This is a genomic window from Janthinobacterium sp. 13 (assembly GCF_002749695.1).
Classification (GTDB): domain Bacteria; phylum Pseudomonadota; class Gammaproteobacteria; order Burkholderiales; family Burkholderiaceae_D; genus Janthinobacterium; species Janthinobacterium kumbetense.
In genome coordinates, this window is record NZ_PEEQ01000001.1 from 2750240 (window position 1) to 2977816 (window position 227577).

The window sequence follows — 227577 nt, forward strand, 5'->3', positions numbered from 1 at the left end:
CGATTCGCGCGAACCGCCCACGCAAGACAGATGGGGCGCGGCCTGCTCGCCGGCCGCCAGGATCTCGCGCACGGTGTCCAAGGTACCCTGCTGCGTGGTGCCGCCGGCGCCAAACGTCACCGAGAAATACTTCGGATGCAATTCAGACAACTTGACACGCGTGGCGCGCAGCTTTTCCGCCCCTTCCGGGGTTTTCGGCGGGAAAAACTCAATACTGAAGTTATGCTTTTCCATCGTCGTTGCTCAAAAGTAAGGTCGACAAGGCCCAGGAAATGATGCTGTACAGAATGGCACCGCCCACGGCAGACCAGAAACTGGCGACATGGAAACCAGCGATCATTTGCGCCACCAGCCAGAACATGAAGCCGTTGATGATCAAAATGAACAGGCCCAGCGACAAGAACGTCACGGGCAGGGTCAGCAGGATCAGCAAAGGACGGATCAGCGCATTGACCAGCCCCAGCACGGCAGCGGCCAGCAGCGCGGTCCAGCCGCTGCTCATCGTCACCGAATGCATCAGGTAAGGGACGGCAAACAGGGCCGCCGCATTGATAAACCAAATCAGTAGCAAGCGCATTTCTCTAGCCTGTCAAAAGTGAGGTCAGGCCGGCGCCAGGCGTCGGCCCTCGGAGGGTGAGTGACAGCCCCGGACTACCGATCAGTAACGGTAGTGTTCAGGTTTATAAGGGCCTTCCGTGCGCACGCCGATGTAGTCGGCTTGCTCTTGCGTCAGTTCCGTCAGCTGCGCATTCAACTTTTTGAGTTGCAAACGAGCGACTTTTTCATCGAGGTGTTTCGGCAAGGTGTACACGCCGACCGGGTAGTTGGCCGTGTTCGCGTACAGCTCGATCTGGGCGATCGTCTGGTTGGCGAACGACGAGCTCATCACGTACGACGGGTGGCCCGTGCCGCAACCGAGGTTGACCAGGCGGCCTTCGGCCAGCAGGATGATGCGGCGGCCCGACGGGAAGATGATGTGGTCGACTTGCGGCTTGATGTTTTCCCACTCGTATTGTTTCAACGAAGCAACGTCGATTTCATTGTCAAAGTGACCAATGTTGCAGACGATGGCCTGGTCTTTCATGCGCGTCAGGTGATCGTGCGTGAGGATATGGTAGTTGCCGGTACAGGTGACGAAAATGTCGCCGTGTTCGCAGGCGTAATCCATGGTCACGACGCGGTAGCCTTCCATCGCCGCCTGCAGTGCGCAGATCGGATCGACTTCCGTCACCCATACTTGCGCCGACAGGGCGCGCATGGCTTGCGCCGAACCCTTGCCGACATCACCGTAACCGGCGATGACGGCGACCTTACCGGCGATCATCACGTCGGTGGCGCGCTTGATGCCGTCGACCAGCGATTCGCGGCAGCCATACAGGTTGTCGAACTTCGATTTCGTGACGGAATCGTTCACGTTAATCGCAGGGAAAGCCAGCTTGCCTTCCTTGTGCATTTGATACAAACGGTGCACGCCGGTGGTGGTTTCTTCCGTCACGCCGAGGATTTCCGGCAGGCGCTTCGAGTACCAGGTCGGGTCGGCCAGCAAGTGTTTCTTGATCGAGTTGAACAGGCAGATTTCTTCGTCCGAACCGGGGTTGGCCAGCACCGACAGGTCGGTTTCCGCGCGCACGCCCAGGTGCAGCAGCAGGGTGGCATCGCCGCCATCGTCGAGGATCATGTTCGAGTAGACGGCCTTGCCGTCCACGTTCGGCCATTCGAAGATGCGGTGCGTGTATTCCCAGTAATCGTCCAGCGACTCGCCCTTGACGGCGAACACAGGCGTGCCAGCGGCGGCGATGGCGGCGGCGGCATGATCTTGCGTGGAGTAAATGTTGCACGATGCCCAACGCACTTGCGCGCCCAGTGCTTCCAGGGTCTGGATCAGCACGGCGGTCTGGATGGTCATGTGGATGGAACCGGTGATGCGCGCGCCTTTCAGAGGCTGCGCTGCCGCGAATTCTTCGCGGATGGCCATCAGGCCAGGCATTTCCGTTTCAGCAATCTTGATTTCTTTGTCGCCCCATGCGGCCAAGGTGATATCGGCGATGGTGTAGTCGTGTTGCGATTTGAGTACGGCGTTCATCACGCCCTCCTTTCAGTTGTTGAAAAAGGTACGTGAGCGCAGTTGCAGGATATTCCGAGCCTGGCGAATTTCTTCGTCGCAACGCTCCTCGGACACGGGATTTTATCATTGTCAAGGCCGCCGCGCCAGCCTGTTTGCACGGCATTGCCACGTAACAACACATAAAAAAAGCGCCCGCGGCCAGCAGGCCGGGGCGCTTTTCTTGCAAATCCGACTAGATTACTTCAGGCCGGCAGCGTCGCGCAGCAGGGCGACCTTGTCCGTGCGTTCCCACGTGAATTCCGGCTCTTCGCGGCCGAAATGGCCGTAGGCGGCGCTCTTCTGGTAGATCGGGCGCAGCAGGTCGAGCATTTGCACGATGCCTTTTGGACGCAGATCAAAGTGCGCCAGCACCAGCTTGGCGATTTCCGCGTCGGGAATCACGCCCGTGCCTTCCGTGTAGACGGTGATGTTGATCGGCTTGGCCACGCCGATGGCGTAGCTGACCTGCACCTGGCATTGGCGCGCCAGGCCGGCCGCGACGATGTTTTTCGCCACGTAGCGGGCCGCGTACGCTGCCGAACGGTCGACTTTCGACGGGTCCTTGCCCGAGAACGCGCCGCCGCCGTGCGGGGCTGCGCCGCCGTAGGTGTCGACGATGATCTTGCGGCCGGTCAAGCCGCAATCGCCTTGCGGACCGCCGATGACGAAACGGCCCGTCGGGTTGACGAGGAATTTGGTCTCCGTCAGCCATTCGCGCGGCAGGATCGGCTTGATGATTTCTTCGATGACGGCTTCTTCGATCTGCTTGTGCGAGATTTCCGGCGCATGCTGGGTCGACAGCACGACCGTGTGCACGCCGACCGGGCGGCCATCGACGTAGCGCAGCGTGACTTGCGATTTCGCGTCCGGACGCAGCCATGGCAAACGGCCATCCTTGCGCAGCTGCGACTGGCGCTCGACCAGGCGGTGCGCGTAGTGGATGGCGGCAGGCATCAGCTCGGCCGTTTCATCGCAGGCGTAACCGAACATCAAGCCCTGATCGCCAGCGCCTTGATCCAGGTCAATACCCGCACCTTCATCGACGCCTTGCGCGATGTCCGGCGATTGCTTGTCGTAGGCCACCAGCACGGCGCAACCCTTATAGTCGATGCCGTATTCGGTGTTGTCGTAGCCGATGCGTTTGATGGTTTCGCGCGCAACTTGAATATAATCCACATTGGCGTGCGTGGTAATCTCGCCAGCCAGCACCACCAGACCGGTGTTGCACAGGGTTTCGGCAGCCACGCGGGCGGCTGGATCCTGGGTCAGGATGGCGTCAAGGATGGCGTCGGAAATTTGATCGGCAACCTTGTCGGGATGGCCTTCCGAAACGGATTCGGAAGTGAAGAGATAGTCGTTTGACATTGCAAGCTCCTGTTTACTATGTGAATGTTCTGTCGCAGTAAAGAGGATTTTGCCTGCGACGCTTTAGCGAGATTTATATTCCGCATCGCAAGTTGTCTATTAACTCAGCGGTTACTGCATACGTGGTATTTTACGCTTCTTAAAAAATTTTGGCACGGCAACACGCCATTCCTGGAAACAGCTTATACATGTTAGTCCCAATTTTCCGCTTCTTATCGATCTTTCCCCTGCCCGTCCTGCATGGTCTGGGCGCTGCGCTCGGCTGGGTAATTTACGCCATTTCCCCGTCCTACCGCCGCCGCATGCGCGAGAACCTGCAAGGTGCGGGGTTTTCGCAACACTTGCACACGGCCGTGGCCGAAGCGGGCAAGAGCGTGCTGGAACTGCCGTTCATCTGGTGCGCGCCAGCCGAACGCGTGGCGCGCCATGCGACGGTGGAAAACTGGGAACTGGTGGAAAAAGCGCTGCAGCACGGCCGCGGCATCGTCTTCCTGACGCCGCACCTGGGCTGCTTTGAAATCGTCGCCCAGCAAATCGCGCTGCGCACGCCGCTCACCGTGATGTACCGTCCGCCCAAGCGCGCCGCATTGAAGCCGCTGATCGAAGGGGCCCGCGCGCGCGAAAACCTGATGCTGGCGCCGGCCAATATGTCGGGCGTGCGCATCTTCGCCAAATGCCTGAAGAAAGGCCAGCCCATCGGCCTGCTGCCCGACCAGGTGCCGCAGGAAGGCGAAGGCGTGTGGGCCGATTTCTTCGGCCGCCCCGCCTACACCATGACCCTGCCCGCCAAGCTGGCACAGATGGGCGGCGCCGAAGTCATCATCACCTACGCGGAACGCCTGCCGGGCGGGCGCGGCTATGTCGTGCATTTCGTGCCCTTCACCGAGTCCCTCGACAGTACCTCGGCCGAGCAGGCGCGCACCATCAATGCGGCCATGGAACAATTGATCGCGCGCAGCCCGGCGCAATACCTGTGGAGCTACAATCGCTATAAAGTGCCGCGCGGCGCGCCGCCGCCCACGCCGGCCGCGCCGGATGCCGCCGGGGAGCAGGCATGAGACTGCTGATCGCCTTCATGTGGCTGCTGCACTGGCTGCCCTTGCCCATCCTGGGCCGCTTCGGCGTGGCCGTCGGCAGCCTGCTGTTCATCGCCATGCCCACGCGGCGCAAGATTGCCCTGACGAATCTGCGCCTGTGCATGCCGGAATTGACGGAAGCCCAGCGCGTGGCGCTGGCGCGCCAGCATTTCCAGGCGTATTCGCGCAGCGTGTGGGAACGCAGCATCCTGTGGTGGTCGTCGGAAGCGCGCCTGAACCGCCTGATCAAAAAGGTGCCCGCCTTCCCGGGCCAGCAGATCGCGGCCAAGCCGACCATCCTGCTGTGCCCGCACTTTGTCTGCCTCGACGTGGCCGGCGCCGCCACGGCCATGGAAATTTCCGCCTCGTCGATGTATGTGCAGCAAAAGAACGCCGCCTTCGACCAGGCCTTGCGCAACGGCCGTTCGCGCTTCAAGCCGCCCAAGCTGTTTACACGCCAGGACGGCATCAAGACGATCCTGCGCGCGCTGCGTGACGGCTTGCCGTATTTCATGCTGCCGGACATGGATTTCGGCGAAAAGGATGCGGAATTCGTACCCTTCTTCGGCGTGCCCGCCGCCACCCTGACGGCCACGGCGCGCCTGGCGCTGGCCGCCAAGGCGCAAGTCATTCCCGTCATCGCCACCTTCCTGCCCAATTACCAGGGCTGGCAAGTGACGTATTACCCGGCGTGGGACGATTATCCGGGCGACGACATCACGGCCGCCACGCGCCGCATGAACGAATTCATCGAAGAGCGCGTGCGCGAAGCGCCGGCCGAATATTTCTGGACGCATAAGCGCTTCAAGACGCGTCCGGAAGGCGAAGCATCGTTCTACAACCAGCACAAGTGATACGGCAGACCATGAAACTCCAATTTACCAAAATGCATGGCGCCGGCAATGACTTCATCGTCATCGACGCCATCCATCAAGAGATCGACCTCACGCCGGCCCAGTGGCAGCACCTGGCCGACCGCCGTTTCGGCATCGGCGCCGATCAGATCCTCGTGGTGGAAAAGCCGCGCCTGCCCGGCTGCGACTTCCGCTACCGCATCTATAACAACGATGGCGGCGAAGTCGAGCAATGCGGCAACGGCGCACGCGCCTTCGTCAAGTTCGTCAGCGAAAAAGGCTTGTCCGACAAGACCAGCATCCGCGTGGAAACCATGGCCGGCATCATCGCGCCGCGCCTGGAGATCGACGGCAGCATCACGGTCGACATGGGCGCGCCCGTGCTGGAGCCAAAGCTGGTGCCGTTCGACGCCAGCGGCATCGATGGCATAGCGCAAGGCAAGGACACCGTGTGGCCGCTGGACCTGGCGCTGCCAGGCCAAACGTCGCCCGTGCTGGTGTCCGTCGTGTCGATGGGCAATCCGCATGCCGTGCAAGTGGTTGACGATGTCGATGCGCAAGACCTGGACGCGACGGGCCCGCGCATCGAGCACCACCCGCGCTTTCCCCGCAGGGTCAACGCCGGCTACATGCAGATCGTCGACCGCCAGCACGTGAAACTGCGCGTGTTTGAACGGGGCGCGGGTGAAACCCTGGCATGCGGCACGGGCGCCTGCGCCGCCGCCGTGGCCGGCATCTTGCGCGGCTTGCTCGATTCCCCCGTGCGCATCGGCGCGCGCGGCGGCGAACTGTCGATCGCCTGGCAAGGCCCCGGCCATCCCGTCCTGATGACGGGCCCGGCCGTGACCGTGTTCGAAGGCACGATCGAGCTGTAAGCGGGTGAAAGTCAGGCTGCCAGGAACTGCTGTTCCTGCGCGACATCAAGTTCCGCCAGGTAGCACTTCAGGCGGTACAGGCGCTGCCGATAATTGCCTTCCGGCCCCGCCACGCCGCAATCAACGCGCTCGAACAGGCGCACCGCCTGGTCGAGCAACTGGCGCTCCTGCGCCGTGCGGATCAATGCCAGGCGCCGCTTGCCGCGTCCATGCGTGGCGCTGATATCGATCAACAGACAATGCCCCTGGTCGGCCGCGTGTATATCGAGCAACAATGCCTCGGCACGCGACAGATGAAAGCAGCGCGCCAGCGCCAGCCGCATCGCCAGCAGGGGATGGCTCTGGCCCAATTGCCGTAAATGCCCATCGGCGTGCATGGCGGCGCACTGGCCCCAGTCGCCGGGTTCGCCTTGCGGCGCGATCTTCGCCAGCGCCACCTCCGCCTCGCGGCTGCCTTGCGCCTGCGCCTGCAGCAGCCAGTACGCGGCCCGCACATCGTTGTTGACGCCGTCGCGGCGATTACGCCAGGCATGCATGCCGCACTCGAGCTGGGCCGGGCCATGCCCCAGGTCGGCGGCACGCTCCAGGCAGGAATGGGCTTCGACCACATTGCGCTGGGAAAATTCCGGTTTCGTATAGATGCGCGACAGCACGAACCAGGCTTCGGCCAGTCCCTGCTCGCCAGCCTGCGTCAGCCAGCGCACGGCCCGCTTGAAATTGGCCGCGCCGTTGCGCGTGGCCAGCCGCTGGCCATGCGCATCCATGCGCGCATAGCCGAGTCCCAGCTCCAGCTGCGCCGTACGGTCACCGCCATGCGCGGCCAGCTCGCAACACTGCCAGCCTTCGGCATCGCCGCCAGGCGCCAGGGCCTGGGCGCAACGCGACAGCAGCAACACCTGCTGCGCGTCGAGGGCGATCGTGCGCGCCCCGGCCGCCGCCTGGCGCTGCAGCAACTCGCGCGCCAGCGGCAAGCCTTGCGACAGGAAGCCCGCATGGTTGCCCTGGCTCCAGGCCTGCTCCAGCCACGAGTACAGCGGCGCGTCGCCATCAAGGACTTGCTCGCCAGCAAGGCTGGTGTCCGGCCCGGCAGCGGCAAGCGATCCCTCTTGCATGGACAACAACCATTGCGCATCGGGCAAGCCGGCCCGCACGGCCGCGTCCAGCGCCACGCGCGCCTTGGCGCGCAAGGCTTCACAGTGGCTGGCGGCATTGCCCAGCACCAGTTGCGCCAGCACCAGGCCCGCCTGCACCAGGCCCGCATCGAACGCCTGCGCGTAATAGGGAATCAGCGCCTTGGCTGCCGGTTGCGCCACTTCGAACGGCACGTGCGTGCCAATCAGCAAGCAGGCTTCCTCGCTATCCTCCTGGGCCGCCCGCGCCAGCCAGTGCAAGGCCGTGGGCAGGCTTTGCGGCACACCCTGTCCAAACAGATACACCCGTCCCAACGCCAGCTGGCAAGCGACATCGCCCGCGCGTGCGCCCTTGATCAATCCTAATGTTTCGCGATTTGCCATCGATTCTCGATATTGAGTCAATGATTCTAATAATAGTGAGCCATCTCCAGGCCCATCCATGCAGGCCGTCCCTTAGTGTAACGTCCTTGTGTCATAAATCCGACTAAGCCCGCTTAAGAACTTGATTCAACGCAACAATGTACTGGCCCTGACGCGCCAAGATGGCGAGGCGCCGCTGGCGCAACGATGGAAGAACGCTGGCCCTCGGCGCGGGATCGGCAGAAACCGTGCGTTACGAAAATACAACAGGGGCATGCAGTTATGCCGCTTTTCACCAATCTTTTCACGCACATTTGACCAATCCCGCACGTCTTGCGCGCCGACGAATTAAGGTTCATTCATCGAAACGCGACAGTTAGCGCATTTCAATCTGCTCGGATCTCGGACGGAACTCACTTTTAATAGGGAATAAGACATGAAAAAATCACTCGTTGCCCTCGCACTCTTCGGCGCCTTTGCCGCCACAGCACAAGCGCAGTCGTCCGTCCAAATCTACGGCACGATCGATGCTGGCCTGGGCAAATTGACTGGTGAAACCACCAAAGTCACCAAGCGCGACAACAACAAGCTGGGTTTCAAGGGCACGGAAGATCTGGGCAATGGCTTGAAAGCTATTTTCCAACTGGAAATTCGCTATGAATCCGACACGGGCACCATCGAAAACACCTCGGGCATCAATTCGCGTCCCCTGTTCCAGGGTCAAAGCCGCGTCGGCCTGCAAGGCGACTTCGGTACCGTACGCCTGGGCCGTGGCCTGACCGCCTTCCAGGAATCGAGCACCGCATTCGAACCATGGTCGGGCATGCCTACGACCGCCGGTTTCCAGACCGACCTGACCGTTGCCGGCTACACCAGCGATCCACTGAGCGCGCCAGGCAACTCGCGTAACCGCTTCTCGAACGCCGTGTTCTATAACTCGCCAGTCATCAGCGGCTTCCAGTTCAACGCCACTGTCGCCGCCAAGGAAGCCAATAACAACGCAGCTGTCAACAACCCGCCAGGCTCCAACAACTACTTCGTGCCAGCCAATGCCGTACCGGCGTCGAACCCATACTCGATCTCGGCCACGTACAACTATGGCCAATTCGCCGGTATGGCCGCGTATGAGCGCAATGGCCTGCAAGCCAAGCTGTGGTCGGTTGCCGCATCGTTCAATCCGGTAACGGAACTGAAACTGATGGCGTCGTACCAGCATCAGGATGACAGCAAATTCAAGATCATCAACACCGACACCAAAGCATGGCTGGTTGGCGCCAACTACGACGTCGGCCCAGGCAAGGTTCGCGCTGGCTACGGTCAAAAAACGCCAGACGGCGTGGCCAAGACCAAGCAGGCATCGCTGGGCTACGACTACAACCTGTCGAAGCGCACCTACCTGTACGCGGACATCTCGAACCGCAAGGATGTTGTTTCGAAGACCTACATCGGTCTGGGCGTACACCACAACTTCTAATGCCCGGCCTGTCACCCTCCGCGGGTGATTGCTGAGCTAAGAATGCAAGGCGGCATGGGCAACCATGCCGCTTTTTTCATGCGCGCGCGGAAAATGCATCGACGCCGGCCCCTTTGCGCCTATGCCGCCGCACTCTCGGTTAGAATGAAGCGTTCAACTTTCACTGACAGATATTCTCAATGACCGCCACACTCGATTCCAGCACCGTCGCCCAGTACCTGAGCGAGCACCCGAATTTCTTCGAAGAGCATACCGCCCTGCTCGGTGAGGTCAAGCTGAGCAGCCCGCTGACGGGACGCACCATCTCGCTGCAGGAGCGGCAGATGGAAGTGATGCGCGACAAGTACAAGGCGCTGGAACTGCGCATGTCCAAGCTGAGCCGCCTGGCCGAGGAAAATGGCGACATCGCCAGCAAATTCCACGGCTGGAACCAGGCCATGCTGCAAGTGCGCAACGATGCGGACATGCCGCGCGTGCTGGTCGACGCCTTGCAAAGCAATTTCGACGTGCCCTGCGTCAGCCTGCGCCTGTGGCAAGTGCTGCCGGAACACGCCAATGGCTGGTTCACGGAAGATGTGACGGCCGACGTGCGCATGTTCGCCAACAGCCTGCAAGCGCCGTACTGCGGCAGCAACCGCGATTTCGAAGCCGTGCACTGGTTGCAGGCCGACAAGATCGAATCGACCGTCATGATCGCCCTGCGCGCCCCGAACACCACGGGCACCTTCGGCTTGCTGGTGCTCGGTTCACCCGACAGCGAACGCTTTACCTCGAGCATGGGCACGGACTTCCTCGTGCATATCGGCGCCACGGCCAGCGCCGCCCTGGCCGCGCTGCGCGCCGGCACGCCTGCCTGAGCACGCCATGGAGGCGCGCGGCAAGGCTGACTGGCTCGACGCCTATCTGGCGCAGCTGGCCACGCAGCGCAAGCTGTCGCCGCATACGCTGGACGCCTACGGGCGCGACTTGCGCACCTTGCTGGAACTGAGCGGCAATACGCCCTGGACGGCACTGGCGCACAATGAAGTGCGCCGCTACACGGCCAAGCTACACGCCGGCGGCCTCGACCCGCGTTCGATCGCCCGCAAGCTGTCGTCGTGGCGGGGATTTTTCAACTGGCTCAGCGGGGAAACCCCGCTCGACGCCAATCCCGTCGACGGCATCCGCGCCCCCAAGCGGGCCAAGACCTTGCCGAAAGCCCTGTCGGTGGACGATGCCGTGCGCCTCGTGGCGCCCGCGCAACACCAGCAAGGCGCCGCCGAACCGGAACAGCTGTGCAACCGCGCCATGTTCGAACTGCTGTACTCGAGCGGCTTGCGCGTGTCCGAACTGACCAGCCTGGACACCCACTATTGCAAGGCCGACGGCGGCCAGCCCGCCTCGCTGGGCTGGCTCGACATGGCCAGCTTCGAAGTCATCGTCACGGGCAAGGGCAACAAGATGCGCAAGGTGCCCGTCGGCAAGGCGGCCCTCGTGGCCCTGACCGCCTGGCTGGGCGTGCGCCCGCCAGCGGCCGATGGCAGCGCTGCCTTGTTTTTAAGCACGCGCAGCACGCGCATCTCGCCCCGCGTGCTGCAGCTGCGCCTGAAGGCGCACGCGCTGGCGACGGACATTCCCGCCAACGTGCACCCGCACGTGCTGCGCCACTCGTTCGCCTCGCACGTGCTGCAATCGTCGGGCGACTTGCGCGCCGTGCAGGAAATGCTGGGCCATTCCAGCATCACCTCGACCCAGGTCTACACGGCCCTCGACTTCCAGCACCTGGCGCACGTGTACGACCAGGCGCACCCGCGCGCCAAGCTCAAGTAGGCAGCGGCGCCGGTGGGACGGCCTGATCCATATCAAGCGGATGGGCGCGCATTTGCAAGCTTTTGCAAAATTCCGGCATAATCGTCCGCATTCTTCCGCTTGCGCGGCGGCACCACCGATTACAAGGCATCTCTCATGGCACTGATTCCAACCACCATCCTCACCGGTTTCCTGGGCGCAGGCAAAACCACCTTGCTCAACCGCATACTGCAGGAAGAGCATGGCATGCGCATCGCCGTGATCGAAAACGAGTTTGGCCAGGAAAACATCGATAACGAGATCCTGGTGCAGGATAGCAACGAGCACATCATCGAGATGAACAACGGCTGCATCTGCTGCACCGTGCGGGGCGACCTGATCGTGGGCCTCACGGAACTGGCGCGCAAGCGCGACGCCGGCTTGCTGGCGTTCGACCGCGTCGTCATCGAAACGACGGGCCTGGCCAATCCCGGCCCCGTGGCGCAAACCTTCTTTGTCGACGAAGAAGTGGGCAGCCACTACATGCTCGACGCTATCCTCACGGTAGTCGATGCCCGCCATGCCATGAAGCAACTGGACGAATACGAGGAAGCCCAGCGGCAAGTGGGCTTTGCCGACAAGCTGCTGCTGTCGAAAACCGACCTCGTCAGCGAAGACGACGTGGCCGCGCTGACGCGCCGCCTGAAACGCATCAACCCGCGCGCCCCCATCGCCAAGGTCGATTTCGGCCGCGCGCCGCTGGCCGAGGTGCTCGACATCCGCGGCTTCAACCTGAATGAAAAGCTGGAACTGGACCCGGATTTCCTGGCAACGGAAACGGCGCACGTCCACGACCACGATCACGCGCATGAGCGCGCAGATGAGCACGCAGATGAGCACGGCCACGGGCACAAGCATGAGCACAGCGACGCCTGCGCCACCGATTGCGGCCATGCCGACCATCACCATGCGCAGCACAGCGACGATATCGCCGCCTTTGTTTTCAAGAGCACGCAACCGTTCGACAGCGCCAAGCTCGACGAGTTCCTCGGTGGCCTGGTGCAAGTGTATGGCCCGCGCATGCTGCGCTACAAGGGCGTGCTGCTGATGCAGGGCGCCGAGCGCAAGGTGGTCTTCCAGGGCGTGCACCAGCTGATGGGCAGCGACCTGGGCGCCAAATGGGGTGAAAATGAAGTGCGCGGTAGCAAAATGGTGTTTATTGGCAAGAATCTACCAAAAGACATTTTTATTCGCGGACTCGAACAATGTTTGGTATAAACTAGCCGGGTTTTGCAAAGTATCCGTTGCAAAGCAGAAACAAAAGGGAAAGTTAAGCACGCTTTCCCGCTGTCTGACACCCGTCTTGCTGGCATAAACCAACAAGTAGCCGTTTCTGATCGGCTAGTCAACAAATCGGGATGGCAATATAAAGCAAAGCGTGCCAAAATCAGCGACGAAAACGGCCCATGTCGTTCGCCTGTCATGAAATGCTGGCAAACTGCCGCTGGCCGCATGCCAGGCATGCAACCGATCCACCCAACACGCCTGTTGACGCGCGCATAGCGCGACTGGCATAGAGCGGTAAAAAGTTATCAACATGGCACCTTAGCCGGCCGGTAGTCCTGGCTTTCGCCGGCAAGCCAAGGTCGCACGCAGTACAGCGGGACAGCAATGCCAAGCGGAACCTGTACAGTTGCTCGGTATCGCCGCATCAACTGATCAATTTGAAAACTCTGTCGTATCGAAGGTAAGCGAAGTTATGACCAAAACTAATAAATCGACCCCGGCCGCCAACCAAGACATCCCTCTCATCAGCGAAGACCAAATTCGCGCCATGAGCGAAGATGACTACATGAATCCGGCACAACTGGCATTCTTCAAGGCGCGCCTGCAGCAGCTCGAAAAAGACTTGCTGAAAAACGCTGGCGAAACCACGGAACACTTGCGTGAAACCGTGCTCGTACCGGACCCTGCCGACCGCGCCACCATCGAGGAAGAGCATGCGCTGGAACTGCGCACGCGCGACCGCGAACGCAAATTGCTGAAGAAAGTGCAGCAATCGATCGCCAGCATCGACGCCGGCGACTATGGCTGGTGCGAAGAAACGGGCGAGCCTATCGGCATCCCGCGCCTGATCGCCCGTCCGACCGCCACCCTGTCGCTGGAAGCCCAGCAACGGCGCGAACTGAAGCAAAAGCTGTACGGCGACTGATCGCCCTCCCCTTGCGCGGCCGCCCCGGCGGCCCGCGATGGCGAATAAAAAAGCACACGACCTCCGGTTGCGTGCTTTTTTTTCGTCCCGCGCCGACTACACTGAAGCAAACACTGCCGCTTGCAATTGCCTTTTCCATCCCCACTTTTGAGCCATGGGCGCGCAATCGCATGGCCTTGCACGCATCGGCACGAATCTTTTGAGGTCACTATGGAACAATTTCACGGCACCACCATCCTCTGCGTCCGGCGCGGCAAGCAAGTCGCCCTGGGCGGCGACGGCCAGGTAACGCTGGGCAACATCGTCATGAAGGGCACGGCCCGCAAAGTGCGTAAGTTGTATCAGGGCAAGGTCCTGGTCGGCTTTGCCGGCGGCACCGCCGACGCATTCACCCTGCTCGACCGCTTCGAAGGCAAGCTGGAAAAACACCAGGGCAACCTGCTGCGCGCCTCCGTCGAACTGGCCAAGGACTGGCGCACCGACCGCGTGCTGCGCCGCCTGGAAGCGATGCTGCTGGTGGCCGACAGCGAGTCGACCCTCGTCATTACGGGCAATGGCGACGTGCTGGAACCGGAAGACGGCATCGGCGCCATCGGCTCGGGCGGCACCTACGCCCAGTCCGCCGCCAAGGCCCTGCAGGAAAACACGGAGCTCTCGCCGGCCGAGGTGGTCAAGAAATCGCTGACCATCGCCGCGGAACTGTGCATCTACACGAATATGTCCCACATCATCGAGACCCTGGACTAAGAGTCCCCGAGAAAACGCCCATGGCTGCGTTGCATGGCCTGGGCGTACAAAAAGGTAGTGCCTGCGGCCAAGCGCCTTGCCCTGAACGTTTTTCGGGCACTCTACGCAAAAGAAAGATAGAAAGCCAACTATGATCATGAACATGACCCCGTCGGAAATCGTCACCGAACTCGACAAGCACGTGGTGGGCCAGGCCAAGGCCAAGCGCGCCGTCGCCATCGCCCTGCGCAACCGCTGGCGCCGCCAGCAGGTGGCCGAGCCCCTGCGCCATGAAATCACGCCCAAGAACATCCTCATGATCGGCCCCACGGGCGTCGGCAAGACGGAAATCGCGCGCCGCCTGGCCAAGCTGGCCGAGGCGCCGTTCATCAAGATCGAAGCGACCAAGTTCACGGAAGTGGGCTATGTGGGGCGCGACGTCGACACCATCATCCGCGACCTGATCGACATCGGCATCAAGCAGACGCGCGCGCTGGAAATGAAGAAGGTGCGCGCACGTGCCGAAGAGGCGGCCGAAGACCGCGTGATCGACATCCTCGTGCCGCCGGCGCGCGACTTCGGCTTCACGCCGAATACGGCGGCCGCCGTGGACACGGGCAGCGGCGACAGCACGCGCCAGACCTTCCGCAAGCGCCTGCGCCAGGGCGAGCTCGATGACAAGGAAATCGAGATCGAGCTGGCCGAGGCGGGCCCGCAGATGGAAATCATGGCGCCGCCGGGCATGGAAGAAATGACGGAGCAGATCAAGTCCATGTTCTCGGGCGTGGGCGGACAGCGCAAGAAGGCGCGCAAGGTCAAGATCCGCGAAGCGTTGAAACTGCTGGTCGAGGAAGAAGCGGCGAAGCTGCTCAACGAAGATGAGCTGAAACAGAAGGCCATCCAGAACGTCGAGCAGAACGGCATCGTCTTCCTCGATGAAATCGACAAGATCGCCTCGCGCTCGGAGTCCGGCGGCGCCGACGTCTCGCGCGCGGGCGTGCAGCGCGACCTGCTGCCGCTGGTCGAGGGCACCACCGTCAACACCAAGTACGGCATGATCCGCACGGACCACATCCTGTTCATCGCCTCGGGCGCGTTCCACCTGTCGAAACCGTCGGACCTGATCCCGGAACTGCAGGGGCGCTTCCCCATCCGCGTGGAACTCGAATCGCTGTCGATCTCGGACTTCGAACGCATTCTCACCAGCACCGATGCCTGCCTGACGATGCAGTACGAAGCCTTGCTGGCGACGGAAAACCTGAAACTGCAATTTGCGCCGGAAGGCATCACGCGCCTGGCGGAAATCGCCTACTCGGTAAACGAGCGCACGGAAAACATCGGTGCGCGCCGCCTGCACACGGTGATGGAAAAACTGCTGGAAGAAGTGTCGTTTACGGCCAGCGAAGGCAGCAGCAGCACGGAAAACCTGCTGGTGATCGATGCCGCGTATGTCAACGAACGCCTGGAAGCGCTGTCGGTCAACGAAGACCTGTCGCGCTACGTGCTGTAATCAGGGAGGGGAGCGATGGCAAACAAGGCATTGGCGACGCGGCAGAAAATGCAGTTCCGCGTCGAACCCTCGCAAAAACCGCGCAACCCCGTCGCCACTGCCGCCCTGCAGCGCGCCGCCGGGGCGCATGTAAAAACCGTGTCAGGCCAGCGCCAGCAGGAAAAACGGCTGCTGGCGAAATTGCTGTTGAAAGTCGAAATAGACAAATAGGCCGCCCGCGGACACCCTTTTCATAGGGCGTCCGCCATCAGGCCACTCTCTGCCGCAGCAGCGTCCCCTTAGAAACGGTAGGACGCGCCCAGCGAAAACATGTCGACCTTGGTCGTCTGCTTGCTGCTGTACTTGACCGGCACGCGGTCCCAGTCGAGGTGCAGCGCCCAGTTCTTGTTCAGCGCATACGCCGCGCCGATGCCATAGGTCAGGCCGATCTTGTCCTTCTTGTCCGAACCGCCGCCCAGATAATCGACCTTGCCCTGCGTGTAAGCCGCGCCCAGGCGGCCGCTCAGGGTGAACGCGTCAAACTGGTAGCCGAGCACGCCCTGCATGCCGAGGCCCGTGAACTTGCCGCGGCCCGCGCGCCGGCCGGCGCCCGTGTCGAAGCCGGACTTCACTTCGCCGCCCATATACCCCACCAGCTCAATCGAAGGCAGGGCCACGCCGCCCTGAAACGGCAGCGCGTCGAAACTGTAACCCACGTAGGCCTTGCCGTTGCGCTTGCTGCTTTTGTCGCAATCGTTTTGTCCCGGCACGCAGTCGAGGCCGGTACTGGCGCGAAAGCCATAGCTGGCGCCCATGTAGATGGGGCCCGGCGCAGGATCGGCTGCCGATGCATGCAAGGGAGCGATGGCGGCCAGCGCCAGCAGCGCTGCGGGGAAACGTAATTTGAAGGACATGAATAACCTCTACAAGTGGATGAGTTGCCTGGTTGTAGCGCGCCGTGCGAGCCACAAGCGGGAGTGTCATCTCTTTTGCCGTAAAGTACTATCACCTTGTGCAAAGTGCCATTAAGGGCTACATTCGGTACCGTTACCCGCTACCAAACTTATCAAAAAGGATATCCGTGAGTTCACCCGAACTGGTTTTGCGCGTGCTGCGCACGCAACTGCGCGCCGCCGGCATCACCTATAAAGTGCTGGCCGAACGCATCGGCATGAGCGAATCGAGCGTCAAGCGCATGTTTGGCCAGCACGACATGTCGCTGTCGCGCCTGGCCCTGATATGCAAGGCCTCGGGCATCGCCATGGAAGACGTGCTGCGCGGCGCGGCCGACATCACGCCGCATGCCGACACGCTCACCCTGGTGCAGGAAAAGTCGCTGGTGGCGCATCCGCGCCTGCTGCTGGTGGCGATCTGCTGCCTCGGTCACTGGAGCCTGGAACAGGTGGTGGAAACGTATGCGCTGACGCAAGCCGAATGCATCGGCTGCCTGGCCGAGCTGGATCGCCTGGGCTTGATCGAGCTCAAGCCGCTGAACCGCTACAGCCTGCGCGTCTCGAACGCCTTCCACTGGCTGGCCGACGGCCCGGTGCAGCAGTACTTCCGCGAACACGTGGTGGCCGACTATTTCAGCGGGCATTTTGACGGTGCCGGCGAAACCCTGATGTGCATCCCGGCGCGCCTGTCGCTGTCGAGCGCGCAGGAGCTGGTGCAAAAGATCCGCCAGCTGGCCGAGGAACTGGCGCGCCTGCACCAGAACGACCGCCGCCTGGCCCCCGCCGAGCGCGACGGCTTTACCCTGCTGCTGGGCTTTCGCTCATGGGAATTTGCCGCCTTCACGGCCCTGCGCCGCAGTACGGCGTCCGCCGCGCCCTACCAGACCGGTCCCAGGAACAGGTAGAGCGTACTCTCGCCGCCCTTCGATGCGCCCGACGCCACGTACACGGGACCGAAGCGCGTATCGACGGAAATGAAGGCGCTGCTGGCCTGCGTGAATTTGGTGGATTTCCAGTGCTCGCTCTGATCGAAGCCGCCGCCCATTTCCAGCGAAAAGCCGGCCCGCACGGCGCCGCCCAGGGTGCTGGGCAGGGAGCCGATGCGGCGCGCCATCACGAAGCGCGCCAGGGCCACGCTGCGCCCCGTCACCGATTCGAACTGCGTGCCGGACAGGCGCAGGAAGCCGCCCAGGCTGAGTGGCGCCTCGCCGCGCTGCGCGCGCGCCCATTCGCCATACACATGGCCGGCCCAATTGCCGCGGCCAAAGGCCTTCAAGCCCGTGATGGCGGAACGCCCAAGGCCCGTCTCGCCCGAACCGGTGGTCGAGGCGCGCGTCCAGGTGGCGTCAAACAGCACGCCGCGCGTGGGGAAACCGGGCGAATCGAGCGTATCGACGCGGAACTGGACGAACTGGTTGGTGCCCAGCGCCCGCTCCTGCGGGTAGGCCGGGTCGGCCGGGATGCTGACGCCTGCCTTGACTTCGCTGCGCGAGACGCCGAACTGCAGGTCGCCCCAGAAGCCGAACTGGCGTCCCAGCACCAGGCTGGCGCCCTGGCCGCTGTAGGCGACGCGCGCGCTGCGCCGTCCCTTGTCGAACAGGTCGACCGCCTGCGAGCTGTACTGGATCGACGGCGCGATATACCACGGGTTGCCGGCGCCCAGCGGCTGCCAGTACTGCACCCCGAAATTGCGCGTGGTGCCGATCTGCGCCATGCTGCGCAATTCGCCGCCCCAGCTGTTCAGATTCGAGCGCACATGCAGCAGCTTCAGGGCAAAGGTATTGCTGTCCCTGAAATCGCTGCCCACTTCCAGGCCCACGCGCAGGCGGCTGCTGGCCCACGGCGCTTCGACGGCCTTGATGGTGACGGCGCGCTGGTCGCCGGAATCGACCACTTCCGTCTCCACGCGCGCCACGTCGCCGCGGCCATACAGCTTGGCCGCCGCCTTGAGCACATCTTCCTGGCTGACGGACTGCCCTTCCACCAGGCCCGATTGCGCCTGCAGGATGCGCGGATTGATATCGCCCTCGCTCTCCACGGCCAGGCGCGTGAGCGGCAGGGCCACGTCCAGCAGGGCCGGCGCGGCCAGGCGCAGCTGCTCGCGCGCCGCATACTGTTCCGGCGGCAGGGCCAGCGGCGCCAGGCGGGCGGCCAGGGCCTGCGCCGCCTGCTCGCCGGCGCGCATGGCGCGCGCATAGTTTTCAAAGTCGAGGAAACTGACGCCCGTCAAATCCGGCGCCACCAGGATATCCTGCGGCTGCAGCTCCTTGAGCGAGCGCTGCACATTCTGTTCCGTGAGGATTTGCAGCATCTGCTGCGCCACGCCGATGGCGCTGCCCAGCTCTTTTTCCGGCGCCAGCGGCGTGCCCACATTGACGGCGATGATGATGTCGGCGCCCATGGCGCGCGCCATGTCGACGGGCAGGTTGCGCACCAGGCCTCCATCGACCACCAGCCGGTTATTCACGCGCACGGGGGCAAACACGCCCGGCACGGCCAGCGAGGCGCGCATCGACAGGAACAGGGGCGTATCGACCAGTTCCACCAGCTCGCCATTGACCAGGTCCGACGCCACCGAGCGGAAAGGCAGCGGCAGCTGGCTGGCGGGGCGGTCGCGCATGCCGGCCGGCAGCAGCCGGTTCAAGGCCATTTCCAGCGCCGCATTGCTGGCCGCCGACGGCGGCGTGGAAATGCCGTTACGGCTGGTGCCAAACTCGATGCGCGACGGCAGCAACAAATCTTCCTCGCGGCGGCGGAACGCCAGTTCGTCGCGCGGCGGCCGGTCGGCCACCACGCGCGCCCAGTTGGTCTCGCGCGCCATCTTTTCCAGGTCCGCCACGGAGGCGCCGGCCGCATACGCGCCGCCCACCACGCCGCCCATGCTGGTGCCGACCACCATGTCGATCGGCACATGCAGCTCCTGCAGCACTTTCAAGACGCCGATATGCGCCAGGCCGCGCGCGCCGCCGCCCGACAGCACCAGGGCGATGCGCGGACGCGCCGCGACGGGTGCGGGAACGGCCGGCGTGGCAGCGGAGGTAGTGGGGGCGGCGGGAACGGCGGCGACAGCCGGCGGCAAGGCGCACAGCGCCGCCACGCAGCCCGCCAGGACGGCACGAATCGAGAACATGAAGACTCCTGTGGCGATGGCGGCATGGCGCCATCGGCAAAATACGATAAAAACAGCGTTAATTCGGCGGCGGCACGCTGCTCACTTGCGGCGCCGGCATCATGGTCGCCGGCCGCTGCTGCTCCATCGGCAGCGGCGGCGGCACTAGGTTCGTGGCCGGCGCAGGGGCTGCGGCCGGCGCTGGGGTGGCGGACACCTGCCCCGGCAAGGCCAGCGCCTTGTCGTCGGCCACCAGGTCGATGCGCTTGCTCACGCCGCCGTCGCGCAGCAGCACGTGGCGCGCATGCACTTCCAGCACCGTCACGCCGGGCACCACTTCGGCGCCTTCCGGCAAGGCGACGGAGGGCTTGCCGTCGGTCGAGATGATGGCCACGCTGCCGCGGCCATTGCCGGCGGCCACCACGCCCTTAAGCTGGTAGTTGCTGGCCGTGGCCACGCTGACCTGGCCGCCGAACAGCGAGGCGCCCGCCTCCACGCTGGCATCCTGCACCACCGGATTGGGGGGCGGATTGATGGGACGCTGCGGCGCCTTGAACAGCTGCATGGCCCAATAGGCCAGCGACACGGACAGCGCCACGACGGCGAGCAAACTTGTAACTTGAGGCAAACGCTTCATGGCTTCCTTGGATACTTATCTTACAAGCTGATTGATTTCGATAATCGGCATCAGCACGGCCAGCACGATCAGCAGCACCACCACGCCCATCGCCAGGATCAGGGCCGGTTCCAGCAGGCCGGCGATGGTGAGCGTGCGGCGTTCCAGGTCCTGCTCCTGCGCGCTGGCGGCGCGTTCCAGCATGGCCGGCAGCTCGCCCGTGATTTCGCCCGCGCGTATCATGTGGATCAGCATGGGCGGAAAATGCTTTTGCGCCGACAGCGCGCGCGCCAGGCTGACGCCCTCGCGCACGGCTCCGCTGGCGTCAGCCACCAGTTCCTGCATCGCCACGTTGGTGAGCGTGTCGCGGCTGGTGTCGAGCGCGCGCAGGATCGGCACGCCGGACCCCGTGGTGATGGCCAGGGTGCTGGCGAAGCGCGCCGTGTTCAGGCTGCGCTCGAATTTCCCATACAGGGGCGCCGTCAGCAGCCAGGTATGCCAGCGCCGCTTCAGGGCCGGCTGCTGCAGCGCGCGGCGCCAGGCGAACCAGGCGCCGGCCAGGATCACGGCCACGACGAGGCCATAGTTGCGCACGAAGTCCGACAGCGCCAGCATGATCACCGTCAGCATGGGCAGCTTCTGCTTGGTATTGGCGAATACGGAGACGATCTGCGGCACCACATAGGTGAGCAGGAAAATCACGATGGAAAACGCCACCACCGTGACGATGGCCGGATACGTGAATGCCAGCTTGACCTTCTGCACCAGCGCATTGCGCCGCTCGATATAGTCGGCCAGGCGCGAGAGCACGCGCGACAAATGGCCGATCTGCTCGCCCGACGCCACCAGCGCCCGGTAAATTTCCGCGAAATCGCGCGGATGGCGCGCCAGCACGTCGGAAAACGCGGCGCCGCCGATCACTTCCGAACGGATCGAGGCGATCAGGTCGCGCAAGTAAGGCCGCTCGGCCTGTTCCAGCAGCGCGGAAAACGCCTGCTCCAGCGGCAGGCCCGCTTCCAGCAAACTGGCCAGCTGGCGCGTAAACAGCGCCAGCTCGGTGCTGGACAGGCGCTCGCCGAAGCCGCGCCGTTTGGTCACGCCGGCGGCGTCGACCTGCGCGGCGATCGGTTCGACGGCCAGCGGCACCAGGCCTTGCACGCGCAACTCGGCGCGCGCGGAACGGGGACTGTCGGCATTGAGCACGCCCTTGCGGGTGGCGCCTTGCGCGTCGACGGCTTCATAGCGGAATGCGGGCATGGTGGCGGGCCTAGTCTTTGGTCACGCGCAGCAACTCGGCCTGCGTGGTGGTGCCGTCGCGCAGCCAGCGTTCGCCGTCGTCGCGCATGCTCGTCATGCCGTCCTGCAGGGCCACGGCGCGCACTTCCGCTTCCGAGGCGCGGTTGTGGATCTGCGCGCGGATCTGCTCCGTCGTGCGCAGCAGCTCGTACACGCCGACGCGGCCCTGGTAGCCCGTCTGGCCGCAATGCTCGCAGCCGACCGCCTGCCAGTACTGGCCGTCGAAGGTCTTGCAGGAACCGCACAGCTTGCGCACCAGGCGCTGCGCCAGCACGCCCAGGAGCGACGACGACAGCAGGAACGGCTCGATGCCCATGTCGAGCAAGCGCGTGACGGCCGCCGAAGCGTCGTTCGTGTGCAGCGTCGCCAGCACCAGGTGGCCCGTCAAGGATGCCTGCACGGCGATCTGCGCCGTTTCCAGGTCGCGGATCTCGCCGATCATGATCACATCTGGATCTTGCCGCAAAATCGCCCGCAGCGCCTTGGCAAATGTCATGTCGATGCGCGGATTGACCTGCGTCTGGCCGACGCCGGCCAGGTCGTACTCGATCGGGTCTTCCACCGTCAGGATGTTCGTCGTGGTGGCGTTGAGCATCGACAGCGCCGCGTACAGGGTCGTCGTCTTGCCCGAGCCGGTGGGGCCCGTGACGAGCACGATGCCGTGCGGCTGCGTGATCAGGCCGTCGAACTGTCCCAGCATGGGCGCGCTCATGCCCAGGTGCTGCAGGTCGAGGCGCCCCGCTTCCTTGTCCAGCAAACGCAGCACGGCCCGTTCGCCATGCCCGGTGGGCAGGGTCGAGACGCGCACGTCGACGGGCTTGCCGCCCACGCGCAGGGTGATGCGGCCATCCTGCGGCAAGCGCTTTTCGGCGATGTCGAGCTGCGCCATGATCTTGATGCGCGAAATCAGCGAACCGTGGATGGCTTTCCTGGGACGCACGACGTCGCGCAGGCTGCCGTCGATGCGGAAGCGCACGACGGACGTCTGCTCGAACGGCTCGATGTGGATATCGGACGCGCCTTCGCGCAGCGCCTGCGTGAGCAAGGCGTTGATCATGCGGATGACGGGCGCGTCGTCGGACGATTCGAGCAAATCCTCGATGGCCGGCACGTCCTGCAGCAGTTTTGTCAAATCCAGGTCGGCGTCGAATTCATCGGCCATCTGCGACGCGTCGCCGCCGCCGCCCGCGTAGGCGCCGGCGATGGCAGCATCGAGGTCGCCGCGCGGCAGCACCGTCAGCTGGATCTGGCCGAAACGGCGCGACACTTCGGCAATCGCCGCCGGCGCCGTCGACGCGGCCACCAGCACCTCGACGGGGGCGCCGTCGACGGCGCCGGGCCGGGCCAGCAAGCCGAAATCGCGCGCGTAGGCGTAGGGAAGCAGATTACTCATGACTGTCCCATCACTTCTGCGGCTGCGGCTGTTGCTGCGGTTGTTGCTGATACTGCTGCAGCAGCGACTGCGGCGGCGTGGCCGCGTTGGCCGGCGCGCCTGGCGGCGGCGTCGGCGCCGGCGGCACGGGGCGCGTCACCATGCTGCCGCCCACCGGCTGGCCATCCTGCAGGGCCGGCAGCACGGGCGTGCCCAGGTCTTTCAGCATCAGATTGCCCGACGCCGGCACGGCGGCCGTCTCGGCCGAACGCATGTAGTCGTAGCGGTCGGCCGCCAGGCTGCCGCTCTGCTCCTTGTTGCGCACGATGACGGGGCGCAGGAAGATCATCAGATTGGTTTTCTTGCGCTCGCGCGTCTGGTACTTGAACAGGTTGCCGATCAGGGGAATGTCGCCCAGGCCGCGCACTTTTTCCGCGTTGTCGCCCGTGCTGTCCTCGATCAGGCCGCCCAGGACGATGATCTGGCCATCGTCGGCCAGCACATTGTTTTCGATCACGCGGTTGTTGATGGTGATGCCGCTGACGGCCGTCGAGGTGGACTTGTCCACGCTCGACGTCTCGTGATAGATGCCCAGCTTGATCGTGCCGCCTTCGGAAATCTGCGGGCGCACCTTCAGGGTCAGGCCCACTTCCTTGCGGTCGATGGTCTGGAACGGGTTCGTGTTGGTGCCGGCCGTGCTGGTGTACTGGCCCGTCAGGATAGGCACGTTCTGGCCCACCTTGATGGTGGCCAGCTCGTTGTCCAGGGTGATCAGGTTCGGCGTCGACAGGATGTTCGCGTTGCCGTCCGATTCCAGCGCATGCGCCACGGCGCCCAGGCCCAGCGCGCCGTTGATCTGCTTGAAGATGCCCAAGGTCAGGCCGCCCGTCGGCAGCACCTTGCCGCCGCCCAGCGCCAGCTTGGCGATATTGTTGTCGGTGCCGCCGGCGAACGACTGCAGCGCGCCCACGCGGTAGCTGCTGCTGCTGTCGCCGGAAAGCCCCAGCCACTGCACGCCGAACTCGGAGGCCTTGGCCGACGTCACTTCGACGATCAGCGCCTCGATGTAGACCTGGGCGCGACGCACGTCGAGCTGGTCGATCACGGCGCGCAAGTTGCGATAGACAGCCTCGTTGCACGTCAGGATCAGGGTATTGGTGGAGGCGTCGGCCTGGATGAAGCCTGCCGCGCCGCCCGAGGACAGCTGCTGCGGCCCGTTGCTCAGCGAAGCGCCGCCCGTGGTGCCGCTTTGCGTATTGCCGCCCAGGCCAGTGGTGTTCATGCCGCCGCCCTGGTTGTTCTGGTTATTCGTATTCAGGCTGTTGTTGCCCGGCTGCTGCGCCGAAGCGGCCGTGCCGTCCGACGTCACCACCGAACGCAGGGTCTGCGCCAGCTTGGTGGCGTCCGCATTTTTGAGGTACACCACGTGCACGTTGCCCAGCTGCGTGGTGGGCTGGTCCAGCTTCGAGATCAGCGACTTGGCCAGGTTGGCGCGCGCCGCCGATGGCGCGCGCAGCACCAGCGAATTAGTGCGCGGGTCGGCCAGCACGGATACCTTGCCCGCGTCGGCCCCTGCGGCGCCGCCCGCATTGCCGCCTTCCATCAGTTTATTCACCATCGAGGCCAGGTCGGAAGCGATGGCATAGCGCACGGGGATCACGTCCAGGTCCGTCGAGGCGGGCACGTCGAGCGCGGCGATGATCTTCGCCAGGCGCTTGAGGTTATCCGCGTAATCGGTGATCACCAGCGAGTTGTTGCCCGGGTTGGCATTGATCGTGTTGTTCGGCGAAATCAGGGGGCGCAGCACGGCCAGCAGGTTGGCCGACGATTCGTAGTTCAGGTAAAACACCTGGGTGGCGATCTGGTCGCCCTTCACCTGGCTGCTGCCATTGCCCACCTGGGTCGGCACGGATTGCAGTTTGGCGTCCGCTTCCGGCACCACTTTCGCATAGCCGTCGCCGGAAACCACCGCATAGCCTTGCAGGCGCAGGGCCGAGGCCAGCAGCGCGAAGGCTTGCGTCTTGCTGATCGATTTTTCCGACACCAGCGTGATCGTGCCCTTGACGCGCGGGTCGATGACGAAATTGATGTTGGTGTAATGGCCCACGGCCTTGATCACGGATTCGATGTCGGCGCCGACGAAATTGAGCGCCGCTTCATCGCCGGGCGCGGCCCAGACGGGGGCCGGCATGCCGGCCACGGAACAGCACAGCAAGGCGGCGGCCGACAGGCGGCGCAGCGAAAAGGAGAAGGTATGGGGGCTCACGGATGGTTTTTTCATTGTCTGAACTCTAAGGCGATGATGTTTTTTTCGCTATTGCTACGGCGCTGTCCCAGCAAATTCAACAAACTCGCCAAGGTCTCTTCATATCCTGCTGCGGCCTGGGCCTGGCCGGAAAACTGCATGCGCCCCTGTTGCAGGCTGCCGCTGCCGTCGAGCAGCAGCGGTCCTTTGATGGAGCGCAAGGTCAACGTCGCCTGCTGCCCCTGCCAATCGAAATCGAGCTCGTAACTGCCCAGCGGACGCAAGGACGACAGGCGCGACGCCATGTCCGTCATCTGCAGGGTCGTGCGGCCGATGGCGGAAAACTGCTGTTTTTCCAGCGCCAGCTGCAAGGTGCTCCACGACAGGCGCATGCTGCCCGTCGGCGCCACGGTATTCAAGGGCGCGCCCAGGCCGCCCAGGCCGTCGGCCGGCAGCAGCAAGGCCGCCGGGCTGACTTGCCAGTGCGACCACGAGCCGCGCAAATTGACGGCCTGCGACAGCGCCTGCGCATTCTGCAATTCCACGTCCACCGATCCCCACAGCACGGATGGCGAAATGCGCCAGCTGAAGCGCCCCGGCAGCAGCGGCGTCACGGCGCCATTCGCGCTGGCCGCCCCGCCGATAAAGGCCGAGCCGCGCCACAGGGTACCTTGCGCGTCGCCCAAGGTCAAACGTCCGCCCGTCTGCTTTTCCACGAGACTGGCGACCCAGCCGGCCGGGAAAAACACCAGCAGGGTGACGCAGACGCTGACGATGATGGCCAGCAGCCAGCCTAGCAGGCGCATCATCGCGCCGCGCCCGGGCTCTGGTGCAGGGTCAGGCTGGCGTCGACCAGCCCCGCCTTGCCCTGCGCCGTGATCTTCGCTTCCTGCACCGCCACGCGGCCTTCGCGGCGCAAGCCGTCGAGCCACAGCATGACGCTGGCGAACGGCACGCCGTTCAGCTGCACGCGCGCATACTCTCCCGTCAGCGACAGCGATTGCGGCGCCAGGCCGCGCGCCTTCAGCGACGCGTCGAGGCTGTCACGGCTCATGCTTGCCACCTGTACGGGCGCCTGGCGCGCCAGCTCGCCCGCTTCGCGCGCCAGCGCCTGCAGCTGGGCCGCATTCTGGCGCAGCTCGGGCAAGCTCTTTTGCAAGGCGATGCGGCCCGTCCAGGCCGGCTCGAAGAAGACGGCGTAGACGAGGGCCAGCCCCGCCACCACGCCGCCGATGCTCAAGAGCTTGCGCTCCTGCGGCGTGCGCTCGGCCCAGAAGGCCTGCACGGCCTGCTGCTGCCCCGCCCACGTGGCGCGCGCCTTGTTGACTGCTGCACTCATGTTTTTGCTCCCGTGGCCGGCGTGATCTTCCACACGCCCGGCGCCGTTTCATTCAAGGCCAGCTTGCGCGCGGCCAGGCCGTCGCGCACCTGCGCCTGGGCGCTGGCGTCGACCATGTCCGGTTTCAGTTTGACGATCAAGCTGCGCTCGCGGTATTCCAGCGAGGCCACCACGCCGCGCCCGGCCAGGCCGCCCAGCGCCTCGCCCAGCGCCGCGCTCATGCTGGTGAAGTCATCCATGCTCGCTTGGCCGCCCTGCAGGCGGGCGGCGGCGATATTGCGCCGCATCTGCTCCGCTTCCAGGCCATACACGGGCGCTTCGTTCGGATACGCGGCCTTGAAGGTTTGCTGCATCGAGGTGCGCACGGTGGCGGCCTCGCGCTTCAAGCGCATCCATTCGATATTCATGCCGGCCAGGTTGACGATCACGGCCAGCAGCGCCAGGCGCAGCGGCCAGCGCCAGCGGCGCCATTCGGTGGCCGAGCCCGTCGCCGTGCCCATGGCAGCGGCCAGGTCCAGTCCCGCGCCCCTGGCGCCGGCGATCCAGTGCGCCCAGTGGTCCGGTTCCACCGTCACGCCGTCCATGCCGGCGGCCAGTTGTTGATATTGCGCAAGCTCGGCCTGCGCCACGTAGACCGTCAGAGGCACGTCGCCGGCAAACGCGCGCGTCGTCAGCAAGGCCTGTTGCGGCTGGGCCGGTAACACCAGGCCCAGGCCCTCTTGCGGCGCCTGGCGCAAGGCCAGCTCCAGGCCATTGCCGCTGGCCTGCAGGGCGGCCGTCACGCTGCCCGGCTGCAAGGGCAGGCACAGCTGCGACGGCAGCAGCGCCACCTTGCGCGCGCCCTGCGCCAGCAAGGCTTTCACCAGTACCTCGGCCCAGGCGCGCTGCGCCACGGCCACCGTGCGCATGCCGGCGGCATCGGGCGCGCCGGCGGCCAGCAGGCAATCCTGGGTGTCGCCGAGGATATGTTCTTCCACCAGGCCCGGCAAGGCCGCGCGCAGGCGGGCGCCGGCCAGCGGCGGCGTTTTCAGGCGCAGCAAGGTCACGTCGGCCGCGGCCAGCAGCAGCACCACCTGCTTCGCGCCGGCGATCAGCTGGCCCAGGCTGCCCAGCGGCGCGCTGCCTTGCTGCAGCAGGGCGCCGCCGTCGCCGGCCAGCACGAAGGAGCAGGCAGGCGCGCTGTCGGTGGACGCCTTGGCCGGGTGACGGATATACAATATTGTCAAAGTGACTCGCTTTCAGCTGTTAATTTTCCCGCAACCAGACCAGGCTGGTGGTGCGCTGCGGATCCGTTTTTCGATTGATGAGCGCCACGGCATCGAGGGCGGCACGGTCCAGCCGCACGCGGATGACGGTAAGGAAATAGCGGCTCTTCACATCGAGTTCCACGCCTTCAATCAGTTCAGCATTAATATTATTCTGGAAATTTGCTTTATCGACAAACTTTTTGCGCGGATTGCTCAAGGTCAGGGCACTGGCCTCGGACAGCGACATCATCGTCACGGCCGCCAGCACCTCGGCCGGGGCCGTATTCACGTTGACTCCCGTGATCTCCGGCAAGATGATGACGACATCGCGCAGCTGCTCGATCATCTGCGGCGTATAGCCGGGCACGGCCAGCAAATCCTCGACCTGGGTGAACGCCACCGGCTCGCTGCTGCCGCCCGTGGCGGGCGCGGCCACGGGCGTCTTGCCGTCGTTACCACTGTCGGCAGCGCGTGGCTTCGGCCGCGCGCGCAGCACGGCGTCGGCCGTCGCTTGCGCCAGGCCGCTATCGAGTTTCATGTTTGACAGCAGACGCTGGTAGGCCAGCACCTGTTTCGGATTGATGCTGCCCGTGGCGTCGACCAGGTTGGTGATATTGAAACGCGCCTGCGCATCGAGCGCGCGGCCCGAGACGGTGGCGTCGAATTTTTCCGTGTCGACCTTTTCGCGGTCCACGTAATCGTCGAGCCGCGCTTCCTCGATGGGCGTGGCCCACACGCCGTCGGCCGCCGTCAGCATGGGATTGTCCTGGCGCAACCAGAAGCGGGCGAAGTCGACCATGCCGCGCATGGCCCACTGCGTCTGCAGGCGCAAGCGCTGGTTTTCCATCGAGCGCACCTGCACCTGCTGCTGCCAGAACAGGCTGGCGACGACGGTGATGGCCAGCGCCGTCAGCAGCAAGGCCGTGATGACGGCCACGCCGCGCTGGCGCGAGGGGAACTTGAAGCGCGTCATCCCGGCCCCAATAAAAAGACTTTGGACAGGCCCGCGTCCTGGCCCGGCATTTGCAAGGTCACTTCCAGGCCCGGCACCTGGGTGGAGATGGTGGCGCCCGCCGTCAGCACGTTCCAGGCGCCATTGCTCCAGCCGCGCATGACCATGCTGTCGACGCCCTGCATCAGGGCCACGTCGGCGCTGGAGGTATCGGTATCGTCGCGCGCCGCCTGCCACAGGGTGTCGAGCACGGCCAGGTCGCGCGTGCCGTTCGACTCGCGCCGCGTCAGCACGCCGCCGCGCAGCCGGTAAGTGACCACTTGCAACTGTTGCGGCTCCTGCTCCGAGGCGGCCAGGCGCACCAGGGTCAGGCGGTCATTTTCCGCCGACAGGTTGATGCGGCCGTTCAGCAGGCTGTTGTTCAGCCCGGCGCCGGCCAGGTGGTCGCAATCGCTCTGCATCTGGGCAAACGCCAGCTGCATGCCGCGCGCCTGCTCCAGCTGGCTGGTCAGCACTTCGCGCGAGCGCATGATGCTGTCCAGGCCGCGCCAGCCCAGCACGGCGACCATGGCCAGGATGCCGATGGCCACGAGCAGCTCGATCAGGGTGAAACCCGCGGCAGGGACAGGGCGGCGCAGCATCAGTCGTTAAAGGAAAGCAAGACCAGGCGCACGATGCGCCGGGCCGGGTACTGTGCGTCATAGACGTTGACGCGCACTTGGCGGATGCGGGGATTCGGCGTGGCCACCACTTCCTCCTCGCAAATGAGTTTTAAATCGCCCTGCGGGCAGTCGACCGTGCGCTTGCCCGTCTGCGGGAACGTCTTTGCCAGGCGCAGCCGCACCAAATGGTTTTCCGCCGACCAGGTGGCCATCATGGCGCTGCGCAAGCCGTCGCTGTTCTGCGTCAGGCTGCCGACGGCGCGCAAGGACGCGCCCAGGGCCGTGCCGACGATGACGAGGGCGACCAGGACTTCCAGCAAAGTGAAGCCGCGCTGGCGGCCATGACGTGGGAGCCGCATCATTGCTCGACCGTGAAGTGGCCGATGCCGTCGGCGCGGATGGCCACGCTGCGCTCGCCGCTGGCCAGGGTCAGGACAAAAGGCTTGTCGACCGGTTCGCGGCCGAAGATGATGCGCAGCGGCTGGGCCACGCTGTTCGAGGGCTGCACGCTGAGCAGCATGGGCGTGTTGGCAAACGCGCGCTCGCGCAGCAAATCGTCCTGCGTCACGGGTTGCCACAGCTTTTCATTGAGGACCAGGAAACGGTATTGATTTTCGTCAGCCTCGAACGCCACCTGCCGGCTGCGCACGATGGCTTCATCGCGCGCCAGCTGCAGCAGCAGCGCGATGCGTTCGGCTTCCTTTTGCAAGGCTTGCTGGCCATTCGGCATGGCGTTCAGCGACACCAGGCCCAGGGTCACGCCGATGATGACCATCACCACCAGCAATTCGATCAGCGTGAAGCCGCTGGCGCGTGGCCGGGGCGGTGCGCGACCGGTGGTCATGGCTGGCATGCAATGGAAAACTTACAGTTCCCAGGAACCGATATCGGCATCGTCGCCGCTACCGCCAGGCTGGCCGTCGGCGCCCAGCGAAATGATGTCGACTTCGCCTTTCACGCCCGGCGACAGGAACTGGTACGGGTTGCCCCATGGGTCCTTCGGCATTTTTTCCAGGTAACCGCCTGCCTTCCAGCCATTCGCGGCCGGTCCCGTGGTCGGTTTCTCGATCAGCGCCTGCAAGCCCTGTTCCGTCGTCGGGTAGCGCTGGTTATCCAGGCGATACAGTTTCAAGGCTTGCATCACGGTAGCGATATCGACTTTCGCCGCCGCCACTTTCGACTCGCCCGTGCGGGCGATCAGCTTGGGCACCACCAGCGACGCGAGGATACCCATGATCACCACCACGACCATGATTTCGATCAAAGTGAAGCCGCGCGCGCGGCGCTGGCGTATCGGATGGTTTGCTGCGTTTTGCATAAGAAAGAGAGAAGAAGGTGAGTAATGAGTGCAGAGTATAAAGCGGAAATATGACAAAGCCTGTCATATAGGGAAAAATTTGTGCGGGGGCTGTCAGGCCGGCAAGACCACTTCGCCGCAAACGGCGCAGCCGGGGTCGCGCGCGACGCGCATGCTGCTCCATTCCATGTGCAAGCCGTCGAGCAGCAGCAGCCGTCCGGCCAAGGACTCTCCCACGCGCATGATCAGCTTCAAGGCCTCGGCCGCCTGCATGGCGCCCACCACGCCCACCAGCGGCGCGAACACGCCCATGGTCGAGCACGCCTCGTCCGTGAACTGCTGTTCCTGCGGAAACAGGCAGGAATAGCACGGTTGCGTGCCCGTGCGCGGGTCGAACACGCTCACTTGCCCGTCGAAACGGATCACGGCGCCCGACACCAGCGGCACCCTGGCCGCCACGCAGGCGCGGTTGACGGCGTGGCGCGTGGCGAAGTTGTCGGTGCAGTCGAGCACCACCGTGGCGGAGCAGACCAGTTCGGCCAGGCGCGCGCCGTCGAGGCGCTCCTGCAAGGCGACGATATCGATCTCGGGATTGATCCCGGTCAAGGTTTCGCGCGCCGACAGCACTTTCGGCTGGCCCACGCGCTGCGTGGTGTGGGCGATCTGGCGCTGCAGATTGGTCAGGTCGACCGTGTCGTCATCGACCAGGGTCAGCTTGCCGACGCCACTGGCGGCCAGGTACATGGCCGCGGGCGAGCCGAGTCCGCCCGCGCCGATCACCAGCACATGCGCGTCGAGCAAGGCTTGCTGGCCTTCGATGCCGATCTGGTCCAGCAGGATATGGCGCGAATAGCGCAGCAGCTGATTGTCGTTCATGGCGGCGACTACGGTTTTTGCACAGGAATCTTCTTGTCGTCCGCCTTGATGTCGGAAGCGATTTCCGGCTTGGCGCCGATCTTCTCCACCTTCGCATCGGCCTTGGCCAGCTGCACCGGCAAGCCCTGGAAGTGGTTCAAGGCTTGCTGCAGCTGGAAATCGTCCTTGGCGCCGTATTCGAGCGGCTTGCGCTTTTTCGCCGTGGCGATCAGGCGCTGCTCTTCTTCCAGCTGATCCTGCATGCCTTCCATGGTCGGCTTGGCCGCTTCCGGCTTGCCATCGTTGCTGCTCAAGTGTTTTTCCAGGTCCGCCTCGCGGATGCGCAGGCTGTTCCAGCCATCGCCTTCGGCCGTTTCATCGACCAGCAAGTCGGGCACGATGCCGCGCGCCTGGATGGCCCGGCCTTTCGGCGTGTAGTAGCGGGCCGTCGTCAGCTTGACGGCCGTGTCGGCCGTGATCTGGCGCAAGGTTTGCACGGAACCCTTGCCGAACGTCTGCGTGCCGATGACGGTGGCGCGCTGGTAATCCTGCAGGGCGCCGGCGACGATTTCCGAGGCGGACGCGGAACCGGCATTGACCAGCACCACCAGCGGCACGGTTTTCAGCGCGGCCGGCAACTTGGCCAGCGGGTCGGCCCTGGCGCCGGGTGCGGCATAGAATTCACGGCGGCCGTAAAACACCTGTTTCGACTCGGGCAACTGGCCCTTGGTGGAAACGATCACGGAATTGCCCGGAAGAAACGCTGTCGCCACGCCGATGGCGCCCGGCACGACGCCACCGGGATCGTTGCGCAAGTCCAGCACCAGGCCCTTGAGCTTGGGGTCTTGCGCATACAGCGCGTTGATCTTTTTGACCATGTCATCGACGGTCGGTTCCTGGAACTGGGCGATGCGCAGCCAGGCATAGCCGGGCGCGACCATCTTGGCCTTCACGCTTTGCACGCGGATTTCCTCGCGCACGATGGGAAAGACCAGCGGCTTGCTTTCGCCCTTGCGCGACATCGTCAGCACCAGCTTGGTGCCCGGCTGGCCGCGCATCTTCTTGATGACCTCTTCCAGCTGCAAGCCTTTCAGCGGGATATTGTCGAGGCGGGTGATCAGGTCGCCCGCCAGGATGCCGGCCTTGGCGGCAGGGCTGTCCTCGATGGGCGAGACGACTTTCACGTAGCCGTCTTCCATGCTCACTTCGATGCCGATGCCGACAAACTTGCCTTGCACGCTTTCGCGCATTTCCTTGAAGGCATTTTTATCCAGATACACGGAGTGCGGGTCCAAGGACGAGACCATGCCGGAAATGGCTTCCGTCAAGAGTTTCTTGTCTTCCACCTTCTCGACGTAATCGGACTTGATCAAGCCGAAGACGTCGGACAGCTGGCGCAGCTCGTCGAGCGGCAGCGGGGCATTCGTGATTTTTTGCGCCACGGCCGGGAACTGCAGCGACATGCCGATGCCGGCCAGGACGCCCAGACCGATCAGGCCGATACTTTTGACTTTGATACCCATGTATTCTTCGCAATCTACAAATTCGCTGCCGCAGCAATGGTGGGAACTGAATTAAAACTTCACCCAGGTGGCGGGGTCGAAGGCGCGGCCCTGATGACGCAATTCAAAGTATAGCCCCGATTCCTCGTTGCCGCCGCTGTTGCCCGCGCTGGCAATGGCGTCGCCGCCCTTGACGGCATCGCCCACGCGTTTCAGCAGCGACTGGTTATTGCCATAAATACTCATGTACTGGCCGCCGTGGTCGACGATGATCAGATTGCCGAAACCGCGCAGCCAGTCGGAAAACACGACCCGGCCGCCGGCGATGGCGTGGATCTCGCTGCCTTCGCCCGTGCGGATGAACACGCCCTTCCAGCTGGGGCCGTCACCGCGCTTGCTGCCGAAGCGGGCGGCGATCTTGCCCGCCACGGGGGCGCGCAGCTGCCCTTTCATGCTGGCAAAGGCGCCGGCCGGCGCGGCCGGGCCCAGGCTCGGGCGGTCCGGCTCAGGTTCCGGCTTGGGTTCCGGTTTCGGCGTCACCTTCGCCACTTGCGGCGGCTCGTCGTCGTCGATCGGTTCCAGTTTCACGGGCGGCGGTGGCGGCGTCTGCGGCTTGATCTTGCCCGATTTGTTTTGTTGTTCTTTCGCAAGACGTTCGCGTTCGGCCTGCGCCTGGGCGGCCTTGGCGCGCGCGGCCAGCAGGCGTTCGCGTTTTTCCGCCGCGATCTTGGCGTCGGCGGCCGCTTTGGCGGCGGCGCGTTGCTCGGCCAGCAATTGCTGGCGTTTCTTTTCGGCCGCGGCGGCGGCGGCTTGCTCTTCGATCAGTTTTGCCAGCTTGTCGACCAGGTTGCCCATGCGCTGTTCGTCGCGCTCGACATTGCCCACTTCCTTGCGCTGCGCCACCAAGCGCTGCGACAAGCTCGTCAGCAAGGCGGCGCGGCGCGCCTTCTCCTGCACCAGCAGAGCCTTCTGGTCGCGCTCTTCCTGCGCGATTTCTTCCAGCTCATCCTTGGCGTTCTGCACCTCCGCCTGGTTTTTCTCCACGGCAAGCAAGTTGGCGCGCAAGGCTTCCAGCAGGCGCGCCTGCGCCTGCGACACATACGCCATCAATTGCAAGTCGCGGTTGATGCGGTTCGGGTTATCGCCCGACAAGAGCAGCTTGATGCGGTCTTCGTTGCCGGCGACATATTGTTCACGCAGCAACTTCGACAGCTGCGTCTTCTGTTTCTCGACGGTGGCCGTCAATTGCTGGTGCTCTTGCCCCAGCGCATTGAGTTTCACGCCCGTCTCGCTTTGCTCCTGCGCCAGGTCGCGCAGGGCGCGGTTGGCGTTGGAAATGGCCTCTTCCGACTCGGCCAGGGTATCGGCCGCGTCATCCTTGGCGCTTTCCGTGCGGCTGATGTCGCGCTTGAGCGCCGTCAGCTTTTGTTGCAATCCAGCACGTTGTGCTTCCGCGGCCGCCTTCTGCTTGCTGCGTTCGGTGGGCTTGGCGCCCTGCGCGGCACCGCTGGAAAGCAGCAGCGCCAGGCACAGCATGGCGCCGGCGCGCCACGCCGGCAGGGGTCGTTCAGCAGAGGGGGCGATGGCTGTGCCGCGGAAGAAAGACGACAAGTTACTTGGCCTTCCCTTGGTTCGCCACGGCAGCTTGCGCTGCCGCGATCGCTGCCGGGTCGCCCAGGTAGTAATGACGGATCGGTTTCAAGTCGGCGTCCAGTTCATACACGAGCGGCTGGCCGTTCGGGATGTTCAGGCCGACGATATCGCTGTCGCTGATGCCGTCGAGCATCTTGATCAGCGCGCGCAGGCTGTTGCCGTGGGCCGAAATGATAATTTTCTTGCCGGCGCGGATGGCCGGGGCGATTTCCTCGTCCCAGGCCGGCATCACGCGCGCCACGGTGTCTTTCAGGCATTCGGTCAGGGGGATAGCCGCTTGCGGCAAGCCGGCATAGCGCGGATCGTTGAACGAGGCACGGTCATCGTTCGCTTCCAGCGGCGGCGGCGGGGTGTCGTAGCTGCGGCGCCATACCAATACTTGCTCGTCGCCATACTTGGCGGCTGTCTCGCCCTTGTCCAGGCCTTGCAGGGCGCCGTAGTGGCGCTCGTTCAAGCGCCAGTCGTTCTTGATCGGCAAATACATCATGTCCATCTCGTCGAGCGCCAGCCACAGGGTGCGGATGGCGCGCTTCAGGACGGAAGTGTAGGCCACGTCGAACGTAAAACCTTCCTGCTTGAGGATCTGGCCGGCGGCCTTGGCTTCGTTGACGCCCTTTTCCGTCAGATCGACGTCGGTCCAGCCGGTGAAGCGGTTATCGAGGTTCCAGGTGGACTCGCCGTGACGCATGAAAACGATTTTGTACATAGTTCTATCTTCTCAAGGGGTTCAAATCAAAAAAGCAAAACGTAAAAAGACCTCGTCCAGCTTCTATTTTATAATGCGCGGATTGACTTAAACCATTGGACCCTACGTGAAATTCATTATCGACCACATTTTTCTGTTTGCCATCGTCATTATTTCCGGCGGCGCCCTCCTCTGGCCACTGCTGTCGATGCGCGGCAAGCGCGCGACCGTGCTGGAAGTCACGCAACTGATCAACCGTGGCAAGACTGTCATCGTCGACGTGCGCAACGCGGAAGAATTCGCCACGGGCCACTTGCCTGACGCAAAAAATATTCCCCTGCCGGAACTGGCAAAACGCCTGGGCGAGCTGGAAAAATTCAAAACGCGCCCCATTGTAGTGGTTTGCCAGAAAGGTTCGCGTTCGGCAACCGCCGTCGGCCTGCTGGGCAAAGCCGGTTTCGCTGAGGCAACGAGCCTGGAAGGCGGCCTCGACGAATGGAAAAAGCAAGGTTTGCCATTGAAAACCTTGTCGCTGGCGAAATAAGCCGGCCTTAACTGAAGGAATCATCATGACCGTACCAGTAATTGTCTATAGCACCGCCGTGTGCCCGTATTGCGTGCGCGCCGAGCGCCTGTTGGAAGCCAAGGGCGTCGCCGTGCAAAAGATCCGCGTCGACCTCGACCCGGAAGAGCGCATAAAGATGATGGAACGCACGGGCCGCCGCACGGTGCCGCAGATCTATGTGGGCGATACCCACGTGGGCGGATTCGACGATTTGTATGCGCTCGATCAAGCTGGCAAGCTGGACCCCTTGTTAAATGGCACGGCAGCCTGATATAAAGCGGGTTCGAGAAATTGCTTGGTTTTTTGTCGTATTGTTTTGATACAATTGCCCTCGCACCTGATCTGGCCGCGCCTATCCGGCGCGGTTTGAATACCGCAAGCACCATATTTGAACGGTGTGCCGTTCTTGTCCTTTACAACGAAAGCGTTCCATGTCTGACGAAAATCTGCAACCAGTCTTCCAAATCCAACGCGTCTACCTGAAAGACATGTCGCTGGAACAACCAAATTCCCCAGCTATTTTCCTGGAACAAGAAGCACCAGCCATCGAAGTGGCACTGGACGTGGGCGCTGCGCCTCTGGCCGACGGCATCTTCGAAGCCACCGTGACCATCACCGTCACCGCCAAAGTCGGCGAAAAAGTCGCTTTCCTGGTTGAAGGCAAGCAAGCCGGTATCTTCGAAGCACGCAACATTCCTGCTGATCAACTCGATCCACTGCTGGGAATCGGCTGCCCGAACATCATCTACCCTTACCTGCGCGCCAACATCGCCGACGTGATCACCCGTGCCGGCTTCCCGCCAGTGCACTTGGCCGAGATCAACTTCGAAGTGTTCTACCAACAACGTCTGCAAGCTATTGCTGACGCCGCAGCAGCTGCCCCGGCAGCCGACGCGACGACGCACTAAGCTTCAGGCAAGACCCCGCCAGCCGTCAAGGCTGGCCTGACACGGCGGCCTGGCCGCCGTGTTTCGTTAAGGTTCAAAAATATCATGTTGAAAAGTGCGCTCTTGAGCAAGTTCCGCTGGATGGCCGGCGCCGTGCTGCTGCTGGCGACCGCCGCCAGTCACGCCGTCGATTTCAAAACGGTGGGCGCGGCTCCCGTGATCCTGTACGACGCGCCATCCGCCAAGGGCGGCAAGCTGTACGTGGCGCCACGCGGCATGCCGCTGGAAATCGTGCTCAGCTACGGCGAATGGGTCAAGGTACGCGACGCCAGCGGCGAAATGGCCTGGACGGAAGCCAAGGGCCTGTCCGCCAAGCGCAACGTCGTGGCGCGCGCCGCGAACCTCAAGGTTCGCGCCAGCCCCGACGACACCGCCTCCCCCATCATCCTCGTCGACAAGGGCGTGCTGCTGGAAATGAGCGAGCAGCCGAGCTCCAACTGGGTCAAGGTCCGCCACAAGGATGGCCAGAGCGGCTACGTCAAGACCAGCGAAGTGTGGGGCCTGTAAGCACCGCCAGATTCATCCGGGCAGCGGCCAGCCGCGCCGCGCCCCTCCCCCTGCCAGACTGAGGTCGCATGCAAGTTTCTCCCGATACATCTCCCGCCGCCATGGCGCTCCCCCGCAAGATCACCATCCTCGGCGCCGGCGCCTGGGGCACGGCCGTGGCCATGGCCCTGGCCGGCCGCCACGACGTGCTGCTGTGGGGCCGCAACGGCGACGCCATGGCGGCCATGGCCGCCAGCGGCGAAAACAGCTATCTGCCCGGCTTCCCCTTGCCGCCGCAACTGCGCATCAGCGCCGATTTCGACGCCGCCGTCGCGCATGCCGGTGGCGAACACGGCATCCTGATCGCCGCCTGCCCCGTGGCGGGCTTGCGGCCCATGCTGCAGCAATTGAAAGACAAGGCCATCGGCAACCTGGTGTGGCTGTGCAAGGGCTTTGAAGGCGGCACGGGCTTGTTGCCGCACCAGATCGTGCAGGAAGTACTCGGCGACAATATCCCCGGCGGCGCCCTGTCCGGCCCCTCGTTCGCGCAGGAAGTGGCGCGCGGCTTGCCGTGCGCGCTGACCATCGCCTCGCACAGCGCGGCCTTGCGCAGCGCCGTCGTCTCGGCCTTGCATGGCGGCACCATCCGCGTGTATGCGAGCGACGACCTGGTGGGCGTGGAAGTGGGCGGCGCCGTCAAGAACGTGCTGGCGATCGCCACGGGCGTGGCCGACGGCCTGGGCCTGGGCTTGAATGCGCGCGCCGCGCTGATCACGCGGGGCCTGGCGGAAATCACGCGCCTGGGCACGGCCTTGGGTGGCCAGACGGAAACGTTCATGGGCTTGACGGGCATGGGCGACCTGATTCTGACGTGCACGGGCGACCTGTCGCGCAACCGCCGCGTCGGCCTTGGCCTGGCGCAAGGCAAGGCGCTGGACACCATCGTGGCCGAGCTGGGTCACGTGGCCGAAGGCGTGCCGTGCGCCAAGGCCGTGCGCGAACTGGCGCGCCGCATGGGCGTCGAGATGCCGATCACCAACGCGGTGGCCGGCGTGCTGTTCGATGGCGATTTGCCGCACGTGATGGTGCAGCAGCTGCTGTCGCGCGATCCGCGCGCCGAGGCGGCTTGACAGGGAAAACCTAGCGTCCCGCCTTGTGCATGAGTATGGTCAGTAATAACAGGCTGTCTTCGCGCGCGGCCAAAGCGTGCGCCTGGCCGCCGAGCAGGTACAGCATCTGCCCCGGCCCCAGCAGGTGCACGCCGCCATGCGCCGTCACCGCCACCTGCCCCTGCAGGCACAGCAAGGTGATTTCGCCGAGCACATGATGCTCGGGCATGGTCTTGCCCTTGGGCATGCACATACGGATCAGTTCCAGCTCATCCGTCTTGGCCAGCGCGATGGCGGAAAACTGCGACAGGTCGTCGCCGTCCCTGCGCAGCACCTCGATCACCTGTCCTGAACTTGCGTGTTCCAGTGCCATCATGTGCTCCTTCCGCAATTACTCGGTGACTTCCTCCGGCTCTTTCGCGCCGCGCATCCACTCGACCAGCGGCCACGCATCCTTCAAGCCTTCCGCCAGGGTCGGCAGCAGTTTCTCGGGTTCGTTCACGGGCAGCGGTATTTCGGTCCAGACAAAAAAGCTCTTCAGCTTGATGAATTCGATATGTTCGGCGTCCGCCTCGAAGCCCTTGGGCGGGCGCTGCAACTTGCCCTCGTTCTGGATGGTGCCGAAACGGGCTTTCAAACGCTTATTTTTCAGCACTTTGGAAAACCCTGGCGCGTCGTTGAGCATATGCTCGCGCAGCGCCTTCAGGCGCCCGGGCGGCGGCATGTATTCGCCGGCGCCGAACAGCAAGTTGCCCTGGCCATCGATCTGCAGGTAATACGTGGGACCGCCCGCCTTGCTGGGACGGCGCATGTCGTTCGGCGCGATGGCGGCCGAAAAGCGCGTTTTATACGGGCTTTTATCGTGCGCAAAACGCACGTCGCGGTTGATGCGGAACAAGGCCTTCTTCGGATTGCAGTACTTCACGGCCGGGTCAAACTTGCCCAGCTCGCCTATCAGCGACGTCACCAGCGCAAGGAATTCCTCGCGCAGGATGTCGTAGCGGGGCTTGTTCATGACAAACCAGGGACGGTTGTTGTTGTCGCTCAGTTCACGTAAAAATTGGGTCAAGTCACGCACATGCATGTGTCAAATTCCGATCAGCAACTATTTGGAAAGCTCTTTCGGGAGGGGGCGCTTGCCCACCATCACGTCGAGCGCCGCTTCGCGATTCTTGCGCAGCACCGTCATTTTAGCTTTTCCGCCGGGCGGCAGTTGGGCGATCAGGTTCAGCATTTCCGTCGTGTCGCCGACGGGCTTGCCTTCCACCGTCAGCAGGATGTCGCCGGGCACGATGCCCGCCTTGTCGGCCGGGCCGTTGCGCACCACGCCGGCGATGATGGCGCCGCTGCTGCGCTGCAAGTTGAAGCTTTGCGCCAGCTCGGGCGTGATGTCCTGCGTTTCCACGCCGATCCAGCCGCGCACCACGTGGCCATCCTTGATGATGGCTTCCATCACGGTTTTCGCCGTCGAGACGGGAATGGCGAAGCCGATGCCGACGGAGCCGCCGCTTTGCGAGTAGATCGCCGTATTGATGCCGATCAAGTTGCCGCGCGTATCGACCAGGGCGCCGCCCGAATTGCCGAAGTTAATCGCCGCATCCGTCTGGATGAAATTTTCAAAGCTGTTGATGTGCAGGTTGTTGCGGCCCAGGGCGGAGATGATGCCCATGGTCACCGTCTGGCCCACGCCGAAGGGGTTGCCGATGGCCAGCACCACGTCGCCCACGCGCGCCAATTCCGACTGGCCCAGCACGATGACGGGCAGCTTGTCGAGGTTGATCTTGATCACGGCCAGGTCCGTTTCCGGGTCCAGGCCCACCACCTTGGCGGGCGCCTTGCGGCCATCCGTGAGCACGACTTCGATTTCGTCGGCGCCTTCGACCACGTGGTTGTTGGTCAGCACATAGCCTTCATGGCTGACGATGACGCCCGAACCGAGGCTGTTTTTCAAGTCGTCGTCATCCTCGCCGTCCGGGTCGCGGTCGCCGAAGAAACGTTTGAAGAAGGGATCGCGCGCCAGCGGATGGGCGCCGCGCTTGGGTACTTGCAGGGTGAGGATGTTGACGACGGCGGGCATGGCGCGCGCCGCCGCGTCGCGGTAGGAACCGGGCGCCAGGCTGCTGGACGCCGTTTCCACCACGGGCACCGGTTTAGTCGGAGAGCCCAGTTGCTGTACCCGGCTGGCCGGGCGCAGCGCGCCGTACACAAAGTACAGCGCCAACGCGATCGTCACGGTTTGCGCAAACAATAACCAGAATCGTCGCATAACACTCCACCCAGGTCAGCCGGCCGGTGCCGGAACGACTTATTTTGCCAGATCGTTGCTATTCTGTCCGTTCTTCTGCAGGGAGTCGCGGATTTCACGCAGCAGCACGATGTCTTCCGGCGTGGCCGGTGCCGGCGCCGGCGCGACCGGTTCGCTGCGACGGGCCTTGTTCATCAGGCGCACCATCTGGAAGATGATGAAGGCCAGAATGACGAAGTTGAGCAAAATGGTCAAAAAATTGCCGTAGGCCAGCACGGCGCCCGCCTTTTTCGCTTCCACCAGGGTCAGGGTCGTCGCCTGGCCATTCAGGGGCAGGTAGTAATTGGCGAAATCGAGGCCGCCGAAAATGCGGCCGATGGGCGGCATGATCACGTCTTGCACCAGGGAATCGACAATCTTGCCGAAGGCACCACCGATAATGACACCGACCGCCAGATCGACGACGTTACCCTTCATTGCAAATTCTTTAAATTCTTGCATCATTGCCATGAAATTTCTCCTTCGGATATGTATAAAAAACATGCCGATCATACTATTGATTCCTGGGCACACCAACTTGTGGTTGCCGGCGAGACCAATTCCGGCACAGCCGCGCGCATCTAGTTCGAAAGAACTAGCCACCTCCTGCAAAAGTATATAAATTATGGTACAAGCAACGTTTTTGTTTTATTCGTTGTTTGCTTCACTTATAATTTGCGGTTGCCAGAAGCGGCTTTTTCGCTTCCGGATAATCAACAAGAAACTGGCATGGGCTGCGCCATAGTCCGAAGTTCCGCAGGGATGTTGCCACTTTACCGTACGAAGATGCGGGTTGCGGCAATCAGTGGGAAAGAGCTTCGGCGACGGGTTTTTCGCGGCTGCCACTCATAATAAAGATTCGCATTTTGACTGATTGGGGTTTGCATGAGTAACGAAAAGCAGGTCGATTCAGGCCGTCGCGGCTTGCTCGTCGCCACGTGCGCGGCGGGCAGTGTAGTTGGATTGGCAACCGCGGGAGCCTTGGTAAGCACCTTCCAGCCGTCGGAGCGCGCGAAAGCGGCTGGCGCGCCGGTCGAAGTAGACATCACCACCTTGCAACCCGGCGAAATGCGCACCGTCGAATGGCGCGGCAAGCCGGTCTGGATCCTGAAGCGCACGCCGGAAATGATCGCGTCGCTCAAGCAAACCGATGGCAAGGTCGCCGATGCCAATTCCCAACGCAATCCCGCCGAATTCACGCCCGAATACTGCATGAACGAGGCGCGTTCCATCAAGCCTGAAATTCTCGTCGCCGTCGGCATCTGCACCCACCTGGGCTGCTCCCCTTCCTCGAAATTTACCCCCGGCCCGCAACCGTCGCTGCCCGATGACTGGGAAGGCGGCTTCCTGTGCCCTTGCCATGGCTCCACCTTCGACATGGCTGGCCGCGTGTTCAAGAACAAGCCGGCGCCGGACAACCTGCAAGTGCCGCGCCATATGTACCTGAGCGACACCAAATTGCTGATAGGTAAAGACGAGAAAGGCGAGGCTTGATCATGGCTGCTTTCAAAGAAACGAAATTCCCGGCAGACGCTCCCGTCGCCGAAAAAGCGCTGGGCTGGGTCGATGACCGCTTTCCCCTGACCAAGCTGTGGAACGACCAATGGGGCAAGTACTACGCCCCGAAAAACTTCAACTTCTGGTACATCTTCGGTTCGCTGGCCATGCTGGTGCTGGTGCTGCAGATCGTCACCGGCATCTTCCTGACCATGCACTACAAACCGGATGCGGCCCTGGCCTTCAATTCCGTCGAGTACATCATGCGCGAAGTGCCGTGGGGCTGGCTGGTGCGCTACATGCACTCGACGGGCGCCTCGGCCTTCTTCATCATCGTCTACCTGCACATGACGCGCGGCCTGCTGTACGGCTCGTACCGCAAGCCACGTGAACTGATCTGGCTGTTCGGTTTCGCCATCTTCCTGTGCCTGATGGCCGAAGCGTTCTTCGGCTACCTGTTGCCATGGGGCCAGATGTCGTACTGGGGCGCACAAGTGATCGTCAACCTGTTTGGCGCCATCCCGCTGATCGGCCCTGACCTGTCGCTGTGGATCCGCGGCGACTACGTCGTTTCCGACGCGACCCTGAACCGCTTCTTCGCCTTCCACGTGATCGCCATCCCGCTGGTACTGCTGGGCCTGGTTGCAGCGCACTTGATCGCCCTGCATGAAGTCGGTTCGAGCAATCCGGACGGCATCGAAGTGAAGGAAAACCTGGGCGCCGACGGCCACCCGGTCGATTCGATTCCTTCGCACCCGTACTACACCGTGCACGATTTGTTCGGCGTCTCGATCTTCCTCGTCATTTTCAGCGCCGTCGTCTTCTTCGCGCCGGAAATGGGCGGTTATTTCCTTGAATACAACAATTTCCTGCCGGGCGATTCGCTGAAGACCCCGCTGCACATCGCGCCAACCTGGTACTTCACGCCGTTCTACTCGGTGCTGCGCGCCACCACGGCCGACTTCATGTACGTGCTGATGGGTGTCGTGGCTGCCTACGTGGTGTTCATCTGGCTCAAGTCGCGCCTGTCGACGACGGTCAAGTCTGCCATCGCCGGCATCGCCATCGTCGCCATCATCGGCATGCTGCCGCAAGTGCTGGACGCGAAATTCTGGGGCGTGGTGTTCTTCGGCGGTTCCGTCGTGATCCTGGCCTTCTTGCCATGGCTCGACCATTCCCCGGTGAAATCGATCCGCTACCGTCCGAACTGGCACAAATATGTGTACGCCATCTTCGGCCTGTCGTTCCTGATCCTCGGCTACCTCGGGACCCAGGCGCCAACGGATACGAAGACCATCGTGTCGCAAGTGTGCACCCTGATTTACTTCAGCTTCTTCCTGTTGATGCCATGGTGGAGTGCAATGGGCAAGTTCAAGACCGTGCCGTCGCGTGTGACGTTTCACCCGCACTAAGCCGCTCTCACGCCACGCTCAAAGGACATACATCATATGAAGATTGCAAAAAAACTGCTCGCCATCCTGGCCTTCGTGCCCGCCATGGCTCTCGCCAGCGAAGGCGGCTTTCCGCTGGACAAGGCTCCTGACCGCCAGACCAACATGGCAGCGCTGCAACATGGCGCCAAATTGTTCGTCAATTATTGCCTGAATTGCCACGCCGCCGTGTCGATGCGCTACAACCGCCTGCGCGACCTGGGCTTGACGGAAGACCAGATCAAGCAGAATCTGTTGTTCTCAGGCGATAAAGTCGGCGACTTGATGACGACGAGCCTGGCACCGCAGGACGCCAAGGCTTTCTTTGGCGTCGTACCGCCGGATTTGTCGGTAATTTCGCGCGCGAAATCATCTTCCGCTGGCACAGGCGGCGACTACCTGTATACTTACCTGCGTACGTTCTATAAAGACGACACTCGTCCGACCGGCTGGAACAACATGGTCGTGCCGAATGTTGCCATGCCGCATGTATTATGGGAATTGCAAGGTGTCCAGTCTGCCAAGTTCGTGGAAGAGAATGATCCGCACGAAGCTGGCAAGAAGATCCACAAATTTGCCGGCTTCGAGCAGGTCAAGCCAGGTACGTTGAACAAGATCGAGTATGACAATGCGGTAGCCGACCTGGTCGGCTACATGGAGTGGATGGCCGAACCGGCACAGCAGACACGCAAGCGCCTGGGCGTGTGGGTGCTGCTGTTCCTGTCGGTCTTTGCTCTGCTGGCATGGCGCCTTAACGCGTCGTTCTGGAAGGAAGTCAAATAAGTGAGGCGCCGGCCATAGGCCGGTTTATGCCTGTTTCTGCGTTGTCCGCATGAGTGGACAAGCGACCTGGGGTGAGCCGTTCGCGGCTTCACCCCCTTTGTTTCTAAGGAACTATAAAAAATGATGGTTCTCTATTCGGGTACAACCTGCCCATTTTCGCAACGCTGCCGCCTGGTCCTGTTTGAAAAAGGCATGGACTTCGAAGTGCGCGACGTCGACCTGTTCAACAAACCGGAAGACATTTCGACCATGAATCCGTATGGCCAGGTGCCTATCCTGGTCGAACGCGAACTGATCCTGTATGAATCGAACATCATCAACGAGTACATCGATGAGCGCTTCCCGCATCCGCAACTGATGCCGGCCGATCCGCTGATGCGCGCCCGCGCGCGCCTGATGCTGTTCAATTTCGAAAAAGAACTGTTCGTGCACGTGCACGTGCTGGAAAGCGAACGCGCCAAGAGCAACGACAAGGCCCACGACAAGGCACGCGCGGAAATCCGCGACCGCCTGACGACCCTGGCGCCGCTGTTCCTGAAAAACAAGTACATGCTGGGCGACGAATTCTCGATGCTCGACGTGGCTGTCGCGCCGCTGCTGTGGCGCCTGGACCACTACGGCATCGAATTGTCGAAGACGGCCGCACCGCTGATGAAATACGCCGAACGCATCTTCTCGCGTCCTGCGTACATCGAAGCGCTGACGCCATCCGAAAAAGTGATGCGTCGTTAAGATATTCCCGGCAAGCAACGCTTGCCGGGACATCTTGAGTCAACTAGCACGCCGTTTGGCTAGTTGCTCTGCCTCATTGAACTACCGGTGCGCCCGCCTCATGCTGACGGGGGCGCTCCCGCCTCACCGTGCCTACCATGTCTGAAATCTCAACCAAACCTTATATGCTGCGCGCCATCTACGAGTGGTGCACCGACAGCGGCTACACGCCTTATCTCGCGGTCAAAGTCGATTCGCGCACCACGGTACCGATGGAATACGTGAAAAAGGGCGAAATCGTGCTCAACATCAGCTTCGGCGCCACCAGCGGCCTGAAGATGGACAACGACGCCATCCGCTTCCACGCCCGCTTTGGCGGCGTCTCGCGCGAAATCTACGTGCCGGTCGACAACGTGATGGCCATCTACGCCAACGAAAACGGCCAGGGCATGGCTTTCGAGCCCGTGCTGGGCAACGATGACCCGGACGCGCAACCGACGGACAGCCCGGCCTCCGCCGACGTCCCGCCACCCGTGCTCGCCCCCGCCGCCAGCGGTCCCACCCTGTCGTCCGTGCCGACCAGCTCCCCCGAACAACGCGACAGCGCCACGCCCGGCGACGACGAGCCACCAAAAAAAGGCGGCCGCCCGACCCTGACACGCATTAAATAGCGTATAATTCGCAACGCGCAGTTTTTGCCGACTTAGCTCATTTGGTAGAGCAGTTGATTTGTAATCATCAGGTGGCCAGTTCGAAACCGGCAGTCGGCACCAGAATTCAGCAGTAAATCAAAGGGTTACCCGCTTCGGCTGGTAGCCCTTTTTTCTTTTCCCACGCCTGCGGAAGCCATCCGGAACACGGACACGCATCGTCATCCAGGTTGACGCATTGCTGCACCGCGTAATGACGTCCAGCACATTTAGGCGCAAGATGAGCACGTGCTTGCGCAAAGCAGGCTCCCGATGTCTGGCTTGCCTACCTGGGGAAATATCATGTCCGCACACACTTACAAGCTGATCGAACTGGTCGGCACGTCGACCGAGAGCAGCGATCAGGCGATACGCGACGCCATTGCCAAGGCGGCGCTGACGGTCAAGCACATGGACTGGTATGAAGTGACCGATTCGCGCGGCCATATCGTCGATGGCAAGGTGGCGCACTTCCAGGTCACGCTCAAGGTCGGCTTCCGGCTCGAATAAAGGGATCGAGTAAAGCGAGCGACGCGCTCAGCGCCGCCCGGCCGCTCCCCGGCTCTCCAGCCACTCCCGGCCGCCGGCCTCCAGCGCGGTCTCGATGACCTTGTCCGGCAAGCTGTAGACGGTCGCCCAGCTGGCGCGGCCATCCTGCGTGTTGGCGGGAAAACTGTGCGTCTCGATCGGCCAGTGGTATTTGCGTTTCAATGCCTTGACGATGGCGGCCAGCGAGACGCGGCCTTGCAGCGGTTCGGCGCCGGACTGGTCGCTATTCGACAGCAGCACGGCCAGGACCTGGCCGCGGCCCGTGCGCGCGCCGGGGAAGGTGGGGGTTTTGTTTGCCATGGCCTATTTTACCGGGCAATGATCGGACGAGAGGCGATGTGCCGCACCTTTGATACGGCGCAAGCGCCGCAGCGGCTTTGCGTCCACGATGGGCATTTCGCCAGGCGTGCCGGCGCCCCTCCGGCAGCCTGGGCCTATCATCATGGGGCACAGGAGCCTATCATGCACAGCCTGAACATCCACGCCATGCAATGGCAACCCGTCGCCGATATTTCCGCCGTCAATCCGCTGCTGCCCGACGATCTGGCCTGCTTTCGCGAGCTGCGCGACGTGCTGCAACGCTACGGCGCGCTCGACCGCTTCGGAATTTCCCTGATCCACCGCCATTTCGACATCGCCGACGACGAAGAGCTGATGGAGTACACGGATGCGGAAGCACGCATCTTGACGGTCAAACCTGTCAAGAAAAGCGACATCGACTGGAATCACACGACGATTACCAACTGGAAATTGACGGAAGGCGAGGAAGTGGCGCGCATCGGTTGCGGCTGCGCACGCAATTCGGGCGGCCACCTGGGCTATCACCGGGGCACCTGAGGCTGGCCGACGGCGCCCGCCAAGCGGCGTCGGCCTTTCTTACACTTCACTTCATCCAGCTCAGTCCGCTTTGTGCAAGCACTTGATTTCTTGTGATATTTTTGTGTGGCACGCAAGCTGCTTATCCCTGTCTACGAGATGAATCCAGGCAAGTCATTCTGGATTCTTTGTCCCCCGGATTTTCCGAGACTGACCACGACAAGAGGCTGCGATGAACGTTGATCACACACGAAGCAAGACCCTGGGCTGGCTGGGTGCACTGGCGGCGGCGAGCCTGCTGGCCAGCGGCCAGGCACAGGCCGGCGCGTACGGCCTGGCCGTCAATGAGTTGAACAATTTCCGCATCACCACCAGCGCCGGCGCGCTGTCGCTGGCCGGCGCCAACCGCAATGCCAGCGACAGCGCTTTTTTCGAAGGCGGCGTGGCCGTCAATCCGCGCGCCGTCAATACGGGCCCGGCCGCCAACGCCGACGTGCCGCAAGTGTGCTCGGGCGGCGGCTGCAGCGGCTTGCCGCAAAACCATTACGCCCCCAGCCCCAGTTCCACCCTGGAGTTTGCCCGCGGCGATGCGCATGCCTTCGGCAACATGCTCAATGGCGGCGCCAGCGTGAGCGCCGTGGCGGAAGCACAGCGCAACACGATCGGCGCCGCCACGGCCACGGCCGGCGACACGCTGACCGGCTCCGTCAACCTGACCCTGTCGAGCGCCGGCTTCATCACATTCAGCTTCATGGGACGGCGCGACCTGCGCACCAGCGTGACGACCATGGGCGACAAGTCGAACGTGTCGATCATGGATATCTTCAATATCTCGTGCAACAGTTCCAGCCCCGCCGGCTGCCTGTCGCACGCGAACGCCGATGGCGTAATCTTCCAGTTCGCGCCGGATGGCGATGCCAACAATGGCAGCGACATCAATGGCAACCATGGCGCCGGCAGCCTCGACCCGTTCAGCCTGAACATGACGGCCGGCACCAATGACCCCGCCACCGGGCGCGCCTTCACGAATGGCTTCGCGATGTTTTCCCTGACCTCGAATTTCGCCCTGCCGGCCGGCAGCTACACCCTGAATTTTTCCAAGTCCACGCGCACCGATATCGTCGTCATCGATCCGCCGCTTGCGGTACCGGAGCCGGGTACGCTGTTCCTGCTGGGCATGGGATTGGCGGCCCTGGCTTTTACGCGGCGCCGCCAGCCGCAATCATCGGCAGCATGAAAAACACGCGGCGCCCGCCAAGGCGCCGCGTTTTCTGTGCCGCTCAAGACGTGTTAACCGAGCCGTGCCAGCGCCTGGCGCGCCAGCTGCAATTGCTGCAGATAATAGCGGTGCAGCATGGCCGGATCGCTCAAGTCGCGCCCCAGTACCAGGCGCAGCTCGCTGGCGGGGCAGTCGCCTGCCCGGGTTTCTACTGGGGTTTGCACCTGCGTTCCCAACTGGCGCGCCAGCTGGCGCGCCGCCTGCTCCTGCGCGGGCCGGTACTCGACGCGCGTGCGCGCCACCTGGAAGCCGGTTTCATTGGCCAGGCGCACCACTTGCACGGGAGCGCCGGCCAGGCTGCGCGCCAGGGCGGCGGCCAGGCCAGGCACGCCGTTGCCATTCACAATTTCCAGGCGCGGACGGGGCACGGCAGGAGCCGGCATGGACCGCTCGGCCGTGACAACGGGCACGCTGCGCGCGGCGGCCGGCACGCGCTGCAAGCGGGCCATGCCGTCGCCTTGCGTGATCTCGATGCGCGCCATGGCGGGCGCATCCGGCAGCGGCGCGGCCGCGGGCACGCCCGGCGGCGGCGCCGCGTTGCGCAAGACGGCCATGTCGCTCCGTAAATCGTGTTCCTGCAGGCTCTGCGCCTGGCGCCGCATGACGGCCGCGCGCGCGTGCTGTCCCAGCCGTTCGAGCACTTGCGCCAGGTGCTGCCAGGCCAGCGCATTGAGCGGATCGAGCAGACACGCCTGTTCCAGCGCAGTCAACGCTTGCGCATCGCGCCCGCGCAAATAGTAGGCACGACCGAGATTACTGAACAGATACGCCTGTTGCGGCTGCGGCGCACCGGCTTCCTGCGTCAGGGCCAGCCACTGGGCGATCGCCGCGTCGTGCTCGCCCCGCTGCGCATGCAGCACGGCCAGGCCGTTGCGCGCATTCACATGGCGCGGCGCGGCGCGCAAGGCTTGCGCATAGGCCGCTTGCGCGGCCGGCAAGTCGCCCCGCTCGAAATGCTGGCGCCCCGCCGCATAGGCGGCATCGGCGTCCGGCCACTGCGGCAACGGCGCGTGGGCCGGCGGCGTGGTACAGGCGGCCAGGCCCAGGCAGGCGCAGGCGGTGGCCAGGCGGGAAATCGTCAAGCGCATGGTAGCTCCTTTCAGCGGTTGGCCATGGCCGGCACGAGCACGCGATAGACTTCGATCACGGCCGGACCCATGAGCACCAGCATGAGGGTGGGAAAGACGCAAAAGATCAGCGGGAACAGCAGTTTCAGGGCGATCTTCGCGGCCGCCTCCTCGGCCAGCAGGCTGCGCTTGCCACGCAGGTTTTCCGAGTGCACGCGCAGCGAGTCGCCCATGCTGGTGCCGAAGCGTTCCGACTGGATCAGCATGGCGACGAGGGTGTCGACATCTTCCACGCCGCTGCGCAAGGCCAGGTTGCGCAGCGCCTTTTCCTTGGAAAAGCCGGCGCGCATTTCCATCAGCACCAGCTGCAATTCCTGCGCCAGCACCACGCTTTTGATGTGGATTTCGCCCGACACCTTCACCAGCGCGCGCTCCAGGCTCAGGCCCGCTTCCACGCACACGGTCAGCAAGTCGAGCGCGTCGGGGATGTTTTCAAAGATGTCGCGCTGGCGCCGCTTGGCCGTGCTGGCCAGCACCAGGTTGGGCAGGTAATAGCCGACGGTGGCGCTGACGCACAGCAGCAACAGCAGCACGCTGCGCAGTTGCGCCGCCATCGCACTGGCAGCGTACAGCCCCAGCACGGTGGGGAACAGCAGGGCCAGCACGGTCTTGGCCGCAAAGTACAGGCCCGGCGCGCTGGCCTGGCGCCAGCCCGCGTTCATGAAGCGCGTGCGCAGCGGCGAGCGCTCCCAGCCCTCCTCCGGCAGCGACAGCTTGCTGAACGGCTGCGCCACGCGCGCCACGCGCTCCACCCAGCCCGTGTCGGCCACCGCCTCGCTGGCGGCCGGCGCCATGGCACCGAACAGGCGCTGGCGCAAGGCGCCGGGAAAGAAGATCAGCCACGCCAGCAGGGCCAGCGCCACCACCACGGCGAAGACGATCAACAGGAACAGCAGTTGCGGGCCAGTCATGGCATTTCCTCCGATTGATCGACTGACAAAACGTTCAGGGCTAGGCGTGTCGCCGAAGGCAGTACGACAGTACGACAAGGCGACGCAACAACGCCATGGACTTTTTTTCAGGCGATCTCTTAGATGCGGATGCGGATGACGTTGCGCATCCACACGACGCCCAGCGCCACCATGCCGGCCGCGTACCACAGCAGTTTGATGCCGCTGGGATCCGTCCACAGCAGGCTGATGTATTGCGGGTTGACCAGCGCCATCACGCCGATCATCACCACCGGCATCAGCCCCAGCACCCAGGCCGACATGCGCCCCTCGGCCGACAGCACGCGCACCTGCCCCAGCAGCTTCAGACGGGCGCGGATGATGCGCGCGATGCTGACCAGCACTTCGGCCAGATTGCCGCCCGATTCGCGCTGCACCAGCACGGCGATGACGAGGTAGCGCAAATCCGTCAGCGGAATGCGCGCGGCCAGGTTTTGCAGCGCCTCGTTCATCGGCACGCCGTAATTGATCTCTTCGTGCGCCATCTTGAATTCGCCGCTGATCGGCTCATTGAGTTCATCGCCCACCATCTGCAGCACATTCGAAAACGAGTGCCCGGCGCGCAGCGCGCGGGCCAGGAAATCGGCCGCTTCCGGCAATTGCGCCTCGATCTTTTTCAACCGCGCCGCGCGCGCGCGCAGCACGACCATGCACGGCCCGCCGCCCGCCACGCCCAGCAGCAGCAAGGCGCCCGGCAGCGGCATGGGCCAGATGGCCAGCCACAGCAGCGCCAGCAGCAGCAAGCCGCCCGCGCCGCCCAGGAACTGCGCCACCGACCAGGACAAGCCCGATTGCAGCAGCAGGTGGTCGAGCTTTGCCGCCTGCGGCAGGCGCCGCAGCCAGCGCTCCAGGCCAGGCGAACGCGCATAGCGGCGCTGCTTGAGGATGGAAACCCGCTCGCCGCCGGCCTCGCCGCGCGCCGCCATCAGCCGCAAGCGCCGGTTGATGCGCCGCGCCGCGCTGCCGTGCGTGCCCGCCCACCACAGCCAGGCGCCTTCCACCATCAGGATGCAGGCGGCGAACAGCAGCACGGCAAAGCCGTAGAACACCAGGTCCATGATGCTTCCTTTATTCGTAGATGCGGTCCGGGTCGAACACCGTGTCCGGCACGGGCGCGCCGAACATGCGCAAGCGTTCCGTGAAACGGGGCCGCACGCCCGTGGCGCAAAAGTGGCCCAGCACCTTGCCTGCGGCATCGACACCCGTCTGCTCGAAGCGGAAGATTTCATGCATGGCGATGATGTCGCCCTCCATGCCCGTCACTTCCTGCAGGCTGACCAGCTTGCGCGCGCCGTCCGTCAGGCGCGACACCTGCATCACCACCGTCACGGCCGAACAGATCTGCTGGCGCGTGGCGCGCGGCGTCAGGTTCACGCTGGCCATGCCGACCATGTTTTCCAGCCGCGCCAGCGCATCCCTCGCCGTGTTCGAGTGGATGGTCGCCAGCGACCCTTCATGCCCCGTATTCATCGCCTGCAGCATGTCGAGCGCCTCGGCGCCGCGCACCTCGCCCAGGATGATGCGGTCGGGCCGCATGCGCAGCGCATTGCGCACCAGCGCGCGCTGGCTCACTTCTCCCTTGCCCTCGATATTCGGCGGGCGCGTTTCCAGGCGCACCACGTGCGGCTGGCGCAGCGCCAGTTCGGCCGCATCCTCGATGGTGACGATGCGCTCGCTGCCGGGAATGAAGCCGGACAGCACGTTGAGCAGGGTCGTCTTGCCGCTGCCCGTGCCGCCCGAGATCAGGATGTTGACCTTGGCCTGCCCCAGCGCCTGCAGCACCTGCACCATGGGCGGCGTCAGGCTTTTATAGTCGAGCAGGTTGGCGATGCTCAAAGGCTGCACGGCAAAGCGCCGGATCGACAGGATCGGGCCATCGACGGCCAGCGGCGGAATGATGGCGTTGACCCTGGAGCCGTCCGGCAGGCGCGCATCGACCATCGGGCTCGATTCATCGACCCGCCGTCCCACGCGCGAGACGATTTTTTCGATGATCTTCATCAGGTGCGCATTGTCGTGGAAGGTCACGTCCGTCAACTGCAGCCGCCCGCCCCGCTCCACATACACCTTGTCGCAGGTGTTGACGAGGATATCGGAGACGCTGGCATCGGCCAGCAACGGTTCCAGCGGGCCGAAGCCCAGCATCTCGTGCTGGATGTCGAGCACCAGGCTATGCCGCTCGTGCTGGTTCAGGACGATGCGCTCTTCCTCGATCACGCGCTGCACCAGCAGCGCCAGCTCGTGCTTGAACTGCTCGGCCGTCAGGCGTTTCAGGCGCTCCAGGTCGATACGGTCGAGTATCGTCTGGTGCATGGTCTTTTTCAGTTCCTGGTAGGCGTGCAGCGCCAGCGCCCCTTGTCCATTCGTGGCGGGGCGCACCGTTTCATTCGCCGCCAGGCGTTCGCGTAAAGTCATCTCGGCTCCCATGATGGCTCCCGGCGGGAGCCTTGACATCCATCCCCGTCCTAAGCCTCGCTGCGGCTGAACAGGCGGTCGAACAGGCCGCGGCTTTCCGTCACGCGGCGCGCCGTCACCAGTTCCACCAGTTCGGCCAGGCTGCGCGCCACGGCGCTGGTGCGCGACAGCTGCAGCAGCGGAATGCCCTGGTTGACGGAATCGGTGGCGGCGATGTAATCGTTGGGCACCGTGTGCACCACTTCCGCGCCCAGCGCCTGCTCCAGGTCCGCCAGGCGCAGGCGGCCACCCTTTTCATAGCGGTTGACGATCAGGCGCAAGCGCTCGCCCGGATAGCCGAGCGAGCGGAAGATGTCGAGCAGGCGGCGCCCGTCGCGGATGTCGGGCAAGGCCAGCTGCAGCACCGGATAGATGGCGTCGGCGTTGTCGAGCGCGCGCAGCGACAGCGCATCGATCTGGCGTCCCACGTCGAGCACGATGTAATCGTAGTGCTGGCGCGCCACGGCCAGGATGCGGTCCATGTGCTCGGGCTGCATGTCGACCTTGTGCGCCGGGTCGTCGGCCGCCGCCAGCACGCCGAAGTTCGGCGTGATGTGCACCAGGCACGAGGCGAGAAAGGCGCCGTCCATGCGCGCGATCTGCGCGCAGATGTCGGACAGGGTCATGGCCGGCTTCTGGTCCGAGACATACAGGGTGGCGTCGCCGAACTGGCCGTGCAGGTCGATCAGCAGCACCTTGCAGCCGGCCAGGCTGGCCAGCGCGTAGGAAAAATTCGTCGACAGGAAGGTGGCGCCGCTGCCGCCCTTGCACGAGATGAAGGCGAGCACTTTGCCGTCGCGCATCTGCGTCACGCCGGCCTGGATATCGACCCGGTCCATCGCTTCGTGGAAGGCCTTGTGCACCAGCGGCAGCTGCAGCACTTCGCGCATGCCGGCGCGCATGGCGCGAATCAGCACATCCTGCTGCTGGCCGCGCGTGAGCAGCATCAGCACGGCCAGCGGATACTGGCGCGCCAGGCGCTCGAGCAGGTCGGCTTCGTCGGCATCGATGCCGCTGGCGTCGACGATCACCAGCTCGGGCGCTTCGGGCAGCATGCGCTCGACGGCGTCGCGCAAGCCGCTGCGCCGGTCCAGCAGCCGCAGCACGGGCATGCGGGCCGCGCCTTGCGCCGCGATTTCATCGTGCAGGCCGGCGTCGCGGGTAATCATCAAGGCTTTCATCACCCCTCCTTCATTCAAGGCAATACATTCGGCTGCGCCGACGCACTGGCGCTCATGGACAAAAGCCGGGATTGTCCGCATAGCCCAGCGACTCGGCCACCGCCATGGTGGTCCCGCTGGGCAAACGTATGGCGCCTGCGCCGGAGGGAAACATCATCCCCAGCAGCGGCAGGATGGGCCGGTACGGCACGCGCTCGCAGCGCGCGCCGACGCCGGGCTGGCACAGGCGCGCGCGCACGAAGCGGATGCAGCTGGCGCCGTGCGGATCGTCCAGGCAATTGATGCGGTTGCGCTGCGGGCAACCCGGCAGCACCGTCACCGGCAGTACCGCCAGCGCGGCGCCGCCAGCGCTCTCCGACAGATAGTCGATGCGCACATGCGCGTCGCCGAGGCCGCCGCCCAGCGGCAGCGTGCCCGGCGTGGCGCGCAGCACGGCGTGCGTGCGCAAGGCTTGCAAGGCGCCGGCATCGCTGAAATCGGTGACGGCGGCGGCGCGCGCCGCGCGCCGGGTAATTTCATGCACCATGTTCCACATGTACACGGCGCGCGCCACTTCCAGCATGGCGAACAGGAACAGGAAGAACAGCAGCGCCAGCATGGCGAATTCGACGGCGAAGACGCCGCGCTGGCGCTGCCGGCGGAGGTGCGGGTTAATGGACATAGCGCAATGTCGCGTTGGCGCGCAGCGGGATCGGCGCCAGTTGCGGCAGCCACTTGCGGGTCAGCGCAGGCAGGAAATCGACCGGCATGTCGGCGGTGACCTTGATGCGCACCTGCAGCGGCGCCGTCGCGTAGCTGCCGCAGCCATAGGAATCGTCGGCATACACGCAGTCCACGTTGACCCTGGCGGCCTCCATGCCCGGCCAGCTTTCCGCCATCGCCTCGACCACCATCTGCCGGGCCAGGGCGGCGCCCTGGTTCGCCGTGCCGATGCTGCCCATCTGCGGCAGCGGCATGGTCGCCATGTAGCGCGCCGCATCGTGCGCGCTTTTTTGCAGGGCCGTGTACACCAGCAGCGCGCGGCCGAACAGCAGCACGAAGGGCAGCAGCGCCATGAAAAACAGCAGGATCAGCGCCAGCTCGATGGCGGCGACGCCGCCCTGGCGGCGCGCGGCGCGGCGGAGCGGCCTCATTGCAGCAGCTCCGCGGGGCCGGCCAGCGTGCCCTCGTCCACCAGCCCGTCAAATTCGGCGCTCAATACGCCATTGCTGGCCGGCGCCGTCATGAAGAAGCGGCCGATGCCGCGCACCCGCGCCAGCACGTCGCTGCCCGCCGGCACGGGGCAAGCCAGCAGGGGAATATGCAGCAGCCGGCGCTGCGCCACGCCCGTGTTGCCGGTCGGCGCCGTCTGGAAGCCCAGCGTCTGGTAGGGCGGCGTGGCAGGGTAGCCGGACTTGGCGGCCGGCGCGGCCGGGCTGGCCGGATACAGCCTGGGCCAGTCGCTGGTGGCAAACGGCAGATAGCCGCCGGCCGGCTTCGGGTTGCTGTACCTGGCCGCCCTGGAAAACGACCACAGCGGTCCATAACTGCCGACGGCGGGCGGCGTCGCGTTCGATTCCGGATCGGCCACGGACAGCAGCGGGTTGCCCGTGCTCAGGGCGCTCGGCGCGTCGGGCGTGTTCATCATCCACCAGCTCGGGGCCGTATTCGGATAGGCGCGGATATTCGTGTCGGGCGGCGCCGTGACGGCATGGCAGCCGCTGCCCGCATGCTGGTTGAAGCGCGCATTGAAGGCCGTCCACAGCGCGGCGGGAAAAGGCCTGTGCACATGCACCTGGGCGCTGCCGATGCGCGGATACAGCACCGTACCGCTGCAGACAAACGGCAGCACGCTCGCTTCGCCGACCTGCTGCGACGGCCCCACCACGCCCGGCTGGCCCAGCGGATTGAGCACGAAGTGTTCAGCCGCGGGGCCGTGCGGATTGAGTTTTAACAGGTTATACGCCACGCCGCGGCGAAAGCCATACTCCAGCAACTCGACGGCCGGCAGCAGCGCCGCATTCGTGCGCGGACTGGCCGCGCTGGCCGACAGCGCGCAGATGGCCAGCGGCATCAGGCGCAAGCTGGTGCGCCCCGCCACGGCGCGCGCGCCCGTGTCCAGGGTGCGCAGCGCCGGCGACCAGGCACCGAGAAATGCCGTCGCCACCCGTCCCAGCGAGGGGGTATTGGCCTGCGTATCGACGCGCACGAACAGCGCCGTGGCGGCGTCGGGCACGGCGCCAGCCGCATGCCAGCCGCTGGCAGGCGCGTCGGGCGCGCTGGCGAAGCGGATGCTGGCGTCCGACAAAGTCGCGCCCTGCATGCGGCGGCGCCATGCGCTGCGGTCGGCCGCACTGCCCTTGGCTTTTTCCACGGCGACGAGCAAGCCCTCGGGCGTGCCCACCAGTTCCGCGGCGGCCGCCATCGCCGCATTGTCGGCCAGGTTCTGCAGTTCCGTCTTGCGGCCGATGACTTGCCCCACATCGAGCGCCAGGCCGATAAAGCCCAGCACCACGATGAGCAGGATGGAAAAGGCGATCAGCATCGCCCCGCGCTGGTGCTGGCGTCTATTTGCCACTGCCGCCTCCCAGCATGAATTGCACCGGCTGCGGCGCCTGGGCATTCGGTTCGGCGAACGAGGCGCGGTAGCGCTGCATGACGGCGTGCGCGCTGGGTCCGTCGAGGCCATCGGCCGGCCGGCGATTGCCCGCGCCGGCCGGATCGCGCACCTGCTGCGCCATGGACAGGCGCACGGCGTCGCCGAAGCGCCGGTCCAGCTGCGGCGTGCTGCCGTGCGCGCAGGCGGCCAGTTGCAAGGCCAGGACCAGGGCGGCGCAGCGCCGCAGCGACGTCAAGAGCGAGTTCGGCATGGCGTATCTCCCCGTCTCATTTCAACTCGAAACCGTTGGCCGCGCGCGGCGGCGGCACGGATGGCGGCGCACCTTCCATCTTGCCTCCCAACATCAAGTCCATGCGCGAAGGCGGCGCCAGCTGCGCCGTCGGCAGCACGGCATCGGCCGGCAAGGGTTTGACCAGGTGCGCGGTAATGACGAACAGCAATTCCGTGCGGTCGTGCTGGAAATCCGTGCTGCGAAACAGCGCACCGAGGATGGGCACTTCGCTGAGCCAGGGCACGCCCGTGATGTTGCTCACCTGGTTATTCTTGATCAAGCCGCCGATGGCGTAGCTCTGGCCGTCGTACAGCTGCACCGTGGTCGAGGCGCGCCGCGTGGTGATGACGGGCAAGATCGAACGCCCGCTGACGCCGGCGGCGGAAATGCCCACGCCCTCGCGCGACAGTTCCGACACTTCCGGCGCCACCTTCAAATTGATGCGCCCGCCCGACAGCACGGTGGGCGTGAAGCGCAGGCCGACGCCGTATTCGCGCTCTTCCAGCGTGATCTTGTTGTTGTCCTGGCCGACGGGAATGAAGATCTTGCCGCCGGCCAGAAAACTGCCTTCCTGCCCGCTGATCGCCATCACCGTCGGTTCGGCCAGGATGCGCACCAGGCCATCCTGTTTCTGCGCCTCGATGGTCAGCTGCTGGCGGCCATTCGACTTGCGCACGTCGAGCAAGCCATTCGCCGTGCCGCTGAGGAAGTTCGACAGCAAGGTGGTGGCCCAGCTGCCGGACGCGAGGCGCAGGGTGGCGCCCACTTCCAGCCGTTCCAGCAGGGACTTCGACACTTCGGCAATCTGCACGGCCAGCATCACCTGCTGCGGCGCGCTGACGTCGAGCATGTTGATGATGCGGCTGTTTGCGCCGCCCGCGCCGCTGCCGGGCGCCGTGGCGGCGGGCGGCATGGCGGCCCCATCGGCCGGCTTGGGCAGCGCCAGCGCGACCGTGGCGCGGCGCACGTAGGCGTGCGCCAGCTCGACGGCGCGCAGTACGGCGCCCGCATCTTGCACCGTGCCCGACAGCACCAGGGTATCGGCCACGGCCGTGACGCGGATGGCTTTTTCTTCCGGCATCAGCGCCGCCAGGGTCGTTTGCAGGCCGGCCGGGTCCATGCTGACGCTGACGTTCACCACGCTGCACACGCCGCTGCGGCCCTGGATGATCATATTCGTGCTGCCCACGTCGACGCCGACCACGTACAAGGTGTCGGGCGCGACCAGCATGGCTTGCACCACGGCCGGGTTGCCGACGCTGCGCTGCTGTACCGCCTCGGGCAGGCGCAGCATGCTCGACTTGCCCACCTGCAGCTGCAAGTGGCCGGGCGAGGCCGCTTCACCGCCGCAGCGCGGGCCAGGATCGGCCGCCGCGCCGGCAAACGGCGACAGCAGGCAGAACATTATCAGCAGGGCGCGGTTCATGAGCGTGTCCATGGTTGAGCAAGGCAAGGGCCAAAAGGCTAAAAACATTCGCGCGACTGGCGCGTCCCGTCGATGACGCCGCTGCACAGGCGCTGCGGCGCCGGCGGCGCCTTCGCCACGCGCACGGGACGCGGCGCGGCGGCCAGCACGGGCGCGGCGGCAGGAGGGGCCGGTTCGGCTTCGTGCGGTCCGCCCAGCAGGGTCAGCTTGGTGGCGCCCGCCGTCACGCCCGGCTGCGGGTCGACCTGGTTGCGCAGCACCAGCGACAGGCTGCCCACGCTGCGCGCCAGGTCCAGGTTTTCCGCCTGTTCCGGCGTCACTTCCAGGGTCACCGCATTGACCACGCGCGGCTTGGTCTCGTCGCGCCCCACTTCCTGCGCCACGGCCAGCACGAGGATGCGTTCGAGGACGATCTTGGAAATGTTGCGGCTTTGCGGAAACGCGCGGTCGCCGGCATCCTGCTGGGTGCTCACGATGATGTCGACATAGTTGCCCGGCAAGGCGAAGCCGGCCACGCCGATCACATCGTTGACGCGCACGGTGATGGCGCGCCGCCCTTCCGTGATCAGGGCCGACAGGCCGCCCAGGGTGCCGGCCGGCGCCAGCTTGGCTTCGCTCAACGGCTCGCCGCGCAGCACGCTGGTTTTCAGCACCCGTCCCGCCAGTGTGGCCGGGTCTTGCAGCGCACCCTGCGGCAAGCTTTCCGCCGGCCATTCGGCCAGGCGCAGCATCTCGGGCGTCAGGCGCTGGCCCAGGTTGACATCGCTGGCGGCCACGACGATCTTGCCCTTGCCGGCCGGCGTCTGGCGCAGCAGCCAGTGCGAGGCCAGCAGCACGGCCAGCAAGCCCAGCACGACCGCCAGGCCCATCATCAGGAGGGCGCGCCGGTTCTTCATGCGATACGCTCGCACAGGCTGGCGGCCGGCATGTCGCAGCTGGCGAACAGGCTGCCCCAGGCCTGTTCCAGGGCGACCACCGTCAGGCGCGCCTCGCTGCCGGCAAAGCCGGCGAAGTCGCCTATGCGCGCCAGCAATTCCTGCGGATAGCTGGCCAGCAAGGGCCGTCCCTGCGCGCCATGCAGTTGCAGCAGATGGTTCAGGGCTTGCTCATCGATGGCCATGCCGGCCAGCCGGCATTGCTGGCGGAACAGGGCGCGATAGGCGCTCTCGGTCAGCGGCCCCACCTGTACCTTGTAGCCGATGCGGCGCAGCAAGGCGGCGTCAAACAGCTCGTCCGGCGGCACGTTCGTGGCCAGCACGAGGGCATTGTCGAACGGCACGCTGATCTGCACGCCGCCGGGCAAGCCCAGCTGGTCGCTGCCGCGCGCCAGCGGCTGCATCAGCCGCGTCAACAGTTCTTGCGCCCCCAGGCGCTGGCGGCCCAGGTCGTCGATGATCAGCATGCCATTGTTGGCGCGCACATGGGGCGGTGCCTGGTAGCAGCCGCCGCTGGCGTCATGGCGCAGCTCCAGCATGCCGGCGTCGAGCTCGGCGCCCACGTGGATCACGGGACGCTGGCACAGCACCCAGCGGATGTCCGTGCTGCGCCGCTCCAGCGCCTGGCGCGCATGGCTGACGTGCTGCGGCGCGGGCGGCAGGTGCTGGGCCGGGTCATACAACTGGATGATGTCCTGGCCAACGACGATGGCGTACGGCACGGCGACCAGCCCGTGCAGCAATTGTCCCAGCTGCAGCGCCAGGGTCGACTTGCCGCTGCCGGGCGGACCGTACAGCAGCAGCGAGCGTCCCGAATGCAGGGCTGCGCCGACCACGTCGAGCATGCCCGGCCCCGCATGGGCGCCCCCCAGCACGGCGGCCAGGTCGTCGCTGCCGACGCGCTGTTCCTGCGCCAGCCACGACTGGCGCGCCACCATGGCGCGGTACGCTTCCAGGGTGACGGGAGCGGCGCCGATATACGCGCAGCGCTCGAGGAAGGCGCTGGCGCGCTGCTTGCCGGCGCCCGTCAGCTGGTACTGCACGTCGATATCGGATTCGCCGCGCCAGGCCACCTCGGCCATCTGCTCCGTCACCATGAAATCGAGCACTTCGCGCAAGACATTGATCGACAGGCGCAAGCGCGTCGTCAGCGCGGACAGGTGCGTCTTGCCGCCCACAAACATCAGCTTGGCGATCAGCTCGACCACCAGCGGCCGCTCGAGTCCCGTTTCACGCAAGCTCTTCGGTTGCGGCGGCAGGGGCGGCATCAGGTTCGCGTCGGCAGGGCGCGGCGCACTCTCGGTGCTCAGGGAATAGTCGACCTCGGTCATGCTGCGTCTCCAAGCCGGTTAAGAGGGCATTCAACAGAATTCATTCTAGCGAGCGGAGACTGGCGCCCATTGATCAAGAGCAATGAATACCAATCAGAAATAATGACGCCCCTGCACCGTCAGGCAGCCCAGGGCAATGGCCAGGCCGTACGGCATGTTGCCCACGCTGGCCTGGCTGCCGAGTGCAGTTGGCGCCAGGGGAATGCCGGCCATGCGCGCGATCATCGGCCACAGCAGCTGGCGCAGATTGCCCAGGCAGGCGCGCCACTTGCCCTGCCAGGTGATCATCAGCACGGCCATCACGCCGCCCAGGACGAACGTGGCGAAACAGATCTGCAGCACGGGCCAGGGACCGGCAAAGGCGCCCGCCATGGCGATCAGCTTGACGTCGCCGGCGGCCATGCCGCGCAGCACATACAAGGGTAAAAAGAGGAAAAAACCCGTCGCCATGCCGCCCAGCCACACGGGCAGTACGCTGTGCGGCCACAGCCACAGGTGCAGGGCCAGGGCGGCGAGGATGCCGGACAACACCACACCATTCGGTATCTTGCGGCGGATCAAATCACTGACGGCGGCCCCCGTCACGAAGCACAGCAACAGCAAATCGCACAAGGCGGTTGCAGGCATGGCACACCTCCCGAAAAAAAACCCGCCACTGGCCGGCCAGCGGCGGGCACCCGCTTAGGGCGTCAACACCAGGTTCGACGAAATGTCGGTGAGGACGGCCAGCAAGTTGGTCTTGATCAGCAAGAAACCGGCCGTGATGGCGGTAGCCATCAAGGCCGCAATCAAGCCGTATTCGATTGCCGTAATGCCATCCTCATCCTTGACAAACTGCTGTACTGCCGACAGGAAGGTATGCATGACAAGCTCCCAAAAGTGAATCACAAGTCCCTGGCGCAATCGGGTGTGAAACATTGCCCATTCCTGCTAATATGTTTCCTGCCGTAAATTTCTGCGCCATTGCATTGACTATAAAGCGTCCACGTTTTGGCAAATTGACGCGCCACAAGTTTCCATATGGAAATTATCAAACCCTGTCGACATGTCGGCTGACGCAAACAAATGTTGCGATCTGGATTGAAAGCCTTCGTCAGGGCAAGTTTTTTGCAATGCAGTGCATGAATCTCATGTATTTACATGAAATATTGCATACGTTAATTGCCTATTAGGCAAAAAGACATTATCCTGCTTAGCTCTTCTTTGGAAAGGCCTCTCGCCCGGCGGTACAGAGCGTCATGCCACCAAATAAATCTTGGCTTCTTGTAGACGGACGCGAACATGCTCTTGCTTGATGCAATGCTGGTATGACGACACTTGTGTGACTACTTTCCAGAGATCGACAATGGATTCCCTACTGAAACACATGGTGGACATGACCGGGCACCGCGACCACACGATGCTCGACATCTCCGTGATCTCGGCGGTCCAGGAACTCGCTGCCGCATCGCAGACCCGTGTGCTGGCCCTGACCACCGTGCGGGGCCAGGTGTTCGTGCGGTCGCGGGCCATCATCGTGGCGGGCAGCGTGGCCCGCATGGAAGAGCATACCGATCCTACCCTGCCGGGCGAACCGCTGTCGGACTACCCGGCCCTGGCCGCCTGCATCAAGCGCCATGAAGCGAGCGCCGACACCCTGTGCGCCGACGGCCGCCACCTGCTGTGGCTGCCCATCTGGATCGGCGACCAGGTCACCACCTGCCTGGAAATCACCAATCCCACGCCCTACACGGGCGCCACCATCCAGGTGATCGGCGGCATCGTCAGCGTATACCGCAATTTCCAGAACCTGCTCGACTACAGCGAACGCGATTCGCTCACCGGTTTGTTGAATCGCAAGACCTTCGACGACCAGCTGGCAAAAATCCTGCAAAGCCGCGGCGAACCGGAAGCGGAAAAGCCGCGTCCCGTGGATGAAGAACGGCGCCACCATACGGACACGGAACGGCAATGGCTGGCCGTGATCGACGTCGATCATTTCAAACTGGTCAACGATAAATTTGGCCACCTGTATGGCGATGAAGTGCTGATCCTGATCGCCAACCAGCTGCAATCGTCGTTCCGCTCGCAAGACCGCATCTTCCGCTTCGGCGGCGAGGAATTCGTCGTGCTGCTGCGCTCGATCACCCTGGAAAATGCGCAGAAAATCATCGACCGCTTCCGCACCAATGTCGAGGCGCACGACTTCCCGCAAGTGGGCAGGGTGACCGTCAGCGTGGGTTTCGTCAGCATCAACGCCTACGAGGCGCCCGTCATCATCCTCGGCCGCGCCGACCAGGCCCTGTATTACGCGAAAAGCCATGGCCGCAACCTGGCGTGCCACTATGACGAGCTCGTCGCAAAAGGCTTGCTGACGACGATCACCTCGAACGATACGGCGGAATTCTTCTAGGCATCCGCGAGGGAAAGAAAGCGCATGGGATCGACCTGCCACTTGGCGGCCGACTCATGGCCGACGATCTTGTCGGCGCCGCCGAAGCCGAAGCCGCGCGACAGGTCGACCGTTTCCGGCTTGATGTAGGTCTTGCTCTTCGTACTGAAAAACACATTCACCTTCGGCGCCAGCAGATTGCTTTCGTGCGCCTCGATGACGACGGCCAGGCGGCCCGATTCCAGCATCACCATGGTGCCTACCGGATAGATACCCACGCAACGCATGAAATCCTGCGCGAACACGGGATTGAAGTGGAATTTGCTCCACTCGTAGATCTTGCGCAAGGCTTCGGCCGCGGGAATGCCCTTGTGATAGCTGCGGTCCGACGTCAGCGCGTCATACACGTCGACGATGGCGGCCATCTGTGCCAGTTCGCTGATGGCGTCGCCGGCCAGCTGGTCAGGATAGCCGCTGCCGTCGCGCCGTTCATGGTGGTGCAGGGCGATATCGAGCGGTATCGCGCCCACCTCGGGCGACTGGCGCAGGATGTCGTAGCCGTCGCGCGGATGGCGCTTGATCAGGGTAAATTCTTCCGGCGTCAACGGACCGGGCTTGTTCAGCACGCTGTCGGGCACCAGCGCCTTGCCCGTGTCGTGCAGCAAGCCGCCGAGGCCCGCCTGGTGCGTGGTCGTGGCATCGATGCCGCGCGAGCGGCAAAACGCCACCAGCAGCGCGCACACGCTGACGGAATGCAAAAAGGTGTAATCATCCTTGGTCTTGATGCGCAACAAGCCGACGAGGGCGCCGGGATTGCGCAGGATCGATTCGGTGATGTCTTGCACCGTGTGCTGCACGCGGTCGAGCTCGACCGCCTTGCCCAGGCGCACATCGGCCATCACCGTGCGCACCAGGCTGGTCGCCTGCCGCCGCACTTGCGTGGCGCGCGCCAGTTCCATGCCCAGCGACACGCGCGTGACCACTTGCAGCGGCGCGGCGATCTGCACCAGTTCGCGCTCCGTCTCGGCGCGCGCCTGCGCCACGGTGGGCGCGTCCTGCACGTCGAGGCCCTTGCCGCTGTCGATTACCACGTCGTGGATGCCGGCCTGCATGATCTTGCGGATTTCATCGTCGCTGCGCAACAGGAAACGGTTGCGCACGAATGGATGCGTCATCCAGTCGCAACTGAGGTCATGGATGTACATGCCCACTTTTAATTGAGACGAATCAACTTTCTTGAGCATGCTGTCATCCCACAAATACACGGCTGGAGCACCGAAGGCGCTAGAATGAGTATAACAAAATTGTTATTCTGCTGGCCGCGTTCGGCGCCGTGGCGCAACACCCGGTTTTTTCCGCTCAACGCACCGCTTCTGGGACCCATGGAACTGCGCCAATTACGCTACTTTGTTGCCATCGTCGACCACGGCTCGCTGTCGCGCGCAGCCCTGATCCTGCACGTGGCGCAGCCGGCCCTGACGCAGCAGCTGCGCCAGCTGGAAGAGGAACTGGGCGTGCAGCTGCTGCACCGCTCGGCGCAGGGCGTGCTCAGCACGGATGCGGGCAAGGTGTTTTACGAGCATGCGCAGGCGATCCTGAAACAGGTGGCCGACGCCCGCTCGGCCGTCACGCAAAGCGCCACGCGGCCGTCCGGCAATGTCACCCTGGGCTTGCCGCACAGCATATCCGGCGCCCTGGCCCTGCCCCTGCTGCTGGCCGCGCGCGAACGCTATCCCGAAATCACCCTGCAGCTGACGGAAGAAATCACGGGCAACCTCAATGAACAGCTCAAATCGGGCCGCATCAACCTGGCCGTGCTGTTCGACGATGGCCAGCTCACGCCCTTTGCCTGCAGCCCGCTGGTGGAAGAGGAGATGCGTTTTATCTGCCGCAACGATTCGCCGTTCGCGCCCGCCGGCCATGCCGTGTCGTTCCAGCAAGCTTTGAGCGCCACCCTGATCCTGCCGGGCCTGCAGCATGGCGTGCGCCCGCGCATCGACAGCCGCGCGCGCGAGCTGGGCCTGGAAACGGCGAACGTGATCGAGATCAACTCGATCGCCATCCTGAAATCGGCCATCCTGGCCGGCATGGGCGCCACCATCCTGCCGGCCGCTCCCCTGCTGGCCGAACTGAACAGCGGCGCCATGCGCAGCTACGCCATCCACAGCCCCGTCCTGTCGCGCACGGTGGCCCTGTGCGCCTCGAAAAACATTCCCCTCACCAATGCGGGCAACGCCGTGAAAAACCTCGTGCTGCAAGTGGCCGCCGAACTGTGCGGCAGCGGGCGCTGGGTGGGCGCGCATGTGCTCGCGCCCATGGCATAAGTATTTCTTATACCCCCATCGGCAAAGCGTATTTGCCCCCTTTCCTGACTCGTTCTACACTGACCACATTAACTATTTTAAATTTAAAATAGTTATGTGCCGCCCACACGCGGCCATCCCGTCTGCACAGTGCGCGCCTTACCGGGCGCGTCCCTTGTACAGCCGCTATCTGAAACACCCTTTTGGAGACAGCCATGTCCGTGACCACGGAAAACGGCTCCGCAGCGTTCGCTAGAAACGCCGGTGCCGCGCCATCTACGCCCCCCGACACTTCCCGTTTGACCACCGTCAGCCTCGACGACAAATACACGGCCACTTCCGGCGCCATCTTCCTGTCCGGCATCCAGGCCCTCGTGCGCCTGCCCATGATGCAGCGCTTGCGCGACCAGGCCGCTGGCCTCAACACGGCCGGCTTCATCTCCGGCTACCGCGGCTCGCCCCTGGGCGGCCTCGATGAAAACCTGTGGAAAGCCAAGAAACAGCTGGAAGCGCACCACGTGCAGTTCGTGCCCGGCGTCAACGAAGACTTGGCCGCCACGGCCGTCTGGGGTTCGCAGCAAGTCGACCTGATCGGCCCGGCCAAGTACGACGGCGTATTCGCCATGTGGTACGGCAAGGGCCCGGGCGTGGACCGCTGCGGCGATGTCTTCAAGCACATGAACCATGCGGGAACGTCAAAACTGGGCGGCGTGCTGCTGGTGGCCGGCGACGACCATGGCGCGTATTCATCGACCCTGCCGCACCAGTCCGACCATTTGTTCTCCGCCTCGATGATCCCCGTCCTGTATCCGTGCAACGTGCAGGAATACCTGGACCTGGGCATCCACGGCTGGGCCATGTCGCGTTTTTCCGGCTGCACGGTGGCCTTCAAGGCGCTGGCCGACACGGTCGAATCGTCGGCCTCCATCGATGCCGACCCGTTCCGCGTGGAAGTCAAGATTCCGCAGGACTTCGTCATGCCCGAAGGCGGCCTGAACGCGCGCCTGTCGAGCATCCCGCTGGGCCAGCAGGCGCGCAACCAGGAAGCGCTGATGCAGGACTACAAGATCTATGCGGCCCTCGCCTACGCGCGCGAAAACAAGCTCAACCACACCACCATCGACAGCCCGAACGCCAAGCTGGGCATCATCGCCTCCGGCAAATCCTACCTGGACGTGCTCGAAGCGCTGGAAGAGCTGGGCATCGACGAGCAAATGGCGGCCGACGTGGGCATGCGATTGTTCAAGGTGGCCATGCCGTGGCCGCTGGAGCCGGACAGCGTGCGTGAGTTTGCGCAAGGTCTCGATGAAATTCTCGTGGTAGAAGAGAAGCGGCAGATCGTCGAATACCAGTTGAAAGAGCAACTCTACAACTGGCGCGACGACGTGCGCCCGCGTGTCATCGGCAAGTTCGACGAAAAGGGTGAATGGGTGGCGCCGCGCGGCGAATGGCTGCTCACGTCCAAGGCCGACTTTTCCGTCTCGCAAGTGGCAAGAGTCATCGCCAGCCGCATCGCGCGCCTGATTTCCGACCCCGTCACCTGCGACTTGATCAAGGCACGACTGAGTTTCCTCGACGCCAAGGACGCGGTCTTGAAAAAGGCCGTGAATACGCCGTTCCGCCCCGCCTTCTACTGCTCCGGCTGCCCGCATAACACGTCGACCAAGGTGCCGGACGGCAGCCTGGCGCTGGCCGGCATCGGCTGCCACGTGATGGCCACGTCGATCTACCCGGAAATGAACAAGCTGACCACGCACATGGGCGGCGAAGGCGCGCCGTGGATCGGCCAAGCCGCGTTTTCCGAATTGCCGCACGTGTTCCAGAACTTGGGCGACGGCACGTATTTCCACTCCGGCTACCTGGCCATCCGCGCCGCGCAGGCCGCCAAGGTGAACATCACCTACAAGATTCTCTACAACGACGCCGTCGCCATGACGGGCGGCCAACCCGTGGACGGCTTGATTACCGTACCGATGATGGCGCAGCAAGTGGCGGCCGAAGGCATCGCCCGCATCGCCCTGGTCACGGAAGATTTATCGCGCTACAGCGACCGCAGCAACCTGCCCGCCCACCTGACCTTGCACGACCGCAAGGACATGGATGCCGTGCAGCGCGAATTGCGCGAAGTACCAGGCGTGTCCGTGCTGATCTACGACCAGACTTGCGCGGCCGAGAAGCGCCGGCGCCGCAAGAAAGGCGAATATCCGGATTTGCCTAAGCGCATGGTCATCAACGACGCCGTCTGCGAAGGCTGCGGCGATTGCGGCGTGCAATCGAACTGCGTGTCGATCTTGCCGAAAGAGACGGAATTTGGCCGCAAGCGCACCATCGACCAATCCTCTTGCAACAAGGATTACTCGTGCGCCAAGGGTTTTTGCCCCAGCTTCGTCACCGTCGAGGGCGGCAACCTGAAGAAAACCAAGACGGGCGCGAGTAAAGCGGGCGAGACGGACAACTTCGGCCCCCTGCCGGAACCGGTCCTGCCCGGCTGCGACGCGCCGTACAATATCCTGATCAACGGCATCGGCGGCACGGGCGTCATCACCGTGGGCGCGCTGATGGGCATGGCGGCCCACCTGGAAGGCAAGGGCGCATCCGTGCTGGACATGACGGGCATGTCGCAAAAGAACGGTTCCGTCACCTCGCACGTGAAAATCGCCCGCTCCCCCGCGCACATCCGCGCCCAGCGCATCGCCACGGGCGAAGCGGACCTGATCCTGGGCTGCGACATGCTGACGGCCGGCGCGCAGGATGCCGTGTCGAAAATGCGTCCTGGCCGCAGCCTGGCCGTCGTCAACCTGCATGAGCAGCCGCCGGGCACGTTTGCGCAAAATGCCGACTGGCAATATCCGACGGCGGAAGTGCGCCAGCTGATCGAGGAATCCGTGGGCGGCGCAGACGCAGCCGACTTCATCGACGCCACAAAACTGGCCACGGCGCTGATGGGCGATTCGATTGCCGCCAACCTGTTCATGCTCGGCTACGCGTGGCAAAAAGGCCGCATCCCGCTGACGGAAGCGGCCTTGCTGCGCGCCATCGAACTCAATGGCGTCGGCATCGAGTCGAACAAGAAAAGCTTCCTGTGGGGCCGCCGCGCCGCCGTCGACGTACGCCGTGTGACGCAAATCGCCACACCGTCACAAGCGATCATCGTGCAAATGCCGCAAAGCCTCGATAGCGTCATCAAAAAACGCGTGGAGTTCCTCACGGCCTACCAGAACGCCGCGTATGCGGACGGTTATTTGACCCTGGTCAAACAGGTGCGCGACCGCGAAAACACCTTGGGACTGGGCCAAAAGTTGTCGACGGCTGTCGCCAAGAGCTATTTCAAGTTGCTGGCCTACAAGGATGAATACGAAGTGGCGCGTTTGTACACGGATGGCCGTTTCGTGGAGCAATTGCAGCAGCAATTCGAAGGCAATTTCTCCGTGAAATTCAACCTGGCGCCGCCGCTGTTTGCGAAAAAGGATGCCAAGGGCCACCTGGTGAAAGCGGAGTTCGGCTCCTGGATGTGGCGCGCCTTCAAGCTGCTGGCGAAAGCCAAGGGGCTCAGAGGCGGCACCTTCGACGTCTTCGGTTATACGGCCGAGCGCAAGATGGAACGCGCGCTGATCGTCGAATACCGCGAATTGCTGGCCGGCATGCTGGTCAACTTGACGGCGGACAACCTGGCCACTTGCGTGGAACTGGCGACCCTGCCCGAAAAAATCCGCGGCTTCGGCCACGTCAAGGAAGCGGCCGTCGCCACGTATCGCCAGGACAAGGCGAGATTGCTGGCCAAGCTGGCGGACGGCAGCAAGCACGCGGCGTAAGCCGGTCAGCGGGGCTTGAAATGAAAACGCAGAGCCTCGGCTCTGCGTTTTTTTTCATTCAGGGCAGCGCCCCACCGTCGCCCCCGGCAACAGCACCGGTTGCCAGATTTCCTGCAGCCGTTCCGGCGGCGTGCCGGCCAGCAGGGATTGCAGCATTTCCACCATCTTCGCGCCGGCGCGGCGCAGGTCGGGCTGGTCGATGGTGGTGACGTTGATGCCGATCAAGGTGTCTTCCACATTGCCCCAGACGATGACGGAGATCTCCTTGCCAATCTCGATGCCCGCATCCATCAGCGCGCGCACCACGCCCACGCCGGACAAGTGATTGTCGACGATGACGGCCGTGGGACGAGGCGAGCAAGCCAGCAATTGCTGCATGGCCTGGTAACCGCTGCGGCGGTCGAAAGTATTGTCGAGCAAATAGTGGGGATCGACCGGCAAGCCCGCTTGCGCCATGCAGCGGATAAAGCTTTCCTTGCGCTCATAAGCAAAATGCAGCTCCAGCGGCGCGCTCAGCAGGGCGATGCGCTGGTGGCCGTGCGCCGCCAGGAACGACACGGCCAGGTCGATGCCCGTGTCGTTGTCGTAATCGAAATATGCATACGGCGCGTCGATGCGCGTGCGGCCATTCGCGACAAAGGGAAAACCCACTTTCGTCAAATACGCGATGCGCTCGTCGACCACCTTGGTGCGGCCCACCACGAGGCCATCGACCTGGCGCCCGCGCACCATGGTTTCATACGAGGGCTGTTCATTCTGCGGCGACACGGGGGCGATGATCAAACTCATCTTCGACGCTTCGACGGCATCCGACATGCCATTCACCACGGAAAGAAAGACGCTGTCGCCCAGGTCGCTGGGCAGCAGCGGATAGATCATGCCCAGCACATTGGTGCGGCCGACGGCCAGGCTGCGCGCCAGCGGGTTGGGCCGGTAGCCGACTTTCTTGGCGGCGGCCAGGACGATTTCACGGGTGCGGGAATTGACTTCCGGATAGCCGTTCAACGCCCTGCTGACTGTCGTTTTCGACATGCCGAGGGCAATTGCGAGGCTCTTGAGATTCATGTTAACTACCTGTCTGTATGGCAAAAGAAACCAACTCTGACCGTCAATTATAGCCCAGAGCGCCAAACAGACCGCGCATTCGCGTGCGCAGACACGGTAGAAAAACAACAACATATTGACTATTTAAAAAGCAACGTTTTAAATGCGACCACGTTTACCATCTCCCCGGCACGGCATCCGTGATGGCAGACAAACAAGGGCCACAAGCGACAGCGGGTACTCACTTTGACAACTATCTCGCCAACGCCGGCATACCGCTTCGGCAACACGCAGCGCGCACGATAGCCTTATCAAGAAAACATAATTCACTGGAACTGTGCGAGAATTTGTCCTACTCTTGATTCAGGTAAAGATTACCGCTTGGCATGTTCTGACAATGATGCCTGGCACAGCACATCGGTCCGGGCTTCCCCCATCCCTGCACGCCTGGACATACTCTCAAAGGTGAACAATGTGGTCACGCTAAGCTCCGTCAACAACTTGCAAGCCTCGCTGGCCACGGCGCAACGCCGGGTCGAACAAGGCCAGAACCAGGTACAGCGCGACAGCGAACAGCTGGCGCAAAGCCGCCAGCTGCTGGCGCGCGAACAGGAGTCGCTGAGCCAGACCCAGCGCAGCAGCCAGCAAGCCCAGGCCGATGCCCCGGCCGCCGTCAAGGCGCCGCAGCTGGACCAGGCGATCAAGGTGGCCGTGCCGCAACAAGCCATCCCCGCCGCACCGAAAAGCACGCCCCAGCTGAACGGCTATGGCCAGACGGTGGGACGCCTGATCGACGTGACGGCATAAATTACCGAATCATCTCCTCTTCCAGCATCGCCAGCCACCATTTTTCGCCCTTCTTCGGCTGCGCCAGGTCGACCGCCTCGCCCATCTGCGGCGTGGCCAGGTTCACGCCCTGCTTGGCCGCCAGCCCCGCGATGCGGTCGAACGGTTCATGCCAGGCGTGCAGCCCCAGGTCAAACGTGCCGTTATGCACGGGCATCAGCCACTTGCCGCGCAAGTCCAGGTGGGCTTGCAAGGTCTGTTCCGGCTGCATGTGCACGTCCGGCCACAGCTTGTCGTAGGCGCCCGTCTCGATCATGGTCACGTCGAACGGGCCGTACTTGTCGCCGATCTGCTTGAAACCGTCGAAATAGCCGGAGTCGCCGCTGAAAAACACGCGCACCTCGGGCGCGTCGATGACCCACGAGGCCCACAGGGTTTGATTGCCGTCAAACAAGCCGCGTCCCGAGAAATGCTGCGACGGCGTGGCCACCAGTTTCACACCGGCAATCGTCGTGCCTTGCCACCAGTCGAATTGCCGTACCTTATCCTTCGGCACGCCCCATGCCACCAGGGTATCGCCCACGCCCAGCGGCGTCACAAAATGCTCCGTCTTGGCGGCCAGTTGCAGCACGGCAGCGTGGTCGAGGTGGTCGTAATGGTCGTGCGACAGGATGACGGCCTTGATCGGCGGCAAGTCGGCGATGCTGATGGGCGGCTGGTGGAAACGCTTCGGTCCGGCCCACTGCACCGGCGAAGCGCGTTCGGAAAACACGGGGTCGGTGAGGAAGAATTCATTGTTCAGTTTCAACAGCAGGGTCGAGTGGCCCAGGCGAAACAAGCTGTTGTCGGGCGCGGCCAGCAGTTGCGCCCGGGTCAAGGCTTGCACGGGTACGGCAGCGGCCGGCACGGTGCTGTCGGGCTTATCGAAGAAAAACGTCCACATCAGCTTGAGCGTTGCGGCCGTGCCCAGCTTGTGCATTTGCACGGGGTTGCGGAACTTGCCGTCGAGGCGTTGTGGCGATGCTATGGGCGCGGCAGGCGCGGCGCGCAAGGTGCAAGAACTCATGATGATCAGGACTCCCAAGGATAAGAGACGACGTGCGACTCGGTGCAAGTGCATATGCGGCCCGGCAAAGAATTAACAAGGGTTAAATTACACTACACAGTGTAGTTCCTATTTCTGGCAAAGTAAACCAAGAGGTGTAAAATATTGTTTTCAAAGGAGATTTCCCGCCATGGCCGCACCGCAACGCCTCACCGACCGCAAGCGCGTCGCCATCGTCGATGCCGCCATCGCCGAGTTCCGCGAGCACGGTTTTGATGCGACCAGCATGGACAAGATCGCCGCCACGGCTGCCGTATCCAAGCGCACCGTGTACAACCATTTCCCCAGCAAGGACGAGCTGTTCGCGGAAATCCTGCAGCGCATGTGGGAAAGCAGCATGGCCCAGCCTGCCGTGCCCTATGTTGCCGACCAGCCCCTGCGGCCGCAAGTGCTGGCCCTGGTCGAGCAAAAGATGGACTTGCTGTGCGATCCGGCCTTCATCGACCTGGCGCGCGTGATCTTTGGCGAAACCATCCACTCGCCCGCGCGCGCGCAAGCGATGGTGACGCGCCTGAATGAAAAGGAAACGGGCCTGAATATCTGGATCCGCGCGGCGCAGCAGGACGGGCGCATCAAGGCGGGCGAGACGCTGGAAGTGGCGCACCTGCTGATGTCGCCCTTGAAAACCTTTGCCTTCTGGCCGCAGATCACCCTGGGCGAGCCTTTGCTGGGCCCGGCACGCCGGCGCGAAGTGACGGAACTGGCCGTCGATATCTTCCTGTGCTACTACGGCGTGGCAAAACAGACGGCATAAACGGGCGGCAAGTGGGCGGAAATGGTCTGCCAGTGTTCGCCCCCGTCGCCTGAAAACCAGGCGCCGCCCGTCGTCGACGCCATCAACAGACTGCGCCCATCGTCGGCCAGCGCCAGCCCGTGGCGGTAGACGAGGTCGTAGCAATGCTGCTGCGGCAATCCCGCGCGCAAGACTTCGAAGGTTTTCCCGCCATCGCGCGTGCGCGTCACGGCCAGCGCACCGTCGATGGGAATGCGCAGCACGTCCGCCTGCGCCGGCACGAACCAGGCCGTGTCGCCATCGCGCGGATGCACGGCCACGGCAAAGCCGAAATGCGCCAGCGGCGCCGTCGTCACCTCTTGCCAGTGCCAGCCGGCATCGTCCGAGCGCCAGATGCCGTTATGGTGCTGGCACCACAGCGCCTCCGGCGCGCCGGCGCTGCGCACGATGCGGTGCGGGTCTTGCACGGCTTCGTTTTCATCGAGTTCGGGCGGCATGTAGTCGGCGCGCATGCCCGTCGCGCTCAAGGCCCAGCTGGCGCCGCCATCGACCGTTTGCCACACGCCGCCGCAGGACACGCCCACCAGCACCTTGGCGCTGTCGCGCGGATCGACGCAGATGCTGTGGATGCCGGGCACGTCGTAACCGCCGCCAAACCACTGCGCCCGCTGCGGCACGTTCCACAGGGATTCCACCAGCTGCCAACTGTCGCCCCGGTCGCTGGAACGAAACAGGCCGCCAGGCAGGGTGCCCGCCCACAGCACGCCGGGCTGGTCCGCGCCGCCGGCCGCCAGCGACCAGATTTGCCGCAGGGTCCAGTCCACGCTATCCGTGCTGCCTTCCGGCTTGGCGGGATAGGCGGGCACGGCGACTTCTTTCCATTCGCCACTGCCCGCGTCGCGCCGGTGCAGCTTGGCGCCGAAGTGCCCCAGGTTCAGGGCCGCATACAAGGCGCCGTCGCGGCCGTCGTGCAGCAGCATGGAGACGGGATCGCCGGCAAACTGCACCAGCGCCAGCTGCCAGACGCCGGCCGCATCGACATCGAACTGGAACAGGCCCTTGCGGGTGCCGAGATACGCGCGCTGCGGGACTGCTGTCATGGCGTCAACCTCCGGAAAGTGCCTGCAAGATATACACCTGGCTGTCGGGCCGCAAAGCGTCGTCGAGCACGCGCCGCTCGCGGCAGCGGGCGCCGTCGATGAAGATCACCACATTGGGGCGCAAGGCGCCCTGCTCGTCGAGCACATAGCCGCGCAGGCGCGGCTGCCGGGCAAACGCGGCATCGAGGGCGGCGCGCAGGCGTGGCGCATCCACCTCCACGGCAGGAACGTCGAGGAAACGCGCCAGTTGTTGCGTAAAGTGCAAGTTCGCCATGCTGCCTTCGACGTCATCGGCCTGGACTCATTCTAGTCCCCTTTGCGGCCAATACAATTAAAATAGAGGCAAGCACACAAGGAGGCCAGGCATGACGATTACCCCGGAAGAACTAGCGGTGCTGATGCAGGAAGTGGAAGTGGCCGATCCCATCGATTTTGCCGACTTGCCCTTCGACGAGCAGGAATTGCGCGGACTGATCGCCAATCACCTGTGCGAGATGACCGACGCGATGGAAAGTTTCAGCCCGGAAGACCGCAACCTGGCGCTGCTGGCCGTGGCGGCCAAGCTGGTGCTGGAAAACCTCGTCTTGCACGTGCAATTGCTGCGCCGCCACGGCTTGCCCGTCAGCGACAGCGTGGACGCGCTCCTGCAGCGCCTCAAGGGCGGCAAGCCGTCGTGAATTAATTGCCCGTGCGCACGGCGCGCGCCTGGATGGTGACATCGCTGTCCGCCACGGCCACGCAGGGCAGGATGTAGCCGTCGAGCCGTTCATCGGGGCTGATGCCGGGCCAGTCCACCGTGTAGCGTATCGTTCCCTCGGGCATGTGACAGATACACGTGCGGCAGGTGCCGTTGCGGCAGGAGCTGAGCAGGCGAATGCCGGCCAGTTCGGCGGCAGCCAGGATGGTGCTGCCCGCATCGGCCGGGAATTGCCAGCCTTGCGGGACGATCGTGATGGTAAAGGGAAGCGCGCTCATGCCTCCAGTTTAACAGTCCGGCAGCGCGGTCCAGCGACCGCCATCCGCATGGCTGCTCAGCACGGCTTCCGCAAAGGCCAGGCCGGCCACGCCATCGGTGACGGTGGGCAGCCAGCCCGCTTCCTCGGGCACGGGCAAGCCAGCTTGCAGGGCGCGGATGCGCAAGGCCGCGTCCAGGTACAACTGGGCGAACGCTTCCAGATACCCTTCCGGATGGCCGGCCGGCACGCGCGTGGCGTGGCGCGCCGCGGCGCTGTCGACCCGGCCCGGGCGCAGCAGCTGGCGGTTGCCGCCCTGCGGCGTGAACCACAGTGCATTCGGTTGTTCCTGATCAAAGTCCAGCTGCGCCTTGCTGCCGAACAAGCGCAGGCGCACCGTGTTTTCGCAACCGGTCGCCACCTGGCTGGCCCACAGGGTGCCTTTCGCCCCATTCGCGTAGCGCAACATCACCTGCACGTGGTCGTCCAGCGTGCGGTTGGGAACAAAGGTCGACAATTCCGCCAGCACCTGCCGCGGCGTCAAGCCGCTGACGAATTGCGCCAGGTGATACGCGTGCAAGCCCACGTCGAGCAGCACACCGCCCGGCCCCGCCTTCTGCGGATCGTTATGCCAGTTGCCTTCGCTCATGCCGCCCGCCGCGATGGCATCGGCCAGCCAATCCTGCGAATACTCCACCTGCACGAGGCGCAGCTCGCCGATGTCGCCCGCCTCGACCATGGCCCTGGCGTGGCGCAGCAGCGGGTAGCCGCTGTAGGTATGCGTGAGCGCAAACAGCAGGTTTTTCTGCTGCGCCAGCGCCGCCAGCGCCTGGCCTTCCGCCAACGATATTCCCAGCGGCTTGTCGCAGATCACGTGGATGCCCGCTTCGAGGAAGGCCGTGGCGACGGGCGCATGTAAATGATTCGGCGTGACGATGGCCACGGCCTCGATGCCGTCCGCGCGCGCGGCCTCCGCCTGCGCCATGGCGCGGTAATCGCTGTAGCAACGCTCCGGCGCCAGGTGCAGCGCGGCGCCGCTGTCGCGCGCGCGCTGCGGGTCGGACGACAGGGCGCCCGCCACCAGTTCATACTGGTCGTCGATGCGCGCCGCGATGCGGTGCACGGCGCCGATAAATGCGCCCTGCCCGCCCCCTACCATGCCCAATCGCAAGCGTCGCTGCATGTCGTCTCCCTATTTCAAGCCAAGCAAGTGATGGATTTGATCCTGGTCAACCGTGCTGCCCGCGAAATCGTCGAACGCGTGCTGCGCCACGTGGATGATGTGCTCGCGGATGAAGCGCGCCCCTTCGGCCGCCCCATCCTCCGGGTGTTTCAGACAGCATTCCCATTCCAGCACGGCCCAGCCGGGAAAGTCGTACTGCGCCATCTTGGAAAAGATGGCCTTGAAATCGATCTGCCCATCGCCCAGCGAGCGGAAGCGCCCGGCCCGGTCTTGCCAGTCGCCATAGCCGCCATACACGCCCTGGCGCCCGTTGGGCCGGAATTCCGCATCCTTGACGTGAAAGGCCTTGATGCGCGCATGATAAATGTCAATGAAGGCCAGGTAGTCGAGCTGCTGCAGCACGAAGTGGCTGGGGTCGTACAAGATGGAGGCGCGCGGGTGGTCATCGACGGCGGCCAGGAAACGCTCGAACGTCACGCCATCGTGCAAGTCCTCGCCCGGATGCAATTCGTAGCACAGGTCCACGCCGGCCGCGTCGAACGCGTCGAGGATGGGCAGCCAGCGTTTCGCCAATTCCGCGAACGCCGTTTCCACCAGGCCGGCGGGGCGCTGCGGCCACGGGTACAGATACGGCCAGGCCAGCGCGCCGGAAAACGTCACGTGCGCCGTCAAGCCCAGGCGCTGCGAGGCGGTGGCCGCCCACAGCAGCTGCTGCGTGGCCCAGGCCGTACGGGCGGCGGGATCGCCGCGCACCTGTTCCGGCGCAAAGCCGTCGAACAGGGCGTCGTAGGCGGGATGCACGGCGATCAGCTGGCCCTGCAAATGCGTCGACAATTCCGTCACCTGCAAGCCGTGGCGCGCCAGCAGAGCGACCACGTCGTCGCAATACTGCTGGCTGGCAGCCGCTTGTTCCAGATCAAACAATCGCGGCGCCGTTGGCAGCTGCAAGCCCTTGTAGCCCAGGCCGGCCGCCCATTGCGCCAGGTGCTCGAGCGAGTCGAACGGCGGCTCGTCGCCGAGAAACTGGGCCAGGAAGATGGCCGGGCCCTGGATGGTTTTCATATCGATGTCCTGTTAGATAAAGCCGGGGTCAGACCCTCAATGCCGCTAACGCAAAGGTCATTGCTAGCGGGCGAGGGGGTCTGACCCCAGATTTTAAAAAGGCGAGTTCGGAAAGTAGAACTGCTTGGCGTTCTCGCGCGTGATCAGCACCGACGGGATGATGGTGTTGGCCGGCAATTTATCACCTTTCAGGCGCGCTTCCGTCGTCAGCTTGATGGCGTCGTACATGAACTTGGGCGAGTACGACACGTCGGCCACGATCAGCGGGTCGGAACCGTCCATGATCTTCTTCACGGCGCCCTTCGCGCCCGCGCCGCCGAACACTTGCTTGATGTCCGTGCGCTTCGCTTGCGCGATGGCCTTTTGAACGCCGATGGCCATGTCGTCATCGGCAGCCCAGACGGCGTCGATATGCTTGAAGCGGGTCAGGTAATCCTGCATGACCTTGAAGGCGTCGTCGCGGTTCCAGTTGCCGTACTTGGCGTCGAGCACCTTGATGTCGGGATGGCCTTTCATCACGGCGGAAAATGCGTCATAGCGCTCGTTGTCGAGCGTCGTCGGCATGCCGCGCAGCGCGACGATATTGCCCTTGCCATTCAAGCTCTTCGCCAGGTACTCGGCCGGCAGCTTGCCGAAGGCCGTGTTGTCGCCCGCAATGTAGGCATCCTGCGACTGCGTGTTCGTCAAGCCGCGGTCCACCACCGTCACGTACACGCCCTTGTTCTTCACTTGCGCCACGGGCTGCGTCAGCGAGGCCGACTCGATGGGGAAGATGACCAGCGTGTTGATCTTGTTCACCGTCAACATGTCCTGCAGCTGGTTCGCCTGCTCGGGCGCCGTGGCGGCCGTCTTGACGATGATTTTCAGCCCCGGATGGGCTTTTTCCAGCTCCGCCTTGGCCTGGTTGGCCCACCACACGATGCCCGAGGTAAAGCTGTGCGTGGCCGTGGGAATGGCCACGCCCACCACCAACTTTTCTGCCGCCTGCGCACCCGGCAGCGCCCACGCCTGCATCACCAGCACTGCCATCCCTGCTACCCGTATAAAGCTCTTCATGCTGCTCTCCTCCAAGGTTGTGGGCGCCCGGTGGCCGCCCTTTCAGAACGCCGCTGTGTTTTTATTTGCGGCCTCGCTGCAGGAAGGCGACGGCGATGATCACCACGCCTTGCACTGCGGCATTCAGGTAGACACTGATGATGCTGGTCAAATTCAGGATGTTGCTGATCACGGATAATAAAATCGCGCCGATGACGGTGCCGACGATGCGCCCTTCGCCCCCTTTCAGGGCCGTGCCGCCCACGACGACGGCGGCGATGGCTTCCAGTTCCCACAGCAAGCCCGTCGTGGGCGTGGCCGAGCCCAGGCGCGGCACGTACAGCACGGTGGCGATGCCCACGCACACGCCCAGCAGCATGTAGGTGGCAATTTTCACCTTGTCGACGTTGATGGCCGCGTAGCGCGCCACTTGCTCGTTGGAACCAATCGCCTGCACGTGGCGGCCAAACGTCGTGCGGTTGAGGATGATGGCGCCGGCCGCCGCGACGAAGAGGAAAATCCAGATGGGGATAGGCGCGCCCAGCACGCTCGTGTAGTAGACGGGGCTGTACAGCTCGGACAGGGTGGCGTCCAGGGTCAGCGCGCCGCCATCGGCCAGGTACGTCAAGACGGCGCGGAAGATGCCCAAGGTGCCCAGGGTAACGATGAACGGCTCGATATTGCCCTTGCTGATCAACAAGCCATGCATCAGGCCGAATCCCGCGCCCAGGATCAAGGCCATGGCGATGCCCAGCACCAGCATGGTGATGGGCGCCAGGTCGCCGCCCGCCCCTTGCGCCAGCGCATTCATGAAATAAATCATGCAGCCGGCGATCAGGGCCGCCATGGAGCCGACGGACAGATCGATGCCGCCGGAAATGATGACGAAGGTCATGCCGACAGCGATGATGCCAATAAAAGCCGTGCGCGTGAGCACGTTCATCAGGTTGTCCACAGTGGCGAAGTCGCCATTGAGCAAGGTGCCCGCGATGCACAGGGCCAACAGGCCCAGCACGGGGCCGAAACCCTTGATGCGCGCGCCCAGTCTGGCGATGCTGGCGCCCGGGGCGCCGGTGGAGACAGTGGTGTCAGTGCGTGCCGGTTGCATGGGCAATCAACTCCTCTTCGGTCAGGTGGTCAGCAGACAGGGTGGCTTGCAAGGTGCCGGCGCGCATCACGGCGACCCGGTGGCACAGGCCGATCAATTCGATCAGTTCGGATGAAATCACGATCACGGCGCGCCCTTCGGCGGCCAGGCGGTGGATCAAAAAGTAAATATCGCGCTTGGCGCCCACGTCCACGCCGCGGCTCGGCTCATCGAGCACGACGACACGGGGGTCCGAATGCAGGTATTTCGCCAGCGCCAGCTTTTGCTGGTTGCCTCCCGACAGCATGCGCGCGCGGCTGTCCAGGTCGCCCGTGCGGATATTGAAGTCCAGCACCGCCTTGGCCAGCGCCGCTTTCTCGCCTGCCACGTCGAGCCACGGCCGCGCATAGCGCTCCATCGTCATCAGGGTGAGGTTTTCGCGCAAGCCCAGGTTCACATGTAGACCTTTTCCCTTGCGGTCTTCGCTCAAATACGTCATGCCATGCTGCATGGCCTGCTTGGGCGTGCGGATGTCCACGGGCTGGCCATTGAGATGGATCAACCCCGCGCTGCGCGGACGCAAGCCCAGCAGCGCCTCGAACGATTCCGTGCGCCCCGCCCCCACCAGGCCCGCAAAGCCCAGCACTTCGCCGGCCCGCACCTCGAACGACAATTCCTTGGCCCAGCCGGGCACGCACAAGCCATCGACCTTCAACAGCACGGGCGCGTCTTTCGCCAGCGCCACTTTCGCCGGGAACATGTCCGACAGTTCGCGCCCCACCATCAGGTTCGCCATCTGCTGGCGCGTCAGGCTGGCCGTCGGTTCGCGCGTGACGAAACGCCCGTCGCGCATGACGATGACCTCGTCCGTGTTGCGCTCCACTTCATCGAGCTTGTGGGAAATGTAGAGAATCGTCACGCCGTCCGCTTTCAGCTGCGCCATGACGGCGAACAGGCGCTGGGTTTCCGACGACGTCAGGGTGGCCGTCGGTTCATCCATGATCAGGAAGCGGGCGCGGCGCGACAGGGCCTTGGCGATTTCCACAAGTTGCTTTTCAGCCACAATCAAGTCGCGGATTTTCGTCTCGGGCAACACATCCAGGCCCACCTGTTTCAAATAGCGCGATGCTTCTTCCCGCATGGCGGCCTCGTCGAGCAGCCAGCCGCGCGTCTGCTCGTGGCCGAGGAACATGTTTTGCGCCACCGTCAGGTGTTCGGCCAGGTTGAATTCCTGGTGGATCAGCACGATGCCGGCCGATTCCGCCGCACGCGAGCTGGCGAAGCGCCGGGGCTGGCCATCGATTAGCAACTGCCCTTCGCTCACCGCCTCGTAGCCGGCGAGGATTTTCATCAGGGTCGACTTGCCGGCGCCATTTTCGCCCAGCAAGCCATACACGCGCCCCGGCGCCAGGTTGAAACTGACGCCATGCAAGACGCGCACGGGGCCGAAATCCTTGCACACCCCCTCGAAACCGACGGCAACGCTCACTATGCACTCCCTCGCAAGACCAAGTTATGGTTAAGCAACACGCCCGGCACCTGTGCCGCCGGATCCGCCAAGCGCTGCAGCAACAGTCTCGCCGCCGTCTCGCCCAGCTCGCGCATGGGCTGCGCGATAGTGGTCAAGCCCGGATCGATCTGCGCGGCGATGGCGATATCGTCGAAACCGATGACGGCCACGTCTTCCGGCACGCGCTTGTTCAGCTGGCGCAGCGCGCTCAGCACGCCAATGGCCAGGGTGTCGGACACGGCAAAGATGGCCGTGGGCGCGTCGGGCTGGGCCATCATCCGCAAGGTGGCGGCCGTGCCCGCTTCGTAATCGAGGCTTTGCACCGTGTGCACCCACTGCGGCTGCACGGGCAAGCCGGCGGCGGCCAGGGTGTCCAGATAGCCTTGCTGGCGTTGCCGCGCATACAGATAGCGTTCATCCGAGTTGATCAGGCCGATGCGCGTATGGCCGCGCGCCAGCAGATGCGCGACGGCGTCGGAGGCGGCCCGGTGGTTGTCGATGCCGACATAGGGCACGGCCACGGCGGGGTCGAATTCGCAGCACGCCACCCACGGCAGGCTGACGGATTCATGCGACAAGGCATGCTGTACCGTGTCCGGATCGAGGCAGATGGCGCCGTCGGCGCGGTGCATGCGCAGCAAGTCGAAATACGAGCGCTCGCGGCCCGCGTCGGCGCCCGTGTCGCACAGCAACACGAAATAGCCGTGTTCGCGCGCCACCGTGTCGATGCCGCGCACGATCTGCGCATAAAAGGGGTTGCCCACGTCGGGCACCATGGTGAGCAGCATGCGGCTCTCGGCCGTGCGCAGGCTGCGCGCCAGATGGTTCATGCGGTAGCCCAGGGCCGCCACGGAAGCGAGCACCTTGTCGCGCGTGGGCGCCCGCACCCCGGCTTGCTCGTTCATCACGCGCGACACGGTGGCCACCGACACGCCCGCATGCGCGGCAACGGCGCTGATGGAGACGGTTTCTGTCGGCAAAGGTGATGGAACGGCTGGCGGCATGAAGGTGCTCAATAAAATGTAATCGATTACATTTATAAGCCAGTCGCGCGCGCGATGCAAACATTATCGATGCTGCGATGCGCAAAAAAGAGGCAGGAATGCGGCAGGAATGCGACAGAAAAAGGCAAAAACGGGGCAAAAACGGCCCTGCGCGGGCCGTCGGATACAGCTATTTCTGGGCTTGCAAGGCGCTTTGCTGCACGGCAAAACCGGCGCGCACGGCGGACAGGGCCGCCACCCACAGGATCAGGCCGGCACCGAGACAGCCGATGGGGTGCATGGGGCCATGGCGCACGGTCAGCGGATAGCCGATGGCCCACACGCACAGGGCCATGCCGATGGCCAGGTGGCGGCGCGCCTTGAACAGCCAGGCCAGCGGGAAGAAATGCAGGCCCACGATGAGAATGACCGCGGGAATGAACCACGCCTGCAAGCCCATGTTTTTCAGGACGTTGCCGACGATGAAGATGGCGATCCATTGCCCGGCGTTCACAATATTGAACAGCCGCCCCACGCGTTTCGCTTCCGGCGATTGTTCCGCCGCCGCATGCGCGGCGCGGTGGCGCCGGAACTGGCGCCACGCCAGCATGAACAGCAGGACGGTGACGCCGGCAACCGGCAGCAGCCTGAGCGGATGCGCGCCATACGTCTGCACGCACCAGGCGGCCACCCACAGGCCGCCAAACAGGGAAAAGAACATGGCGCCGATGGCGCTACGGGCCAGCGCGGCGGCGGGGTCGGGTTGCGGCAGGGTCATGGCATGGTCTCTCGGCAAGTAAAAATGCTTACTTCATCATCGCACAAAACGTCTCGGGATTGCCGTCAAGAATGACGCCGCTGGGCCAGCGGTGGCTGCGCTGCTGGGCGCGCAGCAGCGAGGCGGCCAGGGCCGAGTCGCCATCGACGGCGTACACGAAGACGGGCATGTTCAGGCTGGCGGCATCAGCCAGCAGATTCGGATTGGCGTCCAGGCTGCGCGCATCCACATGCACGCCGGTGGGCATGCCGATCTGTTGCTGCACACGCTGCAGCCACGGCTTGTCCAGCTTGGGCGGGCGGGCATTTTTCGCGATATAGCGGCTGACCCGGTTGGCGCCGGCCGCCTGCGCATTGCGCGCGTCAAACACGAGCAGGCCCAGGTAACCCTGCGGATCGGCGCGGCGCGCGCACGCCAGGTTGTTCGGCACGCCCGACGTCAAAAACCAGTTGCCGTGCTTGATGTTCGCGCGCAACTGTCCCACCAGGGTGGCGATCGGCGCGCACGACGACACCACATCCTTGATTTCCGCATTCAGGGTCTTGGCCGGGAACGCCGTCGCCAGGTCGGCGACATCGGTGACGAAGGGCGGCGTTTCCGGCGTGGCCACGCCGCGGTTCTTCATGCTGGCGGCGCGCCAGTCGTCGGCCGTCAATTGTTTCACGGTGCGGGGCGAGCCCGTGTCGACGACTCTGCCCGTCAGCAAGTCGTGGTGCACCACCCAGCTGCCGTCGCCCAGCAGCTGCAAATCCGTCTCGACGCCGTCCCAGGTGCCGAAATACGTGTTGCGCAGCGCGCTCAGCGAGTTTTCCGGCGCATTGCCGGCGCCGCGGTGCGCATGCATCTTCATGCCCAGGCAATCGGCTTGCGCGGCCGTGCTGCACATGGCGAACAGCAAGGCCAGCGCGGCCGCCTTATTTTTGTTGCGGGTGATAGCCATAGTGAATTCCCTGCAAAACATGGATGCGGATCGCTTCGTTGACGGGGTAGCTGTAGCCCTGCCCCACCGCCACGACGTGCGTGATATTGGCCAGGATGGCCTTGCCGGCGAGATTCCAGCGCGTGCTGTCGGGCTCGCCCTGGCGCGTCCAGTCCAGCATTTGCCGGAACAGCTCGCTACGCGTGACGTTGTTGTCCAGCACCGACAGCATGCCCCAGGTGCCCGCAAAGGCCGTCGCCAGCACGCCCGTGGCGATCCAGGCGGAGCGCCGGCTCAGCTGCCCATCGGCGCCCGCCTGCTCGCCACGGCGCATGGCCAGCAGCAATAGTACGACGGTCGCGATCAGATACAGCAATTTGGAAAAGTGGCCGATGGCGCCCAGCAGCGAGAAGAACAGGGCCACGGGCGGCACGATGGCGGCGCGCGCCGCTTCCTTGCCTTCGTGGAAGAACCTGCCGCCCGCTTCAAAATCCGTGCGGCTGGCACGGTATTCCACCAGTTTTTCCGCCGTCTGGCGATCCAGGAACTGGTCGAACAGGCGGCCGAACTCGGCCGGACTCGCATACGCGGCCTGCACCGTGGCGCTGGCCGGCAACTTCAACGCTTCGCGCAATTCCGCCTGCACGCCGGGGCGCGCGACAAAAGCGGCAAACGGCAAGCCCGGCGGGATGCGCTCGCCGCGCACGGAGACGCCCTTGCCGGCCGCCTCGGCCGCGTAACGGCGCTTGACGGCGGCGCGGAAGCCCAGCTCGTCATCGGTACGCCAGTTGGCGGGCACGGGCACTTTCTTGCGCACATTGTTGACGACGGCAACCTGGCGCCGCATCGGCACCGAATGCGGCTGCCAGCCGCGCCGCGACAGGCTGCTCACGTATTCCTGCCACGACGATTGCTGCTTGGCGCGCAAGCCGGCATCGTTGTCGGGGATGATGCCCGCATACAATTCCCACTTGCCGGCCAGCTCGCGCATGGCCTCTTGATATTTGTCATAGTAGCCGGACGGGCCGCCTGCCACCTGGCGCACGTTGGCGCGCACCAGCTGCTCCTTGGCCGGTCCCATGCGCTCGTCAAGATGCCGCACCGAGACGGCCAGGAAGGGGAACAGGGCCAGAAAGGATTTCCCCTCCGGCTTGGCGAACAGGGTGGGATCGTCAACCAGGCCCTGCAGCTGCAAGCTGCCGCCTACCAGCGAACGCTGCAGCAAGGTGGTGTTGAAGGCCATGCGGCGAAATTCGGCGTCGCGTGTATTGACCAGCACATTCACCGTGGTTTTCAGCACGCCGAAGACGACGCCGGCCGTCACCACGCAGCAGACGAGGATCTTGGTCCAGCCCGGCCCGCTGCCATTGTTCTTCAGCCGGCGGCGCCACATCAGCTGCAACACCACCAGCGCGGCGGCGATGCCCGACAGGCTGCGGCCATAGAATTCCACCCCTTCCACGTCTTCCGGCTTGACGTTGCCCCCCACCACGTCGAGCAGGCGGGCATTGAAGCCCAGCTCGAAGCACAGATACATAATGGTGAGGACGATCAGGATCAAGGTCTGCCGGATTTGCAGACTGCGCAAGCTGGCGGCCATCCTATTTCCTCAAATCGATGACGACGGGCTTGATTTCTTCCGTCTGGAAACTCATGGCGGCCGGCACGCGCGAAGCGCTCTCGCCGGCACGCGCGGCCGGAGCTGCCGCTGCCGGGGCGCCAGGCACGGTGCGGGCTGGCGCGGGCGCTTCCTGCGCCACCTGGCGGCGGTTCCGGCTGGTGGCGCGCGTGGCGGGCTTGGTGGCGGCGGCCGGTGCGGCCGCCGGTGCGGCAGGAATCACGCGCCCGCTGTCGCTGCCAGGCACGGTAGCGATGACGGGGCCGGCGGCGCGCAAGGCGTCGTCGGCAAACGGCTGCGCGCGCGTATCGACGCCGGGCGGCACGGGCACGCTGGCGTTGAGCAGCCGGCTGTCCGTGTAAATCATGCGCGCCAGGCGGTTGTAATTGGGGAAGTCGATATTGAGCGATTTGCCATCGGCCGCCAGTTCCACGCGGGGGCGGTCGCTGCAATTGCCGACCGTCCACTGCAGCACGTCCGTGCCCTGGAACGCCAGCACTTCATAGCGGTAGGCGCAGCCGCGCTCCTGGGTTTCGACGATCACCACGGTGCGCTCGCCCACGTTTTCCACGCGCGCCACGCGGGCCGTGATGGCCTTGTCCAGCGGCACGACGCGGAACGCCTGCGACAGCTTGATCGAATACTTGCCCTTCGGATCCTTGCGCAAAGTGCCTTCCGTGCCATCGCGCAAGCGGAAGGTGGAAATCGGCGTGCCGAACAGCTCGGCCGTATCGAGGCCCATCAACACGCCGCCACGGCCATTCGGCGTCATGGCGCAGCCCGTCAACAGGACGCCGGCGGCCAGGCCCATGGCCAGTTTGCGCCAGTGCGCAGATGCAAAATTCTTATACGTTGCCATACTTGATAACTTTCTCTTATTTCGGGGTCAGGGATTGATCACGGCCAGCGGATTGCCCGGACCTGGCGGCGGCAAGACTTTCTGGCGGTTGCGCGACAACACAGTGAAGGCGCCCAGGGTGTCCGGTCCGGCGACGATTTCCAGCTGCTCGCGCTGCAGCCAGGTGCGGATTTCCGCCTCCGTGGCCTCGGCGCGGAACAGCACGCGCGTGCGCATGCCCGACTCGACGCCGCTGCCCTGTGGAGCACCATTGCGGAATTCCGCATTGCCGACGACGGCGCCCTCTTTCGGCAGGAACAGCCACGCCGATTGCACCACCATCACGCTGGCGGCCACGGCAGTGACAAGTTTGAGCCAGCGGCTGGAATTTGCCGCCTGCATTGGCACCTTCACCGGTGGCGCAGTAGCATCGGCCGGAGCGATCTGCAACTGCTGCAACCCTTGGCGCAGCAATTGCCGGTAGGCCACGCGGCCATCCTTGCCCAGCTCGCTCGACAAAGGCGTGCCCGTCAAGGCGTAATCGTCGCCAGGCAAGGCCACGCGGGCGATCACGCCCGGCGCGCTAGTAGCCCCGTTGGCGCGGCCATGCAGCTCCAGCCAGCGCGCCGCCTGCAGGCGCTCCTGGCTGAACACGCCCAGGCAGGCGCCCAGGTCCGTCACGGCCAGCGTCACCGGCATGTCGCACAGCACCAGGCCCGCGCGCGGGTCGACGGGCGCGTCGCGCTCCTCGACCACGAGGCCGCAGGCGTCCGCATACGACGTGTCCGGCGTGACGAGCCAGCCGCGCCAGCGCTGCCGCGCGCCGTCCCAGGCATCGAGCAGCACGGCGCCGAAGCCGGGGCGGCGCGCCAGCAGGTGGATCTGTCCGCCCGCGATGGGCCGCCCGGCCAGCGGCGCGGCGTCGCTGCGGCGCGCGAAGCGTTGCATCAGGTGTTCCGGCACGGCGATGCCGCGCCAGTCGGGGGTAGCGCCCGCCACCTCGTCGTCCAGCACGTCGATGGAAGACGGGGGCGACGGCAGGCGCGCGGCAACGATGGCCAGGGTGGGCGTCAATGCATTCATGCCGGTGGCCTTTCATCCGGGTTCGAGGGAGGGGACGCGGGGTCCAGGTGCAGGGATAACGCGGCCACGCACAAGATATCCAAAACTATTTGCGCCGCCTGCATGTCGCGCGCGGCCAGGGTATCGCCCACGCGCAGCTTGAGCAGGCTCAAGACCCAGCTGCCCAGCAAGGTGGCGCGGTGGGCCGGCTCGACCACCTGGCGCCCCGCGCTGGCAGGCTCGCCCTTCTGCCTGTGGACCAGGCCCAGCTTGCCGCCGTGGTAGTGCGCGGAGGCAATCTGCTCGGCCAGTTCCTTGACGGGCATGCCGCCGCAGCCGCAATGGCGCAGCAGCAAGATCAAATCGCGGGGCAAGGTCGTAATGAAACTGTCGGCCGCCTCGCGCACTTGCTGCGGCGTAAGCTGGTAGTCGCGCAGCGGCTCCGCATAGGCGTCGGGCGCGCGCAACTCGCAGCCCTCTTGCGCATCCGCATCGTCGTCGTCACGCTGCTTGCGCAGCTGGTCGATGATGAAGCGCTTGAAGTACAGAAACAAGGCACCGACGTGGTGGGGCGCGGCGTCGCTGTCGCTGTGCAAGACTTTTTCGATGAAGAACTGGTGGCGCAGATCGGCCAGGGAATCGCCCAGCGACGCCGCTTCGCGCGGGCGGCACGGGGTCAGCGCGGCGATGACGCGCTGGTAAAACTCGCCCAGTTCGCCTTGTGTCAGCTGCGGGCGGCGGGTCCAGAAAGCATGAATCCGTTCAAATTGTTCCGATTGCACAGCCGGTCCGATCGTGTGTTGGGCGCCACGCGCCACTGGCCGGCGGCGACGCGCACCGGCAAACAAGCAATACGCTGGCCAGACAAGAGAAACTTGTCAGTAAGGTAAAATGCATTTAAGCAATTTTCTCATATCACCGTCAAAATCGCTAACTTTTGTTACTTTCACGACAATTCCCGAGACGCCGATGCATCGCCTGATTTCCCTGTTTTTCAGCCTCATCTTTTTACTCTGCGGCAATGGCGTGCAAGCGGCCACGGGGAATGCCGCCAGCGGTCCCGGCAAGCGCATCGCGCTGGTGATCGGCAACGCGGCCTATCCGCAGCCCCTGTTAAATCCCGTGAATGACGCGCGCGCCATGGCCGAACGCCTGCGCCGCCTGGGCTTTGAAGTGCTGCTGCGCACGGACATCAATGCGGCGCAGCTGCAAAAGGCGTCGGCCGAGTTTTCCACGCAGGCGCGCGGCGCCGATATCGCCCTCGTGTTTTACGCGGGCCACGGCGCGCAGGCGGGCGAAGCCAATTATGTATTGCCGCTGGGCGCCAACATGAATGCGCTGAGCGCGTCCGCCATCGCCGCGCAGGGCGTGTCCGTTTCCAGCCTGGCGGGCGACTTGCAGCGCACGGGCGCGCGCGGCGCCGTGCTGATCCTCGACGCTTGCCGCCAGGAATATACACGCGGCGGTGCGGTGGTGGTCCCCGGCGGCAATGCGGCCAGCCACGGCTTTGCCGATACGGCCGCGCCACGGGGCGTGGTGATCGCCTATTCGGCCGGTCCCGGCGCCCTGGCCCGCGATTTCTGGTCGCCCGATTCGCGCAACAGCCCCTACACGAGCGCCCTGCTCGACGCGCTGGACGCTCCCGGCTTGCCCATGGGCGACGTGTTTTCGCAAGTGGCGGCACGCGTCGCGGCCATGACGCACGACGTGCAAAAGCCCCGCGTGTCGTTCGGCGAAACGTCGGCGCGCCTGGTGCTGAACATGGGCAGCGGCAAGGGCGTCAGCCCGCCCCCCGCCGGCGTGCTGGCCTCGGGCAACAGCGGCATGCGCGCGCCAGCGCCAGCCATGGAAAAGCCGGCCGCACCGGGCGTCAAGGTGTGGCCAGGCAACGTATTGCAAGACATCAACTATGAAATCCGCATGCAGATCGCGGCCCGCCCGTTTCCCCGCCAGCAACTGGAAAAGCGCGCGCGGGGCGGCGACCTGGTGGCGCTGACGGCCCTCGGCTATGGCATCGGCGGCGGCGACGCGGGCGTCAAACAGCCGAAGGCGGGCATGCAGTGGCTGGAAAAGGCGGCCGCCAAGGATTTTCCGATTGCCCAGACCTATCTGGCCGAATTGCTGATGGTCAAGGGTGACCCCGCCTCGCTGAAGCGGGCGGGCGCGCTGCTGGACGCCGCCTCGCAGGCGGGCTACACGGCCGCCCATGCGTATAAATTCGACCTGGCGCGACGCACGGGCGCGCCGCCGCAGGATGCGGCCCGGCATTTGCAGGACGCTTTCATGGGCTTGATGAAGGATTACCAGGGCGCCGCCAAGGACATGATGCAGCCGCCCAAAAAATAATTTCAAATAATTTTGGATTTCCCTGAACTGCCCCCGTTATCCGTGGGTACATGCAATACAGCATGACAGTGACCAGGGAAATCCCATGCAAGCATCCAGCCCAGCAGCAATCACCACCGGCCAACGGGGCCGCATCCTCGCCTACCAAGCCAGCGGACAAGGTTCCGTCAGCGTGGCCGGCATTCAACATGCCTTCGACGTCGCCACCCACTGGCGCTCCGACGTGGCGCCCGCCATCAACGCCGTCGTCGACGTGCGCTTCAACGAGTCAGGCGGCCTCGACACGGTCAGCGCCGTGGCGACGCAGCAACTGGCGCAGGAAGAGATGGCCGGCGCGGCGAAACTGGCGCGCGACAAGGGCCAGCAGCTGTGGGGTCAGGCCGTCTCGGCCCTGGGCATCAAGGTGCTGGCCAGCCTGGGCGTGCTGATCGCCGGCGCCTTTGTCTTCAACACCATCGGCATCCGTTTGTTCGCCTCCGTGTCGCGCACTTACTGGCAGTTGCTGGGCCTGTCCGCCGACAGCCTGGAAAGCTTTGCCCGCGATGGCGGCGGCGGTTTTACTTCGGCGCAATGCTTCTTCCTGCTGGCCATTGCCGCCTGCTGCGCCACCATGGCCAGCAATCACCCGAAAGCGGCGCTGGGCAAGTGTGCACCGCTGCTGTTCATCGTCATCCACAGCAGTTTGCTGTTCATCAAGATCAAGGGCGCCGTCAGCGACGCGGGCAACGCCATGGGCGGCATCATGGGCTCCCGCGCGGCCCGCATGGCCGAGCAGATGGCCAGCGAAATGCTGGGCCAGGTGTGGCAAGGGCTCTCGTTCGGCATCGGCTTTTATCTGGTGCTGGCGTCTTCCATCGTCCTGGCCGCGTACGGCCTTGGCGAATACAAGCGCAAAACCGTCGGCTAAGTCACCTCTTACACCCCCATACTGAAGGAAATACCATGAACCGCACTTTCCCCGCCCTGCTCGCCATCGCCGTGCTCCTGTCCGCCTGCGGCAAGACGGATAACGCCACACCAGCCACTTCTGCCCCCGTCGCCGCGAATGTCGCGGACCTGGCCGCCAAGGCGCAAGTGAAGGCGGCGGCCGCCAGCCTGCCGCAAGCGGACGCTGCCACGCCAACGTCCAGCTATGTCGACATCACCAGCGGCAACCAGTTGATGTACAGCTACATCGCCCTGTCCGGCGTGCCGCCCGACTACGCGGCCGTGGCGCAGCGCATCTCGCGCGAATATGCGGGCAGCAACGATGCCTTCCGCAAGCAGGAAGTGCTCGACGCCCTGAAACCGCAGATCGACGCCAAGGTCAGCGAAGCGAAAACCCGGCGCTACCTGCGCTACCAGATCAATGGCCAGGGCGCGCTGTCGCCGTACGCCATGGACAAGGCCGCCTTCCCGGCCAAGTTCGCCGACGCTGGCACGTATTACTACATGTACGACAATGGCGACTACAAGCTGGCGTTCACGAATGGCGATGGCTATTCGCTGCTGAAGGTGGACCAGGAGGCGGCCCGCAAGATCGAGGCGGCGCGCAGCGGCTACAAGGACTTCGCCATCGTCGTGTACGCCTACGCCCAGGAAGCGGACATGGCCAGCAACCAGGTCAAGGCGCAGATCGTCAAGGTGGCGATCAAGCTGAACGGGGAAGAAATTCCCGTCAACCAGGCGCAGTAGAACGGGCTCGGTTACACTGTTCGCCACATTGCATCGGGATAGCGACATGGGCGAACAGACACTGGCGGAACAACATCTGGCAAACGGGCAACGGCTGCAACAGGCGGGCAAGCTGATCGAGGCGATCAATGCCTACCAGGCCGCGTACAAGCAAGACCCGGCCCTGGCCGAAGCGCAGCATTTCCAGGGCCTGGCCATGCTGGAGCTGGGTCAGGGCGCCATCGGCCTGGGCTTGCTGAAACTGTCGCTTAAGCAACAGCCCGACAATGCCCTGTTCCACTACAACCTGGGCAACGTGCTGCGCGGCACGGATAGCGAAGCGGCGCTGGCCAGCTACGCCACGGCGGCACGGCTGGCGCCGCACGAGCACGATTTCGCCATCAGCCATGCCGAACTGCTGATGGGAAAACAGCGTCTGGCGGACACCATCGCCGAACTGGAACGGGCCCACGCCCTGCGTCCACAGCGTTGGCAAACCTTGCAGGGCCTGGCGGAGCTGTATTACCGCACGGGACAGCAGGAACTGGCGCTGGCCCGCTACGCGCAAGGCCTGGCGCTGCATCCGGCGCTGGCGCAAACGTGCTGCATCGGCTTTGCCAACCCACAAGCGGAACAGGCAGAAACATTGACGCCGCTCAATGTCGCGGACACCCTGCACGATTTTATCCGCGAAACGGACTTGCACATCCTCGACAATTTCCTGCCCGACCCGGCCGCCTGGCGCGCGCAGGCGCTGGCGTTGCCGTTCGAGCAGCAGCGCTATGCGGGACAAAACTATCCGGGCAGCCAGACGGCGGGCCAGCCCAGTCAAGCCATCATGGAGCGCATCGCCACGGCGCTGGGCCGCCCCATCCGTTTCATTTCGCCCGACAATGGCTCGTACCGCCTCAGCTATGCGGACGCCATGGCGCGCACGGATATCCACGTGGACAATGAGACGGGCAACAATTTCAATTTCTATGCGGGCGTGCTGTATTTGAACCCGCCCGAGCAGTGTCAGGGCGGCACCACCTTCTGGCGCCACCAGCCCAGCGGCTGGTACCGGAGACTGCCCGAGGCGGACGTCAGGGCGGGCGGCTACGCCAGCTTCAAGGATTTCCAGAAACGCTGGCTGCCGAACAGTAAAGTACAGAAATTCAACGACTTACAGGAACAGCGCGACAGTTGGCAAGCGCTGCTGGAAGTACCCATGCGCCACAACCGCCTGATCGTCTACAAGGGCCATTACTTTCACTCGATCAGCAATGTGTTTGGCGATACGCCGGAGAATGGCCGGCTGGTGCAGCTGTTTTTCTTTGAAGTGCCCGATTAAGCATGCTGCGCGGGTATTGTCGGATTACGCCCTGCGGGCTAATCCGACCTACCTGTCTTTTTTGAAGTGCCCGATTAATTGGCGGTAAAAAAATTTCCGAAGTTGGTGACGGCGCCGAAGAAAATGTTCAGGGCTAGGCGCCGTGCCGCAGGCAGTACGAATGTACGACAAGGCACGGCAACAACGCCATGGACGTTTTATTCGGTGATCGTCAATACATGTCTGCAGCCGTGGCGCGTACTGCCTTCAACAGCATGTCCGCGCCCGGCGACAACAGATGATCCTGCTGGCGGATGATGCCGAACGCATCCATCTTGCACGGCAGTTCAATGGGCAAAATGCTCAGCACGTTCAACGATTCGTAGTAGTGCGCCACTTCCGTCGGCATCACGTGCAGCGAATCCGTTTGCTGCAACAGAGACGTGATCAACAGCAAGGCCGTCGTATCGACCACGTCCACGGGCGGTTCCTGGCCCGCGCGGCGGAACATCATGTCGAAGCGGTGGCGCAGGATGCTGCCTTGCGGCGGCAAGATCCACGGCTGGCCCGCCAAGTCCTTCAATTGCAGATTCTTGCGCGACAGCAGCGGATGGCCATTGCGCGCCACGGCGCTCGCCGGCTCTTCCGTCAATTCCTCGTAGATCAGGCCGGCGCTGCTTTCCTTTTCCAGGATGCGCCCGATCATGAAATCCAGGGTGCCGTGCTGCAGCATGTCCATCAGGGTATTGCTGTGCTCCAGGTGCACGCCGATGCGCATCAAGGGCGCCTGCTGCTTGATGCGGGCAATCGCCCGCGGCAGCAAGGCCATGGCCGGCGTCATGATGACGCCCACTTCCACCTGGCCCGTCAAGCCCGACTTCAGGGCGACGATGTCGTCATGCGCCAGCGACAGGCTCGTCAAGGCCATGCGCGCGTGGCGTATCATCGTTTCGCCGTAGATGGTCGGCTCCATGCCGCGCGGCAACCTGTCGAACAGGCGCACGTCCAGCATCTCTTCCAGGTCCTTGATTTGCTTGGACGCGGCCGGCTGCGTCATGTGCAATTCTTCCGCCGCGCGGTGGATGTTGCGCTGCTCGTCAAGGGCGATCAACAGCAGCAATTGCCGCGTCTTCAGGCGGGCTCGCAAGAACCAGTTGGGGTTGAGGGTATCCATGAATAAATCATATCATGATCGATATCGCTTCTAACTCAATATCGATGTTATAGATATCGGTTTGTCTCCTTTTTGTGTTTCGTCAAGCAGCGTTCAGGATGCCTTGCAGGCGGCGCTGGGGTTGGCCGCCGGGCCGGCCGTTTGCGGGATGAAGTCGATGGTGCCGTCCGGCTTGTATTTCAGCTCTTCCACGGCCACGGAACGCCGGTATTCTCCGCCGCCGGGCAATTTATCGTTGTGATAGAAGATATACGACTTGCCGTTGAATTCGATGATGGCCTGGTGAATGGTTTTTACGATGGCATTCTTGTCCATGATGGTGCCGCGGAAATGCCAGGGACCTGTCGGCGTGGGGCCCGTCGAATACGCCGTTTCCTCGGGGAAGTTGCGCGAGTACGACAGGTAATACGTGCCCGCATGCTTGTGCATATACGCCGCTTCCGTGAACGCATCCATGCCGAAGGTCAATATCGGGCCGTCCAGCTCCGTCATATTCGCTTTCAGCTTGGCGTACTTCAAGACCGTGTTGCCCCAGTAAATGTAGGCTTGGCCATCCGTGTCGATGAAGACGGCCGGATCGATGTCGTCCCACGGGATCGCCGTCTGCTTTGTCATGTCGTTCGTGATCAGGGCGCTGCCGCGCGCGTCGACGAACGGCCCCGTGGGGCTGTCGGACACGGCCACGCCGATGGCCTTGCCTGGGACGGTCTTGTGGTCGACGGTGGAGTAAAAATAGTACTTGCCGTCGCGCTTGACGATGTCGCCCGCCCACGCATCCTTGCCGGCCCAGGCAAAAGTGGAAAAGCGCACGGGCGAGCCGTGATCCGTCCAGTTGGCCATGTCGCACGAGGAATACACGCGCCACTCGTGCATCCGGTAATCCGTGTCCGTGGCGCTCGCTTCATCGTGGCCGACGTACAGGTACACCCTGCCATTGTCGACCAGCGCGGCCGGATCGCCCGTATAAATATCCTTGACGATGGGGTTGGCCGCCTGCGCGCCGAATGGGGCGCAGGCGAGCGCCGCCGCCAAGCCGATGGCTGCGGCAAGTTTGCTCTTGTAAAACATGGTATTAACTCCCGTTGGTATTTTTCTGGCCCATGGCCATCAGTCTTTGCACGACGCAAAAGACGAACAGCAGGCCGCCGATGACGATCTTGGTCCACCACGAGCTGAGCGTGCCGTCGAAGGCGATCAAGGTCTGGATGGTGCCCAGCACCAGCACGCCCGACAGCGCGCCCGCCACGTAGCCGTAGCCGCCGCTGAGCAGGGTGCCTCCGATGACGACGGCGGCAATCGCGTCCAGCTCCGTGCCTTGCGCATGCAAGCCATAGCCGGACAACATGTAGAACGAAAACAGCACGCCGCCCAGCGAGGCGCAAAAGCCGCTGAACGCATAGATCAAGACCTTGGTGCGGCCAACGGGCAGCCCCATCATCAAAGCCGACTGTTCATTGCCGCCGATCGCATACACGGCGCGGCCGAATGGCGTCGCGTGCGCCAGCCAGATGGCCAGCAACAAAGTCGCCACGGCGATCACGACGCCGGGCGACACGAAGCCGCCCAGGAATCCCAGCTGGGTCTGCGACATGGCCACGAACAGCGGGTCATCGATGGTGATGGAATTGATGCTGATCAAATAGCACAGTCCCCGCGCCAGAAACATGCCGGCCAGGGTGACGATGAACGGCTGCAATTTGAAATAATGGATCAGCGCGCCCATGCTGGCGCCAAATACCGTGCCCAGCGCCAGCACGGTGACGATCACCAGAGTTGGCGGCCAGTGCGCCACGTTGAGCAGCCAGGCGGCGATCATGGTCGACAGGGCCAGCACGGAACCGACGGACAGATCGATGCCGCCGGAAACGATGACGAAGGTCATGCCGACGGCGATCACCAGCAAAAAGGCGTTATCAATCAACAGGTTAAAGATCACTTGCGTCGACAGCAGGCCCGGATAGGCGGCGCCGCCCAGGCCCAGCATCACCACCAGCAGCAAGACCGTGACGAGCGAGGTGAAATACGGGGTGTGCAGCAAACCCTTCATGCTTTTCTCCGATGCAGCAATTGCTTGAATTCCGACGATTGCGACAGGCAGACGAGGAAGACGACGACCGACTTGACGACCATGTTCACTTCCGGCGGCACGCCCAGCGAATAGATGGTGTAGGTCAAAGTCTGGATGATGAGCGCGCCGATCATGCTGCCGACCAAGCTGAACTTGCCGCCGGCCAAGGAGGTGCCGCCCAGGGTCACGGCCAGGATGGCGTCCAGTTCCAGCATCAAGCCCGCGTTGTTCGCGTCGGCGCTCTTGATGTTCGAGCTGATCATCAGCCCCGACAAGCCCGCGCAGGCGGCGCAAAAGACGTACACGAAGAAGATCAGGGTCGCCGTCTTGATGCCGGCCAGGCGCGCGGCGACGGGGTTGATGCCGACGGCCTGGATGAACAGGCCCAGGGCGGTCTTGCGCATCAGCACGGCCGTGATGAGGAACACCAACGCCACAAGGAACAGCGAGAACGGCAAGCCGAACAGATAGCCGCTGCCGATGAAGAAGAAGGGCTGATAGTAGACGGTGACGATCTGTCCATCCGTCAACAATTGCGCCAGGCCACGCCCCGCCACCATCAAGATCAGGGTGGCGACGATGGGCTGCAAGCCCAGGCCCGCCACCAGCACGCCATTCCAGGCTCCGCACAGCAAAGCCGCGCCCAGGGCGGCCGCCAGGGCCCAGCCCATGGGAATGTTGCTTACATAGGTCGGCACGCCATTGTCCATCACCATGGTGCCGCCGATCAGCATGGCGGCCACGGTGCCGGACAGGGCCACGACAGCGCCCACGGAAATATCGATGCCGCGCGTGGCAATGACCAGGGTCATGCCCAGCGCCGCCAGCATCAGGGGCGCCGCGCGGTTGACGATATCGATCACGCTGCCGTACAAATGGCCGTCGCGGATTTCCAAGTGGAAAAAACCGGGGATGGCAAAGAAATCGACCAGCAGCAGCAAGCACAGCGCGGCCAGGGGCCGGCTCAGGGGGTGATGTAAAACGGTATGCAAGGCGGACGTACCCGTAGTGGAAGCCGGACGCGCCAGCGGCGCGCTCGATGGCGTGGATAAACTCATGTGGCGTCTCCGGCAATCACTTGCAGCACGGAACTATCGTCCAGCTCGCCACGCGCATAGTCGCCGCAGGCCTTGCGGTCGCGCATGACGACGATGCGGTCGCTGCAGCGCAGCACTTCCGGCAATTCGGACGAAATGAACAGGATCGCCATGCCCTTGCGGCACAGCTTGCTGACATAGCTCATGATTTCCTGCTTGGCGCGCACGTCGATGCCGCGCGTCGGTTCATCGAGGATCAGCATGGTGGGCGACGTCACCAGCCAGCGCGCCAGCAAGGCCTTCTGTTGATTGCCGCCCGACAGGCTGCCGATGGGCGTCTCGATGCTGGCCGTCTTGATGCCCAGCGCTTTCACATATTCGTCGGCCAGCGCCTGCTGGCGTTTGAACGGAATGGCGCGCAGCAAGCCCGTGCGGGCCTGCAAGGCCAGGATAATGTTTTCGCGCACGGACAGCGACAAAATCGCGCCCTCGTGCTTGCGGTCTTCCGAGCAAAAGCCGATGTCCCGGGCAATCGCATCGCGCGGCACGCTGAAGTGGCGCGGCTGGCCCTGCATGGTGATCGTGCCGGAATCGGCCTTGTCGGCGCCAAACAGCAGGCGCGCCAGTTCCGTGCGGCCGGAACCGAGCAAGCCGGCCAGGCCCAGCAATTCACCCTGGCGGATGTGGAAATCCATGGGCAGCAAGGCGCCCTTGCGGCCCAGTCCCGTCGCTTCCAGCACGGTAGGAGCGAAACTGGCGGCGCCCGCGTCTTGCGCCAGATCAAGCTCTTGCGCCACGGTGTCGGCCGCCACGCCGATCATCTTGTTCACCAGCGCCAGGCGCGACAGTTCGCTGCACGCATATTCTCCCTCGCGCTCGCCGTTGCGCATGACGGTGATGCGGTCGGAAATGGCGTAGGTCTGGTCGAGAAAATGGGTGACGAAAAGTATCGCCATGCCCTGCTCGCGCAGGCGGCGCAGCACGGAAAACAGCAGATTGACTTCCGCCTCGTCCAGGCTGGACGTGGGTTCGTCAAGGATCAGCACGCGGGCCGAAATGTTCAACGCGCGCGAAATGGCCACCATTTGCTGGATGGCCAGCGGAAAGCTGGACAGTTGTGCCGTGACATCGATATCGATCTGTAATTGCTGCAGCAAGGCACGCGCCTGTTGCTGCATGCCACGCCAGTCGATGGGGCCAAAGCGGCCGCCGAAGCGGCGCGGATAGCGGCCGATAAAGATGTTTTCCGCCACCGACAGGTTCGGGCACAGATTGACTTCCTGGTACACGGTGCTGATGCCCAGTCCCTGGGCATCCGAGGTGGAGGCGGGGGCAATGGGCTTGCCATCGAGCAAAATCTGGCCGCTGTCGGGCGTGTAGACGCCCGTCAGCACCTTGATCAGGGTCGATTTCCCGGCGCCGTTCTGTCCCATCAAGGTGTGCACTTCACCCGGATACAGGCGCAGGGCTACGTCGCTGAGGGCTTTGACGCCGGGAAAGGACTTGCTGATGCCGCGCAACTCCAGCAAGGGAGCTGGCGCGGCATTGTGTTTCACTTGCGTCTTCATCATGCGGCAAGCTTAGTACTTACGGTTCGGGAATTCCTTGGCGGCCACCTCGGCAGGGAACACGCCTTCCACCGTCGTGATGCGCGCTGGCACGGGTTTACCGGCCACCACGTCGCGGGCGATGGACATCAATTGCGGGCCCAGCAGCGGGCTGCACTCGACGGTCACGTTCAGCTTGCCGGCGATCATGGCCTCGAACGCGCCTTTGACGCCATCGATGGAGATGATGATGATGTCCTTGCCCGGTTTCATGCCCGCTTCTTCGATGGCCTGGATGGCGCCGATGGCCATGTCGTCATTGTGCGCATACAGCACGTTGATCTTCTTGCCTTCGGCCTTGAGGAACGCTTCCATCACTTCCTTGCCCTTGGCGCGCGTAAAGTCGCCCGTTTGCGAACGGATGATCTTCATCTTCGGATTCTTGCCCACCACTTCCAGGAAACCCGCCTTGCGGTCGATGGCCGGCGCGGAACCGACCGTGCCCTGCAGTTCGACGATGTTCAGCGTCGCATCCGGCGTTTTCTTGGCGTGCTCGAGCAGCCATTGCCCCGCGCGGCGGCCCTCTTCCACGAAGTCGGAACCGATGAAGGTGACGTACAGCGATTTGTCGGCCACGTTGACGGCGCGGTCCGTCAAGATGACGGGGATCTTGGCGGCCTTGGCTTCGCGCAAGACGGTATCCCAGCCCGATTCGACGACGGGCGAAAAGGCGATCACGTCGACTTTTTGCGCGATGAACGAACGCAGGGCCTTGACCTGGTTTTCCTGCTTTTGCTGCGCATCGGCAAATTTCAGGGTGACGCCATCTTTCTTGGCGGCATCCTTGATGGAGACGGTATTGGCGGTGCGCCATTCGCTTTCGGCGCCTACCTGCGAAAAGCCCATGACGAGGGGCTTGGCGGCGAAGGCGGAAGAAGTAGCCAAGGTGGTGGCAGAAGCGGCCAGCAGCATGGCGCTGGCGAGGAGTGTGCGGCGTGTCAATGTCATTCTTGTCTCCAGTTTTTTTTGGAATACCATCACAGCCGGATGCCGGATGGGCGGTTTTTTATGAACCCATGGTAGGAGAAAGCAACATAGCCATCCAATCAATTCTTTTTCGCTTGCGATACCGATTTGCGTATCGGTAGAACGAGCCGGGTCCTTCTTCCCTCAGCGCAACAGGCGCAGCCCGTACAGGCCGCCCGCCACGGAATCCTTGCCGGCGACAAATTTCACGCTGAGTTTGCCGTTGCCAGCCGCCGCCAGGGCCTGGGGAATGGCGATATCGAGCGTGTGCAGCTCTTGCGGCGCATCGGCCGCCACGGCGACCGTTTGCAGTTTCGTACCGTTGAGCAAGACGTCAAAGACGCGGCCCGCATCGAGGGTCGACAGGGTCAGGCGCAGGGTTTTCGCTTCGGCTTGCGGGTCACTCAGTACATAGCTGAACCAGCCGGTCGCATGGCGCCAGTGCCGGCCCTTGTTGACGCCGTTTTCTCCCCCTTCCGCTTGGAAGAAATGGTCGGATTCCGGCTGCTGTTGTCCCGGCGCCACCTGGTCGATGGTGAGCGCGTCGAGCGCCAGGCGCTCGGATTCCGCCTGGCGCGTGCTTTCCTGCAGCTGCGCCAGCCTGGCCGGCGTGGATACGGGCCAGTACAGCATGTAGCGAGAGTCATGCAGGCGGAAGAAGGGAATCAGCCGCAAGGTGGCCGCATCCTTGCCCTGGATCAAGCCGGGCGCTGTAAACGTCAGCGGCTGGCCCTTCACGGGTTTGATCTTGCGCATGAAATCCTGCTCGTCGCTGACGAACAGCGGTGATGATTCCAGCGGACACACTTGCCCTTGGGCGATATGCCCCATGCGCGTATCGTCGGCAAAATAGTTCAGTTGTTCATGGGCGAACGGCTGCGTCTTGGCGGCCAGCACGATGGGACCATGCAGCACGGCATAGTAATTCGACTGGTCCGGCATCTGTTCCAGGCGCGTCGTCATCGGCAGCACGACATCGACGCTGTCGCCGGTTTTCCACGCGCGCGTGATCGTCACGTACTCGCCCGGCACGCCGTTCACGCGCAGCGCCTTGCCGTTGAGTTTGACGCGCAGCTTGCCCTTGGCTACCCACTGCGGGTAGCGGATCTTCAGGCTGAACGTTTTACTTCCATGCACCGTGATGCGCGTCGTGTCACGGTCGGGGAACTGGGTCGATTGGACGATCCTGACGCCCTGCTGTTTCCAGTCGAGGGTGGACGCCATGAACAGGTTTACGTACAGCGCGTCGCCCTCATGGGCGTAGATGAACTCGCCATACTTGGCCTGGCTTTCGATGCCGGAACCCACGCAGCACCACATGCCCTTGTCCACTTGCGAATACACGCGGTAGTGGTTCGGCCGCATAGGCGTAAAGTAGACAAAGCCGCCCGTGCCGGGGCGCTGCGATGACAAGATGTGGTTGTACAGGGCGCGCTCGTAGTAATCCGCGTAGCGCACCTGCTCGTCGCGCTGGAACAAGTGCTCGGTGAGCTTGAGCATATTGTAGGTATTGCACGTTTCCGGCCCTTCGACCTCTTCCACCATCGAGGAAAAGTCGTGCTCGTCGTGGAAATGTTCCTTGACGCTGTTGCCGCCGATGGCCACCGTGCGCTTGTCGTGCACGGTTTGCCAAAAGAATTGCGCCGCCTGCTGCCAGTCGCGCCGGCCCGTCAGCGCGCCGATGCGCTCGAAGCCGATCACCTTCGGGATTTGCGTATTCGCATGCAAGCCCGTCAATTTGTCCTGTTGCGCCACCAACGGTTGCAATATGGCCTGGTGCGAAAAGCGCACGGCCAGGTCCAGGTAGCGCTGCTCGCCCGTCATGGCGTAGACGTCGGCCAGCACTTCATTCATGCCGCCGTGCTCGGCGCGCAGCATCGATTGCATCTGTGCATCCGTAAGCGAGGCCGACAGTTTCACGGCCCAGTCCGACAAGGCGATCAGCATGGTTTTTGCTTGCTCGCTGCCCGCCTGCTGATACGCGTCGCGCAAGCCGGCGAACACCTTGTGCAGGTTGTACCACGGCACCCAGCGACCATTGACGGAAAAGGTGTCGGCCTGCATGTCTCCCTTGGCGATGGCTTGCCAGGCGGCGCTGCCATCGGGAATCCCGCCCAGGTAGCCGTTGCCGTTGGCATCCTGGCATTTCTTCAGCTCCGCCAGCACGTAATCGAGGCGTTCGCGCGCCTGCGCATCGCCCGTGGACGCCACCATCAGCGCCAGCGCGGACAGATAATGCCCGCCCAGGTGGCCATCGAGGCCCGTCGATTCCCAGTTGCCATAGCTGGGCTGCACCTGCGGCAAGCCCGCCTCGCGGCGGAACGGCGCCAGCAATTTATCCGGCTCGAAGGCCAGCAGGTAGTGCAAGTCCGTCGTCTGCGCATCGAGGAACGGTCCCGTCCCCAGGCGCACGGACGAGAGGGGAAACAGCTCCGCTGCCTGCAGGACAGGCGTGGCCAGGCCGCCGGCGGCCAGCGCCAGCGTCAACACGGTTCTTTTCACGATGCGTCCTTACGGTTTGGCGGTAGCGGCGGACAACTGACGGCTCTGGTAGCGGTTCAAGTCGCGGGGATCGACTTGCGGCCAGCCGTCCTTGTCCCACGTCATGGGCAGGATCTTGAGCTTCTGCAAGTAATTGTCCGCCGTTTCATACGCGTGCAGCACCAGGTAATCCTTGCCGTCAAACGTGTAGGCGCTGTTGTGGCCCAGGCCCTGCCAGTCCTTGTCGCCTTTCAGCAGCACCGTGCCGCCGCCCTGCGCCATGTCGCGGCCATCCCTGTCCAAGTAGGGGCCCGTCACGCTGGTCGAGCGGCCCACGGCCAGGTGATACGTGCTTTTTTCCTTCTGGCAGCACAAGCCCCAGGAAACAAACAGGAAATACTCATTGCCGCGCTGGAAGATGAACGGCGCTTCGATCTCTTCCGGTGCAGGCTTGAATTCGCCGGCCCGTGGCGGCAGCGGTGCGCGGCGCGCCAGGGAGTGCCACTCTTGCGGTTCCGCAATACGGGTCCAGTCGGGCGTCAATTTCACCAGCTTGATGCCGTTCCAGAATGAACCGAACGACATCCACGGCGTGCCGTGCTTGTCCGTGATGATGTTCGAATCGATGGCGTTCCACTCGTCGCGCTCGGGCACGGATTGCAGCAGCATGCCCTGGTCCACCCAGCGGTAATCGGGCGAACGGGGATTCAAGGTGGTATTGACGGTCACGCCGATGCCCGACGTATTCTTGCCAAAGCCGGACACCGAGTAGTACAGGTAATATTTTCCATCATGAAATTGCACGTCGGGCGCCCAGATATGGTCGTCAAACGATGGCGCGGCCGTCCTGGCCCAGGTCGGCTGGCCCGCGAAGACGCGCCCTTCCGGTTGCCAGTCGACCATGTTTGTCGAGCTGTAAAAGGTGATGCCGGGACCCGTGCTGTACAGATAATACGTGTCGCCTTCCTTGGCCATCACGGGGTCGTGCACGCTGACCTGGGCCGCGTGCGCGGCAGCCATGATCGCCAGGGTGCTCAGGATGGCGGCCGCGCCGCGCGTCAACATGTGCATCGTCTTCTCCAAAATGGTCAGCCGGCCCATCATGCGGGCCGGCTTGATGAATGACAAGGGTGGCAGGCTAGTCGACCGCCACCACGACGACGGCCTTGGCGGGCACCGACACGGTCAGCTTGCCGCCCTGCGCCTTGGCAGTGAACGCCACGGGCTGCACGGCTTGCGGTTGCGCAAAGCTGTTGACGGCATCCATCTTGCCTGCGGTCAGCACGCGGCCAGTCACGGCCGTGACTTTTTGCCCCGCCAGCGCCACGCTCACGTCGACGGCCTTGTGCGGGTTCGTGTTGACCAAGGACAAGTACACCTTGCCATCCTTGGCGCGCGCGGCCGAGGCGCTCACTTCAGGAATGCTGACCTTGCCCAGGCTGTACTTGCCATTGCCGCTGATGGCGACCGGCAAGGCCGTGGCGTCCTGGAACGGCACGTACATTTCAAACGCGTGATATGTAGGCGTAAGGAAATATTTATCCTTGTCCGTGATGATCATCGCTTGCAGCACATTGACCATTTGCGCGATATTCGTCATGCGTACCCGGTCCGCATGGGCGTGGAAGATGTTGAAATTCAAGGCGGCGACGAGGGCATCGCGCAAGCTGTTTTGCTGGAACAAGAAGCCCGTGTTGGTGCCCGGCTCCACGTCGTACCAGGTGCCCCATTCATCGACGTACAAGCCCGTCTTTTTCGAGGGGTCGTTCTTGTCGATGGCGGCGAGATTGTTCTTGATCAAACTGTCGATGCGCAGGGTGCGGCTGAGAGTGGAAATCCATTCGTTTTCGCCAAAGCCCGTGGCCGCGCCCTTCTTTTCCCACACGCCGGTCGGCACCGTGTAGTAGTGGAAACTGATGGCGTCCATCATGTTCGGCTTGATTTCGCGGCTCAGGGTGCTGGACCAGCTGATGTCATCGTCATTGCCGCCGCTGGCGATGAATTTCGGGCGCGCGCTTTCCGGCGTCTTCATGAAGGTGTGATAGTGCTTGTACAGGTCGGCGTAGTATTGCGGACGCATATTGCCGCCGCAACCCCAGGCTTCATTGCCGATGCCAAAGTAATCGACTTTATACGGCTGGGCGCGGCCATTCTTGCGGCGCAGTTCGGCCAGGGTAGACTTGCTGTCCGAGGTCATGTATTCCAGCCATTCGGACATTTCCTGCGGCGTGCCGGAACCGAGGTTGCCGTTGATATAGGTCTGTGCGCCCAGCAACTCGGCCAGGTCGAAGAATTCGTGCGTGCCGACGGCGTTCGACTCTTCCACGCCGCCCCAGTTGGTATTGACCTTGGTCGGACGCTGGGCGCGCGCGCCGATGCCATCCTTCCAGTGGTATTCATCGGCAAAGCAGCCGCCCGGCCAGCGCACCAGAGGCACGTGCAATTGTTTCAGCGCGCCCAGCACGTCATTGCGCCAGCCCCTGGTGTTCGGGATCGGCGAATCCGGGCCCACCCACATGCCTTCATAGATGCCGGTCCCCAGATGCTCGGCGAACTGGCCGTAGATGTTTTTATTGATCACGGAACCAGGCTTGGCCGCATCGATGGTGACGCTGACGGGCGCGGCAAAAGCGCTGCCGACGGCCATGGCCAGGCTGAGGGCCACGATGCTGGTGTTGATACATTTCATGCTGTCTCCTGTTTTTAAGTGAAAAGCAAGGGCCGGGATCGACCCGGCAATGGATGTGGCGATGCCTCTCCTGCCGCGGGGTTGGGGCGGCAAGAGCGGTATTTCAAAGGAGGGGGATGGCTGCGGGCAAACCCGCGGCCGACAAAACGCCCAGGGCTAGGCGCAGGGTCGCAGACAGTACGCTAGTACGGCAAGACCCTGCAACAACGCCCTGGACGTTTTGTCAGACCCAGCCGGCGTCGACGATGAACTCTTGACTAGAGCACATCGCGCCGTCATCGGAGGCGAGGAACAACACCATGGCGGCGATGTCCTGTGGCATCAGCTTGCTTGGCAAGCATTGGCTTTTCTTGATTTCCACTTCCGCCGCCTCGTCGACCCACAGGTCGATCTGGCGCTGCGTCATGACCCAGCCGGGCGTCACCGTGTTGACGCGGATATTGTGCGCGCCGTAATCGCGCGCCAGGCCCCGCGTGAGGCCCACGACGGCCGCCTTGGTGGTGGCATACACGGGGTAGCCGCCCGACTTCATGTGCCAGGAAATCGAGCTGACATTGATGATGGAACCGCCGCCCTTGCGCTTCATGCCTTCGAAGACGGCCTGGCACGTGAAGAACATGGGACGTTGATTGATCGCAATGCGCTCGTTCCAGTATTCCAGGGTGACGTCCTGCGCCTGGTGGCGCTGGTCGTTGGCGGCATTGTTGACGAGGATATCGAAATCGCCCAGTTGATCGGCCAGTTCGGCCATGACGGCTTGCAGGGATGCAATATCCGTGATGTCGCAATGGCGGAACACGGGCGCCGTCCAGCCCGCTTCGGCCAGGCGGCGGCACAGGGCCTCGCTCGCTTCCACGGCGATATCGACAAACGCCACCACGGCGCCCTGGGCGGCAAACTCCGCCACCAGGGATTCGCCGATGCCGCTGCCGCCACCCGTGATGAACACGCGCTTGCCCTGCAAGCTGCCATATTTCGCCAATTGCTTCATCTTGTCTCCACCTGTTTATTTTTTATGTACAACGTGCAACGCAAGCTGGCGCGGCAAGGCCATCGGCCCGCCGCGCAGCAGCTTTTTACTCCTTGCCGAGAACGCCATCCTTGCGGCGCCAGATCCCCAGCGGATTATCGTCGCGCAGCGACTCCGGCAGCAAGTCCTGCAGCAGGTTCTGGTAGGACACGGGACGCAGGAAGCGGTTGATGGCCGCCGTGCCGACGGAGGTGCTGCGGCCGTCCGACGTGGCCGGGAACGGGCCGCCGTGCACCATGGCCGTCGACACTTCCACGCCCGTCGGGAAACCGTTGGCCAGGATGCGGCCCACGCGGCGCTCCAGCACGGGCAGCAAGCGGCGCGCGTCTGCCAGGTCGCCCGCATCCATCTGCAGGGTGGCCGTCAGCTGGCCTTCCAGGCTTTCCGTAATCGCCAGCAATTGTTCCATGTCGCGGCAAGCGACCAGCAGCGAGGCGGGGCCGAAGACTTCGTCGCGCAAGTCGTGTTTGGCCAGGAAAGCCTCGCCCGACGTGACGAACAGGGCGGCGGCGCCCTTGCCCTCTTCTCCCGTGTTTTGCACCAGCGGCGTCACGTCCGCGTGCTGCGCCAGGGCGGCGACGCCCTTGGCATAGCTGCTGGCGATGCCGGCCGTCAACATGGTGGCGGCCGACGCGGGCGCCAGCGCTTCAGCGGCAGCGGCGGCAAAGGCCGTAAAGTCGGCGCCTTCCAGGCCCAGCACGAGGCCGGGATTGGTGCAGAACTGGCCCACGCCCATCGTCAGCGAGGCGGCAAAACCGCCGGCGATCGCCGCGCCACGGGCGGCCAAGGCTTGCGGCAGCACAAACACGGGGTTGATGCTGCTCATCTCTGCGTAGACAGGAATCGGCTGCGGACGCTCGGCCGCCACCTTCATCAGGGCGATGCCGCCCGAACGCGAACCCGTGAAACCCACGGCCTGGATGGCCGGATGGGCGACCAACGCCTGGCCGATGCCGTTGCCCGTGCCCGTCAGCAAGGCGAAGACGCCGGCCGGCAGCTTGCAGATGGCAATCGCCTTGACGATGGCGCGCGCCACCAGTTCCGACGTGCCCGGATGCGCCGAATGGGCTTTCAGGACGACGGGGCAGCCGGCCGCCAGGGCCGAGGCCGTGTCGCCGCCCGCCACGGAAAAGGCCAGCGGGAAATTACTGGCCGCAAACACGGCGACGGGGCCCAGGCCGATCATGCGCAAGCGCAAGTCAGGACGGGGCGGCACGCGGTCCGGCAGCGGGCTGTCGATGCGCGCATCCGTCCAGGAACCTTCGCGCAGCAAGCCGGCGAACAGTTTCAACTGGCCCACCGTGCGGCCGCGTTCGCCTTCCAGTCGTGCGCGCGGCAAGCCGCTTTCCGTCATGGCGCGCACGATCAGGTCGTCGCCCAGTTCGCCGATTTGCGCGGCGATGGTATCTAAAAAGTCGGCGCGCTCCGCGTCGCTGGTGGCGCGGAACGGGTCGAAGGCGGCTTGCGCCAGGCGGCACGCTTCGTCGATTTGCGCTACATCAACCATGTGGAAGGCGGGCGCGATGTGGGCGCGCGCGGCCGGGTCCCACGCTTCGAAGGAGCCGCCATTGCCCTTGACGGCCACGCCGCCGATCCATGCATCACCGGTGATATTCAAACTCATAATGTGCTCACTTTCGCAAATTCGGTTGGGAAGACGTCGAGGCGGTTGCGCAAGGCAGGGCCAAAGGCCGGCGCTTCGATTTCAAAGGTTTCGCCCGGCGCCACGCTCACGCCATCGGCAAAGCTCAGGGTGGCCGTGCCAAAGAAATGCACGTGCACGTCGCCGGGGCGCTTGAACAGCGGATACTTGAAGTGGTGGTGTTCCAGGTTGGCAATCGTGTGCGACATATTCTCTTCGCCGCTGACGAAGGCCTTTTCCCAGCGCACATTGCCCGCCGCGTCCAGCACGCGCGAAGTACCGGCGATGTGCGCGGGCAATTCGCCCACCAGCAGGGCGGGGCCCACGCTGCAGGCGCGCAGCTTCGAGTGGGCCAGGTACAGATAGTTCTGGCGCTCCGTCACGTGGTCCGAGAATTCATTGCCGATGGCGTAACCGACCCGGTAGGGCTGGCCGTCGTCGCCGATCACGTACAGGCCGGCGATTTCCGGCTCTTCGCCGCCATCGAGGGCAAAGTCCGGCATGCGCAGCGGCTGGCCGCCCGCGCGCACGATGGAGCCGTCGCCCTTGTAAAACCATTCCGGCTGCGCGCCGGCCGTGCCAGCGGCTGGCTTGCCGCCTTCCACGCCCAGGCGGAACATTTTCATGGAGTCGCTCAAGGACTCGGCGTCGCCGCCGATCTTCTTGTGCATGGCGTCGCGCGCGCCGGCGCTGCCCAGGTGGGTCAGGCCCGTGCCCGTCACGTAGCAGTGCGCCTCGTCCGCGTGATCGAGCGGCGGCAGCACGCGTCCGGCAGCGGCCACGTCCGCATAGGAATGCGTGGCGTTGCCGACGGTAGCATTCACCAGGTCCGCCAGATTGATACGCTTGCGGATGGCGTCTTGCGCCAGCGCATACGTCGTGTTGTAGCCTTCGATGACTCGGATCTGGTCGTCTTGCAGCAGGCCGACGAGGCGGCCGCCGTGTTCATTCGTAAATTGCAGCAACAGCATGGAATTCTCCGCTTAATGTGAATGGCGCGGCACGGCGGAACCGCGATTGCCGACCAGGAAGTCGAAATCGCAGCCTTCGTCGGCCTGCAACACGTGTTCGATGTACAGTTGCTGGTAGCCGCTCTTCGGTCCGGGCGCGCTGCCCAGTTCGCGGGCCGCCAGGCGCTCGGCGATTTCCGCGTCGCTGATGTCGATGTTCAGGCTGCCGTTGTGGCAATCGAGGGCGATCATGTCGCCATCGCGCACGATGCCCAGCGGGCCGCCCGCCATCGCTTCCGGCGCCACGTGCAAGACCACGGTGCCATAGGCCGTGCCGCTCATGCGCGCATCCGAGATGCGCACCATGTCGGTGATGCCTTGCGCCAGCAGTTTCGGCGGCAAGCCCATGTTGCCCACTTCGGCCATGCCCGGATAGCCTTTCGGGCCGCAGTTCTTCATGACCAGCACAGAATCGGCATCGACGTCGAGATCCGGATCAAGGATGCGCGATTTATAGTGTTCGAAATCCTCGAACACGACGGCCTTGCCACGGTGCTGCATCAAATGCGGCGAAGCGGCCGACGGTTTCAAGACGGCGCCGCGCGGCGCCAGGTTGCCGCGCAGCACGCAGATGCCGCCATCGGCCAGCAGCGGGTTGTCCAGGGTGCGCACCACTTCATCGTTGTAGATCGGTGCTTCGACGCAGTTGTCCCACAGCGACTTGCCGTTGACGGTCAGCGCATTCTTGTGCGGCAACAAGTCGCCCTCGCCCAGGCGGCGTATGACGGCCGGCAAGCCGCCCGCATAGTAAAACTCTTCCATCAGGAAACGGCCCGACGGCAGCAAGTCGACGATGGTCGGCGTGCCGCGCCCTACACGGGTCCAGTCTTCCAGCTCCAGGGGCACGCCGATGCGGCCGGCAATCGCCTTCAGGTGGATCACGGCGTTGGTCGAACCGCCGATGGCGGCGTTGACCTTGATGGCGTTTTCAAACGCTTCGCGCGTCAGCACTTTCGACAGGCGCAAGTCTTCGTGCACCATTTCGACGATGCGGATGCCCGACATGTGCGCCAGCACGTAGCGGCGCGAATCGACGGCGGGGATGGCGGCATTGTGCGGCAGCGACGTGCCCAGCGCTTCAGCCATGCTGGCCATCGTCGAGGCCGTACCCATGGTGTTGCAGGTACCGGCCGAGCGCGACATGCCCGATTCGGCCGACATGAACTGGTGCAAGGTGATGGAACCGGCCTTCATCTGCTCGTGCAACTGCCATACGGCCGTGCCGGAACCGATGTCCTTGCCATTCAACTTGCCGTTCAGCATGGGGCCGCCGCTGACGACGATGGTGGGGATGTCGACGCTGGCCGCACCCATCAGCAGCGCCGGCGTCGTCTTGTCGCAGCCGACCAGCAGCACGACGGCGTCCATCGGGTTGCCGCGGATCGATTCTTCCACGTCCATCGAGGCCAGGTTGCGCGTCAGCATGGCCGTCGGGCGCAGATTCGATTCGCCGTTCGAGAAGACGGGGAATTCCACGGGGAAACCGCCCGCTTCCAGGATGCCGCGCTTGACGTGTTCGGCCAACTGGCGGAAATGGGCGTTGCAGGGAGTCAGTTCGGACCAGGTATTGCAGATGCCGATGATGGGCTTGCCGTGAAACTCGTGGTCAGGTATGCCCTGGTTTTTCATCCAGCTGCGGTACATGAAGCCGTTCTTGTCCTGCGAGCCGAACCACTCGGCAGAGCGCAGGGCAACCTTCTTTTTTGTCTCAGACATGCCATTCTCCTGGTTGTGCTATGCCGGATCTAATGTCGTCGGCCCGGGCAGCGATGTTGGAATACTAAAGAATCCTGCCATGCCTTTCCAATCAATTTTTAATGCGTTCCGATATCGAAAACGGTATCAGCATGCCGTAATGAAAACGCCCTGCGGGCGCGTGGCGGCAGGGCGTGGGCTGTTTTCGCAGGGGTACTTACCCGGCGGAAAAGCGGTACACGGTGTGCGTCCGATACTCCTCGCCCGGACGCAAGATGCTGTTCGGGAAGTGGAACTGGTTCGGCGAATCCGGGAAATGCTGGGTTTCCAGGCATAGCGCGCTGCGGTAGCTGTTGGCGCGCAGCTTGCCGGGCTGGCTGCCGTCGAGGAAATTGCCGGAATAAAACTGGACGCCGGGCTCCTGCGTGTACACCTGCATCACCCGCCCCGACACGGGATCGCGTACGGTGGCGGCCAGGCTGAGCAGTTGACCAGGCTGTTGATTCAGCACAAAGTTGTGATCGTAGCCACGGCCGATGCGGATCTGCTCGTGCGGTAAATCGATGCTGTGGCCGATGACGGTGCTCTGGCGCAAGTCGAACGGCGTGCCGGACACGTCCGCCAGTTCGCCCGTGGGAATCGAACCCGCGTCCACGGGCAGGTAGCGGTCCGCATTGATCGTCACCTCGTGACCGAGGATATCGCCCTGCCCCGCCAGATTGAAATAGCTGTGGTTGGTCAAGTTGACGGGCGTGGCCTGGTCCGTTACGGCGTGGTAGCGCAGGCTCAGGGCGTTGTCGTTGTCCAGTTCGTACACGACGGTCACGTCCAGCTTGCCCGGATAGCCATCTTCGCCGTGCGGGCTGCTGCGCGTGAACGTGACGCCGGCGGCATCGTCCCGGGTGAAAGGCTCGGCCTGCCACATGACCTGGTGAAAGCCTTGGTTGCCGCCATGCAAGTGATTCGGTGCATTGTTGACGGCCAGCTGGTAATCCTTGCCGTCGAGGCTGAAGCGTCCCTCGGCAATGCGGTTGCCGAAACGCCCGATGACGGCGCCCAGGAAAGCGCCATTGGCCAGATAGGGTTCGAGGCGCTCGAAACCGAGCACCACGTCGGCCAACGTGCCGGCGCGGTCCGGCACGTGGATTTCGCTGATGATGGCGCCAAAGTCGAGCACCTTGACTTGCATGCCCTGGCGGTTCGTCAGGGTAAATACGGTCACGTGCTGGCCACCGGGCAGGGTGCCGAACGGCGCTTGCGTCACTGAAACAGAATCAACTGGGGTCATGGCGTCGGGTCCAGGTTTTACAGGGTCGATGAGCGGCCAAACACGGGCATGCCTTGCGCATCCCAGCGCAGCGGTTTGACGAACGTGTGGCGATCCGGGTTCCACAGCGGATCGCCGACGATTTCCGTGTAGGTGCGGGCATGGTACACCAGCAATACGCCGTCGCCGTCCTCGGCCGTCGTGAAGCTGTTGTGGCCGGGGCCGTAGATGCCGTGCTCGTAGCAGGTGGCAAACACGGGCTCGGGCGACTTGCTCCACGAGAACGGGTCGAGCAGGTCGGCCGACGCATCGGCCCACAGCAAGCCCATCGCATAATTTTCATCGGTGGCGCTGGCCGAATAGCTGATGAAGATCTTGCCATTGCGTTTCAGCACGGACGGCCCCTCGTTGACCCAGAAGCCGCGGATTTCCCAGTCGAATTCCGGCTTGCTCAGCATCACGGGCGGACCGGCCAGCTGCCATGGCGTGGCCATCCGCGCGATATACAGGTTCGAATTGCCTTCGATGGCCACATCTTTCTGTGCCCACAGGTAGTACAGCACGCCGTCGTGCTCGAACGTGGTGGCGTCCAGGCAAAAGGTGTCGATGCCCGTATCGATCTGGCCCATGAATTCCCACTCGCCTTCCAGCGGGTTGGCATTCGTATTGCGGATCGCATACATGCGGTGCTGGAACAATTTATGCTTGATCTCGCGGCTCGGCGCGGCGGCGAAATACACATACCAGGCGCCCTGGTTGAAATGCAATTCCGGCGCCCACACCAGTTCGCTGTACGGCCCCGTGTCCGGCTTGTGCCACACGTCGACCGCGGGCGCGTCGGCCAGGCCGGCGACACTGTCGGCGCGGCGCAATTCAATGCGGTCGTACTGGGGCACGGAGGCCGTAAAGTAATAATAGCCGTCGCTGTGGCGGGTGATATGCGGGTCGGCCCGTTGTTCGATCAGCGGTTTCAAGACGTCTGCCATGTTGCTTACTCCATTCAGTTATTCTTACGCGGCGACAAAACCGCGTTTGTGCATTTCCGACTTGACGCCGCTGTAGTACGCATCGCTGATACGGTACTTGAACATCAGCAAGCCCATCAGCAAGTGGAAAAAGCCGGGGATGATCGACAGCATCAGGGCGATGCCGTTCAGGGCGAATTGCGTTTGCTCATGGTTGGGCTGGTAGTCGAAATACGCGAGCAGCACGCCCACCAGGCCGCCCGCCACCGCCATGCCCGCCTTCTGGCATACGGAAATGCCGCCAAAGGCGAAGCCGGAGACGCGCTTGCCCGTCTTCACCTGTCCATAGTCGATGGTTTCCGCGATGGCCGACCAGAACACGGGCGCATGCAAGTCCACCACGAAGGACAGCAGGAAATACAGGGCGAAAGCCAGCACCGTGTCGCTCGGTTTCACGAAGAAATAGATCGCCAGGCTGATCAGCGCGACGCCGATCTGCGTGTAGCGGAACAGTTTAACTTTGCAATAGAACTTGGTGATCCAGGTCGAGGCGATCATGGCCAGGATGGCGGCCACCACGCCCGTGGTCAAAAAGGCAGCCACCGTTTCCGTGCTGCCGCCCAGATAGTATTTCGCGTAATAAATAGCGACGGAGCCGCGCACCACGTAGCCGATGGTGCCCGTGACGCACACGCCGCACAGCACCAGCCATTGGTCATTCCGCAGCAACACTTTCAATTGCGCCAGCAACGATTGCTTTTCCACCACGTGCACAACCCGCTCGGTGGTGGAGAAATAGCAGAACAGGAACAGGGCCACGCCCATGACGGCCATCACGGCCATGGCTGCCTGGTAGCCGACGGCCGGGTTGCCGCCGCCCCAGCGCTGCGACAGGACCGGCACGACGATGGTCACCATGAAGGCGCCGATCTTGGCGAAGAACAAGCGGTAGCCGTTGGCCGACAGGCGGTCCTGCGGGTCGCTCGTCAAGCCGCTGATCAGGGAAATATACGGGATGCCCACGCCAGCCGTCATGATCGTCATCAGGATATATGTGGAATATGCCCAGATCAGCTTGGCGTCATACTGCCATTCGGGCGTGCTGAAGACAAAGAAGACGCTGACGCCATACGGCACGGCCAGCCACAGCAGGTAGGGGCGGTAGCGGCCCGAGGCAAAGCTGTAGCGGTCCGTGATCTGGCCCATGACGAGGTCGGCGATGGCGCCGATGACTTTCACGGCCACGAACAGCAGGGCCAGGTCGGTGGTTTTCAAGCCATAGATATCGGTATAGAAAAAGGTGATGATCAGCATCATCGACGAGATGACGACATTGAGCGCCATGTCGCCGGCGCCGAAGCCGACCTTTTCAACGGTGGATAATTTTTGCGTCTCCATGCTTTCCGTCCATTCTTTTTATGATGAATCGTGCGTGACTGTCCAACTGATAGGGGCGTTGCCGGCCGAAACCATGGCAACGCCCTTGATTTTTTACTGTGCGATCAACTTACATTTTCCAGCGTAAAGAAAGACCTACCGTGCGGTCATAGCGGCGCGTATCGCGCGCATACACGCCCGGTTCGTTCCAGTAATCCTTGAACTTGGTATCGAGCAAGTTATTCCCATCGAGGGTCACGGTGAACTGCTCGTTGATCTTGTACGACAGCGAACCGTCGAGCTGGGCCGTCGGCGCCACCTTCAAGTCCAGGCCGGGGCCGCCCTGGTTGTAGCTGTCGATGAATTTCGAGCGCCAGTTGTAGGCCAGGCGGCCCGACCAGGCGTCTTTTTCGTACAGCAACACCAGGTTGTAGGCATAGCGCGACACGCCCGTGATCGCATGGCTGCCCGTCTCGTCGTCGGTCGTGCCGCTCATGTAGGTGCCGTTCGCTTGCAAGCCCAGGCCGCTCAAGATGCCGGGCAAGCCGTCATAGAACTGCTGGTAGCCGATTTCCAGGCCTTGCAGCTTGCCCGCCGCCGTGTTGTACGGGCGGTCCACGTCATATGTCTTGCCGGCAATGGTTTCGCTGGAAATGCGTTGCTGGATATACCCGTCGAACTTGTGGTGGAACACGGTGGCGGTGACGGAACCGGCCGGCGCGAAATACCATTCCAGTGCCGCGTCGACATTGTCGCCCACGACCGGTTTCAAATTCGGATTGCCGCCCGCGCCCGTCGCCTTCACCGTTTCCGTCGAGTTGACGAGGGCCACGCCCGGGTTCAGCTGGGCAAAACCGGGGCGGCTGATGGTGCGGCCCGCCGCAAAGCGGCCGACCAGGTCGGCGCGCAGCTTGATTTTCAGGGCCACGCTCGGCAGCACGTCGGTACTGGACGTGTTGCTGATGACGGGCGTGTAGACGCCGTCCTGCGAGCTGTTGCCTTGCAAGCTTTGTTCGGTGCGCACGACGCGCACGCCCAGGGTGCCGTCGACGGGATAGTCAGCCAGCTTGAAGGCGACCTTTGCCTTGGTGTAGATGGAATACGTCTTTTCCGTGTCCTTGAAGAACGAACCCGGATCCATGGCGCGCGCCGCGCTGCTGCCCGTGACGGCCTGGCGCACGGTGCCCGTGTTATTGAGCAAGAAACTGGCGCATGGCGTGTACCATTGCTTCAAGCCGTAGTCGGGACCGCCGCTGGACATCGGTTCCGACAAGCAATTGAGGCCTGGAATCGACGTCACGCCCTGGCGGCCGAATGGAAATGCGGCGCCGGACACGTCCGGTGCTTCCGCATTGCCTTCATAGCTTTTGATCGATTCGGCTTCGCGCTTGACGCCGCGCAAGCCGACGCTGATTTCCTTGAAGATGCCGCCGGCACTCGGCGTATACGCCAGGTCGGCGCGCACATCGTTCGAGCTGCCCTGGTCCTGGCCGTAGCGGTCGAAAAAGCCCTTCAAATAGTAATTCGACGGGTCTTGCAAGTCGATGCCCGTGTAATCGACGTGCAGGGTGCCATTCTGGTTGGTATTGATGGTGGCGTTCGGCACTTGCGTGATGGCGTCGAGGATGGGGTTGCGCCATTTGAAGGTACTTTTGGTGCTGGCCACTTCCGACGTGAAACGCCATTCCGGGTTGATATCCCACAAACCGCCCACGGCAAACTGGTGCGTCTTCGTCTCGTTCTTGTTCGCCTGCGTCGACATGATGGTGTTGACGTTAGTCGAGGTCAATGTTTGCAGCTGGTTGGTGCCGGGAATTTTGGTGGCGGACACGGGCGTGCCCCACCATGGCAAACCGACGAAGTAATCGGACTCGGCATCGAGCAGGAAGCGCGTGGCCATGCCTTCCGCGTACAGCTCGACATCGGCGTTCGGACGCCATTGCAGCACGGCATTGGCGGTGCGGCGGCGGCGGTCGCCCTTGATCGGCAGCAAACCCACCTGGTCCGGCCCCGTCAAACCGGGCGACAGGAAACTTTTATCCACGGGCGCCGTATTGAATGCGCGTTCTTCATGGTAACGGTGCTGCTGCTGCGACAAGCCCAGCAGCGCGCCCACTTCACCGATGCCCGTCTTCCAGCGGTTCGCCACCATGCCGCTGATGTTCGGGTCGGTGGCTTTCGATTTGTCGCTGTAGACGGCGCGCGTATTCACGCTGGCCGTAAATTCCTTGAAGTCGAACGGGCGGTTGGTGCGCACGTCGATGATGCCGGCCACGCCGCCTTCGACCTGGTCCGCGCCCTGCGATTTATACACGTCGACGCGCTGCAGCATGGTGGCGGGAATGTCGGCCAGGTTGACGTAGCGCCCCGTGGTGGTAAACAGTTCGCGGCCGTTGAGCAAGGTCGTGACATCGCGCAAGCCGCGGATCATGACGGCACTGGCCTCGCCCGAATCGCGGCGGATCTGGATGCCGGAAATGCGCGCCAGGGTCTCGGCTACATTGTTATCAGGGAATTTGCCGATGTCGTCGGCGACGATGGAATCGATGACCTGGTCCGAACGCATCTTGATCTGCTGCGAATTTTGCGCCGAGCGGCGCACGCCGCTGACGGTCACGACCGACACTTCCGCGGCAGGCTCGGCACTGGCATCGGCCGCCACCGCCTCCTGCGCCCATACCGAAGCCGTGCTCAGCAAGCCAATACCGGCCAATGCCGCAACGGCTGCCTTCAAGGTGAATGGACGAGGGGAAGTGGCCGCGAGCGGACCGGTGGCGTTGCGCATCATGAATCTCCAGATATTGTATTGATATTTTTGCACTGCTTGCATGTCGTTCGCATGCTCGGCGTTTATCTTAGGGGCTGGGCGATAATCTCTCCAATCAATTTTTCCACTGTTTCGATATCAATTTTGATATCGGCAACTGGAACACTTTGGAGGTTGCAAACGGACAACGGCAGGAGCGTCGCGGGCGTTTTCATCACAGACATGCACAAAAAAACAGGCAGCACTGGCGTGCAGCATGAAAGTGCGAACAGGACTAAGCTGATGGCGTAACACTCCCCCACCGCTTGCACAGGAGTTCGCATGAACGTTTTAATGGTATTGACCTCGCACGACCAGCTGGGCGACACGGGCCACAAGACCGGCTTCTGGCTGGAAGAATTCGCCGCCCCGTATTACGTGCTGAAAGACGCGGGCGCGCACCTGACCCTGGCTTCGCCCAAGGGCGGCCAGCCGCCGCTGGACCCGAAGAGCGACGCCCCCGAATCGCAGACGGCCGCCACGGCCCGCTTCAAGGCCGACCCGGCCGCCCAGGCCGCGCTCGCTTCCACCGTCCTGCTGTCCAGCGTGAAAGCGGCCGACCATGACGCCGTGTTCTATCCGGGCGGCCACGGCCCCCTGTGGGACTTGGCCGAAGACCGGGACTCGATCGCCCTCATCGCAGCGCTGCAGGCAGCCGGCAAGCCCGTCGCCGCCGTCTGCCACGCTCCCGGCGTCTTGCGCCACGTCAAAGGCGGCGATGGCCAGCCGCTGGTGAAGGGCAAGCAGGTGACGGGTTTCACGAATACGGAAGAAGACGCCGTGGGCTTGACGAAAGTCGTGCCCTTCCTGGTGGAAGACATGCTCAAGGATAACGGCGGCATCTACTCGAAGGGCGCGGACTGGGCGCCATATGTGCTGACGGACGGCATCTTGATCACCGGGCAGAATCCGGCCTCATCGGAGGCGGCGGCGCAGGCGTTGCTGAAATTGCTGAAGTAAGGCTAGTGGCTGAGACGGGTGGCTGCGCAGCGGCAGGCGCAGCCATAACTATCACGCACGGCAATGCGCACAATGCTAGCGAAAGAAACGGCAAGTCTTGATTTGTCTGGTGCGGCTGGCGGGGATCGAACCCACGACCCTTGGCTTCGGAGGCCAATACTCTATCCACTGAGCTACAGCCGCGTAGGGGGAATTTCTGAAGTGATGCGAAGGATACCGTTTTTCTTTACCTACGTCTACGGAAACTGTCGTATCGCTGGCAATTGCATGTCGCTGCTCAATTTTTGTGCCTATAATTGTGGGTTTCATAAAGGTTTACATACAAGCATGTAAAAATGCTACCTTACACGGCCATCAGTTTCAAATCTGGACTAAGGACATCATGAGCGACGCACATAACGAACAACAATCAGCGATCAAAACGCCTAAACAATTGCTTGCCGCCGTAGCTGGCTTCTTCCTCATCACCGTCATCGGCATCATCCTGCTGGTGCAGTTCGTCACGGCGCAAAAACTGACGGGCGCCGGTACGGACAGCCAGTCGCCGGAAGCCATCGCCGAGCGCCTGAGCCCAGTGGCCAACGCCGGCTTTACCTTCAAGGATGCCAGCGGTCCGAAAGTGCTGCAAAGCGGCGAAGCCGTCTACACGGCCACCTGCGTGGCTTGCCATGGCGCCGGCGTGGCCGGTGCACCGAAGTTTGGCGATGCGGGCAGCTGGTCGGCCCGCCTGGCCCAGGGCTACGATACGGTCCTGAAACACGCGATCGAAGGCTTGCGCGCGATGCCGGCCAAGGGCGGCAATCCCGACCTCGACGATGTGGAAGTGGCGCGCGCCGTCGTCTACATCGCCAACGCGTCGGGCGGCAAGTTCAAGGAACCGGAAGTGCCGGCACCGGCCGCTGCCGCTGATGGCGCCGCCGCACCAGCCGCGGAACCGGCCAAGTAAGCAGCGTCACACCCGTTTCCAGGAACCGCCCGCCAGGGCGGTTTTTTTTTACCCATCGTTTGCGCCAGATCACACGGCGTAAAAAAGCCGCCCGGCTTGCGCGGGGCGGCTGGCAACTTATGCCTGGTACAAGCGTCTTACCACATGATGACGCGGTCTTTCGGTGGCAGATACATCTTGTCGCCCGGTTTCACGTCAAACGCCTGGTAGAAGCCGGGCTGGTTGCGCATGGTACCGTTGGCGCGGAACTGGCCTGGCGAGTGCGGGTCCGTTTTCAGCAAGACCAGTTGCTGCGCTTCGCGCATCTTCATGCGCCAGACCTGGGCAAAGCCGGCGTAAAAGCGCTGCTCGCCCGTGAAACCGTCGATGACGGGCGCTTTCTTGCCGTTCAGCGACAATTTGTACGCTTTATATGCGATCGCCACGCCGGAATTGTCGGCGATGTTCTCGCCCAGGGTCAGTTCGCCGTTGACGAAATGGCCCTTGACGGGGCTGAAGCTGTTGTACTGCGCCACCAGCTGCTTGGTTTTCTTGGCGAAGTTTTTATGGTCGGCCTTGGTCCACCAGTCGCGCAAGTTGCCGTCGCCGTCGTACTGGGCGCCCTGGTCGTCGAAGCCGTGGCTGATTTCATGGCCGATCACGCCGCCGATGGCGCCGTAGTTGACGGCGTCGTCCGCGTTGGCGTCGAAGAACGGCGCTTGCAGGATGGCGGCCGGGAAGACGATTTCATTCAGTTCCGGGTTGTAATAGGCGTTCACGGTCTGCGGCGTCATGCCCCACTCGTCGCGGTCGATAGGCTGGCCCAGCTTGTTCAATTCGCGGTTGTAGTTGAGCAAGTGCGAACGCTGGATGTTGCCGATCAAATCGTCCGGCGCTACCGTCAGGCCCGAGTAATCGCGCCATTTGTTCGGATAGCCGATCTTGGTGGTGAACTTGGACAGCTTGATTTGCGCCTGTTTCTTGGTGACGGGGCTCATCCAGTCGAGCTTGTCGATGCTTTGCTGGTAGGCCGTCATCAGGTTTTTCACCAGCGCTTCCATGCGCACCTTGCGCTCGGCCGGGAAATATTGCTCCACGTACAGTTGGCCCACGGCTTCGCCCAGCGCGCCTTCGACGGCGCCCACGCCGCGTTTCCAGCGCGGACGCATTTCCGTCACGCCCGTCAGGGTGGTGCCATAAAACGCGAAGTTTTCATCGACATACGCTTTCGGCAGGTAGCCGGCGTTGGCGTGCAGCAAGTGCCACTGGAAGTAGGCTTTCCACGTTTCCAGCGGCGTCTTGTTGGCGATCTCGGCAAAACCTTTCAGGTAGCTGGGCTGGCTGACGATCACGTAATTGACCTTGCCGGCGATGCCCGTGTCCTTCAGGTAGCGGGCCCAGTCGTAGCCTGGCGCCACGGCGGCCAGTTTCGCCAGTTCCACCTTGTTGTAGGTCTTGACGGGATCGCGGTTCTGCACATTGCTCCATTGCGCCTTGGCCAGTTCCGTTTCCAGCGCGAGGATGGCTTTCGCATTCGCGGCCGCGTTCGCGTCGCCGGCCAGGCTGAGCATTTTCTCCACGTGGGCCAGGTATTTGGCGCGCGTATCGGCCTTGCCTGCTTCCAGGTAGTAATCGCGGTCAGGCAAGCCCAGGCCGCTTTGCACGATGTCGGCCACGTATTTGGTGGAATCCTTGGCGTCCTGGTGGATGCCGAAGTCATAAGGCGAAGTCACGCCCAGCTTGCTGAAGTGGGCGATTACGGCCGGCAATTCCGCCTTGTCCTGCAGCGCGGCGATCTTCGCCAGCTCCGCGTTCAACGGCGTCAGACCCAGGCTTTCCAGCTTGGCTTCATCCATGAAGCTGTTATAGAAATCGCCGATTTTCTGGGCATTCGAACCGGCCGCGCGGGCCTTGTCGGCGGCCGCGCCTTCGACGATGCCGCGCAGCTGCGTTTGCGTATCGTCAGCCAGCTTGGCAAAGCTGCCCCAGCTCGACTTGTCGGCAGGAATGACCGTTTCCGCCAGCCATTTGCCATTCAGGTGCTGGAACAGGTCGTCCTGCGCGCGCACGGCAGGGTCGACGTATTCGACGGCGATGCCGGACGTCAGCGCGGCGGCGGCGACAGCCGTGGCGGGAGCGGCGGCGGCTTTCTTGGCCGTATCAGCGGCGCCAGCCATGCCGGACACGCCGGCCAGCAAGCTCAGGGTCAATGCACTTAACAAATAACGATTCACGGTTGTCCTCTATATTGTATTGTGTGGAATATAAGGGTCAGAAGGCCCAGGGCTTCTGGCCCGGTTTTTGACTGTAGCATACCGGCCGAAACGACAGAAAGAACTTTGACCGGAATGCAAAAAAGACCACGCTAGGTGGCCTTTTCTGTTGTTACAGTAGTACGTTTTTCACGACGACGCGCATGCGCTTACCAGATGATGACGCGGTTTTCCGGCGCAACGTACATCTTGTCGCCCGGTTTCACGCCAAATGCTTCGTAGAAGCCAGGCTGGTTGACCATGGTGCCATTGGCGCGGTACTGGCCCGGCGAATGGGGGTCGGTCTTGATCTGCACGATCTGCTGCGCTTCACGCATCTTGCTGCGCCACACCTGGCCAAAGCCCATGTAGAAGCGCTGGTCGCCCGTCAAGCCGTCGAGCACGGGTGCTGGCTTGCCGCCCAGCGAAATTTTATAGGCCTTGTAGGCGATCGCCACGCCCGAGTTGTCGGCGATGTTCTCGCCCAGGGTCAGGGCGCCGTTGACGTGGTAGCCAGGCAATGGGCTGTAACCGTCATATTGCTTGGTCAGCGCGTCGGCCTTGGCGGCGAAGTTCTTGCGGTCGGCCGGGGTCCACCAGTCGCGCAGGTTGCCGTCGCCATCGGACTGGCTGCCCTTGTCGTCGAAGCCGTGGCTGATTTCATGGCCGATGACGGCGCCGATGGCGCCATAGTTGACGGCGTCGTCCGCGTTGGCGTCGAAGAACGGCGGCTGCAGGATGGAGGCCGGGAAGACGATTTCATTCATCGTCGAGCTGTAATAGGCGTTCACCGTCTGCGGCGTCATGCCCCACTCTTCGCGGTCGATCGGCTTGCCCAGCTTGGCCACCTGGCGCGCGGAGCCGAAGTTGGCGGCGCGCATCATGTTGCCCACCAGGTCGCCCTGGACGATCTGCAGCTTCGTGTAATCGCGCCATTTGTTCGGATACGCGATCTTCGGCGTGAACTTGGCCAGCTTGGCTTGCGCTTCCTTCTTGGTTTCCGGGCTCATCCAGTCCAGGGTGTCGATGCTGTCCTTGTAGGCGGCCAGCACGTTTTTCACCAGTTCCTGCATGTGCGCCTTGCGTTCTGCCGGGAAATATTGCGCCACGTACAGTTTGCCGACGGCTTCGCCCAGCACGCCTTCGACGGCGCCCACGCCACGCTTCCAGCGCGGCTGGTTTTCCGTCACGCCGCTGAGTACCGTGCCGTAGAAGGCAAAGCTTTCATCGACGAAGTTTTTCGACAGGTAGCTGGCATAGCTGCGCAGCAACTGCCATTCGAAATACGCCTTCAGGGTGTCCAGGTCGCTTGACGCCAGCACCTTGTTGTAGCCGGCCAGGTAGCTCGGCTGGTTGACGATGACGTAATCGACCTTGTTGGCGATGCCCAGGGCGGCCAGGCCAGACTTCAGGTCGTAGCCCGGGGTCAGCTCGTTCAGCGTGTTGATGTCGGTCTTGTTGTAGCGTTTGACAGGGTCGCGGTTCTCGACCTTGGTCCATTGCACTTCGGCCAGGGCCGTTTCCAGCGCCACGACAGCCTTGGCGCGGGCGGCGGCATTCTTGTCGCCGGCCATGGCCAGCATTTTTTCCACGTGCGCCTGGTATTTTTCTTTGACGCCAGCCTGCTTGGCTTCCAGGTAGTAGTCGCGGTCCGGCATGCCCAGGCCGCTCTGGCTCACGTAGGCCGCATATTTCGTCGAAGCACGGGCATCCTGGCCCACGTAGACGGCGTACGGCGTGGCCACGCCCGTCTGGCTCAGGTGGGCGATCAGGGCAGGCACGCCCTTCTTGTCGCGCAGCGAGCGGATGCGGTTCAGTTCGCCGGCCAGCGGCTTCGTGCCCAGCGCCTCGAGTTTGGCTTCATCCATGTAGCTGGCGTACAGGTCGCTGATTTTCTGCGCTTCGGAACCGGCTTTCCTGTTCTTGTCCTTTTGCGTGGCTTCGATGATGCCGCGCAACTGTGGCGTGGTGTCATCGCGCAGCTTGGCGAACGAACCCCAGCTCGACTTGTCGGCAGGAATCTCGGCCGTGGCCAGCCACTTGCCATTCAAATGGGTAAAGAAGTCGTCCTGCACGCGCACGGCGGGGTCGATGTACTGCACATCGATGCCGGAAACGACGCCGGCGGCGGCAGGTGCAGAAGGTGCGACACTGGGGGCCACGGTCGGGGCGGCAACGGCGGATGCGGGTTCGGCGGCATGGGCAAACGCAGCCAACAGGGTCAGGGTCAGACTGCTCAAGAGATAGCGATTCACGGATTGTCCTTATGGGGCATGTCAAAAAGACCGGGCGGATAGCTTCGGGCGGATAGCCTGCCGCGCCAGGCGCTGCAGGAATGTAGCACGCAAGCATGCCTTTTGGCCATCCTTGCCCCTTGCTTGCCCCCCGCGCTTGCCCCCTGCTTACCCTCAGTTGCCGGGCAAGGTGATACCGGCGCCCCCGCTGCCCATGCTCACGCCCGCGCCGCCCATGCCGCCCTTGCCACCGCCCTTGCGTCCGCCGTGCTCGCCACCGGGCGCGCCGCGCGACTCGCTGTGGGGCGCGGCGGCGTCCATCACGCGCGCCATCTGGCCGGCGATGAACTGGGCCACCATCTGGCGCTGGTTCTCGTCCAGGGCATCGTTGACGCTCAGCCACCATTCGCGCAGCTGCTTTTCCTCGGCCAGGCTCTGCGTGCTTTCCATGTCCAGGCCGGCGAGCAGGTCGCGCAGCTCCAGCCGGGGCGCCTGCAAACCCTGCGCCACGCCCGCTTGCAGGCGTTCGCGGCGCGCCTTGCGTTCGCGCAAGAGTTGACGCGATTTCCCTTCCACCTGCTGCCACAAGGTGGTCTGATTCGCATTGAGCTTCAATTCCGTCTTGAAATCGGGCGCCATCGGCAGCAAGTCTTCCAAGCGCATGTCGGCAATCGGCACGGCCGAGGCGGTCAAGGCGGTGGTGCCCAGCAGCAAGGCCAGGCTGAAACGGCGCACGGCGGGGAGAAAGGTCAACGAGGTCATGGGGGCTCCGGATAAAAAAAAGCCTGCGTCCGCAGACGCAGGCAAAACCACTTCGGGTCGAGAATGCGAGTCCACTATAGGGCCGCGGCACACGCTTTTTTTCGACTCTTACAAATGCTTACTCCCCTCAAGAGTAACTATACATCGCATACAAAACCGCAACATATGGCAAGCTGGCGAGCCCGTTTTCGCGCGTAGACTGGGCCAAGGCACGCTTTTTCCACGGCCGGCCCACGCCGGCAGAGATTCAGGTCTATACTTTCAGGAAAGCGCCGCTCCACGGGGACTGGCGCTTGTGCAAGACACGCTAGCTGCAAAGGTGCAATGATGGGCAAACTCAAAAATACCGGCTTGATCGGCCTGGGCGTGGTGGCCGGCGTCGCCGTGTCGCTGCAATTTTCCGCCATGGCGCAAAAAAACGTCGAGCCGCCCCTGCCGCTGGAAGAGCTGCGCCAGCTGGCCGATGTGTTTGGCCTGATCAAGTCCGATTACGTGGAACCCGTCGAAGACAAGAAATTGCTGGAAGACGCCATTTCCGGCATGGTCGCCTCGCTCGACCCCCATTCCGCCTATCTGGACAAGAAAGCCTACGCCGAACTGCGCGAAGGCTCCGAAGGCAAGTTCGTCGGCCTGGGCATTGAAATTGGCCTGAGCGAAGACGGCTACATCAAGATCGTCTCGCCCATCGAGGATTCGCCCGCCTACCGCGCCGGCATCAAGGCAGGCGATCTGATTACCCGCCTCGACGGCCAGCCCGTGAAAGGCGTCAGCCTCGACGACAACGTCAAGCGCATGCGCGGCGAGCCGGGCACCAAGGTATCGCTGACCATTGCCCGCAAGGATGAACCGCAGCCGCTGGCCTTCACCATCACGCGCGAGGAAATCCACCAGAAAAGCGTGAAGGCGAAGATGGTCGAGCCGGGCTACGCCTGGCTGCGCGTGTCGCAATTCCAGGAACCCACCGTCGATGACATGGCCGCGCAGATCACGGCGCTGTACAAGCAAGACCCGAACCTGAAGGGCATGGTGCTGGACCTGCGCAACGATCCGGGCGGCGTGCTGCAGGGCGCCATCGGCGTCTCGGCCGCCTTCCTGCCGAAGGATGCGGCCATCGTCTCGACCAACGGCCAGTTGCCGGACTCGAAACAGGTGTTCTACGGCCGCGCCGAATACTATACGTTCCGCTCGGAAGGCGATGCCCTGGCGAAATTGCCGGCCGCCATCAAGAAAGTGCCGCTGGTGGTGCTCGTCAACACGGGTTCCGCCTCGGCCTCGGAAATCGTCGCCGGCGCCCTGCAGGATTACAAGCGCGCCACCATCATCGGCACGCAAACCTTCGGCAAGGGTTCCGTGCAAACCATCCGCCAATTGACTGCCGACACGGCCGTCAAGCTGACGACGGCCCGCTATTACACGCCGAACGGGCGCTCGATCCAGGCCAAGGGCATCGTGCCCGACCTGCTGGTCGATGAAAATGCGGACGGCGACGGCTTGAACGGCTTGCGCATCCGCGAAGCGGACCTCTCCAAGCACCTGAGCAACGACCGCGACAAGGAAAGCGCCAAGGCCGCCCCCGTCAACGACGAGATGGAGGAGCAATTGCGCATCATCGCCCTGGAAAAGACCCGCAAACCGTTGGAATTCGGCAGCCAGGACGATTTCCAGCTGCACCAGGCGCTGAACCACCTGAAAGGTTTGCCGGTGCAACTGGCCAAGGCCGAACCGGTGGTGGTGCAAGCCGACGTCAAGCAAGAACAGAAGAAGTAAACAGCAGCGCCAGCAGCACGGCGGGGGGCGCCATGCCCCCCGTTACCCCGTCCACGCGACAAAAATCAATCTTCCGCCACACTTCCCCCTGCCCCGCAACACGAAACTCTCTACAGTCGAGCCCGTTTGTGTAAAATTTGCTTCACTTATCGGCATCGCGCCGATTGCCAAATTTGAAAGTTTAACCATGAAACAAGTCGTCATCAGCGGTACCGGACTGTACACGCCGCCATTTTCGATCTCCAACGAAGAGCTGGTCACCTGCTTCAATGCCTACGCGGAAAAATTCAATGCCGACAATGCCGACGCGATCGCCGCGGGCACGGTGACGGCGCTGGACCTGTCGAGCGTGGCCTTCATCGAAAAGGCGTCCGGCATCAAGTCGCGCTTCGTGATGGAAAAGGAAGGCATCCTCGATCCGGCCCGCATGGTGTCGCGCATTGCGGAGCGGGGCGATGACGAACTGTCGCTGCAGGCGGAAATGGCCGTCGCCGCCGCGCGCGACGCCTTGGCGCGCGCCGGCCGCACGCCAGCCGATATCGACATGGTACTGGTGGCTTGCAGCAATATGCAGCGCGCCTACCCGGCCATGGCCGTGGAAGTGCAGGATGCGCTGGGCATCGACGGTTATGGTTTTGACATGAACGTGGCGTGCTCGTCCGCCACCTTCGGCATCCAGCAAGCCGTGGCCGCCGTGCAAAGCGGCCAGGCGCGCGCCGTGCTGGTGTTGAACCCGGAAATCACCAGCGGCCACCTGAACTGGCGCGACCGCGACAGCCATTTCATTTTCGGCGACGCCTGCACCGCCATCATCGTCGAAGCGAAAGACACGGCCGTCTCGCAGCACCAGTTCGAGATCATCGGCACGGAACTGAAAACGCGCTTTTCTAACGCCATCCGCAACAATTTCGGCTTCCTCAACCGTTTTGACGAATCCGGCATGGGCAAGGCGGATAAATTGTTCCGCCAGCAAGGCCGCAAGGTGTTCAAGGAAGTGTGCCCGATGGCCGCCGAGATGATCAAGGCGACCCTGGCCAAGGCCGGCGTGGAAGTGGCGCAAGTCTCCCGCTACTGGCTGCACCAGGCGAATCTGAACATGAACTTGCTGATCGCGCGCCTGATCCTGGGCCGCGACGCGGAAGCCAACGAAGCGCCCGTGATCCTCGACACCTACGCCAACACCTCGTCGGCCGGCTCCATCATCGCCTTCCATAAGTATCAGGATGACATGGCGGCGGGCGCCACGGGCGTCATCTGCTCGTTCGGCGCCGGTTATTCCATCGGCTGCGTGGTCGTGCGCAAGGTGTAAAGACACGGGGTGGCATAGGGTGGAGTCCTTGAATTAGGCGAAGATCCGGGTGGATAACATGCGTTCGTGGCCACCTGGACGAAGATATAGCACAGGTTTTTTGCAATAAAGCCGCAGGAACATTCCGGCAGGGGCTTTGATGCGTTTATACTTGGTCGCTGAGCAACATCTTTTTCCATCCGCACGTCCCCATAAGGAACCCCACACGCATGCCCCATGACATCAGCCTGATCACCACCATCGCCGCCGCCCTCGGGTTCGGCCTCATCTTCGGCTTCATCGCCGCGCGCCTGAAACTGCCGGCCCTGGTCGGCTATCTGGCCGCCGGCATCATCATCGGACCGGCCACGCCCGGTTTTGTGGCGGATGCGGAAATAGCGGGACAATTGGCGGAAATCGGGGTGATGCTGATGATGTTCGGTGTCGGCCTGCACTTTTCCATCGAGGATCTGTGGGACGTGCGCAAGATCGCGCTGCCCGGCGCCATCCTGCAGATCGGCGTCGCCACGGCGATGGGCATGGGCCTGGCCCACTGGTGGGGCTGGACCCTCGGTGGCGGACTGATCTTTGGACTGGCCCTATCGGTCGCCAGTACCGTGGTGCTGCTGCGCGCGCTGGAAGAACGGGGCATCCTCGATTCCCTGAATGGCCGCATCGCCGTCGGCTGGCTGGTGGTGGAAGACCTCGTCACCGTGCTGGTGCTGGTGCTGCTGCCGGCGTTTGCCGGCGTGCTGGGCGGCAAGGTCGCACCGGATGCCGAGGCCGTCAGCCTGTGGCAAACCCTGGCGATTACCCTGGGGCAAGTAGCCGGCTTCATCGTCTTCATGCTGGTGGTCGGCCGCAAGCTGTTCCCATGGATCCTGTGGCAAGTGGCGCGCACCGGCTCGCGCGAACTGTTCACCCTGTGCGTGATCGCCGCCGCCGTCGGCATCGCCTATGCGTCGACCAAGCTGTTCGGCGTGTCCTTCGCGCTGGGCGCCTTCTTCGCCGGCATGGTGCTGCGCGAATCGGAACTCAGCCACCGCGCCGCGGAAGAGTCCTTGCCCCTGCGCGACGCGTTCGCCGTGCTGTTCTTCGTGTCCGTCGGCATGCTGTTCGAGCCGAACATCCTCATCGAGAAGCCCCTGCAAGTGCTGGCCGTGTGCGCCATCATTATCTTCGGCAAGTCGATCGCCGCCTTCCTGCTGGTGATGGCCCTGCGCTATCCGCCGAAAACGGCCATCATCGTCTCGGCCAGCCTGGCGCAGATCGGCGAATTCTCATTCATCCTGGCCGCGCTGGGCCTGTCGCTGGGCCTGATGCCGCAGGAAGGCCAAAGCCTGATCCTGGCCGGCGCCATCCTGTCCATCGCCTTGAATCCGCTCGTGTTCAGCATGGCCAAGCCGCTGCTGCGCGTGATGAGCAACAGCGATTTCGCGCGCAAGTTCGAACGCACCACGGACCCGCTGGCCGAACTGCCGATGACGGTGCCGCAGGAAAAACTGTCGGGCCAGATCGTCCTGGTCGGCTATGGCCGCGTGGGCCGGCGCATCGCCGCCGCCCTGATGGAACGGGGCATCCACTTCGTCGTGGCCGAGGAAAACCGCGAAATCGTCGACCAGCTGCGCAAGCAGGGCATTCCGGCCGTGGCCGGCAATGCGGGCGAACCGGCCGTGCTGATCCAGGCGCACATCACGCACGCCACCATGCTCGTCATCGCCACGCCGGACACCTTCCACGTGCGCGCCATGATCGAGACGGCGCGCGCGCTGAACCCGGACATCATGACGGTGGTGCGCACGCACAGCGAGGAAGAGGCGGAATTGCTGCGCGCGGAAAACGCGGGCAAGGTGTTCATTGGCGAGCACGAGCTGGCCAATGGCATGGCCGAGCACGTGCTGCAGAGTTTTGATGCGGCGAAGAAGGGGCATGGCGGGCATTAAGCCGGCGCCATTTCCGTCCAGCAAGCCTGCCCGCTCCCCCAGCCGGCAGGCTTTCTTTTTACAGGCTGGCGGCCAGTTCCGCGCCTTCCCGTATCGCCCGCTTGGCGTCGAGCTCCGCCGCCAGCGCGGCGCCGCCGATTTTATGGAAGCGGGGGCCGCCGGTGGCCAGCGGCTTGCCATCCTTGCCCATGTCCGGCATGAGCTCCGTCAAGCTGTCCTGGCCCGCGCAGATGACCACGTTGTCCACCGCCAGCAGGCGCTGCTCGCCGCCCACGGTGATGTGCAAGCCCTGCTCGTCGATCTTGTCATAGCTCACGCCGGCCAGCATGGCCACGCCGTTTCTCGCCAGCGCCGCGCGGTGCACCCAGCCCGACGTCTTGCCCAGACCCGCGCCCACTTTCGACGTCTTGCGCTGCAACAGGAAGATTTGCCGCACGGGCGCAGGCGCCACGGGCGGCACCAGGCCGCCGCCGGTGGCCGCGTCCAGGTCCACGCCCCACTCGCCTGCCCAGGTGGCCACGGGCAGCGGCAGCGGGTGCGCCGGGTCGTGCAGCAGGTATTCGCCCACGTCGAAGCCGATGCCGCCCGCGCCGATGATGGCCACGCGCGCGCCGACAGGCTTCTTGCTTTGCAGCACATCCAGATACGACAGCACTTTCGGGTGGTCGATGCCGGGAATGGCCGGCAAGCGCACCTTGATGCCGGTGGCGACGATGACGTCGTCATAGCCGCCGGCCAGCAATTGCTCGCGCGTGACGCGCTGGCCCAGGCGCAGCTTGACTTCCAGCAGCGCCAGCCGGCGGGCAAAATAGCGGATGGTTTCCGTAAATTCTTCCTTGCCGGGAATTTGCATGGCCACCTTGAACTGGCCGCCCACGCTGTCGCTGCTGTCGAACAGGGTCACCTCGTGCCCGCATTCAGCCGCCACGCAGGCGGCGGACAGGCCGGCCGGGCCGGCGCCGACGACGGCCACCCGGCGCGGCACGGCCTTTTTCGCGTACACGAGTTCCGTTTCATGGCAGGCGCGCGGGTTGACGAGGCAGCTGGCGCGCTTGTTGGCGAACGTGTGGTCCAGGCACGCCTGGTTGCAGCCGATGCAGGTGTTGATCTCGTCCGTGCGCCCGGAGGCGGCCTTGGCGACAAAATGGGGGTCGGCCAGGAAGGGGCGCGCCATCGACACCAGGTCGCAGTCGCCCCGCTCCAGGATGGCGTTCGCTTCGTGCGGCATGTTGATGCGGTTCGACGCCACCACGGGAATGCCGACTTCGCGGCGCAGCCGGCCCGCCACGGAGGCGAAGGCGGCGCGCGGCACCGAGGTGACGATGGTGGGCACCCTCGCCTCATGCCAGCCGAAGCCCGTATTGAGAATCGTCACGCCCGCGTGTTCCAGGGCCTTGGCCACCGCCACCACGTCATCCCAGGTATTGCCGCCCTCGACCAGGTCGAGCAGGGAATGGCGGTACATGATGATGAAGTTGGGGCCGACGGCGGCGCGGATGCGGCGCACGATGTCCACGGGCAGGCGCATGCGGTTTTCGATGCTGCCGCCCCAGCGGTCCTGGCGCAGGTTCGTGCGCGCGCACAGGAACTGGTTCAATAGGTATCCTTCGCTGCCCATCACTTCGATGCCGTCATAGCCAGCCTTTTGCGCCAGGCGCGCGCAGCGCACGTAGTCGCAGATGGTGCGCTCGATGCCCCGTTCGCTCAGGGGACGGGGGCGGAATGGCGAAATCGGCGATTTCTTCGCCGACGCCGAGACGACGAACGGCTGATAGCCATAGCGGCCCGCATGCAGGATCTGCATGACGATCTTGCCGCCCTCCTCGTGCACGGCGCGCGTCACCTTGCGGTGGTTCGGCACGTCGCCGAGGAAATTGAGGGTGCCGCCGAACGGCAGCAGCCAGCCCTGGCGGTTCGGCGAGATGCCGCCCGTGACGATCAGCCCCACGCCGCCGCGCGCCCGTTCGCGGTAGAACGCGGCGAGCTTGCCATAATGATAAAACCGGTCTTCCAGGCCTGTATGCATGGACCCCATGATGACTCTGTTGCGCAAAGAGGTAAAACCCAGGTCGAGCGGGGCCAGCAGGTGGGGATAGGCAGTCATGGTGATCGGTCCGGTAGAGGTGGTATGCAGGCCGTACGGTAGCAAGCATTGCCGCTCGCCGCAGCGTATTTCTCTAGACCGGGAGTTCTAAATCGCCCGGCGCACGGGCCGGCGATGCGTACAGCTTGTGCCGGGCGCAAGTTTCCCGTAGGCTAGGTGCATGACGCGACTCTTCCTTTGCCTGCTGATGCTGTGCGCCGTCCCCGCTACCGCGCTGGCGCAGGCGATACGCCTGGACAAGCTCAAGGTCGACGTCAAGCGCATCGAGGTCGACGGGCAGCGCATGTATGAAGTCGATGCCAGCGGCAGCGTGCAGGCGCCGCCGGCGTCCGTCTGGAAGACCCTGACCTCCTACGAGCGCATGCATGAATTCGTGCCGGACCTGAGTTCCTGCCGCGTGCTGTCGCGCAACGGCAATGAAGTCATCATCGAGCAGCAGGGCATGGCGCGCTTCCTGTTCATGAACCACCCCATCCACCTGGTGGTGCGGGCCACGGAAACGCCGTTTACGGCCATCGACATCGCCCTGATCTCGGGCGACATGCGGCATTACGAATCGCGCTGGAATCTGTACCCCATCCCCGAGACGGGCGGCACGCGCATCGTCTTTTCCAGCCGGCTGATGCCGGGCTTCTACGTGCCCGGCATGCTGGGCACGACCATGATACGCGGCGATATCGAGCGCATGATGGCGGCCGTGCTGGCACGCATCGACAGCCAGTACGCCGATAAATCCGGATAAAACTACGCTAGGTAGGTATCGCGGTCGCGGATTTCCGCGAAGTTCTCCAGGCTGCCCAGCTTTACCGTGACGGGATTCAGGCTCGCCTGCGGCTGCATCGAGCGCCAGGCGAACAGCCATTCCTGCTCCGGCGCTTCGGCGCGCGTCTTGGTGAAGGCGGCGCCCAGGGCGGCGCGCTGGCCATACTCGACCAGGCCGTCGATGCCGGCCCAGCTGGGCAAGGTGCGCTGCACGGCTCGGTGCAGGCGTTCGCCGAATTCTTCCGTATTGTGGATGATCAAACAGGCGTCGGCCGGGGCGAACAGGTCGAACAGTTGCTTGTCCCACACTTGGGAAAAGCTCAGGGTCAAACAATTGCCCGCAGGCATAAGGCGGAACTGGCCCAGGCTCAGCGCCAGCTCGAGTTCGCTGCGCTGGCCGTAGCGGTGCAGGGTGGGGGGACGTTTGTAATCGTGCATGCTGGACTCGTTCTTCAATAGTAGGGTAAACCGGCGCGCCGCTTAACGTGGCGGGCGGATATGGCGCCGGATGCGCTGGGCCGTCGCGGCCAGATAAATTTCGCGCAGTAAATAAATAAAACAGCCGATCAGGCAAATCACGGCCAGCACAAAGAAGGCCGCGATGTATTTGTCCAGGGTCAGGTTCAGAATATCGCCCAAAAACAGCATGGCGATGATGACGCAGACGAAGAAACCGCACGCCGTGCTGAGCGAAATCGAGTAATTGATCAGATGGGTACGCCGATACAAGGTATCTAGCTCATCCATATAGAAATCGTTATAGCCGATGTCGAGCCGGTCTTCCAGCACGCGCGTGCGGTCGATGATGCGGCCCAGGCGGTTGGTCAGCACCACCAGCATGGTGCCGATACCGGTCAACAGGAAAACCGGCGCAATCGCCAGCTGGATGATATGGCCGATGTCGCCGATCTGTATGTTCATGGATAAAAAGTCGTAGGTTCACACCGGCGCCCGACCGTGGCGCCAGCACAGGCCATAGTGTAGCAGGTGGCGCCCGCCGGCTGGCCGCTTTGCCAACCGGCGGGCTCTGGCGTCATGCGAAACCGCGCCCCGGCACGAAGCGCTCGGTGGCGCGCACCAGCGCCGAAGCGATGCCGTGCTCGAGCGCGCCATGGCCCGCATCCGGGATCATTTCCAGCTGCGCGCCCGGCCAGGCTTGCTGCAGGCGGTAGGCCGACAGCGGCGGGCAGATGGCGTCGTAGCGTCCCTGCACGATGACGGCCGGCAAATGCGCGATGCGCGCCATGTTGCGGATCAGCTGGTCTTCCTCGAAGAAACCCAGATTGGCCATGTAGTGCGATTCGAGCCGGCCCACGCCCAGGTCGAGCGCATCGTTCGGCGCATCTTCCGGCTGCGGCATCAGGTAGACGCGGCGGCCTTCGAAGCGGCTCCAGGCGCGCGCGGCGGGCCAATATACGGCGGGATCGCTGCTGAGGATGCGTTTCACGTAGGCCGCCAGCAAGTCGCCCCGTTCCTCTGCGGGAATAGGCGCGGCGAATTCCGCGTACAGTTCCGGATAGAACCAGCGCACGCCCTCGATGAACCAGTCGATTTCCGCCTGCGTACACAGGAAAATGCCGCGCAGCACGAAACCGAGGCAAGCCTCGGGGTGCGCCTGGCCATACGCGAGCGCCAGGGTCGAACCCCACGAGCCGCCAAACACCAGCCATTGGTCGATGCCGAACTGGACGCGCAAGCGTTCGATATCGGCGATCAGCAGCTGCGTCGTGTTGTTGCGCCATTCGCCCAGCGGCGTGGACTTGCCCGCGCCGCGCTGGTCGAACAGGATCACGCGGTAGCGCTGCGGGTCAAAAAAGCGGCGGTGCTGCGGCGACAGGCCCGCGCCGGGGCCGCCGTGCAGGAACAGCACGGGAATGCCGTCGGGGTTGCCGCACTCTTCCCAATAAATGGTGTGGATGTCATCGACCGCCAGCATGCCGTGCCGGTTTGGCGACAGGACGGGAAACAGGGGGGACAAAGAATCGGGCATGGCGGTCCTCAGAATGGCAGTCGGGGCGCCAGGCACGAGTCCTGGCAACTGTTCCAATTATAGTGCGCCGCCGGCGCCTCAGGCCAGCAGCAAGGGCAGGCGGTTCGACGACTTGATTTCGCGCATCGACAGGCTGGACTGGATTTCCGCCACGCCAGGCAGGCGGCGCAGCACGGTCGAGACGAATTCGCCATACGCTTCCAGGTCGCGCGCCACCACTTGCAGGAAATAATCGGCTTCACCCGCCACATTGTGGCACGACAAGATCTCGGGAATCGTCGCGATCGCCTGCTCGAACTGCGACGGCTGTTCGCCGCCATGGTTGGCAAACACGACCCGCACGAACGCCACCAGGCCGATGCCCAGCTTCTTGCGGTTAAGCAAAGCCTGGTAGCCGGTAATGAAACCTTCCTCTTCCAGGCGGCGCAAGCGGCGCCAGACGGGGGTTTCGCTCAGTTTCAAGCGCTCGGCCAGGCGCGCATTCGACAGCCGTCCTTCATCCTGCAACAGCCTGAGTATCTGCAAATCGGTGGCGTCGAGGCTAACTTCTGAAATTTTCATCTATTTTTTGTTTTTATACGAGTGGAATCTACCCGAATACTAGGGCATGCAGGGCAGGAAAAGCAAGCACATTTCATCGCTGCAAGAACATAATGGGACCCGGCGAGCAGGCCGCACCGTGTGCATGCTCCCGCTTTTCTTTTCGACCGAGCCATGTCCGATTCTACCTTCCTGATGTACCTGCTGGCACTGGCCGGCGCCTTTTTATTACCGGGCCCCGACATGGCGCTGGTGCTGGCGACGGGCGCGGCGCGCGGCGTGGCCGCGGCGCTGGTGACGGCCGTGGGCATCGCCGGCGCGCGCGCCGTCCACGTGGCGCTGTCGGGCGCGGGCCTGGCGGCGCTGATGGTGACGCATCCGCAAGCCTTGCAATGGGTCAAATGGGCGGGCGCCGCCTACCTGCTGTACCTGGCGCTGCGCCTGCTGCAGTCGGCCCTGTCGAGCAAAACGGCACAGGAAGCGGCCGCCCCCGCCACGGCGCATGGCGCCCGCGCCAGCCTGGTGCGCGGCTTCCTGACGAATCTGCTCAATCCGAAGGCACTGCTGTTTTGCAGCATGTTCCTGCCGCAATTCGTCGTCGGCAGCGAGCAGGTCGGCATGCAATACCTGCGCCTGGGCGCCGTCCTGGTGCTGGTGGGCCTGCTGTTCGACGCCCTGTACGCCGTGCTCGCCGCGCGCCTGGCGCGCCGCCTGCGCGGCAAGCCTTCGCCTTACGGCAAGTTCGTACTGCCTGCCGTGTTCGTGCTGCTGGCCGGGCGGCTGGTGCTGGGCTGATCGGCCATCGCATCCGTGAAGAAGGCCGGGTAATCGGCCAGCAGGCTGCGCTCAAAGTCGTTGACCTTGCGAAATTGCCGCAGACCTGGCGCCATGGCCCGGCCCGCATCCCAGCTGCGCCAGGCATTCGGCGCATCGAATTGCGCCAGCAAGGCGTCGCCCAGGTCCTGGTACACGGCCGCCATGTGCGGCTTGGCTTGCAACACTTGCAGATACAGGGCCGTCGCTTCCGGCCATTGGCCCAGCTTGGCGCGCAAATTGCCTTCGAACAGGGCCAGGACGGGCTGCTGCATCCCCGTTTGCGTCCTGGCCTCCTGCACGGCGGCCAGCGCGGCCGCGACGCCCTCTTTATCCTTGGCCAGCAGCGCGCGCGTCAAGTCGTGGATGGGCTGGCACTCCTGCATGGCCCGCTGCTGCTGGGGCGTCAGTTTGTCCACCAGCGCGCCCGTGGAAAAATGGTCTTCCAGCAAGGTCAAGAAAGCCTCGAAGGGTTTTTCTGCCGCAAACAGGCGCTCCGCCTCGGCGCGCAGCGCCGGATGCGCCTGCGGACTCAGCGGCGGCAACAGGGCCGCCTGCGCCAGCACGCGCTCAAGCGCCGACGCGCCGGCCGCCAGCGGGCGTGGCCGGTATGCGGCCAGGGAATACGTGGCGGGCGCCCCCGCCGTCATGGCGCCGATGCGGAAATGGCGCGTGGCCGTACCGCCCACCTCCTGGTAATGTAAAGTAAAGTCGGCGGGAATGCGCTTGCCATCGGCCAGCATCTTCAGCACCAGCGGGTGGCCGCCCCAGGTGTAGCGCAGGAACTGGGCAAACGCCGTCGCATCGGCGCCGCTGACGGGGCTGCCGGCTATCCCCAGGCGCAGCAGGGGCTGCCCGTCGAGCGACCACAGCACGGCGCCGTCGAGCACTTGGGGGGTCAGTGGCCCGCGCCGCCTTGGCGCCAGCACCGATAAAGTCTGCTCTTCATACACGGGCAAGGTCGCATGCTGTTCCATCTTGCCGGCCTGCAAGATGCCGGCGATGCCCTGCCGGTGGCGCAATTCGATGGCGCGAAAGCCGACGGCGTCGAACAGCGAATAACCGTCATAGGTTCCCGCCGCCGTATCGATGAGGTAGCGGCGGCGCGTGGCAAAATCGAACATGGACAAGCTCATGCCATCGCGCACGCTCAGGTAATGGGGGCCCAGCACGACATCGCTTTCCTGCGTCGCGCGCGCGGGCAGGCTGGTTTTCACGCCGGGTTTGACGACACGTTCGGTCACCACCGTGACGTGGAACGCGACGCTGGCCTGGGCCGCGCTGGCGCCCAGGAAAAGGATGGCGGCCACGCTGGCGCGGCGCAAGGCGGGAACTAGGGTCATGGAGATGATGCAGTGGAGAAATACTGATTTTAAGGCAAATCCGGCGAGTCCCTTGTTTTGCTTGCAAGCATAAAAAAAGACAGCCGCAGCTGTCTTTTTGTTTTACCTCAACAACGATTACGACATGTGCTGGCCGCCGTTGATCGAGATGTTGGCGCCCGTGACGAAGGCTGCTTCATCGGAAGCCAGGTAAGCCACCAGGCCGGCCACTTCTTCCGGCTTGCCCAGGCGCGCCATCGGAATTTGCGGGATGATTTTGCTGTCGAGCACTTCCTGCGGAATCGCCATGACCATCTTGGTGCCGATGTAGCCTGGCGAGATGGTGTTGACGGTGACGTTCTTGCGCGCCACTTCCAGCGCCAGCGACTTGGTGAAACCATGCATGCCGGCTTTCGCGGCCGAATAGTTGGTCTGGCCGAAGGCGCCCTTCTGGCCATTCACGGACGAGATATTGATGATGCGGCCCCAGCCGCGTTCCACCATGCCGTCGCAGACGGGCTTGGTCATGTTGAAGACGGAATCGAGGTTGGTGCCCATCACGGCATCCCAGTTCGGCTTGTCCATCTTCTTGAACGTCATGTCGCGCGTGATGCCGGCGTTATTCACCAGCACGTCGACAGGACCGATTTCCGCTTCCACGGCCGCCACGCAGGCCGCTGCCGAATCGTAGTCGGCCACGTCGCACGGATACGCCTTGAAGTCGTAGCCCATGTCCTTGGTCGTCGCCAGCCATTCCGCGACCTTCGGATTGCCTGGGGAATATGTGGTCACCACGCGATAGCCGAGCGCCGCCAGCTTGAAACACACCGCTTCGCCCAGACCACCCATGCCACCAGTTACCAATGCAACTCTTGCCATTTTCATCCCCTCAGTGTCGTTCTGTTGCTAAAAAGTTAATTATTTAAATAAAGCAGCCCAAACCGCCGCATGACAGCGGCGTACCGCATCGCACCCAAGCGTAGCGAGCGGCGATGATTTGTGGCTAAGAAGCGCAACCGTGCTCTAGCACGGTGAGCATCGCAGGCCGCAAAGCACGCCGCGCAGTAGCTTGGGTGCGGTGCCAGCTACTTAGTCGCGCTCGATGGCTAAAGCTACACCCATGCCGCCGCCGATGCACAATGCGGCCAGGCCTTTCTTGGCGTCGCGGCGGATCATTTCGTGGATCAGGGTGACCAGGATGCGCGCGCCCGAGGCGCCGATCGGGTGGCCGATGGCAATCGCGCCGCCGTTCACGTTGATCTTGCTGGTATCCCAGCCCATTTCCTTGTTGACGGCAATCGCTTGCGCGGCAAACGCTTCGTTGATTTCCATCAAGTCCAGCTCTTCATGCGTCCAGCCTGCTTTTTTCAGGCACAGGCGCGATGCGGAGACGGGGCCCATGCCCATGACGGCCGGGTCCAGGCCCGACGAGGCGTAAGCCTTGATGCGTGCCAGCGGCTTCAAGCCCAGTTCCTTCGCTTGCGAGGCGGACATCATGATGACGGCGGCGGCGCCATCGTTCAGGCCGGAAGCGTTGCCGGCCGTGACGGTGCCATCCTTGGCGAACGCGGGGCGCAGGCCGGCCAGCGATTCCAGGGTCGAACCGGGCTTGATGTATTCGTCGCTGTCGAAGACGACCGTGCCTTTTTTGTTGGCGATCTCCAGCGGCAGGATTTCATCCTTGAACTTGCCCGCCTTTTGCGCCGCTTCCGCCTTCAGTTGCGACTGCAGCGCGAATTCATCTTGCTCGGCGCGCGTCACTTCGTATTTCTTGGCGACGTTTTCCGCCGTGATGCCCATGTGGTACTGGTTGTACACGTCCCACAGGCCGTCGACGATCATGGTGTCGATCATCTTGAAGTCGCCCATGCGGAAACCGTCGCGCGAGCCGTTCATCGCGTGCGGCGAAGCGCTCATGTTTTCCTGGCCGCCGGCGATGATGATGTTGGCGTCGCCGCACTTGATCGCTTGCGCCGCCAGGTGCGTGGCCTTCAAGCCGCTGCCGCATACCTTGTTGATGGTGAATGCCGGGATGCTGCTCGGCAGGCCAGCCTTGATGACGGCCTGGCGCGCGGCGTTCTGGCCGACGGCAGCCGTCAGCACCTGGCCCAGGATCGCTTCGCCGATCAGGTTCGGGTCGATGCCGGTTTGTGCCAGCAAGCCCTTGATTACATGCGCGCCCAGTTCGGACGCAGGAATCTTGGCCAGACTGCCACCGAATTTGCCGACTGCGGTACGGCCGGCGGCCACGATTACGACATCATCCATTTATTTCTCCGATATGCTGGCCACGAGGGCCAAGGTCAAGGTGCTAATAGAATCCCATTGGAATCCTGTGAATCCGGGAAGACACAGCAAGCTGTGTTTCATTCTAGCGCGGCATGCGCCGCAGTTCCAGCGCCGCACCGCAGGCGGCGGCGATGACAGCCTGCCTGCGGTGGCGGCGGGCGGCCTGGCGCGGCGGATAGCCGCTGCCGGGCCGCAACGCGCTTACGCCTGGCGAGCAGGACGCGTGTTTTTATTTTTATCATACCCTTCATCGGCGCCGCCGAAAGTGGTTTTTAGAAAATTATTGAAGGGAATAATCAGGGGTACGGGCGTTTGCTTTACCACCTGCAACAGCTCGCCAAATTTTTGACGCGATGCAGCAAACTCACCCTTTGTCACAGTGTCGAATTTCTCCTGGGTTTCTTGAGCAACATCCTTTGCCTGGCGGCTATATGCACCGATGCGTTCGATGGCCAGTTGCGACTGCGTGCGCGACAGTTCCAGCAGCGCTTGCGGGTCCTTCGCGGACAGCAGCTGATTGCCCGCCACAGTAGCGGCCGCCAGCGCCGTGCGGGCCGCATCGAGCTGCAATTCCAGCACGCTGGCACCGCTGTCGACAGCGGCCTGCGCATACGCTTGCGCGCTGATCAATTGTGCTTCCACCACGGCCTTGCCGGCCCGTGCCCATTGTTCGGAAAATGAAAACATCGTGTTCCTCCCCAAAGAGTAGGCAGCGCATGTTGCGCCGCACAGTGCTCAACTGTAAGCGGTGGTTCATTGCTGAACCTTGATATTTATCAAACTTTGCTGTTGGTTTGTTTCCAACCCAACGCTGGTCAGGACAACAACTTGATACCGTCGAGCGAGGCCGCGCACTGCTCGCGTATCACGCTGACGAAATCGCGCACGTACGCCTTGTCCTGCAGATGCTCGGGCACGGACACGTACAAATCGCTCCACAAGCCGTGTTCGCCCACCGGGCGCGCCACGACGTAATCGTAATCGACGTAATTCTTGATGGCCCAGTTCGGCAAGGCGGCAATGCCGCGCCGGCTCGCCACCAGTTGCAGCACGGCCACCGTCAATTCGGCCGTGCGGCGTTCAAACGCGATGCCGGCCGGCCGCAGCACTTCGCGGATCAGGTCGATGCGCTCTTCCGGCACGGGATAGGTAATTAATGTTTCGCCCGTAAAGTCGGCCGCCGCCAGCCGGCGCTGCGCCTGCAGCCGGTGCTTTTGCGCCATCACCACCAGCATTTCAAAGCGGAACAGGGGAAACACGGTGAAATCGGGGCCGTACGGCGAGCCGATCACGAGATCCGCCTCGCCCGAACGCAGCAAGTCCGCCGGTTCGCTGTGAAAGCCGGAAACCAGGTCGATCTCCACTTCCGGCCAGCGCTGGCGGAAGGCATCCATCACCGGCATGAGCCAGTCGAAACAGGTATGGCATTCGAGCGCCACGCGCAGCTGTCCCTTGTCGCCCTGCGACAGGCGCGCCACGTCGCGCTCGGCCAGCTCGATCTCGGGCAGCAGCTTGTCGGCCAGGGCCAGCAGCCGGCTGCCCGTGGCCGTAAACGCGATCGGCATCGACTTGCGCTCGAACAATGGCGCCTTGTAGCGCTCTTCGAGCAGGCGGATCTGGTGCGACAGGGCCGACTGGGTCAGGTTGAGCAGCTGCGCGGCGCGCACCAGGCTGCCGGACGAACGCAGGGCACTCAAGGTGCGCAGGTGACGGATTTCTAGCATCGGAGAAATGGATTCTGTGCGTGAATTATTTTCATGTTATTCGGCAAAATGTTTCGTTTTGATTATAGATCAAGTTGCCGCACACTCTAGCGCATTCACATTAAATCTCGATGACATCATGACCATTCGTACCCACGTCCTTGGCTTTCCCCGTATCGGCGCCGCGCGCGAACTGAAACTGGCGCTGGAAAGCCACTGGCGTGGCGAGCTGTCCGAGGCGGACCTGGAAGCGACGGGCCGGCAACTGCGCGCGCGCCACTGGGCCCAGCAGCGCGACGCCGGCCTCGATTACGTCACCGTGGGCGACTTCGCCTTTTACGACCAGGTGGCCAGCCATATCCAGCTATTGGGCTGCGAACCGGCCCGCTTCCACTTTGCGCCAGAGCAATCGCCGCTGGCGCGCTATTTCACCATGGCGCGCGGCGCAGACACGCACGCCGCCCATGCCGGCTGCGGCCACGCGCACCATGCACACGCCGCAGGCACTGCCGCGCTGGAAATGACCAAGTGGTTTGACACCAATTACCATTACCTGGTGCCCGAACTGTCGCCGCAGACCCGCTTTTCGCTCGCTTGCGAGCGCCTGCTGGCGGAAGTGGCCGAGGCGCAGGCGCTGGGCCACCCGGTCAAGGCGGCCCTGATCGGCCCCCTCACCTTCTTGTGGCTGGGCAAGGAAAAGACGCCAGGCTTCGATCGCCTGGCCCTGCTGGAACAATTGCTGCCCGTCTACGGCGCCCTGCTCGACCGCCTGAAGCGGCAAGGCGTCACCTGGGTGCAGCTCGATGAACCGATCCTGGGCCTGGACTTGCCCAACGCGTGGCGCAGCGCCTTCGAAAGCACGTACTGGCAGTTGAACCAGGTGGGCGTGAATATCCTGCTGGCAACGTATTTCTCGCCGCTGGAAGAAAACCTCAGCCTGACGTGCCGCCTGCCTGTGGCCGGCCTGCACGTGGACGGCATCCGCGCGCCGCATGAACTGATCAGCGTGACGGACTGGCTGCCCGCGCATAAAGTCTTGTCGATTGGCATCGTCGACGGGCGCAATATCTGGCGTACCGACCTCGACGCTGCCCTGGCCGTGCTACGGCCGCTGGCGGCCAAACGCGACGGCCATTTGTGGCTGGCGCCGTCGTGCTCGCTGCTGCACGTGCCGTTCAGCCTGGAAGCGGAAACGGAGCTCGACAGCGACATCCGCAACTGGCTGGCATTTGCCACGGAAAAACTGGCGGAGATCGCCATCCTCAAGGGCGCGCTCGCCGACCAGCCCGATGACGCCGCACTGGCACAGTCCCGCCGGGCTGTCGCCGGGCGGCGCGCCAGCCCCCGCGTGCACCGCCCGCAAGTGGCGCAGCGCCTGCAGGCGCTGTCTCCCACCGTGGACCGCCGCGATTCCGGCTTCCCGCAGCGCCAGGCCATGCAGCGCGCGCGCTTGCAACTGCCCGATTTCCCCACGACGACCATCGGTTCCTTCCCGCAGACGCCGGCCATCCGCGCCGCCCGCGCCAGCCACAAGCGGGGCGAACTGGCGAGCGCCGAGTATGAACGGCAGATGCGCGCCGAAATCGCCCGCGCCGTGGGGCGCCAGGAAGCGCTGGGCCTGGACGTGCTCGTGCATGGCGAAGCGGAACGCAACGACATGGTCGAATACTTCGGCGAACAATTGGACGGTTTTATCTTGACGCACCACGGCTGGGTGCAATCGTACGGCTCGCGCTGCGTCAAGCCGCCCGTCATCTACGGCGACGTGCAGCGCCCGGCCGCCATGACGGTGGCCTGGACGGTGCACGCGCAAAGCCTGACCAATAAACCGATGAAAGGCATGCTGACGGGCCCGGTGACGATATTGCAATGGTCGTTCGTGCGCGACGACCAGCCGCGCGCCACCACGGCGCTGCAGATCGCCCTGGCCATGCGCGACGAGGTAGCCGACCTGGAAGGGGCCGGCATCGGCATCATCCAGATCGACGAGCCGGCCCTGCGCGAAGGCTTGCCGCTGCGCCGCGGCCAGTGGGACGCCTACCTGGACTGGGCCACGCGCGCCTTCCGCATCGCCGCCTGCGTCGTTGGCGACACGACGCAGATCCACACCCACATGTGCTATGCGCAGTTCAACGACATCCTGCCGCAGATCGCCGCCATGGATGCCGACGTCATCACGATAGAGACGAGCCGCTCGGACATGGCGCTGCTGGCGGGCTTTGGCCAGTTCCAGTATCCGAACGAAATCGGCCCCGGCGTATACGACATCCACTCGCCGCGCATCCCCTCGACCCTCGACATGGTGACATTGCTGCAAAAGGCCAGCGCCGTCATTCCCCCGGCGCATTTATGGGTCAACCCGGACTGCGGCTTGAAGACGCGGGGCTGGGCGGAAACGGAGGCGGCCTTGCAAAACATGGTCGCGGCGGCACGGCAGATGCGCGCGGCGTGATGAAAATATGACAAGGTCATGCAAGGCCTGACAAAACCGTAGCGAGCGGAAGAAAGTTGTGCTTGAGAAGCGCAACTGTATGAAGGTACAGTGAGCATCGCAGACCGCAAATTACGACGCGCAGCAGGTTTTGATAGGCGGACTCAAGCCGCATTCTCGGCTGCTTTCGGGGCGGCGCACCGGTTTTCCGGGGCGCCGTCCGTTTTTTTTGACATGAAGTAGGTGTTGCCCTGCGGAATAGCACGCGCCAGGCCCCTGATGCCGATTTTTTTGCAGTAGAATGCAAGAAATTTACTGCTCCCATTGTTGCCGTACGGAACATCTGGCCTGCCGCAGTTTCACTTTGATAAATGTTTATGTCCAAAAGCCCGTCGCAGAAGCCTATCGAAATCAAGATTTCCACCGTCGTTGCCGTCTCCGCCATTCTGCATAGCGCCGATACGCAGGCACTCGATGCCGCCTTGCGCGACATGACGGGAGGCGTGGCGGACTTTTTCGAGGACGACCTGGCCGTGCTGGACGTGGCGGCCTTGCCGCCCGGCAGCGTGCCGATCGACTGGGCCGCCCTCGTGGCCCTGCTGAAAAAATACCGTTTGAATGCCGTGGCCGTGCGCAATGCGCCGGCCGACATGCATGACGCCATCCTGGCGCAAGGCTTGAGCCTCGACAGCGGCAAGACGCGCGACGATGCGCCGCCCAAGGATGGTCCCAAGGATACCCCCACTGCCGCCGCCCAGTCGGGCGCCGACGCCCAGGTGATGGTGATCGACACGCCCGTGCGCGCCGGTCAGCGCATCTATGCGCGCGGCTGCGACCTGATCATCACCGCCGTCGTCAACAATGGCGCCGAAATCATCGCCGACGGCAGCATCCACGTATATTCCTCGCTGTACGGCCGCGCGCTGGCTGGCGCCTCGGGCAATGCCCAGGCGCGCATCTTCGCGCTGGCCATGGAACCGGAACTGGTCTCGATCGCCGGCGTGTACCGCACGTTCGAGGATGGTTTCCCCGCAGAAATGGCGCGCGGACCCGCGCAAATTCGTTTGGCTGGAGACAGAATCGATATACACTCTGTCAATCCGGTCACTCCCGTGAACCGCTCTTAAGCTGCACAATTCAAGAGATATCTGAAAAGGATTATTTGTGGCAAGAATTATTGTTGTGACGTCCGGCAAGGGCGGTGTCGGCAAGACGACCTCTAGCGCCAGTTTTTCCACTGGCCTGGCCATGCGCGGCCACAAGACAGCCGTGCTCGACTTCGACGTGGGCCTGCGTAACCTCGACCTGATCATGGGTTGCGAGCGCCGCGTCGTCTACGACCTGATCAATGTGATCAACAAGGAAGCAACCCTGAACCAGGCCTTGATCAAGGACAAGCACTGCGACAACCTGTTCATCCTGCCCGCCTCGCAAACGCGCGACAAGGATGCCTTGTCGGAAGAAGGCGTGGAACGCGTGTTGAACGACCTGATCAACATGGGCTTCGAATTCATCATCTGCGATTCGCCGGCCGGCATCGAGCATGGCGCGCTGATGGCGCTGACGTTTGCCGATGAAGCCATCATCGTCACCAACCCGGAAGTGTCGTCGGTGCGCGATTCGGACCGCATCCTGGGCATCCTGCAAGCCAAGTCGCGCCGCGCGCAGACGGGCGGCGAGCCCGTCAAGGAACACTTGCTGATTACCCGCTACTCGCCGAAACGCGTGGAATCGGATGAAATGCTGTCCTACCAGGACGTGCAGGAAATCCTGCGCATCCCGCTGGTGGGCATCATTCCGGAATCGGAGCAAGTGCTGGCCGCCTCGAACCAGGGCAACCCGGCCATCCATTTCACGGGCACGGACGTGGCGCAAGCCTATGAAGACGTGGTTTCGCGTTTCCTCGGCGAAGATGTCGAGTTGCGCTTTACCAACTATGAAAAGCCTGGATTACTCCAGCGCATTTTTGGGGCGAAGTGATATGGCCTTGCTTTCTTTCCTGTTCCCCCCCAAGCCGAAGACGGCCACCGCGGCCAAGGAACGCCTGCAGATCATCATCGCCCGCGAACGCAGCGGACGCGATGGTCCGGACTTCCTGCCCGCCCTGCACAAGGAATTGATCGCCGTCATTTCCAAGTACACCAAGGTCAATGCCGACGACATCAAGATTTCGCTGGACCGCCAGGGCAACCTGGAAGTACTCGACGTCAACGTGGTGCTGCCGGACGCGTAAGGCCTAATCCGGCCTGACCGTAAGCAATTCCTGCGCCACCGCGGCGCAGGCGTTCACGTGCTGGTTGCCGATCTGGCGGAATACGGCGTAGCCGATGGCTGCCGCCACCGCCTGGCCGGCGAACGGCACGAAGCGCGCCACCTGCTTGGTGGCAATCTTGACGCCACTGCGCTTGAGCAGCTGGAGGATCAGTTCGCGCGACACCAACTTTCCCACCAGCATGCCGCCCATGCCCACCGCCGCGCGGTAGGCCATCATCTTGAACTGCGGGTTGAGGCGCTCGATCTGCTCGGGCGTGAGGCCGAATTCGTGGTTGATATCGTTGATCAGCATGGAAAACAGGCCTACATCGGACATCAGGTCGATGCCGGGAATGGGAATGGCCGAGGCGCCTGCCGACATCATGGCACGCCGCTGCACCAGGCGCCGGCAACGCTCGCGCACTTGCTCGATGTCGGCATGGCTGGCCGGTATCAGGGTCCAATCGGTGGTGCTCTTGTCTGCCATGGCCGTTTCTCCGCGAGTGATGGGTAGATGAACAAGTGTAACGTAAAGGCCTGCGCTGCCGATTTCACTGGACACAGTTGCAATCTCTGTTATATTTCACTTGAGCATTCCTTAACATTACGATAAGCAGAGCGGACCGTCTGTTTGTTGCTACACACTCCAGCCCATTATGCGAATTGCCGTACTCGATAGCGACCATAGCCAGGCAGAACTGATCTGCCAGGTGCTCACCGCCGCCGGCCACGCTTGCCACGAGTTTCAGAGTGCCAAGGACATGCTGGGGCAACTGCGCAAGGACAGTTGCGACATGCTCATCCTCGACTGGCATGTGAGCGATCTGGACGGTGCCGAAGTCTTGCGCCGTGCCCGGGAAAAACTGGCGCCCAAGGCGCCCGTGTTGTTTATGACCAACAGTTCCGGCGAAGACGATGTGGTGGCGGGCATGACGGCCGGCGCCGACGACTACATGATCAAGCCCTTGCGGCGCAGCGAACTGACCTTGCGCACCCAGGCGCTGCTGCGCGTGGCCTACCCGGCCCAGAATGGCGCCGAAACCTTGCAATTCGGTCATTACACGTTTGAAACCCGCCCCGGCCGCCTGCTGCGCGATGGCGAAGTGCTCGACGTGACGCACAAGGAATTCGCCCTGGCGCTGCTGTTTTTCCGCAACCTGGGCCGTCCATTGTCGCGCGCCTACATCCACGAAGCCGTGTGGCAGCGCGACACGGCCCTGCCCTCGCGCACCATGGATACCCACGTCTCGCGCGTGCGCAACAAGCTGCAGCTGAAACCGGAACACGGCTACAGGCTGGTGCCCGTCTACAGTTACGGTTATCGCCTGGAAAAACTGGGTGGCTGAACGGCGGCAAACGGCTGACCTGCTCAAAGCACGGGCACAAAGCGTTATAATGTCGGCATAAGCCATCCCAACAGCCCTGAAATGCAACTGCTCGCCGTAGGCCTCAACCATACCACCGCCCCAGTGTCGCTCCGCGAACAGCTGGCGTTTGCGCCTGAGCACTTGGGCCAGGCGGTGATGGCGGCGCGCACCTGGTTCCAGCGCATCGACTTGCGCGACAACGACGAAGCGGCCATCCTGTCGACCTGCAACCGCACCGAGCTGTACGCGGCCAGCCACGTGCCCAATCCGCTCGACGCGGGCGCGCATTTCCTGGCCGATTATCACAAGCTCAACTACAGCGAGCTGCGCCCCCACTTATATATGTTGCCGCAGCACGATGCCGTGCGCCACACCTTCCGCGTCGCCTCCGGGCTCGATTCGATGGTGCTGGGCGAAACGCAGATCCTGGGCCAGATCAAGGACGCCATCCGCACGGCCGACGAGGCGGGCGGCCTGGGCACGTATCTGCACCAGTTGTTCCAGCGCAGCTTTTCCGTCGCCAAGGAAGTGCGCAGCAGCACGGAAATCGGCGCCCACAGCGTGTCCATGGCGGCCGCCGCCGTGCGCCTGTCGCAGCGCATCTTCGACAAGATTGCCGAGCAGAACGTGCTGTTCATCGGCGCCGGCGAAATGATCGAGTTGTGCGCCACGCACTTCGCGGCGCAAAACCCGAAAAGCATCACCATTGCCAACCGCACCATGGAGCGGGGCGAGGAACTGGCGCACCGCTTCAACGGCAAGGCCATCCGCCTGGCCGACTTGCCGGAGCAATTGCACCAGTTCGACATCGTCATCTCGTGCACGGCGTCGTCGTTGCCGCTGCTGGGCCTGGGCCTCGTCGAGCGCGCCATCAAGGCACGCCGCCACAAGCCCATGTTCATGGTCGACCTGGCCGTGCCGCGCGACATCGAAGCGGAAGTGGGCCGTTTGAACGACGTCTTCCTGTACACGGTCGACGACCTGGGCAAGGTCGTGCAGACGGGCCTGGAAAGCCGGCAGGCGGCCGTGGCGCAAGCCGAAGCCATCATCGAGACGCGCGTGCAATCGTTCATGAGCTGGGTCGACGACCGCGCCATGGTGCCCGTCATCCAGCATTTGCATGAAAACAGCGAATCCTTGCGCCTGATGGAAGTGGAACGGGCGCGCAAGATGCTGGCCAAGGGCGCCGACATCGACGCCGTCCTGGAAGCGCTGTCGAAAGGCTTGACGGCCAAGTTCCTGCACGGCCCGCAGCAAGCGCTGCACCACGCGCAAGGCGACGAGCGCAAGCAGCTGGTCACCCTGCTGCCGAAACTGTTCCGCCCCCGCCGTTAGCGCAGCCCCGCTGGCCGCCCGCGCAGCCGCCCCTGCCCGCCTGCCGGGCCCGTATCATCCCTACACCTTTTACCGCGAATCGCTATGAAACCATCCATGCTGGCCAAACTCGATCAACTGGCGAACCGCCTGGTCGAACTCGACGAACTGCTGATGCACCCGGACGCCACGTCGAACATGGACAGCTACCGCAAGATGACGCGCGAGCACGCCGAACTGGGCCCGCTGGTGGCCCTGTATCACTCCTACCAGGAAGCGGGCAACGATATTGCGACAGCGCAAGAGATGCTGGGCGATCCCGACATGAAGGAATTCGCCCAGGAAGAAATCGAGGCGGCCAAGACCACCATGGCGCGGCTGGAACGCGAATTGCAAACCATGCTGCTGCCGAAGGATGTCAACGACGAGCGCAATATCTTCCTGGAAATTCGCGCCGGCACGGGCGGCGATGAATCGGCCCTGTTCGCCGGCGATTTATTGCGCATGTACACGCGCTTTGCCGAGCGCAACCGCTGGCAGGTGGAACTCGTGTCCTCGTCCGACTCCGACCTGGGCGGCTACCGCGAAGTGATCGTGCGTATCGTCGGCAATGGCGCGTATTCGAAACTGAAATTCGAGTCGGGCGGCCACCGCGTGCAGCGCGTGCCGGCCACGGAAACGCAGGGCCGCATCCACACGTCGGCCTGTACGGTGGCCGTGATGCCGGAAGCGGATGAAGTGGAAGACGTCAACATCAACCCGGCCGACCTGCGCATCGACACCTACCGCGCCTCGGGCGCGGGCGGACAGCACATCAATAAAACGGATTCCGCCGTGCGCATCACCCACTTGCCGACCGGCATCGTGGTGGAATGCCAGGATGACCGCAGCCAGCACAAGAACAAGGCGCAGGCCATGAAAGTGCTGGCCGCGCGCATCAAGGACATGCAGCTGCGCGAACAGCAGTCGAAGGAAGCGGCCACCCGCAAGAGCCTGATCGGCTCGGGCGACCGCAGCGAGCGCATCCGCACGTATAATTTCCCGCAAGGCCGCCTGACGGACCACCGCATCAATTTGACCTTGTACAAGCTGGACTTCATCATGGATGGGGATTTGACGGACTTGACGAATGCCTTGGCGGCAGAACACCAGGCGGAACTTTTAGCAGCGCTGGGAGATTAAAAAGTATCCAGCCAGATCAAGGGTTTAAGTAGCGGCTAAGCAATAAAAATCCGCCCTTGTGCGAAAATGACCAGCTCGATTCCATCCACCTCACCGTGTCGCCCATGAAAAATTCACGCACCGTCCTCCTGTTGACCGCCGCCCTGTGTTTCCTGATGCTGGGCGTGGCCATGTATTTGCAGCATGCCATGAACATGGCGCCGTGCCCGCTGTGCGTGATCCAGCGCTACCTGTTCCTCGCCATCGGCATCGCCTGCCTGGCCGGCGCGGCGGCCAACCGGCCGAAAATCGGCGCGGGCGTCGGCGTGCTGGCGGCCCTGGGCGGCCTGGGCGTCGGCGCCAAGCACCTGTACGTGCTGGCCAACCCCGGCTTTTCGTGCGGCATCGACCCGGTGGAAACGGCGCTGAACAAGGTCTTCACGGCCGAACTCATGCCCTTCATGTTTGAATCGTATGGCGCCTGCGAAAACGCGGGCGAGCCATTCTTCGGCCTGTCGATCCCGCAATGGGCGTTCATCTGGTTCGCCATCTTCGCCCTCACCTTGCTGTGGACCTTGCTGCGCCGTCAGAAATAATTGAAAGCACTATGCCAGAAACACTGATCCCCGCCGGCAGCACTGTCGGCGCCCTGCAAATCCGTCCCCTGCTCGATCCGCTCGACAACCGCATCCTGCTGGGCCACGCGCTGGGCCTGTCGCGCGTGAGCCTGATCACGCAATCGGAGCGAGTCCTCACTTCCGACGAAGCGGCCCGTTTGTCAGCCTTGCTGGCACGCCGCCTGCAAGGCGAGCCGATCGCCTACATCGTCGGCCAGCGCGAGTTTTTCGGCCTGCCGTTCGAAGTGAACGACGCCGTGCTGATCCCCCGCCCCGACACGGAAGTGCTGGTGGAACTGGCGCTCGAGCGCCTGCCGCCCGGCGGACGGGTGCTCGACATGGGCACGGGCAGCGGCGCCATCGCCGTCGCCCTCGCGCACACGCGGCCCGACGCCGTCGTCACGGCACTCGATGTGAGCAGCACGGCGCTGGCCGTGGCGCGCCGCAACGCCAGCGCCAACGGCGTCAACATCACCTTCATGGCCAGCGACTGGTTTGAGGCGCTGGGCACGGAAAAGTTCGACCTGATCGTCTCGAATCCCCCCTACATCGCCAGCGGCGACCGCCACCTGGCCGAAGGCGACCTGCGCTTCGAGCCGGCCGGCGCGCTGACCGACCACGCGGATGGCCTGTCGGCCCTGCGCACCATCGTCTCCGGCGCCGCACGCCACCTGGCGTCAGGCGCCTGGCTGCTGATGGAACACGGCTACGACCAGGCGGCATCCGTGCGCGGCTTGCTGGCCGACGCCGGCTACAACAAAGTGCAAAGCTGGCGCGACCTGGCCGGCATCGAACGGGTCAGCGGCGCCCGCCACGGCTGAGCACGACAAGCTGCGCAAAGCTTGATCCGGCGGCGCGCCAGATCCCCAGCAGTTTGTTAAAATATCAAGCGAATTCCTGACCGAAGCGCCGTCCCCGTTACCCGGGGCGGACGCTGGCGACGCGGCGTTTTTTGGGCCGGCGCCGACGCATTTGCCAAAATTCGGTTAATCTCAGCACAAATTATTTATATGCTGCACAAGAAAGGAAGCTCAAATTGCCCAACCTGTTGACTCGCCGCCTGGCATTGCTGACCGAAGATGCCAACCGCGCGCTGCTGGGCGGCTTGCGCGGCATCGAGCGTGAAACCCTGCGCGTCGACCATGCCGGCCATCTGGCTTCCACGCCCCACCCCGCCGCCCTGGGCTCGGCGCTGACGCACCCTGAAATCACCACCGATTACGCCGAAGCGCTGCTCGAATTCATCACGCCGGCGGAACAGGACATCGCCGTCACGCTGGACAAACTCGACACCGTGCACCGCCACGCCTACAGCCGCCTCGGCGACGAGTTGCTGTGGAGCCAGTCGATGCCATGCCAGCTGCCGCCCGAAGCGGACATCGAAATCGCTAACTACGGCAGCTCGAACATGGGCATGCTCAAGCACGTGTACCGGCGCGGTCTGGCATTGCGCTATGGCAAAGCCATGCAATGCATCGCCGGCATCCATTACAACTACTCGCTCGACGAGCAGCTGTGGCAAGCGCTGGCCCGCAATCCTGACACCAGCGCCAGCCCCACCCACGCCACGGCCACGCCGAAAGACGTGCAGTCGGAAAGCTACCTGGCGACGATCCGCAATTTCCGCCGCTACAGCTGGCTCCTGATGTACCTGTTCGGCGCTTCGCCTGCCCTATCCAGCGGTTTCCTGCGCGGCCGCGCGCACAAGCTCGACACCCTGTCCGACGATACCCTGTTCCTGCCGTACGCCACCAGCCTGCGCATGAGCGACCTCGGCTACCAGAACGACGCCCAGTCCGGCCTGCGCCCGCACGAAAACAGCCTGGACGACTACGTCAACGCGCTCACGCACGCCGTCAACGACCCGTATCCGCCGTATGCGGCGCTGGGCACAAAGAAGGATGGCGAGTGGATTCAGCTCTCCACCAACGTGCTGCAGATCGAAAATGAATACTATTCGACCATCCGTCCGAAACGCGTGATCCGCACGGGCGAGCGCCCGATCCAGGCCCTGTGCCTGCGCGGCGTGCAATACATCGAAGTGCGCTGCATGGATGTCGACCCGTTCGAACCGGTCGGCATCAGCCTGGAAACGGGCCGCTTCCTCGACGCGTTTTTGCTGTTCTGCGCGCTCGACGACAGCGGTCCCATCTCGGCCGAGCAAAGCGCCTGCTATACGAACAATTTCGCCCGCACCGTCAAGGAAGGCCGCAAGCCTGGATTGACCCTGCGCCGCGACGGCGAAGAGATCACCCTGCAGGCCTGGGGCGAAGAGTTGCTGGCGCGCATCGCGCCCGTGGCGGCCTTGCTCGACGCGCGCCTTGGCGGCACGCAGCACGCGGACAGTCTGGCCGCGCAAGCCCGCAAACTGGCCGACCCGGATGCGACGCCATCGGCGAAGGTATTGGCCGAACTGCGCGCCAACGGCGGCTCGTTTGCCGCCTTCGGCCTGCGCCAGAGCGAACGTCACGCCGCCTATTTCCGCGCGCAGCCGGCAACGCAGGAACAAAGCGCGTATTTCGACGAGATGGCCGCCAGCTCGCTGGCCGAGCAGCGCGCCATGGAAGCGGCACCGGCCGGCAGCTTCGACGATTTCGTCGCCGCCTACCGCGCCAGCACCCTGTGCTCGCACACCTGAGTCTGACCTTGCGCAAAGCGCCCCCATGCTGACCTTCTACAATGAATTGCACAGCCAGCACCGGGGCCGCTTCGAAATGTTTCGCGGCACCCTGGTACCCTGCTTCGAGACGCCCGAGCGGGCCGACATGGTGGTGGCCGAGCTGGGAAGGCGCAACCTGGGCCGCATCGTCACGCCGCACGGCGTGCCGCTGACGTCGCTGGAGCGCATCCACACGCCCCGCTACCTGCATTTTTTGCGCCACGCCTGGCACGACTGGCTGGCGCTCGATCCCGACAATGCGGGCAAGGACGCCTTGCCATCCGTGTGGCCCGTGCGCACCTTGCGCAGCGATATCGAACCGGATGACTTCACTGCCAAGCTGGGGCTGTACTCGATGGACAATGGCACGCCGCTGACGGCCGGCACGTGGACGGCGGCCAAGACGGGCGCCGACTGCGCCGTCAATGCGGCCCATGCGCTGCGCCTGGGCGAGCGGGCCACGTTCGCCCTGACGCGCCCGCCGGGCCACCACGCGGGCAGCGATTTCTTCGGCGGCTACTGTTTTCTGAACAACGCGGCGCTGGCCGCGCAGCATCTGCTCGACGACGGCGCCCGCAAGGTCGCCATCCTCGATATCGATTACCACCACGGCAACGGCACGCAAAGCATCTTTTACCAGCGCGACGACGTGCTGTTCGCCTCGCTGCACGCCGACCCGCGCAGCGAATATCCGTTTTATCTGGGCCACGCCGATGAAACGGGCAGCGGCGCGGGGCTGGGCTACAACGTCAACTTGCCGCTACCCCCCGGCACGTCCACGGCCAGCTGGTTCGCCGCGCTGGAAACGGCTTGCCTGCGCATCAATATGTATGCGCCCGATGCGCTGGTGGTGTCGCTCGGCGTGGACACCTTTGCCGGCGACCCGCTGTCGCACTTCGCCCTGCAAAGCGGCGACTACCTGCGCGTGGGCGAGCGCCTCGCGCATCTGAACCTGCCCACCGCCTTCATCCTCGAAGGAGGCTATGCCGTGAAGGAAATCGGCATCAATGTCGTCAACGTGCTCGAAGGCTTTGAAACGGCCGATTAAGCCAGCCTACATATTGCGGAACAGCGCCATGAACGGCTGGCTCACGGCCAGGGTTTCCGGCCGCGTTTTCAGGCGCAAGGCGCCACGCCCCACCTCGTCGCGCGTGACCGAGGCCACCATCTTCATGTTGACGATGGTGGAGCGGTGGATCTGCTTGAAGATGGCCGGGTCGAGCACGTCGAGCAGTTCGCGGATCGGCTTGCGCAACAGCGCCTCGCCTTCCGCCGTCATGACGGCCGTGTACTTGGTGTCGGACTGAAAATAGGCGATGTCTTCCACCATGATCAGCCGCGTATCCTTGCCGCTGCTGGCCGTCAGCCACACCAGCGGCGGCGACTTGGCCGCCGCCGGCAAGGCGCTGCTCAATTGCTGCAGCAGGCCGGCCAGCGCGCCGTCGCCCGCCTGGGTCTTGCCGGCCCGTGCCTGCACGCGCTGCACGGTCGCCTGCAGGCGCTCGCGGGCTATCGGTTTCAATAGATAATCGACGGCGCCATTATCGAAGGCGTCGATCGCGTACTGGTCGTAGGCGGTGACGAACACCACCTGCGTGGCGGGACTCGCTTCCAGCGCGCCGGCCGCCACTTCCAGCCCCGTCAAGCCCGGCATGCGGATGTCGAGGAAGGCGATATCGGGGCGCAGGGTGGCGATGGCCTCGAGCGCCGCGCCGCCGTCGTCGCAGGCGGCGACGATGCGCAAGCCGGGCCACTCTTCGGCCAGCAGGGCCACCAGCGCGTCGCGCAGCAGGGCTTCGTCTTCGGCAATGACGCAAGTCATCTCAGGCTGATGCATAGGAAACTCCTTGCGCCGTGCTGTCTGGCACCGTGATGGTGGCCGTCACGCCATCGGGGAAATTGGCGACAATGGCAAACGCGGCGGCATTGCCGTAGGTCAGACGCAGGCGCTCGCGCACATTGCGTAAGCCGATGCCCGTGCCGGCGCCGTCATCGCTGAGCCCCTTGCCGTCATCGGCCACCGTGACGATCACCGTGCCGTTGCCGCTGCGCGCCATGATCCAGATGGTGCCGCCGCCGCTTTTCGGCTCCAGGCCATGCTTGATGGCGTTTTCCACCAGGGTTTGCAGCATCATCGGCGGCAGTTCCGCCTGGCGCAGGTATTGCGGCACCTCAATCTGCAGGTTCAGGCGTGCGCCCATGCGGATTTTCAGGATATCGAGGTAGGCGCGCGCCCGTTCCAGCTCCGTGCCCAGGGTCGACATGGCTTGCTCCGTGCGCGGCAGCGAGTGGCGCAGGTACAGGATCAGGTTGCCGAGCATCTCGTCGGCGCGCACGGGGTCGCTGCGCGTGAGCAGCTGCGCGCTGGCCAGGGTGTTGTACAGGAAGTGCGGCTCGACCTGCGCATGCAGCAGGCTCAGCTTGGCCACCGTGAGTTCCTTTTCCGTCACCGTCTGGCGCGCCTCGGCCTGCTCGCCGCGGCGGCGCTGCGCCACCCGGCGCGTCATCGCCCGCGTCACCGCTTCCGCGTTTTCCAGGTTGCTGCCATGGTCGACGAGGAACCAGTCGGTCCAGGCGTTGCGCGCCGGTTCGCAGATCAGGGTGACGCTGCCCGCTTCGCCATTCGGCGTGACGGTGGCGAGAATCTGGTTCGGCCGCGGCTCGAGGAAGCCCAGCAGGCGCATGCGGGGCAAGCCCGTGTGCGTGTAGGGCGCCGCGCGGCGCACGCGGGCCTGCACCTGCAGGCTGTCGCGCGCGCTTTCGACCACTTCGCTGCCCGGCAGTTCGCGGATGGCCGCATCGATCATGTCGAACGCCTCGCCCGCCTCGAACGGAATCTCGATCTGGCGCCGCTGGCGGCTCGACAGGGTGCCGGCATTGACGGCGCCGGCGATCAGGCGCACGCGCCGCACGTGCGAAAACGCATTCGTGACGACAGCGCTGGCCAGCAGCGCGCCGACGATGACAAAAAAGCCTTCCGTCTGCCCGAAGACATGGCGCAGGAAATTCTCGACCAGAATCGCCGTGGCGATGATGTAGGCGACCATCGTGGCCACGGTGATGCGCAGGATAAAGAAGAGGCTAGTCATGATTTTTCCTTGGGGAGTGAAGTGGGGCCAAGCATAACTATCGGCGCCAGCGGCGGTGGCCATTATGCGATGGAAGGGCAATACTGGCGACAAAGGCAAGAAAATAAAGCTTCAATCCGCGCCACGCGCAAATAAAATCGCTTGCAATTAAATAGTGCGCGATATATATTGTGTACATGGACGCCGCATACCGCTTCTTCAGACGGGCATCCTGGGGCAGCAGCCCACGAAACAAGTAGCACACTATTTAGTAGTCAACTATTTAATCAACTCAAGGAAAACCATCATGTCGATCAAACAAGTCCTGTACCGCGCCCAAGCTACCGCCACCGGAGGCCGCGAAGGCCGCGCCGTGTCGTCCGACAATGTGCTGGACGTCAAGCTGACCACGCCAAAAGAACTGGGCGGCAATGGCGCCGTCGGCACCAATCCGGAGCAACTGTTCGCCGCCGGCTACTCGGCCTGCTTCATCGGTGCCATGAAATTCGTCGGCGGCCGCGACAAGATCGCCCTGCCGGCGGACCTGTCGATCGAAGGCAACGTCGGCATCGGCGCCATCGAGACGGGCTTCGGCATCGAAGTGGAACTGAAAATCTCGCTGCCAGGCATGGAACGCGCCGCCGCCGAAGCCCTGGTCGCCGCCGCCCACATCGTGTGCCCGTACTCGAACGCCACGCGCGGCAACATCGACGTCACCCTGACGATCGTGTAATCCCCGCCGCCTTGGGGCGCATCCCCGGCCGCGCCCCCAGGCGCCGCCGGGGATTTTTTTCAGCGCAGCGCCTGCAGCAGCTTGTCCGCCAGGGCCGGCGCCGAGGCGGGATTCTGCCCCGTGATCAGTTCGCGGTCGACCACCACGTTGCTGCTCCACGGCACCTGGTTCTGCACATACTGCGCGCCGGCCGCCTGCAAGCCCGACTGCGGATAGAACTTCATCGTGCCGCCGCCGAGCGCGCCCTGCGCCGCCGCCTCTTCCTGGTTGCTGATTACCGTCATGCGGTAGCCGCTGTAGATCCAGCCGGCCGGCGCGGGCGGCGTCTGGCCCGCTTCCAGCGCGGCCGTAAATTGGGCCGCCTGCGGCAGGGCCGACAACAGGGCGATGGGGCCGTGGCACAGCAGCGCCGTCGGCTTGCCATCCGCGTGGAACTGGCGCAGCAAGGCGCCCAGGCCGGCATCCTTCAACAAGTCCTGCATGGGCGCGTGGCCGCCCGGCACCAGCACGGCCGCATAGTGGCCATAGCCGATCTGCGCCACCCGTTTCAGGCTGATCACGGGCGAGCGGCCCGGCACCGTCAGCGCCAGCTGGTCCAGCAGCGCCTTGTGCGCCGCGTGCGCGGCCGCGTCGCCGCCAAAGTAGGCGGCCGTATCCGAACTGGCGTCCAGCGTGGGCGCCTGGCCCTGCGGCGTGGCGAACGTCACCGTGTGGCCCGCGTCGAGCAGCTTTTTGACAGGTTGCATCAATTCATTCAGATAAAAGCCCGTCGCGAAGACCTTGCCATCGCGCAATTCGAGGTGGTTCGCGTCGGACAGCACGACGAGAACGTCGGCCGCCTGGGCGCTGGAAAAGGCGGCGAACAGCACACTGCTTAAGAGTAATTTTTTCATCATGAGGATTCCAGTAGAGAAGCCGCCAGCATATTCCGAATCAAAATGGAGAAAAATGATGAATAATGCAGCTGACTAATGCCAAATACGACCGAATGGGAACGCCATGGATAAATTGCAGGCGATGCAGCTGTTTCGCCGCGTGGCCGAGCTGGGCAGCTTTCGCCGCGCGGCCGATGAACTGGACCTGTCGGCCTCGTATGTGAGCCGGCGCATCGGCCAGCTGGAGCAGGAACTGGGCGGACGCCTGATGACGCGCACCACGCGCCAGCTGGCCCTGACGGAAACGGGCGCCGCCTACCTCGAGCACTGCCGCAAGCTGCTCGACGAACTGGCGCAGGCCGAGGACATGGTGGCCCACTCGACGGCGCACGTGACGGGCCGCCTGCGCATCAACGCGCCATTATCGCTGGGCGTGGGCGAGCTGGCCGAGGGGCTGGCCGATTTCATGGCCGAGTGGCCGGCCTTGCGCCTGGACGTCGACCTGAAGGATGAATACGTGGACCTGGCGGCCGCCAACTACGACCTGGGTTTTCGCGTCACCACGGCGCTCACCGATTCGAGCTATGTGGCGCGCCACATCCACGACTACCGCCTGCACATCTGCTGCGCACCCGCCTACCTGGAACGCCACGGTCCCCTGCTGGACCCCACGGACCTGACGCGCCAGCGCTGCTTCATCTACAGCCACGCCCTGTTCGGCAGCCGCTGGCCGCTGCGCCATGCGGGGCCGCACAGCGACATCGAAGTGCCGAACTGGGTGCGCACGAATAACACCCTGTTCATGCGCAGCCTGATCCTGCGGGGCCTGGGCATCGGCATCCTGCCCACCTTTGTCTGCCGCGAGGAACTGGCCAGCGGCGCGCTGGTCGAGCTGTTTCCCGAGGTGGAGCGTCCCAGCCTGGCGCTGTTTGCCATCTACCCGTCGCGCCAGCTGGTGGCGCCCCGCGTGACGCGCTGCATCGAGCACCTGAAGCAGTGGTATGCGCAGCGCTATCCCGCGCCGGCGGCGTGAAGCCGGTAAAATCATGGCCACTCTCAATCAAGGATGACCCATGATCAGCTGGCAATGGAACACGTTCGACGAACTCGGCCCCCACGATTTGTACCAGGTGCTGGCCTTGCGCCAGCGCGTGTTCGTCATCGAACAGCAGTGCATTTACCCGGACCTCGATGGCCATGACCAGCAAGCCATGCATTTGCTGGGTTGGCAAACGGTCGACGGCGAATGCCGGCTGGCCGCCTACCTGCGCGTGCTGGCGCCGGGCGCCAAGTATGTGGAAATGTCGCTGGGCCGCGTGCTGACGGCGCCCGAGGCGCGCACCACGGGCGCCGGCAAGCAGCTATTGCTTGAGGGCATCGCGCGCGCCGAACGCCAGCACCCGGGCCATGCCATCCGCATCGGCGCGCAGCACTACCTGGAGCGCTTCTACCAGTCCTTCGGCTTTGTCACCGTCAGCGCACCCTACGATGAAGATGGTATCCAGCACGTCGACATGCTGCGCGCCGTGCAGCCGGGCGCGGCGGCATGACGACGGCCCTGATTTCCTGGAGCGGCGGCAAGGATTCCTGCCTGGCCCTGTGGCGCGCGCGCAACGCCGGCACGAGCGTGCCGCTGCTGATCACGGCCATGGATGAAGATGGCCGCAAGTCGCGCTCGCACGGCGTGCCGCCCGAGCTGCTCGAGGCGCAGGCGGCCAGCCTGGGCGCGCGCCTGCAGCGCTATCACGCCAGCTGGGCCAGCTACGAGGAGCAATTCATCGCCATGCTACGCGCGGCGAAAGACGCAGGCATAGAACACGCCATCTTCGGCGACATCGACTTGCAGCCGCACCGCGACTGGGAAGAAAAAGTCTGCGCCGCGGCCGGCCTGACGGCGCATTTACCCCTGTGGGGCGGGGAACGGCGCGCGCTGGTCGATGAGTTCCTTGCCGCCGGCTTCAAGGCCATCGTCGTGTGCATCAATGGCCAGCACCTGCCGCGCGAATTTTGCGGGCGCGAGTTCGACGCCGCATTCCTGGCCGACCTGCCGCCCGGCGTCGACGCCTGCGGCGAAAACGGCGAATTCCACACCTTCGTCTACGACGGCCCCGCCTTCAGCGCACCGGTGGCACTGCGCCGCACGCAAGTGCTGCAATATGACGCGCCGACCAATCTGGGCGGCGCCACGTATTACTTCCAGGAACTGGCGCCAGTTTGAATTGGCCGCAAAAACAACAAGGGCGACTCCATGGAGTCGCCCTTTGTCCGTGCACCTTGCGCGTGCTTACTTTTTTTCCACTTTTTGCAGCGTGATGTCGAACACCAGGCCGGCGTAAGGCGGGATCACCACCGCATTCGTGACCCTGTCGCGGGTGCCGCTCACGCCATAGCCGAGGTCATACGGAATGAGCAGGCGGCGCGTGCCGCCTACCTGCATGCCGACCAGGCCGCGATCCCAGCCCAGGATCATTTTGCCGATACCGAGGACAAACGTAAAAGGCTGGAGAGGGGGCGACGTTTCGAATTGCACGCCTTTGCCGTCCGGCTTGCTCGCGTCATACAGCCAGCCCGTATAGGCCACCGTCAGGGTATCGCCCGCCGCGGCGGCCGTGCCGGTGCCTTTCACCAGGTCGGGAAAGAGGAGTTCCTTCACTTGCGTATTCGGGTCAAGCACGACCGGTTTCTCGGTATTGGCAGCAGCGCCGCAAGCGGTCAGGGCCACGGCGCAAGCGAGGGTGGCGATCATTTGAAATACCGATTTCATGGTTTCCCTTTAAATATTGGTGTGTGGCTAAGCCCGTACGGTGCGGACCGGTACGGGCTGGAGTTTAACAGGACTCGCGTAGCCCATTTGTAAGCAGACGTAAGCACGGCAATAAATGTGCCTCGCTGCAACGTTGACACAATATCTATATTTCTACCTGCGTACCCAGTTCGATCACCCGGTTGCTCGGAATCTGATAGTAGTCGGCCGCCGTGCGCGCATTGCGCGACATGGTGACGAACAGGTGCTCGCGCCACGGCATCATGCCGGCGCCCGGCGTCGAGATGATGGTCTGGCGCGCGATGAAGAATGACGTTTCCATCATCTCGAAGTCCAGTCCCTGCTGGGCGCACTGCGCCAGCGCGGCCGGAATGTCGGGTTCATCCTTGAAGCCGTAATGCACGTTGACCTGGTAGCACTGGTGGCCCAGGTCCACCACGCGCACGCGCTCCGATGGCGCCACCCACGGCTCTTCATGCATGAAGACGGTGAGGAAGATCACCCGTTCATGCAACACCTTGTTGTGCAGCAAGTTATGCAGCAGCGCGTGCGGCACGCCATCCGTTTCGCCGCGCAGGAAGATGGCCGTGCCAGGTACGCGCAGCGGCGGCGCGATGAACAGCGACGAGAGGAAATCGTCGAGCGGAATCGCATGCTTTTCCAGGTTCTGGAACACCAGCTGGCGGCCCCGCTTCCAGGTCAGCATGACGATGAACAAAATCGAGCCCAGCAGCAGCGGGAACCAGCCGCCGTGGAACAGTTTCAGGGCAGTCGCCGACACCAGGTTGACGTCGATGATCAGGAAAAAGCCCGTGGCGGCCCAGCATAGGGCCAGGTTCATCTTCCAGCGGTAGCGGATGACGAAGAAAGTCAGGATCGTCGTCGACAGCATGGTGGCCGTCACGGCGATGCCGTAGGCGGCGGCCAGGTTTTCCGAGGAACCGAAGCCGATGACGGCCAGCAGCACCACGGCCAGTTGCAGCCAGTTCACGGCGGGGATGTAGATCTGCCCGATTTCGCTTTCCGACGTGTGGCGCACGCGCATGCGCGGCAGGAAGCCCAGCGCGATCGCTTGCTTGGTCATCGAGAAGGTGCCGGAAATGGTCGCCTGCGAGGCGATCACGGTGGCCATGGTCGACAGGATCACCAGCGGATACACGCTCCACGCGCCCAGTTGCTGGTAAAACGGATTCGAGACGGCTTCCGGATGGGCCAGCAGCAAGCCGCCCTGGCCCAGGTAGTTCAGCGCCAGCGCGGGAAAGGCGATCAGGAACCAGGCCAGGCGGATCGGCTTCTTGCCGAAGTGGCCCATGTCGGCGTACAGCGCCTCGGCGCCCGTCAGCGCCAGCACCACGGCGCCCAGGGCGACGAAGGCGACGAAGCCGTTATTCATCAGGAAAGTGGCTGCGTGCAGGGGATTGAGCGCGGCCAGGATGGCCGGCGACTTGATGATGTTGACCACGCCCATGCCGGCCAGCGCGGCAAACCACAGCACCATGACGGGAGCAAAATAGCGGCCGATGCCGGCCGTGCCGTGCGACTGCACCGAATACAGGCCCACCAGCACGGCGATCGTCAGCGGCACCACGTACGGACTGAAGGCGGGCGTGGCCACTTCCAGGCCTTCGATCGCCGACAGCACGGAAATGGCCGGCGTGATCACGCTGTCGCCATAGAACAGGGTGGCGCCGAAGACGCCGATCACCATCAGCGGGAAATGCCAGCGCGACAGGCGGCTGACGGATGACAGCACCAGCGCCATCAGGGCCATGATGCCGCCCTCGCCGCGGTTGTCGGCGCGCAACACCAAGGTCACGTACTTGAGCGAGACGATCAGGGTCAGGCCCCAGAAAATCAGCGAGACGATGCCCAGCAGGTTCTCGTGCGAGAGCAGCAGGCCGTGGGCCGGGTCGAAGACGGTCTTCAGGGTGTACAGCGGACTGGTGCCGATATCGCCGTAAACGATGCCGACGGCCGCCAGCGTCAAGCCGGCAAGGCCGCTTTTTTTATGTTCCGACGTCAAGGTTGCACCCGTTTTTGTTTTGTTGCATCGCACAATATGATAGGTATTAGCAAATAGCAAGAGTATTTTTGCATGGTTCCGCAGCTGCCCCAAGGTCGTGGTTTTGTGCCGCTCCGCCTTGCTGCGCGGACATGCGGCCATTGATTTGTTGCCATTCTACGCCTCGCCAGCGGCGCCGGGCAGCCCCCGATGTTTTCAGCCATAATGACAGACTGTCTACTCTCCAGCGAAGCCCATCATGAATCCAGGCATGCTCTACGCCTCCCTCGCCTTCCTGTGCTGGGGCCTGTTCCCCCTGTACTTCCACGCCATCGGCGAGATCGCGCCACAGGAAATCCTGGCGCACCGCATGGTCTGGTCGCTGTTGTTCCTGGGAATCGTGCTGACCGTGCGCCGGCAGTGGAGCTGGCTGGGCAGCCTGAAGGCGCAGCCCAGGGTCGTGGCCAGCTTCGTCGCCAGCGCATTTTTGCTCTCCGCCAACTGGTTCATCTATATCTGGGCCGTCAACAACGGCCACGTAGTCGACGCCAGCCTCGGCTACTTCATCACGCCCCTGATCAATGTCATGCTGGGCTTTTTGCTGCTGCACGAGCGCCTGCGCCGCCTGCAGTGGCTGGCCATCGGCCTGGCCGCCTGCGGCGTGGCCTGGCTCACTTGGCAGGCGGGACAGGTGCCGTGGATCGCCCTGCTGCTGGCGGCCACCTTCGGCGGCTATGGCTTGCTGCGCAAGACGGCCGCGCTGGGCGCGCTGGAAGGCTTGTCGTTCGAAACCTTGATTCTGTTCCCCCTGGCGCTGGCCTACATGCTGTGGCTGGCGTGGCATGGCCAGAGCGGCTTCGTCAACACGGATTCCACCGCCACGCGCGCGCTGCTGCTGGCGTCCGGCCCCATCACGGCCATTCCCCTGCTGCTGTTTGCCGCCGGCGCGCGCCGCCTGCCGCTGGCCGTGCTGGGGCTGTTGCAATACATCGCCCCCACGGGCCAGCTCTTGATCGGCGTGTGGGTCTTCCACGAATCGTTCACGCCCGAGCGCATGCTGGGCTTCCTCGTCATCTGGACGGCCCTGGCCCTGTATGCGGCCGAAGGGCTGTGGACGGCCCGCAAGGCGCGCGCCGCCGCCTAGTCCTGCCCCTGGCGTCCGTTTCCGCAGCGCGCAGCGCTGGCCGGAAGCGGGCGTTTACCGTATCCTGTCCGTCTTTGTATATCACCCGAGATTTCTAATGGCAAATTACGTCTACACCATGAATCGCGTGGGCAAAATCGTCCCGCCCAAGCGCCAGATTCTGAAAGATATTTCCCTGTCCTTCTTCCCAGGCGCGAAGATCGGCGTGCTGGGCCTGAACGGCTCCGGCAAATCGACCCTGCTGAAAATCATGGCAGGCATCGACACCGACATCCAGGGCGAAGCCGTGCCGATGCCGGGCCTGAACATCGGCTACCTGCCGCAGGAACCGCAGCTGGACCCGGCCAAAACCGTGCGCCAGGAAGTCGAGTCGGGCCTGGGCGAAGTGTTTGAAGCGCAAGCCAAGCTGGAAGCCGTGTACGCCGCGTATGCCGAGGAAGACGCCGATTTCGACGCCCTGGCCACGGAACAGGCACGCCTGGAAGCGATCATTTCGACCTCCGACGGCGGCAATCTGAATCTGCAGCTGGAAATGGCCGCCGACGCGCTGCGCCTGCCGCCTTGGGACGCCACCATCGGCGTGCTGTCCGGCGGTGAAAAGCGCCGCGTGGCGCTGTGCAAGCTGCTGCTGTCGAAGCCCGACATGCTGCTGCTCGACGAGCCGACCAACCATCTGGATGCGGAATCGGTCGACTGGCTGGAACAATTCCTGCTGCGCTTCCCCGGCACCGTGGTGGCCATCACCCATGACCGCTACTTCCTCGACAACGCGGCCGAGTGGATCCTGGAGCTGGACCGCGGCCACGGCATTCCATGGAAGGGTAACTACTCGACCTGGCTGGACCAGAAGCAAGCCCGCCTGAAGCAGGAAGAGGCGACGGAATCGGCGCGCCAGAAGGCGCTGCAGAAGGAATTGGAATGGTCGCGCCAGAACCCGAAAGCGCGCCAGGCCAAGTCGAAAGCCCGCCTGGCCCGCTTCAACGAGCTGTCCGAGCACGAATACCAGAAACGCAACGAAACGCAGGAGATCTTCATTCCCGTGGCCGAACGCCTGGGCAATGAAGTCATCGAGTTCAAGAACGTGTCGAAGGCGTTCGGCGACCGCCTGCTGATCGATAACCTGAGCTTTACCGTGCCGCCAGGCGCCATCGTCGGCATCATCGGCCCCAACGGCGCCGGTAAATCGACCCTGTTCAAGATGATCACCGGCAAGGAAACGCCGGACAGCGGCGAAGTGGCCATCGGCCAGACGGCGCGCGTCTCCATCGTCGACCAAAACCGCGATTCGCTGGCCGACAACAAATCCGTCTTTGAAGACGTGTCCGGCGGCGCCGACATGCTGACGGTGGGCCGCTTCGAAATGCCGTCGCGCGCCTACCTGGGCCGCTTCAACTTCAAGGGTTCGGACCAGCAAAAGCAAGTGGGCAACCTGTCCGGCGGTGAACGCGGCCGTCTGCACCTGGCGAAAACCCTGTTGATGGGCGGCAACGTCCTGCTGCTCGATGAACCGTCGAACGATCTGGACGTGGAAACCTTGCGCGCGCTGGAAGACGCCCTGCTGGAATTTGCCGGCAGCGTCATGGTCATTTCCCATGACCGCTGGTTCCTCGACCGTATCGCCACGCACATCCTGGCTTTCGAAGGCAACTCGCAGGTCACCTTCTTTGACGGCAACTATCAAGAATACGAAGCCGACAAGAAGAAACGCCTAGGCGAAGAAGGCGCGAAACCGAAACGTATCCGCTACAAGCCCTTGACCACGTAATTTCGGTCCGCCCATGCAAAAAGGCAGTTACCTCGCGGTAACTGCCTTTTTTTTCAGCACACTTCCAAGTGATTAGAAGTTGTAGCGTGCGCCCAAAGCGAGGCCCGTGGCCTTGCGGCCCTGGTCGGCGCTCTTGCCGAAGTGTTCCACTTCCGCCGTCAGCGAGACTTTCTCGTTGATTGCGTACTGGGCGCCGACGGAAGCGTACACGCCCGTCTTGTCGTTGCCGCTGATGCCGGTCGACAGGCCCGTGCCGCTCAAGCTGTTCTTGACCTTGGCCACGCCCAGCTTGCCGAACACGCCGACCTTGTCGGTCACGGGCATGGTGGCCTTGCCGGCCAGGTAGTAGCCGTGCGAATCGCTTTTCACGGAACCGTTGCCGGCGCCGGTGACATAGCTGTAATCCTTGCTGCCGAAATCGGCATAGCCGCCTTCGATTGCCCAGGTTTTATCGAAATCGTAACCGGCGAAGATCTTGGCGCCAGCCTTGTAGCCGCTGTGATTATCGGCGCTGGTGGCGCCAGGAATATCGAAGTTATAGCGGTTGCCCGTGACGCCGGCACCCACATACGCACCTTCGGCGTGGGCGGCGCTCATGCCGGTCAGTGCGGTAACGGATGCGATCATTGCAAACAGGATTTTCTTCTTCATCATGTTCTCTCTCTCAATTAGTGAATGGTGCCTGGATTCGCAGTTCAGCGAAGTGCGATGACTACACAATAACAGCCGAAAAAAGCTACGTCTTTCTCCATTCCGTAAGAACTGTGACAAGATGTAAGCTGACATTGCAAACTGACAATAACCGTGAAATGCGCACTGTTGAGCGAACTTAAGATAGACTTAAGAACATTAGCGATTTTCAGTCAGAGGAGAAGTGCATGCACAAACGCCAGTTTCTCGCCGCCGGCATGGCCGCCGCGGCCTTGCCCGCCATCGCCCGGGCGGCGCCCGCCGGCCTGCGCGGTCCCGCCCTGCTGACCATCACGGGCAGCATCGACAAGCCGAACCGGGGTCCGTTCGACGCCGTGCGCGACCAGATGATGCACAAGCAAAAGATCAGTTTTGAGCGGGCGCGGGCCTTCGACTTTGCGGCGCTGGCGAACTTGCCGGCGCGCACCATCCACCCCACCCTGGAATACGATGGCAAGGCGCATGCCCTGCGCGGGCCGCTGCTGGTCGAGGTATTGAAGGCGGCCGGCGCGCCCGAGGACGATGCCGTGCGGCTGCTGCTGCGGGCCGTGGATGGCTATGCGGCGGCGCTGACCGTGGCGCAGGCGCGCACGCAGCGTTTTATCGTCGCCACCCACCTGGACGGGCAGGCGATGGCGCTGGGCGGCCTGGGGCCGCTATGGGCGATCCACGATGCGGACCGCATCGCCGCCGTGGCGGCCCTGCCCCTGGCCGAACGGTTCGCCAGCTGCCCGTGGGCGCTGTATCACATCGGCGTGGAGGCGGGTTGACGCTACTTAAAACAACGCCAAACAAAACCGTAGCGAGCGGAAGGGAGAGGTGGCTGAGAAGCGGAGCTGTGCTAATGCACGGGGCCGCCGAGGCAGTGAGCATCGCAGGCCGCCTATACCGACGCGCAGTAGGTTTTGATAGGCGTTTAGGCGTAGGCTTCCGCCATCGACATGACGCGCGGCGCGATGGTAATGCCATGTTCCTCGAACAGCGCCGTGATGGCCGCCAGGTTGTGCGTGCACTCCTCGGTTTTCCAGCCCTTGAAGATATCCGTGCCATCCTTCTGGAAATGCAGGTCCAGCACCTTGCCCGCATCCTTGTGCAGGTAGGGTGAACTATAGGTGTTCTCGAAGCCGAGCGCCTTCAATTGTCCCAGCAAGGCATGCGGTGGATGGTCGGGATCGGTGGCGAGAAAAATGCCGAAGGTCTTGCCCGGTGGTTTCGCGGCGATGTCGACCTCGTAGATGCCGGGGGCCTTGCTGACGGACGTACTCTTTAAAAATAACATACAACACTCCCTGCGCGTAATGTCCTGCGCCTGAAACGGGCGGCAAGACAGGGGCGGTGCGCAATGATTCCCCTCGTCAAATCTTATTGCTAATTTGCATCTTTGTCGACAAATCGGCACTTTTATTTGGTAAGTCGTGGTTATCTTGTTGCGTTCGCCAAGGTAAATTGTCAATAAAGCCAGTTATCATTGCGCCAATACCCGGCCTGCTGCATACTTTTGGCTTGCGTCACGATTGCCTTCCCGCCGGCCACCCCTCGTCTCCATGCGTCTTCTGTCGATCAAGTACCGCCTGCTCATACTCCTGACCCTGATCCTGGGTGCGGGCTTCATGGCCACCAGCCTGGCCAGCTACCTGGCTTCGCGCCAGGCCATCGAGCACGGCATCGCCGACCAGACCTTGCCATTGACGGGCGACAATATCTATTCCGAAATCCAGAAGGACATGCTGCGCCCCGTCTTCATTTCCTCGCTGATGGCGCACGACACCTTCGTGCGCGACTGGATACTCGCCGGCGAAAACAAGCCGGAACAGATCGTGCGCTACCTGGCCGAGGTCAAGAAGAAGTACGGCGCCATCACCAGCTTTCTCGTCTCGGACAAGAGCAGCAAATATTACTATGCGGAAGGCACCCTGAAATCCGTCAGCCCGCAAGCGGCGCGCGACATCTGGTACTACCGCGTGCGCGCCATGGACACCACCGACTATGAAACGAATGTCGACGTGGACATGGCCAACCGCGACAGCATGACCATCTTCATCAACCACCGCGTCTACGACTACGACGGCCAGTTCATCGGCGCCACCGGCATCGGCCTGACCCTGGCCACCATGAGCCACATCATCGACCGCTACCAGGCGCGCTTCCACCGCAACATCTATTTTGTCGACGGCGCCGGCGCCCTGGTGCTGGCGGGCAAGACCATGCGCAACGGGCACGGCAATATCCGCAGCCTGCCCGGCGTAAACGCCATTGCCGAGCAAATCATCAACCACCAGAGCGAACCGACGCACCTGTCGTACCAGCTGGGGCGCGCGCAAATCCTCGTCAACTCGCGCTTCATTCCCGAACTGGGCTGGTACCTGGTGGTCGAGCAGAATGTCAGCGACGAAGTCCAGTCGCTGCAGCGCGTCTTCATCTTCAACCTGGCCATCAGCTTTGGCGTCACCCTGCTGGTACTGGTATTGACCCTGCTGACGGTGAACCGCTACCAGCGCCGCATCGAACGCATCGCCTCGACGGATGCGCTGACGGGGCTATTGAACCGCCAATCGCTGGAATTGCTGTTCCAGCGCGCCATGCTCTTGTCCAAACGCAACGAACAACCGATGTCCGCCATCCTCTTCGACATCGACTTCTTCAAGCGCGTCAACGATACCCACGGCCACCTGTGGGGCGACAAGGTGATCCGTGGCGTGGCCGACGTGGCGCGCGCCACCGTGCGCGAAAGCGACGTCATCACGCGCTGGGGCGGCGAGGAATACCTGGTACTGCTGAACAATTGCAGCCTGGCGCAAGCGGCGGAAGTGGCGGAAAACCTGCGCGCCGCCGTCGAACGCCACGATTTCGGCCTGCCCGCGCCGCACATACCCGTGACGATCAGCCTGGGCGTGGCCGAGTACCGGCCAGAGGAAAGCGAATCGGCCTTCTTCTCGCGCGCCGACAGCGCCTTGTATCAGGCCAAGCATCACGGCCGCAACGGCGTGCACGCCGCCTGAGTCACTCCCCGCGCTTGCGCCTGGCCAGATCCTGCGTCGGCGCCACCAGCGCCCGGTACAACTCGCCCGTGGCGGCATCCCAGCTTTGCACGGCCAGCTGCTGGCGTTGCACGGTGGCAGAGTCGCCACGCGCGATGGGGCCGGACAGCGCGGGCGCGGCGCCCAGGCGGAACACGTTCGCCACTGCTTCCGTCACCAGGGGCTGGGCCAGTTCGCGCGCCACCGGTTCGGGAATGCCGGCCGCCTGGTAGGCGCGCAAGGCGGCGTCGAGCACCGTCACCAGGTAATTGCTGGCGAAGACGGCGGCGGCGTGATACAGGGTCTTGGCGGCCGGGTCGATGGGCACGGGACGCGCGCCGATGGCGTTCAAGGCGGGCGTGAGGAAGGCCAGCGCCAGCGGATCGCCTTCAACGCCGCAAAACGTGCCGTCAAAGGTGGCGGCCACCTGCTGCGGGTCGGCAAAGCTGCGGATCGGGTGCGCGCTGGCGACAGAGGCGCCCGCCTGCGTGGCGGCCAGCAGCACGTTCGAGGCCAGCGCGCCGCTGCAGTGGAACACGATGGCGCCCGCCTGGCGTCCCTCGGCCACCAGCGCCGCGCAGGCCGGGCCGATCTGGTCGTCGGAGACGGCCAGCATGGTGACGTCGGCGCGCCGCAAGGCCGCATAGCTGGCGACGGGAGTGCCGGCGCCGATGAAATCGACCGCCGCCTGCGCCGACGCCATCGAGCGCGTCAGCACATCCTGCACCAGGATTGCTCCGCCCTGCGTGCCATCCACGCGGGCGAACAAACGGCCCAGCACACGGCCCACGTGGCCGGCGCCGATGATATTGAGGGTAACGTTCATGGCGATTTTCTAGAAGCTCGATCCCGGCTGGCGCAAAAATTCCAGCTCTTGCGGCGTGGAGGCGCGGCCGAGGATGGCGTTGCGGTGCGGGAAGCGGCCAAAGCGGGCGATCACTTCCTGGTGGCGCTCGGCGTAATCGAGCATGCCGTCAAAGCCGGGCTGCGCCTGCGACAGCAGCTGGAACAGCTCGACGGCGCGCGCCTGCATGGCCAGGTCTTCCGCGTGTTCGAACGGCAGGTAGGCAAAAGCGCGCAGCATCGGCGGCAGCTGGCGGTCCTGCCCCGCGTCCGTCAAGGCGACGGCCAGGGCCAGCGCCCGGACGTCGCCGGCAAACGCGCGCGGCGTACCGCGATAGACGTTGCGCGTGAATTGATCGAGCACGATCAGGCGCGCCAGCGCGCCGTGCGGCGTGGCATCCCATGCGAGCAAGCCGCCCTCGATGGCGGCATCGATCAGCGCGCCGAAACGCGCGCGTATCTGCGCATCGAAGCCGTCATCCTTGCGGAACCATTCCACGCGCGACTGGCCGTAGTCGGGGTTATCCGGCGGCAGGAACCAGAAATCGAGTACCTCTTGAGCCTGTGCATCCATGTCCATCCTCTCGGCATCCGTATCAGTTGCGGGCATGCGACAGCTGGAAGCCGGCGATGCCTTCGAAGGCGGCCAGTTCGGCCGACATGGCCGACAGGCTGGCACCCGTGTTCTTGCCATGCGCGATGGCAACAAAACGCCATTCCTGCATGCCGTCCGTGCTGCCGATGGTCAGCGAGCCGCCGGCGATGTCGTAGCCGCGCTTGGCCGCCATGCGCCGCAGCGCATCTTCGCGCGGAATGAAATCGCGCTTGAAGCGCATGGTGATGGCCACCGCGTGGCGCGACGGCAGCCAGTTCTCCAGTTTTGACAGGAAAATCATCGCCATCGCACACAGAAAGGCCAGGCCCATGGCCGACAGATAAAAGCCGATGCCGACCATGATGCCGATCACGGACGAAGCCCAGATCGAGGCGGCCGTCGTCAGACCGCTGATATTGAAGCCCTCGCGCATGATCACGCCGGCGCCGAGGAAACCCACGCCCGTGACGATGCCCTGGATGACGCGCGTGGGGTCGCTGCCGACGATGGCGCCATGGCCGCCGTACCAGAACTCCGGATAGCCGCCCAGCACCGTCAGCGCGGCCGAGGCCATGCAGACGAGGCTGTAGGTGCGCATGCCGGCCGCGCGCCCGTGATACGAGCGCTCATACCCCACCAGCAAGCCCAGCAGTAGTGCGCCGAGCAGGTTCAGCAGGATCACGCCATTCGTCGCCAGCTCGGCCGGCGACCAGTAGGCGCGCAGGAAGTCGATGGTCGGCATTTAGTCCTGGGGCTTTTTCGTCAGCTGCTTTTCAAACGCCACATCGAGCTTGCTGACGCGGCGCGCCTTTTGCGGTCCCAGGCCATTCACGAAGGCGACAAAGGCGTCCAGTTCCAGCGGCGGGCACAGGGGCGGCAAGCCCGGGCCTTCCGTGAGGAAGAACAGTTCATCGCCCGTGCGCGCCATCGTGTAGAGGCGGTGGCCGGTGCGTTCCTTGAGCCGCTCGATGGCGGACGTGGCGCGGGTCGAGCGCATCAGATGGCTCCCGTGCGCTGTTCCAGCCACGCCAGCGCAGGCGCATCGGCCGGCGCGGCCAGGTGCGGCGCCAGGCGCGCACGCACGGTGGCGTGATAGTCGTTCAGCCAGGCCGCTTCGTCATCGCGCAGCAGCGAACGTTCCATGCAACGCGTGTCGATCGGGCACAGGGTCAAGGTTTCGAAGCGCAGGAATTCGCCGAAGGGCGTCGTCCCCGCGGGAACGTTCAGCACCAGGTTCTCGATGCGGATGCCCCACTGGCCGGGACGGTAGATGCCCGGCTCGACGGAAGTGATCATGCCCGGTTCCATGGCCGTCTGCGGCTCCGGCATGGCGGACTGCGAAATCGATTGCGGCCCTTCATGGACGTTAAGGAAGAAGCCCACGCCGTGGCCCGTGCCGTGGCCAAAGTCGATGCCTTCGGCCCACAGGGGCGCGCGGGCGATGGAATCGAGCATGGGCGACTTCACGCCGCGCGGAAATTGCGCGCGCGACAGCGCGATCATGCTGCGCAAGACCAGGGTGAAATCGCGCCTGTGCTCGGCCGTGATCGCGCCGACGGGGACCACGCGGGTGATATCCGTGGTACCGCCCCAGTACTGGCCGCCCGAGTCGATCAGCAGCAAGCCGTCGCCTTCGATAGTGGCGGCCGAATCCGCATGGGCGTGGTAATGCATGATGGCGCCATGCGCATTGAAGCCGGCGATGGTGCCGAAACTGGGGCTGACAAAACCGGCGCGGCGGGCGCGGGCAGCCGTCAGGTGCTCGTCGACGCCGATTTCCGTCAACGGCGCACGTTGCGGGTCGGCCAGGGTGCGATCCAGCCAGCTGAAAAACTCGCACAGGGCGGCGCCATCCTGCTCCATGGCGGCGCGCACGTGCGCCGCTTCGGCATCCGTCTTGCGCGACTTGGCCAGGGTGGTCGGGTTGATGGATTCGACCACTTGCACGCCATCGGCTACAGCCTGGCGCGTGCCGAACGTGATGCGGCGCGGGTCGAGCAGCAAGGTGGCGCCGGCCGGCAAGGCGGCCAGCGCGGCAGCCGTGCGGTCATAGGCTGCCACGTCCACGCCCTCGCTCTCCAGCGTGGCGCGCAGGGCCGCCGGCACCTTGCCATCGGCGACGAACAGGGTGGCGCGCTCGGGTCCCACCAGCGCATGCGCGAGGAAGACGGGGTTGTAGTTGACGTCGGCGCCGCGCAGGTTGAACAGATACGCGATGTCGTCGAGCGTGGAAATCACGTGGTGGCTGGCGCCCAGGGCCGCCATGCCGGCGCGCAGGGCCGCCAGTTTTTGCGCGCGCGACAGCGAGGTATACGCGGCCGCATGTTCAACCACGGGGGCGGCGGGCATGGCCGGGCGATCCGGCCACACGGCTTGCAGCACATCGATGTCCGTGCGCAAGGTAACCTGCTCCCCCAGCGCCTGCTGCAGCAGGCGCGCATTGGCCAGGCCCAGTACGGCGCCATCGACGGCCACCGTCTGCCCCGGCCGCATGGTTTCGCCCAGCCAGTCGATATACAGCACGCTGGCGCCGGACGGGATTTTCTTCAGGACGATGCCGCTGCCGGCCAGTTCGTCTTCCGCCTGTTCCCAGTAGCGGCCATCGGTCCATACGCCGGCAAACTCCTGCGTCACGACCAGGGTGCCGACCGATCCCGTAAAGCCCGACAGCCACTCGCGGCCCTGCCAGCGGGCCGGCAGGTACTCGGACAAATGCGGGTCGGCCGATGGCACGATGCAGGCGTCGATGTGCTGCGCGCGCATGGCGCTGCGCAGTTGCGACAAACGGGAGGCGGGAGTGGCTTGGTCAGGTGTCTGCATGGGTGCGAAAATGGAGCGGTGCTGGGAAGTGCCTATGATACCGCGATTAGCAGCCGGGCTGCACTCGGTGCAGCGCCAGCAGCACCCCGGCGGTAGCGGCGATTTTTTCCAGCAGCGCCTCGTCGTAAGGCAGCCACGGCACGGCGGCCAGCTTGTTCCCCTTAGCGACCACCTCGGCCGCCACCTCGGCGCCGTCCAGCGTGACCCTGCCGGTGGTCAGGTGGATGGCGTGCCTGCCCACCAGAAGGTGACGGGGCTCGAGCGCCATGCGCCCTGCTTCGATCTGCTGCGCAAACACCTGACGCAGCACGGTGCGCCGCATGCCCGCCATCGGCCCCGGGGACAAGTTGGCCAGGTAAGACAAGCGCTCTTCGCGCTGCACGCTTTGCTCGTCTTCCACCAGCGCCAACGCGCTGGCGCTGACCAGCAGATCCACCGCGCGGCACGCTTCCGAATAGGCCACAGGCGCCAGCGGCAGCATCTGCGCGGGCGCCAGCCCGTTAGACGTGCAGGCGCCGCCCGCGCCTGGATAGACGCGTCCCTCGAGGCGCAGCAATACGCGCCAGGCGCCGAACCCGCGCGACAAGCCTTCATCGTCGTCCAGCCGCCAGCCTTCGCGGCGGGCCAGTCCCAGCAAGGCAGGCAGCGACAGCTGGTAACCGGAAAATGGGGCGCTGCCGTCGCCGGGCGGTGCATATATTTCACGATACACCTGGCGCAGCGGCTGGCGCACGCGCCGCTGTGTAACCAGCGCCTGCCAGGCGGCGCGCTGCTCCCCGTTGCCGTGCAGGGGATGCCACAGGCCGATCTCGCCTTCTCCCTGTAGCGGCACATCCGCCGGCTGCCCCCATGCATCGATGGCACCCTCGCCATCGAGCATGAAAGCCTGGCCGTCACCCGTACGCCAGACCAGCGCGCGCGCCACCGTATCGATATCGGCATCGTCGCGCAAGGCGCGCCATTGATCCAGCCCCAGACGCACGTCGCTGGCATAGCCCGCTTCCAGGCGGCGCGCCAGCATGGCCTGGCGCCGTTTGCCCATGGGACCGGGCATGCCGATCCTCCAGGCGATATCGGGCCGTTCGGCCAGCGCCCGTTCGGCCGGTTTCAGATTGCGTTCCAGCTTCTTGCGGATGCCCGCATGGCGCACCTGCGCCAGCGCCGTGCGCAGGGCCAGCAAGCTTTCCGGCGTGGGGATGGTTTCCACCGCATGGCCCAGCGCCATCGCCAACGATTGCGACGGCGCGCTCTTGGCCGTGCCGGGCGCGACGCATACCAAGGGCAGCAAGACGCTGATCACGGGCCTGAACCATGCGTCATCGCGATAGGCGGCGACCCGCGCGGCGCGCGCCAGCACCTGAGAGTCTGCCGTGGCAAAGGCGGCATCGGCAGCATACGGCACGCCGCCGTCATGAATGGCGGCGATATGGCGTGCCGCCTGTTCCAGTATCGTGCGCGCAAAATCGACATACGCCGCATCGTCGGCCAGCACGACGGCGGGATCCGCCTCGCCGATACTGTCGCGGCTCCAGTGGCCGCTGTAGCGCGAGCCGGCCAGCGCCAGCAGGGACGCTTGCTCCAGCTGCGGCAGCAATTCCAATTCATGCAAGGTCAATGGCATCGGATAAAGGGCGTGACGCTCCTCCATTGCCTGCGCAAATTGCGCAGGGGCGTCGCCGCCAGCAAGGCGCGCCAGCAGGTAGGCCTGGTAGGGGCACTCGGCCCAGCCCGAGGTTTTGCCGAGAATGCGCCGCGCCTGCCCCGCCGTGCCTGCCGGTGCCTCGCCCTGCAGGCACGCCAGGCAGCCGATGACATACTCCCATTCCCGGTTGTAATCGCCGGCCGCGTCCAGCGCATCGAGGAACATGGCGCCTGCCAGCGCCGGCGCCAGGTTCATGCTGGTCGCTTGTGCCAATAGCGCCGTCGCCAGCTCGCGCCGCGCCGTATCGTCATGGCCGAAGCGCGCCGCGCGATGCAACGCCCCCCAGATGGCGCCCAGTTCTTCCGGTGTCCAGTCGTTGAAATCGACGGGCGGCCCCGTGAATCGCGCATGCTCGACAAAGCCGCCATCGAGGCGTACGCGCAGGGCTGCGGCACGCGTGGTCTCAGATGGCATCATCGGCCTCGTAGCGGCGCAAGCCTTCCAGGTCCAGCACGCGGATGCCGCCGTAATCGAGGCGCAGCAAGCCTTTCTTTTCCAGCACCTGCAAGGCCTGGTTGGCGCGCTGGCGCGAAGAGCCCGACAGCAGGCCGATTTCCTCCTGCGACAGCTGCACCAGCGTCTCCACGCCGGGGTACAAGTGCGAGTTGAACATCGACGCCAGGCAGCGCGCCACGCGCGTATTCAGGTCCAGCAAGCGTTCGTTTTCCACCATGCCGATGAACTGCCCCAGGCGCTCGTTGAGCTGCATCAGCAGGAAGCGCGTAAACGGCAAACTCGTTTCCAGCAGCCAGTGGAAGGTGGCGCCTGGCAGGCGCGCCACGCGCGTGTCGCGCAGGGCCATGGTGTCGTATTTGCGGATTTCATTCTTCAGCAATGAACCTTCACCGAACCAGCTGCCGGGCGGCACGCCGATGAAGGTCATGGCCTTGCCGGAGGCGGAAAAATTATTCATCTTGACCATGCCGCTGATGACGCCGATCCAGTTGTCCACCGGCTCGCCCTTGCGGCAGACAAAGCCGCCTTTCGGCACGAAAGTCTCGAACACATCCGCCTCGACCCGGGCCATTTGCACGGGATCGAGCAGCTGCGCCCAGTTGGCCGCGCGCACGGCATCCTTGAGACTGATATCAGGGTAGGTCATTGTGCGATGCACCATCGAAAAGTGGGTAAATGTCCCCGAAAAGACAACTTGGCAAACTAACGCAAGCTACTATCATTGCACAAACGCCTTACACATAAAAAACACAGAGCGCCATCCAACGAGGTGGGGCCTGAGACAAGCAACAGGGAGACACTGGTGCAAACGAATACCACAGCAACAATGCCGACTTTTCCGCGGCGCTTATTGCAACACGGGACAGTACGATCCGACAAGCCCGCCTTTCGCGAAAAACACCTGGGCATCTGGCAAACCTGGACCTGGCGCGAGGTCAACGACGAGGTGCGCGCGCTGGCCTGCGGCCTGGCCGCCATCGGCTTCCAGCGCGGCATGAACCTGGCCATCATCGGCGACAACCGTCCCCGCCTGTACTGGGCCATGCTGGCTGCGCAAAGCCTGGGCGGCGTGCCCGTGCCACTGTACCAGGACGCGCCGGCCGCCGACATGGCCTATGTGCTGCAGGATGCGGAAATCCGCTACGCCATCGTCGAAGACCAGGAGCAGGTCGACAAGCTGCTCGAACTCAAGGCCCTGTATCCGCACGTCGCCCACATCGCCTATGACGATGAACGGGGCATGCGCCATTACCGCCAGCCGGAACTGATGTCGTTTGCCGCCCTGCAGACGCTGGGCCGCGCGTACGACCGCGAACATCCGGGCTTTTTCGACGCCGCCGTGGCAGCGGGCCAGGGTAGCGACTCCGCCGTGATCCTGTACACCTCGGGCACCACGGGCAAGCCGAAGGGCGTGTGCCAGAGCCACACGGCGCTGCTGGCCGCAGGCGTTGGCGGCGTCGCCTTCGACCAGCTCACCGACGAGGAAGACATCCTGTCCTACCTGCCCATGGCGTGGGTCGGCGACTGCCTGTTCTCGCTGGCGCAAGCCATGGTGGCCGGCTTCACCGTCAACTGCCCCGAATCGGGCGACACGGTGATGATCGACATGCGCGAAATCGGCCCCACCTGCTACTTTGCGCCGCCGCGCGTGTTCGAGAACATGCTCACCAGCGTGATGATACGCATGGAAGACGCCAGCAGCATCAAGCGCCACATGTTCAGCCATTTCATGGACGTGGCCAAGCGCTGCGGCGCGCAGATTTTGGATGGCAAGCCAGTCTCGCTGGCGGACCGCCTCAGCTACAAGCTGGGCGAGCTGCTCGTCTACGGCCCGCTGAAAAACGTGCTGGGACTGTCGCGCGTGCGCGTCGCCTACACGGCCGGTGCCGCCATCGGCCCCGACCTGTTCCGCTTCTACCGCTCCATCGGCGTCAACCTCAAGCAATTGTACGGTTCCACCGAAACCTGCGCCTATGTATGCCTGCAACCGGACGGTAATATCAAGTTCGACAGCGTCGGCTTGCCGGCGCCGGGCGTGGAAGTCAAGCTGGCGGCCAATGGCGAAGTGCTGGTGAAGTCGCCCGCCACCATGAGCGGCTACTTCAAGCGGCCCGACGCCACTGCCGAAGTGATCGACGACGACGGCTATTTCCATACGGGCGACGCGGGCGTGTTCGACGGCGAAGGCCACCTGAAAATCATCGACCGCGCGGCCGACGTCGGCAAGATGAATTGCGGCGCCATGTTCGCCCCCAACTACATCGAAAACAAGCTCAAGTTCTTCCCCTTCATCAAGGAAGTGGTGGCCTTCGGCCATGCGCGCGACCAGGTCTGCGCCTTCATCAACATCGACATCGAAGCGGTGGGCAACTGGTCCGAACGGCGCGGCATCGCCTACTCCGGCTACACCGACCTGGCGGCGCGCACAGAAACCTATGGCCTGATCCGCGACTGCATCGAGCAAGTCAACGCGGAACTGGCAGCCGACCCGCTGATGGACCGCACGCAGGTGCACCGCTTCCTCGTGCTGCACAAGGAACTCGATCCGGACGACGACGAGCTGACGCGCACGCGCAAGGTACGCCGCAAATTCATCGCCGAAAAGTACGCGGTGCTCATTTCCGCCCTGTATGAGGGCAAGGCAACGCAATACATCGAGACCCAGGTGAAATTCGAGGATGGCCGCCTTGGCTCGACCAGCGCCGACCTGCAGATCTGGGACAGCAAAACGTACCGGCCCCAGGGCCTGGCCGCATGATGGAGCACAGCACGATGCAAATGAACGAACCCGACGCCCATTTCGGCACGGCCCGCAAGACGGGTCCCGTGATCCTCGACCTGAAGAACATCTCGCTGTCGTTCGGCGGCGTGAAAGCCCTGACCGACATCTCGTTTGACGTCAAGCAGCATGAAATCCGCGCCATCATCGGCCCGAACGGCGCGGGCAAAAGCTCGATGCTCAACGTGATCAATGGCGTGTACCGTCCGCAGCAGGGAGAAATCATCTACCGGGGCGAACACCGGCGCGGCATGGACTGCTACCAGGCTGCCAAGTCCGGCATCGCGCGCACCTTCCAGAACATCGCCCTGTTCAAGGGCATGACGGTGCTGGACAACATCATGACGGGGCGCAACCTGAAGATGAAGTCGAATTTTCTCTTGCAAGCCCTGTACTGGGGCCCGGCGCGGCGCGAGGAAATCGAGCACCGCAAGAAGGCCGAGGAAATCATCGACTTCCTGGAAATCCAGGCCATCCGCAAGACGCCCGTGGGGCGCCTGCCCTACGGCCTGCAAAAACGGGTGGAACTGGGCCGCGCGCTGGTGGCCGAACCGGACATCCTGCTGCTGGACGAACCGATGGCCGGCATGAACGTGGAAGAAAAACAGGACATGTGCCGCTTCATCCTCGACGTCAACGACCAGCTGGGCACGACCATCGTGCTGATCGAGCACGACATGGGCGTGGTGATGGATATCTCCGACCGAGTGGTGGTGCTCGACTACGGCAAGAAAATCGGCGACGGCACGCCCGACGAGGTGCGCAGCAACCAGGATGTCATCAACGCGTATTTGGGTGTCGCGCACTAGCGCCGGACAAGGAATAACAATGAATATCAATTTTTTCTTTGAAGTGCTGATCGGCGGCCTGCTGTCGGGCGTCATGTATGCGCTGGTGGCGATCGGTTTTGTATTGATCTACAAGGCATCGGGCGTGTTCAATTTTGCGCAGGGCGCAATGGTGTTTTTCGCCGCCCTCACCTGCGTGGGCATCATGGACAAGTTCGGCCTGTCACTGTGGCTGGCCATCCCGCTGACGATGCTCACCATGATCGTGCTGGGCATGGCGATCGAACGGGTGGTCTTGCGGCCCCTCGTCAACCAGCCCGAAATCACGCTGTTCATGGCCACCATCGGCCTGACCTTTTTCATCGAAGGCCTGGCGCAGCTGATGTGGGGCTCGCAAGTGCACAAGCTGGACCTGCCCATCGAAGACGTGCCGATGCAATTCCTGATGGACCGCTTCGACATCAACATCTCGCAGTTCGACCTGATGGCGGCCGGCATCTGCGCGCTGCTGGTGATCTGCCTGGCCTTGCTGTTCTCGAAAACCAAGGTGGGCCGCGCCCTGCGCGCCGTCGCCGACGACCACCAGGCGGCACTGGCGGTCGGCATCCCGCTGCAGCGCATCTGGGCCGTGGTGTGGGGCGTGGCGGGCCTGGTGGCCATGGTGGCCGGCTTGCTGTGGGGTGCGCGCAACGGCGTGCAATTCGCCCTCACCTTCATCGCCTTGAAAGCGCTGCCCGTGCTGATCCTCGGCGGCTTTACCTCGGTGCCGGGCGCCATCGTCGGTGGCCTGATCATCGGCGCGTCGGAAAAGCTGGCCGAAGTCTATCTGGGCCCCATGGTGGGCGGCGGCATCGAAGGCTGGTTCCCGTATGTGCTGGCCCTGCTGTTCCTGCTGGTGCGTCCGGAAGGCCTGTTCGGCGAGAAGATCATCCGGCGTATCTGACGCCGCACCGCCGCCGCATGATGCACACGACGCACCCATCACAAAGGACACGCCATGATTTACCGTGAAGCAGGACAGTTCAAGACCAGCTACCAGGCTGACAACCAGATTTTCCCGATCAGGCAAGACCGCCTGGCACTGACGGCCACGCTCCTCGTCGCCGTCTTCCTCTTGCCGTATTTCGCCTCGCCCTACATGCTGTCGGCGATCCTGATCCCCTTCCTGATCTTCGCCCTGGCGGCACTGGGCCTGAACATCCTGACCGGTTACGCGGGCCAGCTGTCGCTGGGTACGGCCGCCTTCATGGCCGTGGGCGCGTTCGCCTCGTATAACTTCATGGCCCGCCTGCCCGGCTTGCCGCTGCTGGTGTCGTTCATCCTCGGCGGCCTGTGTGCGGCCATGGTGGGCATCGCCTTCGGTCTGCCGTCACTGCGCATCCGCGGCTTTTACCTGGCCGCCTCCACCCTGGCGACGCAGTTTTTTGTCGTCTGGTGCCTGACCAAGATCCCGTATCTCACCAACTACAGCTCCTCGGGCGTCATCACGGTGCAGAAGATGACCATCCTCGGCTACCAGTTCGATACGCCGCAAAGCAAATACCTGCTGGTGCTGGCCATCGTGGCCGGCATGGCGCTACTGGCCAAGAACATGATCCGCTCGAACGTGGGCCGCTCGTGGATGGCCGTGCGCGACATGGACATGGCGGCCGAGGTGATCGGTTTCAGATTGATGCGCACCAAGCTGCTGGCGTTTGCCGTCAGCTCGTTCTACTGCGGCGTGGCCGGCGCGCTGTATGCATACGCCTACCTGGGCACGGTGGAGCCGGAAGCGTACAACCTGGACCTGTCCTTCCGCATCCTGTTCATGATCATCATCGGCGGCGTCGGTTCGATCCTCGGTTCCTTCCTCGGCGCGGCCTTCATCGTGCTGCTGCCCGTCTTCCTGAACACCATCGCGCATGGCCTGGCATTGCCGACCAGCGTGGCCTCGAACCTGGAACTGATGGTGTTCGGCACGCTGATCATCTTCTTCCTGATCGTCGAGCCGCACGGCCTGGCCAGGCTGTGGCAGATCGCGAAGGAAAAGTTGAGACTCTGGCCCTTCCCCCATTAAGTTTTTGCAGTCGATGTCGGTTCACTTGAATACCAAATAAAACAAGAGGAGACACACAATGAAACACATCAAATCGCTCATGCTGGCCGCCGCCATCGCCAGTGCCGCACTCACCATGGCCGGCAGCGCGCAGGCGCAGGACAAGGAGCAGTACATCGCTCTGCCATCCTACCGCGTGGGTCCCTACGCGGCCGGCGGCTCCGGTTTCTACGGCGGCATCATCGACTACTTCAACCTGGTCAACCAGGCCGGCGGCGTCAATGGCGTCAAGATCAGCTGGGAAGAATGCGAAACCGAATACAACCCCTCGCGCGGCGTGGAATGCTATGAACGCCTGAAAACCAAGCAGGGCGGCGCCACCCTGGTGGAAACCCTGTCCACGGGCGTCGCCTACGGCATCCTGGACCGCGTGGCACAAGACAAGATCCCCATGACGATGATCGGCTACGGCCGCTCGGACGCCGCCAACGGCAAGGTCTTCCCGTACGTATATCCGCTGATCTCCAGCTACTGGAGCCAGGCTGCCGCCATGATCAAGTACCTGGGCGACAAGGATGGCGGCATGGACAAGCTGAAGGGTAAAAAAATCGTCCACCTGTACCACGATTCGGCCTTCGGCAAGGAGCCGCTGCCCGTGCTCGAAGCGCTGTCGAAACAATACGGCTTCGAACTGGTGAAAATTCCCGTCGCGCCGCCAGGCAGCGAACAGCAATCGCAATGGCTGCAAATCCGCCAGGCCAAGCCGGACCACGTGATCCTGTGGGGCTGGGGCGTCATGAATTCCGTCGCCATCAAGACGGCGCAGCGCAATGGCTTCCCGCGCGACAAAATGCTGGGCGTCTGGTGGGCCGGCTCCGAGGAAGACACGATTCCATCGGGCGACGCAGCCAAGGGCTACACGGCGATGACGTTCAATACGCCAGGCAACTACCCCGTGCTCGACGACATCCGCAAGAAACTCTACGCGTCCGGCAAGGGCAACCTGTCCGACCAGTCGCGCATCGGCTCCGTCTACCACATGCGCGGCGTGACGGCCGGCATCCTGTGGGTGGAAGCGATCCGCACGGCGCAGGAAAAATTCGGCAAGGGCAAACCGATCACGGGCGAACAGATGCGCTGGGGCCTGGAAAACCTGAACGTCGACGATGCGCGCCAAAAAGCAGTGGGCGCGCTGGGCATGTTCCCCACCGTGAAGACCAGCTGCGACGACCATGAAGGCTCGGGCGCCGTGAAGGTGCAGCAGTGGGATGGCAAGAAGTGGACCGCCATCACGCCGAAGTGGATCGTCGGCGACAAGGCCCTGGTGCGCAAGCTGGTCGAGGAATCCTCGAACAAGTACGCGGAAGAGAAAAAGATCACGCCGGCGTGCATGAAGTAATGCCGTAGGCGAGAGGAACCGGACCGGCCAACGCCGGTCCCGTGTTGAACATTTTAAAGAAGCAGCCATGACCCACACTGCCACGCAAGCCCCGATCCAGGCGGAAACGCCGCCGCCCTACCTGTCGGTGAACAATATCGAAGTCATCTACGACCATGTGATCCTGGTCCTGAAGGGCGTGTCGCTGCAAGTGCCGCAAGGCAAGATCGTGGCGCTGCTGGGCGCCAACGGCGCTGGCAAGTCGACCACCCTGAAAACCATCTCGACCCTGCTGCGCGGCGAACGGGGCGACGTCACCAAGGGCGAAGTCCAGTTCAAGGGCGAGCGCGTGGACCAGCTGACGCCGAATGAACTGGTGAAGCGGGGCCTGTCGCAAGTGATGGAGGGACGCCACTGTTTCGGCCACCTCACCATCGAGGAAAACCTGCTGACGGGCGCCTACACGCGCAGCCTGTCGCGCGGCGAGCTGAAAGACGCGCTGGACAAGGTGTATCACTACTTTCCGCGCCTGAAAACGCGGCGCAGCAGCCAGGCCGGTTACACCTCGGGCGGCGAACAGCAGATGTGCGCCATCGGCCGCGCGCTGATGGCCAAGCCGTCGATGATTTTGCTGGATGAGCCGTCGATGGGCATCGCGCCGCAGATCGTCGAAGAGATCTTCGGCATCGTCAAGGACCTGAACCACAAGGAAAACGTGTCTTTCCTGCTGGCCGAGCAGAACACCAATGTGGCGCTGCGCTATGCCGACTTCGGCTACATCCTGGAAAACGGACGGGTCGTGATGGAAGGACAAGCCCAGGAACTGGCCAGCAACGAAGACGTCAAAGAGTTTTATCTGGGCGTGTCCAGCGCCGGGCGCAAGAGCTTCCGCGACATGAAGTTCTACCGCCGCCGCAAGCGCTGGCTGGCCTGACATCGGGAGTCGCCGTCATGGACCTGGAACGGGCGAAGCAAGTGTGCCGCGGCTTTCCCGGCGCGACGCAAGACATCAAGTGGAGCAACGTACTGGCGTTTTGCGTTGGCGGCAAGATGTTCGCCCTGTGCGGCGCGGAAGCGCACAGCACGCGCGGCATGAGCTTCAAGGTCGATGCGGAGCGCTTCCTGGAATTGACGGACCGTCCCGGCTTTCGCCCGGCGCCCTATCTGGCGCGGGCCAAGTGGGTGCTGGTCGCCAGCCCCGACGCCCTCGACGACGACGAAATGGCCGCCCTGCTGCAGCGCTCATACAGCCTGATTGTTGCGGGGCTGACGAAAAAAATGCAACGTGACATTGGAGAATCCGCAACATGACCGATACGCTCGACAGTCTGGAAGCACGCGCCCCCGAGGCGCGCGAACGCGAATTGATGGCCGGCCTGCCGCAGCTGATCGCGCGCGCGCAACAGGCGCCGGGCTGGGCCCGCATCCTCGATGGCGTCAACGCAGCCGACATCACCAGCCGCGCCGCGCTGGCGCAGCTGCCCGTGACGCGCAAGTCCGACCTCAAGCAATTGCAGCACGCGCAACTGCCGTTCGGCGGCTTGAACACGACGCCGAAAAACGCCCTGTCGCGCGTGTTCGTCTCGCCCGGCCCCATCTTCGATCCCGAAGGCCGCGGCCCCGACTGGTGGCGCTTCGCGCGCCCCATGTACGCAGCCGGCGTGCGCGCCGGCGGCTTGCTGCAGAACTGCTTTTCGTATCACTTCACGCCGGCCGCCTTCATGGTCGAAGGCGGCGCCGCGCGCATCGGCTGCACCGTCATCCCGGCCGGCATCGGCCAGACGGAAATGCAGGTGCAGGCAATGGTCGACCTGAAGCCGGACACGTATATCGGCACGCCGTCATTCCTGAAACTGATCATCGAGAAAGCGCGCGAAATGGGCGCCGACATCAGCAGCGTCACCAAGGCCGTGATGGGTGCGGAAGCCTTGCCCGAGTCCCTGCGCAGCTGGTTTGCGGAGAACGGCGTGCCGCACGTGTTCCAGACCTATGCCTCGGCCGACATCGGCAGCATCGCCTATGAAACGGCCAGCAATGGCAAGCTCAATCCCGGCATGGTCGTTGACGAAAACGTGCTGCTGGAAATCGTCCATCCGGGCAGCGGCATTCCCGTCGCGCCGGGCGAAGTAGGCGAAGTGGTCGTCACCGTCTTCAATGCCGACTACCCGCTGATCCGCTTCGCCACGGGAGACTTGTCCGCCGTGCTGACGAACGCGCCGGAGTCGCCGTGCGGCCGCACGAATACGCGCATCAAGGGCTGGATGGGGCGCGCGGATCAAACCACCAAGGTGCGCGCCATGTTCGTGCATCCGTCGCAGGTGCACGAGATCGCGCGCCGCCATCCGCACATCAAAAAAGCGCGGCTGGTGGTATCGGGACGCATGGCCAACGACGAGATGACTTTGCATTGCGAAGTCGACGATCCGCTCGACACCAGCGGCACCGAAGCCATCATCGGCTCGATCCGCGAACTGACCAAGCTGCGCGGCGACGTAGTGCTCGTGGCCGTGGGCAGCCTGGCGCAAGATGGGAAAATCATCGACGACATGCGCGATTACAAATAAGGCCGATTTGCGGGATAATACCGGCATTGACCATCAGCCCCATTCATCGCCATGCAAGAGTCCATGCAAGAATTTCATCACAACCGTGCCCGTGACCTGATCAAGAACGCGGAACTGCTGTTCGACCAAGACGCCGTGCAGGCTTCGATCACGCGCATGGCCGATGTGCTCAACACGCGCTTCAACGCCGAGGATTCGAAAGAGTTCCCGCTGGTGCTGGGCGTGATGGGCGGCGCCGTCGTCTTTACGGGCAACCTGCTGCCGCAACTGAGCTTTCCGCTCGAATTCGACTACATCCACGTGAGCCGCTACGGCGACGACGACAAGGGCGGCGAAGTGGTGTGGAAAGTCATCCCCCGCTCGAATGTAGCGGGCCGCACCGTCATCGTGCTCGACGATATTCTCGACGAAGGCGAAACCCTGGCACACGTCAAGCAGCGCCTGCTGGACATGGGCGCCTCGGAAGTGATCCTGGCCGTGTTTGCCGACAAGGCCATCGGCAAGAAAAAACCCGTGCAAGCCGACATCGTCGGCCTGGTGATCCCGAACCGCTTCGTCGTCGGCTTCGGCATGGATGCGTATGGCTACTGGCGCAACCTGCCGGGCTTGTGGGCCATCAAGCCTGAGGATTTGAAGCAGGAATAAGGATGGCTTGGATGACGCGGCATGCCGCGTCATCCGGCAGCAGCAGAGTTACAGCTTCAACCGCGCGCGCGCCGCATCGTATTCGGCTTTCAGGCGCGCCACCATCTCTTCCACGCTCGGCACGTCATCCATCAAGCCCACGCCCTGACCCGCGCCCCAGATGTCGCGCCAGGCCTTGGCGCTGCCCGAGCCGAAATTCATCGCGCTCTTGTCCGCTTCGGGCAAGGCTTCCGGATCGAGTCCGGCCGCTTCGATCGATTTTTTCAGGTAATTGCCGTGCACGCCAGTAAACAGGTTCGTGTAGACGATGTCCGCCGCGCTGGAATCGACGATGGCGTCGCGGTAGCCATCGCTGACGTTCGATTCCTTGGTCGCCAGCCAGCGCGAGCCGATGTAGGCGAAATCGGCGCCCATCGCTTGCGCGGCCAGCACGGCGTCACCCGTGGCGATGGAACCGGACAGCGCCAGCGGACCGTCGAAGAATTTGCGCACTTCGCCCACCAGCGCGAACGGCGACAGGGTGCCCGCGTGGCCGCCGGCGCCGCTGGCGACCAGAATCAAGCCATCGACACCCGCCTCCAGCGCCTTTTTCGCGTGACGGATCGAAATCACGTCATGCAGCACGATGCCGCCATAGCTGTGGATGGCGTCGAGCATTTCCTTGGGCGGCGCACGCAGCGAGGAAATGATGATGGGGATCTGGTGTTTCACGCACACTTCCACGTCGTGCGCGAGGCGGTCGTTCGACTGGTGCACGATCTGGTTGACAGCGATCGGCCCGACTTTCTTGTCCGGGTTGGCGGCCTGGAAGGCGGCCAGTTCGGCCTGCAAGTCCGTCAGCCACGTGTCGAGCAATTCGGCGGGACGCGCATTCAGGGCCGGGAAGGAACCGACGATGCCGGCCTTGCACTGCGCCGCGACGAGGGCCGGGCCGCTGGCGATGAACATCGGCGAGGCGATAACGGGTAAGGAGAGGTTTTGCAACGCAACAGGCAATGCCATGGCGGACTCGCTGGAAAGTTGATCGGACGTAAAAAACACTGAACGTTGATTATAGTGCAGAAAAAGTACGATCGTGCTGAATTTATCGCACCGACGCTTCAACCCTCGTTGAGCAAGTACTCACCCTCGACGCGCGCCGCTACAGCCCTAACCAGCTGGGACACGGCCCACTCGGCCAGCGCGGCCGCCTCCTGGCGCAGAAAGCGCCGGTTGGCTTCCTCGAAGATGGGCATGCCGCGCAACAGGGCCGGTATGTCGGCGAGGGCGATGCGCTGGCGTTCCAGCAGCAGGAATTTCAGCAGCACCTTCACGGCGTTCTGCGCATTGCGCACGGGGTCGGACGCCAGGTAATCGAGGCGCGAATACGCGCGCTGCAGGGCACCGGCGGCATCCGTGAATGGCCGCCCGTGGCCGGGGATCACCACGCGCACGTCCAGGCTGGCGATCAGGTCCAGGGTGGCGCGCGCTTCCAGAAAGCCGGAGCCGCCATCGAGTTCCGGAAAGATCACGCCGAAGCCGTTTTCCCACAGAGCGTCGGCGGAAATCAGGATGCCCTCCTGGCCGCAGTAAAAAATCAGCGAGTGCGGGTCGTGGCCCGGTGCGCCCAGCGCCTGCCAGGCCATGTCGGCCAAGGTCAACGTGTCGCCGGGCGAGACGGTGGCGTCAAAGCCGAAGCGCGGGCATTGCTGGCCCGTGGCCTGGAAGCTGAGGGCATCGATATCCCAGGCGCGCACCTTGTCCGCTTCCGATACGGGAATGGCCGTATGGCAGCCGTATTCGGCTTGCAGCAGCGCGTTGCCGCCGCAATGGTCGGAGTGCAGATGCGTATTGAACAAGCGGTTCAGCGGCCGGCCCGCCAGGCTGTGGCGCAACAGGGCCAGGGTTTGCGGCGCATGCGTGACATAGCCGCTGTCGATCAGGGCCGTGTCGTCCCTGCCCTGGAACAGGATGTTATTCGACGACAGCCAGCCGCGTTCGAACACCTGAATGGAATCGGGGAACAGCGCTGGCGATCGCGGCATGGGCTTCCTCAGTAATCGGACTCGAAGTCGAGCAGGGATACACGGCCCGGCAATTCGGCCCACACGGCGCGCTTGAAGTCGTCGTCGGCCTTGCTCCAGGCGATGATCTCGTCGAGCGTGCGCAGGCAGCCTTCGCACAAGCCGCTGCCGCGGTTCATCTTGCACAGGCTGACGCAGGGCGACGGTACCGGTGACGGCAAGGGGAGCGGAACGGCTGGCGGAGGTGGGGTAGCGACCATCATGGAGCGGCATCGGTAAACGTGAAGGCTTTCATTATGCCGCGAAACCGCGCCGGCGAGTCGGCGGCATCGCCCTGCAATAACACTTTCAACATATTTTCCTACTAAAAAGTAACCAAAAATATATCTTTTGAAAATTTATTTTGCGGCCCGTCTCACTCTGCGGGAACCCGTCCTACAACGTGATCAGGCCAGATCCTGCTTGACTTGAGATATTTCAGAACTATACTACCATCCATACAGATGGCAATTGGATGCCACGTGGAGTTTTTGGAGAGATATGGCCAAGCAAGACAGCAAGCCCAAAATTGGGGAATCCGAGAAAATCACGATCAACCTCGGCTTGATCGACCTGGGGCAGATCGATTTGCTGGTCCAGGAGGGATTTTATTCCAACCGCACGGATCTGATCCGTACGGCCATACGCAATCAACTCAATACGCACGCCGACGTGGTGAAACAGACCGTCGCCCGCAAAAGCCTGGTATTAGGCATGCAGCATTATTCGCGCGCCGACCTGGAAGCGATCCAGGCAGCCGGCCAGCGTCTGCAGATACAGGTGCTGGGACTAGCCAGCATCGCCAGCGACGTCTCCGTGGAACTGGCACTGGCCACCATCGAGTCGATCTTCGTATTAGGTGCCCTGCACGCCAGCACCGTCGTCAAGGCGGCGCTCGCAGGGCGAATTCACTAGCGTATTGGTTCGCGGCGATGACCCGGCCGATGCGCGGCACCGTTAAGGATGGTCATGAAACTACCTCTCAACATGTTGGCGCAGATGCGCGCCGCGACCCGCAATCTGTTGGGCAGCGGTCCCGCCGCCGCCACCGAAGCGATCCAGCAGGCGCTGTCCGCCGCCGGCCTGGCGCCGCAGGCGGCGTCCACACAACAGCAGCCGATGCGCGATATCAATCAGCCACCTGCGCCACCATCTGCGGCAGCGCAACCGCAAGCTGACGCCGCGCCCCCCACGCCCGCGCAAGCGGCGCAGGACTTCGCGCAGGATTTCATGGCGCGCCTGGGCGTGCCGGCCGGCCTGGGCCAGCACAGCTTCGACATGCCCAGCTTCGAGCTGCCGAATTTCCACCCGCCCGGCTTCAACGCGCCGGCCACCACGCCGGCGGAGGTGCCCGCTGGCGCGCAGTTCATCGACGGCGTGTACCGCAACCATGCGGGCACGCGCTCCTACAAGCTGTATATCCCCAGCAGCTACCACGGCCAGGCCATGCCGCTGATCGTCATGCTGCACGGCTGTACGCAAAATCCCGACGATTTCGCCGCCGGCACGCAGATGAATGCGCTGGCAGAAGAAAAGGAATGCTTTGTCGTCTACCCGGCGCAGACGCAGGGCGCCAACAGTTCGCGCTGCTGGAACTGGTTCAATGCCATCGACCAGCAGCGCGACCAGGGCGAACCGTCGCTGATCGCCGGCATCGCCCGGCAAGTCATCGACGACTACCCGGTGAATGAACGCGAAGTGTTCGTCGCCGGCCTGTCGGCGGGCGGCGCCATGGCCGTCATCGTCGGCACCCTGTATCCGGACCTGTTTGCCGCCGTCGGCGTGCATTCGGGCCTGCCGTTCGCCTCGGCGCAGGACTTGCCGTCGGCACTGGCAGCCATGAAGGGCGGCGCCATGCCCAATGCCCAGCGCAAGGCGCCGGCGGGCGGCGTGCCCATCATCGTTTTCCACGGCGACCGCGACACCACCGTCAACCCGCGCAATGGCGATGAACTGATCGCCCAGGGCGTACGCAGCCAGGCGGGCGGCAAGGCGGCCAAGGCCGCATCCATCGACGGCAGCGTGCCGAATGGCCACCGCTACACGCGCACCACGCACAGCCAGGCCGATGGCTCGCCGCTGGGCGAACACTGGGTCATCCACGGCGCCGGCCATGCCTGGTCCGGCGGCAGCGATAACGGCAGTTACACGGACGGCAAAGGGCCGGACGCCAGCCGCGAGATGCTGCGCTTCTTCAAGACCGTCAGTTGATGTTCTCGGCGAAGGGCGCGATCTGCCGCTGCTTGTCGGCGATCTCGCACACGCCGTCGGCATAGCGGTTGGAGATGGCGATGAACTGGTCCTGGATCTGCAGGAAGGCATCGACGATCTCGGCGTCGAAATGCGAGCCGCGCCCCTCGACGATGATCTGCACGGCCTGCGCATGGTCCATGCCCTGCTTGTAGATGCGCCGGCTGATCAGGGCGTCATACACGTCGGCCAGCGCCATCAGGCGCGCTGAAATCGGGATGGCTTCGCCAGCCAGGCCTTGCGGGTAGCCGCTGCCATCCCATTTTTCATGATGGCTGTAGGCGATCTCCTTCGCGTACTTGAGGAAATCGACCTCGATGCCCAGCTCGTGCTCGGCCGCCAGGATGGCGTCGCGCCCGAGCGTGGTATGCGTCTTCATGATGGCCATTTCGTGCGGCTCGAAACGTCCCGGCTTGAGCAGGATATGGTCGGGAATGCCCACCTTGCCGATATCGTGCAGCGGCGCCGTCTTGAACAGCAGTTCGATATTCTTGTCCGTCAAAAAATCGCGGAAACGCGGCAGGCCGCGCACTTTCTCGGCCAGCGCTTTCAGGTAGTGCGAGGTGCGGCGGATATGGTTGCCCGTCTCGCTGTCGCGCGTCTCGGCCAGCGAGGCCATGGCGTGGATGGTGACGTCCTGCAGCGCCGCCACCTCCTGCACGCGGCGCTCCACCTCCGTTTCCAGGTACTGGTTCTGGTCGCGCAAGAAATCCTGCATCTGCGTCATCGCCAGCTGCGTCCTGATGCGCGCCAGCACGATGGGCGCCGAAATCGGCTTGGTGATGTAGTCGACGGCGCCCAGGGCCAGGCCCAGCTGCTCGTCGGCCACTTCGCTCATGGCGGTGACAAAAATCACGGGGATGCCGGCCGTGGCGGGATCGGCCTTCAGCGCGCGGCACACATCGTAGCCGCTCATGCCCGGCATCATGATGTCGAGCAGGATCAGGTCGGGCTGGTCGCTGCCGGCGGCGATCTTCAGGGCGCGTTCGCCATTGACGGCGATCTTGGTGCGGTAATCGTCTTCCAGCACCGCGCGCAGCAGGTCGATATTGTCTGGTGTGTCGTCGACCACCAGAATGGTTGGCTTGCTTGCTGGCGCTCTCATGCCCGTCCTTCGCTCTGCATAGTTATCCTTGTCACAGTGTCAGCTCCAGCGCATCGGCCACCTCGCCCAGCTGCGCCAGCGCACCTTCGAAATCGTATTGTCCCAGCATGCGCTTCAACTGGCGCGCGTGTTCCGCCTGCCCGGCCGCGACCAGCACGGGGCCGATGCCGTCCAGGTGCTTGACGGCCTGCGCATCGTCCTGCAGCAGCAGCTGCGACAATTCGCGCAAGCCCGCTTCCAGGTGCGCCCGGTCCACCGCCGCCACTGGCGCCACCGCCGCGCCGCCCGCCTCGGCCACATGGCCGCGCGACTGCATGGCCAGCACGATCTTCGGCACCAACTCGTCGAGCGCCAGGGTGCAGGCGGCCAGCGCCTGCGGCAAGCCGTCGTGCGAACCCAGGCTGAGCAAGTGCTCGACCCGCGCGGCGCTGTCGGCCAGGCCGCCGGCGCCGATATTGCCGGCCAGGCCCTTCAGGGTATGCGCTTCGCGGATCGCCGTCTCGAGCTGGTTGTTCTCGATGGCGGCAACGATGCGCTGCATGGCGTCGAACTGGGTTTCCACAAAACGGTCCAGCAATTTTCGCATCAAAACGGCATTGCCGCCCACGCGACGCATGGCTTCCGCCATTTTCAGACCGGCGATCACGGGCAACTCCGCTTCCGGCTGCGCCACCACCGCCGTCATTGCCTGCGGCGTGGCTGGAGCGATCCAGCGTGCCAGGGTACCGAACAACTGCGCCACGTCGATCGGCTTGGCGATGAAATCGTTCATGCCGGCATCCAGGCATTTTTCCTTGTCGCCCACCATGGCATTGGCCGTCATGGCGATCACGGGCAAATTCGAATAACGGGGGTCCTGGCGCAGCTTGCGCGTCGCCTGGTAGCCATCCATCACCGGCATCTGGCAATCCATCAGCACGCCGTCATAGGCGTTTTCCTCGATCTTCGCCAGCGCGATGGCGCCATTGCCCGCGATGTCGACGCGGATGCCGGCGTCGTTGAGAATATGCTGCGCCACTTCCTGGTTGACTTCATTATCCTCCACCAGCAGCAGCCACGCGCCGCGCAAGGCGCGCTCGTCGTCGCGGTAGCTGCTCTGGCGCTGCGTCTTGCGGCTCTGCCCCGTCACGCCGCCAAACACGAACGATATCTGGTCGAGCAGGGTCGAGGCGCTGACCGGCTTGTTCAATACGCCGTCGAACGGCAAGTCCCGCTGGCGCGCCGCCTCCAGCAGCGCTTCGCGGTGGAAGGCCGTGACCATGATGCAGGCCGGCGTCGCATCGATGCCGGCGGCATCGGCGCGGATGCCGGCCAGGGTATCGAGGCCGTTCATGCCCGGCATTTTCCAGTCCATCAGCACCAGTCCGTACCCTCGCCCCTCGGCGCGCGCCTGCGCCACGGCGCCGATGGCCAGCACGCCGCCAGACACGGCACGCGCTTCGAAGCCGAGCGCCGTCAGCATGCTGACGAAGATTTCACGCGCGCTGGGGTTGTCGTCGACCACCAGCACGCGCAGGCCCTGGAATTGCTGCTGATGCTGCAGTTGCGACAGGCTGTCGCGCGGCACGGCGGCCAGGCCGAAGCGGGCCGTGAAGAAGAAGGTGCTGCCCACGCCCGCTTCGCTGACCAGGTCGATCTCGCCTTCCATCATTTCCACCAGGCGCTTGCTGATGGTCAGCCCCAGGCCCGTGCCGCCATGGTGGCGCGTGGTGGAGGTGTCGGCCTGGGTAAAGGCCTGGAACAATTTGCTGCGCTGGGGCGGCGTGAGGCCGATGCCCGTGTCGCGCACATCGACGCGCAAGACAGCCGCATGTTCTTCCAGCTGCTGCAGGCGGATGCTGACGACGATCTCGCCCTTGTCCGTAAACTTGATCGCGTTGTTGGTCAGGTTGATCAGCACCTGGCCCAGGCGCAGCGGGTCGCCCTGCAAGGCGTTCGGCACATCGGGGGCGATGTCGAACAGCAGTTCGAGCCCCTTGTCCTGGGCGCGCATCACGGACAGGTCGGCGATCTGCGCCAGCACGTCCTCGAGGAAGAAATCGACTTTTTCAAAGGCCATCTTGCCCGCCTCGATCTTCGAGAAATCGAGGATGTCGTCGATGATGGCCAGCAGGTTCTTCGAAGCCGATTCCACCTTCTCCAGATAGTTGCGCTGGGTCGACGTGAGGTCCGTCTGCAGTGCCAGGTGGGTCATGCCGATGATGCCGTTCATCGGCGTGCGGATCTCGTGCGACATATTCGCCAGGAAGTCCGACTTCATCTTGGTCGCATCCTCGGCCACTTCGACGGCGTGGCGCAGGTCCTGCTCGACGGCCAGGCTGGTGCTCATGTCCTTGAGCGCCTGCAGCAATTCGCCCGTCTCGTCGCGCGACGTTACTTCGATGACGGAACTGAGGTCGCCATTGGCCACGCGCGTGGCGATCGCCACCGCCTCGCCCAGCGGACGCGTGATCGAGCGCGCCGACCAGGCAAAGGCGAGACCGGTCAGCAGGGCTGCCAGGCCGATGCCGCCCATCAGCAGCAGCGAGGTATCGATGTCGTTGCGTATCCGGGCCGCGCTGTCGCGGATCAGTTGCTGCTGCAAGTCATCGAGCTGGCTCACGTACAGCAGCACTTTTTCCAGCACCGGCAAAGTCTGCGTCTGCATGGCCTGCTCGGCGCGGGCATCCTCGCCGCGCTCGACCAGTTCGAACATCGTCTTGAGCGACACATAGTAGTCGGCGCGTGCCAGGTGCATCTGTTCCAGCAGGCGCCGTTCCTCGGGCCGCGCATCGAGACCATCGAGGATGCGCACCTGCTCATCGATGCCCTGCTTGATCGCCTCCAGGCGCGCCTGGTTCGCCTGGCGCAGCGCCGGCTCGTGCTGGCTCGGCAGGTTTCCGATGCGCGTGGCCGCCTCGCGCGCCAGTCCATGGATCTTGCTGGTGGCCTTGGCGGCGACCCAGTCGCGCTGCAGGATATCGTCGGTCTCGGCGCGGATGGCATAGATGCGGCTCCCCGCCAAGACGATGACGACCAGCATCAGCACGATCAAAATGGCATAACCGGCATTGATGCGCACGCCGATGCGGATATCCCTGAAGCGCATAACTTTCCTGTAAGAAATTCTTAAAAATCGAAGTCTGAACGTATTCCCCTACAAAATGCAAGGTCTTTTGCAAAGGAAAAAGCGCGCCGATGCGCTTATCTGGCCGGCGTTGCTGCCGGAGGGGTCAAGGCGGCGATGCGCTCTTGCAGGCAGGCGGGGCACCAGCAGCCCACGGCGGTGCTGCCGGGCACGGGAACGGCCGGCGGCAGGGCCACGCACCAGCAGGGCTCCTTGGCGTCCGGATCAAGCTGACCACACTGGAAGGTGGCGCCGCACAGGCTGCATACGCTCATGGCTGTGTTTGAATTGGCAAGTGTGTGTCCTGCCGCGCCAGGATACGACGCAGATGTAACGGGCAGTAAAAGGGCTGGCTGGGGGGCATATCGGGCCAGACTATAGGATCATCAGGGAAAATACAACAAGATCGCCCTATAATGCCTCCAAGATTTTCGTCTTCCCTGTAAAATCCCACAAATCTATTTTCCGGACTCGCCATGAATCAACTAGCTAACTTGAACCTGGACATGAATGACGACTTGACGGCGGTGTCGCCACAAATCAAGGCGCAGATTCTGGCCGAGGCCCTGCCCTACATCCGCAATTTCCATGGCAAGACCATCGTCATCAAGTACGGTGGCAATGCCATGACGGACGAACGCCTGAAGCACGGCTTCGCGCGCGACGTCATCCTGCTCAAGCTGGTCGGCATGAACCCGGTCGTGGTGCACGGCGGCGGACCGCAGATCGACAACGCGCTGAAAAAAATCGGCAAGCAAGGCACCTTCGTGCAAGGCATGCGCATCACCGATGAAGAAACCATGGAAGTGGTGGAGTGGGTGCTGGGCGGCGAAGTGCAGCAGGATATCGTCATGCTGATCAACCATTACGGCGGTCAGGCTGTGGGCCTGACGGGCAAGGATGGCGGCTTGATCCGCGCGCGCAAGATGCAGATGCCGGACCGCGAACATCCGGGCGAATTCCTCGACATCGGCTTCGTCGGCGAGATCGACGCGATCAACCCGGCCGTCGTCAAGGCCCTGCAGGACGACGCCTTCATTCCCATCATCTCGCCGATCGGTTTCGGCCAGGATGGCCAGGCCTACAACATCAACGCCGACGTGGTAGCCGGCAAGATCGCGGAAATCCTGAAAGCGGAAAAGCTGATCATGATGACCAATATCGCCGGCGTCCAGGACAAGCAGGGCAACCTGGTGACCGACCTGTCGGCGCGTGAAATCGACGAGATGTTCGCCGACGGCACGATCTCGGGCGGCATGCTGCCGAAGATCTCGTCCGCGCTCGACGCCGCCAAGTCCGGCGTGAACACGGTGCACATCATCGACGGCCGCATCGAACACTCATTATTGCTGGAAGTGTTGACCGAGCAAGCTTTTGGTACTATGATCCGTTCGCACTAAAAAAATCGCAACGCATCACAGCGAGTAGTTTGGCGGCGCAGATCACCTGGCGCCGCTTTTAATTTGCCCTTGTAGCTCAGTGGTAGAGCACTCCCTTGGTAAGGGAGAGGCCACGTGTTCGATCCACGTCAAGGGCACCAGTATCCTTTCCCCGCAGCTGAAAAAATGTCCATGGCGGCGTTGTACTGCCTCGCCGTACATGCGTACTGTCTTCGTCAGTCCGCCTTGCCCTGAACACTTTTCCATCTGCTCTGCTATCTGTAGCCCGCGCCTACTCCACGGTTCAATACACCCGCTCTACCTTCAAACCTTTCTTGCGCAGCAGATCCGGTACGCTCTTTGCTCCCACCAGATGCAGCACGCCGATGGCGGCCAGGCTGGACTTTTCGCGCGCCAGCAACCTGGCGATGCCGTCGGCCAGGGCGGTATTGCGGCCATCCAGCAACACCTTTTGCACGAACTGGGCGGCGAACGACGGGTCTGTCGCTGCCTTGGCGGCCAACCTGTCGAAGGCGGCGGCATCGGCCGTGCGCCAGGCGTTGGCGATCTCGCGCGCTTCCTGGCTTTGTTCCTGGTCCTCGATCGACGCCACGCCGTCTTCCAGGAAACGGCACTGGTCGGCCGGCGACATGGCGCCGAACAGCGCCATCTGGCCTTCCATCGACTCGAGTTCCACCACGGGAATCTTGCGCGCCTTGGCCTGCTGCGACAGATAATTGTCGACGGCCAGGTCGGAGCGGTAGCCGAGCGTGGAAAACTCGCCGATGGCCAGCATGCTGGCCAGCATCCACGGCTTCATCGGCGCCACCGACTCGGCTGGAATACCGTATTTTTGCAACAGCGGGGCCAGGCGCGGGGCCAGAGTCTGACGGCAATCAAGCGGTACTTGGCTGCCCGGCGCCTCCATGCCGTACTTCAGCACGGCGCCCAGGGCGGCGCGCGGGTCGGCGCCGGGATCGATCTCCAGCGCCAGCGCGCCAGCCTGGTGCAGCGCCTGCGTCACGGTCGGCTCGAGCGGATAAAAATCGGGCGCGCCGACGTGGATGGTGCCGAACAGATACAGGGTGTGGCTGGCGTCCTGCACCTTGAAAAGGGCGCCCCGGTTTTGTGCCGCGGGCGGCGCTTCGGCAAAGGCCGCCGGCAACGGCAGCAAGAATAATCCGCAAAACATCACTATAATCTGGCGTCGCATGGTTTTCCTGATTGTTGAATTTTTCATCTTGCTTATCATCTTGCCTAAAGACTCCTGTGCCTGTGTCCCATCTTAACCGCTCGTCGCCGGTCTGGCTGTTTGACCTCGACAACACGCTGCACAATGCCTCGCACGCCATATTCCCCACCATCACGGCCAATATGAACACGTATATTGCCCGCGTGCTGGGCGACGGCGTGACGCCGGCCGACGACGCCATCGTCAATGCGGCGCGCGCAGCCTACTGGCGCCGCTATGGGGCCACCTTGCTGGGCATGGTCAAGCACCATCAGGTACAGGCAGCGCATTTTCTGCACGAGACGCACGCGTTCGACGATTTGCGCGCCATGATACGCGCCGAGCGGGGGCTGGGGGCTTTACTCAAACGCCTGCCTGGCCGTAAAATTTTACTCACCAACGCGCCGCTGCGCTATTCGAGCGACGTGATGCGCCACCTGGGCTTGCGCCAGCATTTTTCGCAGCATATCGCCATCGAGGCGATGCATGTGCACCGCCAGCTGCGGCCCAAGCCATCGACCCTGATGCTGCGCAAATTGATGCGCAAGCACCAGATCCGCCCTGGCCGCTGCATCCTGGTGGAAGACACCCTGGCCAACCTGAAGGGCGCGAAAAAACTGGGCCTGCGCACGGCATGGGTCACGCAATACCTGAAAATGGCGGATCCGATCGGCGTGGCGAAGTTGCCCAAGGCGTTAAATCGCCCCGCTTACGTCGATGTCAAAGTAAAATCTGTCCGGCATTTGGCACGCCGCCTTCACCGTCTGCGTTGAAGGGGACTCCTGGGCTTCCGGTTGACGCCGGAAGCCGCACCGCTAGCGGCGGTGACGGACCTCCCCATCAAGGCAGCATTTTTTTTAACGACAAGAGAAAATATGGCAAGCACACCGCCGGGCCAACGCAGGCTACAAATTCTTCAGGCCCTCGCCGCAATGCTGGAGCAGCCGAAAGGCGAAAAGATCACCACTGCCGCACTGGCGGCCAGACTGGCCGTGTCGGAAGCGGCCCTGTACCGCCATTTCGCCAGCAAGGCGCAAATGTTCGAAGGGCTGATCGAATTCATCGAGTCGAGCGTTTTCGGCCTGATCAACCAGATCGCGGAAAAGCACAGCGACGGCATGACGCAAACGCGCGACATCGTCGGCATGCTGCTCAATTTCGCCATCAGCAATCCGGGCATGACGCGCGTGCTGATCGGCGATGCGCTGGTCAATGAGGACGAACGCCTGCAAGTGCGCATGAACCAGTTCTACGACCGCGTGGAACTGGCGCTCAAGCAGGCCTTGCGCGTGGCTGCCGCCGAAGGCCATGGCAAGGAAAGCGAAGTGGCGGCGCGCGCCACCCTGATCGTCGGCTTCGTCATCGGACGCTGGCACCGCTACGCCAAGAGCGGCTTCAAGATCAACCCATCCCAGGAAGCGGCGCTGCAAATCGCCATGCTGCTGGGGTAAGTCACCGCCGCTGCTGTCCCATGCATACCGACTGTTTCGCCCTGCTCGACGACGCCAGCACCCCTGGCGCCGGTTCACGCCTGTACACGGGCCTGGCGGCAGTCTTGCAGTGCGGCGAGGGGGATGAGTGGCCCACCCTGCTCGAGGGGCTACAAGAGGCGTTACAGCGCGGCCTGTACGCCGTCAGCGTGTGCAGCTACGAGCTGGGCGCGCATGTGCTGGCCATGCCGCCGCGCGCGGCAGGCATCAACGCGCCGCCACTGGCGCAAGTGCTTGTCTTCGACCATTGCACGCAGCTTTCACAGGACGAGGTGGCGCAGTGGCTGGACGCGCGCGTCCGCGCCGACGCCGCGCCGGCCGGCGTGGCCGATATCCGCGCGAATGTGGATCAAGCCGAATTCACGCGCGCGCTGCACCGCATCCACGACTACATCGTGGCCGGCGACACCTATCAGGTCAACTACACGTATCGCTTGCGCTTCGACGCCTTCGGCTCGCCCCTGGCCCTGTATGCGCGGCTGCGCGCGCGTCAGCCCGTGCCCTACGGCGCGCTGGTGATGCTGCCCGATGGCGGCGCCCTGCTATCGCTGTCGCCGGAACTGTTCGTGCGCCATGCACAGGGCGAGCTGATGGCGCGCCCCATGAAAGGCACGGCGCCTGCCGCCCCGCCTGAGCAAACGGCAGAAAACGCGCGCCGCGCCAGCGCCCTGGCCAATGACCCGAAGAACCGCGCGGAAAACCTGATGATCGTCGACCTGCTGCGCAACGACATCGGCCGCATCGCCGTCACCGGCTCCGTCAAGGTGCCGGCCCTGTTCGAGGTGACGCGCTACAGCAGCGTGCTGCAAATGACCTCCACCGTGCAGGCGCGCCTGCGCGACGACGCCAGCCTGGCCGACGTCTTCCTGGCCTTGTACCCATGCGGCTCGATCACGGGCGCGCCGAAACGCCGCACCATGGAAATCATCGCCGAGCTGGAGCCGGCGCCGCGCGGCATCTATACGGGCGCCATCGGCTGGTTCGACCCTCCCGCCGCCGGCGCTACCCACGCGGTGGGCGACTTTTGCATGTCCGTGCCGATCCGCACCCTGGCCTTGCAGCCGGCTGGCCCTGACGGCATCCGGCGCGGCGAGATGGGCGTGGGCGCCGGCATCGTCCTGGACAGCGACCCGCACGAGGAATTTGCGGAGTGCCAGCTCAAGGCCCGCTTCCTCACGGGGCTGACCAACGACTTCGAACTGTTCGAGACCTTGCACGCCAGCCGCACCGGCGGCTGTCGCCAGCAAGAGCGCCACCTGGCGCGCCTGGCCGCCTCCTGCGCCTATTTCGGTTTTGCCTGGAGTGACAGTGCCGCGCAGGCCGCGCTGCAGGCGGCCTGCGCGGCACGCCCCGATGACGCGCCCTTCCGCCTGCGCCTGGCGCTGCGCCAGGATGGCCAGTGCACGACGCAAAGCGGTGCGCTCACCGTCCTGCCGGACACGGTAACCATCCTGCTGGCGCCCGACGCCACCGTGGCGGACGACCTGTTCCTGCGCCACAAGAGCAGCGTGCGCGCACGCTACGACGCGGCCTGGCGCGCAGCCGAGGCGCGAGGCAGCTTCGACATGCTGTTCTTTAACGAACGGGGCGAACTGACGGAAGGCGGGCGCAGCAATGTCTTCGTCCGCCTCGATGGCCGCTGGCATACGCCGCCCCTGTCCTGCGGCCTGCTGCCCGGCGTGCAACGCGCCGCCATGCTGGCCGATCCTGCCTGGGATGCGCAGGAAACCATCATTACGCGCGCCATGCTGGCACGGGCCGAGGCCATCGTCGTGTGCAATGCGCTGCGCGGGGCGTTGCCGGCACATATTATCGCTAGCGCCTGAAACCGTTCAGGGCAAGGCGCATTGCCGAAGGTAGTGCAACTGCACGACGAGGCATTGCAACGCCGCCATGGACTGTTTCAGCCGCTAGAGGTCCACCTGCATTTCATAACCGCCGTAGATCATCCGCTTGCCATCGAACGGCAGCTTGGCCGGATCCATCATCTCGGCCAGGCGCGGATCTTTCATGACCTTGTCGTTGATTTCATCGCGCTTGGCGCGCGACGCATACACGATCCAGGAAAACACCACCACTTCGCCATCCTGCAAGTCCACCGCCTGCGGGAACGACGTCAGCTTGCCTGGCTTGACATCGTCGCCCACGCATTCGCGAAATTCCAGCGCGCCGTACTCGCGCCAGATGGCGCCGCAACTGCGCGACATGGCCAGGTAGGCTTCGAGCTTGGCTTTCGGTACGGGCACCACAAATCCATCGACATACGCCATGATGTTCTCCTTGGTTGTGACAAACGCGAACAACCAGCTTAGGACAATGATGGCAAGACGACAAGCGCGGCATTAAAAAAAAGCAGGCGATCAAGCCTGCTTGCGTGTCGGCAACTTACAGCGCCAGCGCTTTTTCCACCGCGCCCACCAGTTTCTTGTCGTCCGGCGTCACCTTGCTGGGGAAGCTTTCCACCACTTTACCGTGACGGTCGATCAGGTATTTGTGGAAATTCCAGGCCGGGGTCTTGCCCGTCTGCTTGATCAAGTCCACATACAGCGGATTCGGCGCGGGGCCGGAGACCACCGATTTGGCGAACATGGGAAACTTCACGCCATAGGTGTTGTAGCAGAAATCGGCGATTTCCTTGCTGTTGCCCGGCTCCTGCTTGCCGAAATCGTTCGACGGGAAGCCCAGCACCACCAGGCCCTTGCTGCCGTACTTGGCGTACAGCGCCTCGAGCCCTTCATATTGATTAGTAAAACCACAATAACTTGCCGTATTGACCACCAGCACCACCTTGCCCGCGTACTGGCACAGGTTTTGCGGCGCTTCATCCTGCAGGCGGTTGAAGGTCTGCTTGAGAATCGCGGGGCAGGCGGCCGGCGCGGCGGCAGCTGTAGCGGTTTCGGCGGCATGGGCCGGCATGGCCAGGCTGGCGCCGGCGGCAAGGGTGGTGAGCGCAAACAGCTGGGCAAGGGTCTTGGACATGAAGGGCACCATGGTTGAACGGAAAAAAACCATTCTATGTCAAACGCCGCGCGCGCGCATGAGGGCCACAAGAACAGCAATTGCTTGAGCGACATCAACGATAGTGCAGTACTTGCCCATCGCACAGTTTTTTTACCTATGCTCGGCCTTCCTATCCCATTTCTTGCCTTGTGGAGTCGCCATGCCCTTCCCGCACCTGACCGCATTACCCACCGCCCTGCTGGCCGCCAGCCTGCTCACCCTGGCGCCAGGCGACACGCTCGCCGCCACGGCCGCCAAAGCGGCCAAGCCCGCCGCGACCAGGGACGCCCCCGCCCTGCCCGGCTACCAGGCTGACCTGAGCCAGACCACCGTGTCCGGCCTGTCCTCGGGCGGCTTCATGGCGGCGCAGTTTGCCGTCGCCTACTCGGCCACGGTGGCCGGCGCCGGCATCATCGCGGGCGGCCCGTATTTCTGCTCGGGCCAGCCAGGCCGCTTCCCCTACATCCCCTACCTGACGAATGCCCTGACCACCTGCATGAATCCCGGCAGCGCGCAGGTGGCGCCGCCTGTCGCCAGCGAATTGCTGCGCGCGGCGAACGACTTCGCGCGCGCCCGCCTCATCGACGACACGGCCAACCTGAAACGCCAGCGCGTGTATCTGTTCAGCGGAACGAAAGACCAGACCGTGACGCGGCCGGTGGTGGAACAGGTGGGAAAATTCTATGCGCTGGCGGGCACGCCGGCCGAGCAGATCCGCTTCGTCGACAATGTCGGTGCAGGCCATGCCATCATCACGGACAACAACCAGGACAAGGCTTGCGATGTAACGGCGTCGCCCTTCATCAATGACTGCGACTTCGTGCAGGCGCGCGACATCCTGCAGCACCTGTATCCGGACCTGCAGCCCGCGTCGACCACGCTGACGGGCAAGTTGATCGCCTTCAACCAGCGCAGCTTCATCCAGAACGCATACTCGAGCATGAACAATACAGGCTACGCCTACATCCCGAAAGCCTGCGACAGCGAGAGCTGCCGCGTGCACGTGGTGTTCCACGGCTGTTTGCAAACGACGCAAGCCATCGGCGACCGTTTCTATACCAGCACCGGCTACAACCAGGTGGCGGACGCCAACAAGATCATCGTGCTGTATCCGCAGGCCGAACCGAGCCCCGTCTACCCGTACAACCCGAAAGGCTGCTGGGATTTCTGGGGCTACACCAGCCTCAATCCGATCGACCCGGATTTCTACCGCAAGAGCGGCACGCAGATGCAAGCGGTCAAGGGCATGCTGGACAGGTTAGGATCGGCTCGCAACAGCCGTCGATAACGGACGTCACGGATGCTTGAGAAAATCGTAGCGAGCGGAAACGAGGCTCGGCGCCCCCAACTGGCTAAGAAGCGCAGCTGTACTGAGTACGGGGCCGCCGAGGCAGCGCGCATCGCAGGCCGGAAAGCGCGCCGCGCAGTAGATTTAATCAAGCATCCTAGATACCGCCCATGCAGATGTACTTGATGACCAGATAGTCTTCGATGCCGTAGGTCGACCCTTCACGGCCCAGGCCCGATTGCTTGACGCCGCCGAAGGGGGCGATCTCGTTCGAGATCAGGCCCGTGTTGACGCCGACCATGCCCGTTTCCAGGCCTTCGGCCACGCGCCAGATGCGGCCGATGTCGCGCGAATAGAAGTAGGCAGCCAGGCCGAATTCCGTGTTGTTGGCCAGGGCAATCACTTCATCGTCCGTCTTGAAGCGGAACAGGGGCGCCAGCGGGCCGAAGGTTTCCTCCGTGGCCACGCGCATGTCGTTCGTCACGTCGGCGATGATGGTCGGTTCGAAGAAGCCGTTGCCCAGCGCGTGGCGCTTGCCGCCAGCGAGCAGGCGGCCGCCCTTGCCCAGCGCGTCGGCCACGTGTTCTTCCACCTTGGCGACGGCCTTGGCGTCGATCAGCGGACCTTGCGTGACGCCCGCCTCGATGCCATTGCCCACCTTCAGCTTGGCCACGGCGGCCACCAGTTTGTCGGCAAACGCGTCATACACGCTGTCCTGCACATACAGACGGTTGGCGCACACGCAGGTCTGGCCGGCGTTGCGGTATTTCGAGGCGATGGCGCCTTCCACGGCCGCATCCAGGTCGGCGTCGTCGAAGACGATGAACGGCGCATTGCCGCCCAGTTCCAGCGACAGTTTCTTGATCGTTGGTGCGCACTGTTCCGCCAGCAGGCGGCCCACCTGGGTCGAACCCGTAAACGTCAGCTTGCGCACGATCGGGTTCGACGTCATTTCGCCGCCGATGTCTTTCGGCGCGCCCGTGACGATGCTGAACACGCCCGCAGGCACGCCCGCGCGCTCGGCCAGCACGGCCAGCGCCAGCGCGGAAAACGGCGTTGCTTCTGCCGGTTTCAGGACCATCGGGCAGCCGGCGGCCAGGGCCGGGCCGACTTTGCGGGTGATCATGGCGGCGGGGAAGTTCCACGGCGTGATGGCGGCGCACACGCCGATCGGCTCCTTGGTGATGACCAGGCGGCGGTCCGGCCAAGGCGATTGCAGGGTATCGCCCGCAACGCGCTTGCCTTCTTCGGCAAACCACTCGATGAACGAGGCGCCGAACTGCACTTCGCCCTTCGCTTCCGGCAAGGGCTTGCCCTGCTCGGTGGTCATGATCAGCGCCAGGTCGTCGGCGTTTTCCAGGATCAGGTCATGCCAGCGGCGCAGCACGGCCGCGCGCTCCTTGGCCGTCTTCTTGCGCCAGGCAGGCCAGGCGGCATTGGCCGCCTCGATGGCGCGGCGCGTCTCGGCGGCGCCCATCAGGGGCACCGTGCCGATATGCTCGCCCGTGGCGGGATTGCTCACATTAATCGTCTGGCCACCATCGGCATCCGCCCAGGCTCCATTCACGTAAGCCTGGTGACGCAACAAGGTAGGATCTTTCAACTGCAGCATATGGATCTCCGGTCTGGTTTGAATTATCGACGAGGGATACTATGCCACAGCGCGGCAGATTTCGCAGGCGCGGCGCTGAACTGCCCCAAGCTCTACTCGACCTTGAAAGACGACAGTTTCGGGTCCGGCGCCGGGTATTCCAGTTTCATGCCCTGCAGGGTTTCCAGCAGCAGGGATGCGACCACCAGGTTGCGCTGCGTCTTGGAGTTCGATGGCACCACGTACCACGGCGCGTGGTCGGCATCCGTCTCGCGGATCGCCGTTTCATAGGCGCGCTGGTAGCCATCCCACTTCTTGCGCTGGGCGATATCGTTGGGATCGAACTTCCACTGACGGTCGGGATCGTCGAGCCGCTCCTGCAGCCGTCCCCGTTGCTCGTCCTTCGAGATATGCAGGAAGACCTTCAGGATGACGGTGCCCGTTTCGCTCAGCATGCGCTCGAAATCACGGATCTGCGCATAGCGGCGCTGGCATTCGGCCTTGTCGATCATGTCCTGCACGCGCGTGATCAGCACATCCTCGTAATGGCTGCGGTTGAAGATGGCGATCTCGCCTTTCACGGGCACGTGCTGGTGCACGCGCCACAGGTAATCGTGCGCCAGTTCGATGTCGGTGGGTCCCTTGAACGCCACGGCGCGAATGCCCATCGGGTTGATATTGCTGAAGATGGCCTTGACCGTGCCATCCTTGCCCGACGTATCCATGCCCTGCAAGACCAGCAGCACCTTCTTTTTGTGCTGCGCGTACAGCATGCTCTGGCACTCGGCGATCTGCGCCGTCAGGGCCACGGTTTCCTCGCGGTCGATGGCCTTGCACTGGGCCGGCGTCAGCTTCTTGTTGGCCGCCTTGGTGGCGGCGCCCAGCAGGCGCTTGCCGGCGAAATCCTCGTTCAGGTCGAAGTCCTTCCCGGCCCGGAACTGCGTGCGCGCCTTCATGCCGCCACCGCCAGCTTGCGGTGCTCGATTTTTGTGCAATGGTCCATCACCACATCTAGGCCCGCCGCCCGCGCCAGTTGCGCCGCCTGCTCGTTGATGACGTCAAGTTGCAGCCACAGGCAGCCGGCCTTGACGGCGATGGCTTCCTCGGTGATGGGCAGAATATCTTCTGACTTGCGGAAGCAGTCGACGATGTCGATGCGCGCCGGCGCGACAGCCGCCGCGGCCTGCGTCAGGGTGGCGTAAGCGCGCTGCCCCAGCACATCGCGTCCGGCGAGGGCCGGATTGACGGGCAACACGCGATAGCCATGCCGCAGCAGGTAATCTGCCACTTCATGGCTGGCGCGTTCGGGCTTATCGGACATGCCGACGATGGCGATGATGCGGCTGTCTTGCAGGATGCGGGCGATGTTGGACATATTCTGGTCTATGAGGCGTGCGACATTGCCCCCTTAGCGTAGCAGATTCCCGTCCCGGTGGGAGCTAGCCAGAAGACTTAGCCGTCCGCACGGCCGCCATCTTCGCCACGAAGGCCTGCGCGCGCGCCGTCACGGCCGCGTAGTCTCCCGTGGCGCCCGGACCACTCAGACTGCTGCCGATGCCTACGGCCACGGCGCCGCTGGCAAACCATGCATGCAGGTTCTCCACCGTCACGCCGCCCGTCGGCATCAACGGCGCTTGCGGCAGGGGCGCGCGCAGGGCCTTGATGTAGGCGGGGCCGAACATCTCGGCGGGGAAGACCTTGACGATGTCGGCGCCCGCCTGCAGGGCCGTGACGATCTCCGTCGGCGTCATCGCCCCCGGCATGGACAGCACCTGGTAGCGCTGGCACAGCGTGATGGTCTCCACGTTCACGCCGGGCGAGATGATGAACTGGGCGCCGGCCAGGATGGCGGCGCGCGCCGTCTCCGTATCGAGCACCGTGCCCGCGCCCAGCAGCACGTCATGGCCATGGCGTTCGCGCAGGGTGCGCAGCACGCCCAGGGTATCGGGCGTGGTGAACGCCACTTCCAGCGCCGTGATGCCGCCGGCGATGCACGCCTCGGCAATCTGCACGGCCGCCTGCGCCGAAGAGGCGCGCACGATGCCGACCATACCCCGTTCGATAATGCCCTCGAAAACCGTGTGCTTCTGCATTTGCTCTCTCCTGTCAGGCCGGCAGGGCGCCAAAGCGCACTTCCGGCAAACCGCGCACGTCCACCTGGCGCGCATGAAACAATCCCCCGGCCAGCGGTTCGCTCGCCAGCTGGGCCGCGCTCAAGCTCTCCTGCGCCGTCGTGACGAACAATTCGTCGTAGCGCGGGCCGCCCAGGCTCACGCAGCTGGGCTGCGACACGGGCAAGGCTATCGCGCGCTCGACGCTGCCGTCCGGCGCGAAGCGCAAGACCCTGCCTGCTCCCCATTGCGCGCTCCACAGGTAGTCATCCGCATCGATGGTGGCGCCATCGGCGGCGCCGGGGCTCGGATCGAGCACGGCAAACACGCGCACCCGGCTGGCATCGCCCCCCAGGTAATCGTCCCAGCGGTAGATCGCCTTCTTCATCGAGTCGCAGAAGTACATGGCCGTGCCATCGACGCTGAAGCAGATGCTGTTCGAGATGGCGATCTGCGGCAGCGGCAGGCGCTCCAGGGTCAGGTCCAGGTTGAGGCGGTAGAAGCTGGCGACGGCATCGCGGCACGGCCGCTCATCGAGCGTGCCGAAGACAAAGCGTCCCTGGCGGTCGCAGCGGCCATCGTTCAGGCGCGTCATGGGCAAGTCCCCCTCCACCGTGTGCAAGGGCGTGACGGCCCCGCTGCGCGCGTCAAACCAGGCCAGGCGCGAAGCCAGTCCCAGCAGCAGCACGTCGTCGCTGTCCGTCAGCGCGAAGCACGCCAGGCGCTCCGGCATGGCCCACGTCTGGCGCTCGCCCGTGGCCAGCACCAGCGCATGCAGCTGGCAGCCTTCGATATTCGTCCAGAAAACGCGGCCGCTGCGTTCGCACCAGCGCACGCCCTCGCCGAGAAAATTCTGCGCATCGACCAGTAATTGGGCCTGTGTCCCCATCATTTTTCCTTTAACTAATGTATAACGCATGATAAAACCGTCGCGAGCGGAAGTCAGTTGTGCCCGAGACGCGCAACTGTGCTTGAGCACAGTGAGCATCGAGGCCGCAAATGACGACGCGCAGCAGGTTTGATCGTGCGCTATCAATGTGATTCGCGCGGAACCGCCGAGCCCCGGCAACCGACGAGGAAGTCGAGGTCCGCGCCTTCATCGGCCTGCGTCACGTGCTTGATGTACATCGACTGGTAGCCGCCCTTCATGGCCGGTGGCGGCGCGCTCCATTCCGCCCGCCGGCGCGCCAGCTCGGTCTCGTCGACGTCCAAGTGCAGGCGCCGTCCCGCCACGTCGAGTTCAATCATGTCGCCATCGCGCACCAGGGCCAGCGGCCCGCCCACGGCCGCTTCCGGCGCCACGTGCAACACCACCGTACCGTAGGCCGTGCCGCTCATGCGCGCGTCCGAGATGCGCACCATGTCGCGCACGCCCTGTTCCAGCAGTTTTTTCGGCAATCCCATATTGCCCACTTCGGCCATGCCCGGATAGCCCTGCGGGCCGCAATTTTGCAGCACCATCACGCAGCTGGCGTCGATATCGAGGGCGGGATCGTCGACGCGCTTTTTATAGTGCTCGATGCTGTTGAAGACGACGGCGCGGCCACGGTGCTGCATCAGTTCCGGCGAAGCGGCGGAAGGCTTGATGACGGCGCCGCGCGGGGCCAGGTTGCCATGCAGGACGGCGATGCCGCCCTCGTCCTTGAATGGCTGCGCCAGCGGTGTGATCACCTCGGGATTGAAATTTTCCGCTTCGGCCACGTTGACGGCCATGCTGGCGCCCGTGACGGTGAGCGCCTCGCCATGCAATTTTCCCAGCAAGTCGCGGATGATCACGGGCAGGCCGCCCGCATAGTAAAAATCTTCCATCAGGTACTGGCCCGACGGCATCAGGTTCAGCAGGCAGGGAATGTCGCGGCCCAGGCGGTCCCAGTCGCCCAGGCGCATGTCCACGCCGATGCGCCCCGCGATGGCCAGCAGGTGGATCACGGCATTGGTCGAGCCGCCGATGGCGCCGTTGACCATGATGGCGTTTTCAAACGCTTCGCGCGTGAGGATCTGCGACAGTTTCAGGTCTTCATGCACCATGTCGACGATGCGCCGGCCCGTCAGCTGCGCCTGCAGCTTGCGGCGCGCATCGACGGCGGGAATGGCCGCGTTGCCGGGCAGGGTCACGCCCAGTGCCTCGACCATGCTGGCCATGGTGGAAGCCGTGCCCATGGTCATGCAGTGGCCGGCGGAGCGCGACATGCACGATTCGGCCTGCTTGAATTCGTTTGAGGTCATGCGCCCGGCGCGCACGTCTTCGGAAAACTTCCACACGTCCGTGCCGGAGCCGATCGGTTTGCCGCGGTAGTTGCCGTTCAGCATGGGGCCGCCCGACAGCACGATGGTCGGCAAGTCCACACTGGCCGCGCCCATCAGCAGGGCCGGAGTGGTCTTGTCGCAGCCCGTCAGCAGCACCACGCCGTCGATCGGGTTGGCACGAATCGATTCCTCGACATCCATGCTGGCCAGGTTACGGAACAACATGGCCGTCGGGCGCAGGTTCGTCTCGCCCAGCGACATCACGGGGAATTCGACGGGAAAACCGCCCGCTTCGAGCACGCCGCGCTTGACCATCTCGGCCAGGTCGCGGAAATGGCCATTGCAGGGGGTCAGTTCGGACCAGGTATTGCAGATGCCGATGACGGGACGGCCATCGAAGGCGTCGCTGGGATAGCCCTGGTTCTTCATCCAGCTGCGGTGAATGAAACTGTCCTTGTCGTCGCCGCCAAACCACGCTTGCGAACGCAAGGGACGCTTGTTCTTGTTGCTGCTCATACTGTCTCCTGCGGGGAAATCAAGCCGCGCGCGGCGGCGATCAGCAGCGCACCGTGACCGGCCAGATTGGCTTGCTGCTGGTCGTCGACGATGATGCGCTTGCCATAAAAAAATCCGTGTTCTTCGATCAGCAGCCCGAGCGCCTGGCGCAGCATGGGCTTGCCGGTAATGACGAGCGGGGTATCGGGCCGCATCTGGATGGCGGTGCTGTTGCGCAGCGCCAGCAAGTCGCCACTGAGGACGGCGCCCATCAGGAAATTGGCCCGCTCGTTGCACTCGACGGCGCTGAACTGGCCCAGGGTGCGCACGCTGAAACAGGCGCGCGCCAGCCCCGTTTTTTGCGCCGCCGCCGCGCCGGCCAGCAGCATTTTCGGCACCAGGGTCTGCGCAAAACCGCCATCGACCGATTGCTTGATCAGGGTGTGCTGCGTGATCGCCTGCAGCAGTTCGCCCGCGATGGTGGTGCTGCAGCCGAGGATGCGGCGCTGCTCGTCCACGCTGATCAGTTTGGTATGCGAGCCGGGCATGATCAGGGTTGCCGCGCCCCGCAATTGCAGGCGCTCGAGCAGCGCGACGACTTCCGTCTCTTCGCCGCGCATCATGTCCATCGCCTCGACGTTATGCAGGCCGACGGCGCCATGCTGGTTGCGCACGCCGGGAATCAGCCACAGGGGCTGCGCCAGCACGTCGGGCAAGTCCACCGCCTGCATGCCTTGCGCCAGCTGGGCCAGGCCGGCGGGAGCCGGCAAATGCGGCACTTCCCGCACGCCCATGGGCGAGGTGATCATGCCCGACGCCAGCGCCAGGTCCACCTCGGACGGCGCGATGCCCGCGCTGGCCAGCACGCAGGCGATGGTGTCGCGCAGCGCCTGTTTCAGCGCGCCGTTATGGCCATCGATGGCGGTATTGCGCACGCCCGTTTCCAGCTGCGCCTGGGCGACGACGGCGCCCGCGCGCCACAGCAAGGTACGCGTATTGGTGGTGCCGGCATCGATGGTGAGTATGTTCATGGGCAGGTTCGCAGCGTCGGTCAGGACAAAAATAAATGAGGGAAAAACTACCCCATGGTAGAACTGCCCCGCATATCTGACCAATCACTTATTTGACATCATTGATACCGGTTCGGATATGTCAAACGCGTCGATATCCTGCACGCCCAAACGGTAGACGAGCGTAAAGCGCATCGCCTGTCCCGGCTGCATTTCCACACCCTGCGCCAGCAGGGAAAAACAGCGTGCATCGGAATACAGATGGCAGCTGTCCTGGGCGGTGGAAAAACGCAAGACCCGGCCGGACGCGGGGTCGACAACCCGCGCCGCCTCGCGCAGCTGGCCGCTGCCCGTCCAGTAAAAGTCATGCCGGAATCCCGGCAAGTGGGCCAGCGCGGGCCAGGCCAGGCGCGAAGCGAGCGGCGCCGGCTGGCGGAAGTCGAAGGCGCTGCCCGCCACATCGAGCGGCGCGCCACCCGCACAGCCACCAGGCCAAGGCCAGTAATGGTCGGCAGCCAGGCGCAGCACATGGTCGCCCACGCTGGCATGGTGGCCCTGCAGATTGAAGCGGGGCGCGGCAAGCGCAAAACGGGAAACGGTATCGGATGTGGCGACACAGTCGAGGTGCAGGCTGCCGTCGTCATCAAACCGGTAGCTCAGGCGCACCGACAGGCCGTCTTGCGCCAGCTGCAACTGCAAGTGGCCGTCGTCGGGCGATGCGCACTGCCAGCCCGCGGAGGATCGCGCCGCTGGGGGCGCCGCGCCCAGCACATCGGCCAGCCGGCCATAGCGGTCGGGCGCCCACCAGGCCCGCACGCTGGCATCGTGCGTATCGATGGCCACGCGCATGCCGCGCGCGTTGCGCAGCAGATGCATCATGGCGCCTGCCCGGGGGCTGGCGGCGGCCGGCTGCGCTGCTGGAATTCGCGCGGCGTGCAACCGAGTTCGCGCTTGAAGACGGCATGCATGTACTGCACCGTGGTAAAACCGCAACGCACGGCCACCTCGGCCACCTGCCCCGGCCCGCGCGCGAGCAGGGTCTTGGCCGCGTCGAGCTTGAAATGCAGGATCTCATCGTGCACGCTGCGCCCCAGCTCGTGGCGGAAGTGCGCTTCGAGCGAAGAGCGCGACACGCCCACGTAATCGGCCACCTGCTCCGTCTTGATGCCCTGGCAGGCGTACTGGCGGATGAAGTGGCGCGCCTGCATCACCTGCGGATGCTGGAAGGGCTGGTGGCGCGTGGAAGCGAGCACGTTCAGGCCGGCCGGCGGCACCAGGATGCGCGTGCCGGACAAGCGCGCGCCGTTGAGCATCTGGTGCAGCAGATGCGCCGCCGTGCGGCCCATTTCCTCCGTGCCCTGGATCACGGAACTCAAGGGAATGCGCGTGAGCATGCGCGCCAGCGGGTCGTTGTCGATGCCGATCAGGGCGACCTGCTCCGGCACGGCGATGCCAGCGTGCATGCAGGCTTGCAGCAGCTGGCGCGCGCGTGCGTCGCTGACGGCGATGATGCCGACGGGTTTTTCCAGGCTATTGAGCCAGGCGATCTGCTGCTCCACCGCTTCGTCCCATGACGGCGCGCTGGTGGCGACGCCCCGGTACACGTCGGCATGCATGTGGTCGCGCTCCATCAAGGTGCAAAACGCCGTTTCGCGCTCCTGCGCCCAGCGGTTGACATCGGCCTCGGGCAGGCTGAAACAGGCAAAGCGGCTCAATCCCGCTTCCACCAGGTGTTCATAGGCCAGCTTGACGATCTTGAAATTATCGGTCGCCACGTACGGGATGCCGGCCGGGTAGTCTTCCGCGCGCGCATACGAGCCGCCCACGGCCACCACCGGCAGGCGACTGTGCGCCAGCGCCGCGCAGACGGCGGGATCGTCGAAATCGGCGATGATGCCGTCGCCCTGCCAGCGTTCGATGCCCGGCAGGCGGCAACGAAAATCCTCTTCCAGGAACAGGTCCCACGACACGCGCGTGGTGTTCAAGTAGGCGGCGATGCCCGCGATGATGTCGCGGTCATAGATTTTATTCCCGTTAAACAGCAGCGCAATCCGGTGCGCGGTCGGCATCTTCATGGTGTCTCCTCCCGTGCCAGATCGTTTCACGGCTAGCGGCGTCCGGCACGCGTGCTGACATCGACCCACACGGCGAGGGTGAGGATACTGCCTTTTACGATCATCTGCCAGTAGGTGTCCACGTCCAGCATGGACATGCCGTTATCGAGGCTGGCCATCACCAGCGCGCCGATCAGGGCGCCATACACGGTGCCCGAGCCGCCGCGCATCGAGGTGCCGCCGATGAAGCAGGCGGCGATGGCATCGAGTTCGCTGAAGGTGCCGGCCGACGGCGAACCGGCCGCCAGGCGGCCCGTGTTGATCAGGCCCGCCAGCGCGCACATCAGGCCCATGATGCCGAAGATCCACAGCTTGACGGCTTTCACATTGATGCCGGACAGGCGCGTCGCTTCCATATTGCTGCCGACAGCGTAGATGCGCCGCCCGAACACGGTCTGGCTGGTGATGTAGCTGAACAGCCCCAGCAAGGTCAGCAGCAACAGCACGGGCAGCGGGATGCCTTCATAGCCATTCAGGGTTTGCACGAAGGCGTACAGCACGGCGCCGATGACGGCCAGGCGCAAGCCGTCGGCCCAGGGCGCCGTCTGCGGCAAGCCATGCTGCGCACGGCTGGCACGCGCGCGCCACGTCAGGAAAGCGGCCAGCAGGAACAGGCCGATGCCCAGCACGATGCCGGGCACCGCGGGCAGGTAGCCCTGTCCCAGGTAGACCATCGGCTCGGAGACGGGCGCGATCGTGATACCGCCCGTGATGCCCAGCAGGATGCCGCGGTACGCCAGCATGCCGCCCAGGCCAACGATGAAGGACGGAATGCCACGGTAGGCGGTCAGATAGCCGTTGAGGAGGCCGATCACCAGGCCGCAGCCCAGCACGGCCGCCAGGTTCAGCGCCAGCGGCCAGTGCTGCGTCACGTCTAGCACGGCGGCAATGCCGCCGAGTAGCCCCAGCAGGGAGCCGATCGACAGGTCGATCTCGCCAGCGATAATCACCAGTACCATGCCGCAGGCGAGGATGCCGGTGACGGACATCTGGCGCAGCAGGTTCGACAGGTTGCGCGGCGTGAGGAAACTGCCCTCCGTCTTCCACGAAAAGAAGGCCCAGATCAGCGCCACGGCGATCAGCAGGGCCAGCATCTTGTATTGGGTGAACAGCTGTTTGATACTGTGCGGTTTCATGCTGCGGGTTCCTTGTTTGCGGTGTTGGCGGCGGGTGCCGGGCGCTGGTCCAGCGCCGCCGCCAGCACGGTTTCCTGGCTCAGGCCATCGTTGATAAAGTCGCCGCGCAGGCGGCCTTCGCCCATCACCAGCACGCGGTCGGACACGCCCAGCACTTCGGCCAGTTCCGACGAGACCATGATGATGGCCACGCCCCGGTCGGCCAGCGCCAGCATCAATTTGTAGATTTCATATTTGGCGCCCACGTCCACGCCGCGCGTGGGCTCGTCGAGAATCAGGACGCGCGGGCGCGTCAGCAGCATCTTGGCCAGCACGGCCTTTTGCTGGTTGCCGCCCGACAGGCTCGTAATGGGCAGCGACGGGCTGGCCGCCTTCAGCTCCAGCTGGGCGATTTCGCCGCGCACGGCCGTCAATTCCGCCTCGCCATCGATGCGCGTAGCGCGCGCGAATTGCTCCAGCACGGCCAGGGTGATGTTCTGTCCCACGTCGAGATCCGGCACGATGCCGTGATGCTTGCGGTCTTCCGGCACCATGGCCAGGCCCATGGCAATCGCTTTCTGCGGCGAGCGGGTATCGATTCTCCGGCCATCGAGCCACACTTCGGCCTGGCACGGCCCCTGGTAGGCGCCAAACAGGGCCGAGACGAGTTCCGTGCGCCCCGCCCCCACCAGACCGGCGATGCCGAGGATTTCGCCCTTGCGCAGGGTAAATGACACATCGTCGACGCGCTTGCGCTGCGGGTTGTCGGCGTCGATGCAAGTCACATGGCGCGCCTCGAACAGCACCTCGCCAATGGCCGGCGGCTGCGCGCGCTGCGGATACAGCTGGCTCATTTCGCGGCCCACCATCTGCGCGATGATGCGTTCGACGTTCATCTGCGCCATCGGCGTGGTGGCGATATGCCTGCCGTCGCGGATGACGACGATGGTGTCGCAGATGGCCGCCACTTCATCGAGCTTGTGCGAAATGTAGATGCAGGTGACGCCCTTGGCCTTCAACGCGCGCAGGATATCGAGCAGCACGGCGATTTCCGACGCCGTCAGCGACGATGACGGCTCGTCGAGAATCAGCAAGCGCGCATTCTTGTTGAGCGCCTTGGCGATTTCCACCAGTTGCTGGTGGCCGCCGCCGTAATTCATCACGGGCTGCGCCACGTTCAATTCGGGAATTTTCAGTTCGCGCAGCAGCTCGTCGGCGCGCTTGTACATGGCCGCATAATGCATGCGCCCACCCGGCAGGGTCAACTCGCGGCCCATGAAGATATTTTCGGCCACGGACAGCTGCGGCACCAGCATCAGCTCCTGGTGGATGATGATGATGCCCGCGTCTTCCGTGTCGCGGATCGATTGCGCGCGCAGGGGCTGGCCATCCCACAGGATGTCGCCATCCCAGGTGCCGTGCGGGTACACGCCGGACAGCACTTTCATCAGGGTCGACTTGCCGGCGCCATTCTCGCCGCACAGACCGATGCATTCGCCGGCCCGCACCTGCAGGTCGATGCCGTCAAGCGCGCGGACACCGCCAAACTGTTTGACGATGCCTTTCATTTCAAGCAGATAGTCGGACATGCTCACTCTCGTTGCGGATTAACAGAAATCAGGGGTCAGTCCCGGCGGGACTGACCCCAGCTTTTAGTTGCCCAACTGAGCTTTGGTATAGAAGCCGTCGTCGACGAGAATGTTCACATTCGCCTTGGTCAAGGGCGTAGGTTTCAACAGCACCGTGCTGACTTTTTTCAAACCGTTGTCATAGCTGGAGTTGTAGGCCGGCTTTTCATTGCGCGCCAGTTGCACGGCCAGCTTGGCCGCTTCGGCGGCAATGGTTTTCAGGGGCTTGTAGACGGTCATCGACTGCGTGCCGGCGATCACGCGTTTCACCGCCGCCAGATCGGCATCCTGGCCCGAGACAGGCACCTTGCCCGCCAGTTTTTGCGCGGCCAGGGCCTGGATGGCGCCGCCGGCCGTGCCGTCGTTCGAGGCGACGATGGCGTCGATCTTGTTGCCGTTGGCCGTCAGCGCGTTTTCCACGATGGACAGCGCTTCGGTGGCGCTCCAGTCCTTCACCCACTGCTGGCCGACGATCTTGATATCGCCCTTGTCGATAAACGGTTTAAGCACCTTCATCTGGCCTTCGCGCAGCATCTTGGCGTTGTTGTCGGTCGGCGAGCCGCCCAACAGGTAGTAATTGCCCTTCGGTTGCAGCTTGGTCACGCCTTCGGCCTGCATCTCGCCCACTTTCTCGTTGTCGAACGAGATATACGCGTCGATATCGGCATTCAGGATCAGGCGGTCATACGACAGCACCTTGATGCCAGCCTTTTTCGCTTCCTTGACGGTGTTGTTCAATACCGTTGCGTTGAACGGCACGATCACCAGCACGTCCACGCCGCGCGAAATCAGGTTCTCGATCTGCGAAATCTGACGCTGCTCGCTGGCGTCGGCCGATTGCACGAAGACCTTGGCGCCCTGCTTTTCGGCGGCGGCGATGAAGAAATCGCGGTCGCGCGTCCAGCGCTCCACGCGCAGATCGTCGATGGAGAAGCCGATCTTCGGGTTTTTCGCATCGGCCAGGGCGGCGCTGCTGCTCAATGCCAGCATGGCGGTCATGATGGCTGCACTGATGATCTTGTTCATTGTGTGTCTCCTTGTGGATTTTATTAACAACGTTTTTTCACTACGGGTGTTGCGGCTTCAAAAATCAATGGTTATGGCGTGGCAGGGTCTGTCCCACGGCGCGATATTTCAACGCCAGCTCCATGCAGGCGCCCGTTTCCAGCTGGCCCACGCTGGCGCGGTAGAGCTCCTGCCATGGCGTGGCGCTGTCGTTGACGGGCGGCGGCAGCTCTTTGGCGCGGCGCGCCAGCTCAAACGCATCGACCAGCATGTCGCAGCTGCCCCCGTTCAAGTCCACGCGGATCATGTCGCCCGTGCGCAGCAGCGCCAGGCCGCCTCCCACGGCGCTTTCCGGCGAGGCGTTCAAAATCGAGGGACTGTCCGAGGTGCCCGACTGGCGCCCGTCACCCAGGGTCGGCAGGTTCAAGATGCCCGCCTTCAGCAAGGCGTCCGGCGGCTGCATGTTGACCACTTCGGCAGAACCGGGCCAGCCGACAGGGCCGGCGCCGCGCATGACCAGCATGCAGCTGTCGTCGATATTGAGCGCCGGGTCGTTGATGCGTGCGTGGTAATCGTTTGAACCGTCAAAGACGATGGCGCGCGCCTCGAATACGCCCTCGCTACCGGGGCGCGACAGGTAGCGCTCGCGAAAAGCGGGCGAGATCACGCTGGTCTTCATGATGGCGAAGTCGAACAGGTTGCCCTGCAATGCCATGAAACCGGCCTTTTCCTTCAGCGGCGCGGCAAACGGACGGATCATCTCGCGGTCCGCGCTTTCGCGGCCTTGCAAGTTGGCCGCCATCGTCTGCCCCGTGACGGTGGGACGCTCGGCGTGCAACAAACCCGCCTGGAGCAGCTCCCACATCACGGCCGGTACGCCGCCGGCACGGTGGAAGCGCTCACCCAAATACTTCCCGGCCGGCTGCATGTTCAACAGCAGCGGCACGTCGTAGCCGTGCTCCATCCAGTCGCTCGAATGCAATGCCACGCCCGCATGGCGCGCCATGGCCATCAGGTGCGGCTGGGCGTTGGTGGAGCCGCCGATAGCCGCGTTGACGATGATCGCGTCCAAAAACGCTGCGCGCGTGAGGATGCTCGACGGGCGCACGTCGTCATGCGCCATGCCAACGATGCGGCGCCCCGTTTCATAGGCGATCTGGCCCCGCTCGCGGTACGGCGCGGGGATGGCCGAGCAGCCCGTCAGGGACATGCCCAGCGCCTCGGCCAGCGCATTCATGGTCGAAGCCGTACCCATGGTGTTGCAGTGGCCGGCCGACGGCGCCGAGGCGGCGGCGATCTGCAGGAATTTGTCGTTGTCGATCAAGCCGGCGGACAGCTGGCGGCGGCCTTTCCAGATGGCGGCGCCGGACCCTACCAGTTCGCCGTCCATCCAGCCATCGAGCATGGGACCGCCTGACAGCACGATGGCGGGAATGTCCACCGTGGCGGCGGCCATCAATTGCGCCGGCGTCGTCTTGTCGCAGCCCGTCGTCAGCACCACGGCGTCGATCGGGTAGCCATGCAGGATTTCCACCAGGCCCAGATATGCCAGATTGCGGTCCAGCGCGGCCGTGGGACGGCGGCAGTTCTCAAAGATCGGGTGCAGCGGGAATTCCATCGGGATGCCGCCCGCGTCGCGGATGCCGTCGCGCACGCGCTGGGCCAGTTCCAGGTGGATGCGGTTGCACGGGCTGATATCGCTGCCGCTTTGCGCAATGCCGATGATGGGCCGGCCCGAACGCAGCTCCTCTGCCGTGATGCCGTAGTTCATGAAGCGCTCCAGGTACAGCGCCGTCATGTCGATATAGTCGGGATTGTCGAACCAGTCCTGCGAGCGGAAGCGCCGCGCCTGGGGTTGGGCGGGAGTGCTCATGCGCCGTACCAGCCTGCGTCGACGTAGTATTCGCGTCCGGCGCACTTGGCCGCGTTGTCCGATGCGAGGAACAGCGCCAGCGCCGCCACGTCTTCCGGCTCCACGCGCAGTTGCAGGCATTGTCCCTGCAGGATCACGGCTTCCGCCTCCGGCGTATGCCACAGCCGCTCTTGGCGCGGCGTGCGCACGGCGCCGGGAATGATGCAATTGACGCGGATGCCGTCGACACCCAGGTCGCGCGCCAGGCCGCGCGTCAAGCCCTCGATGCCGGCTTTCGCCGTCATGTAGATCGACAGCCTCGCTTGCGCCAGGTGCCAGGAAATCGAACCCAGGTTCAGGATTACGCCGCCCCCCTTGGCGCGCATGGCCGGCGCCACGGCCTGGGCGCAGAAGTACTGGTGGCGCAGGTTGACGGCCATGCGCTCGTCCCAGTAGGCGGGCGTGACGTCCTGCAACTGGTGGCGGTCGTCATTGGCCGCGTTGTTGACGAGGATATCCGTGGCGCCCGCGCTGTGCTCGATCTCGGCGAAGGTGGCGGCCAGGCCGCCCAGGTCCGTCAGGTCGCAATAGCGGAACACGGGCGGCTGCGGCAGGTGCGCCAGCTTTTCCTGCAACGCCAGCGACGCCTCGCGGGCGATGTCGAGGAAAGTGACGTGGGCGCCCTGGCGCGCGAACGCTTCGACGATGGCCACGCCGATGCCGGTGCCGCCGCCCGTGATGACGACGCGCTGACCTGCCAGGCTGGGATAGATTGCATGTTGCATGGTGTCTCTCGTTATAGGAATTGGGAAATCAGATCAGGCCGCGCTGCGCCAGGCTCCGGTACAGCGCGCGCACGCCGAACGTCCAGGGGGCAATCGCATCGCAGCGCTGCACTTCGTTGACCAGCGCGCCCAGCGAAGCGCTGGCAATCGTCACCCGGTCGCCCAGGTGGTGTGTAAAGCCGCCGCCTTGCGCGCCACGGTCCTTCACGGGCGAGAACATGGTCCCCAGGAACAGCATGAAACCGTCCGGGTACTGGTGGTACTGGCCTGCCGTCTGGCGCACCAGGTCGAGCGGGTCGCGGCTGATCTCGCGCATGAAGCTGGCGCCTTCGAGCACAAAGCCGTCGTCCGCGCCCTCGATCAGCAGCGACACTTCCGCCTGGCGTACGGTGTCGAGCGTGAAGTGTTCGTCGAACAGGCGGATGAAGGGGCCGATGGCGCAGGAACCGTTGTTGTCCTTGGCCTTGCCCAGCAAGAGGGCGCTACGCCCTTCGATGTCGCGCAGGTTGACGTCGTTGCCCAAGGTCGCCCCCAGCACCTCGCCGCGGCTGTTGACGGCCAGGACGATCTCCGGCTCCGGGTTGTTCCAGGCGGACGATGGCAGCAAGCCCACCTGCGCGCCGCAGCCCACCGACGACATCGGCTGCGCCTTGGTAAACACTTCCGCATCGGGGCCGATGCCCACTTCCATGTATTGCGACCAGGCGCCGCGCTGCTGCAACTGCTGTTTCAGGCGCTGCGCCGCGTCCGAGCCGGGCTTCAATGCCGACAAGTCGCCGCCCAGAGTCATCTGCAGAGCGGCGCGCAAGCTCGCCGCGCGCGCCGCGTCGCCGCCCGCCTGTTCCTCGATCACCCGTTCGAGCAGGCTGACGGCGAAGGTCACGCCGCAGGCCTTGACGGCCTGCAGGTCGCACGGCGCCAGCAGCAATGGCTGGCTGGCCGGCGCGGCCAGCGCTTGCTCCAGCAGCGCCTGCACGGGGCCGAGCGCAATACCGGGCGCATGGCGGGCGATATCGAGCGCATCGCTGCGCTCGAACAGCTCGGCCACCGTCGCCACCGTCTGCGTGATGTCGACCACCTCGCCGCCACGCACGGCGACGACGCAGGGGCCGTCACGCCAGATGCGGCCGATGAGGAGGGCCTGCGCCAGGTCGGCAGGCAACAGGGAGGCGGGGGAAATCGGCTGCATGGCTAGCTTTCAAAGGGACGTGACGGGAAGGCAAATGGTCGAGTTCGGAGCGATTCTGCGCGCCGCCCTGTGTCGCCGCAATTACGAAAATCACCAAATTGAATGATGATTATTGGTATTGCAGTGCACCAAAAAAAGCCGCCGCCCGGCCCCCTTTCCAGACCTGTCTGCACGGCGGGAATGGGCCGCATGGCGCATTGCATCAATCCGCTTATCGATACCGTTTTGGATATCACCGATGTGAAAAAAGTGATTGGTGAGGGATGGATGGACAAACTAGTATCAGCCGTGGCCTGCAATCGGCCATCCGCACGGAGCCCGCCCATCGGGACGACGGCCCTGGCACATTCAACTATCGAAGACGGTGGAGACCTGAAATGAAAACAACAATGAAAATGCTGACCGCGAGCCTGGCGCTGGCCATCTCCGGCATGGCGGTAATGCCCGTGGCAAGCGCCGCCGACAAGGGCGCGATCGGCATCTCGATGCCGACCAAGTCGTCCATGCGCTGGATCGCCGACGGCGACAACATGGTCAAGGTATTCAAGGAGCGCGGCTACAAGACGGACTTGCAGTTTGCCGACGACGATATCCCGAACCAGCTGGCGCAGGTGGAAAACATGATCACCAAGGGCGCCAAGGTGCTGGTGATCGCCGCCATCGACGGCACCACCTTGTCGAACGTGCTGCAAAAGGCGGCCGACAAGGGCATCAAGGTCATTTCGTATGACCGTCTGATCCGCGGCACGAAAAACATCGATTACTACGCCACCTTCGACAACTTCCAGGTCGGCGTGCTGCAGGCGGGCTATATCGAATCGGCGCTGAAACTCAAGGAAGGCAAGGGCCCGTTCAACATCGAACTGTTCGGCGGCTCGGCCGACGACAACAACGCGCACTTCTTCTACAACGGCGCGCTGTCGGTGCTGAAACCGTACATCGACAGCGGCAAGCTGGTGGTGCGCTCGAAGCAGATGGGCATGGAAAAGGTCGCCACCCTGCGCTGGGACGGCGCCGTGGCGCAGGCGCGCATGGACAACCTGCTCAGCGCCTACTACGGCAATGCGCGCGTCGACGCGGTGCTGTCGCCGTATGACGGCTTGAGCATCGGCATCCTGTCCTCGCTCAAGGGCGTCGGCTACGGCACGCCGAAACAGCCGTTCCCCGTCGTGACGGGCCAGGATGCGGAAATCCCGTCGGTGAAATCGATCATCCGCGGCGAACAGGCATCGACCGTGTTCAAGGACACGCGCGAACTGGCCAAGGTGACGGCGAACATGGTCGACGCCATGATGTCGGGCAAAGTCCCGACCGTCAACGATACCAAGACCTATAACAACGGCGTGAAGGTCGTGCCGTCCTACCTGTTGAAACCGGTCACCGTCGACAAGGCGAACTGGAAGCAGGTGCTCGTCACCGGCAGCGGCTACTACACGGAAGCGCAAGTGAAATAAGCATCGACGGTACTGAAGGCCCGGCGCTGCCGGGCCTTTCGCTTCATGCACGATCAAGAACAAGACTGCCGCACGACCGGCGCCGACCAGCGCGGCCGTGCCAGAGAGGTTATATGACGAACACTATCCTGGAAATGCGCGGGATACGCAAAACATTCCCGGGCGTCGTTGCGCTCGACAATGTCAACCTGCGGGTACGCAGCGGCGAGATCCACGCCATCGTCGGCGAAAACGGCGCCGGCAAATCGACCCTGATGAAAGTGCTGAGCGGCGTCTACGGCCATGGCAGCTATACGGGCGACATCGATTACCAGGGCCAGACGCGGCACTTCCGCGGCATCAAGGACAGCGAAGAAATCGGCATCATCATCATCCACCAGGAACTGGCGCTGGTGCCCCAGCTGTCGATCGCCGAGAATATCTTCCTCGGCAACGAGCCGGCCCGCATGGGCGTCATCGACTGGGAATACGCACAAGCGAAGACGCGCGAACTGCTGCACAAAGTCGGCCTGAAAGAGTCACCGGACACTCTGATCACCAACCTGGGCGTGGGCAAGCAGCAGCTGATCGAGATCGCCAAGGCGCTGTGCAAGGATGTCAAGCTGCTGATCCTCGACGAGCCGACGGCCAGCCTGAACGAAAGCGACAGCGCAGCCTTGCTCGACCTGCTGCTGGGCCTGAAAGCGCAGGGCATCGCCTCCATCCTGATCTCGCACAAGCTCAATGAAATCTCGCGGGTCGCCGATGCCATCACGGTGCTGCGCGACGGGAACACGGTCGACAGCTTCGACTGCCGCGTGGAGCCCGTCAGCGAAGACCGCATCATCGAAAAAATGGTCGGGCGCGAGATGGCCGACCGCTATCCGCCGCGCACGCCCACCATCGGCGAGACCATTTTCGAAGTGCGCGACTGGCGCGTTTTCCATCCGGAGCATGCCGAGCGCCCCGTCATCAAGGGCATCAATATGCACGCGAAAAAGGGCGAGATCATCGGCATCGCCGGCCTGATGGGTTCCGGGCGCACGGAACTGGCGATGAGCATTTTCGGGCGCGCCTACGGCCAGCGCATCAGCGGCACGGTGCTCAAGCATGGCCAGGAAATCGACGTCAGCACCATCGGCAAGGCGATCGCGCACGGCCTCGCGTATGTCACGGAAGACCGCAAGGGCCTGGGCCTGATCCTCGAGGAAGACATCCAGAAGAACACCAGCCTGGCCAACCTGGACGCGATTTCGCAGCACATGGTGATCGACGAGCAGCGTGAATTCGGCGTGGCCGAGGAGTTCCGCCGCAAGCTCAAGACCCGTTGCTCGAGCGTGGCGCAGAAGGTGGTCAACCTATCCGGCGGCAACCAGCAGAAAGTGGTGCTGGCGAAATGGCTGTTTTCGCGCCCCGACGTGCTGATCCTCGATGAGCCGAGCCGCGGCATCGACGTGGGCGCCAAGTACGAGATCTACAGCATCATCAGCGAGCTGGCCGCCGAAGGCAAATGCATCATCATGATTTCCTCGGAAATGCCGGAATTGCTGGGCATGTGCGACCGGATCTATGTCATGAACGAAGGCCGCTTCGCGGCAGAACTGAGCGCGGCAGAAGCATCGCAGGAACGCATCATGCGCGCGATCGTTACACACGGAGAAAACAATGGACAATAAACTGACAGCAGGCGCGCCGGCAGCAGCAGCGCCGGCGGCCGCGCCGCAAGCGAAAAGCTATGCCGGCTTCTTGAAGAACAATATGCGCGACTACGGCATGCTGCTCTCCCTGATCGTCATCATGGGCTTTTTCCAGTACATGACGGACGGCACCCTGATGCAGCCGCTGAACCTGACGAACCTGGTGCTGCAAAACAGCTACATCGTCATCATGGCGCTGGGCATGCTGATGGTCATCGTGGCCGGCCATATCGATTTGTCCGTCGGCTCGGTGGTCGGCTTCGTCGGCGCGCTGGCGGCCGTCCTGATCGTCAACTACAACATGAATTTTGTCGCCGCCAGCATCATCTGCCTGCTGGCCGGCGCCGTCATCGGCGGCGCGCAAGGCTATTTTGTCGCCTTCTTCAAAATCCCGTCCTTCATCGTCACCCTGGCCGGCATGCTGGTATTCAAGGGCCTGACCCTGGCACTGCTGGCTGGCCAGTCGGTCGGCCCCTTCCCGGAAGGCTTCCAGATGCTCAGCTCGGGTTTTTTGCCCGATCCGTTCGGCGGTGAAAACCTGCGTGGCTTTTCCCTGCTACTGGGCGTGATCGCCGCCGCGGCGCTGATCATCACCTCGCTGCGCAGCCGTGCCAAGCAACTGAAGCACGGCATGGAAAACGAGCCGCGCGCCTTCTTCCTGCTGAAAAACGCCATCTTCGCCGCCGTGATGGTGTATTTCAGCTACCTGCTGGCGTCGTACCGCGGCTTTCCCAACGTGCTGGCCGTGATGTCGCTGCTCATCGTCGCCTACACCTTCATCACCAACCGCACCGTGCTGGGACGCCGCGTGTATGCCGTGGGCGGCAACGAGAAGGCGGCGCGCCTGTCCGGCATCAAGACGGAACGGGTCAGCTTCTACACCTTCGTCAACATGGGCATGCTGGCCGCGCTGGCCGGCCTGATCTTCGCGGCGCGCCTGAACACGGCAACGCCAAAGGCCGGCACGGGTTTCGAGCTGGACGTGATCGCCGCCTGCTTCATCGGCGGCGCCTCGGCTTCGGGCGGCGTGGGCAAGGTGATGGGGGCCGTGATCGGCGCCTTCATCATGGGCGTGATGAACAACGGCATGTCCATCATGGGCATCGGCATCGATTACCAGCAGGTAATCAAGGGCCTGGTGCTGCTGGCGGCCGTCTTCATCGACGTGATCAACAAGAACAAGTAGACCGGTTCGAGCCTTAGGGGGCTCTGGCCGGCGCTTGCGCCGGCCTTTTTCATTGATATCCTCATGTGGAAGCCAGGCGCGCCGCCCTGTCACCCCACCACGCCGCTTCCTCGAACACGGAAAAGCCCGACAGATCGGCATGCGCAAACAGGATGGCGCCGTCGTGTTCGCGCAGCGCCTTCAAGCCCGCATTGCTGCGAAATCCTGGCAACGGTGCCGCCATGGCGTGGCCGCGCACGGTGACGTCGACCCGCTCGACGCAGCTGGCAAAATCGCGTCCATACGCCGTCTTCAAATCGACGCTGGCCAGCGCCAGCAATTGCTCGGGCGTGGCCACATCTAACCACTTGCGCGCTTCCTGCGGCGTGCGGTCGGACAGGGCCACATAGGCGCTGAAGACGGTTTTCTCGGGCGGACGCACGCGGATATCCTGGTGCGTGGAAACGACATAGCCGAGGCCCGGTTCCTGGTACACCACGTTGTCCCAGCATAGCGGCGCATGCGGCAGTTCGTCGGGAAAGCGTTTCAGTAAAAAATTCGCCACCAGCCACGGCGCATACGCGGGCGTATCGCGCTGCGCGTCAAAGCCATACTCGGCGATATTGTTCACCACGCGCGCGGCCACGAACAAAGGCATGGCGCAGATGGCCTTGCGCGCCTTGACCAGGTAAGTGCGCGGCTGGCCATCGACCAGTTCCAGGCACAGCGCTTCCACGCCCTGCTCCGTCGTCCGCACGGAAACCACCGTGCCCGCATGACGCTTGACACCTGAGGCCTGCTCCATGGCCGTGGCGACCGGTTGCATGCCGCCCGGCCAGGTCAGCCACGCGCCGTTGCCCGCATTGGCCGCCTGTCCCCAGCGGCTGCAGTAGTAATGCAGGCCCGCCCAGGCCGAGACCTGGTCGTAGCGCGTGCCGTAGTCGTCGCGGCAGCAGTAATTCAAATACCAGTGCAGGGTGGGCGAGGTATAGCCTTCGCGCTCCATCCACTGCTTCAAGGTGATAGTGTCGAGCGCCTGCCAGGCCGGGTCTTGCGACGACTCCACGGTAGGAAAAACGAAGACGCGCTTGCCATCGTTGCCATGCGCCTGGCGCAGGCGCCGCACGTCGGCAAAGAAGCGCTCGTGCTGCGCCAGTTCTTCGGCGGAAACGCCTTCGGTGGGAATGAAGCCATCCTGCCAGTGGCCGTTGAACAGCAGGCGTTCCTCGGGCGCGTGCAGGATGTAGCGCTCGTCGTAAGTCGGCTTTTCCGCCTGCGGATCGCGCTGGATGATCCCCAAATCGAACAGGATCTCGCGCACATGGGTCGATTCGGGCGAAGGCAGCGGCAGGTAATGGCCGCCGGTCGGATAGGCCAGGTCACCGAAATGGCCGCCGGCCGCGTTGCCATACGGCTGCGGCCCATCGATCATGAGGAAATCCTTGTGCCCCAGTTTATTCAAGCGCCAGGCCGCCGTCAGGCCGGCGATGCCGGAGCCGAGGATGGCGACATCCGTGGTGACGGTTGCCGAAGGCGCCGGCAGCGCCGTGCGCTCGCGCAGCAGCTTGCGCAAGTAATGCCCCTCGCTGCGGCCCGGATACAGCACCTTCGGCGTAATTTCCTGCCAGCGCAGATACGCGGCGATGCTGCCGATGCCAGCGGCTGCCGCTGCCGTGCCGCCGGCGGCCCACAGCATGAAGGAGCGGCGCTGCATCAGCGGATCACCCGGTTCCAGTCCTGCTCGAATTCATGCACGAGCGACTGGGTATTCAGGCGATTCGGCGCCATGGGCAGCGGCTGCATGTCGGGCGGGAAGATGAACATCTCGCGCGTGGTGTCCGCATTCAGGTAGCGCATCGGCAGACGATAGCTGGTGGGCGGTTTATAGTCGAGCTGGGGCGAGGCCAGGATAAAACCCCATTCGCCGAACGAGGGCACGTAGGCGTGATAGGGCCAGGTGCGCATGCCCACTTCGCGCAGGGTCGAATTGATGGTCCAGTAGGCGTGCGGCGCAAAGAATGGCGACGTCGATTGCACCACCATCAGGCCCTTGGCCGCCAGGTGCTTTTTCACCAGGTCGTAGAACGGCACCGAGTACAGTTTGCCGAGCGCGAAGCTGGACGGGTCGGGGAAATCGACGATGGCCGCGTCGAACATGTCGCCGTTGTTGCGCAGCCAGACGGCGGCATCGGCATTGACGACGGTAACCCGCTTGTCCGAGAACGAATTGTTGTTCAGCTTTGCCAGTTCCGGGCGCGTGGTAAACGCGGCCGTCATGGCAGGGTCGAGGTCGACGACGGTGACGTGTTCGATCTGTGGATAACGCAGGATTTCGCGCAGGGCCAGGCCGTCGCCGCCGCCAAGCACCAGCACGCGGCGCGCCCACGGCAACGCTTCCAGCACGGGGTGCACCAGCGCCTCGTGGTAGCGGTACTCGTCGCGCGAGGAAAACTGCAGGTTGCCATTGATGTACAGCCGCGTATCGTCCTTCCAGCGCGTGATCACCAGGCGCTGGTAGGGCGTGGTGGTCGAGTACACGATCTGGTCGCCGAACAGGCCGTGCTCGCCCCAGGCCACCATGCGGTCCGACATGGCAAAGCCGGCCACCAGTACCAGCATCACGGCGCAAGCGCGCAGGAAGCGGCTCGTGAGGTTCTTCAATTCCGCGCGGAACACCCAGATCGTCCACAGGCCCACGCCCACATTCAGCATGCCGAACAGGAAGCCCGTGCGCACCAGTCCCAGGTACGGTGACAGCACCAGCGGGAACAGCAGGGAAACGGCCAGCGCGCCCAGGTAATCGAAGGTCAGTACGCGGCTGACCAGCTCGGAAAATTCCGTTTGACGCGAATTCAGGGCGCGCATCACCAGCGGCACTTCCATGCCGACCAGTGCGCCGATCAGGAACACCATCACATACAATAAGGTGCGAAATGGCGCGGCCATCCACGAAAAGGTCATGAACAGGATGGCGGCCGACAGGCCGCCGATCAAGCCCACGGCCAGTTCGATGTCGACGAAGCGCGAGAGCACGTCGTCATCGCGCACATACTTTGAAAAGTGAGCACCCACACCCATGGCAAACAAGTAGCAGCCGATTATGGTGGAAAACTGCAGGATGGAGTCGCCGAGCAGGTAGCTGGACATGGCGCCGGCGATCAGCTCATACGCGAGGCCGCAGGAGGCGACCACGAAGACGGACAAAATCAGAATCTTTTTGTTCATGGGACTTTTTTTGTTCTAATATGCGTTGACGTTATCAAATACTCATTGTGAGGAATGCCGTGCCCGCCATCCTAAACTATCTGATTCATCTTTTACTGGCCGCCGGGCTACTGATTGTATTTTTTATCATCTACACGCGCGTCACGCCGTATAACGAAGTGCTGCTGATCCGCCAGGGCAATCAGGCCGCGGCCCTGTCGCTGGGTGGCGCCATGCTGGGTTTTTCCGCCACCATCGCCTCGTCGCTGATGCACACGGCCGACTATCAGCAGTTCTTCGCCTGGGCCTTCGGCGCCATGGTGGTGCAATTGCTGGCCTATGTGGTCACCACGCGCCTGCTGCGCATGTCGAAAGACCAGATCGAATCGAACAACAGCGCCTTCGGCGGCCTGCTGGCCGCCATTTCCCTGTCGATCGGCGCCATCAACGCCGCTTGCATTTCCTGACGTTTTACCTCATTCAAGGACACCATCATGAGCCTCGGCAGCTTTATCAAGAAGCAGTTTATCGACGTACTGCAGTGGAACGAAGAGACGGAAGGCGTACTGGCCTGGCGTTTTCCCATGCAGGATTTCGAGATTCAGAACGGCGCCATCCTGAATGTGCGCGAATCGCAAGTGGCCGTCTTCGTCAATGAAGGCAAGATCGCCGACGTCTTCGGTCCCGGCACGCACAAGCTGACGACGCAGACCTTGCCGCTGCTGACCAACCTGAAAAACTGGGACAAGCTGTTCGACTCGCCCTTCAAGTCGGACGTGTATTACTTCAGCACCCGCGTGCAGACGGGCCGCAAGTGGGGCACGCCGCAGCCGATCACCATCCGCGACAAGGATTTCGACATGATCCGCGTGCGCGCCTTCGGCATGTACTCGTACCGCATCGCCGACGCCCGCACCTTCTTCACCGAGATCAGCGGCACGCGCGAAGTGTATACGCGCGACGAGGTGGAAGATCAATTGCGCGGCATTTTGATGTCGAGCATGGCCAGTTCCTTGGGCGGCGCGAATGTGCCCTTCCTCGACATGGCGGCCAACCAGGCGCTGATGGCGCAAGAGGTCAAGGATGGCCTGGCGCAGGCGTTTGCCCGCTACGGCGTGGGCCTTGATGAATTCAACGTGGCCAGCATCAGCCTGCCCGAGGAATTGCAGGCGGCGCTCGACGAACGTATTTCCGCCGGCATGAAGGGCGGCCTGGGTGCCGACAAGATGAGCGGCTACACGAAATTCCAGGTGGCCAACGCGATCCCGCTGGCGGCGCAGAACGAAGGCGGCATGGCCGGCATCGGCGCGGGACTGGGCGCCGGGCTGTCGATCGGCCAGGTGATGGCGCAAAGCATGGGTGGCGCCTTGCAACAGCCCGCGCCGGCGGCGCCACCGCCCCCCCCGGAAGAACCAATCGAGGCGCGCCTGGAAAAGCTCAAAGGCTTGCTCGACAAGGGTCTCATTTCGCCGGCCGACTACGACGGCGCCAAGGCTGAACTGCTGAAAAAACTGATCGGCTGATTAGGGCGAAATACGACTGCATGCAAACTGTTTCCTGTCCCAGCTGCGGCGCGGAAGTTCGTTTCCGCTCGCACGCTTCCGTGCTCGCCGTATGCGAGTACTGCCACAGCACCATTCTCAAGGACGCCGACTCGGTCAAGGATCTCGGCAAGATGTCGGCCGTCCTCGAGGATTACTCGCCGATCCAGGTCGGCACGGCCGGCGTGCACGATGGCGTGCACTTCACCGTCGTCGGGCGCATCCAGCAGCGCTACAGCGCCGGCACATGGAACGAGTGGTATCTGCTGTTCGACGACGCCAGCACGGCGTGGCTGGGCGACTCGTCCGGCCTGTGCACCCTGACGCGCGAACGCAGCACG

Annotated in this window: 215 protein-coding genes, 3 tRNA genes and 1 riboswitch (2 of these 219 only partly in view); of the genes, 86 read left to right on the forward strand and 132 right to left on the reverse strand. The window is 63.7% G+C overall.

Going from position 1 to position 227577, the window contains the following annotated elements; genetic code table 11:
* The 4 genes from metF to metK form a co-directional block, all read right to left on the reverse strand.
* Nucleotides 1–234, reverse strand: partial view of a methylenetetrahydrofolate reductase [NAD(P)H] gene (gene metF / locus CLU94_RS12080; RefSeq protein ID WP_034783533.1) — the 5' end (the start) only. 597 nt of this gene lie to the left of the window's left edge; 234 of the gene's 831 nt are visible here — the first part of the coding sequence; it begins with the start codon at nt 232–234; the stop codon falls past the left edge of the window.
* Entirely contained in the window at nt 221–577 is a 357-nt protein-coding gene (locus CLU94_RS12085) for a phage holin family protein (protein ID WP_099665786.1), read from the reverse strand. Before CLU94_RS12085 ends, metF begins: the two co-directional genes overlap by 14 nt.
* 81 nt (nt 578–658) lie before the next feature.
* A complete protein-coding gene (gene ahcY / locus CLU94_RS12090) occupies nt 659–2083 on the reverse strand; it encodes an adenosylhomocysteinase (protein WP_092713571.1) in 1425 nt (474 codons plus the stop codon).
* A 27-nt stretch (nt 2084–2110) separates the two neighbouring features.
* Nucleotides 2111–2179: riboswitch (S-adenosyl-L-homocysteine riboswitch) on the reverse strand.
* 123 nt (nt 2180–2302) lie between these two features.
* Entirely contained in the window at nt 2303–3469 is a 1167-nt protein-coding gene (metK, locus tag CLU94_RS12095; RefSeq protein WP_034783537.1) for a methionine adenosyltransferase, read from the reverse strand.
* A 188-nt stretch (nt 3470–3657) separates the two neighbouring features.
* Here metK and CLU94_RS12100 point away from each other — a divergent pair, with 188 nt between their 5' ends.
* From CLU94_RS12100 to dapF, 3 genes are read left to right on the forward strand one after another with little or no spacing between them, the layout of a single operon-like run.
* Entirely contained in the window at nt 3658–4527 is an 870-nt protein-coding gene (locus CLU94_RS12100) for a lysophospholipid acyltransferase family protein (protein ID WP_099665787.1), read from the forward strand.
* On the forward strand, nt 4524–5399 hold the full coding sequence (locus CLU94_RS12105; protein ID WP_077398734.1) for an LpxL/LpxP family acyltransferase: 876 nt from the start codon (nt 4524–4526) through the stop codon (nt 5397–5399). Before CLU94_RS12100 ends, CLU94_RS12105 begins: the two co-directional genes overlap by 4 nt.
* Nucleotides 5400–5410: 11 nt before the next feature.
* Complete coding sequence (dapF, locus tag CLU94_RS12110; protein ID WP_099665788.1) at nt 5411–6274, forward strand: diaminopimelate epimerase; 864 nt, start codon at nt 5411–5413, stop codon at nt 6272–6274.
* A gap of 11 nt (nt 6275–6285) precedes the next feature.
* Here dapF and CLU94_RS12115 read toward each other — a convergent pair whose 3' ends face one another.
* Nucleotides 6286–7788, reverse strand: a complete 1503-nt coding sequence (locus tag CLU94_RS12115) for a tetratricopeptide repeat protein (RefSeq protein WP_099665789.1) — start codon at nt 7786–7788, stop codon at nt 6286–6288.
* A gap of 415 nt (nt 7789–8203) precedes the next feature.
* On the opposite strand from CLU94_RS12115, the gene CLU94_RS12120 reads away from it, so the two are divergent.
* The 8 genes from CLU94_RS12120 to CLU94_RS12155 all read left to right on the forward strand — a co-directional run bounded on the left by CLU94_RS12120 (nt 8204) and on the right by CLU94_RS12155 (nt 15666).
* A complete protein-coding gene (locus CLU94_RS12120) occupies nt 8204–9241 on the forward strand; it encodes a porin (RefSeq protein WP_099665790.1) in 1038 nt (345 codons plus the stop codon).
* A gap of 179 nt (nt 9242–9420) precedes the next feature.
* Nucleotides 9421–10098: a DUF484 family protein gene (locus CLU94_RS12125; RefSeq protein ID WP_099665791.1), complete on the forward strand. Its 678-nt coding sequence runs from the start codon at nt 9421–9423 to the stop codon at nt 10096–10098.
* 7 nt (nt 10099–10105) lie between these two features.
* On the forward strand, nt 10106–11050 hold the full coding sequence (locus CLU94_RS12130; RefSeq protein ID WP_099665792.1) for a tyrosine recombinase XerC: 945 nt from the start codon (nt 10106–10108) through the stop codon (nt 11048–11050).
* A gap of 135 nt (nt 11051–11185) precedes the next feature.
* A complete protein-coding gene (locus CLU94_RS12135) occupies nt 11186–12286 on the forward strand; it encodes a CobW family GTP-binding protein (RefSeq protein WP_099665793.1) in 1101 nt (366 codons plus the stop codon).
* Nucleotides 12287–12767: 481 nt separating this feature from the next.
* Nucleotides 12768–13220: an RNA polymerase-binding protein DksA gene (gene dksA, locus CLU94_RS12140; protein WP_034753066.1), complete on the forward strand. Its 453-nt coding sequence runs from the start codon at nt 12768–12770 to the stop codon at nt 13218–13220.
* Between the two features lie 210 nt (nt 13221–13430).
* A complete protein-coding gene (gene hslV, locus CLU94_RS12145; RefSeq protein WP_099665794.1) occupies nt 13431–13967 on the forward strand; it encodes an ATP-dependent protease subunit HslV in 537 nt (178 codons plus the stop codon).
* 136 nt (nt 13968–14103) lie between these two features.
* The gene (hslU, locus tag CLU94_RS12150; RefSeq protein WP_099668281.1) at nt 14104–15456 is read left to right on the forward strand and encodes an ATP-dependent protease ATPase subunit HslU; all 1353 of its coding nucleotides are present in this window, start codon (nt 14104–14106) and stop codon (nt 15454–15456) included.
* A gap of 15 nt (nt 15457–15471) precedes the next feature.
* Nucleotides 15472–15666, forward strand: coding sequence for a hypothetical protein (locus CLU94_RS12155; RefSeq protein ID WP_099665795.1), 195 nt, complete (start codon nt 15472–15474; stop codon nt 15664–15666).
* Between the two features lie 68 nt (nt 15667–15734).
* Here CLU94_RS12155 and CLU94_RS12160 read toward each other — a convergent pair whose 3' ends face one another.
* Nucleotides 15735–16349 carry an outer membrane protein gene (locus CLU94_RS12160; RefSeq protein WP_099665796.1) on the reverse strand — a complete coding sequence of 205 codons (615 nt, stop codon included), beginning with the start codon at nt 16347–16349 and terminating at the stop codon, nt 15735–15737.
* A 167-nt stretch (nt 16350–16516) separates the two neighbouring features.
* Between CLU94_RS12160 and CLU94_RS12165 the strand changes: the two genes are divergently transcribed.
* Nucleotides 16517–17293 carry a helix-turn-helix domain-containing protein gene (locus CLU94_RS12165; RefSeq protein WP_180278646.1) on the forward strand — a complete coding sequence of 259 codons (777 nt, stop codon included), beginning with the start codon at nt 16517–16519 and terminating at the stop codon, nt 17291–17293.
* On the opposite strand, the gene CLU94_RS12170 is transcribed toward CLU94_RS12165, so the two are convergent.
* The 17 genes from CLU94_RS12170 to gpmA form a co-directional block, all read right to left on the reverse strand.
* Nucleotides 17266–19518, reverse strand: a complete 2253-nt coding sequence (locus CLU94_RS12170; protein ID WP_099665797.1) for a patatin-like phospholipase family protein — start codon at nt 19516–19518, stop codon at nt 17266–17268. The genes CLU94_RS12165 and CLU94_RS12170 overlap by 28 nt on opposite strands.
* Before the next feature lie 58 nt (nt 19519–19576).
* Nucleotides 19577–20134, reverse strand: a complete 558-nt coding sequence (locus CLU94_RS12175; RefSeq protein WP_099665798.1) for a type II secretion system protein N — start codon at nt 20132–20134, stop codon at nt 19577–19579.
* Nucleotides 20135–20149: 15 nt separating this feature from the next.
* Nucleotides 20150–21370, reverse strand: a complete 1221-nt coding sequence (gene gspF, locus CLU94_RS12180) for a type II secretion system inner membrane protein GspF (RefSeq protein WP_099665799.1) — start codon at nt 21368–21370, stop codon at nt 20150–20152.
* A gap of 10 nt (nt 21371–21380) precedes the next feature.
* Nucleotides 21381–22802 carry a type II secretion system ATPase GspE gene (gspE, locus tag CLU94_RS12185; RefSeq protein ID WP_077398708.1) on the reverse strand — a complete coding sequence of 474 codons (1422 nt, stop codon included), beginning with the start codon at nt 22800–22802 and terminating at the stop codon, nt 21381–21383.
* Nucleotides 22803–22812: 10 nt separating this feature from the next.
* Nucleotides 22813–25062: a type II secretion system secretin GspD gene (gene gspD / locus CLU94_RS12190; RefSeq protein WP_099665800.1), complete on the reverse strand. Its 2250-nt coding sequence runs from the start codon at nt 25060–25062 to the stop codon at nt 22813–22815.
* Nucleotides 25059–25835: a type II secretion system protein N gene (locus tag CLU94_RS12195; RefSeq protein ID WP_099665801.1), complete on the reverse strand. Its 777-nt coding sequence runs from the start codon at nt 25833–25835 to the stop codon at nt 25059–25061. Before CLU94_RS12195 ends, gspD begins: the two co-directional genes overlap by 4 nt.
* A complete protein-coding gene (gspM, locus tag CLU94_RS12200) occupies nt 25832–26365 on the reverse strand; it encodes a type II secretion system protein GspM (RefSeq protein ID WP_099665802.1) in 534 nt (177 codons plus the stop codon). Before gspM ends, CLU94_RS12195 begins: the two co-directional genes overlap by 4 nt.
* Nucleotides 26362–27591, reverse strand: a complete 1230-nt coding sequence (gspL, locus tag CLU94_RS12205; protein WP_257218777.1) for a type II secretion system protein GspL — start codon at nt 27589–27591, stop codon at nt 26362–26364. The genes gspM and gspL overlap by 4 nt, the downstream gene beginning before the upstream one ends.
* Before the next feature lie 19 nt (nt 27592–27610).
* Entirely contained in the window at nt 27611–28585 is a 975-nt protein-coding gene (gene gspK / locus CLU94_RS12210; RefSeq protein WP_099665804.1) for a type II secretion system minor pseudopilin GspK, read from the reverse strand.
* On the reverse strand, nt 28582–29205 hold the full coding sequence (locus CLU94_RS12215) for a PulJ/GspJ family protein (protein ID WP_099665805.1): 624 nt from the start codon (nt 29203–29205) through the stop codon (nt 28582–28584). The genes gspK and CLU94_RS12215 overlap by 4 nt, the downstream gene beginning before the upstream one ends.
* A complete protein-coding gene (gene gspI / locus CLU94_RS12220) occupies nt 29205–29588 on the reverse strand; it encodes a type II secretion system minor pseudopilin GspI (RefSeq protein WP_034783570.1) in 384 nt (127 codons plus the stop codon). The genes CLU94_RS12215 and gspI overlap by 1 nt, the downstream gene beginning before the upstream one ends.
* Nucleotides 29585–30079: a GspH/FimT family pseudopilin gene (locus tag CLU94_RS12225; RefSeq protein WP_051959291.1), complete on the reverse strand. Its 495-nt coding sequence runs from the start codon at nt 30077–30079 to the stop codon at nt 29585–29587. The genes gspI and CLU94_RS12225 overlap by 4 nt, the downstream gene beginning before the upstream one ends.
* A 12-nt stretch (nt 30080–30091) precedes the next feature.
* Nucleotides 30092–30544 (reverse strand): type II secretion system major pseudopilin GspG, encoded by a 453-nt coding sequence (gspG, locus tag CLU94_RS12230; protein ID WP_035823835.1) that lies wholly within the window; start codon nt 30542–30544, stop codon nt 30092–30094.
* Nucleotides 30545–30637: 93 nt separating this feature from the next.
* Complete coding sequence (locus tag CLU94_RS12235) at nt 30638–31399, reverse strand: HesA/MoeB/ThiF family protein (RefSeq protein ID WP_099665806.1); 762 nt, start codon at nt 31397–31399, stop codon at nt 30638–30640.
* Nucleotides 31400–31407: 8 nt separating this feature from the next.
* Nucleotides 31408–32901, reverse strand: coding sequence for a S41 family peptidase (locus tag CLU94_RS12240; RefSeq protein WP_077398692.1), 1494 nt, complete (start codon nt 32899–32901; stop codon nt 31408–31410).
* A 51-nt stretch (nt 32902–32952) separates the two neighbouring features.
* Nucleotides 32953–34416: a murein hydrolase activator EnvC family protein gene (locus CLU94_RS12245; protein WP_099665807.1), complete on the reverse strand. Its 1464-nt coding sequence runs from the start codon at nt 34414–34416 to the stop codon at nt 32953–32955.
* Between the two features lie 76 nt (nt 34417–34492).
* Nucleotides 34493–35239, reverse strand: a complete 747-nt coding sequence (gene gpmA, locus CLU94_RS12250; RefSeq protein WP_099665808.1) for a 2,3-diphosphoglycerate-dependent phosphoglycerate mutase — start codon at nt 35237–35239, stop codon at nt 34493–34495.
* Between the two features lie 106 nt (nt 35240–35345).
* On the opposite strand from gpmA, the gene CLU94_RS12255 reads away from it, so the two are divergent.
* The 5 genes from CLU94_RS12255 (at nt 35346) to CLU94_RS12275 (ending at nt 38346) form a co-directional block, all read left to right on the forward strand.
* The gene (locus CLU94_RS12255; RefSeq protein ID WP_099665809.1) at nt 35346–35762 is read left to right on the forward strand and encodes a rhodanese-like domain-containing protein; all 417 of its coding nucleotides are present in this window, start codon (nt 35346–35348) and stop codon (nt 35760–35762) included.
* Nucleotides 35763–35787: 25 nt separating this feature from the next.
* Nucleotides 35788–36054 carry a glutaredoxin 3 gene (gene grxC / locus CLU94_RS12260; protein ID WP_070220900.1) on the forward strand — a complete coding sequence of 89 codons (267 nt, stop codon included), beginning with the start codon at nt 35788–35790 and terminating at the stop codon, nt 36052–36054.
* Nucleotides 36055–36214: 160 nt separating this feature from the next.
* Nucleotides 36215–36691 carry a protein-export chaperone SecB gene (secB, locus tag CLU94_RS12265; RefSeq protein WP_077398684.1) on the forward strand — a complete coding sequence of 159 codons (477 nt, stop codon included), beginning with the start codon at nt 36215–36217 and terminating at the stop codon, nt 36689–36691.
* 84 nt (nt 36692–36775) lie between these two features.
* Complete coding sequence (locus tag CLU94_RS12270) at nt 36776–37237, forward strand: SH3 domain-containing protein (protein WP_099665810.1); 462 nt, start codon at nt 36776–36778, stop codon at nt 37235–37237.
* Nucleotides 37238–37305: 68 nt separating this feature from the next.
* Nucleotides 37306–38346, forward strand: a complete 1041-nt coding sequence (locus tag CLU94_RS12275; RefSeq protein ID WP_099665811.1) for an NAD(P)H-dependent glycerol-3-phosphate dehydrogenase — start codon at nt 37306–37308, stop codon at nt 38344–38346.
* Nucleotides 38347–38356: 10 nt separating this feature from the next.
* Here the strand turns inward: CLU94_RS12275 and CLU94_RS12280 are convergent, their stop codons facing one another.
* Genes CLU94_RS12280 through mscL form a run of 4 tightly spaced genes read right to left on the reverse strand, consistent with a single transcriptional unit; the run spans nt 38357 to nt 41080 of the window.
* Nucleotides 38357–38701: a hypothetical protein gene (locus CLU94_RS12280; protein WP_257218778.1), complete on the reverse strand. Its 345-nt coding sequence runs from the start codon at nt 38699–38701 to the stop codon at nt 38357–38359.
* A 15-nt stretch (nt 38702–38716) separates the two neighbouring features.
* A complete protein-coding gene (locus CLU94_RS12285) occupies nt 38717–39409 on the reverse strand; it encodes a DUF2461 domain-containing protein (protein WP_099665812.1) in 693 nt (230 codons plus the stop codon).
* 21 nt (nt 39410–39430) lie between these two features.
* The gene (locus CLU94_RS12290) at nt 39431–40591 is read right to left on the reverse strand and encodes a Do family serine endopeptidase (RefSeq protein ID WP_180278647.1); all 1161 of its coding nucleotides are present in this window, start codon (nt 40589–40591) and stop codon (nt 39431–39433) included.
* A 39-nt stretch (nt 40592–40630) separates the two neighbouring features.
* Entirely contained in the window at nt 40631–41080 is a 450-nt protein-coding gene (gene mscL, locus CLU94_RS12295) for a large conductance mechanosensitive channel protein MscL (RefSeq protein ID WP_046681989.1), read from the reverse strand.
* A gap of 414 nt (nt 41081–41494) precedes the next feature.
* Between mscL and petA the strand changes: the two genes are divergently transcribed.
* The 7 genes from petA (at nt 41495) to CLU94_RS12330 (ending at nt 46229) form a co-directional block, all read left to right on the forward strand.
* Nucleotides 41495–42103: a ubiquinol-cytochrome c reductase iron-sulfur subunit gene (petA, locus tag CLU94_RS12300; RefSeq protein ID WP_034783594.1), complete on the forward strand. Its 609-nt coding sequence runs from the start codon at nt 41495–41497 to the stop codon at nt 42101–42103.
* A gap of 2 nt (nt 42104–42105) precedes the next feature.
* Nucleotides 42106–43518, forward strand: a complete 1413-nt coding sequence (locus CLU94_RS12305) for a cytochrome b (RefSeq protein ID WP_099668284.1) — start codon at nt 42106–42108, stop codon at nt 43516–43518.
* 36 nt (nt 43519–43554) lie between these two features.
* Nucleotides 43555–44319, forward strand: a complete 765-nt coding sequence (locus CLU94_RS12310; RefSeq protein WP_099665814.1) for a cytochrome c1 — start codon at nt 43555–43557, stop codon at nt 44317–44319.
* Nucleotides 44320–44439: 120 nt separating this feature from the next.
* Nucleotides 44440–45051 carry a glutathione S-transferase N-terminal domain-containing protein gene (locus tag CLU94_RS12315; protein WP_010394154.1) on the forward strand — a complete coding sequence of 204 codons (612 nt, stop codon included), beginning with the start codon at nt 44440–44442 and terminating at the stop codon, nt 45049–45051.
* A gap of 137 nt (nt 45052–45188) precedes the next feature.
* The gene (locus CLU94_RS12320) at nt 45189–45701 is read left to right on the forward strand and encodes a ClpXP protease specificity-enhancing factor (RefSeq protein WP_099665815.1); all 513 of its coding nucleotides are present in this window, start codon (nt 45189–45191) and stop codon (nt 45699–45701) included.
* A 26-nt stretch (nt 45702–45727) separates the two neighbouring features.
* Nucleotides 45728–45803 (forward strand) — tRNA-Thr (locus CLU94_RS12325).
* Nucleotides 45804–46022: 219 nt separating this feature from the next.
* Entirely contained in the window at nt 46023–46229 is a 207-nt protein-coding gene (locus tag CLU94_RS12330) for a dodecin (RefSeq protein WP_071325761.1), read from the forward strand.
* Nucleotides 46230–46256: 27 nt separating this feature from the next.
* On the opposite strand, the gene CLU94_RS12335 is transcribed toward CLU94_RS12330, so the two are convergent.
* Nucleotides 46257–46568, reverse strand: coding sequence for a hypothetical protein (locus CLU94_RS12335; protein ID WP_099665816.1), 312 nt, complete (start codon nt 46566–46568; stop codon nt 46257–46259).
* 162 nt (nt 46569–46730) lie between these two features.
* Here CLU94_RS12335 and CLU94_RS12340 point away from each other — a divergent pair, with 162 nt between their 5' ends.
* Together CLU94_RS12340 and CLU94_RS12345 are read left to right on the forward strand one after the other, a co-directional pair.
* Nucleotides 46731–47105 carry a hypothetical protein gene (locus CLU94_RS12340; RefSeq protein ID WP_099665817.1) on the forward strand — a complete coding sequence of 125 codons (375 nt, stop codon included), beginning with the start codon at nt 46731–46733 and terminating at the stop codon, nt 47103–47105.
* Between the two features lie 211 nt (nt 47106–47316).
* On the forward strand, nt 47317–48321 hold the full coding sequence (locus CLU94_RS12345) for an EDSAP-1 family PEP-CTERM protein (protein WP_099665818.1): 1005 nt from the start codon (nt 47317–47319) through the stop codon (nt 48319–48321).
* A 53-nt stretch (nt 48322–48374) separates the two neighbouring features.
* Here CLU94_RS12345 and CLU94_RS12350 read toward each other — a convergent pair whose 3' ends face one another.
* The 14 genes from CLU94_RS12350 to CLU94_RS12410 form a co-directional block, all read right to left on the reverse strand.
* Nucleotides 48375–49451: a LytR C-terminal domain-containing protein gene (locus CLU94_RS12350; RefSeq protein WP_099665819.1), complete on the reverse strand. Its 1077-nt coding sequence runs from the start codon at nt 49449–49451 to the stop codon at nt 48375–48377.
* An 11-nt stretch (nt 49452–49462) separates the two neighbouring features.
* Nucleotides 49463–50401, reverse strand: coding sequence for a type II secretion system F family protein (locus CLU94_RS12355; protein ID WP_099665820.1), 939 nt, complete (start codon nt 50399–50401; stop codon nt 49463–49465).
* Nucleotides 50402–50520: 119 nt separating this feature from the next.
* Nucleotides 50521–51498, reverse strand: coding sequence for a type II secretion system F family protein (locus CLU94_RS12360; RefSeq protein WP_099665821.1), 978 nt, complete (start codon nt 51496–51498; stop codon nt 50521–50523).
* A 10-nt stretch (nt 51499–51508) separates the two neighbouring features.
* Nucleotides 51509–52855 carry a CpaF family protein gene (locus tag CLU94_RS12365; protein WP_099668285.1) on the reverse strand — a complete coding sequence of 449 codons (1347 nt, stop codon included), beginning with the start codon at nt 52853–52855 and terminating at the stop codon, nt 51509–51511.
* Between the two features lie 50 nt (nt 52856–52905).
* On the reverse strand, nt 52906–54075 hold the full coding sequence (locus CLU94_RS12370) for an AAA family ATPase (RefSeq protein WP_099665822.1): 1170 nt from the start codon (nt 54073–54075) through the stop codon (nt 52906–52908).
* A gap of 52 nt (nt 54076–54127) precedes the next feature.
* Nucleotides 54128–54736, reverse strand: a complete 609-nt coding sequence (locus tag CLU94_RS12375) for a TadE/TadG family type IV pilus assembly protein (protein WP_099665823.1) — start codon at nt 54734–54736, stop codon at nt 54128–54130.
* Nucleotides 54726–55208, reverse strand: a complete 483-nt coding sequence (locus CLU94_RS12380; RefSeq protein ID WP_099665824.1) for a TadE/TadG family type IV pilus assembly protein — start codon at nt 55206–55208, stop codon at nt 54726–54728. The genes CLU94_RS12375 and CLU94_RS12380 overlap by 11 nt, the downstream gene beginning before the upstream one ends.
* Nucleotides 55205–56632: a pilus assembly protein TadG-related protein gene (locus CLU94_RS12385; RefSeq protein WP_180278648.1), complete on the reverse strand. Its 1428-nt coding sequence runs from the start codon at nt 56630–56632 to the stop codon at nt 55205–55207. The genes CLU94_RS12380 and CLU94_RS12385 overlap by 4 nt, the downstream gene beginning before the upstream one ends.
* Nucleotides 56622–56924: a hypothetical protein gene (locus CLU94_RS28365; RefSeq protein WP_180278649.1), complete on the reverse strand. Its 303-nt coding sequence runs from the start codon at nt 56922–56924 to the stop codon at nt 56622–56624. The genes CLU94_RS12385 and CLU94_RS28365 overlap by 11 nt, the downstream gene beginning before the upstream one ends.
* A 16-nt stretch (nt 56925–56940) precedes the next feature.
* Complete coding sequence (locus tag CLU94_RS12390) at nt 56941–58371, reverse strand: type II and III secretion system protein family protein (RefSeq protein ID WP_099665826.1); 1431 nt, start codon at nt 58369–58371, stop codon at nt 56941–56943.
* 38 nt (nt 58372–58409) lie between these two features.
* Complete coding sequence (gene cpaB / locus CLU94_RS12395; protein WP_099665827.1) at nt 58410–59267, reverse strand: Flp pilus assembly protein CpaB; 858 nt, start codon at nt 59265–59267, stop codon at nt 58410–58412.
* Nucleotides 59264–60637, reverse strand: coding sequence for an ATP-binding protein (locus CLU94_RS12400; RefSeq protein ID WP_099665828.1), 1374 nt, complete (start codon nt 60635–60637; stop codon nt 59264–59266). The genes cpaB and CLU94_RS12400 overlap by 4 nt, the downstream gene beginning before the upstream one ends.
* A 93-nt stretch (nt 60638–60730) precedes the next feature.
* Nucleotides 60731–61264 (reverse strand): A24 family peptidase, encoded by a 534-nt coding sequence (locus CLU94_RS12405; RefSeq protein ID WP_099665829.1) that lies wholly within the window; start codon nt 61262–61264, stop codon nt 60731–60733.
* 54 nt (nt 61265–61318) lie between these two features.
* Nucleotides 61319–61501: a Flp family type IVb pilin gene (locus CLU94_RS12410; RefSeq protein WP_034752975.1), complete on the reverse strand. Its 183-nt coding sequence runs from the start codon at nt 61499–61501 to the stop codon at nt 61319–61321.
* Between the two features lie 481 nt (nt 61502–61982).
* Between CLU94_RS12410 and CLU94_RS12415 the strand changes: the two genes are divergently transcribed.
* Nucleotides 61983–63029 carry a GGDEF domain-containing protein gene (locus tag CLU94_RS12415; RefSeq protein ID WP_099665830.1) on the forward strand — a complete coding sequence of 349 codons (1047 nt, stop codon included), beginning with the start codon at nt 61983–61985 and terminating at the stop codon, nt 63027–63029.
* Here the strand turns inward: CLU94_RS12415 and CLU94_RS12420 are convergent.
* Nucleotides 63026–64252 (reverse strand): HD-GYP domain-containing protein, encoded by a 1227-nt coding sequence (locus CLU94_RS12420; RefSeq protein WP_099665831.1) that lies wholly within the window; start codon nt 64250–64252, stop codon nt 63026–63028. The genes CLU94_RS12415 and CLU94_RS12420 overlap by 4 nt on opposite strands.
* A 138-nt stretch (nt 64253–64390) precedes the next feature.
* Here CLU94_RS12420 and CLU94_RS12425 point away from each other — a divergent pair, with 138 nt between their 5' ends.
* Both CLU94_RS12425 and CLU94_RS12430 read left to right on the forward strand, forming a co-directional pair.
* Nucleotides 64391–65332: a LysR substrate-binding domain-containing protein gene (locus tag CLU94_RS12425; protein WP_099668286.1), complete on the forward strand. Its 942-nt coding sequence runs from the start codon at nt 64391–64393 to the stop codon at nt 65330–65332.
* A 194-nt stretch (nt 65333–65526) separates the two neighbouring features.
* Nucleotides 65527–69123, forward strand: coding sequence for an indolepyruvate ferredoxin oxidoreductase family protein (locus CLU94_RS12430; protein WP_099665832.1), 3597 nt, complete (start codon nt 65527–65529; stop codon nt 69121–69123).
* Nucleotides 69124–69177: 54 nt separating this feature from the next.
* On the opposite strand, the gene CLU94_RS12435 is transcribed toward CLU94_RS12430, so the two are convergent.
* Nucleotides 69178–70188 (reverse strand): substrate-binding domain-containing protein, encoded by a 1011-nt coding sequence (locus tag CLU94_RS12435; protein WP_077398629.1) that lies wholly within the window; start codon nt 70186–70188, stop codon nt 69178–69180.
* 453 nt (nt 70189–70641) lie between these two features.
* Between CLU94_RS12435 and CLU94_RS12440 the strand changes: the two genes are divergently transcribed.
* Complete coding sequence (locus CLU94_RS12440) at nt 70642–70974, forward strand: hypothetical protein (RefSeq protein WP_143451403.1); 333 nt, start codon at nt 70642–70644, stop codon at nt 70972–70974.
* A 1-nt stretch (nt 70975) separates the two neighbouring features.
* Here CLU94_RS12440 and CLU94_RS12445 read toward each other — a convergent pair whose 3' ends face one another.
* Nucleotides 70976–72019, reverse strand: a complete 1044-nt coding sequence (locus tag CLU94_RS12445) for an MBL fold metallo-hydrolase (protein ID WP_099668287.1) — start codon at nt 72017–72019, stop codon at nt 70976–70978.
* Between the two features lie 169 nt (nt 72020–72188).
* On the opposite strand from CLU94_RS12445, the gene CLU94_RS12450 reads away from it, so the two are divergent.
* Nucleotides 72189–72812 carry a TetR/AcrR family transcriptional regulator gene (locus CLU94_RS12450; RefSeq protein WP_099665834.1) on the forward strand — a complete coding sequence of 208 codons (624 nt, stop codon included), beginning with the start codon at nt 72189–72191 and terminating at the stop codon, nt 72810–72812.
* On the opposite strand, the gene CLU94_RS12455 is transcribed toward CLU94_RS12450, so the two are convergent.
* Nucleotides 72785–73891, reverse strand: a complete 1107-nt coding sequence (locus CLU94_RS12455; RefSeq protein WP_099665835.1) for a WD40/YVTN/BNR-like repeat-containing protein — start codon at nt 73889–73891, stop codon at nt 72785–72787. The genes CLU94_RS12450 and CLU94_RS12455 overlap by 28 nt on opposite strands.
* 4 nt (nt 73892–73895) lie before the next feature.
* Nucleotides 73896–74165: a MoaD/ThiS family protein gene (locus CLU94_RS12460; protein WP_099665836.1), complete on the reverse strand. Its 270-nt coding sequence runs from the start codon at nt 74163–74165 to the stop codon at nt 73896–73898.
* Nucleotides 74166–74256: 91 nt separating this feature from the next.
* On the opposite strand from CLU94_RS12460, the gene CLU94_RS12465 reads away from it, so the two are divergent.
* Nucleotides 74257–74568: a hypothetical protein gene (locus tag CLU94_RS12465; RefSeq protein ID WP_099665837.1), complete on the forward strand. Its 312-nt coding sequence runs from the start codon at nt 74257–74259 to the stop codon at nt 74566–74568.
* A gap of 1 nt (nt 74569) precedes the next feature.
* On the opposite strand, the gene CLU94_RS12470 is transcribed toward CLU94_RS12465, so the two are convergent.
* The 13 genes from CLU94_RS12470 to CLU94_RS12530 all read right to left on the reverse strand — a co-directional run bounded on the left by CLU94_RS12470 (nt 74570) and on the right by CLU94_RS12530 (nt 87701).
* On the reverse strand, nt 74570–74866 hold the full coding sequence (locus tag CLU94_RS12470; RefSeq protein ID WP_099665838.1) for a 2Fe-2S iron-sulfur cluster-binding protein: 297 nt from the start codon (nt 74864–74866) through the stop codon (nt 74570–74572).
* Between the two features lie 9 nt (nt 74867–74875).
* Nucleotides 74876–76027: a Gfo/Idh/MocA family protein gene (locus CLU94_RS12475; protein WP_257218781.1), complete on the reverse strand. Its 1152-nt coding sequence runs from the start codon at nt 76025–76027 to the stop codon at nt 74876–74878.
* Nucleotides 76028–76036: 9 nt separating this feature from the next.
* Nucleotides 76037–77089 carry a sugar phosphate isomerase/epimerase family protein gene (locus CLU94_RS12480; protein ID WP_099665839.1) on the reverse strand — a complete coding sequence of 351 codons (1053 nt, stop codon included), beginning with the start codon at nt 77087–77089 and terminating at the stop codon, nt 76037–76039.
* A 93-nt stretch (nt 77090–77182) separates the two neighbouring features.
* Nucleotides 77183–78118: a substrate-binding domain-containing protein gene (locus CLU94_RS12485; RefSeq protein WP_257219067.1), complete on the reverse strand. Its 936-nt coding sequence runs from the start codon at nt 78116–78118 to the stop codon at nt 77183–77185.
* Between the two features lie 88 nt (nt 78119–78206).
* Nucleotides 78207–79232 carry an ABC transporter permease gene (locus CLU94_RS12490; protein ID WP_099665841.1) on the reverse strand — a complete coding sequence of 342 codons (1026 nt, stop codon included), beginning with the start codon at nt 79230–79232 and terminating at the stop codon, nt 78207–78209.
* Nucleotides 79213–80700, reverse strand: coding sequence for a sugar ABC transporter ATP-binding protein (locus tag CLU94_RS12495; protein WP_099665842.1), 1488 nt, complete (start codon nt 80698–80700; stop codon nt 79213–79215). The genes CLU94_RS12490 and CLU94_RS12495 overlap by 20 nt, the downstream gene beginning before the upstream one ends.
* Nucleotides 80700–81725, reverse strand: a complete 1026-nt coding sequence (locus CLU94_RS12500) for a LacI family DNA-binding transcriptional regulator (RefSeq protein ID WP_099665843.1) — start codon at nt 81723–81725, stop codon at nt 80700–80702. Before CLU94_RS12500 ends, CLU94_RS12495 begins: the two co-directional genes overlap by 1 nt.
* 169 nt (nt 81726–81894) lie before the next feature.
* Nucleotides 81895–82482 carry a hypothetical protein gene (locus CLU94_RS12505; protein WP_099665844.1) on the reverse strand — a complete coding sequence of 196 codons (588 nt, stop codon included), beginning with the start codon at nt 82480–82482 and terminating at the stop codon, nt 81895–81897.
* Between the two features lie 28 nt (nt 82483–82510).
* On the reverse strand, nt 82511–83422 hold the full coding sequence (locus CLU94_RS12510; RefSeq protein ID WP_099665845.1) for a glycerophosphodiester phosphodiesterase: 912 nt from the start codon (nt 83420–83422) through the stop codon (nt 82511–82513).
* Nucleotides 83397–85001, reverse strand: coding sequence for a hypothetical protein (locus CLU94_RS12515; protein WP_257218782.1), 1605 nt, complete (start codon nt 84999–85001; stop codon nt 83397–83399). The genes CLU94_RS12510 and CLU94_RS12515 overlap by 26 nt, the downstream gene beginning before the upstream one ends.
* Before the next feature lies 1 nt (nt 85002).
* Nucleotides 85003–85830, reverse strand: a complete 828-nt coding sequence (locus CLU94_RS28370; RefSeq protein ID WP_180278650.1) for a hypothetical protein — start codon at nt 85828–85830, stop codon at nt 85003–85005.
* A gap of 75 nt (nt 85831–85905) precedes the next feature.
* Nucleotides 85906–86940, reverse strand: a complete 1035-nt coding sequence (locus tag CLU94_RS12525; protein WP_099665847.1) for a hypothetical protein — start codon at nt 86938–86940, stop codon at nt 85906–85908.
* Nucleotides 86937–87701, reverse strand: a complete 765-nt coding sequence (locus CLU94_RS12530; protein ID WP_099665848.1) for a hypothetical protein — start codon at nt 87699–87701, stop codon at nt 86937–86939. The genes CLU94_RS12525 and CLU94_RS12530 overlap by 4 nt, the downstream gene beginning before the upstream one ends.
* A gap of 187 nt (nt 87702–87888) precedes the next feature.
* Here CLU94_RS12530 and CLU94_RS12535 point away from each other — a divergent pair, with 187 nt between their 5' ends.
* The 4 genes from CLU94_RS12535 (at nt 87889) to CLU94_RS12550 (ending at nt 92251) form a co-directional block, all read left to right on the forward strand.
* Entirely contained in the window at nt 87889–89265 is a 1377-nt protein-coding gene (locus CLU94_RS12535; RefSeq protein WP_180278651.1) for a caspase family protein, read from the forward strand.
* Between the two features lie 85 nt (nt 89266–89350).
* Nucleotides 89351–90172 carry a hypothetical protein gene (locus tag CLU94_RS12540; RefSeq protein WP_099665850.1) on the forward strand — a complete coding sequence of 274 codons (822 nt, stop codon included), beginning with the start codon at nt 89351–89353 and terminating at the stop codon, nt 90170–90172.
* Between the two features lie 35 nt (nt 90173–90207).
* A complete protein-coding gene (locus tag CLU94_RS12545; RefSeq protein WP_099665851.1) occupies nt 90208–90939 on the forward strand; it encodes a hypothetical protein in 732 nt (243 codons plus the stop codon).
* A 46-nt stretch (nt 90940–90985) separates the two neighbouring features.
* On the forward strand, nt 90986–92251 hold the full coding sequence (locus tag CLU94_RS12550; RefSeq protein ID WP_099665852.1) for a DUF6445 family protein: 1266 nt from the start codon (nt 90986–90988) through the stop codon (nt 92249–92251).
* A gap of 211 nt (nt 92252–92462) precedes the next feature.
* Here the strand turns inward: CLU94_RS12550 and CLU94_RS12555 are convergent, their stop codons facing one another.
* From CLU94_RS12555 to CLU94_RS12635, 17 genes are all read right to left on the reverse strand, one after another.
* Nucleotides 92463–93404, reverse strand: a complete 942-nt coding sequence (locus CLU94_RS12555; RefSeq protein ID WP_034752932.1) for a LysR family transcriptional regulator — start codon at nt 93402–93404, stop codon at nt 92463–92465.
* 93 nt (nt 93405–93497) lie between these two features.
* Nucleotides 93498–94472 (reverse strand): glycoside hydrolase family 43 protein, encoded by a 975-nt coding sequence (locus tag CLU94_RS12560; protein WP_099665853.1) that lies wholly within the window; start codon nt 94470–94472, stop codon nt 93498–93500.
* A gap of 4 nt (nt 94473–94476) precedes the next feature.
* The gene (yjfF, locus tag CLU94_RS12565; protein WP_099665854.1) at nt 94477–95451 is read right to left on the reverse strand and encodes a galactofuranose ABC transporter, permease protein YjfF; all 975 of its coding nucleotides are present in this window, start codon (nt 95449–95451) and stop codon (nt 94477–94479) included.
* The gene (locus tag CLU94_RS12570; RefSeq protein ID WP_099665855.1) at nt 95448–96530 is read right to left on the reverse strand and encodes an ABC transporter permease; all 1083 of its coding nucleotides are present in this window, start codon (nt 96528–96530) and stop codon (nt 95448–95450) included. The genes yjfF and CLU94_RS12570 overlap by 4 nt, the downstream gene beginning before the upstream one ends.
* Complete coding sequence (locus CLU94_RS12575; protein ID WP_257218783.1) at nt 96527–98080, reverse strand: sugar ABC transporter ATP-binding protein; 1554 nt, start codon at nt 98078–98080, stop codon at nt 96527–96529. The genes CLU94_RS12570 and CLU94_RS12575 overlap by 4 nt, the downstream gene beginning before the upstream one ends.
* A gap of 9 nt (nt 98081–98089) precedes the next feature.
* Nucleotides 98090–99064 (reverse strand): ABC transporter substrate-binding protein, encoded by a 975-nt coding sequence (locus CLU94_RS12580; protein ID WP_077398584.1) that lies wholly within the window; start codon nt 99062–99064, stop codon nt 98090–98092.
* Nucleotides 99065–99226: 162 nt separating this feature from the next.
* Complete coding sequence (locus CLU94_RS12585; RefSeq protein ID WP_257218784.1) at nt 99227–101584, reverse strand: glycoside hydrolase family 127 protein; 2358 nt, start codon at nt 101582–101584, stop codon at nt 99227–99229.
* Between the two features lie 9 nt (nt 101585–101593).
* Nucleotides 101594–102634 (reverse strand): arabinan endo-1,5-alpha-L-arabinosidase, encoded by a 1041-nt coding sequence (locus CLU94_RS12590; RefSeq protein WP_180278652.1) that lies wholly within the window; start codon nt 102632–102634, stop codon nt 101594–101596.
* Nucleotides 102635–102701: 67 nt separating this feature from the next.
* Nucleotides 102702–104252: an alpha-N-arabinofuranosidase gene (locus tag CLU94_RS12595; protein WP_099665857.1), complete on the reverse strand. Its 1551-nt coding sequence runs from the start codon at nt 104250–104252 to the stop codon at nt 102702–102704.
* Nucleotides 104253–104475: 223 nt separating this feature from the next.
* Nucleotides 104476–105243: an SDR family NAD(P)-dependent oxidoreductase gene (locus CLU94_RS12600; RefSeq protein WP_099665858.1), complete on the reverse strand. Its 768-nt coding sequence runs from the start codon at nt 105241–105243 to the stop codon at nt 104476–104478.
* Between the two features lie 85 nt (nt 105244–105328).
* On the reverse strand, nt 105329–106906 hold the full coding sequence (locus CLU94_RS12605) for an aldehyde dehydrogenase (NADP(+)) (RefSeq protein WP_373610050.1): 1578 nt from the start codon (nt 106904–106906) through the stop codon (nt 105329–105331).
* Nucleotides 106903–107895, reverse strand: a complete 993-nt coding sequence (gene araD1, locus CLU94_RS12610; RefSeq protein WP_099665859.1) for an AraD1 family protein — start codon at nt 107893–107895, stop codon at nt 106903–106905. The genes CLU94_RS12605 and araD1 overlap by 4 nt, the downstream gene beginning before the upstream one ends.
* A 12-nt stretch (nt 107896–107907) precedes the next feature.
* Nucleotides 107908–109650: an IlvD/Edd family dehydratase gene (locus CLU94_RS12615; protein ID WP_099665860.1), complete on the reverse strand. Its 1743-nt coding sequence runs from the start codon at nt 109648–109650 to the stop codon at nt 107908–107910.
* Nucleotides 109651–109846: 196 nt separating this feature from the next.
* Complete coding sequence (locus CLU94_RS12620) at nt 109847–110917, reverse strand: aldose epimerase family protein (RefSeq protein WP_099665861.1); 1071 nt, start codon at nt 110915–110917, stop codon at nt 109847–109849.
* Nucleotides 110918–110934: 17 nt separating this feature from the next.
* Nucleotides 110935–111882 carry a glycoside hydrolase family 43 protein gene (locus CLU94_RS12625; protein ID WP_099665862.1) on the reverse strand — a complete coding sequence of 316 codons (948 nt, stop codon included), beginning with the start codon at nt 111880–111882 and terminating at the stop codon, nt 110935–110937.
* A gap of 24 nt (nt 111883–111906) precedes the next feature.
* The gene (locus CLU94_RS12630) at nt 111907–113259 is read right to left on the reverse strand and encodes an MFS transporter (RefSeq protein ID WP_099665863.1); all 1353 of its coding nucleotides are present in this window, start codon (nt 113257–113259) and stop codon (nt 111907–111909) included.
* Between the two features lie 109 nt (nt 113260–113368).
* Nucleotides 113369–116026, reverse strand: coding sequence for a TonB-dependent receptor (locus CLU94_RS12635; protein ID WP_099668293.1), 2658 nt, complete (start codon nt 116024–116026; stop codon nt 113369–113371).
* 300 nt (nt 116027–116326) lie between these two features.
* Here CLU94_RS12635 and CLU94_RS12645 point away from each other — a divergent pair, with 300 nt between their 5' ends.
* Nucleotides 116327–117004: a type 1 glutamine amidotransferase domain-containing protein gene (locus CLU94_RS12645; protein WP_099665865.1), complete on the forward strand. Its 678-nt coding sequence runs from the start codon at nt 116327–116329 to the stop codon at nt 117002–117004.
* A 107-nt stretch (nt 117005–117111) separates the two neighbouring features.
* Here the strand turns inward: CLU94_RS12645 and CLU94_RS12650 are convergent.
* Nucleotides 117112–117187 (reverse strand) — tRNA-Arg (locus CLU94_RS12650).
* Nucleotides 117188–117386: 199 nt separating this feature from the next.
* Here CLU94_RS12650 and CLU94_RS12655 point away from each other — a divergent pair.
* Complete coding sequence (locus CLU94_RS12655) at nt 117387–117950, forward strand: c-type cytochrome (RefSeq protein ID WP_099665866.1); 564 nt, start codon at nt 117387–117389, stop codon at nt 117948–117950.
* A gap of 137 nt (nt 117951–118087) precedes the next feature.
* On the opposite strand, the gene CLU94_RS12660 is transcribed toward CLU94_RS12655, so the two are convergent.
* The 3 genes from CLU94_RS12660 to CLU94_RS12670 all read right to left on the reverse strand — a co-directional run bounded on the left by CLU94_RS12660 (nt 118088) and on the right by CLU94_RS12670 (nt 123177).
* Nucleotides 118088–120163 (reverse strand): M13 family metallopeptidase, encoded by a 2076-nt coding sequence (locus CLU94_RS12660; RefSeq protein WP_099665867.1) that lies wholly within the window; start codon nt 120161–120163, stop codon nt 118088–118090.
* Between the two features lie 188 nt (nt 120164–120351).
* Nucleotides 120352–122436, reverse strand: coding sequence for a M13 family metallopeptidase (locus tag CLU94_RS12665; protein WP_099665868.1), 2085 nt, complete (start codon nt 122434–122436; stop codon nt 120352–120354).
* 153 nt (nt 122437–122589) lie between these two features.
* Nucleotides 122590–123177 carry a hypothetical protein gene (locus CLU94_RS12670; RefSeq protein WP_099665869.1) on the reverse strand — a complete coding sequence of 196 codons (588 nt, stop codon included), beginning with the start codon at nt 123175–123177 and terminating at the stop codon, nt 122590–122592.
* 324 nt (nt 123178–123501) lie between these two features.
* On the opposite strand from CLU94_RS12670, the gene CLU94_RS12675 reads away from it, so the two are divergent.
* The 3 genes from CLU94_RS12675 (at nt 123502) to ybaL (ending at nt 128175) form a co-directional block, all read left to right on the forward strand.
* Nucleotides 123502–124944 carry a S41 family peptidase gene (locus tag CLU94_RS12675; protein WP_099665870.1) on the forward strand — a complete coding sequence of 481 codons (1443 nt, stop codon included), beginning with the start codon at nt 123502–123504 and terminating at the stop codon, nt 124942–124944.
* 187 nt (nt 124945–125131) lie between these two features.
* Nucleotides 125132–126253: a beta-ketoacyl-ACP synthase III gene (locus tag CLU94_RS12680; RefSeq protein ID WP_099665871.1), complete on the forward strand. Its 1122-nt coding sequence runs from the start codon at nt 125132–125134 to the stop codon at nt 126251–126253.
* A gap of 209 nt (nt 126254–126462) precedes the next feature.
* Nucleotides 126463–128175, forward strand: coding sequence for a YbaL family putative K(+) efflux transporter (gene ybaL / locus CLU94_RS12685; protein ID WP_099665872.1), 1713 nt, complete (start codon nt 126463–126465; stop codon nt 128173–128175).
* A 58-nt stretch (nt 128176–128233) separates the two neighbouring features.
* On the opposite strand, the gene CLU94_RS12690 is transcribed toward ybaL, so the two are convergent.
* Nucleotides 128234–130279 carry an NADPH-dependent 2,4-dienoyl-CoA reductase gene (locus CLU94_RS12690; protein ID WP_099665873.1) on the reverse strand — a complete coding sequence of 682 codons (2046 nt, stop codon included), beginning with the start codon at nt 130277–130279 and terminating at the stop codon, nt 128234–128236.
* A gap of 160 nt (nt 130280–130439) precedes the next feature.
* On the opposite strand from CLU94_RS12690, the gene CLU94_RS12695 reads away from it, so the two are divergent.
* Complete coding sequence (locus CLU94_RS12695; protein ID WP_257218785.1) at nt 130440–131021, forward strand: SRPBCC family protein; 582 nt, start codon at nt 130440–130442, stop codon at nt 131019–131021.
* 2 nt (nt 131022–131023) lie between these two features.
* Here the strand turns inward: CLU94_RS12695 and CLU94_RS12700 are convergent, their stop codons facing one another.
* The 4 genes from CLU94_RS12700 to CLU94_RS12715 all read right to left on the reverse strand — a co-directional run bounded on the left by CLU94_RS12700 (nt 131024) and on the right by CLU94_RS12715 (nt 133592).
* A complete protein-coding gene (locus CLU94_RS12700) occupies nt 131024–131479 on the reverse strand; it encodes a hypothetical protein (RefSeq protein ID WP_099408108.1) in 456 nt (151 codons plus the stop codon).
* A 42-nt stretch (nt 131480–131521) separates the two neighbouring features.
* Nucleotides 131522–131962 (reverse strand): DUF2721 domain-containing protein, encoded by a 441-nt coding sequence (locus CLU94_RS12705; protein WP_034783716.1) that lies wholly within the window; start codon nt 131960–131962, stop codon nt 131522–131524.
* 112 nt (nt 131963–132074) lie between these two features.
* Entirely contained in the window at nt 132075–133031 is a 957-nt protein-coding gene (gene pip, locus CLU94_RS12710) for a prolyl aminopeptidase (RefSeq protein WP_099665875.1), read from the reverse strand.
* Between the two features lie 78 nt (nt 133032–133109).
* The gene (locus CLU94_RS12715; RefSeq protein ID WP_034752896.1) at nt 133110–133592 is read right to left on the reverse strand and encodes an Lrp/AsnC family transcriptional regulator; all 483 of its coding nucleotides are present in this window, start codon (nt 133590–133592) and stop codon (nt 133110–133112) included.
* Nucleotides 133593–133745: 153 nt separating this feature from the next.
* On the opposite strand from CLU94_RS12715, the gene CLU94_RS12720 reads away from it, so the two are divergent.
* Complete coding sequence (locus tag CLU94_RS12720) at nt 133746–134366, forward strand: LysE family translocator (protein ID WP_257218786.1); 621 nt, start codon at nt 133746–133748, stop codon at nt 134364–134366.
* Here the strand turns inward: CLU94_RS12720 and CLU94_RS12725 are convergent.
* From CLU94_RS12725 to CLU94_RS12745, 5 genes are all read right to left on the reverse strand, one after another.
* Nucleotides 134303–135727 (reverse strand): hypothetical protein, encoded by a 1425-nt coding sequence (locus CLU94_RS12725; protein ID WP_143451404.1) that lies wholly within the window; start codon nt 135725–135727, stop codon nt 134303–134305. The two genes, CLU94_RS12720 and CLU94_RS12725, sit on opposite strands and share 64 nt — an antisense overlap.
* A gap of 117 nt (nt 135728–135844) precedes the next feature.
* Nucleotides 135845–136585 carry an acetoacetyl-CoA reductase gene (gene phbB / locus CLU94_RS12730; protein WP_035823615.1) on the reverse strand — a complete coding sequence of 247 codons (741 nt, stop codon included), beginning with the start codon at nt 136583–136585 and terminating at the stop codon, nt 135845–135847.
* Nucleotides 136586–136795: 210 nt separating this feature from the next.
* Nucleotides 136796–137974 carry an acetyl-CoA C-acetyltransferase gene (locus CLU94_RS12735; protein ID WP_034783723.1) on the reverse strand — a complete coding sequence of 393 codons (1179 nt, stop codon included), beginning with the start codon at nt 137972–137974 and terminating at the stop codon, nt 136796–136798.
* A 222-nt stretch (nt 137975–138196) separates the two neighbouring features.
* On the reverse strand, nt 138197–138682 hold the full coding sequence (locus CLU94_RS12740) for a phasin family protein (protein WP_077398509.1): 486 nt from the start codon (nt 138680–138682) through the stop codon (nt 138197–138199).
* A gap of 128 nt (nt 138683–138810) precedes the next feature.
* Complete coding sequence (locus CLU94_RS12745) at nt 138811–139719, reverse strand: LysR family transcriptional regulator (RefSeq protein ID WP_099665877.1); 909 nt, start codon at nt 139717–139719, stop codon at nt 138811–138813.
* 118 nt (nt 139720–139837) lie between these two features.
* Between CLU94_RS12745 and metE the strand changes: the two genes are divergently transcribed.
* The 4 genes from metE to minE all read left to right on the forward strand — a co-directional run bounded on the left by metE (nt 139838) and on the right by minE (nt 144362).
* Nucleotides 139838–142150 (forward strand): 5-methyltetrahydropteroyltriglutamate--homocysteine S-methyltransferase, encoded by a 2313-nt coding sequence (gene metE, locus CLU94_RS12750; protein WP_099665878.1) that lies wholly within the window; start codon nt 139838–139840, stop codon nt 142148–142150.
* 356 nt (nt 142151–142506) lie between these two features.
* Nucleotides 142507–143256 carry a septum site-determining protein MinC gene (minC, locus tag CLU94_RS12755; protein ID WP_035828495.1) on the forward strand — a complete coding sequence of 250 codons (750 nt, stop codon included), beginning with the start codon at nt 142507–142509 and terminating at the stop codon, nt 143254–143256.
* A 37-nt stretch (nt 143257–143293) separates the two neighbouring features.
* Entirely contained in the window at nt 143294–144109 is an 816-nt protein-coding gene (gene minD, locus CLU94_RS12760) for a septum site-determining protein MinD (RefSeq protein ID WP_034783730.1), read from the forward strand.
* A gap of 1 nt (nt 144110) precedes the next feature.
* Nucleotides 144111–144362, forward strand: coding sequence for a cell division topological specificity factor MinE (minE, locus tag CLU94_RS12765; RefSeq protein WP_034752886.1), 252 nt, complete (start codon nt 144111–144113; stop codon nt 144360–144362).
* A gap of 3 nt (nt 144363–144365) precedes the next feature.
* Here minE and CLU94_RS12770 read toward each other — a convergent pair whose 3' ends face one another.
* Complete coding sequence (locus CLU94_RS12770) at nt 144366–144869, reverse strand: hypothetical protein (protein WP_099665879.1); 504 nt, start codon at nt 144867–144869, stop codon at nt 144366–144368.
* A gap of 169 nt (nt 144870–145038) precedes the next feature.
* Here CLU94_RS12770 and CLU94_RS12775 point away from each other — a divergent pair, with 169 nt between their 5' ends.
* From CLU94_RS12775 to CLU94_RS12805, 7 genes are all read left to right on the forward strand, one after another.
* Nucleotides 145039–145728: a response regulator transcription factor gene (locus tag CLU94_RS12775; protein ID WP_099665880.1), complete on the forward strand. Its 690-nt coding sequence runs from the start codon at nt 145039–145041 to the stop codon at nt 145726–145728.
* A gap of 81 nt (nt 145729–145809) precedes the next feature.
* Nucleotides 145810–147084 (forward strand): glutamyl-tRNA reductase, encoded by a 1275-nt coding sequence (gene hemA / locus CLU94_RS12780; protein WP_077398499.1) that lies wholly within the window; start codon nt 145810–145812, stop codon nt 147082–147084.
* Nucleotides 147085–147168: 84 nt separating this feature from the next.
* Nucleotides 147169–148245: a peptide chain release factor 1 gene (gene prfA / locus CLU94_RS12785; RefSeq protein WP_099665881.1), complete on the forward strand. Its 1077-nt coding sequence runs from the start codon at nt 147169–147171 to the stop codon at nt 148243–148245.
* A 104-nt stretch (nt 148246–148349) separates the two neighbouring features.
* Nucleotides 148350–148820 (forward strand): disulfide bond formation protein B, encoded by a 471-nt coding sequence (locus CLU94_RS12790; RefSeq protein WP_077408913.1) that lies wholly within the window; start codon nt 148350–148352, stop codon nt 148818–148820.
* Nucleotides 148821–148831: 11 nt separating this feature from the next.
* Nucleotides 148832–149662 carry a peptide chain release factor N(5)-glutamine methyltransferase gene (gene prmC / locus CLU94_RS12795; protein ID WP_099665882.1) on the forward strand — a complete coding sequence of 277 codons (831 nt, stop codon included), beginning with the start codon at nt 148832–148834 and terminating at the stop codon, nt 149660–149662.
* A gap of 215 nt (nt 149663–149877) precedes the next feature.
* A complete protein-coding gene (gene gshA / locus CLU94_RS12800; protein ID WP_099665883.1) occupies nt 149878–151479 on the forward strand; it encodes a glutamate--cysteine ligase in 1602 nt (533 codons plus the stop codon).
* A 25-nt stretch (nt 151480–151504) separates the two neighbouring features.
* A complete protein-coding gene (locus CLU94_RS12805; RefSeq protein WP_099665884.1) occupies nt 151505–152548 on the forward strand; it encodes a histone deacetylase family protein in 1044 nt (347 codons plus the stop codon).
* Nucleotides 152549–152554: 6 nt separating this feature from the next.
* Here CLU94_RS12805 and CLU94_RS12810 read toward each other — a convergent pair whose 3' ends face one another.
* Both CLU94_RS12810 and CLU94_RS12815 read right to left on the reverse strand, forming a co-directional pair.
* Entirely contained in the window at nt 152555–153337 is a 783-nt protein-coding gene (locus CLU94_RS12810; protein WP_099665885.1) for a LytR/AlgR family response regulator transcription factor, read from the reverse strand.
* Entirely contained in the window at nt 153324–154589 is a 1266-nt protein-coding gene (locus CLU94_RS12815; RefSeq protein WP_099665886.1) for a histidine kinase, read from the reverse strand. The genes CLU94_RS12810 and CLU94_RS12815 overlap by 14 nt, the downstream gene beginning before the upstream one ends.
* 286 nt (nt 154590–154875) lie before the next feature.
* Between CLU94_RS12815 and CLU94_RS12820 the strand changes: the two genes are divergently transcribed.
* Nucleotides 154876–155301, forward strand: coding sequence for an organic hydroperoxide resistance protein (locus CLU94_RS12820; RefSeq protein ID WP_034783746.1), 426 nt, complete (start codon nt 154876–154878; stop codon nt 155299–155301).
* 59 nt (nt 155302–155360) lie between these two features.
* Here CLU94_RS12820 and CLU94_RS12825 read toward each other — a convergent pair whose 3' ends face one another.
* Complete coding sequence (locus CLU94_RS12825; RefSeq protein WP_099665887.1) at nt 155361–156197, reverse strand: type 1 glutamine amidotransferase domain-containing protein; 837 nt, start codon at nt 156195–156197, stop codon at nt 155361–155363.
* A gap of 103 nt (nt 156198–156300) precedes the next feature.
* On the opposite strand from CLU94_RS12825, the gene CLU94_RS12830 reads away from it, so the two are divergent.
* Genes CLU94_RS12830 through CLU94_RS12840 form a run of 3 tightly spaced genes read left to right on the forward strand, consistent with a single transcriptional unit; the run spans nt 156301 to nt 158394 of the window.
* A complete protein-coding gene (locus tag CLU94_RS12830) occupies nt 156301–157209 on the forward strand; it encodes a LysR family transcriptional regulator (RefSeq protein WP_099665888.1) in 909 nt (302 codons plus the stop codon).
* A gap of 40 nt (nt 157210–157249) precedes the next feature.
* Nucleotides 157250–157726: a GNAT family N-acetyltransferase gene (locus tag CLU94_RS12835; RefSeq protein ID WP_099665889.1), complete on the forward strand. Its 477-nt coding sequence runs from the start codon at nt 157250–157252 to the stop codon at nt 157724–157726.
* Entirely contained in the window at nt 157723–158394 is a 672-nt protein-coding gene (locus CLU94_RS12840; RefSeq protein ID WP_099665890.1) for a diphthine--ammonia ligase, read from the forward strand. Before CLU94_RS12835 ends, CLU94_RS12840 begins: the two co-directional genes overlap by 4 nt.
* A 66-nt stretch (nt 158395–158460) precedes the next feature.
* Here the strand turns inward: CLU94_RS12840 and CLU94_RS12845 are convergent, their stop codons facing one another.
* Both CLU94_RS12845 and CLU94_RS12850 read right to left on the reverse strand, forming a co-directional pair.
* Nucleotides 158461–158940 (reverse strand): FKBP-type peptidyl-prolyl cis-trans isomerase, encoded by a 480-nt coding sequence (locus CLU94_RS12845; RefSeq protein ID WP_257218787.1) that lies wholly within the window; start codon nt 158938–158940, stop codon nt 158461–158463.
* Between the two features lie 145 nt (nt 158941–159085).
* On the reverse strand, nt 159086–160963 hold the full coding sequence (locus CLU94_RS12850) for a potassium transporter Kup (protein ID WP_077398475.1): 1878 nt from the start codon (nt 160961–160963) through the stop codon (nt 159086–159088).
* 238 nt (nt 160964–161201) lie between these two features.
* Here CLU94_RS12850 and rarD point away from each other — a divergent pair, with 238 nt between their 5' ends.
* Nucleotides 161202–162086 carry an EamA family transporter RarD gene (gene rarD / locus CLU94_RS12855; protein WP_099665892.1) on the forward strand — a complete coding sequence of 295 codons (885 nt, stop codon included), beginning with the start codon at nt 161202–161204 and terminating at the stop codon, nt 162084–162086.
* Nucleotides 162087–162183: 97 nt separating this feature from the next.
* On the forward strand, nt 162184–163851 hold the full coding sequence (gene ettA / locus CLU94_RS12860) for an energy-dependent translational throttle protein EttA (RefSeq protein ID WP_034752850.1): 1668 nt from the start codon (nt 162184–162186) through the stop codon (nt 163849–163851).
* Between the two features lie 72 nt (nt 163852–163923).
* On the opposite strand, the gene CLU94_RS12865 is transcribed toward ettA, so the two are convergent.
* The gene (locus CLU94_RS12865) at nt 163924–164505 is read right to left on the reverse strand and encodes a porin family protein (protein ID WP_099665893.1); all 582 of its coding nucleotides are present in this window, start codon (nt 164503–164505) and stop codon (nt 163924–163926) included.
* A 224-nt stretch (nt 164506–164729) separates the two neighbouring features.
* On the opposite strand from CLU94_RS12865, the gene CLU94_RS12870 reads away from it, so the two are divergent.
* Complete coding sequence (locus CLU94_RS12870; protein ID WP_099665894.1) at nt 164730–165311, forward strand: molybdopterin-dependent oxidoreductase; 582 nt, start codon at nt 164730–164732, stop codon at nt 165309–165311.
* A gap of 146 nt (nt 165312–165457) precedes the next feature.
* Here CLU94_RS12870 and CLU94_RS12875 read toward each other — a convergent pair whose 3' ends face one another.
* A complete protein-coding gene (locus CLU94_RS12875) occupies nt 165458–165820 on the reverse strand; it encodes a hypothetical protein (RefSeq protein ID WP_077398469.1) in 363 nt (120 codons plus the stop codon).
* A 265-nt stretch (nt 165821–166085) separates the two neighbouring features.
* On the opposite strand from CLU94_RS12875, the gene CLU94_RS12880 reads away from it, so the two are divergent.
* On the forward strand, nt 166086–167540 hold the full coding sequence (locus tag CLU94_RS12880) for a sensor domain-containing diguanylate cyclase (RefSeq protein WP_099665895.1): 1455 nt from the start codon (nt 166086–166088) through the stop codon (nt 167538–167540).
* 1 nt (nt 167541) lies between these two features.
* Here CLU94_RS12880 and CLU94_RS12885 read toward each other — a convergent pair whose 3' ends face one another.
* The 7 genes from CLU94_RS12885 to CLU94_RS12915 are packed head-to-tail and all read right to left on the reverse strand — an operon-like array spanning nt 167542 to nt 174620.
* Entirely contained in the window at nt 167542–168384 is an 843-nt protein-coding gene (locus CLU94_RS12885) for a Rossmann-like and DUF2520 domain-containing protein (RefSeq protein ID WP_099665896.1), read from the reverse strand.
* 9 nt (nt 168385–168393) lie between these two features.
* Nucleotides 168394–168981: a DUF924 family protein gene (locus CLU94_RS12890; RefSeq protein WP_099665897.1), complete on the reverse strand. Its 588-nt coding sequence runs from the start codon at nt 168979–168981 to the stop codon at nt 168394–168396.
* Between the two features lie 16 nt (nt 168982–168997).
* Nucleotides 168998–169738: an MgtC/SapB family protein gene (locus CLU94_RS12895; RefSeq protein ID WP_099665898.1), complete on the reverse strand. Its 741-nt coding sequence runs from the start codon at nt 169736–169738 to the stop codon at nt 168998–169000.
* On the reverse strand, nt 169739–169993 hold the full coding sequence (locus CLU94_RS12900; RefSeq protein WP_077398459.1) for a hypothetical protein: 255 nt from the start codon (nt 169991–169993) through the stop codon (nt 169739–169741). It abuts the gene before it with no gap.
* Nucleotides 169993–171816 (reverse strand): aminopeptidase P family protein, encoded by a 1824-nt coding sequence (locus tag CLU94_RS12905; protein ID WP_099665899.1) that lies wholly within the window; start codon nt 171814–171816, stop codon nt 169993–169995. Before CLU94_RS12905 ends, CLU94_RS12900 begins: the two co-directional genes overlap by 1 nt.
* 46 nt (nt 171817–171862) lie before the next feature.
* Entirely contained in the window at nt 171863–173935 is a 2073-nt protein-coding gene (locus tag CLU94_RS12910) for a DUF4132 domain-containing protein (RefSeq protein WP_099665900.1), read from the reverse strand.
* The gene (locus CLU94_RS12915) at nt 173922–174620 is read right to left on the reverse strand and encodes a Crp/Fnr family transcriptional regulator (protein ID WP_099665901.1); all 699 of its coding nucleotides are present in this window, start codon (nt 174618–174620) and stop codon (nt 173922–173924) included. Before CLU94_RS12915 ends, CLU94_RS12910 begins: the two co-directional genes overlap by 14 nt.
* Nucleotides 174621–174800: 180 nt before the next feature.
* Here CLU94_RS12915 and CLU94_RS12920 point away from each other — a divergent pair, with 180 nt between their 5' ends.
* The 9 genes from CLU94_RS12920 (at nt 174801) to CLU94_RS12960 (ending at nt 184163) form a co-directional block, all read left to right on the forward strand.
* Entirely contained in the window at nt 174801–176732 is a 1932-nt protein-coding gene (locus CLU94_RS12920; RefSeq protein ID WP_099665902.1) for an AMP-binding protein, read from the forward strand.
* Between the two features lie 14 nt (nt 176733–176746).
* Complete coding sequence (locus CLU94_RS12925) at nt 176747–177562, forward strand: ABC transporter ATP-binding protein (RefSeq protein WP_257218788.1); 816 nt, start codon at nt 176747–176749, stop codon at nt 177560–177562.
* Between the two features lie 25 nt (nt 177563–177587).
* The gene (locus CLU94_RS12930; RefSeq protein WP_198521486.1) at nt 177588–178484 is read left to right on the forward strand and encodes a branched-chain amino acid ABC transporter permease; all 897 of its coding nucleotides are present in this window, start codon (nt 177588–177590) and stop codon (nt 178482–178484) included.
* A 54-nt stretch (nt 178485–178538) separates the two neighbouring features.
* Nucleotides 178539–179597 carry a branched-chain amino acid ABC transporter permease gene (locus CLU94_RS12935; protein ID WP_099665904.1) on the forward strand — a complete coding sequence of 353 codons (1059 nt, stop codon included), beginning with the start codon at nt 178539–178541 and terminating at the stop codon, nt 179595–179597.
* Between the two features lie 58 nt (nt 179598–179655).
* Nucleotides 179656–180975 carry an ABC transporter substrate-binding protein gene (locus CLU94_RS12940; RefSeq protein WP_099665905.1) on the forward strand — a complete coding sequence of 440 codons (1320 nt, stop codon included), beginning with the start codon at nt 179656–179658 and terminating at the stop codon, nt 180973–180975.
* Nucleotides 180976–181042: 67 nt separating this feature from the next.
* A complete protein-coding gene (locus CLU94_RS12945; protein ID WP_099665906.1) occupies nt 181043–181888 on the forward strand; it encodes an ABC transporter ATP-binding protein in 846 nt (281 codons plus the stop codon).
* 17 nt (nt 181889–181905) lie between these two features.
* Nucleotides 181906–182265: an MmcQ/YjbR family DNA-binding protein gene (locus CLU94_RS12950; protein WP_099665907.1), complete on the forward strand. Its 360-nt coding sequence runs from the start codon at nt 181906–181908 to the stop codon at nt 182263–182265.
* Nucleotides 182262–183518: a phenylacetate--CoA ligase family protein gene (locus CLU94_RS12955; RefSeq protein WP_099665908.1), complete on the forward strand. Its 1257-nt coding sequence runs from the start codon at nt 182262–182264 to the stop codon at nt 183516–183518. The genes CLU94_RS12950 and CLU94_RS12955 overlap by 4 nt, the downstream gene beginning before the upstream one ends.
* A 63-nt stretch (nt 183519–183581) precedes the next feature.
* Nucleotides 183582–184163, forward strand: coding sequence for a hypoxanthine-guanine phosphoribosyltransferase (locus CLU94_RS12960; RefSeq protein WP_099377742.1), 582 nt, complete (start codon nt 183582–183584; stop codon nt 184161–184163).
* Nucleotides 184164–184211: 48 nt separating this feature from the next.
* Here CLU94_RS12960 and CLU94_RS12965 read toward each other — a convergent pair whose 3' ends face one another.
* From CLU94_RS12965 to CLU94_RS12975, 3 genes are all read right to left on the reverse strand, one after another.
* Entirely contained in the window at nt 184212–185165 is a 954-nt protein-coding gene (locus CLU94_RS12965) for an NAD(P)H-dependent flavin oxidoreductase (protein ID WP_099665909.1), read from the reverse strand.
* A gap of 98 nt (nt 185166–185263) precedes the next feature.
* Nucleotides 185264–186187, reverse strand: a complete 924-nt coding sequence (locus tag CLU94_RS12970; protein ID WP_099665910.1) for an MBL fold metallo-hydrolase — start codon at nt 186185–186187, stop codon at nt 185264–185266.
* 8 nt (nt 186188–186195) lie between these two features.
* Complete coding sequence (locus tag CLU94_RS12975) at nt 186196–186429, reverse strand: DUF1289 domain-containing protein (RefSeq protein ID WP_257218789.1); 234 nt, start codon at nt 186427–186429, stop codon at nt 186196–186198.
* Between the two features lie 277 nt (nt 186430–186706).
* Between CLU94_RS12975 and CLU94_RS12980 the strand changes: the two genes are divergently transcribed.
* The gene (locus CLU94_RS12980; RefSeq protein ID WP_099665912.1) at nt 186707–187120 is read left to right on the forward strand and encodes a CopG family transcriptional regulator; all 414 of its coding nucleotides are present in this window, start codon (nt 186707–186709) and stop codon (nt 187118–187120) included.
* A gap of 54 nt (nt 187121–187174) precedes the next feature.
* Complete coding sequence (locus CLU94_RS12985; protein WP_257218790.1) at nt 187175–188416, forward strand: extracellular catalytic domain type 1 short-chain-length polyhydroxyalkanoate depolymerase; 1242 nt, start codon at nt 187175–187177, stop codon at nt 188414–188416.
* On the opposite strand, the gene CLU94_RS12990 is transcribed toward CLU94_RS12985, so the two are convergent.
* From CLU94_RS12990 to CLU94_RS13000, 3 genes are all read right to left on the reverse strand, one after another.
* Complete coding sequence (locus CLU94_RS12990) at nt 188409–189560, reverse strand: response regulator (protein WP_099665914.1); 1152 nt, start codon at nt 189558–189560, stop codon at nt 188409–188411. The genes CLU94_RS12985 and CLU94_RS12990 overlap by 8 nt on opposite strands.
* Before the next feature lie 31 nt (nt 189561–189591).
* Complete coding sequence (locus CLU94_RS12995) at nt 189592–192648, reverse strand: response regulator (RefSeq protein WP_099665915.1); 3057 nt, start codon at nt 192646–192648, stop codon at nt 189592–189594.
* Between the two features lie 95 nt (nt 192649–192743).
* Nucleotides 192744–192941: a cysteine-rich CWC family protein gene (locus tag CLU94_RS13000; protein ID WP_099665916.1), complete on the reverse strand. Its 198-nt coding sequence runs from the start codon at nt 192939–192941 to the stop codon at nt 192744–192746.
* A 231-nt stretch (nt 192942–193172) separates the two neighbouring features.
* On the opposite strand from CLU94_RS13000, the gene argB reads away from it, so the two are divergent.
* Together argB and CLU94_RS13010 are read left to right on the forward strand one after the other, a co-directional pair.
* Complete coding sequence (argB, locus tag CLU94_RS13005) at nt 193173–194066, forward strand: acetylglutamate kinase (RefSeq protein ID WP_010393729.1); 894 nt, start codon at nt 193173–193175, stop codon at nt 194064–194066.
* 65 nt (nt 194067–194131) lie between these two features.
* Nucleotides 194132–194206: transfer RNA gene (locus tag CLU94_RS13010), tRNA-Thr, on the forward strand.
* 143 nt (nt 194207–194349) lie between these two features.
* Here the strand turns inward: CLU94_RS13010 and CLU94_RS13015 are convergent.
* Nucleotides 194350–195219: a TraB/GumN family protein gene (locus CLU94_RS13015; protein WP_257218791.1), complete on the reverse strand. Its 870-nt coding sequence runs from the start codon at nt 195217–195219 to the stop codon at nt 194350–194352.
* Nucleotides 195220–195314: 95 nt separating this feature from the next.
* Between CLU94_RS13015 and CLU94_RS13020 the strand changes: the two genes are divergently transcribed.
* The 3 genes from CLU94_RS13020 (at nt 195315) to pabB (ending at nt 198592) form a co-directional block, all read left to right on the forward strand.
* Entirely contained in the window at nt 195315–196049 is a 735-nt protein-coding gene (locus tag CLU94_RS13020) for a pyrimidine 5'-nucleotidase (RefSeq protein WP_077398423.1), read from the forward strand.
* Nucleotides 196050–196151: 102 nt separating this feature from the next.
* Nucleotides 196152–196727, forward strand: a complete 576-nt coding sequence (gene slmA, locus CLU94_RS13025) for a nucleoid occlusion factor SlmA (protein ID WP_099665918.1) — start codon at nt 196152–196154, stop codon at nt 196725–196727.
* Between the two features lie 20 nt (nt 196728–196747).
* Nucleotides 196748–198592 (forward strand): aminodeoxychorismate synthase component I, encoded by a 1845-nt coding sequence (gene pabB / locus CLU94_RS13030; RefSeq protein ID WP_099665919.1) that lies wholly within the window; start codon nt 196748–196750, stop codon nt 198590–198592.
* 84 nt (nt 198593–198676) lie between these two features.
* On the opposite strand, the gene CLU94_RS13035 is transcribed toward pabB, so the two are convergent.
* Both CLU94_RS13035 and CLU94_RS13040 read right to left on the reverse strand, forming a co-directional pair.
* On the reverse strand, nt 198677–199036 hold the full coding sequence (locus CLU94_RS13035; protein WP_099665920.1) for a DUF1428 domain-containing protein: 360 nt from the start codon (nt 199034–199036) through the stop codon (nt 198677–198679).
* Nucleotides 199037–199151: 115 nt separating this feature from the next.
* Nucleotides 199152–199745: a glutathione peroxidase gene (locus CLU94_RS13040; protein WP_099668295.1), complete on the reverse strand. Its 594-nt coding sequence runs from the start codon at nt 199743–199745 to the stop codon at nt 199152–199154.
* Between the two features lie 181 nt (nt 199746–199926).
* On the opposite strand from CLU94_RS13040, the gene CLU94_RS13045 reads away from it, so the two are divergent.
* Nucleotides 199927–201054 carry an extracellular catalytic domain type 2 short-chain-length polyhydroxyalkanoate depolymerase gene (locus tag CLU94_RS13045; RefSeq protein ID WP_099665921.1) on the forward strand — a complete coding sequence of 376 codons (1128 nt, stop codon included), beginning with the start codon at nt 199927–199929 and terminating at the stop codon, nt 201052–201054.
* A 157-nt stretch (nt 201055–201211) separates the two neighbouring features.
* Here CLU94_RS13045 and gabD read toward each other — a convergent pair whose 3' ends face one another.
* The 15 genes from gabD to CLU94_RS13120 form a co-directional block, all read right to left on the reverse strand.
* Nucleotides 201212–202666 carry an NADP-dependent succinate-semialdehyde dehydrogenase gene (gene gabD, locus CLU94_RS13050; RefSeq protein WP_070218955.1) on the reverse strand — a complete coding sequence of 485 codons (1455 nt, stop codon included), beginning with the start codon at nt 202664–202666 and terminating at the stop codon, nt 201212–201214.
* A gap of 92 nt (nt 202667–202758) precedes the next feature.
* Nucleotides 202759–203601, reverse strand: a complete 843-nt coding sequence (locus tag CLU94_RS13055) for a PPK2 family polyphosphate kinase (RefSeq protein ID WP_099665922.1) — start codon at nt 203599–203601, stop codon at nt 202759–202761.
* Nucleotides 203598–204020, reverse strand: coding sequence for a CoA-binding protein (locus tag CLU94_RS13060; protein ID WP_099665923.1), 423 nt, complete (start codon nt 204018–204020; stop codon nt 203598–203600). Before CLU94_RS13060 ends, CLU94_RS13055 begins: the two co-directional genes overlap by 4 nt.
* A 64-nt stretch (nt 204021–204084) precedes the next feature.
* Nucleotides 204085–204738: a bifunctional 2-keto-4-hydroxyglutarate aldolase/2-keto-3-deoxy-6-phosphogluconate aldolase gene (locus CLU94_RS13065; protein ID WP_099665924.1), complete on the reverse strand. Its 654-nt coding sequence runs from the start codon at nt 204736–204738 to the stop codon at nt 204085–204087.
* A 13-nt stretch (nt 204739–204751) separates the two neighbouring features.
* Nucleotides 204752–205648, reverse strand: a complete 897-nt coding sequence (locus CLU94_RS13070; protein ID WP_373610052.1) for an SMP-30/gluconolactonase/LRE family protein — start codon at nt 205646–205648, stop codon at nt 204752–204754.
* A 140-nt stretch (nt 205649–205788) separates the two neighbouring features.
* Nucleotides 205789–207519, reverse strand: a complete 1731-nt coding sequence (araD, locus tag CLU94_RS13075; protein WP_099665926.1) for an L-arabinonate dehydratase — start codon at nt 207517–207519, stop codon at nt 205789–205791.
* A complete protein-coding gene (locus CLU94_RS13080) occupies nt 207516–208529 on the reverse strand; it encodes a 2-dehydro-3-deoxygalactonokinase (protein ID WP_099665927.1) in 1014 nt (337 codons plus the stop codon). Before CLU94_RS13080 ends, araD begins: the two co-directional genes overlap by 4 nt.
* A gap of 84 nt (nt 208530–208613) precedes the next feature.
* Nucleotides 208614–209387: an aldose epimerase family protein gene (locus CLU94_RS13085; protein ID WP_099665928.1), complete on the reverse strand. Its 774-nt coding sequence runs from the start codon at nt 209385–209387 to the stop codon at nt 208614–208616.
* Nucleotides 209384–210583 carry a XylR family transcriptional regulator gene (locus tag CLU94_RS13090; protein ID WP_099665929.1) on the reverse strand — a complete coding sequence of 400 codons (1200 nt, stop codon included), beginning with the start codon at nt 210581–210583 and terminating at the stop codon, nt 209384–209386. Before CLU94_RS13090 ends, CLU94_RS13085 begins: the two co-directional genes overlap by 4 nt.
* 32 nt (nt 210584–210615) lie before the next feature.
* Complete coding sequence (locus tag CLU94_RS13095; RefSeq protein WP_099665930.1) at nt 210616–211758, reverse strand: sugar ABC transporter permease; 1143 nt, start codon at nt 211756–211758, stop codon at nt 210616–210618.
* The gene (gene xylG / locus CLU94_RS13100) at nt 211755–213326 is read right to left on the reverse strand and encodes a D-xylose ABC transporter ATP-binding protein (RefSeq protein ID WP_099665931.1); all 1572 of its coding nucleotides are present in this window, start codon (nt 213324–213326) and stop codon (nt 211755–211757) included. Before xylG ends, CLU94_RS13095 begins: the two co-directional genes overlap by 4 nt.
* A 63-nt stretch (nt 213327–213389) precedes the next feature.
* Nucleotides 213390–214364: a D-xylose ABC transporter substrate-binding protein gene (gene xylF, locus CLU94_RS13105; RefSeq protein WP_099377905.1), complete on the reverse strand. Its 975-nt coding sequence runs from the start codon at nt 214362–214364 to the stop codon at nt 213390–213392.
* A gap of 91 nt (nt 214365–214455) precedes the next feature.
* The gene (locus tag CLU94_RS13110) at nt 214456–216243 is read right to left on the reverse strand and encodes an IlvD/Edd family dehydratase (protein ID WP_099665932.1); all 1788 of its coding nucleotides are present in this window, start codon (nt 216241–216243) and stop codon (nt 214456–214458) included.
* Entirely contained in the window at nt 216240–217007 is a 768-nt protein-coding gene (locus CLU94_RS13115) for an SDR family NAD(P)-dependent oxidoreductase (RefSeq protein ID WP_099665933.1), read from the reverse strand. The genes CLU94_RS13110 and CLU94_RS13115 overlap by 4 nt, the downstream gene beginning before the upstream one ends.
* Nucleotides 217008–217035: 28 nt before the next feature.
* A complete protein-coding gene (locus tag CLU94_RS13120) occupies nt 217036–218196 on the reverse strand; it encodes a fumarylacetoacetate hydrolase family protein (protein ID WP_099665934.1) in 1161 nt (386 codons plus the stop codon).
* Nucleotides 218197–218298: 102 nt separating this feature from the next.
* Here CLU94_RS13120 and CLU94_RS28025 point away from each other — a divergent pair, with 102 nt between their 5' ends.
* From CLU94_RS28025 to mmsB, 4 genes are all read left to right on the forward strand, one after another.
* On the forward strand, nt 218299–218577 hold the full coding sequence (locus tag CLU94_RS28025; protein ID WP_143451405.1) for a hypothetical protein: 279 nt from the start codon (nt 218299–218301) through the stop codon (nt 218575–218577).
* A gap of 50 nt (nt 218578–218627) precedes the next feature.
* A complete protein-coding gene (gene chvE / locus CLU94_RS13125; RefSeq protein ID WP_226939565.1) occupies nt 218628–219650 on the forward strand; it encodes a multiple monosaccharide ABC transporter substrate-binding protein in 1023 nt (340 codons plus the stop codon).
* Between the two features lie 113 nt (nt 219651–219763).
* The gene (mmsA, locus tag CLU94_RS13130; RefSeq protein WP_099665935.1) at nt 219764–221305 is read left to right on the forward strand and encodes a multiple monosaccharide ABC transporter ATP-binding protein; all 1542 of its coding nucleotides are present in this window, start codon (nt 219764–219766) and stop codon (nt 221303–221305) included.
* Nucleotides 221295–222512 (forward strand): multiple monosaccharide ABC transporter permease, encoded by a 1218-nt coding sequence (gene mmsB / locus CLU94_RS13135; protein ID WP_099665936.1) that lies wholly within the window; start codon nt 221295–221297, stop codon nt 222510–222512. Before mmsA ends, mmsB begins: the two co-directional genes overlap by 11 nt.
* Before the next feature lie 61 nt (nt 222513–222573).
* Here mmsB and CLU94_RS13140 read toward each other — a convergent pair whose 3' ends face one another.
* Together CLU94_RS13140 and CLU94_RS13145 are read right to left on the reverse strand one after the other, a co-directional pair.
* Nucleotides 222574–224205, reverse strand: a complete 1632-nt coding sequence (locus tag CLU94_RS13140; protein WP_099665937.1) for an NAD(P)/FAD-dependent oxidoreductase — start codon at nt 224203–224205, stop codon at nt 222574–222576.
* Nucleotides 224205–225716: a polyamine aminopropyltransferase gene (locus tag CLU94_RS13145; protein ID WP_099665938.1), complete on the reverse strand. Its 1512-nt coding sequence runs from the start codon at nt 225714–225716 to the stop codon at nt 224205–224207. The genes CLU94_RS13140 and CLU94_RS13145 overlap by 1 nt, the downstream gene beginning before the upstream one ends.
* 59 nt (nt 225717–225775) lie before the next feature.
* Between CLU94_RS13145 and CLU94_RS13150 the strand changes: the two genes are divergently transcribed.
* The 3 genes in view from CLU94_RS13150 to CLU94_RS13160 are tightly spaced (at most 27 nt apart) and all read left to right on the forward strand, a layout consistent with a single transcriptional unit that may run on beyond the window.
* Nucleotides 225776–226162 carry a DUF350 domain-containing protein gene (locus CLU94_RS13150; RefSeq protein ID WP_034783828.1) on the forward strand — a complete coding sequence of 129 codons (387 nt, stop codon included), beginning with the start codon at nt 225776–225778 and terminating at the stop codon, nt 226160–226162.
* 27 nt (nt 226163–226189) lie between these two features.
* The gene (locus CLU94_RS13155; RefSeq protein WP_099665939.1) at nt 226190–227218 is read left to right on the forward strand and encodes an SPFH domain-containing protein; all 1029 of its coding nucleotides are present in this window, start codon (nt 226190–226192) and stop codon (nt 227216–227218) included.
* Nucleotides 227219–227238: 20 nt separating this feature from the next.
* Nucleotides 227239–227577: the 5' portion of a DUF4178 domain-containing protein gene (locus tag CLU94_RS13160; RefSeq protein WP_099665940.1), read on the forward strand. 1125 nt of this gene lie beyond the right edge of the window; the window shows 339 of its 1464 coding nt (coding positions 1–339); the start codon lies at nt 227239–227241; the stop codon falls past the right edge of the window.

Bases quoted from the DNA above. Each gene is read 5' to 3' on its own strand.
- CLU94_RS12920 (WP_099665902.1), top strand. From the start codon at position 174,801: ATGCCGACTTTTCCGCGGCGCTTATTGCAACACGGGACAGTACGATCC.
- CLU94_RS12560 (WP_099665853.1), bottom strand. From the start codon at position 94,472: ATGTTTTACAAGAGCAAACTTGCCGCAGCCATCGGCTTGGCGGCGGCG.
- CLU94_RS12615 (WP_099665860.1), bottom strand. From the start codon at position 109,650: ATGTCTGAGACAAAAAAGAAGGTTGCCCTGCGCTCTGCCGAGTGGTTC.
- CLU94_RS12865 (WP_099665893.1), bottom strand. From the start codon at position 164,505: ATGATGAAGAAGAAAATCCTGTTTGCAATGATCGCATCCGTTACCGCA.
- CLU94_RS13080 (WP_099665927.1), bottom strand. From the start codon at position 208,529: ATGAACATACTCACCATCGATGCCGGCACCACCAATACGCGTACCTTG.
- CLU94_RS12570 (WP_099665855.1), bottom strand. From the start codon at position 96,530: ATGAGTTTATCCACGCCATCGAGCGCGCCGCTGGCGCGTCCGGCTTCC.
- CLU94_RS12465 (WP_099665837.1), top strand. From the start codon at position 74,257: ATGACGATTACCCCGGAAGAACTAGCGGTGCTGATGCAGGAAGTGGAA.
- CLU94_RS12690 (WP_099665873.1), bottom strand. From the start codon at position 130,279: ATGACTGCCTATCCCCACCTGCTGGCCCCGCTCGACCTGGGTTTTACC.
- CLU94_RS12330 (WP_071325761.1), top strand. From the start codon at position 46,023: ATGTCCGCACACACTTACAAGCTGATCGAACTGGTCGGCACGTCGACC.
- CLU94_RS12310 (WP_099665814.1), top strand. From the start codon at position 43,555: ATGAAGATTGCAAAAAAACTGCTCGCCATCCTGGCCTTCGTGCCCGCC.
- CLU94_RS12215 (WP_099665805.1), bottom strand. From the start codon at position 29,205: ATGCTGCGCCGCCCTGTCCCTGCCGCGGGTTTCACCCTGATCGAGCTG.
- CLU94_RS12280 (WP_257218778.1), bottom strand. From the start codon at position 38,701: ATGATGGCACTGGAACACGCAAGTTCAGGACAGGTGATCGAGGTGCTG.
- prfA (WP_099665881.1), top strand. From the start codon at position 147,169: ATGAAACCATCCATGCTGGCCAAACTCGATCAACTGGCGAACCGCCTG.
- CLU94_RS12405 (WP_099665829.1), bottom strand. From the start codon at position 61,264: ATGCCTGCAACCGCCTTGTGCGATTTGCTGTTGCTGTGCTTCGTGACG.
- CLU94_RS12535 (WP_180278651.1), top strand. From the start codon at position 87,889: ATGCATCGCCTGATTTCCCTGTTTTTCAGCCTCATCTTTTTACTCTGC.
- prmC (WP_099665882.1), top strand. From the start codon at position 148,832: ATGCCAGAAACACTGATCCCCGCCGGCAGCACTGTCGGCGCCCTGCAA.
- CLU94_RS13090 (WP_099665929.1), bottom strand. From the start codon at position 210,583: ATGAAGATGCCGACCGCGCACCGGATTGCGCTGCTGTTTAACGGGAAT.
- gpmA (WP_099665808.1), bottom strand. From the start codon at position 35,239: ATGTACAAAATCGTTTTCATGCGTCACGGCGAGTCCACCTGGAACCTC.
- CLU94_RS12460 (WP_099665836.1), bottom strand. From the start codon at position 74,165: ATGGCGAACTTGCACTTTACGCAACAACTGGCGCGTTTCCTCGACGTT.
- CLU94_RS13055 (WP_099665922.1), bottom strand. From the start codon at position 203,601: ATGAAGGCGCGCACGCAGTTCCGGGCCGGGAAGGACTTCGACCTGAAC.
- CLU94_RS12955 (WP_099665908.1), top strand. From the start codon at position 182,262: ATGACCGATACGCTCGACAGTCTGGAAGCACGCGCCCCCGAGGCGCGC.
- CLU94_RS12195 (WP_099665801.1), bottom strand. From the start codon at position 25,835: ATGATGCGCCTGCTAGGCTGGCTGCTGGCCATCATCGTCAGCGTCTGC.
- CLU94_RS12925 (WP_257218788.1), top strand. From the start codon at position 176,747: ATGCAAATGAACGAACCCGACGCCCATTTCGGCACGGCCCGCAAGACG.
- ahcY (WP_092713571.1), bottom strand. From the start codon at position 2,083: ATGAACGCCGTACTCAAATCGCAACACGACTACACCATCGCCGATATC.
- CLU94_RS12960 (WP_099377742.1), top strand. From the start codon at position 183,582: ATGCAAGAATTTCATCACAACCGTGCCCGTGACCTGATCAAGAACGCG.
- CLU94_RS12645 (WP_099665865.1), top strand. From the start codon at position 116,327: ATGAACGTTTTAATGGTATTGACCTCGCACGACCAGCTGGGCGACACG.
- CLU94_RS12355 (WP_099665820.1), bottom strand. From the start codon at position 50,401: ATGACTGGCCCGCAACTGCTGTTCCTGTTGATCGTCTTCGCCGTGGTG.
- CLU94_RS12620 (WP_099665861.1), bottom strand. From the start codon at position 110,917: ATGACCCCAGTTGATTCTGTTTCAGTGACGCAAGCGCCGTTCGGCACC.
- CLU94_RS12835 (WP_099665889.1), top strand. From the start codon at position 157,250: ATGATCAGCTGGCAATGGAACACGTTCGACGAACTCGGCCCCCACGAT.
- CLU94_RS12890 (WP_099665897.1), bottom strand. From the start codon at position 168,981: ATGGACATGGATGCACAGGCTCAAGAGGTACTCGATTTCTGGTTCCTG.
- CLU94_RS12400 (WP_099665828.1), bottom strand. From the start codon at position 60,637: ATGACCGAGGTCGACTATTCCCTGAGCACCGAGAGTGCGCCGCGCCCT.
- CLU94_RS12995 (WP_099665915.1), bottom strand. From the start codon at position 192,648: ATGCGCTTCAGGGATATCCGCATCGGCGTGCGCATCAATGCCGGTTAT.
- CLU94_RS12895 (WP_099665898.1), bottom strand. From the start codon at position 169,738: ATGCCGACCATCGACTTCCTGCGCGCCTACTGGTCGCCGGCCGAGCTG.
- CLU94_RS12815 (WP_099665886.1), bottom strand. From the start codon at position 154,589: ATGACTAGCCTCTTCTTTATCCTGCGCATCACCGTGGCCACGATGGTC.
- CLU94_RS12340 (WP_099665817.1), top strand. From the start codon at position 46,731: ATGCACAGCCTGAACATCCACGCCATGCAATGGCAACCCGTCGCCGAT.
- gspD (WP_099665800.1), bottom strand. From the start codon at position 25,062: ATGAAAAAACCATCCGTGAGCCCCCATACCTTCTCCTTTTCGCTGCGC.
- CLU94_RS12510 (WP_099665845.1), bottom strand. From the start codon at position 83,422: ATGGCTATCACCCGCAACAAAAATAAGGCGGCCGCGCTGGCCTTGCTG.
- CLU94_RS12350 (WP_099665819.1), bottom strand. From the start codon at position 49,451: ATGCGCTTGACGATTTCCCGCCTGGCCACCGCCTGCGCCTGCCTGGGC.
- metK (WP_034783537.1), bottom strand. From the start codon at position 3,469: ATGTCAAACGACTATCTCTTCACTTCCGAATCCGTTTCGGAAGGCCAT.
- gspG (WP_035823835.1), bottom strand. From the start codon at position 30,544: ATGCAAAACGCAGCAAACCATCCGATACGCCAGCGCCGCGCGCGCGGC.
- CLU94_RS12705 (WP_034783716.1), bottom strand. From the start codon at position 131,962: ATGAACATACAGATCGGCGACATCGGCCATATCATCCAGCTGGCGATT.
- CLU94_RS12670 (WP_099665869.1), bottom strand. From the start codon at position 123,177: ATGACCTCGTTGACCTTTCTCCCCGCCGTGCGCCGTTTCAGCCTGGCC.
- CLU94_RS12505 (WP_099665844.1), bottom strand. From the start codon at position 82,482: ATGACCCTGCCGCAACCCGACCCCGCCGCCGCGCTGGCCCGTAGCGCC.
- CLU94_RS12590 (WP_180278652.1), bottom strand. From the start codon at position 102,634: ATGCACATGTTGACGCGCGGCGCGGCCGCCATCCTGAGCACCCTGGCG.
- CLU94_RS12700 (WP_099408108.1), bottom strand. From the start codon at position 131,479: ATGCACGATTACAAACGTCCCCCCACCCTGCACCGCTACGGCCAGCGC.
- CLU94_RS12825 (WP_099665887.1), bottom strand. From the start codon at position 156,197: ATGATGAAAAAATTACTCTTAAGCAGTGTGCTGTTCGCCGCCTTTTCC.
- hslV (WP_099665794.1), top strand. From the start codon at position 13,431: ATGGAACAATTTCACGGCACCACCATCCTCTGCGTCCGGCGCGGCAAG.
- CLU94_RS12130 (WP_099665792.1), top strand. From the start codon at position 10,106: ATGGAGGCGCGCGGCAAGGCTGACTGGCTCGACGCCTATCTGGCGCAG.
- CLU94_RS12940 (WP_099665905.1), top strand. From the start codon at position 179,656: ATGAAACACATCAAATCGCTCATGCTGGCCGCCGCCATCGCCAGTGCC.
- CLU94_RS12105 (WP_077398734.1), top strand. From the start codon at position 4,524: ATGAGACTGCTGATCGCCTTCATGTGGCTGCTGCACTGGCTGCCCTTG.
- CLU94_RS12580 (WP_077398584.1), bottom strand. From the start codon at position 99,064: ATGACATTGACACGCCGCACACTCCTCGCCAGCGCCATGCTGCTGGCC.
- CLU94_RS12475 (WP_257218781.1), bottom strand. From the start codon at position 76,027: ATGCAGCGACGCTTGCGATTGGGCATGGTAGGGGGCGGGCAGGGCGCA.
- gspI (WP_034783570.1), bottom strand. From the start codon at position 29,588: ATGATGCGGCTCCCACGTCATGGCCGCCAGCGCGGCTTCACTTTGCTG.
- CLU94_RS12680 (WP_099665871.1), top strand. From the start codon at position 125,132: ATGAAACAAGTCGTCATCAGCGGTACCGGACTGTACACGCCGCCATTT.
- CLU94_RS12410 (WP_034752975.1), bottom strand. From the start codon at position 61,501: ATGCATACCTTCCTGTCGGCAGTACAGCAGTTTGTCAAGGATGAGGAT.
- CLU94_RS12305 (WP_099668284.1), top strand. From the start codon at position 42,106: ATGGCTGCTTTCAAAGAAACGAAATTCCCGGCAGACGCTCCCGTCGCC.
- CLU94_RS12790 (WP_077408913.1), top strand. From the start codon at position 148,350: ATGAAAAATTCACGCACCGTCCTCCTGTTGACCGCCGCCCTGTGTTTC.
- gspK (WP_099665804.1), bottom strand. From the start codon at position 28,585: ATGACGCGCTTCAAGTTCCCCTCGCGCCAGCGCGGCGTGGCCGTCATC.
- CLU94_RS12125 (WP_099665791.1), top strand. From the start codon at position 9,421: ATGACCGCCACACTCGATTCCAGCACCGTCGCCCAGTACCTGAGCGAG.
- CLU94_RS12805 (WP_099665884.1), top strand. From the start codon at position 151,505: ATGCTGACCTTCTACAATGAATTGCACAGCCAGCACCGGGGCCGCTTC.
- CLU94_RS12420 (WP_099665831.1), bottom strand. From the start codon at position 64,252: ATGCTCAAGAAAGTTGATTCGTCTCAATTAAAAGTGGGCATGTACATC.
- CLU94_RS12600 (WP_099665858.1), bottom strand. From the start codon at position 105,243: ATGAAGCAATTGGCGAAATATGGCAGCTTGCAGGGCAAGCGCGTGTTC.
- CLU94_RS12935 (WP_099665904.1), top strand. From the start codon at position 178,539: ATGATTTACCGTGAAGCAGGACAGTTCAAGACCAGCTACCAGGCTGAC.
- CLU94_RS12225 (WP_051959291.1), bottom strand. From the start codon at position 30,079: ATGCCAGCCATGACCACCGGTCGCGCACCGCCCCGGCCACGCGCCAGC.
- CLU94_RS12235 (WP_099665806.1), bottom strand. From the start codon at position 31,399: ATGAACGACAATCAGCTGCTGCGCTATTCGCGCCATATCCTGCTGGAC.
- rarD (WP_099665892.1), top strand. From the start codon at position 161,202: ATGAATCCAGGCATGCTCTACGCCTCCCTCGCCTTCCTGTGCTGGGGC.
- CLU94_RS12945 (WP_099665906.1), top strand. From the start codon at position 181,043: ATGACCCACACTGCCACGCAAGCCCCGATCCAGGCGGAAACGCCGCCG.
- slmA (WP_099665918.1), top strand. From the start codon at position 196,152: ATGGCAAGCACACCGCCGGGCCAACGCAGGCTACAAATTCTTCAGGCC.
- CLU94_RS12820 (WP_034783746.1), top strand. From the start codon at position 154,876: ATGTCGATCAAACAAGTCCTGTACCGCGCCCAAGCTACCGCCACCGGA.
- CLU94_RS28370 (WP_180278650.1), bottom strand. From the start codon at position 85,830: ATGGGCCTGGCCGCCGGCGTCCTGTTGACGGGCTGCGCCATGACGCCG.
- CLU94_RS12370 (WP_099665822.1), bottom strand. From the start codon at position 54,075: ATGAAAGCCTTGATGATTACCCGCGACGCCGGCCTGCACGATGAAATC.
- hslU (WP_099668281.1), top strand. From the start codon at position 14,104: ATGAACATGACCCCGTCGGAAATCGTCACCGAACTCGACAAGCACGTG.
- CLU94_RS12770 (WP_099665879.1), bottom strand. From the start codon at position 144,869: ATGGCAGACAAGAGCACCACCGATTGGACCCTGATACCGGCCAGCCAT.
- araD1 (WP_099665859.1), bottom strand. From the start codon at position 107,895: ATGCTGTTGCTGCAATTTACGAATGAACACGGCGGCCGCCTCGTCGGC.
- CLU94_RS12735 (WP_034783723.1), bottom strand. From the start codon at position 137,974: ATGGATGATGTCGTAATCGTGGCCGCCGGCCGTACCGCAGTCGGCAAA.
- CLU94_RS12135 (WP_099665793.1), top strand. From the start codon at position 11,186: ATGGCACTGATTCCAACCACCATCCTCACCGGTTTCCTGGGCGCAGGC.
- CLU94_RS28365 (WP_180278649.1), bottom strand. From the start codon at position 56,924: ATGCCGAACTCGCTCTTGACGTCGCTGCGGCGCTGCGCCGCCCTGGTC.
- CLU94_RS12545 (WP_099665851.1), top strand. From the start codon at position 90,208: ATGAACCGCACTTTCCCCGCCCTGCTCGCCATCGCCGTGCTCCTGTCC.
- CLU94_RS12550 (WP_099665852.1), top strand. From the start codon at position 90,986: ATGGGCGAACAGACACTGGCGGAACAACATCTGGCAAACGGGCAACGG.
- chvE (WP_226939565.1), top strand. From the start codon at position 218,628: ATGGCGGTAATGCCCGTGGCAAGCGCCGCCGACAAGGGCGCGATCGGC.
- CLU94_RS12430 (WP_099665832.1), top strand. From the start codon at position 65,527: ATGTCCGTGACCACGGAAAACGGCTCCGCAGCGTTCGCTAGAAACGCC.
- CLU94_RS13110 (WP_099665932.1), bottom strand. From the start codon at position 216,243: ATGAGCACTCCCGCCCAACCCCAGGCGCGGCGCTTCCGCTCGCAGGAC.
- CLU94_RS12500 (WP_099665843.1), bottom strand. From the start codon at position 81,725: ATGCCGCCAGCCGTTCCATCACCTTTGCCGACAGAAACCGTCTCCATC.
- CLU94_RS12155 (WP_099665795.1), top strand. From the start codon at position 15,472: ATGGCAAACAAGGCATTGGCGACGCGGCAGAAAATGCAGTTCCGCGTC.
- CLU94_RS12870 (WP_099665894.1), top strand. From the start codon at position 164,730: ATGCACAAACGCCAGTTTCTCGCCGCCGGCATGGCCGCCGCGGCCTTG.
- CLU94_RS12875 (WP_077398469.1), bottom strand. From the start codon at position 165,820: ATGTTATTTTTAAAGAGTACGTCCGTCAGCAAGGCCCCCGGCATCTAC.
- CLU94_RS12745 (WP_099665877.1), bottom strand. From the start codon at position 139,719: ATGCTAGAAATCCGTCACCTGCGCACCTTGAGTGCCCTGCGTTCGTCC.
- CLU94_RS12900 (WP_077398459.1), bottom strand. From the start codon at position 169,993: ATGCGCTCGACCCGCGCCACGTCCGCCATCGAGCGGCTCAAGGAACGC.
- CLU94_RS12910 (WP_099665900.1), bottom strand. From the start codon at position 173,935: ATGATGCCATCTGAGACCACGCGTGCCGCAGCCCTGCGCGTACGCCTC.
- CLU94_RS13040 (WP_099668295.1), bottom strand. From the start codon at position 199,745: ATGTCCAAGACCCTTGCCCAGCTGTTTGCGCTCACCACCCTTGCCGCC.
- CLU94_RS12390 (WP_099665826.1), bottom strand. From the start codon at position 58,371: ATGAACCGCGCCCTGCTGATAATGTTCTGCCTGCTGTCGCCGTTTGCC.
- CLU94_RS12435 (WP_077398629.1), bottom strand. From the start codon at position 70,188: ATGAATCTCAAGAGCCTCGCAATTGCCCTCGGCATGTCGAAAACGACA.
- CLU94_RS12950 (WP_099665907.1), top strand. From the start codon at position 181,906: ATGGACCTGGAACGGGCGAAGCAAGTGTGCCGCGGCTTTCCCGGCGCG.
- CLU94_RS12675 (WP_099665870.1), top strand. From the start codon at position 123,502: ATGATGGGCAAACTCAAAAATACCGGCTTGATCGGCCTGGGCGTGGTG.
- CLU94_RS12360 (WP_099665821.1), bottom strand. From the start codon at position 51,498: ATGGACCTGGTGTTCTACGGCTTTGCCGTGCTGCTGTTCGCCGCCTGC.
- CLU94_RS12335 (WP_099665816.1), bottom strand. From the start codon at position 46,568: ATGGCAAACAAAACCCCCACCTTCCCCGGCGCGCGCACGGGCCGCGGC.
- CLU94_RS12975 (WP_257218789.1), bottom strand. From the start codon at position 186,429: ATGATGGTCGCTACCCCACCTCCGCCAGCCGTTCCGCTCCCCTTGCCG.
- mscL (WP_046681989.1), bottom strand. From the start codon at position 41,080: ATGGCAATGATGCAAGAATTTAAAGAATTTGCAATGAAGGGTAACGTC.
- CLU94_RS12655 (WP_099665866.1), top strand. From the start codon at position 117,387: ATGAGCGACGCACATAACGAACAACAATCAGCGATCAAAACGCCTAAA.
- pip (WP_099665875.1), bottom strand. From the start codon at position 133,031: ATGCCCGATTCTTTGTCCCCCCTGTTTCCCGTCCTGTCGCCAAACCGG.
- CLU94_RS12315 (WP_010394154.1), top strand. From the start codon at position 44,440: ATGATGGTTCTCTATTCGGGTACAACCTGCCCATTTTCGCAACGCTGC.
- CLU94_RS12695 (WP_257218785.1), top strand. From the start codon at position 130,440: ATGACGCGACTCTTCCTTTGCCTGCTGATGCTGTGCGCCGTCCCCGCT.
- CLU94_RS12160 (WP_099665796.1), bottom strand. From the start codon at position 16,349: ATGTCCTTCAAATTACGTTTCCCCGCAGCGCTGCTGGCGCTGGCCGCC.
- minE (WP_034752886.1), top strand. From the start codon at position 144,111: ATGGCCTTGCTTTCTTTCCTGTTCCCCCCCAAGCCGAAGACGGCCACC.
- petA (WP_034783594.1), top strand. From the start codon at position 41,495: ATGAGTAACGAAAAGCAGGTCGATTCAGGCCGTCGCGGCTTGCTCGTC.
- CLU94_RS12915 (WP_099665901.1), bottom strand. From the start codon at position 174,620: ATGACCTACCCTGATATCAGTCTCAAGGATGCCGTGCGCGCGGCCAAC.
- CLU94_RS13155 (WP_099665939.1), top strand. From the start codon at position 226,190: ATGAGCCTCGGCAGCTTTATCAAGAAGCAGTTTATCGACGTACTGCAG.
- ettA (WP_034752850.1), top strand. From the start codon at position 162,184: ATGGCAAATTACGTCTACACCATGAATCGCGTGGGCAAAATCGTCCCG.
- CLU94_RS12490 (WP_099665841.1), bottom strand. From the start codon at position 79,232: ATGCAACCGGCACGCACTGACACCACTGTCTCCACCGGCGCCCCGGGC.
- metE (WP_099665878.1), top strand. From the start codon at position 139,838: ATGACCATTCGTACCCACGTCCTTGGCTTTCCCCGTATCGGCGCCGCG.
- CLU94_RS12880 (WP_099665895.1), top strand. From the start codon at position 166,086: ATGCGTCTTCTGTCGATCAAGTACCGCCTGCTCATACTCCTGACCCTG.
- CLU94_RS12965 (WP_099665909.1), bottom strand. From the start codon at position 185,165: ATGGCATTGCCTGTTGCGTTGCAAAACCTCTCCTTACCCGTTATCGCC.
- CLU94_RS12375 (WP_099665823.1), bottom strand. From the start codon at position 54,736: ATGTCCATTAACCCGCACCTCCGCCGGCAGCGCCAGCGCGGCGTCTTC.
- CLU94_RS12290 (WP_180278647.1), bottom strand. From the start codon at position 40,591: ATGCGACGATTCTGGTTATTGTTTGCGCAAACCGTGACGATCGCGTTG.
- CLU94_RS12485 (WP_257219067.1), bottom strand. From the start codon at position 78,118: ATGGCAGTGCTGGTGATGCAGGCGTGGGCGCTGCCGGGTGCGCAGGCG.
- CLU94_RS12555 (WP_034752932.1), bottom strand. From the start codon at position 93,404: ATGGATACCCTCAACCCCAACTGGTTCTTGCGAGCCCGCCTGAAGACG.
- CLU94_RS12240 (WP_077398692.1), bottom strand. From the start codon at position 32,901: ATGGGTATCAAAGTCAAAAGTATCGGCCTGATCGGTCTGGGCGTCCTG.
- CLU94_RS12455 (WP_099665835.1), bottom strand. From the start codon at position 73,891: ATGACAGCAGTCCCGCAGCGCGCGTATCTCGGCACCCGCAAGGGCCTG.
- argB (WP_010393729.1), top strand. From the start codon at position 193,173: ATGAATGACGACTTGACGGCGGTGTCGCCACAAATCAAGGCGCAGATT.
- CLU94_RS13065 (WP_099665924.1), bottom strand. From the start codon at position 204,738: ATGCAGAAGCACACGGTTTTCGAGGGCATTATCGAACGGGGTATGGTC.
- CLU94_RS12120 (WP_099665790.1), top strand. From the start codon at position 8,204: ATGAAAAAATCACTCGTTGCCCTCGCACTCTTCGGCGCCTTTGCCGCC.
- cpaB (WP_099665827.1), bottom strand. From the start codon at position 59,267: ATGAAGAACCGGCGCGCCCTCCTGATGATGGGCCTGGCGGTCGTGCTG.
- CLU94_RS12720 (WP_257218786.1), top strand. From the start codon at position 133,746: ATGTCCGATTCTACCTTCCTGATGTACCTGCTGGCACTGGCCGGCGCC.
- grxC (WP_070220900.1), top strand. From the start codon at position 35,788: ATGACCGTACCAGTAATTGTCTATAGCACCGCCGTGTGCCCGTATTGC.
- CLU94_RS12245 (WP_099665807.1), bottom strand. From the start codon at position 34,416: ATGCTGTGCCTGGCGCTGCTGCTTTCCAGCGGTGCCGCGCAGGGCGCC.
- CLU94_RS12830 (WP_099665888.1), top strand. From the start codon at position 156,301: ATGGATAAATTGCAGGCGATGCAGCTGTTTCGCCGCGTGGCCGAGCTG.
- CLU94_RS12630 (WP_099665863.1), bottom strand. From the start codon at position 113,259: ATGGAGACGCAAAAATTATCCACCGTTGAAAAGGTCGGCTTCGGCGCC.
- dapF (WP_099665788.1), top strand. From the start codon at position 5,411: ATGAAACTCCAATTTACCAAAATGCATGGCGCCGGCAATGACTTCATC.
- CLU94_RS12175 (WP_099665798.1), bottom strand. From the start codon at position 20,134: ATGAAGCGTTTGCCTCAAGTTACAAGTTTGCTCGCCGTCGTGGCGCTG.
- CLU94_RS13085 (WP_099665928.1), bottom strand. From the start codon at position 209,387: ATGATGCATCTGCTGCGCAACGCGCGCGGCATGCGCGTGGCCATCGAT.
- CLU94_RS12275 (WP_099665811.1), top strand. From the start codon at position 37,306: ATGCAAGTTTCTCCCGATACATCTCCCGCCGCCATGGCGCTCCCCCGC.
- CLU94_RS12085 (WP_099665786.1), bottom strand. From the start codon at position 577: ATGCGCTTGCTACTGATTTGGTTTATCAATGCGGCGGCCCTGTTTGCC.
- CLU94_RS13070 (WP_373610052.1), bottom strand. From the start codon at position 205,648: ATGATGGGGACACAGGCCCAATTACTGGTCGATGCGCAGAATTTTCTC.
- gspE (WP_077398708.1), bottom strand. From the start codon at position 22,802: ATGAGTAATCTGCTTCCCTACGCCTACGCGCGCGATTTCGGCTTGCTG.
- gabD (WP_070218955.1), bottom strand. From the start codon at position 202,666: ATGCTGCAGTTGAAAGATCCTACCTTGTTGCGTCACCAGGCTTACGTG.
- CLU94_RS12990 (WP_099665914.1), bottom strand. From the start codon at position 189,560: ATGAGAGCGCCAGCAAGCAAGCCAACCATTCTGGTGGTCGACGACACA.
- CLU94_RS12270 (WP_099665810.1), top strand. From the start codon at position 36,776: ATGTTGAAAAGTGCGCTCTTGAGCAAGTTCCGCTGGATGGCCGGCGCC.
- CLU94_RS13115 (WP_099665933.1), bottom strand. From the start codon at position 217,007: ATGCAACATGCAATCTATCCCAGCCTGGCAGGTCAGCGCGTCGTCATC.
- CLU94_RS12845 (WP_257218787.1), bottom strand. From the start codon at position 158,940: ATGAAATCGGTATTTCAAATGATCGCCACCCTCGCTTGCGCCGTGGCC.
- CLU94_RS12715 (WP_034752896.1), bottom strand. From the start codon at position 133,592: ATGAAAATTTCAGAAGTTAGCCTCGACGCCACCGATTTGCAGATACTC.
- CLU94_RS12625 (WP_099665862.1), bottom strand. From the start codon at position 111,882: ATGGCAGACGTCTTGAAACCGCTGATCGAACAACGGGCCGACCCGCAT.
- CLU94_RS12445 (WP_099668287.1), bottom strand. From the start codon at position 72,019: ATGAGTTCTTGCACCTTGCGCGCCGCGCCTGCCGCGCCCATAGCATCG.
- CLU94_RS12635 (WP_099668293.1), bottom strand. From the start codon at position 116,026: ATGATGCGCAACGCCACCGGTCCGCTCGCGGCCACTTCCCCTCGTCCA.
- minC (WP_035828495.1), top strand. From the start codon at position 142,507: ATGTCCAAAAGCCCGTCGCAGAAGCCTATCGAAATCAAGATTTCCACC.
- xylG (WP_099665931.1), bottom strand. From the start codon at position 213,326: ATGTCCGACTATCTGCTTGAAATGAAAGGCATCGTCAAACAGTTTGGC.
- CLU94_RS28025 (WP_143451405.1), top strand. From the start codon at position 218,299: ATGATGATTATTGGTATTGCAGTGCACCAAAAAAAGCCGCCGCCCGGC.
- CLU94_RS12365 (WP_099668285.1), bottom strand. From the start codon at position 52,855: ATGACTTTACGCGAACGCCTGGCGGCGAATGAAACGGTGCGCCCCGCC.
- hemA (WP_077398499.1), top strand. From the start codon at position 145,810: ATGCAACTGCTCGCCGTAGGCCTCAACCATACCACCGCCCCAGTGTCG.
- CLU94_RS12740 (WP_077398509.1), bottom strand. From the start codon at position 138,682: ATGTTTTCATTTTCCGAACAATGGGCACGGGCCGGCAAGGCCGTGGTG.
- CLU94_RS13095 (WP_099665930.1), bottom strand. From the start codon at position 211,758: ATGAAACCGCACAGTATCAAACAGCTGTTCACCCAATACAAGATGCTG.
- CLU94_RS12840 (WP_099665890.1), top strand. From the start codon at position 157,723: ATGACGACGGCCCTGATTTCCTGGAGCGGCGGCAAGGATTCCTGCCTG.
- CLU94_RS12885 (WP_099665896.1), bottom strand. From the start codon at position 168,384: ATGAACGTTACCCTCAATATCATCGGCGCCGGCCACGTGGGCCGTGTG.
- CLU94_RS12100 (WP_099665787.1), top strand. From the start codon at position 3,658: ATGTTAGTCCCAATTTTCCGCTTCTTATCGATCTTTCCCCTGCCCGTC.
- yjfF (WP_099665854.1), bottom strand. From the start codon at position 95,451: ATGAAGGGTTTGCTGCACACCCCGTATTTCACCTCGCTCGTCACGGTC.
- CLU94_RS12480 (WP_099665839.1), bottom strand. From the start codon at position 77,089: ATGAAAACCATCCAGGGCCCGGCCATCTTCCTGGCCCAGTTTCTCGGC.
- CLU94_RS13000 (WP_099665916.1), bottom strand. From the start codon at position 192,941: ATGAGCGTATGCAGCCTGTGCGGCGCCACCTTCCAGTGTGGTCAGCTT.
- CLU94_RS12425 (WP_099668286.1), top strand. From the start codon at position 64,391: ATGGAACTGCGCCAATTACGCTACTTTGTTGCCATCGTCGACCACGGC.
- CLU94_RS12285 (WP_099665812.1), bottom strand. From the start codon at position 39,409: ATGCATGTGCGTGACTTGACCCAATTTTTACGTGAACTGAGCGACAAC.
- CLU94_RS13145 (WP_099665938.1), bottom strand. From the start codon at position 225,716: ATGAACAAAAAGATTCTGATTTTGTCCGTCTTCGTGGTCGCCTCCTGC.
- CLU94_RS12970 (WP_099665910.1), bottom strand. From the start codon at position 186,187: ATGCCGCGATCGCCAGCGCTGTTCCCCGATTCCATTCAGGTGTTCGAA.
- pabB (WP_099665919.1), top strand. From the start codon at position 196,748: ATGCATACCGACTGTTTCGCCCTGCTCGACGACGCCAGCACCCCTGGC.
- CLU94_RS12605 (WP_373610050.1), bottom strand. From the start codon at position 106,906: ATGAGTTTGAATATCACCGGTGATGCATGGATCGGCGGCGTGGCCGTC.
- CLU94_RS13060 (WP_099665923.1), bottom strand. From the start codon at position 204,020: ATGTCCAACATCGCCCGCATCCTGCAAGACAGCCGCATCATCGCCATC.
- CLU94_RS12575 (WP_257218783.1), bottom strand. From the start codon at position 98,080: ATGATGAAGACGCAAGTGAAACACAATGCCGCGCCAGCTCCCTTGCTG.
- CLU94_RS12320 (WP_099665815.1), top strand. From the start codon at position 45,189: ATGTCTGAAATCTCAACCAAACCTTATATGCTGCGCGCCATCTACGAG.
- CLU94_RS12170 (WP_099665797.1), bottom strand. From the start codon at position 19,518: ATGTTCTCGATTCGTGCCGTCCTGGCGGGCTGCGTGGCGGCGCTGTGC.
- dksA (WP_034753066.1), top strand. From the start codon at position 12,768: ATGACCAAAACTAATAAATCGACCCCGGCCGCCAACCAAGACATCCCT.
- CLU94_RS12380 (WP_099665824.1), bottom strand. From the start codon at position 55,208: ATGAGGCCGCTCCGCCGCGCCGCGCGCCGCCAGGGCGGCGTCGCCGCC.
- phbB (WP_035823615.1), bottom strand. From the start codon at position 136,585: ATGGCAAGAGTTGCATTGGTAACTGGTGGCATGGGTGGTCTGGGCGAA.
- CLU94_RS12725 (WP_143451404.1), bottom strand. From the start codon at position 135,727: ATGACCCTAGTTCCCGCCTTGCGCCGCGCCAGCGTGGCCGCCATCCTT.
- CLU94_RS12775 (WP_099665880.1), top strand. From the start codon at position 145,039: ATGCGAATTGCCGTACTCGATAGCGACCATAGCCAGGCAGAACTGATC.
- CLU94_RS12540 (WP_099665850.1), top strand. From the start codon at position 89,351: ATGCAAGCATCCAGCCCAGCAGCAATCACCACCGGCCAACGGGGCCGC.
- CLU94_RS12415 (WP_099665830.1), top strand. From the start codon at position 61,983: ATGGATTCCCTACTGAAACACATGGTGGACATGACCGGGCACCGCGAC.
- CLU94_RS13140 (WP_099665937.1), bottom strand. From the start codon at position 224,205: ATGCAGCGCCGCTCCTTCATGCTGTGGGCCGCCGGCGGCACGGCAGCG.
- mmsA (WP_099665935.1), top strand. From the start codon at position 219,764: ATGACGAACACTATCCTGGAAATGCGCGGGATACGCAAAACATTCCCG.
- mmsB (WP_099665936.1), top strand. From the start codon at position 221,295: ATGGACAATAAACTGACAGCAGGCGCGCCGGCAGCAGCAGCGCCGGCG.
- CLU94_RS12470 (WP_099665838.1), bottom strand. From the start codon at position 74,866: ATGAGCGCGCTTCCCTTTACCATCACGATCGTCCCGCAAGGCTGGCAA.
- CLU94_RS12345 (WP_099665818.1), top strand. From the start codon at position 47,317: ATGAACGTTGATCACACACGAAGCAAGACCCTGGGCTGGCTGGGTGCA.
- CLU94_RS12905 (WP_099665899.1), bottom strand. From the start codon at position 171,816: ATGCAGACACCTGACCAAGCCACTCCCGCCTCCCGTTTGTCGCAACTG.
- secB (WP_077398684.1), top strand. From the start codon at position 36,215: ATGTCTGACGAAAATCTGCAACCAGTCTTCCAAATCCAACGCGTCTAC.
- CLU94_RS13045 (WP_099665921.1), top strand. From the start codon at position 199,927: ATGCCCTTCCCGCACCTGACCGCATTACCCACCGCCCTGCTGGCCGCC.
- CLU94_RS12985 (WP_257218790.1), top strand. From the start codon at position 187,175: ATGAAACTACCTCTCAACATGTTGGCGCAGATGCGCGCCGCGACCCGC.
- CLU94_RS12980 (WP_099665912.1), top strand. From the start codon at position 186,707: ATGGCCAAGCAAGACAGCAAGCCCAAAATTGGGGAATCCGAGAAAATC.
- CLU94_RS12115 (WP_099665789.1), bottom strand. From the start codon at position 7,788: ATGGCAAATCGCGAAACATTAGGATTGATCAAGGGCGCACGCGCGGGC.
- xylF (WP_099377905.1), bottom strand. From the start codon at position 214,364: ATGACCGCCATGCTGGCATTGAGCAGCAGCGCCGCCCTGGCCGATGCG.
- CLU94_RS12595 (WP_099665857.1), bottom strand. From the start codon at position 104,252: ATGAAATGTATCAACACCAGCATCGTGGCCCTCAGCCTGGCCATGGCC.
- CLU94_RS12525 (WP_099665847.1), bottom strand. From the start codon at position 86,940: ATGAATGCATTGACGCCCACCCTGGCCATCGTTGCCGCGCGCCTGCCG.
- gspF (WP_099665799.1), bottom strand. From the start codon at position 21,370: ATGCCCGCATTCCGCTATGAAGCCGTCGACGCGCAAGGCGCCACCCGC.
- CLU94_RS12515 (WP_257218782.1), bottom strand. From the start codon at position 85,001: ATGGCCGCCAGCTTGCGCAGTCTGCAAATCCGGCAGACCTTGATCCTG.
- CLU94_RS12450 (WP_099665834.1), top strand. From the start codon at position 72,189: ATGGCCGCACCGCAACGCCTCACCGACCGCAAGCGCGTCGCCATCGTC.
- CLU94_RS13120 (WP_099665934.1), bottom strand. From the start codon at position 218,196: ATGCAGCCGATTTCCCCCGCCTCCCTGTTGCCTGCCGACCTGGCGCAG.
- gspM (WP_099665802.1), bottom strand. From the start codon at position 26,365: ATGAGTGCAGCAGTCAACAAGGCGCGCGCCACGTGGGCGGGGCAGCAG.
- ybaL (WP_099665872.1), top strand. From the start codon at position 126,463: ATGCCCCATGACATCAGCCTGATCACCACCATCGCCGCCGCCCTCGGG.
- CLU94_RS12810 (WP_099665885.1), bottom strand. From the start codon at position 153,337: ATGCATCAGCCTGAGATGACTTGCGTCATTGCCGAAGACGAAGCCCTG.
- CLU94_RS13035 (WP_099665920.1), bottom strand. From the start codon at position 199,036: ATGGCGTATGTCGATGGATTTGTGGTGCCCGTACCGAAAGCCAAGCTC.
- araD (WP_099665926.1), bottom strand. From the start codon at position 207,519: ATGAGCAGCAACAAGAACAAGCGTCCCTTGCGTTCGCAAGCGTGGTTT.